The 230,686-nt window shown below is 45.0% G+C and carries 231 protein-coding genes, 12 tRNA genes, 1 pseudogene and 1 riboswitch (1 of these 245 cut by a window edge); of the genes and pseudogenes, 114 read left to right on the top strand and 130 right to left on the bottom strand.

The window, feature by feature from the left end:
* The first annotated feature begins 30 nt into the window (after positions 1-30).
* Entirely contained in the window at positions 31-819 is a 789-nt protein-coding gene (locus ICN29_RS00585; RefSeq protein WP_216131840.1) for a lysophospholipid acyltransferase family protein, read from the top strand.
* Between the two features lie 66 nt (positions 820-885).
* A complete protein-coding gene (ppk2, locus tag ICN29_RS00590) occupies positions 886-1,791 on the top strand; it encodes a polyphosphate kinase 2 (protein ID WP_216128710.1) in 906 nt (301 codons plus the stop codon).
* Here the strand turns inward: ppk2 and ICN29_RS00595 are convergent.
* Both ICN29_RS00595 and ICN29_RS00600 read right to left on the bottom strand, forming a co-directional pair.
* Positions 1,788-3,872, bottom strand: coding sequence for a TonB-dependent receptor (locus ICN29_RS00595; protein WP_216128712.1), 2,085 nt, complete (start codon positions 3,870-3,872; stop codon positions 1,788-1,790). The two genes, ppk2 and ICN29_RS00595, sit on opposite strands and share 4 nt — an antisense overlap.
* 57 nt (positions 3,873-3,929) lie before the next feature.
* Entirely contained in the window at positions 3,930-4,298 is a 369-nt protein-coding gene (locus ICN29_RS00600; RefSeq protein WP_216128715.1) for a hypothetical protein, read from the bottom strand.
* 60 nt (positions 4,299-4,358) lie between these two features.
* Here ICN29_RS00600 and ICN29_RS00605 point away from each other — a divergent pair.
* The 8 genes from ICN29_RS00605 (at position 4,359) to ICN29_RS00640 (ending at position 8,918) form a co-directional block, all read left to right on the top strand.
* Positions 4,359-4,435 (top strand) — tRNA-Pro (locus ICN29_RS00605).
* 36 nt (positions 4,436-4,471) lie between these two features.
* Positions 4,472-4,548 (top strand) — tRNA-Arg (locus ICN29_RS00610).
* A gap of 250 nt (positions 4,549-4,798) precedes the next feature.
* On the top strand, positions 4,799-5,536 hold the full coding sequence (locus ICN29_RS00615) for a carbonic anhydrase (RefSeq protein WP_215290211.1): 738 nt from the start codon (positions 4,799-4,801) through the stop codon (positions 5,534-5,536).
* Between the two features lie 523 nt (positions 5,537-6,059).
* Positions 6,060-6,269: a hypothetical protein gene (locus ICN29_RS00620; RefSeq protein ID WP_216128717.1), complete on the top strand. Its 210-nt coding sequence runs from the start codon at positions 6,060-6,062 to the stop codon at positions 6,267-6,269.
* 34 nt (positions 6,270-6,303) lie between these two features.
* Complete coding sequence (locus ICN29_RS00625; RefSeq protein WP_216128719.1) at positions 6,304-6,540, top strand: CDGSH iron-sulfur domain-containing protein; 237 nt, start codon at positions 6,304-6,306, stop codon at positions 6,538-6,540.
* Between the two features lie 180 nt (positions 6,541-6,720).
* On the top strand, positions 6,721-7,503 hold the full coding sequence (locus tag ICN29_RS00630; RefSeq protein ID WP_255538006.1) for a glutathione S-transferase family protein: 783 nt from the start codon (positions 6,721-6,723) through the stop codon (positions 7,501-7,503).
* A gap of 60 nt (positions 7,504-7,563) precedes the next feature.
* Positions 7,564-7,746, top strand: coding sequence for a hypothetical protein (locus ICN29_RS00635; RefSeq protein WP_216128723.1), 183 nt, complete (start codon positions 7,564-7,566; stop codon positions 7,744-7,746).
* A gap of 296 nt (positions 7,747-8,042) precedes the next feature.
* Positions 8,043-8,918: a hypothetical protein gene (locus tag ICN29_RS00640; RefSeq protein ID WP_216128725.1), complete on the top strand. Its 876-nt coding sequence runs from the start codon at positions 8,043-8,045 to the stop codon at positions 8,916-8,918.
* Between the two features lie 84 nt (positions 8,919-9,002).
* Here the strand turns inward: ICN29_RS00640 and ICN29_RS00645 are convergent, their stop codons facing one another.
* Positions 9,003-10,334, bottom strand: a complete 1,332-nt coding sequence (locus tag ICN29_RS00645) for a hypothetical protein (protein WP_216128727.1) — start codon at positions 10,332-10,334, stop codon at positions 9,003-9,005.
* An 83-nt stretch (positions 10,335-10,417) separates the two neighbouring features.
* Between ICN29_RS00645 and ICN29_RS00650 the strand changes: the two genes are divergently transcribed.
* The 6 genes from ICN29_RS00650 to ICN29_RS00675 all read left to right on the top strand — a co-directional run bounded on the left by ICN29_RS00650 (position 10,418) and on the right by ICN29_RS00675 (position 17,353).
* Positions 10,418-10,846: a hypothetical protein gene (locus tag ICN29_RS00650; RefSeq protein WP_216128729.1), complete on the top strand. Its 429-nt coding sequence runs from the start codon at positions 10,418-10,420 to the stop codon at positions 10,844-10,846.
* Positions 10,847-10,873: 27 nt separating this feature from the next.
* Positions 10,874-11,374 (top strand): hypothetical protein, encoded by a 501-nt coding sequence (locus ICN29_RS00655; protein WP_216128731.1) that lies wholly within the window; start codon positions 10,874-10,876, stop codon positions 11,372-11,374.
* A 104-nt stretch (positions 11,375-11,478) separates the two neighbouring features.
* Positions 11,479-12,570: an acyltransferase family protein gene (locus ICN29_RS00660; protein ID WP_216128733.1), complete on the top strand. Its 1,092-nt coding sequence runs from the start codon at positions 11,479-11,481 to the stop codon at positions 12,568-12,570.
* A gap of 441 nt (positions 12,571-13,011) precedes the next feature.
* A complete protein-coding gene (locus ICN29_RS00665) occupies positions 13,012-13,722 on the top strand; it encodes a hypothetical protein (RefSeq protein ID WP_216128735.1) in 711 nt (236 codons plus the stop codon).
* Positions 13,723-14,304: 582 nt separating this feature from the next.
* Positions 14,305-15,446, top strand: a protein-coding gene (locus tag ICN29_RS00670) for an IS3 family transposase (RefSeq protein ID WP_216128737.1) whose coding sequence is annotated in 2 segments (ribosomal slippage) — positions 14,305-14,572 and positions 14,572-15,446 — 1,143 coding nt in all. Because the reading frame shifts where the segments join, the coding sequence is not laid out codon by codon here.
* Positions 15,447-15,892: 446 nt separating this feature from the next.
* Positions 15,893-17,353, top strand: coding sequence for a cyclic nucleotide-binding domain-containing protein (locus tag ICN29_RS00675; protein ID WP_216128739.1), 1,461 nt, complete (start codon positions 15,893-15,895; stop codon positions 17,351-17,353).
* A gap of 15 nt (positions 17,354-17,368) precedes the next feature.
* Here ICN29_RS00675 and ICN29_RS00680 read toward each other — a convergent pair whose 3' ends face one another.
* The gene (locus ICN29_RS00680) at positions 17,369-18,622 is read right to left on the bottom strand and encodes a cyclic nucleotide-gated ion channel (protein ID WP_216128741.1); all 1,254 of its coding nucleotides are present in this window, start codon (positions 18,620-18,622) and stop codon (positions 17,369-17,371) included.
* A gap of 263 nt (positions 18,623-18,885) precedes the next feature.
* Here ICN29_RS00680 and ICN29_RS00685 point away from each other — a divergent pair, with 263 nt between their 5' ends.
* The 8 genes from ICN29_RS00685 to ICN29_RS00720 all read left to right on the top strand — a co-directional run bounded on the left by ICN29_RS00685 (position 18,886) and on the right by ICN29_RS00720 (position 26,649).
* Positions 18,886-19,761 carry a hypothetical protein gene (locus ICN29_RS00685; protein WP_216128743.1) on the top strand — a complete coding sequence of 292 codons (876 nt, stop codon included), beginning with the start codon at positions 18,886-18,888 and terminating at the stop codon, positions 19,759-19,761.
* Positions 19,762-19,912: 151 nt separating this feature from the next.
* The gene (locus tag ICN29_RS00690) at positions 19,913-20,758 is read left to right on the top strand and encodes a TauD/TfdA dioxygenase family protein (RefSeq protein WP_216128745.1); all 846 of its coding nucleotides are present in this window, start codon (positions 19,913-19,915) and stop codon (positions 20,756-20,758) included.
* Positions 20,758-21,480 carry an SDR family oxidoreductase gene (locus ICN29_RS00695; RefSeq protein ID WP_216128747.1) on the top strand — a complete coding sequence of 241 codons (723 nt, stop codon included), beginning with the start codon at positions 20,758-20,760 and terminating at the stop codon, positions 21,478-21,480. Before ICN29_RS00690 ends, ICN29_RS00695 begins: the two co-directional genes overlap by 1 nt.
* Before the next feature lie 18 nt (positions 21,481-21,498).
* Entirely contained in the window at positions 21,499-22,485 is a 987-nt protein-coding gene (locus ICN29_RS00700; protein ID WP_216128749.1) for a Bug family tripartite tricarboxylate transporter substrate binding protein, read from the top strand.
* Positions 22,486-22,495: 10 nt separating this feature from the next.
* Positions 22,496-23,257 (top strand): SDR family oxidoreductase, encoded by a 762-nt coding sequence (locus tag ICN29_RS00705; protein WP_216128751.1) that lies wholly within the window; start codon positions 22,496-22,498, stop codon positions 23,255-23,257.
* A 202-nt stretch (positions 23,258-23,459) separates the two neighbouring features.
* The gene (locus ICN29_RS00710; RefSeq protein WP_216128753.1) at positions 23,460-24,161 is read left to right on the top strand and encodes a haloacid dehalogenase type II; all 702 of its coding nucleotides are present in this window, start codon (positions 23,460-23,462) and stop codon (positions 24,159-24,161) included.
* 270 nt (positions 24,162-24,431) lie between these two features.
* Positions 24,432-25,736: an aspartate aminotransferase family protein gene (locus ICN29_RS00715; RefSeq protein WP_216128755.1), complete on the top strand. Its 1,305-nt coding sequence runs from the start codon at positions 24,432-24,434 to the stop codon at positions 25,734-25,736.
* A 25-nt stretch (positions 25,737-25,761) separates the two neighbouring features.
* Positions 25,762-26,649 carry an amino acid ABC transporter substrate-binding protein gene (locus tag ICN29_RS00720; RefSeq protein ID WP_216128757.1) on the top strand — a complete coding sequence of 296 codons (888 nt, stop codon included), beginning with the start codon at positions 25,762-25,764 and terminating at the stop codon, positions 26,647-26,649.
* A gap of 134 nt (positions 26,650-26,783) precedes the next feature.
* Here ICN29_RS00720 and ICN29_RS00725 read toward each other — a convergent pair whose 3' ends face one another.
* Positions 26,784-27,776 carry a hypothetical protein gene (locus ICN29_RS00725; RefSeq protein ID WP_216128759.1) on the bottom strand — a complete coding sequence of 331 codons (993 nt, stop codon included), beginning with the start codon at positions 27,774-27,776 and terminating at the stop codon, positions 26,784-26,786.
* A 308-nt stretch (positions 27,777-28,084) separates the two neighbouring features.
* On the opposite strand from ICN29_RS00725, the gene ICN29_RS00730 reads away from it, so the two are divergent.
* From ICN29_RS00730 to ICN29_RS00770, 9 genes are all read left to right on the top strand, one after another.
* Entirely contained in the window at positions 28,085-28,381 is a 297-nt protein-coding gene (locus ICN29_RS00730) for a hypothetical protein (RefSeq protein ID WP_216128761.1), read from the top strand.
* A 114-nt stretch (positions 28,382-28,495) separates the two neighbouring features.
* Entirely contained in the window at positions 28,496-29,005 is a 510-nt protein-coding gene (locus ICN29_RS00735; protein WP_216128763.1) for a hypothetical protein, read from the top strand.
* A complete protein-coding gene (locus tag ICN29_RS00740; RefSeq protein WP_216128765.1) occupies positions 29,005-29,232 on the top strand; it encodes a DUF2798 domain-containing protein in 228 nt (75 codons plus the stop codon). The genes ICN29_RS00735 and ICN29_RS00740 overlap by 1 nt, the downstream gene beginning before the upstream one ends.
* A gap of 8 nt (positions 29,233-29,240) precedes the next feature.
* Positions 29,241-30,299, top strand: a complete 1,059-nt coding sequence (locus tag ICN29_RS00745; protein WP_216128766.1) for a hypothetical protein — start codon at positions 29,241-29,243, stop codon at positions 30,297-30,299.
* A gap of 150 nt (positions 30,300-30,449) precedes the next feature.
* Positions 30,450-31,874 carry an amidase gene (locus ICN29_RS00750; protein WP_216128768.1) on the top strand — a complete coding sequence of 475 codons (1,425 nt, stop codon included), beginning with the start codon at positions 30,450-30,452 and terminating at the stop codon, positions 31,872-31,874.
* A 58-nt stretch (positions 31,875-31,932) separates the two neighbouring features.
* Complete coding sequence (locus ICN29_RS00755; RefSeq protein WP_216128771.1) at positions 31,933-32,901, top strand: Bug family tripartite tricarboxylate transporter substrate binding protein; 969 nt, start codon at positions 31,933-31,935, stop codon at positions 32,899-32,901.
* A 23-nt stretch (positions 32,902-32,924) separates the two neighbouring features.
* A complete protein-coding gene (locus ICN29_RS00760; RefSeq protein WP_216128773.1) occupies positions 32,925-33,656 on the top strand; it encodes an SDR family NAD(P)-dependent oxidoreductase in 732 nt (243 codons plus the stop codon).
* A 24-nt stretch (positions 33,657-33,680) separates the two neighbouring features.
* The gene (locus tag ICN29_RS00765; RefSeq protein WP_216128775.1) at positions 33,681-34,775 is read left to right on the top strand and encodes an NHL repeat-containing protein; all 1,095 of its coding nucleotides are present in this window, start codon (positions 33,681-33,683) and stop codon (positions 34,773-34,775) included.
* 20 nt (positions 34,776-34,795) lie between these two features.
* Positions 34,796-36,133, top strand: a complete 1,338-nt coding sequence (locus tag ICN29_RS00770; RefSeq protein WP_216128777.1) for an NAD(P)/FAD-dependent oxidoreductase — start codon at positions 34,796-34,798, stop codon at positions 36,131-36,133.
* A 6-nt stretch (positions 36,134-36,139) separates the two neighbouring features.
* On the opposite strand, the gene ICN29_RS00775 is transcribed toward ICN29_RS00770, so the two are convergent.
* Entirely contained in the window at positions 36,140-37,009 is an 870-nt protein-coding gene (locus tag ICN29_RS00775) for a fumarylacetoacetate hydrolase family protein (protein ID WP_216128779.1), read from the bottom strand.
* A 142-nt stretch (positions 37,010-37,151) separates the two neighbouring features.
* On the opposite strand from ICN29_RS00775, the gene ICN29_RS00780 reads away from it, so the two are divergent.
* The gene (locus tag ICN29_RS00780) at positions 37,152-38,810 is read left to right on the top strand and encodes a thiamine pyrophosphate-binding protein (protein WP_216128781.1); all 1,659 of its coding nucleotides are present in this window, start codon (positions 37,152-37,154) and stop codon (positions 38,808-38,810) included.
* Between the two features lie 21 nt (positions 38,811-38,831).
* On the opposite strand, the gene ICN29_RS00785 is transcribed toward ICN29_RS00780, so the two are convergent.
* Positions 38,832-39,869: a Bug family tripartite tricarboxylate transporter substrate binding protein gene (locus ICN29_RS00785; protein WP_255538007.1), complete on the bottom strand. Its 1,038-nt coding sequence runs from the start codon at positions 39,867-39,869 to the stop codon at positions 38,832-38,834.
* Between the two features lie 225 nt (positions 39,870-40,094).
* Between ICN29_RS00785 and ICN29_RS00790 the strand changes: the two genes are divergently transcribed.
* Positions 40,095-42,083, top strand: coding sequence for a glycosyltransferase (locus ICN29_RS00790; protein WP_216131846.1), 1,989 nt, complete (start codon positions 40,095-40,097; stop codon positions 42,081-42,083).
* Positions 42,084-42,209: 126 nt separating this feature from the next.
* Here ICN29_RS00790 and ICN29_RS00795 read toward each other — a convergent pair.
* Positions 42,210-42,284, bottom strand: a tRNA-Asn gene (locus ICN29_RS00795).
* Positions 42,285-42,305: 21 nt separating this feature from the next.
* On the opposite strand from ICN29_RS00795, the gene thiD reads away from it, so the two are divergent.
* Positions 42,306-43,190, top strand: a complete 885-nt coding sequence (gene thiD, locus ICN29_RS00800) for a bifunctional hydroxymethylpyrimidine kinase/phosphomethylpyrimidine kinase (RefSeq protein WP_216128784.1) — start codon at positions 42,306-42,308, stop codon at positions 43,188-43,190.
* Positions 43,191-43,222: 32 nt separating this feature from the next.
* On the opposite strand, the gene thiE is transcribed toward thiD, so the two are convergent.
* The 10 genes from thiE to ICN29_RS00850 all read right to left on the bottom strand — a co-directional run bounded on the left by thiE (position 43,223) and on the right by ICN29_RS00850 (position 52,264).
* The gene (thiE, locus tag ICN29_RS00805) at positions 43,223-44,146 is read right to left on the bottom strand and encodes a thiamine phosphate synthase (RefSeq protein WP_216128786.1); all 924 of its coding nucleotides are present in this window, start codon (positions 44,144-44,146) and stop codon (positions 43,223-43,225) included.
* Complete coding sequence (locus ICN29_RS00810) at positions 44,146-44,964, bottom strand: thiazole synthase (protein WP_216128788.1); 819 nt, start codon at positions 44,962-44,964, stop codon at positions 44,146-44,148. The genes thiE and ICN29_RS00810 overlap by 1 nt, the downstream gene beginning before the upstream one ends.
* 6 nt (positions 44,965-44,970) lie before the next feature.
* Positions 44,971-45,168, bottom strand: a complete 198-nt coding sequence (gene thiS, locus ICN29_RS00815; protein WP_216128790.1) for a sulfur carrier protein ThiS — start codon at positions 45,166-45,168, stop codon at positions 44,971-44,973.
* A complete protein-coding gene (locus ICN29_RS00820) occupies positions 45,159-46,307 on the bottom strand; it encodes an FAD-dependent oxidoreductase (RefSeq protein ID WP_216128791.1) in 1,149 nt (382 codons plus the stop codon). Before ICN29_RS00820 ends, thiS begins: the two co-directional genes overlap by 10 nt.
* Positions 46,308-46,324: 17 nt before the next feature.
* Complete coding sequence (thiC, locus tag ICN29_RS00825; RefSeq protein ID WP_216131849.1) at positions 46,325-48,232, bottom strand: phosphomethylpyrimidine synthase ThiC; 1,908 nt, start codon at positions 48,230-48,232, stop codon at positions 46,325-46,327.
* Positions 48,233-48,302: 70 nt separating this feature from the next.
* A riboswitch (TPP riboswitch) is annotated at positions 48,303-48,407 on the bottom strand.
* 74 nt (positions 48,408-48,481) lie between these two features.
* Positions 48,482-49,315 (bottom strand): NUDIX hydrolase, encoded by an 834-nt coding sequence (locus ICN29_RS00830; RefSeq protein WP_216128793.1) that lies wholly within the window; start codon positions 49,313-49,315, stop codon positions 48,482-48,484.
* A 235-nt stretch (positions 49,316-49,550) separates the two neighbouring features.
* Positions 49,551-49,625, bottom strand: a tRNA-Arg gene (locus ICN29_RS00835).
* Between the two features lie 51 nt (positions 49,626-49,676).
* Positions 49,677-49,817: a hypothetical protein gene (locus tag ICN29_RS00840; RefSeq protein WP_216128795.1), complete on the bottom strand. Its 141-nt coding sequence runs from the start codon at positions 49,815-49,817 to the stop codon at positions 49,677-49,679.
* On the bottom strand, positions 49,814-51,040 hold the full coding sequence (locus ICN29_RS00845; protein WP_216128797.1) for an MFS transporter: 1,227 nt from the start codon (positions 51,038-51,040) through the stop codon (positions 49,814-49,816). Before ICN29_RS00845 ends, ICN29_RS00840 begins: the two co-directional genes overlap by 4 nt.
* Before the next feature lie 3 nt (positions 51,041-51,043).
* The gene (locus ICN29_RS00850) at positions 51,044-52,264 is read right to left on the bottom strand and encodes a CaiB/BaiF CoA transferase family protein (protein WP_216128799.1); all 1,221 of its coding nucleotides are present in this window, start codon (positions 52,262-52,264) and stop codon (positions 51,044-51,046) included.
* A 79-nt stretch (positions 52,265-52,343) separates the two neighbouring features.
* Between ICN29_RS00850 and ICN29_RS00855 the strand changes: the two genes are divergently transcribed.
* Together ICN29_RS00855 and parC are read left to right on the top strand one after the other, a co-directional pair.
* Positions 52,344-54,332 carry a DNA topoisomerase IV subunit B gene (locus tag ICN29_RS00855; protein WP_216128801.1) on the top strand — a complete coding sequence of 663 codons (1,989 nt, stop codon included), beginning with the start codon at positions 52,344-52,346 and terminating at the stop codon, positions 54,330-54,332.
* Positions 54,333-54,496: 164 nt separating this feature from the next.
* Positions 54,497-56,791: a DNA topoisomerase IV subunit A gene (parC, locus tag ICN29_RS00860; protein WP_216131851.1), complete on the top strand. Its 2,295-nt coding sequence runs from the start codon at positions 54,497-54,499 to the stop codon at positions 56,789-56,791.
* Here the strand turns inward: parC and ICN29_RS00865 are convergent.
* Complete coding sequence (locus tag ICN29_RS00865) at positions 56,788-57,747, bottom strand: XdhC family protein (RefSeq protein WP_216128803.1); 960 nt, start codon at positions 57,745-57,747, stop codon at positions 56,788-56,790. The genes parC and ICN29_RS00865 overlap by 4 nt on opposite strands.
* 55 nt (positions 57,748-57,802) lie before the next feature.
* On the opposite strand from ICN29_RS00865, the gene ICN29_RS00870 reads away from it, so the two are divergent.
* Positions 57,803-58,453, top strand: a complete 651-nt coding sequence (locus ICN29_RS00870; protein ID WP_216128805.1) for a nucleotidyltransferase family protein — start codon at positions 57,803-57,805, stop codon at positions 58,451-58,453.
* On the opposite strand, the gene ICN29_RS00875 is transcribed toward ICN29_RS00870, so the two are convergent.
* From ICN29_RS00875 to ICN29_RS00885, 3 genes are read right to left on the bottom strand one after another with little or no spacing between them, the layout of a single operon-like run.
* On the bottom strand, positions 58,450-58,908 hold the full coding sequence (locus ICN29_RS00875; RefSeq protein WP_216128807.1) for a RidA family protein: 459 nt from the start codon (positions 58,906-58,908) through the stop codon (positions 58,450-58,452). The genes ICN29_RS00870 and ICN29_RS00875 overlap by 4 nt on opposite strands.
* 47 nt (positions 58,909-58,955) lie before the next feature.
* Complete coding sequence (locus ICN29_RS00880) at positions 58,956-60,131, bottom strand: vWA domain-containing protein (RefSeq protein WP_216128809.1); 1,176 nt, start codon at positions 60,129-60,131, stop codon at positions 58,956-58,958.
* A 16-nt stretch (positions 60,132-60,147) separates the two neighbouring features.
* Complete coding sequence (locus ICN29_RS00885) at positions 60,148-61,017, bottom strand: AAA family ATPase (RefSeq protein WP_216128811.1); 870 nt, start codon at positions 61,015-61,017, stop codon at positions 60,148-60,150.
* Positions 61,018-61,195: 178 nt separating this feature from the next.
* Between ICN29_RS00885 and ICN29_RS00890 the strand changes: the two genes are divergently transcribed.
* On the top strand, positions 61,196-61,561 hold the full coding sequence (locus ICN29_RS00890) for a c-type cytochrome (RefSeq protein WP_216128813.1): 366 nt from the start codon (positions 61,196-61,198) through the stop codon (positions 61,559-61,561).
* Positions 61,562-61,574: 13 nt separating this feature from the next.
* On the top strand, positions 61,575-61,928 hold the full coding sequence (locus ICN29_RS00895; protein WP_216128816.1) for a c-type cytochrome: 354 nt from the start codon (positions 61,575-61,577) through the stop codon (positions 61,926-61,928).
* 72 nt (positions 61,929-62,000) lie between these two features.
* Here the strand turns inward: ICN29_RS00895 and ICN29_RS00900 are convergent, their stop codons facing one another.
* Complete coding sequence (locus ICN29_RS00900) at positions 62,001-62,639, bottom strand: GntR family transcriptional regulator (RefSeq protein ID WP_216128817.1); 639 nt, start codon at positions 62,637-62,639, stop codon at positions 62,001-62,003.
* Between the two features lie 94 nt (positions 62,640-62,733).
* Between ICN29_RS00900 and scpA the strand changes: the two genes are divergently transcribed.
* From scpA to ICN29_RS00940, 8 genes are read left to right on the top strand one after another with little or no spacing between them, the layout of a single operon-like run.
* On the top strand, positions 62,734-64,920 hold the full coding sequence (gene scpA, locus ICN29_RS00905) for a methylmalonyl-CoA mutase (protein ID WP_369411613.1): 2,187 nt from the start codon (positions 62,734-62,736) through the stop codon (positions 64,918-64,920).
* A gap of 15 nt (positions 64,921-64,935) precedes the next feature.
* Entirely contained in the window at positions 64,936-65,961 is a 1,026-nt protein-coding gene (meaB, locus tag ICN29_RS00910) for a methylmalonyl Co-A mutase-associated GTPase MeaB (RefSeq protein WP_216128819.1), read from the top strand.
* 10 nt (positions 65,962-65,971) lie between these two features.
* Positions 65,972-67,504: an acyl-CoA carboxylase subunit beta gene (locus ICN29_RS00915; protein ID WP_216128821.1), complete on the top strand. Its 1,533-nt coding sequence runs from the start codon at positions 65,972-65,974 to the stop codon at positions 67,502-67,504.
* A 27-nt stretch (positions 67,505-67,531) separates the two neighbouring features.
* Complete coding sequence (accC, locus tag ICN29_RS00920) at positions 67,532-69,556, top strand: acetyl-CoA carboxylase biotin carboxylase subunit (RefSeq protein WP_216131857.1); 2,025 nt, start codon at positions 67,532-67,534, stop codon at positions 69,554-69,556.
* 9 nt (positions 69,557-69,565) lie between these two features.
* Positions 69,566-70,033: a VOC family protein gene (locus ICN29_RS00925; RefSeq protein ID WP_216128823.1), complete on the top strand. Its 468-nt coding sequence runs from the start codon at positions 69,566-69,568 to the stop codon at positions 70,031-70,033.
* A gap of 34 nt (positions 70,034-70,067) precedes the next feature.
* The gene (gene tsaB / locus ICN29_RS00930) at positions 70,068-70,790 is read left to right on the top strand and encodes a tRNA (adenosine(37)-N6)-threonylcarbamoyltransferase complex dimerization subunit type 1 TsaB (RefSeq protein ID WP_216861460.1); all 723 of its coding nucleotides are present in this window, start codon (positions 70,068-70,070) and stop codon (positions 70,788-70,790) included.
* Entirely contained in the window at positions 70,790-71,305 is a 516-nt protein-coding gene (gene rimI, locus ICN29_RS00935) for a ribosomal protein S18-alanine N-acetyltransferase (RefSeq protein ID WP_216128825.1), read from the top strand. Before tsaB ends, rimI begins: the two co-directional genes overlap by 1 nt.
* Positions 71,302-71,814, top strand: a complete 513-nt coding sequence (locus ICN29_RS00940) for a uracil-DNA glycosylase family protein (protein ID WP_216128827.1) — start codon at positions 71,302-71,304, stop codon at positions 71,812-71,814. The genes rimI and ICN29_RS00940 overlap by 4 nt, the downstream gene beginning before the upstream one ends.
* 11 nt (positions 71,815-71,825) lie before the next feature.
* Here the strand turns inward: ICN29_RS00940 and lplT are convergent, their stop codons facing one another.
* A complete protein-coding gene (gene lplT / locus ICN29_RS00945) occupies positions 71,826-73,148 on the bottom strand; it encodes a lysophospholipid transporter LplT (RefSeq protein WP_216128829.1) in 1,323 nt (440 codons plus the stop codon).
* Positions 73,149-73,198: 50 nt separating this feature from the next.
* Here lplT and alr point away from each other — a divergent pair, with 50 nt between their 5' ends.
* Positions 73,199-74,314, top strand: a complete 1,116-nt coding sequence (alr, locus tag ICN29_RS00950; RefSeq protein WP_216861461.1) for an alanine racemase — start codon at positions 73,199-73,201, stop codon at positions 74,312-74,314.
* Positions 74,315-74,335: 21 nt separating this feature from the next.
* On the opposite strand, the gene ICN29_RS00955 is transcribed toward alr, so the two are convergent.
* Complete coding sequence (locus ICN29_RS00955) at positions 74,336-75,235, bottom strand: outer membrane protein assembly factor BamD (protein ID WP_216128831.1); 900 nt, start codon at positions 75,233-75,235, stop codon at positions 74,336-74,338.
* Between the two features lie 20 nt (positions 75,236-75,255).
* Here ICN29_RS00955 and ICN29_RS00960 point away from each other — a divergent pair, with 20 nt between their 5' ends.
* The 7 genes from ICN29_RS00960 (at position 75,256) to ICN29_RS00990 (ending at position 82,870) form a co-directional block, all read left to right on the top strand.
* Positions 75,256-76,296 carry an RluA family pseudouridine synthase gene (locus ICN29_RS00960; protein WP_369411614.1) on the top strand — a complete coding sequence of 347 codons (1,041 nt, stop codon included), beginning with the start codon at positions 75,256-75,258 and terminating at the stop codon, positions 76,294-76,296.
* Positions 76,293-77,054, top strand: a complete 762-nt coding sequence (gene pgeF / locus ICN29_RS00965) for a peptidoglycan editing factor PgeF (RefSeq protein WP_216128833.1) — start codon at positions 76,293-76,295, stop codon at positions 77,052-77,054. Before ICN29_RS00960 ends, pgeF begins: the two co-directional genes overlap by 4 nt.
* A gap of 110 nt (positions 77,055-77,164) precedes the next feature.
* Positions 77,165-78,787 carry a class I poly(R)-hydroxyalkanoic acid synthase gene (phaC, locus tag ICN29_RS00970; RefSeq protein ID WP_216128835.1) on the top strand — a complete coding sequence of 541 codons (1,623 nt, stop codon included), beginning with the start codon at positions 77,165-77,167 and terminating at the stop codon, positions 78,785-78,787.
* 48 nt (positions 78,788-78,835) lie between these two features.
* On the top strand, positions 78,836-79,576 hold the full coding sequence (locus tag ICN29_RS00975) for a 3-ketoacyl-ACP reductase (RefSeq protein ID WP_216128836.1): 741 nt from the start codon (positions 78,836-78,838) through the stop codon (positions 79,574-79,576).
* A gap of 118 nt (positions 79,577-79,694) precedes the next feature.
* Positions 79,695-80,255, top strand: a complete 561-nt coding sequence (gene phaR / locus ICN29_RS00980) for a polyhydroxyalkanoate synthesis repressor PhaR (protein ID WP_216128838.1) — start codon at positions 79,695-79,697, stop codon at positions 80,253-80,255.
* 2 nt (positions 80,256-80,257) lie between these two features.
* Entirely contained in the window at positions 80,258-81,616 is a 1,359-nt protein-coding gene (gene rimO / locus ICN29_RS00985) for a 30S ribosomal protein S12 methylthiotransferase RimO (RefSeq protein ID WP_216128840.1), read from the top strand.
* A 69-nt stretch (positions 81,617-81,685) separates the two neighbouring features.
* A complete protein-coding gene (locus ICN29_RS00990) occupies positions 81,686-82,870 on the top strand; it encodes an acetyl-CoA C-acyltransferase family protein (RefSeq protein WP_216128843.1) in 1,185 nt (394 codons plus the stop codon).
* Positions 82,871-82,878: 8 nt separating this feature from the next.
* Here the strand turns inward: ICN29_RS00990 and serB are convergent, their stop codons facing one another.
* Both serB and mfd read right to left on the bottom strand, forming a co-directional pair.
* Positions 82,879-83,766 (bottom strand): phosphoserine phosphatase SerB, encoded by an 888-nt coding sequence (gene serB / locus ICN29_RS00995; protein ID WP_216128845.1) that lies wholly within the window; start codon positions 83,764-83,766, stop codon positions 82,879-82,881.
* 24 nt (positions 83,767-83,790) lie between these two features.
* Complete coding sequence (gene mfd, locus ICN29_RS01000) at positions 83,791-87,333, bottom strand: transcription-repair coupling factor (RefSeq protein ID WP_216128847.1); 3,543 nt, start codon at positions 87,331-87,333, stop codon at positions 83,791-83,793.
* Between the two features lie 23 nt (positions 87,334-87,356).
* On the opposite strand from mfd, the gene ispD reads away from it, so the two are divergent.
* The 9 genes from ispD to ICN29_RS01045 all read left to right on the top strand — a co-directional run bounded on the left by ispD (position 87,357) and on the right by ICN29_RS01045 (position 96,587).
* On the top strand, positions 87,357-88,106 hold the full coding sequence (ispD, locus tag ICN29_RS01005) for a 2-C-methyl-D-erythritol 4-phosphate cytidylyltransferase (RefSeq protein ID WP_216128849.1): 750 nt from the start codon (positions 87,357-87,359) through the stop codon (positions 88,104-88,106).
* A gap of 13 nt (positions 88,107-88,119) precedes the next feature.
* Entirely contained in the window at positions 88,120-88,623 is a 504-nt protein-coding gene (ispF, locus tag ICN29_RS01010) for a 2-C-methyl-D-erythritol 2,4-cyclodiphosphate synthase (protein ID WP_216128851.1), read from the top strand.
* A 79-nt stretch (positions 88,624-88,702) separates the two neighbouring features.
* Positions 88,703-88,789: transfer RNA gene (locus ICN29_RS01015), tRNA-Leu, on the top strand.
* 54 nt (positions 88,790-88,843) lie between these two features.
* Positions 88,844-90,181 (top strand): trigger factor, encoded by a 1,338-nt coding sequence (tig, locus tag ICN29_RS01020; protein ID WP_216128854.1) that lies wholly within the window; start codon positions 88,844-88,846, stop codon positions 90,179-90,181.
* Between the two features lie 42 nt (positions 90,182-90,223).
* The gene (clpP, locus tag ICN29_RS01025) at positions 90,224-90,853 is read left to right on the top strand and encodes an ATP-dependent Clp endopeptidase proteolytic subunit ClpP (RefSeq protein ID WP_216128856.1); all 630 of its coding nucleotides are present in this window, start codon (positions 90,224-90,226) and stop codon (positions 90,851-90,853) included.
* A gap of 18 nt (positions 90,854-90,871) precedes the next feature.
* The gene (clpX, locus tag ICN29_RS01030) at positions 90,872-92,230 is read left to right on the top strand and encodes an ATP-dependent Clp protease ATP-binding subunit ClpX (protein ID WP_216128857.1); all 1,359 of its coding nucleotides are present in this window, start codon (positions 90,872-90,874) and stop codon (positions 92,228-92,230) included.
* 178 nt (positions 92,231-92,408) lie between these two features.
* On the top strand, positions 92,409-94,841 hold the full coding sequence (gene lon / locus ICN29_RS01035) for an endopeptidase La (protein ID WP_216128859.1): 2,433 nt from the start codon (positions 92,409-92,411) through the stop codon (positions 94,839-94,841).
* A 105-nt stretch (positions 94,842-94,946) separates the two neighbouring features.
* A tRNA-Val gene (locus tag ICN29_RS01040) sits at positions 94,947-95,022 on the top strand.
* 101 nt (positions 95,023-95,123) lie between these two features.
* On the top strand, positions 95,124-96,587 hold the full coding sequence (locus ICN29_RS01045) for a peptidylprolyl isomerase (protein WP_216128861.1): 1,464 nt from the start codon (positions 95,124-95,126) through the stop codon (positions 96,585-96,587).
* 1 nt (position 96,588) lies between these two features.
* Here the strand turns inward: ICN29_RS01045 and ICN29_RS01050 are convergent, their stop codons facing one another.
* Positions 96,589-97,251 (bottom strand): arylesterase, encoded by a 663-nt coding sequence (locus tag ICN29_RS01050; RefSeq protein ID WP_216128863.1) that lies wholly within the window; start codon positions 97,249-97,251, stop codon positions 96,589-96,591.
* Between the two features lie 50 nt (positions 97,252-97,301).
* On the opposite strand from ICN29_RS01050, the gene ICN29_RS01055 reads away from it, so the two are divergent.
* From ICN29_RS01055 to ICN29_RS01065, 3 genes are read left to right on the top strand one after another with little or no spacing between them, the layout of a single operon-like run.
* Positions 97,302-97,976 (top strand): ABC transporter ATP-binding protein, encoded by a 675-nt coding sequence (locus ICN29_RS01055; RefSeq protein WP_216128866.1) that lies wholly within the window; start codon positions 97,302-97,304, stop codon positions 97,974-97,976.
* A 21-nt stretch (positions 97,977-97,997) separates the two neighbouring features.
* Positions 97,998-101,999 carry a phosphoribosylformylglycinamidine synthase gene (purL, locus tag ICN29_RS01060; protein ID WP_216128868.1) on the top strand — a complete coding sequence of 1,334 codons (4,002 nt, stop codon included), beginning with the start codon at positions 97,998-98,000 and terminating at the stop codon, positions 101,997-101,999.
* A 20-nt stretch (positions 102,000-102,019) separates the two neighbouring features.
* On the top strand, positions 102,020-102,781 hold the full coding sequence (locus ICN29_RS01065; RefSeq protein ID WP_255538008.1) for a spermine/spermidine synthase domain-containing protein: 762 nt from the start codon (positions 102,020-102,022) through the stop codon (positions 102,779-102,781).
* Positions 102,782-102,862: 81 nt separating this feature from the next.
* Here ICN29_RS01065 and ICN29_RS01070 read toward each other — a convergent pair whose 3' ends face one another.
* From ICN29_RS01070 to ICN29_RS01080, 3 genes are all read right to left on the bottom strand, one after another.
* Positions 102,863-105,448, bottom strand: a complete 2,586-nt coding sequence (locus tag ICN29_RS01070; RefSeq protein ID WP_216128870.1) for a bifunctional aconitate hydratase 2/2-methylisocitrate dehydratase — start codon at positions 105,446-105,448, stop codon at positions 102,863-102,865.
* Between the two features lie 177 nt (positions 105,449-105,625).
* Entirely contained in the window at positions 105,626-105,814 is a 189-nt protein-coding gene (locus tag ICN29_RS01075; protein ID WP_216128872.1) for a superinfection immunity protein, read from the bottom strand.
* 5 nt (positions 105,815-105,819) lie between these two features.
* Positions 105,820-106,269 carry a DUF2147 domain-containing protein gene (locus ICN29_RS01080; RefSeq protein WP_216128874.1) on the bottom strand — a complete coding sequence of 150 codons (450 nt, stop codon included), beginning with the start codon at positions 106,267-106,269 and terminating at the stop codon, positions 105,820-105,822.
* Between the two features lie 85 nt (positions 106,270-106,354).
* Here ICN29_RS01080 and pyrG point away from each other — a divergent pair, with 85 nt between their 5' ends.
* Genes pyrG through ftsB form a run of 4 tightly spaced genes read left to right on the top strand, consistent with a single transcriptional unit; the run spans position 106,355 to position 110,580 of the window.
* Entirely contained in the window at positions 106,355-108,016 is a 1,662-nt protein-coding gene (pyrG, locus tag ICN29_RS01085) for a CTP synthase (RefSeq protein ID WP_216128877.1), read from the top strand.
* A gap of 9 nt (positions 108,017-108,025) precedes the next feature.
* A complete protein-coding gene (kdsA, locus tag ICN29_RS01090) occupies positions 108,026-108,889 on the top strand; it encodes a 3-deoxy-8-phosphooctulonate synthase (protein ID WP_216128879.1) in 864 nt (287 codons plus the stop codon).
* Positions 108,890-108,942: 53 nt separating this feature from the next.
* Positions 108,943-110,229: a phosphopyruvate hydratase gene (gene eno / locus ICN29_RS01095; protein WP_216128881.1), complete on the top strand. Its 1,287-nt coding sequence runs from the start codon at positions 108,943-108,945 to the stop codon at positions 110,227-110,229.
* Positions 110,230-110,250: 21 nt separating this feature from the next.
* Positions 110,251-110,580, top strand: a complete 330-nt coding sequence (ftsB, locus tag ICN29_RS01100) for a cell division protein FtsB (RefSeq protein ID WP_216128884.1) — start codon at positions 110,251-110,253, stop codon at positions 110,578-110,580.
* Positions 110,581-110,583: 3 nt separating this feature from the next.
* Here ftsB and hslO read toward each other — a convergent pair whose 3' ends face one another.
* Positions 110,584-111,549 (bottom strand): Hsp33 family molecular chaperone HslO, encoded by a 966-nt coding sequence (hslO, locus tag ICN29_RS01105; protein WP_216128886.1) that lies wholly within the window; start codon positions 111,547-111,549, stop codon positions 110,584-110,586.
* Between the two features lie 64 nt (positions 111,550-111,613).
* Between hslO and gltX the strand changes: the two genes are divergently transcribed.
* The 5 genes from gltX (at position 111,614) to ICN29_RS01130 (ending at position 114,561) form a co-directional block, all read left to right on the top strand.
* The gene (gltX, locus tag ICN29_RS01110; protein ID WP_216128888.1) at positions 111,614-113,011 is read left to right on the top strand and encodes a glutamate--tRNA ligase; all 1,398 of its coding nucleotides are present in this window, start codon (positions 111,614-111,616) and stop codon (positions 113,009-113,011) included.
* A gap of 78 nt (positions 113,012-113,089) precedes the next feature.
* A tRNA-Ala gene (locus ICN29_RS01115) sits at positions 113,090-113,165 on the top strand.
* A gap of 35 nt (positions 113,166-113,200) precedes the next feature.
* A tRNA-Glu gene (locus tag ICN29_RS01120) sits at positions 113,201-113,276 on the top strand.
* Between the two features lie 51 nt (positions 113,277-113,327).
* Positions 113,328-113,404, top strand: a tRNA-Asp gene (locus ICN29_RS01125).
* Between the two features lie 398 nt (positions 113,405-113,802).
* Complete coding sequence (locus ICN29_RS01130; RefSeq protein WP_216128889.1) at positions 113,803-114,561, top strand: glycosyltransferase; 759 nt, start codon at positions 113,803-113,805, stop codon at positions 114,559-114,561.
* Here ICN29_RS01130 and ICN29_RS10765 read toward each other — a convergent pair.
* Together ICN29_RS10765 and ICN29_RS01140 are read right to left on the bottom strand one after the other, a co-directional pair.
* Positions 114,529-114,801 carry a helix-turn-helix domain-containing protein gene (locus tag ICN29_RS10765; RefSeq protein ID WP_216128891.1) on the bottom strand — a complete coding sequence of 91 codons (273 nt, stop codon included), beginning with the start codon at positions 114,799-114,801 and terminating at the stop codon, positions 114,529-114,531. The two genes, ICN29_RS01130 and ICN29_RS10765, sit on opposite strands and share 33 nt — an antisense overlap.
* Positions 114,802-115,034: 233 nt before the next feature.
* The gene (locus ICN29_RS01140; RefSeq protein WP_216128893.1) at positions 115,035-115,886 is read right to left on the bottom strand and encodes an alpha/beta hydrolase; all 852 of its coding nucleotides are present in this window, start codon (positions 115,884-115,886) and stop codon (positions 115,035-115,037) included.
* Between the two features lie 57 nt (positions 115,887-115,943).
* Here ICN29_RS01140 and ICN29_RS01145 point away from each other — a divergent pair, with 57 nt between their 5' ends.
* Positions 115,944-116,411, top strand: coding sequence for a DUF4118 domain-containing protein (locus tag ICN29_RS01145; RefSeq protein ID WP_216128895.1), 468 nt, complete (start codon positions 115,944-115,946; stop codon positions 116,409-116,411).
* A 9-nt stretch (positions 116,412-116,420) separates the two neighbouring features.
* Here ICN29_RS01145 and ICN29_RS01150 read toward each other — a convergent pair whose 3' ends face one another.
* The gene (locus ICN29_RS01150; protein WP_216128897.1) at positions 116,421-117,137 is read right to left on the bottom strand and encodes a M48 family metallopeptidase; all 717 of its coding nucleotides are present in this window, start codon (positions 117,135-117,137) and stop codon (positions 116,421-116,423) included.
* 127 nt (positions 117,138-117,264) lie between these two features.
* Positions 117,265-117,882, bottom strand: coding sequence for a hypothetical protein (locus tag ICN29_RS01155; protein WP_216128899.1), 618 nt, complete (start codon positions 117,880-117,882; stop codon positions 117,265-117,267).
* Between the two features lie 151 nt (positions 117,883-118,033).
* Between ICN29_RS01155 and hyi the strand changes: the two genes are divergently transcribed.
* The 5 genes from hyi (at position 118,034) to ICN29_RS01180 (ending at position 122,001) form a co-directional block, all read left to right on the top strand.
* Positions 118,034-118,813: a hydroxypyruvate isomerase gene (gene hyi, locus ICN29_RS01160; RefSeq protein WP_216128901.1), complete on the top strand. Its 780-nt coding sequence runs from the start codon at positions 118,034-118,036 to the stop codon at positions 118,811-118,813.
* 32 nt (positions 118,814-118,845) lie between these two features.
* Positions 118,846-119,745, top strand: a complete 900-nt coding sequence (glxR, locus tag ICN29_RS01165) for a 2-hydroxy-3-oxopropionate reductase (RefSeq protein ID WP_216128904.1) — start codon at positions 118,846-118,848, stop codon at positions 119,743-119,745.
* Positions 119,746-119,754: 9 nt separating this feature from the next.
* The gene (locus tag ICN29_RS01170) at positions 119,755-120,342 is read left to right on the top strand and encodes a YqiA/YcfP family alpha/beta fold hydrolase (protein ID WP_216128906.1); all 588 of its coding nucleotides are present in this window, start codon (positions 119,755-119,757) and stop codon (positions 120,340-120,342) included.
* 79 nt (positions 120,343-120,421) lie between these two features.
* Complete coding sequence (locus tag ICN29_RS01175; RefSeq protein ID WP_216128909.1) at positions 120,422-120,991, top strand: HNH endonuclease; 570 nt, start codon at positions 120,422-120,424, stop codon at positions 120,989-120,991.
* Between the two features lie 44 nt (positions 120,992-121,035).
* Positions 121,036-122,001: a DUF3108 domain-containing protein gene (locus tag ICN29_RS01180; protein WP_216128911.1), complete on the top strand. Its 966-nt coding sequence runs from the start codon at positions 121,036-121,038 to the stop codon at positions 121,999-122,001.
* Here ICN29_RS01180 and ICN29_RS01185 read toward each other — a convergent pair.
* The 6 genes from ICN29_RS01185 to mltG all read right to left on the bottom strand — a co-directional run bounded on the left by ICN29_RS01185 (position 121,998) and on the right by mltG (position 126,984).
* A complete protein-coding gene (locus ICN29_RS01185) occupies positions 121,998-122,531 on the bottom strand; it encodes an ion channel (RefSeq protein ID WP_216128913.1) in 534 nt (177 codons plus the stop codon). The genes ICN29_RS01180 and ICN29_RS01185 overlap by 4 nt on opposite strands.
* Positions 122,532-122,597: 66 nt before the next feature.
* Positions 122,598-123,299, bottom strand: a complete 702-nt coding sequence (locus tag ICN29_RS01190) for an ankyrin repeat domain-containing protein (protein ID WP_216128915.1) — start codon at positions 123,297-123,299, stop codon at positions 122,598-122,600.
* The gene (locus ICN29_RS01195) at positions 123,296-124,087 is read right to left on the bottom strand and encodes a TatD family hydrolase (protein ID WP_216128916.1); all 792 of its coding nucleotides are present in this window, start codon (positions 124,085-124,087) and stop codon (positions 123,296-123,298) included. Before ICN29_RS01195 ends, ICN29_RS01190 begins: the two co-directional genes overlap by 4 nt.
* A 31-nt stretch (positions 124,088-124,118) precedes the next feature.
* Positions 124,119-125,261 (bottom strand): DNA polymerase III delta subunit-related protein, encoded by a 1,143-nt coding sequence (locus ICN29_RS01200; protein ID WP_255538009.1) that lies wholly within the window; start codon positions 125,259-125,261, stop codon positions 124,119-124,121.
* Positions 125,262-125,900 carry a dTMP kinase gene (gene tmk / locus ICN29_RS01205; protein ID WP_255538010.1) on the bottom strand — a complete coding sequence of 213 codons (639 nt, stop codon included), beginning with the start codon at positions 125,898-125,900 and terminating at the stop codon, positions 125,262-125,264.
* A gap of 16 nt (positions 125,901-125,916) precedes the next feature.
* Complete coding sequence (mltG, locus tag ICN29_RS01210; protein WP_216128918.1) at positions 125,917-126,984, bottom strand: endolytic transglycosylase MltG; 1,068 nt, start codon at positions 126,982-126,984, stop codon at positions 125,917-125,919.
* 20 nt (positions 126,985-127,004) lie between these two features.
* Between mltG and ygfZ the strand changes: the two genes are divergently transcribed.
* Both ygfZ and ICN29_RS01220 read left to right on the top strand, forming a co-directional pair.
* Complete coding sequence (gene ygfZ / locus ICN29_RS01215) at positions 127,005-127,982, top strand: CAF17-like 4Fe-4S cluster assembly/insertion protein YgfZ (RefSeq protein ID WP_216128921.1); 978 nt, start codon at positions 127,005-127,007, stop codon at positions 127,980-127,982.
* 14 nt (positions 127,983-127,996) lie between these two features.
* Positions 127,997-128,854 carry an NRDE family protein gene (locus ICN29_RS01220; protein ID WP_216128923.1) on the top strand — a complete coding sequence of 286 codons (858 nt, stop codon included), beginning with the start codon at positions 127,997-127,999 and terminating at the stop codon, positions 128,852-128,854.
* A gap of 3 nt (positions 128,855-128,857) precedes the next feature.
* Here the strand turns inward: ICN29_RS01220 and ICN29_RS01225 are convergent, their stop codons facing one another.
* Positions 128,858-129,349 (bottom strand): PaaI family thioesterase, encoded by a 492-nt coding sequence (locus tag ICN29_RS01225; RefSeq protein ID WP_216128925.1) that lies wholly within the window; start codon positions 129,347-129,349, stop codon positions 128,858-128,860.
* Positions 129,350-129,405: 56 nt separating this feature from the next.
* Between ICN29_RS01225 and ICN29_RS01230 the strand changes: the two genes are divergently transcribed.
* The 5 genes from ICN29_RS01230 (at position 129,406) to ICN29_RS01250 (ending at position 133,050) form a co-directional block, all read left to right on the top strand.
* Positions 129,406-130,872 (top strand): protein adenylyltransferase SelO, encoded by a 1,467-nt coding sequence (locus tag ICN29_RS01230; protein WP_216128927.1) that lies wholly within the window; start codon positions 129,406-129,408, stop codon positions 130,870-130,872.
* A 34-nt stretch (positions 130,873-130,906) separates the two neighbouring features.
* Entirely contained in the window at positions 130,907-131,317 is a 411-nt protein-coding gene (gene msrB, locus ICN29_RS01235; protein WP_216128929.1) for a peptide-methionine (R)-S-oxide reductase MsrB, read from the top strand.
* Positions 131,318-131,356: 39 nt separating this feature from the next.
* Positions 131,357-131,905, top strand: a complete 549-nt coding sequence (locus ICN29_RS01240; RefSeq protein WP_216128931.1) for a septation protein A — start codon at positions 131,357-131,359, stop codon at positions 131,903-131,905.
* A complete protein-coding gene (locus ICN29_RS01245) occupies positions 131,902-132,186 on the top strand; it encodes a BolA family protein (protein WP_216128933.1) in 285 nt (94 codons plus the stop codon). The genes ICN29_RS01240 and ICN29_RS01245 overlap by 4 nt, the downstream gene beginning before the upstream one ends.
* A 72-nt stretch (positions 132,187-132,258) precedes the next feature.
* Positions 132,259-133,050 carry a peptidylprolyl isomerase gene (locus ICN29_RS01250; protein ID WP_216128935.1) on the top strand — a complete coding sequence of 264 codons (792 nt, stop codon included), beginning with the start codon at positions 132,259-132,261 and terminating at the stop codon, positions 133,048-133,050.
* A 13-nt stretch (positions 133,051-133,063) separates the two neighbouring features.
* On the opposite strand, the gene ICN29_RS01255 is transcribed toward ICN29_RS01250, so the two are convergent.
* The 4 genes from ICN29_RS01255 to ICN29_RS01270 form a co-directional block, all read right to left on the bottom strand.
* Complete coding sequence (locus ICN29_RS01255) at positions 133,064-134,221, bottom strand: MFS transporter (RefSeq protein ID WP_216128937.1); 1,158 nt, start codon at positions 134,219-134,221, stop codon at positions 133,064-133,066.
* A gap of 13 nt (positions 134,222-134,234) precedes the next feature.
* Complete coding sequence (gene aroC / locus ICN29_RS01260) at positions 134,235-135,350, bottom strand: chorismate synthase (protein WP_216128939.1); 1,116 nt, start codon at positions 135,348-135,350, stop codon at positions 134,235-134,237.
* Positions 135,351-135,403: 53 nt separating this feature from the next.
* Entirely contained in the window at positions 135,404-135,859 is a 456-nt protein-coding gene (locus ICN29_RS01265; RefSeq protein ID WP_216128941.1) for a CBS domain-containing protein, read from the bottom strand.
* An 87-nt stretch (positions 135,860-135,946) separates the two neighbouring features.
* Positions 135,947-136,795, bottom strand: coding sequence for a YihY family inner membrane protein (locus tag ICN29_RS01270; protein ID WP_216128944.1), 849 nt, complete (start codon positions 136,793-136,795; stop codon positions 135,947-135,949).
* Between the two features lie 19 nt (positions 136,796-136,814).
* On the opposite strand from ICN29_RS01270, the gene wrbA reads away from it, so the two are divergent.
* The 4 genes from wrbA (at position 136,815) to ICN29_RS01290 (ending at position 139,523) form a co-directional block, all read left to right on the top strand.
* Positions 136,815-137,420, top strand: a complete 606-nt coding sequence (gene wrbA, locus ICN29_RS01275) for an NAD(P)H:quinone oxidoreductase (protein ID WP_216128946.1) — start codon at positions 136,815-136,817, stop codon at positions 137,418-137,420.
* Positions 137,421-137,425: 5 nt separating this feature from the next.
* A complete protein-coding gene (locus tag ICN29_RS01280; protein ID WP_216128948.1) occupies positions 137,426-137,815 on the top strand; it encodes a DUF2069 domain-containing protein in 390 nt (129 codons plus the stop codon).
* Positions 137,815-139,233, top strand: a complete 1,419-nt coding sequence (locus tag ICN29_RS01285; RefSeq protein ID WP_216128950.1) for an FAD-binding oxidoreductase — start codon at positions 137,815-137,817, stop codon at positions 139,231-139,233. Before ICN29_RS01280 ends, ICN29_RS01285 begins: the two co-directional genes overlap by 1 nt.
* Before the next feature lie 104 nt (positions 139,234-139,337).
* Positions 139,338-139,523, top strand: a complete 186-nt coding sequence (locus ICN29_RS01290; RefSeq protein ID WP_216128952.1) for a hypothetical protein — start codon at positions 139,338-139,340, stop codon at positions 139,521-139,523.
* 70 nt (positions 139,524-139,593) lie between these two features.
* On the opposite strand, the gene ICN29_RS01295 is transcribed toward ICN29_RS01290, so the two are convergent.
* The 8 genes from ICN29_RS01295 to ICN29_RS01330 all read right to left on the bottom strand — a co-directional run bounded on the left by ICN29_RS01295 (position 139,594) and on the right by ICN29_RS01330 (position 144,732).
* Complete coding sequence (locus ICN29_RS01295) at positions 139,594-140,088, bottom strand: sulfurtransferase (protein ID WP_216128954.1); 495 nt, start codon at positions 140,086-140,088, stop codon at positions 139,594-139,596.
* Between the two features lie 99 nt (positions 140,089-140,187).
* The gene (locus ICN29_RS01300) at positions 140,188-140,595 is read right to left on the bottom strand and encodes a rhodanese-like domain-containing protein (RefSeq protein ID WP_216128956.1); all 408 of its coding nucleotides are present in this window, start codon (positions 140,593-140,595) and stop codon (positions 140,188-140,190) included.
* Between the two features lie 11 nt (positions 140,596-140,606).
* Positions 140,607-141,506, bottom strand: coding sequence for an alpha/beta fold hydrolase (locus tag ICN29_RS01305; RefSeq protein WP_216128958.1), 900 nt, complete (start codon positions 141,504-141,506; stop codon positions 140,607-140,609).
* Between the two features lie 56 nt (positions 141,507-141,562).
* On the bottom strand, positions 141,563-141,823 hold the full coding sequence (locus ICN29_RS01310; RefSeq protein ID WP_216128960.1) for an EF-hand domain-containing protein: 261 nt from the start codon (positions 141,821-141,823) through the stop codon (positions 141,563-141,565).
* A gap of 9 nt (positions 141,824-141,832) precedes the next feature.
* Positions 141,833-142,516, bottom strand: a complete 684-nt coding sequence (locus ICN29_RS01315) for a DUF3313 domain-containing protein (RefSeq protein WP_216128962.1) — start codon at positions 142,514-142,516, stop codon at positions 141,833-141,835.
* A 72-nt stretch (positions 142,517-142,588) separates the two neighbouring features.
* Positions 142,589-142,960, bottom strand: a complete 372-nt coding sequence (locus ICN29_RS01320; protein WP_216128964.1) for a hypothetical protein — start codon at positions 142,958-142,960, stop codon at positions 142,589-142,591.
* A gap of 194 nt (positions 142,961-143,154) precedes the next feature.
* Entirely contained in the window at positions 143,155-143,400 is a 246-nt protein-coding gene (locus tag ICN29_RS01325; RefSeq protein WP_216128966.1) for a penta-EF hand family protein, read from the bottom strand.
* A 288-nt stretch (positions 143,401-143,688) separates the two neighbouring features.
* A complete protein-coding gene (locus tag ICN29_RS01330; RefSeq protein WP_216128968.1) occupies positions 143,689-144,732 on the bottom strand; it encodes an alpha/beta hydrolase in 1,044 nt (347 codons plus the stop codon).
* Positions 144,733-144,872: 140 nt separating this feature from the next.
* On the opposite strand from ICN29_RS01330, the gene trhP reads away from it, so the two are divergent.
* The 4 genes from trhP to ICN29_RS01350 all read left to right on the top strand — a co-directional run bounded on the left by trhP (position 144,873) and on the right by ICN29_RS01350 (position 149,452).
* On the top strand, positions 144,873-146,192 hold the full coding sequence (gene trhP, locus ICN29_RS01335) for a prephenate-dependent tRNA uridine(34) hydroxylase TrhP (RefSeq protein ID WP_216128970.1): 1,320 nt from the start codon (positions 144,873-144,875) through the stop codon (positions 146,190-146,192).
* Between the two features lie 3 nt (positions 146,193-146,195).
* Entirely contained in the window at positions 146,196-146,735 is a 540-nt protein-coding gene (locus ICN29_RS01340) for a hypothetical protein (RefSeq protein WP_216128972.1), read from the top strand.
* A complete protein-coding gene (locus ICN29_RS01345; RefSeq protein ID WP_216128975.1) occupies positions 146,707-147,633 on the top strand; it encodes a transporter in 927 nt (308 codons plus the stop codon). Before ICN29_RS01340 ends, ICN29_RS01345 begins: the two co-directional genes overlap by 29 nt.
* A 73-nt stretch (positions 147,634-147,706) precedes the next feature.
* Entirely contained in the window at positions 147,707-149,452 is a 1,746-nt protein-coding gene (locus tag ICN29_RS01350) for an IlvD/Edd family dehydratase (RefSeq protein WP_216128977.1), read from the top strand.
* Positions 149,453-149,466: 14 nt separating this feature from the next.
* On the opposite strand, the gene ICN29_RS01355 is transcribed toward ICN29_RS01350, so the two are convergent.
* The 13 genes from ICN29_RS01355 to cysS all read right to left on the bottom strand — a co-directional run bounded on the left by ICN29_RS01355 (position 149,467) and on the right by cysS (position 159,904).
* Positions 149,467-151,143 carry an AMP-binding protein gene (locus ICN29_RS01355; protein WP_216128979.1) on the bottom strand — a complete coding sequence of 559 codons (1,677 nt, stop codon included), beginning with the start codon at positions 151,141-151,143 and terminating at the stop codon, positions 149,467-149,469.
* A gap of 25 nt (positions 151,144-151,168) precedes the next feature.
* On the bottom strand, positions 151,169-151,450 hold the full coding sequence (locus tag ICN29_RS01360; protein ID WP_216128981.1) for a YqjK family protein: 282 nt from the start codon (positions 151,448-151,450) through the stop codon (positions 151,169-151,171).
* Positions 151,447-151,815 (bottom strand): phage holin family protein, encoded by a 369-nt coding sequence (locus ICN29_RS01365; RefSeq protein WP_216128983.1) that lies wholly within the window; start codon positions 151,813-151,815, stop codon positions 151,447-151,449. The genes ICN29_RS01360 and ICN29_RS01365 overlap by 4 nt, the downstream gene beginning before the upstream one ends.
* A 6-nt stretch (positions 151,816-151,821) precedes the next feature.
* Positions 151,822-152,157 carry an ElaB/YgaM/YqjD family protein gene (locus ICN29_RS01370; RefSeq protein ID WP_216128985.1) on the bottom strand — a complete coding sequence of 112 codons (336 nt, stop codon included), beginning with the start codon at positions 152,155-152,157 and terminating at the stop codon, positions 151,822-151,824.
* A 32-nt stretch (positions 152,158-152,189) separates the two neighbouring features.
* A complete protein-coding gene (locus tag ICN29_RS01375; protein WP_255538011.1) occupies positions 152,190-152,606 on the bottom strand; it encodes a Smr/MutS family protein in 417 nt (138 codons plus the stop codon).
* Between the two features lie 72 nt (positions 152,607-152,678).
* On the bottom strand, positions 152,679-152,978 hold the full coding sequence (locus tag ICN29_RS01380; protein ID WP_216128988.1) for a VWA domain-containing protein: 300 nt from the start codon (positions 152,976-152,978) through the stop codon (positions 152,679-152,681).
* A 350-nt stretch (positions 152,979-153,328) separates the two neighbouring features.
* Complete coding sequence (locus tag ICN29_RS01385) at positions 153,329-153,904, bottom strand: phasin family protein (RefSeq protein WP_216128989.1); 576 nt, start codon at positions 153,902-153,904, stop codon at positions 153,329-153,331.
* Positions 153,905-154,081: 177 nt separating this feature from the next.
* A tRNA-Ser gene (locus tag ICN29_RS01390) sits at positions 154,082-154,176 on the bottom strand.
* A gap of 91 nt (positions 154,177-154,267) precedes the next feature.
* Positions 154,268-155,518, bottom strand: coding sequence for an aspartate kinase (locus tag ICN29_RS01395; protein ID WP_216128990.1), 1,251 nt, complete (start codon positions 155,516-155,518; stop codon positions 154,268-154,270).
* A gap of 60 nt (positions 155,519-155,578) precedes the next feature.
* A complete protein-coding gene (gene tilS, locus ICN29_RS01400; RefSeq protein ID WP_216128992.1) occupies positions 155,579-156,883 on the bottom strand; it encodes a tRNA lysidine(34) synthetase TilS in 1,305 nt (434 codons plus the stop codon).
* Complete coding sequence (locus ICN29_RS01405; protein WP_216128994.1) at positions 156,849-157,820, bottom strand: acetyl-CoA carboxylase carboxyltransferase subunit alpha; 972 nt, start codon at positions 157,818-157,820, stop codon at positions 156,849-156,851. Before ICN29_RS01405 ends, tilS begins: the two co-directional genes overlap by 35 nt.
* 9 nt (positions 157,821-157,829) lie before the next feature.
* Positions 157,830-158,501, bottom strand: coding sequence for a DNA-3-methyladenine glycosylase family protein (locus tag ICN29_RS01410; protein WP_216128996.1), 672 nt, complete (start codon positions 158,499-158,501; stop codon positions 157,830-157,832).
* On the bottom strand, positions 158,486-159,904 hold the full coding sequence (gene cysS, locus ICN29_RS01415) for a cysteine--tRNA ligase (protein WP_216128998.1): 1,419 nt from the start codon (positions 159,902-159,904) through the stop codon (positions 158,486-158,488). Before cysS ends, ICN29_RS01410 begins: the two co-directional genes overlap by 16 nt.
* A gap of 87 nt (positions 159,905-159,991) precedes the next feature.
* Between cysS and ICN29_RS01420 the strand changes: the two genes are divergently transcribed.
* The 3 genes from ICN29_RS01420 to ICN29_RS01430 are packed head-to-tail and all read left to right on the top strand — an operon-like array spanning position 159,992 to position 162,086.
* Positions 159,992-160,798: a tetratricopeptide repeat protein gene (locus ICN29_RS01420; RefSeq protein WP_216129000.1), complete on the top strand. Its 807-nt coding sequence runs from the start codon at positions 159,992-159,994 to the stop codon at positions 160,796-160,798.
* Positions 160,798-161,301 carry a peptidylprolyl isomerase gene (locus ICN29_RS01425; protein ID WP_216129003.1) on the top strand — a complete coding sequence of 168 codons (504 nt, stop codon included), beginning with the start codon at positions 160,798-160,800 and terminating at the stop codon, positions 161,299-161,301. Before ICN29_RS01420 ends, ICN29_RS01425 begins: the two co-directional genes overlap by 1 nt.
* The gene (locus tag ICN29_RS01430) at positions 161,298-162,086 is read left to right on the top strand and encodes a UDP-2,3-diacylglucosamine diphosphatase (protein ID WP_216129005.1); all 789 of its coding nucleotides are present in this window, start codon (positions 161,298-161,300) and stop codon (positions 162,084-162,086) included. Before ICN29_RS01425 ends, ICN29_RS01430 begins: the two co-directional genes overlap by 4 nt.
* Before the next feature lie 21 nt (positions 162,087-162,107).
* On the opposite strand, the gene ICN29_RS01435 is transcribed toward ICN29_RS01430, so the two are convergent.
* Positions 162,108-162,896, bottom strand: a complete 789-nt coding sequence (locus ICN29_RS01435) for an inositol monophosphatase family protein (protein ID WP_216129007.1) — start codon at positions 162,894-162,896, stop codon at positions 162,108-162,110.
* 129 nt (positions 162,897-163,025) lie between these two features.
* Here ICN29_RS01435 and ICN29_RS01440 point away from each other — a divergent pair, with 129 nt between their 5' ends.
* Both ICN29_RS01440 and cysE read left to right on the top strand, forming a co-directional pair.
* Complete coding sequence (locus ICN29_RS01440) at positions 163,026-163,778, top strand: RNA methyltransferase (protein ID WP_216129009.1); 753 nt, start codon at positions 163,026-163,028, stop codon at positions 163,776-163,778.
* 23 nt (positions 163,779-163,801) lie between these two features.
* Positions 163,802-164,560: a serine O-acetyltransferase gene (cysE, locus tag ICN29_RS01445; protein ID WP_216129011.1), complete on the top strand. Its 759-nt coding sequence runs from the start codon at positions 163,802-163,804 to the stop codon at positions 164,558-164,560.
* A 19-nt stretch (positions 164,561-164,579) separates the two neighbouring features.
* Here cysE and ICN29_RS01450 read toward each other — a convergent pair whose 3' ends face one another.
* Positions 164,580-165,188, bottom strand: a complete 609-nt coding sequence (locus ICN29_RS01450; protein ID WP_216129013.1) for an FKBP-type peptidyl-prolyl cis-trans isomerase — start codon at positions 165,186-165,188, stop codon at positions 164,580-164,582.
* Positions 165,189-165,349: 161 nt separating this feature from the next.
* Here ICN29_RS01450 and ICN29_RS01455 point away from each other — a divergent pair, with 161 nt between their 5' ends.
* Both ICN29_RS01455 and ICN29_RS01460 read left to right on the top strand, forming a co-directional pair.
* Complete coding sequence (locus tag ICN29_RS01455) at positions 165,350-166,474, top strand: cupin domain-containing protein (protein WP_255538013.1); 1,125 nt, start codon at positions 165,350-165,352, stop codon at positions 166,472-166,474.
* A 109-nt stretch (positions 166,475-166,583) separates the two neighbouring features.
* Positions 166,584-166,763, top strand: coding sequence for a hypothetical protein (locus ICN29_RS01460; protein ID WP_216129017.1), 180 nt, complete (start codon positions 166,584-166,586; stop codon positions 166,761-166,763).
* A gap of 58 nt (positions 166,764-166,821) precedes the next feature.
* Here ICN29_RS01460 and bamC read toward each other — a convergent pair whose 3' ends face one another.
* Genes bamC through ICN29_RS01505 form a run of 9 tightly spaced genes read right to left on the bottom strand, consistent with a single transcriptional unit; the run spans position 166,822 to position 178,237 of the window.
* A complete protein-coding gene (gene bamC, locus ICN29_RS01465; RefSeq protein WP_255538014.1) occupies positions 166,822-167,961 on the bottom strand; it encodes an NlpB/DapX family lipoprotein in 1,140 nt (379 codons plus the stop codon).
* 8 nt (positions 167,962-167,969) lie between these two features.
* Positions 167,970-168,893, bottom strand: coding sequence for a 4-hydroxy-tetrahydrodipicolinate synthase (gene dapA, locus ICN29_RS01470; protein ID WP_216129021.1), 924 nt, complete (start codon positions 168,891-168,893; stop codon positions 167,970-167,972).
* Between the two features lie 25 nt (positions 168,894-168,918).
* Positions 168,919-169,530 (bottom strand): class I SAM-dependent methyltransferase, encoded by a 612-nt coding sequence (locus ICN29_RS01475; RefSeq protein ID WP_369411615.1) that lies wholly within the window; start codon positions 169,528-169,530, stop codon positions 168,919-168,921.
* Positions 169,493-170,695 carry a tryptophan--tRNA ligase gene (locus ICN29_RS01480; protein ID WP_216129026.1) on the bottom strand — a complete coding sequence of 401 codons (1,203 nt, stop codon included), beginning with the start codon at positions 170,693-170,695 and terminating at the stop codon, positions 169,493-169,495. Before ICN29_RS01480 ends, ICN29_RS01475 begins: the two co-directional genes overlap by 38 nt.
* A gap of 29 nt (positions 170,696-170,724) precedes the next feature.
* A complete protein-coding gene (locus ICN29_RS01485; protein WP_216129028.1) occupies positions 170,725-171,576 on the bottom strand; it encodes a 3',5'-nucleoside bisphosphate phosphatase in 852 nt (283 codons plus the stop codon).
* Between the two features lie 9 nt (positions 171,577-171,585).
* Positions 171,586-172,689, bottom strand: coding sequence for a cell division protein ZapE (zapE, locus tag ICN29_RS01490; RefSeq protein ID WP_216129030.1), 1,104 nt, complete (start codon positions 172,687-172,689; stop codon positions 171,586-171,588).
* Entirely contained in the window at positions 172,690-174,126 is a 1,437-nt protein-coding gene (gene lpdA / locus ICN29_RS01495; RefSeq protein WP_216129032.1) for a dihydrolipoyl dehydrogenase, read from the bottom strand. It abuts the gene before it with no gap.
* A 12-nt stretch (positions 174,127-174,138) separates the two neighbouring features.
* Positions 174,139-175,341: a 2-oxoglutarate dehydrogenase complex dihydrolipoyllysine-residue succinyltransferase gene (gene odhB / locus ICN29_RS01500; RefSeq protein WP_216129034.1), complete on the bottom strand. Its 1,203-nt coding sequence runs from the start codon at positions 175,339-175,341 to the stop codon at positions 174,139-174,141.
* 40 nt (positions 175,342-175,381) lie between these two features.
* Entirely contained in the window at positions 175,382-178,237 is a 2,856-nt protein-coding gene (locus ICN29_RS01505; protein ID WP_216129037.1) for a 2-oxoglutarate dehydrogenase E1 component, read from the bottom strand.
* Between the two features lie 298 nt (positions 178,238-178,535).
* Here ICN29_RS01505 and ICN29_RS01510 point away from each other — a divergent pair, with 298 nt between their 5' ends.
* Positions 178,536-179,234 (top strand): helix-turn-helix domain-containing protein, encoded by a 699-nt coding sequence (locus ICN29_RS01510; RefSeq protein WP_216129039.1) that lies wholly within the window; start codon positions 178,536-178,538, stop codon positions 179,232-179,234.
* Between the two features lie 50 nt (positions 179,235-179,284).
* On the opposite strand, the gene ICN29_RS01515 is transcribed toward ICN29_RS01510, so the two are convergent.
* From ICN29_RS01515 to ICN29_RS01590, 16 genes and pseudogenes are all read right to left on the bottom strand, one after another.
* Positions 179,285-179,569, bottom strand: a complete 285-nt coding sequence (locus tag ICN29_RS01515) for an H-NS histone family protein (protein ID WP_216129041.1) — start codon at positions 179,567-179,569, stop codon at positions 179,285-179,287.
* 206 nt (positions 179,570-179,775) lie between these two features.
* Positions 179,776-180,195 (bottom strand): PaaI family thioesterase, encoded by a 420-nt coding sequence (locus ICN29_RS01520; RefSeq protein WP_255538015.1) that lies wholly within the window; start codon positions 180,193-180,195, stop codon positions 179,776-179,778.
* 30 nt (positions 180,196-180,225) lie between these two features.
* Positions 180,226-180,302 (bottom strand) — tRNA-Pro (locus tag ICN29_RS01525).
* Positions 180,303-180,376: 74 nt separating this feature from the next.
* Positions 180,377-180,676, bottom strand: a pseudogene (locus tag ICN29_RS01530) (MerR family transcriptional regulator); the annotation flags it as partial.
* A complete protein-coding gene (locus tag ICN29_RS01535) occupies positions 180,654-180,977 on the bottom strand; it encodes an integration host factor subunit alpha (protein WP_216129048.1) in 324 nt (107 codons plus the stop codon). The pseudogene ICN29_RS01530 and the gene ICN29_RS01535, both read right to left, overlap by 23 nt.
* A 44-nt stretch (positions 180,978-181,021) precedes the next feature.
* Entirely contained in the window at positions 181,022-183,478 is a 2,457-nt protein-coding gene (gene pheT, locus ICN29_RS01540; protein WP_216129050.1) for a phenylalanine--tRNA ligase subunit beta, read from the bottom strand.
* 18 nt (positions 183,479-183,496) lie between these two features.
* Positions 183,497-184,543 carry a phenylalanine--tRNA ligase subunit alpha gene (gene pheS / locus ICN29_RS01545; RefSeq protein ID WP_216129052.1) on the bottom strand — a complete coding sequence of 349 codons (1,047 nt, stop codon included), beginning with the start codon at positions 184,541-184,543 and terminating at the stop codon, positions 183,497-183,499.
* Positions 184,544-184,568: 25 nt separating this feature from the next.
* Positions 184,569-184,934 carry a 50S ribosomal protein L20 gene (gene rplT, locus ICN29_RS01550; RefSeq protein ID WP_216129054.1) on the bottom strand — a complete coding sequence of 122 codons (366 nt, stop codon included), beginning with the start codon at positions 184,932-184,934 and terminating at the stop codon, positions 184,569-184,571.
* Positions 184,935-184,959: 25 nt separating this feature from the next.
* Entirely contained in the window at positions 184,960-185,157 is a 198-nt protein-coding gene (rpmI, locus tag ICN29_RS01555) for a 50S ribosomal protein L35 (RefSeq protein WP_216129056.1), read from the bottom strand.
* Between the two features lie 140 nt (positions 185,158-185,297).
* On the bottom strand, positions 185,298-185,831 hold the full coding sequence (gene infC / locus ICN29_RS01560; protein ID WP_439651266.1) for a translation initiation factor IF-3: 534 nt from the start codon (positions 185,829-185,831) through the stop codon (positions 185,298-185,300).
* 33 nt (positions 185,832-185,864) lie between these two features.
* Positions 185,865-187,787, bottom strand: coding sequence for a threonine--tRNA ligase (thrS, locus tag ICN29_RS01565; protein ID WP_216131878.1), 1,923 nt, complete (start codon positions 187,785-187,787; stop codon positions 185,865-185,867).
* Between the two features lie 111 nt (positions 187,788-187,898).
* Positions 187,899-187,975: transfer RNA gene (locus tag ICN29_RS01570), tRNA-Val, on the bottom strand.
* Between the two features lie 18 nt (positions 187,976-187,993).
* Positions 187,994-189,982 (bottom strand): RelA/SpoT family protein, encoded by a 1,989-nt coding sequence (locus tag ICN29_RS01575; protein WP_216129058.1) that lies wholly within the window; start codon positions 189,980-189,982, stop codon positions 187,994-187,996.
* Positions 189,983-189,995: 13 nt separating this feature from the next.
* Entirely contained in the window at positions 189,996-191,819 is a 1,824-nt protein-coding gene (locus ICN29_RS10770) for an alpha/beta fold hydrolase (protein ID WP_216129060.1), read from the bottom strand.
* Positions 191,820-191,899: 80 nt separating this feature from the next.
* Positions 191,900-192,550, bottom strand: coding sequence for a CoA transferase subunit B (locus ICN29_RS01585; RefSeq protein ID WP_216129062.1), 651 nt, complete (start codon positions 192,548-192,550; stop codon positions 191,900-191,902).
* Positions 192,551-192,590: 40 nt separating this feature from the next.
* Positions 192,591-193,292, bottom strand: coding sequence for a CoA transferase subunit A (locus tag ICN29_RS01590; protein WP_216129064.1), 702 nt, complete (start codon positions 193,290-193,292; stop codon positions 192,591-192,593).
* A gap of 170 nt (positions 193,293-193,462) precedes the next feature.
* Between ICN29_RS01590 and ICN29_RS01595 the strand changes: the two genes are divergently transcribed.
* From ICN29_RS01595 to ICN29_RS01610, 4 genes are read left to right on the top strand one after another with little or no spacing between them, the layout of a single operon-like run.
* Entirely contained in the window at positions 193,463-195,133 is a 1,671-nt protein-coding gene (locus ICN29_RS01595; RefSeq protein ID WP_216129066.1) for an electron transfer flavoprotein-ubiquinone oxidoreductase, read from the top strand.
* Between the two features lie 2 nt (positions 195,134-195,135).
* Positions 195,136-195,522 carry a lactoylglutathione lyase gene (gloA, locus tag ICN29_RS01600; RefSeq protein ID WP_216129068.1) on the top strand — a complete coding sequence of 129 codons (387 nt, stop codon included), beginning with the start codon at positions 195,136-195,138 and terminating at the stop codon, positions 195,520-195,522.
* Positions 195,522-196,697 carry a GNAT family N-acetyltransferase gene (locus ICN29_RS01605; protein ID WP_216129069.1) on the top strand — a complete coding sequence of 392 codons (1,176 nt, stop codon included), beginning with the start codon at positions 195,522-195,524 and terminating at the stop codon, positions 196,695-196,697. The genes gloA and ICN29_RS01605 overlap by 1 nt, the downstream gene beginning before the upstream one ends.
* Positions 196,694-196,957, top strand: coding sequence for a DUF1289 domain-containing protein (locus ICN29_RS01610; protein WP_216129071.1), 264 nt, complete (start codon positions 196,694-196,696; stop codon positions 196,955-196,957). The genes ICN29_RS01605 and ICN29_RS01610 overlap by 4 nt, the downstream gene beginning before the upstream one ends.
* A gap of 13 nt (positions 196,958-196,970) precedes the next feature.
* On the opposite strand, the gene ICN29_RS01615 is transcribed toward ICN29_RS01610, so the two are convergent.
* Both ICN29_RS01615 and ICN29_RS01620 read right to left on the bottom strand, forming a co-directional pair.
* On the bottom strand, positions 196,971-198,578 hold the full coding sequence (locus ICN29_RS01615; protein ID WP_216129073.1) for an ABC-F family ATPase: 1,608 nt from the start codon (positions 198,576-198,578) through the stop codon (positions 196,971-196,973).
* Positions 198,579-198,676: 98 nt separating this feature from the next.
* Entirely contained in the window at positions 198,677-199,387 is a 711-nt protein-coding gene (locus tag ICN29_RS01620) for a queuosine precursor transporter (RefSeq protein WP_216129075.1), read from the bottom strand.
* A gap of 91 nt (positions 199,388-199,478) precedes the next feature.
* Here ICN29_RS01620 and ICN29_RS01625 point away from each other — a divergent pair, with 91 nt between their 5' ends.
* The gene (locus tag ICN29_RS01625) at positions 199,479-200,657 is read left to right on the top strand and encodes an acyl-CoA dehydrogenase (protein WP_216129077.1); all 1,179 of its coding nucleotides are present in this window, start codon (positions 199,479-199,481) and stop codon (positions 200,655-200,657) included.
* Here the strand turns inward: ICN29_RS01625 and mnmH are convergent.
* The 16 genes from mnmH to ICN29_RS01705 all read right to left on the bottom strand — a co-directional run bounded on the left by mnmH (position 200,654) and on the right by ICN29_RS01705 (position 213,079).
* Complete coding sequence (gene mnmH, locus ICN29_RS01630; protein WP_216129079.1) at positions 200,654-201,724, bottom strand: tRNA 2-selenouridine(34) synthase MnmH; 1,071 nt, start codon at positions 201,722-201,724, stop codon at positions 200,654-200,656. The two genes, ICN29_RS01625 and mnmH, sit on opposite strands and share 4 nt — an antisense overlap.
* Before the next feature lie 31 nt (positions 201,725-201,755).
* Positions 201,756-202,100, bottom strand: coding sequence for a protein tyrosine phosphatase family protein (locus ICN29_RS01635; RefSeq protein ID WP_216129081.1), 345 nt, complete (start codon positions 202,098-202,100; stop codon positions 201,756-201,758).
* 55 nt (positions 202,101-202,155) lie between these two features.
* A complete protein-coding gene (locus tag ICN29_RS01640) occupies positions 202,156-202,599 on the bottom strand; it encodes a YeeE/YedE family protein (RefSeq protein ID WP_216129083.1) in 444 nt (147 codons plus the stop codon).
* Between the two features lies 1 nt (position 202,600).
* On the bottom strand, positions 202,601-203,038 hold the full coding sequence (locus ICN29_RS01645; RefSeq protein ID WP_216129085.1) for a YeeE/YedE family protein: 438 nt from the start codon (positions 203,036-203,038) through the stop codon (positions 202,601-202,603).
* 24 nt (positions 203,039-203,062) lie between these two features.
* A complete protein-coding gene (locus ICN29_RS01650) occupies positions 203,063-204,184 on the bottom strand; it encodes a YeeE/YedE family protein (protein WP_216129087.1) in 1,122 nt (373 codons plus the stop codon).
* 21 nt (positions 204,185-204,205) lie between these two features.
* On the bottom strand, positions 204,206-204,523 hold the full coding sequence (locus ICN29_RS01655; RefSeq protein WP_255538017.1) for a c-type cytochrome: 318 nt from the start codon (positions 204,521-204,523) through the stop codon (positions 204,206-204,208).
* Positions 204,524-204,581: 58 nt separating this feature from the next.
* Positions 204,582-205,529 (bottom strand): MBL fold metallo-hydrolase, encoded by a 948-nt coding sequence (locus ICN29_RS01660; protein ID WP_216129089.1) that lies wholly within the window; start codon positions 205,527-205,529, stop codon positions 204,582-204,584.
* 26 nt (positions 205,530-205,555) lie between these two features.
* Complete coding sequence (locus tag ICN29_RS01665; protein ID WP_216129091.1) at positions 205,556-205,993, bottom strand: DsrE family protein; 438 nt, start codon at positions 205,991-205,993, stop codon at positions 205,556-205,558.
* 23 nt (positions 205,994-206,016) lie between these two features.
* Positions 206,017-207,747 (bottom strand): thiosulfohydrolase SoxB, encoded by a 1,731-nt coding sequence (soxB, locus tag ICN29_RS01670; RefSeq protein WP_216129093.1) that lies wholly within the window; start codon positions 207,745-207,747, stop codon positions 206,017-206,019.
* A gap of 68 nt (positions 207,748-207,815) precedes the next feature.
* The gene (soxX, locus tag ICN29_RS01675) at positions 207,816-208,454 is read right to left on the bottom strand and encodes a sulfur oxidation c-type cytochrome SoxX (protein ID WP_216129095.1); all 639 of its coding nucleotides are present in this window, start codon (positions 208,452-208,454) and stop codon (positions 207,816-207,818) included.
* 19 nt (positions 208,455-208,473) lie between these two features.
* Entirely contained in the window at positions 208,474-209,289 is an 816-nt protein-coding gene (soxA, locus tag ICN29_RS01680; RefSeq protein ID WP_216129097.1) for a sulfur oxidation c-type cytochrome SoxA, read from the bottom strand.
* A gap of 44 nt (positions 209,290-209,333) precedes the next feature.
* Positions 209,334-209,642 carry a thiosulfate oxidation carrier complex protein SoxZ gene (soxZ, locus tag ICN29_RS01685; RefSeq protein WP_087909856.1) on the bottom strand — a complete coding sequence of 103 codons (309 nt, stop codon included), beginning with the start codon at positions 209,640-209,642 and terminating at the stop codon, positions 209,334-209,336.
* A gap of 56 nt (positions 209,643-209,698) precedes the next feature.
* Positions 209,699-210,151, bottom strand: a complete 453-nt coding sequence (soxY, locus tag ICN29_RS01690; RefSeq protein WP_216129099.1) for a thiosulfate oxidation carrier protein SoxY — start codon at positions 210,149-210,151, stop codon at positions 209,699-209,701.
* Between the two features lie 81 nt (positions 210,152-210,232).
* On the bottom strand, positions 210,233-211,327 hold the full coding sequence (locus ICN29_RS01695) for a c-type cytochrome (RefSeq protein WP_216129101.1): 1,095 nt from the start codon (positions 211,325-211,327) through the stop codon (positions 210,233-210,235).
* Positions 211,311-212,711, bottom strand: a complete 1,401-nt coding sequence (gene soxC, locus ICN29_RS01700; protein ID WP_216129103.1) for a sulfite dehydrogenase — start codon at positions 212,709-212,711, stop codon at positions 211,311-211,313. The genes ICN29_RS01695 and soxC overlap by 17 nt, the downstream gene beginning before the upstream one ends.
* Positions 212,712-212,743: 32 nt before the next feature.
* Positions 212,744-213,079, bottom strand: coding sequence for an ArsR/SmtB family transcription factor (locus ICN29_RS01705; protein WP_216129105.1), 336 nt, complete (start codon positions 213,077-213,079; stop codon positions 212,744-212,746).
* A gap of 112 nt (positions 213,080-213,191) precedes the next feature.
* Here ICN29_RS01705 and modB point away from each other — a divergent pair, with 112 nt between their 5' ends.
* Positions 213,192-213,839: a molybdate ABC transporter permease subunit gene (gene modB, locus ICN29_RS01710; RefSeq protein ID WP_369411616.1), complete on the top strand. Its 648-nt coding sequence runs from the start codon at positions 213,192-213,194 to the stop codon at positions 213,837-213,839.
* Positions 213,839-214,945, top strand: a complete 1,107-nt coding sequence (locus tag ICN29_RS01715) for an ABC transporter ATP-binding protein (protein WP_216129110.1) — start codon at positions 213,839-213,841, stop codon at positions 214,943-214,945. Before modB ends, ICN29_RS01715 begins: the two co-directional genes overlap by 1 nt.
* Here the strand turns inward: ICN29_RS01715 and ICN29_RS01720 are convergent.
* The 17 genes from ICN29_RS01720 to leuD form a co-directional block, all read right to left on the bottom strand.
* Positions 214,935-215,603 (bottom strand): class I SAM-dependent methyltransferase, encoded by a 669-nt coding sequence (locus ICN29_RS01720; protein ID WP_369411617.1) that lies wholly within the window; start codon positions 215,601-215,603, stop codon positions 214,935-214,937. The genes ICN29_RS01715 and ICN29_RS01720 overlap by 11 nt on opposite strands.
* A complete protein-coding gene (locus tag ICN29_RS01725; RefSeq protein ID WP_216129112.1) occupies positions 215,575-216,783 on the bottom strand; it encodes an O-succinylhomoserine sulfhydrylase in 1,209 nt (402 codons plus the stop codon). Before ICN29_RS01725 ends, ICN29_RS01720 begins: the two co-directional genes overlap by 29 nt.
* A gap of 60 nt (positions 216,784-216,843) precedes the next feature.
* On the bottom strand, positions 216,844-218,382 hold the full coding sequence (gene purF, locus ICN29_RS01730) for an amidophosphoribosyltransferase (RefSeq protein WP_216129114.1): 1,539 nt from the start codon (positions 218,380-218,382) through the stop codon (positions 216,844-216,846).
* Positions 218,383-218,386: 4 nt separating this feature from the next.
* Positions 218,387-218,953: a CvpA family protein gene (locus tag ICN29_RS01735; protein ID WP_216129116.1), complete on the bottom strand. Its 567-nt coding sequence runs from the start codon at positions 218,951-218,953 to the stop codon at positions 218,387-218,389.
* Positions 218,953-219,720 (bottom strand): SPOR domain-containing protein, encoded by a 768-nt coding sequence (locus ICN29_RS01740; RefSeq protein WP_216129118.1) that lies wholly within the window; start codon positions 219,718-219,720, stop codon positions 218,953-218,955. The genes ICN29_RS01735 and ICN29_RS01740 overlap by 1 nt, the downstream gene beginning before the upstream one ends.
* A gap of 3 nt (positions 219,721-219,723) precedes the next feature.
* On the bottom strand, positions 219,724-221,049 hold the full coding sequence (folC, locus tag ICN29_RS01745; protein WP_216129120.1) for a bifunctional tetrahydrofolate synthase/dihydrofolate synthase: 1,326 nt from the start codon (positions 221,047-221,049) through the stop codon (positions 219,724-219,726).
* 4 nt (positions 221,050-221,053) lie between these two features.
* Entirely contained in the window at positions 221,054-221,941 is an 888-nt protein-coding gene (gene accD / locus ICN29_RS01750) for an acetyl-CoA carboxylase, carboxyltransferase subunit beta (RefSeq protein WP_216129122.1), read from the bottom strand.
* A 3-nt stretch (positions 221,942-221,944) separates the two neighbouring features.
* Entirely contained in the window at positions 221,945-222,742 is a 798-nt protein-coding gene (gene trpA / locus ICN29_RS01755) for a tryptophan synthase subunit alpha (RefSeq protein ID WP_216129124.1), read from the bottom strand.
* A gap of 9 nt (positions 222,743-222,751) precedes the next feature.
* Positions 222,752-223,945, bottom strand: a complete 1,194-nt coding sequence (gene trpB / locus ICN29_RS01760; RefSeq protein WP_216129126.1) for a tryptophan synthase subunit beta — start codon at positions 223,943-223,945, stop codon at positions 222,752-222,754.
* A 30-nt stretch (positions 223,946-223,975) separates the two neighbouring features.
* On the bottom strand, positions 223,976-224,653 hold the full coding sequence (locus tag ICN29_RS01765) for a phosphoribosylanthranilate isomerase (RefSeq protein ID WP_216129128.1): 678 nt from the start codon (positions 224,651-224,653) through the stop codon (positions 223,976-223,978).
* 33 nt (positions 224,654-224,686) lie between these two features.
* Entirely contained in the window at positions 224,687-225,613 is a 927-nt protein-coding gene (locus ICN29_RS01770; RefSeq protein WP_216129130.1) for a M23 family metallopeptidase, read from the bottom strand.
* Between the two features lie 9 nt (positions 225,614-225,622).
* Entirely contained in the window at positions 225,623-226,060 is a 438-nt protein-coding gene (locus ICN29_RS01775; protein WP_216129132.1) for a bactofilin family protein, read from the bottom strand.
* Between the two features lie 106 nt (positions 226,061-226,166).
* Positions 226,167-226,982, bottom strand: a complete 816-nt coding sequence (gene truA / locus ICN29_RS01780) for a tRNA pseudouridine(38-40) synthase TruA (protein ID WP_216129135.1) — start codon at positions 226,980-226,982, stop codon at positions 226,167-226,169.
* A gap of 18 nt (positions 226,983-227,000) precedes the next feature.
* Positions 227,001-228,347 carry a FimV/HubP family polar landmark protein gene (locus tag ICN29_RS01785; protein WP_216129137.1) on the bottom strand — a complete coding sequence of 449 codons (1,347 nt, stop codon included), beginning with the start codon at positions 228,345-228,347 and terminating at the stop codon, positions 227,001-227,003.
* Entirely contained in the window at positions 228,347-229,504 is a 1,158-nt protein-coding gene (gene asd, locus ICN29_RS01790; protein WP_216129139.1) for an aspartate-semialdehyde dehydrogenase, read from the bottom strand. The genes ICN29_RS01785 and asd overlap by 1 nt, the downstream gene beginning before the upstream one ends.
* Positions 229,505-229,536: 32 nt before the next feature.
* A complete protein-coding gene (gene leuB / locus ICN29_RS01795; protein ID WP_216129141.1) occupies positions 229,537-230,607 on the bottom strand; it encodes a 3-isopropylmalate dehydrogenase in 1,071 nt (356 codons plus the stop codon).
* Between the two features lie 21 nt (positions 230,608-230,628).
* Positions 230,629-230,686 carry the 3' portion of a 3-isopropylmalate dehydratase small subunit gene (leuD, locus tag ICN29_RS01800; RefSeq protein WP_216129143.1) on the bottom strand. 590 nt of this gene lie beyond the right edge of the window, so 58 of the gene's 648 nt are visible here — the last part of the coding sequence; the start codon falls outside the window, past its right edge — the gene reads right to left on this strand; its stop codon occupies positions 230,629-230,631.

Below are 230,686 nucleotides of genomic sequence, written 5' to 3' on the forward strand. Positions count from 1 at the left end.
GCTTTAGCATATCCCATGACAATAGCAATTATGACCTCTACAAAACCATCCGTGGCCAGCAATACCCCATTTCTTATTTATATCGCACTTTGGTCTCTAGTCTGGCTGCATGTATTTAGAGGTGTTGTCACTTTACTTTTGCTATTTCCTTTTCTAAACATAAACTCAAAAAATCATCATATTCAGAGATGGTCAAAGCGACTGTTAAAGATTTTTGGGGTTAAGTTACTTGTTAACGACGCCAACTTATTGCCACCATCGTCCTATTTGCTAGCCGCAAATCATGTGTCTTGGTTGGATATTCATGCTATCAATGCGTTTAAGCCTGCTCGATTCGTAGCTAAGTCTGAAGTAGCCAGCTGGCCAATCTTTGGGTGGATGGCAAAGCAACTAGGCACTGTATTCATTAAAAGAGAGAGCTCAAGGCATGCTAAGCAGGTAGTTGAGGGCATGGCAAAAATACTCAAAACACAACCAGTTTGTATTTTTCCTGAAGGCACTTCTACCATTGGCAAAAGCGTACAGTCTTTTAAGCCTAATTTATTTGAGGCCGCAGCCATCTCAGAAGTCCCGGTGTGTGCTTTGGCGCTAGCCTATTTTGATCAAAATACAGGACAACATTCTGAGGTGCCAGCCTTTATCGGGGATATGGGTTTGATCGAGTCTATGGCCAACATATTAAAAAACCGTAGGCTTAGAGTGGAATTAACCATTTTTGCGCCTACTAATGCTGGCCCCGATCAACCCATTGATCGAAAAGAACTTGCTGCTCATAGCCAGGAGCAAATTGCCCAATACCTTACAAAACACTGCAATTAGACAGAATGTAATAAATATGTCATATATATACTCTAAAACTGTAAATGTAAAAATGGTATAGAGCAAATGACATCAAAGCATAAAGAGATGGCCGAGTGGTACAGACGTGCTCAAGAAGAAATTCTCGATAGCATGGATGAAGAGCTCGAGATGGAGCTAGATGATGATCGCCTTACTCCAGATGGTGAAGAGGGCTCTTCGATACCACGTAATGTCTACTTTAAAGAATTATTCAGATTGCAGGGTGAGCTTGTAAAGCTACAAGACTGGGTTGTCGCTAACAAAGTTAAAGTTGCCGTTCTGTTTGAAGGTCGAGATTCAGCAGGTAAAGGCGGCGCCATTAAGCGCATTGCCCAACGGTTAAATCCGCGAGTATGTAAAGTGGTTGCTTTGCCTGCACCGAATGAGCGCGAAAGAACACAATGGTACTTTCAGCGCTATATCTCACAGCTTCCCGCTGGCGGTGAAATCGCTTTATTTGACCGTAGCTGGTACAACCGTGCTGGAGTTGAAAAGGTCATGGGATTTTGTACTAAAAAAGAATATGAAGAGTTTCTCAGAACGGTTCCAGACTTAGAGCGCATGATGATCAATTCTGGAATCATTTTAATTAAGTATTGGTTCTCGATTTCAGATGATGAGCAGTACAACCGCTTCATGATGCGCATTCACGACCCTTTAAAGCAGTGGAAGCTCAGTCCCATGGATTTAGAAGCTCGTCGTCTTTGGGAGGCGTATACCAAAGCCAAAGAGACTATGCTAGACCGTACCCATATTCCAGAGGCGCCTTGGTGGGTTGTGGCAGCAAATGATAAGAAAAAAGCTCGCCTCAATTGCATTAGTCACTTGTTGACCCAAATTCCTTATAAAGAAATAGATCATCCGGTTATCAAACTACCTGCAAGGGTACATAACCCAGATTATTTGCGTGGCCCTGTACCGCCAGAGATGTACGTACCAGACCTGTACTAAAACGCCGCTCTAATACCCACCATCAAACTTCTGCCAGGCTGTGGCGCATACAGTCTGACTGCCATAGGGGTAGTTGCATACCGAATTTCCTCGTTTAAGAGGTTCTTCAATACCAGATAGCCCGTCCAATTCACTTTACCAATGCGCTCTGTATAAGACAGATTGGCGTTGACTAAGTTGTAACTCGGTGTTGGCCCGATCTCCCAATTTGCTAATCTATTTTGTTGATAGCTATAAATATAAGTAGCACTGGTTAACCAACCATTGCGTTGATAGGCTAATTCAGTGCCAAGCCGTGGCGCGGGTTGGAGTGGTAAATTACCGCCGGCATTAAAGCTGCCTTGGGATATATCACCAAAGATACGGCCACCAATACCCGTTTCATTCCAGTTATAAGTCAACTCACCTTCAGCACCTCGAATACTGGCGTTAGCTTGTGAGGACTGAACTACAGAGAAATTGGAGTTCGCTTGGCTATAGGCGCCAGTGTAAAAGCCATAGATGTAGTTGTTAAATTGATTGCGATACACGCTAGCTTTACTCTTAACTAATCCTAAAGTCTTCTGAAAGCTCAGCTCCACGTTATGGGAAGTCTCCGTTCCTAGATTGGAGTTACCCACATCAAATGTCGCTGTTGCATCATGCGGGCCATAGGAATAAAGTTCTTGTGCCGAAGGCGCTCTTTGAGAAACTGTATACGCCAAACCTAGACCATAACCTCTTACAAGATCTAATAGACCGCCTGCTGAATACGACATTAAGTTAAATTGGCGATTTTGAACGGTAGGTGGGCTATAGGAAGTGGGAACAAATTGCTCGCTACTCGCGCTGGGAAACTGTGTTCCAGAATTCGGATTCTGACTCACATAGTTATAGCGCGCACCCAAACTGGATTTCAGGGGACCGTAGCGACCCTCCTCAATTAAGAAGAGGGCAGTCGAATTCGATTTCGTTTGAGGCACGATGGCATAACTATTGCTCGTGAGATCAATTGCATTCAGAGTGGTGCCCGTCACTTGGGCACCAATAATGCCTTTAGATCCTAAGAGTGCTTTATGAGCCAACTCTATACGCGCTTCAGTAGCGGTGTTATTCCACTGGGTAGAGGCAACCCCATTATTAGAAAACTCCGTGTGCTGGTAATTGCTATTAGCAGCACTAATTTTTACTGATGAGAAACCATCAAAGGGATCGTTCACGACATGCGCTAAGTCATAACGATTCTGTGATTGTTGAATATAGCCACCCTCGCTTGTTGGAATGCCGTAGTTATGATTCATGCGCTCCATAGAGATACCGGTATAGCCATCAGTACGCAGGTAGCTAGCACCTAAACCCAAACTGTTTTGATTGCTGTAAGAAAAGGGGAGTTTGCCGCTATAGGGTACGTTTACAGGATTGCCTGGGTTAATAGCCCAATTGGCATTAGGCCCACCTTGCTCAGCAAAACCGGGAATGCGATAGTTATTTGAATTGCTAATCGCTGAGTCAAAGTGCAAAGCTAAAGGGCCTGCAGGTGCATCTAATTCCACATTGGCAGTCTTACCTTGATTGACAGTCTCATAGCTCGTATTCAGAGCACCGGAGACAGCATCCGGCATGGATGTCACGATCCGATCATTGACCACGTTGACTAGGCCACCGCTAGAGCCAGAACCATAGAGCAGGGCGGCCGCACCACGCAATATCTCAATTTGATGCGCATTTTGTAGTGGGTTGGCAACCGCATGATCCGGAGAAATGCTCGATACATCACCTACCGATAAACCATTTTGCAAAATCTGCACCCGTGCACCATCAAGACCGCGTATGACAGGACGAGAAGACCCAGAACCATACCCAGTAGCAGAGACGCCTAATTCATTGGCAAGAGTTGCACCCAGCGTACCAGAGAGTTTGTTCTGCAACTCATCACCAGAGAGCACCTTAGTGGGCGACAATATTCCAGCATCGGTTTCACGCACTCCACTCACATTGAGTGCAGGCAAAGACTCAGCAGAAGTTTGTGACCAGGCATGACCAGTCACAAAAGCAAACACTAAAAATAAAGAGAAAGAAAAAAGGTAAAGCCGAAAATTCATATTTCATCCAAATACGCCAAATGGCGAACAAACAAAAGAGCGCTAGGCGCAACAGTTTTAAAGGATGAAAGTAGGCGGAGCGCGGGACTGGTATGAGGCAGAAGCAGATTCAATCAGAACCAGTTCAGCCGAAGAAATAGGAGTAGAAAAATAAACGGGAACATGAACAATTGCAGAATCACCAACCGGAACAAAGCCAGCTAATGTCAGTGCATCATATAAATGGCAAGTATCAGAACTATGGGTAATGCCAGTACCAGAATCAGCGGCAGAACATTGATCAATACTCTGACTAGATAGGCCAGCATGAGAAATGCCATGAGCAAAGCCAACCCAGTGGGTTCCTAAAAGGCAAACAAGGAGCAAGGCTACTGAAAAAGCAGCCAATAAGCGCTTGGAATATTTGCTAGGAAAATAGGCAACCATGCCCCGAATCTTACAGGATTTGCCCAGAATAGCCCTCTCAGTGTAGAATATGGGTTCCGTCGGAGTGTAGCGCAGCCTGGTAGCGCACCTGCTTTGGGAGCAGGGGGTCCAAGGTTCGAATCCTTGTACTCCGACCACTTTCCCTGATTGTTCTAGTTAGACCCAGCATATAACTGCCCATAGCTCAGCTGGATAGAGCAACGCCCTTCTAAGGCGTAGGTCGCACGTTCGAATCGTGCTGGGCAGGCCAAAGGCCTAAAACCACCTTCGGGTGGTTTTTTATTTGGGCTTGGCAGGGTTGGGCGCCATTAGAGCCGGATACCCCCATCATGAAGCGTCCTTTAAAAGGAGATATCTACAGGCTAATTAAAGATGAATTGGTGATACCTGGACCCAATGTAATACCTAAAACTTATAAAAGTGATAAAGTTTTTGGTAATCATTTTGTCAAATAAGACTAGATGGGAGTAGATAACCAATCAAAATTCTTAGGAGTCAAAATGAAAAAAGTATTAGTTGCAGTTTGTTTGACTGCATTTGCTGGTTTTAGTTATGCAGATAGCGCAGTTAAATGGGGATACGATGGCAATATCGGCCCTGCTAACTGGGGTGACTTGAGCAAGGACTTTGCAACCTGTAAAACAGGCCAAGTGCAAGCGCCTATCGATATTCAAACGAAGCAAGCCTCTAAAAATAATTCCCCAATTAAAACAAATTACAAGGCATCAGCTGGCGAAATTTTAAATAATGGCCATACGATTCAAGTTAATCTAGCTGATGGCGGTTCTGCAAACTTAGGCGGTGCTGACTATAAGATTTTGCAATTTCATATGCACACTCCAGCAGAGGAAAAGATTGATGGCAAAAGCTTTCCATTTAATGCTCACCTAGTGCACCAGAGTGCAGATGGTAAGTTAGCTGTAATTGGCGTTCTCTTTAATGAAGGCAAAGAAAATGTAGCCCTCAAAGAGGTATTTGCCAATATGCCAACTGCCGAGGGCAAGACACCCTTGAAGACCCCATTTAATACCGGCACTATGTTGCCAAGCTCTTTAGCTTATTACAACTATGCAGGATCACTGACAACCCCGGGATGTGGTGAAGGCGTGCAGTTCTATATTCTAAAAACTCCTGTTGAGCTCTCTAGCGCACAGCTGTCGGCATTCAAAAAGATTTTCCCAATGAATGCCCGCCCAGTAATGCCGCTAAATGGCCGCAAGATTACAGAAGGTAGTTAAGTTAGGGTTAAGCATCCTAGGCCCTAGTCTATTTCGCCTCAGGTAACGAGAAATACCAAAACCACCTTCGGGTGGTTTTTCTTTGGGAGTCTGCTTTGGGTCGTAAGCCGCCACCCAACCGTCATTTAAAAGGACGCTCAAAAATGTCGGTTTACCCGACAAATTCCATATCCGATTATTCAACCGCCTATAGATACCAACTGAGATCCATTACATTCCACCTGACGCCATGGTTCTCGGTGCTGATGCCACACCAAAAGCCAACACCTCGATGCCATTGTTTTTAGTGTTGTTCTAGCTCATTTTTTCAGCTTCTAAGGCGTAGGTCGCACGTTCGAATCGTGCTGGGCAGGCCAAAGGCCCGACTGGCCGATCGGATTTAGTCAAAAATCTCTTTTTATAGCGGTCCGTTGACCCGATATTGACCAATTTATAACAAAATCCTACAACCTTGAATTTTTTACTTTTCTAAGGCTCATAAAGGGATTAATCTAAAACCATCATTAAACCTGCAGAGGTTGTTATGAGTGGAAAACATGCAATTTATGTAGTTGTGAAATCCAAAGACGGGCAGATTGAGAGCAAAGATCATGGCCTGCTGAATTTAATTAATCGCCATCACTGCGATACAACATTGGCTGAATTTCATAAAGACTGGAATGCTTATTGCCTTCATCATTTTGGTTATATATTAGAGATCGTTGATGTAGGTTACCAGTGGTCATACGAGTAAGCGCATCTATCAATAAATTGCATAGGGAGCTAGCATGGAGATAAAGACAGCTAAAAATACACCTTATCCAGTAGAGGTAGTCAAAGGCCAGACCTACTATTGGTGCAGTTGTGGCTTAAGTAATAACCAACCCTTTTGCGATGGGTCACATCAGAGAACAGATTTAGTCCCCGAGGAATTTGTTGCATCAGAGAGCAAAACAGTTTATTTCTGTGGCTGCAAACAATCGGCTAATGGGCCGTTATGCGATGGAACTCATAAAAGCCTATGAAAGAAAGCTAGTGTGCGTTCGAATCGTGCTGGGCAGACCAAGCACCCAACTGGCCCTTGAGATAATATTAAAACCACCTCCGGGTAGTTTTAATTTGGTCATTAATCATTATTAGAGTAAGGTGAGTTCTGATTGAAGCAATCTAATTTTTAATAACCACTCCTTAAAGTGAGTAAATTAATGATCCTTTATAGTGCCCCTCCATCTTATTATTCAATGATTGGTCGTTTGGCGTTAAATGCAGCGCAGATATCATTTGAAAATCATCATATGGATATTCATGTACGTAAGGAGCAACTTGCCCCTTGGTATATTGCGCTTAACCCCCACATGACTGTACCTACTTTAGTGGATGACAAAACGATCTTGATTGATAGTCAAGATATCTTGCGCTTAGCAGCAACCCAAGCGGGCAATCAATGGCTTGATATTGATCTCAATCTAAGCCCTCAAATTGAGGCAGTAGTGAAAGCACACTATGCAATCCCGATTGAACGCTTGACCTTTTGTAAGGCAATGCTTCATTTACCAATCTTGAAGTTTATTTTTCCACGCGCATTGGGCGGCATCATTAAGGGTCTTCAGGCTCAACTTGCAACAGCAAAAGATCCTGCTGCAGTCCAAGCAAAGATTACTTTGAACCAATCGCGGATTGCTTACTTTACTCAAGGCGCTAGCTTAAAGGAGAAGATGACATTAGAGCGTAATCGAGTGAGCGCCTATTTAGATCAATTACCAACTCTAGGCAATTTCTTATTTGGCGATAAACCTAGCTCGGCTGATATTGTTACGGCTGTTTTATTTGGACGCCTTAAAATGATTGGTGAGTATGCCTTGGTTACCAATCATGCTCGAGGACTTGTTTTAGACCAGTGGTTTAGCCGCATGCAACAACAGACCGCTTTTCAAAAATCTGACATCTGGCTGCGCTTTCAATGGTGGCGCATTTTGCTTAGAGGGTAAAAGATGGTGTTTGTCGGTTTACCCGACAAATTTGACAGCTGACCATCCGATCACCTGTGAATGCCTGTCAATATCCACGGCATTCCACCCGACACCACGATTCTCAGTGCCTACTGGACACCAAAAGCCAACACCTTAAAGTCATTGTCTAAGCTATTGTTTAGCCTGATTTTTAAAGCTTCTAAGGCCCAGGTCGCACGTTCGAATCGTGCTGGGCAGGCCAAAGGCCTGACTGGCCGATGAGATGACATCAAAAACCCCAATTCTATAGTGTTCAGTTGACCAAATATTGACCATCTTATGCGGCGCCCAGGTAGGGCGTAGGTTGATCTTGGAAGAATGCTTGCGGCCAATAACGGTCTATCGTGCAGCGAATTAAAAATCTTTGTATCCATGGTTCGATTCCATCCCGAACCATTAAGAAACACGAAAATCACCTTCGGGTGGTTTTTTCACGTTAGATTTTCTATTATTCAGTATTGAGTTTTTATAAATACAATAGTATCTTAGCAATATTTTTTGCACAAAATTGCAATCGTATGACTTTTAAACAATCCCAATTTATCAAGTCCTTGATCCAATGTATTGGCTTAACAAGCCTTATTTTGATGACGTTCATTTACCAGCAAGCGCATGCTGACACCAGTCAACAAAGCAACCAGAATATTGCATACGATTTGAATAATCCGTTGTCTGATTTAGGTTTTACTGAGATTCAATGGAATCATAATAGTGGGCTCGGGCAAACATCAAACCAAACGGGCTCAAGTCAGAGCATGCTGATTGCCCCCAAACTTAAATTTGATGTTTCTGAGGATTGGAAAACTATTAGCCGCGTTTATATTAATGCCTCCAAACTGCAGAATGTAAATGGCGTTAATAATGCTGGCATTGGCCCTACACAAATCGAAACGATTTTTACTCCAAAATCAAATTCCCAAACGCTGATGGGTGTTGGCCCTTATGTACAAATTCCTGGCGGACAAAGCGGGGAGTTCGGAAGCGCCCAATACGGTGGCGGAATACGAGCTGTACTTGTGTCGCAGCCCAAACCCTGGACTTTTGGCTTATTTGCTTTTCAATCGTGGAGTTTGGGAGGACCCAAGGGGGCAGGAACTGCAGCCAGCCCTAACACTGGGACGACCAACTCCATCTCTGTTTGGCCAACCATTGCTTACGTTACCCCAAACGCCTACATTTTGTTTTTAGATAGCGAATCAACCTACAATTATGATGCCCGAAGAGGGTATAGCCCCATTAATGCTGCTGTGGGAAAAGTAACGCAATTTGGTACTACGACAGTTAATTTTATTCTTGGTATTAGATACAACGTTGGCGGATACCCTTCTACCCTCCAATATCCAGGTACTCCTCAAGGCTGGGGTCCTAGAGCGCAACTGATCTTCACTATGTAAACTGAAGCGTAGGTCGCACGTTCGAATCGTGCTGGGCAGGCCAAAGGCCCGACTGGCCGATGAGATTTCTAAAGAATCTTTTTATTACTTGATCAACACAGCTGGTGAACTTGGAATACTGCCAGGTGACTTAGCCAATGCTTGAAATTGCGACAAGATGTTAATCACTAGAGTGGAGTAACCATTATTTTCCCTAGGGATTGAGTAAGTGTTGTCGTCTAGGGCATCCATGGTTGAAAAGGTCTTACCATTTTTATTGCGATTAACTACAAATAAAGCGTAGCGGTTACTCTCATTCGTCTTCTTCGCTATCGTATCCTCAGTAGGGAGTAACGTAACTAAATACGGTGGATTTGCTAGTTGAGCATCAGTCACTTGACCTAAAAAATCATAAATATTCTTAACGGAGCGAAAGGCAAATGTAGTTTGAGGTTCTTTTGCAGGATTAGGGTTGGAATTTGCTAAGGGCTGACACAATAAATCGCTGCCGTAGTTTTTGATAACATCATTTCTAAATTGGTTTTGTTTGATACATAATTTAAATTCAGGCGCTGACTTGATAATTTGATAGGTCGCTACCTGTGAGTTATTTGATGGTTTATTAGCAGGTATTAGTTTCATACCATGCCCGGCCAAAAGATTGACATAGCCAGCGCCATAATTTTTCTCTAATTGAGCTACTGTCATCGGCTGACCTTCGTAGGTTTCATTAAGTATTGATTGGACGTTGAGGCCGTAGCTTAATAATTGGTACATTACTTTTTGGAACTCAGGATATTCAGCTCGCAATGGATTATTAAAAAACTTTTTTTCTTGTCCGTCTGGATAGGAGACAGCGATTTCATCTACCACCATACTAAAAATAACTTCTCTTGGAATATGGTTATGTAAAAAGTATTTGGCAGCATCTAGCTGAATAGGCGTTAAAAATGGCTTCCAAAACGAGGAGTTATCCAAGGAGGATTGACTAAAGTTAAAAGAGTTTCCTACTTGCATACTTAATGAAGGAGTTACTAAACCTAAGGCTCCGCTTAAGGGCGATGCCACAAAAGGTCCGGTATTGCCAAAGGTAGCTAACGCTCCGGGGATTGTCACAATACTTCCAGTTCCCGTGATATTGGGCATATCCAAAAAGCTTAAAGGATGATCTAAGGACGCCCGAATGATATTCGTAAAAATCAAGTCAATTTGATACTGCTCTAAAACATTGGCATATTTTTTGGACATTGCCGAAAAATCTGGTGTAATTGGGGTGGTGCAGCCCGATAACAAGATGGCTGCCAAAACGCCAATTTTGAGCAGTTTTTTTGGATTTTTGAGAAAAATGGACATAGATAGGTAACTGAGCAGAAATATATATTCGAAGTATATTAGCAACATTGTTTTTGTGCTCTGCCAGTAGTTAGCATCAAACACTAGGCGCTTATTTGGTGCATTTTCTTTTGAGCTATATTGAAATATTACATATTATTTACTCAGCATATTTTTAAGATGCAGTTATGAAAAAAGTACTAATTCTTGCAGCATTATTATTCCCAACATTTGCTATGGCAACCTCAGATGCTGCACTCTTGTTGATTGCCAACGATGGAGCGGCAGACAAAAAGATATTAGTTGAAGATGCTGCCAAATCAAAAGTATCACCCACCCAAGGTGCCCCAGTATTCGCTGCGCCTACTATTCCTGGGGCTAAATCTTTAAGCCCCGAAAAATCGGTTGCAAAAAAAGAGGTTGAGGTCGCAAAGAAAGAAGTGGGAGCTGCAACTGCTCAAGGAAAGCCTTCAGTAGCGGTCCCGTTTGGACAACGTTATATTCCTGAGGCTGCAGAACAAAAATCTCAGGCTGTCAAAACAGATGCCCAAACAGTAAAACCGAAAGTAAACGGAAATCCACTTGATAGTGAAAGTAAGGCTGTAAAAAAGCCATAATCAATCAATTCAATTAAAGGAGCAGTTATGAAAAAAGTGCTAATTCTTGCAGCATTGTTGTTACCTTCATTCGCCATGGCCTCAGCTGGCGCGGTTTTTAAGTTAGTCGCAAATGACGGTAAACCAGCAGAGTGGCAGAATGTAGATAGCACTCCTGGCGCCCCAACTTTTGCAGCGCCCGTTGTTCCTAATACTCCTATAGCACAAAAAGAGGCTGAAGTAGCTAAGAAAGAGCTTGGTAATGTAACTCCTAAATCAGTTGCCAAAAAAGAAGCTCAAGTAGCAGCTTCCCAGTCGGGCTTGGATACTAAGGCAAAAGAGACAAAAGCAAAGGCGAAGGTCAACAAAGTGCTCGTAGAGGATGGTTCAGCAGTACTGCGCTATTCAACTAGTGGACAAACCAGCAGTAAAGAAACAACAGCAGTAGTTGATGCAGCAACAGCACGTTCAGACCACCTTTCAAAAGAGAAAGCCACAAGACAGACGACTGCTTCAGAAGCAAAAACAAGTCTTGAAGGAAAAAAATAAAGACTTAGGGCGCTGCCATTAATATTAATTAATAGGATTGTTTAGCCGAACAGTTGTGTTTTTCGAGCAAGGCATGCCCTTTAAGGTAGATAGGATCTATTGCTGTGGACTTATCTAGAAGCCTTATTAATTTGCCATCATCCGAACGGCTTAATTTCTTAGATGGCATTAGGGGCTTAGCTGCTCTCATGGTTTTGCTAGAGCATGTAGTCAAAGACTTTTTAGCTTCTGTTCAGCCAATTCAATATAACTCACAATTCTTATCTTTTATTACAGATGGCCACTTTGCGGTGGCTATTTTCTTTGTTTTGTCAGGCTATGTGCTGACTGTTAGTCAAACAAACCGCCCGCAAAGTCTAGTAACCTTATGTATAGGCCGTTACTGTCGACTAGCCATTCCTATCCTGATTACTAGCGCAATAACTTATATCTTTATGATCGCTGGCTTATTTTTTATTGCTGGGAATACTTACCAATTTACTCCAACCATTCTTGGCTTTTTAAAGTTCTCATCAGTGGATGTTTTTGTGAATTACGATATTGAAAAATCCTACAGTCCAGCCTTATGGACCATGTCAGCGGAACTATTTGGCTCTTATTTACTCTATCTCTATATTCGATTTATAGCTAGATTTGAGCGCTATCAGCTGATATTAGCCTTAGCAATATCCATAGGCCTATTAATTTTTCAACCCTTTATTGCATGCTTCTTTATGGGCTATCTCATTATGCAATTAAATACGCGATATTTAGTTAAGGATGCTAAATGGACGGCAGTCATCTGTATCGCAGCGTTTGTATCTGTAGTCGTAATTGTGAGCTTGAGCCCATCTTTGGAAAACTGGCAGAGATCATTATTGGCATTTGTAATAGTTATTGCCATCAGTTATGCAACTATATTAAGGAAGGTTTTTTCTAATGCTCTTTTACTCTTTATTGGTAAAATTTCATTCACCTTATATTTGATCCAATTTACTGTTATTTGCACTTTATCGGCATATCTTGCTACTCAATTTAGAGATCATGATTACGTCAATGTATTCTCGGCCAATCTTAATTTAGTCATTACTGTCGCTCTATGTATTGCAGTTGCTTATGTATTAAATCCAATTGATACCTACAGCATCTTAATTACTAAGAAGATCAGGTCAATAAATTTCAGAAAACTGCGCAGTAATGATCCATCGCATCACTGAGGTCATGTTGTGTCGGTTTACCCGACAAAATTGACATCTGACCATCCGACCGCCTGTGAATGCCATTCAAGATCCACGGCATTCCACCCAACACCACGATTCTCGGTGCCTACTGAACACCAAAAGCCAACACCTTAAAACCATTGTTTAACCTATTGTTTTAGCTCATTTTTAAAGCTTCTAAGGCGTAGGTCGCACGTTCGAATCGTGCTGGGCAGGCCAAAACCCTGACTGGCCCTTGAGGTGACATCAAAAAATCAAATTTTATAGTGCTCAGTTGACCCGAGCCTGACCAAGCTTGCGAATCAAATGGAGCGCCTGGCAGGGCGTAGGTTGGTCTTGTAAGGCTCTCATATTTTTGGGGTAAATACTTATTACAAAATAATTATTCAAAGAGGAAAGTAGAGCATCTTACTTTTAACTAATTAAAGGGTTTAAAAAATGAGTAAAAAGATTTTTTTATTAGTAATCGCATTGTCAGGTATTAATTCTGCATATGCGGGTGGGGCAAATGCTGAAAATTATTTTGATGGCCCTTATGTGCAAGTGGAGGCGGGTTTTGGTTCATTAACAAATAAAACATCGATAAGTCCCCAAGCTGTCCCCCTTACTGTTTCTACAAGTTTTGGTGCAACGAATCCGCAGGTCGCTCTTACTGCCGGTTATTCACGTGAAATTGTTGACTTCGTAGGCACTGATTACGATATCAATTTAGCTGCTAACGTTTCTTATAATTTTACAAATGGCAATAGCGGTAATCAAACCTATACCATAGCCGGTCAAAATTTAGGTTTCAATACAACTACAAAAAATATTCTGATGTTTTCAGTGGAGCCAGGCTACTACTTGTCTCATGACGCTCTTATTTATGCTAAATTTGGTTATGCACAAGGTCAGACCAATTATCAAAATACCATCACTAATGTAAATGTAAATTTAGGTACACAATCTGGCCCTCTATTTGGATTTGGATTTAAGCATGGGTTTAATGAGGTGAACCCAAACGTATATTGGGGTATTGAGGTCTATCAAGTGAATTTTGCAGCTAAAACTGCTAGCTATAGCAGCCCACTTTTAGGTGGGACTTCGGTCAACATTACAAGTCAGCCGACTATGCTCTTTGGTAAAATACATCTCGGGTATATTTTTTAATAAGTTTCCGAGGAGTATCGGCGATTTAGATATCAATTGGAAATCCAAAGTAAAAAGTATCCAAGGTTAGCTTTCTCATTAGTGATCTGCCTGGATAGATATCTTTTCATTCCAAATTTGTCGATTAACCCGAAAAATTAGATTTCTGACCATTCAACCGCCTGCCAATAACATCTAAGATCCATCGAATCCCACTCAGCGCCACTGATCTCGGTGCCTATGCCACATCAAAAGCCAACACCTTAAAAGCATTGTTTATGTTGTTGTTTTAGCTCATTTTTAAAGCTTCTAAGGCGTAGGTCGCACGTTCGAATCGTGCTGGGCAGGCCAAAAAATTCTCTACCCCCATCGTTTTAAATCAAAGAATTAACTATGTTACTGTTACTGCATGCTTAGCAATCTTAAAAATACCTTCAGTAGTGATTTATGCGAATCTATTCTGGAGGCCATACTTTTGCAGGGCTACGATTCTATTCTTATTACCGATGCATCAAATAATCCCAAAATTGAACTGACCTGATTTTTAGTACCACCCCAAAAGAGAGGATTTTTGATAATCTTCACCTTAAAGGAGTGCTAAATATGGCAAAAGGTCAGCGTCTTAAACCCGAGCAAATCGTCACCTTATTGCGTCAAATCGATGTCCTGACAACGAACGGCAAAACCCTAGCCCAGGCCTGTAAAGAAGTGGGCACGGTTGAGCAAAGCTACTATCGTTGGCGCAAGATCTATGGTGGTATGAAGGTCGATCAAGCTCGTAAGTACAAAGATCTGGAACTGGAAAATACCCGGCTTAAGAAGCTCGTAGCGGACTTATCACTACGAGAGGTGATGCTCAAGGAAGTCATTAAGGGAAACTTCTAAGCCCTACTAGGCGTAAAAATGCAGCGCAGCTGCTCATGGACCAGCATTCTATCTCTGAGCGGACTGCCTGCAGTTTAGTGGGGCTATCCAGAGCAGCGTATCGCTATATGCCATTGCCTAGAGATGACGAAGAGCCCCTTAGAGCCGAAGTCATCCGCATGGCTAGCACCTATGGCCGTTACGGTTATCGATTGATTGCCAGCATGATGCGTAACGCTGGTTGGGGACAAGCGACTACTGCAAGGGTTGCTCGCATCTGGCGGCAAGAAGGCCTAAAGATCCCACAAAAGCAAGCTCCTAGAGGTAGACTCTGGTTTAACGATGGCAGCTGTATGAGGTTGCGAGCTAATCATACCAATCATGTGTGGAGTTATGACTTTGTCTTTATTAGAGATGCCTATGGGGGCAAGATCCGCATGCTCACGATGATTGATGAATATACCCGAAAGTGCCTAACGATCCACTGCGCTAGAAGGATTGGATCAATCCAAGTGATTGAACAACTGGCGAACGCCATGATTGAAAATGGTATCCCAGAGTACATCCGTAGTGATAATGGCCCAGAATTTATTGCCAAAGACCTACGCAGCTGGTTATCTGGTATTGGAGTGAAAACCGCTTACATCACCCCCGGTAGTCCTTGGGAGAATGGCTTTTGTGAAAGCTTTAATGGCACCTTTAGAGATAACCTTTTGGATGGGGAGATCTTCTACAGCTTGAGGGAAGCTAAGGTAGTCGTGGGTGAATGGGTCAAGCACTATAACCATGAAAGACCCCATAGCGCATTGGATTACAGACCACCAGCACCCCAGGCACAAGTACCCAGAATCATCCAGAATCAACCTATGATGCTGCAATGATTTACTATGGAAAAACTCTCTTTGGTAGTGGACCTAAATTGACAGCAGTTCACTTAGCGGGAGTGCTAGATGGCCTTCCAAATCATGATATTGAATTATTGAGAATCATGCGTTCAGTAGCCCAAAACAAATAAAATCGAGGCTGCCTTCATCACAGGTAGCCAATAATACCTTAGGGTGGTTTTTTATTAAGCCCAGTAAAAGTTGCACTCTATTTAGAAGAGACAAACATACCTTACGAAATTATGTGACCGATACCCGTAAGGGCAACAACATAAACCCATTGTTTAATTTGTTATTCGAGTTCATTTTTCAAACTTTTAAGGCGTAGGTCGCACACTCAAATCGTGCTTAGCTGGCATGATTTAACCCTTTCGGGCTGGATTTTCTAATTAGTATGATAATGTTCTGTTCATTCTATTAGCTCACTATTCCATTATCACCATATGGCTCTAAGTCACGAAAAAGTTTTTGCATTACCTAAATGGGCATTGATTCTCTTAATCGTGCTGAACATTGCCGTTGCTAGCTACGCCTACACATTAGGAAATATTTTTGCGTTTGTTGAGGCTGATTTATCGGATGGCCTCTTCTCAGAGATTGACATCATTGCCATCTTACAGATTGTGCTTATAGCAGTAACTGCTGATACTGCTTTTAGGCGCACAATTATTAATCTGAATCGGATTAATCCCGAAAAAAGAATTCCTGCAATTATTGTTACAGCTGGCTCTTTGATTATTTTGTCTTTAATCGGCTTAGCTGGTTTTATTCTTCTCTACGATCATAATCTTACGGGATTGGTAGCGGCTTCTGGTGGTTTGGGTTTGGGTTTGGGTTATGTGTTTAGAGACCGAATTGCAGACATTGTTGCAAGCGTTTCTTTACAGACTGATGGCTTAGCTGCCCTAGGTGATTACATCGTCATTTTTGAAGGTGACGAAAGAATTCCAGAAACCTATGAAGTGATTCAAATGGAGCATCGTTTGATTACCCTTCAGGGAACTACATATGGATTGATTAAGAAGTTTTATAACAATAAATTTCTTGAACTAGATTACATCAACGTTACGAAGCAGGCTCCCAATCGGGGATTTCGGCGTCATCTCACTATTTCACTAGGTTCTCACTGCGATAGCGAGAAGGTAACTGAGATTCTGAATTTGGCAATGGAGTGTGTGATATCTAAAAATAAGTTTTTTCGTAACTGGTATCTCTGTGGAGCTTCTGAGTTAAAAGGGGGTCATGTTGAATATATGGTCCGTTACGAGTGCGATCCGGATCTAGATTTTCCTAAGGACCTCACTAATCGTCTAGTGCTAAATACCATCATGCTTTTCTTAAAGGCAGGTGCAATTGATTTTACTGATACGCCTAGTGAAGCAGGTGCCCAGCTTGACCTGAAAAATCGTTTAACGGCCTTCGCATCGCTTGGGTTCTTGATGGTTTTAAATGACGAAGACTTAACGTATCTTGCTCAGCATGCCCATTTTGTGCGCACCTCAGTTGGTGAGCAGTTGATTACTAATGGACAAGAGGCTTACAGCATGTATTTGCTTCTAGAGGGACGTTTAGAAGTGAAGGTTCCCAATGCTGAAGGTAAATCTATTGCCGTCGCATCGATCTGGCCTGGGGATATTGTTGGTGAGATGTCTTTATTAACTGGCGCGCCTCGTTCTGCCGATGTGTTTTCAGCTACTTCAGCACTGATGATCAAAATTGAAAAAGATGATATTTCTCCTGTCCTAGAGCGTCGCCCTCAATTAATTCAGAATATCTCTGACGTCTTAGCGCAACGTGCAGCCCATAATGAACGCGTGAAAAGTGGTGCAGACCAAGATAAAAACTCATCTGAAAACAGTAAGAATATTGCCAAGAAGATCTTGAAATTCTTTTTCAATAAGTAGTTAACAATTTAGCAATTAAGTTTTGCGTGACAAGTTAATGGATTCAATTTTGCTCTTTAAAGAAGCGTGATCGTTGGCTAGGCGATGAAAGTCGTGTATATCTAAAGCCATTAAACGCGTGGCACTAATCGTTTTGACTGAAGCGTTACGTTTGCGATTCTCTAATAATCCAGCCTCACCAAATACATCTCCTTTTCTCAAGATAATGGGCGAGGGCGGTCTAGGATAAATTTGCACTTCAACCGCACCATCGGCAATAAAATAAATCGCATTAGGTGATGAATTTTTCTTAAAAACAATGGTGTTTTTTGGCAGAACGATTGATCTTAAGTGACGCGTAATATCAGCTATACAACTGCTATCGAGGTCATGGAATAATTCCAAATTGGAGATAATTTCCCAATTATAAATTTGTTCGCGATATCTTAATTCTTCAGCAAATCCACTGGCCAAAATACCTGCAGGGATTGCCAACATAGCAATGCCACCTAACATGGCTACTCCGCCTAATATTCGCCCGATTGAGGTTACGGGGATGATGTCACCATAGCCAGTCGTAGTCATGGTGACGATACCCCACCATAAAGCTGTAGGAATATTTTTGAAAGCTTCGGGTTGCGCATTACGTTCTGCCAAATACAGAGCAGTAGACAAAATAACGACTAATAATCCTAGACAGAGTAATGAGGCAGTCAGGATTTGCCGCTCTTTTTTCACTACGGCGCCAACAATTTCAATTCCAGGGATATAGCGACTTAATTTAAATAAACCCAAAACAACTACATAATTTGGCCAGGAATTGGGGTCCACGCTGGTGATGTTGTAAAGAATGCTGAGGATGACCAAAAGATCAATAATCCCCAGGAGTGAGATTACATAATGGAAGCGATAGTGGTGATCAGTTTCATGCTCTCTGACATCGTCACTTTCTTCTGCTAAGTCACTGCAACTTTCTGGAGCAGACCAAAGTCGTCCAAGGTATTCAATAGTAAAAATGGATAACAATATGATGAGGAGAATTTTTTCAAGGCTAGGAATACCGGTTAATTCCCAAAGTTGACTTTCTAAAATTCGAACGATGGCCATTGAGAGAATGGCCACAGTAAGGATGCGCGCAATTAATTTACTGAGCTTTCCGTATTGGTTGGCAATCCGTACAGCAAAACTATAGTTACTGTCGTACGCCGGTAGGGTGTTATTGAGGGCGTAATAGGTAATCTGACGCGGAGTAAGTCGGATTGGCGGGGGTTGGCTAATAGAGATGTTCATAAGCTTGTATCGATCAATCGAATCATTTTAGCGATAAATCCATGAGATTAAGCTAAAAAATCCGGTTTTATTGCAGTGCATCGACCTAACTTGCTTACCTGAGGAAGTGCGCCTTGTTATATCCCAAGACCTATGTAGAATAGGCCTAACATCTCTCCGAGCTGACTTAGCCTCCCGTTAAGACTACCGCCCCAGATTTCGAACATAGTCGAATCAGGGGGTCTAGATGAAATCTATAGAAATTAGCAAAACTCCAGCTTGCTGTGACAGCTAGATTCTGTGGCGTTGTTCTTGCTTATTTTTTAGTAGTTTTTTTTGTAACCATGCCACTTTCAGCATGGAGCGAAGAGCAAAGCAATGCAGAAGCAAGCAATCAAAGTGCGGCAAATATTGCGTATGAGCTAACTAATCCATTATCTAATTTGCAATTGATTGATGTGCAGTGGAATCATAATGGTGGGTTGGGAACCAATCAAGCTGGGACAAATCAAACCTTACAAATTGCCCCAAAAATTAAAGTGGATGTTTCTGAGAATTGGAAAACTCTGACTCGCGTTTATTTCAATTCATCTAGGCTTCAAAATGTTAATGGTTTAAATAGCTCAGGTCTGGGTCCTACACAGATTGAGACCATATTTACACCAAAATCCGATCAGCAAACAATATATGGACTAGGCCCTTACTTTCAGATTCCTGGAGGGCAAAGTGGAGACTTTGGAAGTGCTCAATGGGGCGGTGGATTACGCGCAGTATTCATAACAATGCCTAAGCCTTGGACGATTGGTGTCTTCATTCATCAATCTTGGAATATGGGCGGCTCTGCAGGAGCAGGCACTCTTCAAAGTCCAGGCACCGGAACAACGAATACCTTTTCTGCTTGGCCTACTATTGCTTACACTACTTCTGGTGCATGGATTTATACATTAGATAGTGAGTCAACCTATAACTACGATGCCCGTAGAACCTATAACCCGGTTAATGCCACCATTGGTAAAGTAGTCCTCATTGATAATTCACCAGTGGACTTTACACTCGGACTTCGTTACAACGTCAGCGGTTATACGACAACATTACAGTATCCTGGCACACCTCGGGGTTGGGGTACGAGGGCTCAAATTACGTTTCTCATGGGGCATTAAGTTTATAGTCCTGCTAGTTGAGCCAAAGGCTCAACTAAAGGCTTGCAACTATTTAGATTATTCATAAGGGTTTACCCCTTTTGTAGAATATTTAGTGTGCTGTATAAATTAAAATCAACTGAATATAACTAAAAAAGTATTGGAGTCAGATGTGAGTTCGTCAACTATAGAGGTGAGGCCATTAACAGGCGCACTTGGTGCTGAACTTTTAGGCCCGGATTTGGCAAAAGACCTTTCTCCAGAATTGATCCAGGAAATCCGTAATAACCTTCTTCAATACGGAGTTATCTTTTTTCGTGATCAAGATTTAACCCCAGAACAGCACTTAAATTTCTCTAAAATGTTTGGGCCTTTAGTCATTAATCCTGTCTACGGAAGTGTGGATGGGTATCCTGAAATCATGCCTGTAATTAAGGATGTAAAGGATACTTACAATATTGGCGATACATGGCATAGTGATATGACTTACATGCCTGAACCCCCCTTAGGCTCTATTTTGTATGCGAAAGAGGTTCCAAAGGTTGGTGGAGATACTCTTTGGACCAATATGCAGATGGCCTATGAATTTCTTCCGGAGCCACTAAAAAATTCCTTAAATGGTTTAAATGCCATCCATTCAGATGCCTTTTTGACCGCGCGCACTGAAGAGCGGAATGCTGGGCGGTCCACGAAGTTAGTGGTGGATCCTAATCGTCCAGAACTTCGTGCTCTGCATCCAGTAGTTAGGACTCATGATGAGACTGGAAAAAAAGCTTTATATGTGAACTATCCATTCACTTATTCTTTCGAGGGAATGAGTAGGGAAGAAAGTCTTCCATTGCTTAATCAGTTATATGCCCACTCATCTAAACCTGAATTTTCTTGTAGATTTAGATGGCAAAAAGGCTCAATTGCTTTTTGGGATAATCGCTGCACCATGCATTATGCGTGCAATGATTATCAGGGCCATAGACGTGTCATGAATCGAATCACGATTGCTGGTCCAAAGCCTCAATAATGGAACAAAGTACATATGCCTTGGTTACAGGGGCAAGCAAAGGAATTGGTAGGGCAATTTCTGATTTACTGATTGAAGAAGGACAATCAGTAATAGGGATCGCTCGCAATCCAGATCCTACCTTCAAGGGAAAATTATTTTTAGCGGATCTTTCGGATGCCGCCTCTAGAAAGCAATTATTCAAAGAGATTGCTACATCCTTTCCGATTGATCGATTAGTCAATAACATTGGGTTCAATCAACTCCAGGGATTATCTGAGATTACTGCCCAAAATTACCAAAAGATCATTGATCTAAATTTAACCCTGGCTCTGGAGTTGACCCAGGCAGTGTTGCCCTCCATGCTGGCTTTGGGTGAAGGCAGAATAGTTAATATCGCTAGTAGATCAATGCTTGGTAGAAAAAATAGTAGTGTTTATGCTGCTGCTAAAGCAGGCCTAGTGGGCTTCACAAAATCTTGGGCGCTTGAGCTCGCTCCCTCATCCATCACCGTCAATTGCGTTGCTCCAGGGCCGATTGCTACAGAGATGTTTGATCGAAATAATCCAACGGGGTCTCCTGGAAGAAAGTCAATGATGGATTCTATTCCTATGAATCGCCTCGGAGATCCACGCGAGGTAGCTGCTGCAGTCTCTTACTTTCTATCAAAGGGTGCATCATTTACAACCGGTCAAACGATTTTTGTTTGTGGTGGCGCTAGTATTTCCCAGCAACATTTTTAAAAAGGAGCTGAGGGTTTTATGAGAGTGAATAAGAATAACTTTTTCAGTATTGTTATTGGATTAATGGCAGTGTTATTTTGTAGCGCGGCCATTTCCCAGGTGAACTATCCTGTTCGTCCAATTAAGCTAATTGTTGGTTATGCGCCTGGCGGTACAACGGATATTATTGCCAGAATATTCGCTGAGCGATTTACAGTCTCAATGGGTCAACCTGTTTATGTTGAAAATATCCCAGGTGCTGGAGGCAATCTTGGTGCTGCAGCTGTGGCAAGAGCAGCCCCAGATGGGTACACACTTCAATTGGGAACGATGGGTAATATGACCATTAATCCATCGGTATATAAAAATATGCCGATAGATACCCTCAAGGCATTTCAGCCTATCTCCAATATTGCTACCGTTCCAAATATTGTCGTGGTCAATCCAAGCGTTCCCGTCAAAAATATTAAAGAATTTGTTGATTGGGCAAAGGCTAGGCCAGGTCAAGTCTTTTTTGCCTCATCAGGAAATGGTAATGCTCCTCACATGACCGGAGAATTATTTAACCTAGCTGCAGGTTTAGAAATGATTCATGTGCCATATAAGGGTAGTGGCCCAGCTTTGGTTGATTTAATGGCGGGCCAAGGTGTACAAGTGATGTTTGACAATATACCTTCAGCAATCAATTTTGTTAGAGGCGGCAAATTAAAGGCGCTGGCTGTAACTGGCGCCAATCGAGTTGCAACTGAACCCAATCTACCAACTATTAAGGAATCAGGCTATCCTGATTTTGTTGTTGAAACTTGGTTTGGATTATTTGCCCCTGCCGGAACCCCTAGGCCGATTGTTGATAAATTAAATGCTGAAATTTTGGCAGCATTAAAGAGTCCTGATATACAGAATCGACTCAAAGATTTAGGAACTCAGCCATCCTGGACAAGCCCAGAGGATTACCAGAAGCTACTTGAATCTGACTATAAGAAATGGGCAGATGTGGCCAAAAAAGCCAAGATTGAAGCGCAATAGGAAAGTGACGATGCCAATTCAAGGAAATAAATTGGCTTTAGTAACTGGCGCAGCCCAGGGTATTGGATTCAGCATTAGCGTACGCTTGTTAGATATTGGCTACTCAGTCGCTATGCTTGATATCAATCCTGCTGTAGTTGAATCCGCGAAACTGTTGGCAAGTAAAAATGCCGACGTAAAAGGTTATGTATTAGATCTTAGTAATCTAAATTCAATCCGCTCTTTGGAAGCTCTGATGGGAGAGTCATTTAAGAACTTAAGCGTTCTTGTAAATAATGCAGGAATATCTCCCAAGCATCAGGGAAAGAAAAGGCAATTTATTGATATTCCTTTGGATGAATGGCAGCGTGTGATTGATATAAATTTGACTGCGAATTTCTTAATTACCCAAATTTGTCTTGTTCCCATGATGAGTCATCAGCATGGAAGAGTGATTAATATCACTAGTCAGGCAGCTAGAACACGCACGCCAATACCAGGGGCGCATTATGCAGCTTCAAAGGCTGGAATAGCGGGCTATACAAGAATATTGGCTGGTGAGGTTGCTCAATGTGGAATTACAGTTAATTGCATAGCTCCTGGCCGTATTAAGTCCAAAATGACAGAAGAAGTGGGGGGTTCTGTTAATACAGAATTGGCCAAGAGCATTCCTATGGGTAGACTTGGAAAGCCTCAAGATGTGGCAGCCGTCGTTGAGTTCTTAGTTTCAGATAATGCCTCCTATTTAACTGGCGTGACTATAGATGTCAATGGTGGAAACTTCATGCCATAAGGAGCGTAGATTACAAAGTCTATAAAACATGGCTATGGACTAAAGGAGGGTGTGAGTACCCATTATTTTGGGGCATTTGCGCATTAATGGTGGCCCTCAATATATGAACCTGACAATACTGATTTAGCCAGTTCAATAGCTTAGATACATCAAATATCGTTTGTAACGACATTAGTATGCAATATAAAAAGTTGGAGTTAGCATGTATAAATTAATAGCCTTTGATGCCTATGGCACATTGTTTGATGTGTATTCCATGGGGCAATTGGCGCAAGAGCTGTTTCCTAGTCATGGCCAAGCAATGACTTTAATGTGGCGTGATCGCCAAATTGAATATACCCGCTTGGTAACAATGAGTGATCCCAGTCCCAATGGAAGTAAACACTATCTACCATTTTGGGAGTTAACCATTCGCTCATTGCGTTATGTTTGTAAGCGGATGGAATTAGATCTCACCCCAGAATATGAGAGGCGACTAATGGATCAGTATGCCAAGCTCACTGGTTTTGAAGACAGTACAACAGTAGTCAAAACCCTTAAAGAAAAAGGTTTCTTTACCGCTATTTTATCTAACGGCAGCAGAGAGATGCTTGCTACTGTAGTAGAAAGCAATGGCTTAAAGCCTTATCTCGATAAAGTCGTGACGGTTGAAGATGTTCGCCTATTTAAAACTGCACCTCAAGCTTATGAGCTTTTGCTAAAAGCATTTCCTGTCAAGAAAGAAGAAATTCTGTTTGTATCTAGTAATGCTTGGGATGCTCTGGCAGCTAAGTGGTATGGATTTGATGTTTTTTGGGTCAATCGCCTTGGCCATCCATTTGAGGAGATTGGTGAAAAGCCTGACTATGAAGGTAATTCACTAAGCAAAGTTTTGGAAGTTGTCTCTACAGCTTCTAAGGCCTAGCCCATATATTGAAAGCGCGCTGGGCAGGCCTAATGTCCTCAATATCCAGTTTTACGCCTCTCTTTTCAGCCAGGACCACCAATAAATATAAAACCACCTTCGAGTAGTTTTAATTTGTCATTTAAACCGACAAACAAGCAAAATTGAGCCTTATATTGCATTGCGTTAAAGTTGGTGTTCAAGCTTTGGTATATATTGAAAGGTATGTAGAGCTTCTCAATAGTCCTTTATAACAAAGCTCAATCACGGCTAAAGAACATAGGAAAAAGAATGAATAATGCATTACACGCCTCAGCAAAAAAATACATGCTGAGATACGGCGGGGATGTATTCCCAAATCTTTTTAAAAGCGCCAAAGGCACTATCGTCATTGATGATACTGGTCGTGAAATATTGGATTTCACCTCTGGACAAATGTGCGCCACCATTGGCCATAATCATCCTGCAATAGTCAATGCGGTGAACGAGGCTGGAAAAAAAGCATTTCACATGTTTAGTGGGATGATTCCTGAGGATGTCGCTAGACTGGCAGAAAAAGTGGCTACCGAATGGATGCCTCCTTCGCTTAGCAAGTCAATCTTTATCAATACCGGATCTGAAAGTAATGAAGTCGCTTTGCGTATTGCAAAAATGTATACGGGTGGCTATGAGGTGCTGGCGGTAGGGGGGTCTTGGCATGGTGTCACTGGCACTGCAAGCTCAGTTTCATTTGCTAGCGACCGCAAAGGCTATGGGGTCCCGCCTCCTGGCGTTTTCATCTTGCCAGAGCCCAATATGTACCGACCCTATATTCCAGAGCTTCCACCAGAAGAGTCAGCTCTAAGGAGCTTGGAAATTGGATTAAAGATGTTCGATATGGCTTCAACTGGAAGAGGGGCAGCTATTATTGTGGAGCCAGTGATCAGCGCTGGAGGTGTCTTAATACCACCAAAAAGCTATATGCAAGCGCTTCGAAAGGCAGCCGATGACCGCGGTATGTTATTAATCTTTGATGAAGCTCAAACAGCATTCGGGCGGATTGGTAAAAAAACAGGTTCAGAGTTATTTGGAATTATCCCCGACATCATGACCCTATCTAAAACAATGGGCGGTGGATTGCCATTGGCCGCAGTAGTGACAACTCCTGAGATTGAAGAGGATATCCACCAAAAAGGCTTTTCTTTTTATACCAGCCATGTATCAGATCCTTTGTTAGCAACGGTTGGGTTGGCAGTTTTGGATACCATCAAGAATGAGAAGCTCATTGAGAAGGCTAATGTCACTGGGGCTTACTTAAGAAAACAACTTCTTCAGTTGCAAGAAAAGTATGAGTGCATTGGTGAGGTTAGGGGTGAAGGACTGCTATTAGGGGTTGAACTGGTGCAGGATCGTCAATCAAGGTTAGCTCATCATCGATTAGGTGAGCTAACTACTAAAAAGTGCTTTGAGTTAGGTTTAAGCATGAATATTAGGAGACGTCCTGAGCGTGGATCAGTTTGGAGGATTGCTCCTCCATTAACCGTATCAAATCAAGAGATTGATCAGGCGATAACTATATTAGATAGGGCTTTGGATGAGAGTCTCAAAGCGCTTTAATAAACAAAAGAGAATAGGATAAAACATGAAAAAGCTTACTTCATTAGTTTTCATATCAGCATTTATTTCAATGACTGCTTATGCGCAGGTTTCTAACACAGATGCCAAAATTAAATCATCTAATGCAATTACAGTGGGAGTGAGAGAATCTTCTGCGCCTTTATCCTACGCCATTGGAAGTAGTGAGTATGCTGGCTATCACGTTGAACTATGTGCAAAAGTCTTAAAACGACTTTATCCAAATGTCAAAATAACATACATGACAGTAACCCCGCAAAATAGAATTCCTTTACTCCAAAATGGAACAATTGATATTGAATGTGGCTCAACAAGTAATACTGCTTCAAGAAAAGAACAAGTCGATTTCGCGGTGACGACCTATGTAACTGAAGCTCGGTATGCTGTAAAAAAATCTTCAGGCATTAATACAACTGATGATGTTATTAAGAAAAAAATTGTGACCACTGTTGGAACTACGCCAGTTCAACATTTACGAAAACTCGAGCAAGCAAAGGGCGTGAAGCTTGATGTAGTCTATGCTAAAGACCATTCAGAAGCATTCTTACTCGTTGAATCCGATCGAGCAGACGCATTTGCAATGGATGACAATATCCTTGCCGGAAATATTGCTGCTAGCAAGACTCCAAATGCATATAAGATTGTTGGAGACCCTCTAAGTGTCGAGGCAATTGGAATTATGCTGCGTAAGGATGACCCCATCTTTAAGGCTGGAGTAGATAGCCAGGTCAAGTCTATGATGAAATCGGGTGAACTTAAAACGCTTTATGAAAAGTGGTTTTTAGCTCCAATTCCACCCAAGAATTCTGTCATAGGGATCCCTATGGGTGCGACCTTAATTGAGCTTATCAAAAACCCAAGTGACGCTCCTGCTGAGGCCCTCGTAATTAAGTAATTTGGCTATTCAGCGTCTCATCAGGCAATAAAACCACCTTCGGGTGGTTTTTGCTTTTAGAATAATAACATTATGCATCGCAAGCCGACTGCAATTTGTCATGTGATAGAGCAACTCACATGTCAGTTAAACCGCTACATTTCTACTGGGGGTGTTGATGCTTGCTTAGATGGGATATTCCATCTTTTCCGCAGATCCTCTAGGGGCTCGTGAGCATAATCAAAATAGTTGATACCAAGAACTAAATCAATAGTGACCTCTTTGCCTCTTTGTAGAGCGATTGCAATGCGCTCGGGTCCATTTGCCACCTCCATGTCATAACCTAGGTGAGGCGCTCCGGCAACAATCGTTTTTAGTAAGCCGCCTTGGAAAATACTAAGCACTCCCAAGAAATTCATCACCGCACTTTCTGATTCTGTAGCCATAGTGCTAAAAGCAGCTACTTCTATCTCTCCGATGCCATCAGAATCATAATCCGCTAGAACATGAATCCAATCATGATGCGCTACCGCTTCATTAATGCCACCAATCACCCCGGGGAAAGTAAAGTTCCTCTGTTTGTAAAAATCCCAAAGACCTCTGCCTAAACTACCAGCAGGGTAATGCTGAAGATTTTCATAGCGCTTAGCTACCTCATCTGAGACTTCCACAGTCATCATGGTTGCGCTGAGACCATACTTTTCATCTAGATGAGCAAAGTCGGGCGAGGCGAGATCTTTGTCGTAAAAATAATTCGAGCGGTAGAAGTCTTGCTGGGCTCGAATAATAGATTTTTTAGAAAGGTCTCGAATCAATGCTAGGCCATTGTTTGCAATACCCAATTTTTGAGCCCATACATTAATGGCATCAGAAATTTCTGGTGAGATCGATGAGCATAACAATTCAGTTGCTAGCATTAAATCAAGCACTTCATTACGCTTTTGAGATTCTGGCATTACTAGAGTAAATTCCTCAATACTGATGGGCTCTAGTGTCCGGAAATCACAGTCATAGGACATGAGACTATGAAATACAGTCTTTAGGAATTGAGGCTGTATGTCATCGAACCAACCGTTTTGGCGACAGGTGCTAACAACAGCTTTTGCCATCACTGGCGCATCAGCAGGGATTGTGTGCTTAAAGAACATAATTTCTATTTAACTTTATTTGCTAAGTGAATGGGCTGTAATCAAATGATTAAGGCTATTTTAATTACGTCTGGCTCGGCTATTGCCCATCCATCAAGAATCATTTCACTAGTGACATGCCCTCAGTATTGCAATTCTATCCATTCTGATTAGGCTTATGTTGAATATAAGCAGACTGAATGGTCTGGTCTGGATAAAAAGGCAGTTAGAGTTTATCCAATAGACCTTCGAGTAGTCTTAGTTATCTACTAAGCTTACCCCTGGGCGCTTTAAATACGCCTTCAATTCATAACGAAAGAGAGTTCAAAATGGCTTATGGAATTATTCACTTTTATCCAAACGGAACTAAATCTCAATATGATGCCGAAATTGCAATAGTTCATCCGCATGGCGGAGCAGGCCTTCCAGTAGGTCAGCTATACCATGCGGCTGGACCTTCGCCTGGTGGCTGGTCAGTAGTTGCAATTCATGATTCGAAAGAAACTTGGCAGAAATTTTTAGATGGTGTTTTATTGCCCACAATCCAATCGCAAATTAAAGATGGATTTAAAACTGAACCCCAAGCAACCTATTTCGAGGTTGACCACTTACAAGAAAAGTCTTGAGACGAACTGAGTTACTTTAGATTGTTTACCTTCTTTTTAAAATATTTGACCTATCTGCGATTTATTGGCATTCTATTAAGAAAGAGGGTCAGATGAGATAAGGGCAGCAAATATATGAACAAAAGATTGATTTTTGTATTGCTAGGCTTTGGCTTCTCTCTCTCAGCATTTGCACAAAGTGCGCCCGCAACAGCCGTTGCCCGTGGAGAATACATTATTCGGATTACAGGCTGCAATGATTGTCATACCCCTGGCTATGCAGAAAAAGGCGGCAATATTCCAACTGCTCAATGGTTGACTGGAAATCCAGTTGGCTTTAAAGGTCCTTGGGGAGTTTCTTATCCCGTCAACTTACGTTTGTTGATGCAGAGCTTAACTGAAGACCAATGGGTAAATTTTTCAAAAAATTTACAGGCTAGGCCACCTATGCCTTGGTTTACGATGCAAATGATTTCTGACTCAGATTTACGTGCCACCTATCAATTTGTGAGTTTGTTAGGTCCCGCTGGCGTTCAATCACCTGCTTTTGTACCGCCTGGCGGTGAAATAAAAACCAAATATATCGATTTCGTACCAACCTCTGCCAAACACTGGAATGGCTTCTCTCATATCACGGCCAAGTAATGAAATTTCCAAAAAAATATTTCAACCTCATCTACTCATTGTTGATGTCGGTCATTATGGGCTTGATGATGGCTGCAGTTTTAACAGCCATTCTTACTGGTATCGGTGGTGATTTTGTGATGCGTTGGTTAAAGGCATTTATTCAGGTATGGCCTGTTGCCTTTCCGATCCTATTACTTTTGGCGCCCTTTGTTAAAAAATTAACTCCTGACTTAACTGAGCCTTAAATACTTTTATGAATATCATTCAAAACAACTTATCGAGCACCAAGACTCCTTTTCCTTTACCAAAGCCTATGGCCCAGGCGATTGGAGGTGGTCTTAAGGGTCTTGTGGATATTGATGGTGGACCCACGCTTGAGCAGACGCGCATATTAAATGCCCTAGCAACTCATATATTGGGCTTTGACATGAGCTCCATATCAAAGAGTGCAGCAATTGCTCCTGCGCAACTTGCGGGACTTCTCCCAGATCCAAAATATCAGCGCATATTTATGCAGATTGCGATTGTTTTAGATCTATGCCGTCACCCTAAAAATGAGAAGCAATTTCTTCGTGTAGAAGAGTATGCAGCAGCATTTAAATTTAATGGCGTTGAGCTCAAGATCTTAAGAGATTTTGCCCACTTGTCTGCAATTGATGCAACCGCGGATTTCATTCGTTTATATGGTTCATATACGCCAGAGCTCTCTGAGCATCATGGCAATCTACCACCAGTTGATCCTAAGGATCTTGACGATCAGTTTTTTGACCGTCTCGAGCAGTTGGCTCACATGCCCTATGGAAGCTTAGGTTGGGCATTTACTAATTTCTATGCCCGCAGTAAATTCGAGGTCCCAGGCCGGGATTCCCCAAATCCTAGCTACTATGTCAGTCATGATATGGGACATGTTATTTCAGGTTATGAAGCCACTGGGCCGGGGGAGGTTGCGCTTGGTGCTATTAAGCTTGCAATAGATGGTAGCGATGCTAACTGGATGGCCTCATTGGCTAATTTCTTGATTCATGAGGTTGGCTTATTTACCCACGGCACCGATGTTCAATTTATTCCTCATGGAGGGGATGGAGACCCGTATTACACAGCTGGCGTCAGAGGTACCGTGGATATGCCAGGAGCAGCGGATCTTTTTGCTGAAGCATTACAGCGTGGCGCAGCCTGTGGTGGTGACTTTACTAAATTAGATCATCTTGCTATCGCCCATATGCCCTTAATAGAGATTAGGCGAGAGTTAAAGATTCCTCCGCTGAGTAAATCGATGTATGACGATAAAGACCTCTGGCCAAGCTCTTACTAAGCGCTGTTTAGATAGCACTATTTAACCCCCTGCAAATACTATCACTAGTGGCTAATGGATATGTTGTGATGCATCAATTTGCTCTGAAAGCTGCAAAATTGAGTCGCCTATACTACGTCAACAACAATAAGAATTAAGGACTCATTTCAAATGCTGAATGATGATTTGTGTTTTGTATCCGCTACTGAGTTATCCAAACTCATTCGACTGAAGAAGATCTCTGCCCAGCAGACCATTCGCGCCCATTTAGATCAGATTGAGCGCCTCAATCCCACCTTAAATGCGATTGTTACCTTAACTGCTGAGTCTGCAATGGCGGAGGCTACTATTGCCGATCAAAAAATTGGAGCAAATGATTCCGTTGGCATCTTGCATGGATTACCAGTAGCCCATAAAGATTTATTTTTAACGCGCGGCGTAAGAACTACATTTGGTTCTCTTGCGTATAAAGATTTTGTGCCTGATGTGGATTCATTGCCAGTTGAGCGCTTGAAGAAAGCGGGAGCCATAAGTTTAGGTAAAACTAATACACCAGAGTTTGGTGCCGGTAGCCAAACATTTAATGCGGTCTTTGGCTCTACGCCTAATCCGTATGACTTGAGTAAGACCTGTGGCGGCTCTTCAGGCGGTGCTGCGGTAGCTTTAGCAAGCGGTATGGTTGCTCTGGCTGATGGTACGGATTTAGGCGGCTCGTTACGAAACCCAGCAAGCTTTTGTAATATTGTGGGTATTCGGCCGTCAGTTGGTAGAGTGCCATCATGGCCTGAATCATTGGGTTGGCAAACTATGAGTGTCTCAGGCCCCATGGCGCGCTCGGTACAAGATTTGGCTTTAGCCATGGCCGCAATGGCGGGGCCCGATGATCGCTCACCCATTTCTTTAGAGGCCCCTGGGGAGATCTTTCTCAATCCTTTAGCAAGATCTTTTAAAGGATGCAAGGTCGCTTTTAGTGCCAACTTAGGTGGCTTACCAGTTGAGCCAGAAGTAGCTAGAGTAGTGGAGTCTTCACGAGCAGTATTTCAGGATCTGGGCTGTGATGTAGTCAATGATGAGCCTGATATTGCGGAGGCGGGTGAAATTTTCATGCTCTGGCGCGCCTGGAGAACAGAACTTCGCATTACCCCCTTATTAAAAGAGCATCGAGAGCAGATTAAAGATACTGTGATCTGGAATGCTGAGCAGGGTTTGCCTATTACCGGCCCTCAATTAGCGCGAGCTGAGGCTAAACGAACTGAGCTCTACCACCGGATGCGAGAGTTTTTTAAGAAGTATGAATTTTTAGTCTTGCCTGTATCCCAAGTGGCGCCTTTTTCTATCGAAGAAGAGTATCCAGCGCATATTAACGGCGTCAAAATGGATACTTATATTGCTTGGCAAAAAACGTGCTATTTGATCAGCGCACTAGGAAACCCAGCAATTTCAGTGCCAGCAGGGTTTACGCAAAGCGGGCTACCGGTGGGCATACAGATTGTGGGGCGGCACCGCGATGACTTTGGTATTTTGCAACTGGCACACGCCTTTGAGCAAAAAACGCTGTTTTCCCAAAGGAAACCCCCTATATGCAAGCCTTCATAAGTCCATTCAAAATAAGCCCTAAATACATTAGTTTTCTATTCAATATAGGAGAGTGAACATGCGGAATATTTCACCATACTTTGCACTATTGTTTGGCTGTCTAGGCTTTTTTTCTAGCGTGGCAATTGCGGCACCTTATCCAGAGAGGCCTATTCGTTTAGTAGTGCCTTACCCCCCAGGTGGGACTACTGATGTCTTAGCCAGAATTGTTTCTCAAGGTTTAACCGAAAAATTAGGCGTTGCTGTCATCGTTGAAAATAAGCCGGGCGGGGGAAATAATATTGGTACTGAGTCTGTGATTAAATCAGCTCCCGATGGATATACCATGCTACTGACCAACCCAGCGAATGGCATTAACGCTACTCTCTATAAAAACTTACCATTTAACTTTATCAATGATATGGCTCCGGTAGCTGGCATTGTGCGCACACCTAATGTGATGGTGATTACTAATGGAATGCCAGTCAAAACTGTTGCTGAGTTTATTGAGTATTGCAAAACTAACCCATCTAAAGTGAATATGGCATCTTCGGGTAGCGGAACCTCAGTCCATTTATCGGGTGAGCTATTTAAATCGATGACGGGTTGCAAGATGACTCATATCCCTTATAAGGGCGCAGGCCCAGCCTTAAATGATCTCATTGGTGGACAAGTGCAAGTCATTTTTGATAATTTGCCCTCCTCAGCCGGATTTATTAAAGACGGAAGAATTCGGGCGCTGGGAGTGACATCAGTTGCGATTGAACCTTCATTACCTAATGTACCAACGATTGCAGAGACGGTGCCTGGTTATGAGGCGACTGCTTGGTTTGGTCTTGCGATGCCCAAAGGGACTCCACGCGAGGCAATCGATAAGGTCAATGCTGCGATGAATCAATTATTAGCAGATCCAAAAATGTTAAAGCGTTTAGCAGATTTGGGTGGCGTACCCATTCCGGGAACGCCAGAAGATTTTGGAAGAACGATAGTCAATGAAACTCAGAAATGGGAAAAAGTGGTGAAGGCTTCTGGCGCTACAGTAGATTAAATGCAATGATAGAAGGCTAACTGATGGATAAGCAAAAGAATGTATTGATTACTGGTGCTAGTCGTGGAATCGGTAGGGCCATCGCTACACGATTAACTCACGATGGTTATCGAGTAATTAATTTGGATAAGTTAGCCCCGCCGAGCTTGTTAAAAGACGAAGAATTTCATCAAATTGACATCACTCACAGTGATGTACTGAAAGCCCTACTTCAGGAGATCACTGCTCGCACCAAAGTGCTCAGATTAGTAAACAATGCCGGCATTATTAAGCCAGGCGCTCTTGAGGATGTGAGCGTAGAGGATTTTGATGCGGTTTATGCCTTAAATTTAAAGGCGCCTATGGTTCTTACTCAACAATTGGTTCCACAGATGCGAGAAGCAAACTTTGGACGGATAGTGAATATTGCAAGTCGTGCAGCACTAGGCAAAGAAGAGCGTACCGCCTATGCCGCTATGAAAGCAGGCTTGCAAGGGATGACCAGAACCTGGGCTTTGGAGCTGGCCCAATTTGGTATTACTGTTAATGCCATTGGACCTGGGCCGATTGCAACAGAATTGTTTACTTCAGGCAATCCACCAAATGCTCCGAAAACAATCAAAATTATTGAAAATGTTCCGGTAAAGAGAATGGGTCAGCCAGAGGATATTGCACACACAGCTGCCTATTTATTAGATGATCGTTCCAGCTTTACCACTGGTCAAACACTTTTCGTTTGTGGTGGTATCACTGTGGGATTAAGTAATGCAAGTTAATGCATCTCAGAAGAGGAATTCAAAGTGAAGTTATTGATATTTATATGTTCTTTGTTAGTGGCTATCTCACAAAGCTATGCAGCTGATACTCGGATTGAGGGGATACCTGGAGGACAAAAATTTGAGGCCAATCCATTCTGGTTAAAACCTTTACCTAATCAATGGATTATTGGTCAGGTAGCAGGTATTGCCATCGATAAAAACGATCATCTGTGGATTGTTCATCGCCCGAATTCACTAGCGCCTGATGAGCTTGGGCTGGCCAATAAGAATGCGAAGTGCTGTATTGCCGCACCACCAGTGATTGAGTTTGATAAAAACGGTAAGGTTCTGCAAGCGTGGGGTGGTCCAGGCCAGGGTTATGACTGGTTTGAAAATGAACATGGCATCTATATTGCTCCTAATGGCGATGTCTGGCTTGCTGGCAACGGCAAATCTGACCGTCAAATATTGAAATTTACCAAAGAGGGTAAGTTCTTATTGCAAATTGGCAGCCCTGGCCTTGAGCAAAACTCAAACGATACAAAAAATTTAGGACGTCCAGCACACATGGATTCAGATGCTGCGGCAAATGAAATATTTGTTGCGGATGGATATCAAAATCGAAGAGTAGTTGTGTTTGACTCGAATACTGGTGCATATAAAAGGCACTGGGGCGCCTATGGCGGCAAGCCAGCGGATGGTATCTTTGAGCGTTTTAATACTAAGCTAGAACAATTTGGCAATCCAGTGCACTGCGCTCGCTTACTCAAGAATGGTCAATTGGCGGTATGTGACCGCGCTCAAAATCGTTTACAGATCTTTACCAAAGACGGTAGGTTTGTAAGGCAGCTCGAGATTGATACAGACACTAGAGATAATAAAACAGGCTGGGGCTCGGTTTACGATGTTGTAGAAGATGGCAAAAGTCATTACTTTTATGTTGCTGATGGCAGCAATAATGAAATTAAGATCGTAGATCAGAAAACCGGACAGACGCTTGGAACAATCGGACGATCTGGCCGTAATGCTGGTGATTTTCATGTTCTGCACAATATTGCGATTGATAGCCAGGGAAATTTGTATACCTCTGAAGTTGATAATGCTAAGCGTGTACAGAAGTTTGACCGAAAGAAATAGTCTGATATGAAGGTGTATGGATGAGTAAGGTTCATAAGGTAGTCATAGTAGGGGGCGGTGCAGGGGGTTTAGAGCTTGCTACAAAGCTAGGGAATCGCTACGGCAACGCAAAGTCCGGCTCTCAAAAAATCAGCATTACCTTGGTGGATAAAAATCGTACTCATATTTGGAAGCCTAAGCTCCACGAAGTTGCTGCAGGCATTATGGATCTTGCTGACCAAGAGTTAGATTACATCGCCCAAGCCCATTGGCATCATTTTTTATTTCGGATTGGCGAGTTAATTGATATCAATCGCGAGAAAAAAGAAATTCGGATTAGTCCATTTTTGGATGACTCAGGTGAAATGGTGACGCCTGAACGATTGATTCCTTACGATACCTTGATCATTGCGATTGGTAGCTTAACCAATGACTTTGGGACTCCCGGAGTAGCAAAGTATGCACAGCGTTTAGAGTCACTGGCTGATGCCAAGCGCTTTCATTTGCGTATGATTAATGCTTGCCTGCGAGCCCAATCACAGCTTGCTCCTTTGGCGCTCAATCAACTGAAGGTGGCTATTATTGGCGCTGGTGCAACGGGTGTTGAGCTGGCTGCAGAATTGCATCGCACAACCCGTCAGGTTATCTCGTATGGCATGGATCGCGTTGATCCGGATAAAGATATGAAGGTGATCCTGATTGAGGCTGCGCCACGGATATTGCCAGCGCTTCCCGAAAGGGTCTCTGCAGCAGCGCAAACACTCCTCGTTGATCTTGGCGTTGAAGTGATTACTAATGCAAAAGTAGAAGAAGTTTTCACAGATAAGCTGCGCCTCTCGGATGGAGTAGAGATTCCTGCTGAATTAATTGTTTGGGCTGCCGGTGTTAAGGCCCCTGATTTTTTACATGAAATTGGTGGTCTAGAGAGCAACCGAGCAAATCAATTGGTGGTGTTGCCAACACTACAAACCACGCGCGACCCTCATATCTTTGCGATGGGCGATTGCGCTGCCTGTCCTTGGCCTGAGGCTAGCAATGGGAAGGGCGGCATTGTTCCGCCACGCGCTCAAGCAGCGCATCAACAAGCCTCTCATTTGTATTCTCAAATAGAAAATATTGTTCATGGCAAACCCTTGAAAGCTTATCGGTATCGCGATTTCGGCTCGCTCGTTTCGCTGGGCAAATTTAGCAGCGTTGGCAGCATGATGGGTGGATTGATTGGCGGCAGCCTCATGATCGATGGCTTTTTTGCGAAGATCATGTATCTGAGTCTTTATAAATTACATCAACTGGCCTTGCACGGCTGGATCAAAGTGATACTCGATACGATCAGTCGTTTAATTCATCGCAGAACCGATTCGATTGTAAAACTGCACTAAGGCTGCCTACTCGTCCTTGATGGTGTTTCGTAATACTCCAATGGATTCGATTTCAATTTCGCAAATATCCCCCGGCTTCATGAAAACAGGGGGTGTTCTGGCGTAACCCACACCAGCTGGAGTCCCGGTAATCACAACATCACCTGGCTCCAAAGTCATGCATTCAGAGATCAGCACAATAGTTTCTGCAACGCCCCACAAGAAATCCTTGGTGTTGGCGTTTTGCATTACTTGACCATTTAAGCGGGATTGAATATTTAAACCATCACATCCAGGTGGAAGCTCATCTGGTGTTACCAGCCAGGGGCCAAATGCACCGGTTTGATCAAAGTTTTTACCAATCGTCCACTGAGTCGTTTTGCGTTGGTAATCACGAATACTACCGTCATTAAAGATGCTGTATCCCGCCACACAATCCAAGGCATTTTCTAAGGTGAGGTGCCGCGCTTTTTTGCCAATAATAAAAGCAAGCTCTGCCTCGTAATCTAACTTGTCTGAAACTTGAGGTCGCATAATCGGGCTTAAATGTGCCGTCATTGAGCTAGGACCGCGCATAAAAAAACTGGGATACTCAGGTCGTGCATTACCGCCTTCTTTGGCATGGTCAGCATAGTTCAGGCCCATACAGACAATTTTTCCAGGCTTTTCAATAGGGACCTTGAAGCTAATCTCATTAAGCTTGCCAGTAATTGCTTTGGAGTTTGCAATGGCAGCGCCTACGCGATCCAAATTGACTTGGGATTGAATGATTTCTTGAATGCTATTGGGTATCAGTGAGTCTGTGGCGCATACATCAATAAAGGTATCTTGGTCGCCTTTGGAGAGCGCTCCCACGCCCTCATATCCATTTGGACCCTTAAAGCCAAATAACCTCATCTTAGTGCCTCCATTTACGTTGAACTATAGTCAGTTCTCGCAGTATAGGTCAGCCTGATTCAACCAAGCCCATACCAAAGTGTGATAACTTTCTATTAGACACAGATGAATACCACTTCCTACATGAAAGCATAAAAATAGCATGGCGACACCAAGCAAGATGATTAATGGTGGTCAAATACTCGCAAATGCCTTGGTAAGGCAAGGGGTAGACATTGCCTTTGGAGTTCCTGGTGAAAGCTTCTTGCCTCTATTAAACGGTCTGGTAGATCACCCCCGCTTTCGGTTTATTACTTGTCGTCAAGAGGGTGGCGCCGCCTATATGGCTGAGGCCTATGCCAAATTGACAGGTCAAGCAGGAGTGTTAATGGTGACGCGCGGTCCTGGTGCCTCAAATGCCATGATTGGCATGCACACAGCCTATCAAGATGCGACCCCAATGGTTTTACTGGTTGGCCAGGTTGGTACAGATATGGTTGAGCGTGAGGCGTTTCAAGAAATTGACTATCGCCGCATGTATTCAGAATGTGCGAAATGGGTTGGCAGCATTGATCGCGTTGATCGTATTGATGAATTTGTTTCTCATGCATTTCATATTGCTCAAGCTGGACGTAAAGGCCCAGTTGTGCTTGCTTTGCCTGAAGATGTCTTGTATATGGCTGGTCAAGAAAATCCAGCTAAGCCAGCACATATCGTTCAGCCAGGTTTAGATGGTAAGCAGTTTGACCTTGCAATGAAGGCATTCACATCCGCTCAGAAGCCGATGATTGTTGCGGGCGGCGGTAATTGGAATAGCAGTGCCTGTGATGATTTACGCAACTGGGCCAATCAAGAGGGTGTGCCGGTAGCCACGAGCTTTAGGTCTCAGGATCTGATAGATAACTTAGATCCTGCATTTGCAGGTGATTTAGGTATAGGCGCCAATCCATCCTTAGTAAAGCGTGTTACAGAGGCAGATGTTCTATTGGTTATTGGTGAGCGATTGAGCGAGATGACTACTGCTGGTTACACCTTATTCTCCATTCCTCAAACTCAAAATACCTTAATCCATGTCCTTTCTGGCTCAGAAGATTTGGGTCGCGTTTACCGCCCAGACTTTGCTATCAATTGCAGCCCTGAAAATTTCTGTGCCGCTTTAAAGAATAGCAAGATGGGTGATCAATATGATCGCGCAGCAATCACAGTAGCGCACGCTGAGTATTTAGCGTTCGCTAGCCCAGTGACCGCGCCTGGTGATTTGCAATTAGCGCAGATCATGAGTTCATTGCCAAGCTCAATCCCGCGTGATGCCATTGTGACTAATGGGGCTGGTAACTTTGCTACTTGGGTACATCGCTTTTATCCTTATGGGCCCCACAAAACCCAATTGGCTCCTGCAAATGGCTCCATGGGCTATGGTTTACCTGCAGCCATTGCTGCCAAGATCGCAAGCCCTGAAAAAGTCGTGATTGCAGTCTGTGGCGACGGTGATTTCATGATGAACTGCCAAGAGTTAGCAACGGCAGCCCGTTACGATGCCTTCCCAATTGTTTTGGTGGTCAATAACAATATGCTGGGAACCATTCGGATGCATCAGGAAAGGGAGTTTAAGTCGCGCGTGATGGCGACCGGCCTAACTAATCCAGATTTTGTGAAGTTTGCTGATAGCTTTGGGATGCCTGGATTTAGAGTCACTAAGACCGAAGAGTTTGCAGCCGTATTTGCAAAAGCACTTGCTAGCAAAAAGGGCGCATTAATTGAATTGGTCTTAGATCAAGAAGTCATTTCCCCCAGTAAGTTACTTTCTCAACTGGGGAAGTAAAAAGAATCCAGAATAAAAAGATTAATCTACTTTTGCCCCAGACTCTTTCACAACTCTAGTCCACTTGGCGATCTCATGTTTAATGAAGGCGCTAAATTGTGCAGGCGTATTGCCAACTGGTTGGGCGCCCATTGCTAAATACTTTTCTTTCACTGATGGGCTATTAACAGCCGCCATTATTGCAGCACTGTCTTTACTCAAAATATCTGCAGGCATATTGGCGGGCCCAACCGCCCCAAACCAAGAAGTTACCTCATAGCCCGGTAAATTTGCTGCTTCAGCAACGGTTGGTAAATCCGGCAAGGCAGCAGAGCGCTTAGAACTAGTCACTGCCAATGCTTTTAAGCGGCCCGCCCGAATAAAGCTAATCGAAGACGGCAGATTATCAAACATGATGTCGACATTGCCTGCCATGAGGTCGATTACTGCTGGTGGACTTCCTTTGTAGGGTAGGTGAACCATATAAGTTTTAGTCATCGATTTAAAGAGTTCTCCAGCCATATGGATCGATGTGCCATTGCCGCTGGAGGCCATATTAACCTTGCCAGGATTTGCTCTGGCATAAGCAATCAAATCATTGACAGTATTGATGTTGTTCTTAGCGGCAAACTCCGGATTTAAAACCAAGACATTCGGCAACTCCGCAACCAGAGAGATCGGTGTGAAATCTTTAATAGGGTCAAATGGTAACTTTCCGCCGCCTTGAGTGTAAAGAGGAAGATTGATGCCATGGGTACCTACAGAAGCCATCAGCCAGGTGTAGCCATCAGGCGGCGCTTTAGCAACGATTTCTGCGGCAATATTGCCACCTGCGCCTGCTTTATTATCGATAAGGACATTCCACTTGGCAGTATTCAAGAGTTCATTTTGAAGTGGCCTAGCAATATTATCGGTTGAGCCGCCAGCAGGAAAAGGAATGACAAATCGTATGGGCTTGTTTGGATAATCTGATTGGGCTAAGCTTGGCTGAGCACTAGCAGCAAATAGGGTTACAAGAACTACAAAGAGCTCAATTGCTCTGCCAATCATATTAAAGGGGCCGCTTTGAATCATTGCCATCTCCTATTTATTTGAACCATTCTGAGGATGATTTTAATAGTCCAATTTAAGCACAATCGGCTAATTGCTTGGGTGGCTTTAGTGGGGTAAAGAGGCCTAAAAATCAAAAAAAGCCTAAATTACTCTAGGCTCTTCATAAATTTAGCTCCTGAACTGGTCTCGAATCAGGGGCTGGAGATAAACTATGGTGATGCTTATTAATCCTTCCAAGCCTTAAAAATAGCCATGCCAAAAACATCAACTCAAATGGATCATCAATTCGATAGTCTATTGGACAGCAAAGGCTATGAAAAATTTTCCAAACTGTACAAATCCTTTTCAACAAGCTTCATTAAAAATATCCTAGCATCTGTTGATTTTTATGTTGATCTTAGTCCCAAGGAAGGCTTTTACATACTACTAGCGAGATTTTTTTATCCGGATTTAAAAGTTTTAGCAAATGAGCCTAATGCCTCTGATGCGCAGTCGCTATCTAAGAATGTTGCAAATTTAGGCTTAGAAAATATTTCGATCCAATTACAGCGTAACGAATTAGAAGAGACGATAGTTGATTTATTGAGTGATTATTCTAGTCGTCAATCAGCTCTGATTAGGGTGATGATTACAGGCAATGAGTTTGAGGATATAGGCTGGATATCTGAATTTAGCGAAAAATTTGAAAAAGTAAAATTGATTATTGAGCTTGATCCAAAGCTAATTGATTCCAAATTAGTTAATCTTCAAAGGCCATTGGAAGAAATTGTAAAGATGGGTTATGAAATATGGGCCCTAGATGACCAATCTAATCAGTTTTTTCGAATAAGCTCCCAAAATGCAATTAAATCTATTCCGCCATTAAATTCGTATATTTTCTATGGCGTCAAAAAGTCTCAAGCATTAAGTATGTGTTTTTTTTCACATAGTCCTTTACTTGGGGGCTCTGAAAAAATGATGTTTGAATTAGTGAATGCCCTAGTCAAAGATTTTGGTGTTGTTTGCACTGCCGTTTTACCCCGTGTAGGCCCTCAGTCTGAGGCCCTCGCAAAAATAGGAGTCGCAACCCTTTTTGCCTTTCCCTCTATTTCTGCTTATGGCTGGTGGTGTGATGATGCAAATACTGTTAGATCGAAAGAAGCTCAGCAGTTTCAGGTTTTTGATTGTGCGATGGCTGTTGAGATGAATGTGCTGGAAAACCTTCGTAAATTGGACCCTGATGTCATCTGGACGCAGAGCATGGTCATGCCTTGGGGCGCAAAAGTAGCTGAGAATTTAAATAAGCCTCATATTTGGTATGTCACAGAATTTGGGGAGCTGGACTTTGGGTTTAAGTTTTTTAGTCCTTTCGTGGACGTCATTGAGGAAATTCAAGGTACATCCAATCATGTATATACCTGTAGCCAAGTCTTAAGGCAAACGCTTTTCCCGGCTGCAGAAAAGGAAAAAGTGAGTGTTTTATATACCTGCATTCCGCCGCCCTCCGTTAATGCATTAGCAAGTACTGAGCAGTATTTTCAAAAAAAAGATTCGGTCAAGATCGGGATGTTTAGTCAAATTCGTACAACCAAAGGCCAGGAAGATGCTGTATTAGCGGTTTCTGAGTGTGTAAAAAATGGCTTGAATGTAGAGCTTTTAATTGTAGGAGAAGCTCCAGATCCAACATATCTGACTTATTTAATTTCTTTGGCTGAAGATCTAGGCGTTAAAGATCATATTATTTTTACTGGATATTCAAAGAATCCATTTGATTTAATGGCCCTTTGCGACATTGTTGTAATGGCATCTCGCCTAGAAGCATTTGGTCGTGTTGGGGTTGAGGCGATGCTTCTAAATAAACCGGTTGTTTTTGCTAATACTGGGGGAATTTCGGAATATCAATTAGACGGTCAAACAGGCTTTTCCTATCCACCAGGAGATTCGCTTGCTTTAGCAGGACAATTAAAGCTTCTTATTAATGACCCTGCTTTGCGAAATAAAATGGGTATTGCTGGAAAATTGCATGCATCAAATCTTTTTAGCAAGAAAAACTTTTCAGAACGTGTTTACTTTGACGCTAAAGAAATTGCAAATGAAGGACGGGGTGATTGTAAGAACCCTACAATCATTGAGACCCTAATTCAAGGGGCTGTTGAGAGTCTAAATAGCCAGAAAAAACATCAGAAGTTTGTAGGTAGAAATGAAGTTTGCCCCTGCAATAGCGGTAAGAAATATAAATACTGCTGTGGGATTATTAGCTAATGATTATTGGGATCAACCCAGCTAAATTTGCTTACTTTTTGATTCCCTAGCCTATTTCTGGCTTATCCAGATAACCTGAAAGCAAAAGCCCTGCAGAGAATTAACTCAGCAGGGCTAGGTATTATTTGGCTCCCCGACGTGGGATCGAACCACGGACCAACAGATTAACAGTCTGCTGCTCTACCGCTGAGCTATCGGGGAATAAGCCGATATTATAGCAAGATGCGTTCATTACTACCCACATCCGTACAGATCCCCAGAGTACTGACTATCGCCGGTTCAGACAGCAGTGGCGGAGCAGGGGTTCAGGCTGACCTCAAGGTGATCACTTCGCTTGGGGGCTATGGCATGTCAGTAATCACCGCCATCACCGCTCAAAATACGCTAGGAGTAACGCGTATTCAGGATATCGATCTTGATGTGATTGAAGCTCAGATTGATGCTGTTGTCTTGGATATCGGGGTAGATATTGTCAAGATTGGAATGCTGGCTAGCCCACAAATTGTACAAACCGTAGCCAAAGCATTGCGTCGTCATGGCGTGCAACGCATTGTGCTTGATCCTGTCCTACGGGCAACCTCAGGTGCAAGTTTAGGTGGCGATGACACGGCACAAGCCATGATTACCGAATTATTTCCGATGGCAACATTGATTACTCCCAATATGGAAGAAGCATCATTGCTACTGGGGCACGATATTACAGGACCAGATGATTTCAAAATGGCTGCTCAAGAATTACTCGAGATGGGCTCTCAGGCTGTATTGATTAAAGGCGGCCATCTAGATGCCACTCATACGCAGATTACGGATTTTTTGATGTGGACAACATTAGAAGATAACTTAGAAGTCACCCAGGCGAAAGAATTCAAACACTATCGCGTAAATACACTCAACACCCATGGCACAGGCTGCTCTTTAGCCTCTGCCATTGCCACCTATTTAGCCGATGGTCATGATTTGAGTCATGCAGTAGCAAAAGCGATTGCTTATGTAGAAGCGGGCTTAGAGGCGGGGCGCTTCTTAAGTATTGGTGAAGGCCCAGGCCCTTTGTGGCATATGCATGATTTCTATCCAACTGCTTTACTAGATGAAAAAAGTAAGTATTAATAAGCGCTAAAAGCTTTTTAGCTGCTTGCTCACTATTGCATCAACTCTTGTAAGTGCTTCACGGCAGCCTTAGGATCTTTAGCGTGCGTGATTGCTCGAACCACTCCAACTGAACCAACACCGCTCCTGGAAACCGCACGGATACTGTCTTGATCGATGCCGCCAATCGCCACTAATGGATAGTGACTCATCAGTTTGGCGTATTGATAGAGGCGACCTAAGCCTTGCGGCGCAGTAGGCATCTTTTTTAAATTGGTTGGAAAGACAGCCCCCATTGCGATATAGCTAGGACAAAAACGATCCGCGTAAGCTAACTCCGCATAACCATGCGTACTCAAACCTAAGCGCAGACCTGCCACTCGAATTTTATCTAAGTCGGCAGTAACCATATCTTCTTGACCAAGGTGAACGCCATAGGCGCCTTCATCAATCGCTTGCTCCCAATAATCATTAACAAACAGCAATGTCTGACTATCTTTGGCGGCCTTCACGGATTCTTTAATTTGTTTTCTGATTTTGTATTTATCTTCAGATTTAAAACGCAACTGGACAGTGGGAAGCTGCGCATCGACCATCCGCTTTACCCAATCTGCATCTGGCATGACACCATATAAACCTAAACGCGTAGGACATTCAGGAAAAGCATTGGGATTCATATTGCGAGTCCAGGGAAGCAAATCAAAGTGCTCTGGTCTATTAGGCCACTTCAAAGCATTAAAGCCGCCATCGCCTTGTGCCATGCGGGACCAAGCCTTCCCTAATACTTTGGCATCGGTCTCAATAAAGCCCATATTGATAGCCGCAAGAGCGCCAGCAAGCTCGTAATGATCGACAGCAGATTCATTATCAATTCTGGGTGGTGGTTTGCTGACGGTATATTGCGGAATCGGTAGACACAGATCATCGCTGCCATGCACTGCCAGAATTTGATCAGCAAGGTCTCGAATTAAACTCATTAACTCTGATGCCAAAAAGGAGTACCCACCAATGGTGTACTCGCCTGAGCAGATTCTTGGGGTTTCATTGCACCAGATAAATAGGCGGCACGACCCGCATCAACTGCCATGGCGAATGCCTTCGCCATCACCACAGGATCTTCTGCAAGCGCAACGGCGGTATTCAATAACACACCATCAAAACCCCATTCCATGACAGTGCAGGCGTGAGATGGTAGGCCTAGGCCAGCATCCACTAAGAGGGGAACTTTTAAGCGGTCACGCAGTAGTTGCATAGCATAGGGATTTAGAGGGCCCTTGCCTGTGCCAATAGGCGCAGCCCAAGGCATGACTGCTTGGCAACCAACATCGACTAAGCGTTGGCACAAAATTAAGTCCTCAGTGCAATACGGCAGAACCTTAAAGCCGTCTTTAATTAAAGTCTGTGCTGTTTCAACGAGGCGCAAAGTATCTGGTTGCAAAGTGTAATCATCGCCAATCAATTCGAGCTTAATCCAGTCGGTCTCAAAAACCTCACGCGCCATTTGCGCAGTCGTGATGACTTCTTGTGGACTATGACAGCCAGCAGTATTTGGTAGCACTGGTACAGCCATCTTTTTTAAGAGATCCCAAAAGCCACTATGTGCTTCGGCAGTAGACGTTCCTTGGCGGCGCAAGCTCACCGTAATCATTGCCGGATTGGAGGCTTGCACTGCGTTCTCCAGCACTTGTGGGGAGGGATAACGCGACGTTCCTAATAGCAAACGGCTAGCAAAGCTCTCACCGTAAAGAACTAGGGCATCAGCGCTATTGAGATTATTGGGTAAGGGGGCTGTCATCTTCTTCTAACCGCCGGTCACCGGAGCGATGACTTCTACTTGATCATTCTCATTGAGCAGAAATTCATCATGCTGGGTTTTCGGTACAAAGCTCAAATTAACCGCTACAGCATAGGGCGGTCTTGCATCAATTAAAGAAAGTACATCTGAGATCATGCTTTGCCTAGGCAACTCATACTCGACTTGATTCACAATTACGCGCATAAGCTAGCCTCTTGATTGTTAGCTTCTTTGCTAATGTTCAGACCCAATTCCAAAGCCGTATTGCTATCACCAGAAGCGAGAAATTCCAAGGCGCAATCCAGTACCGCTGGAGCAATCATGAAGCCATGGCGATACAAGCCATTGATCATCATCAGATCAGAAAGCCCTTTATCTTTACGTGTTTTGATTTCTGGAAGATTGTTTTTTAGAGTTGGGCGACATTGGGTTGCCATTTCTAAAATGCGGGCCTCAGCAAATCCACTATGCACGGTATATACAGCGCTGAGTAATTCCATAGCCGAGCGCACGCTCATTTCAGATAAGTCATCTGATTCAATTTCGGTTGCGCCCACTACATAGATGTCATTTTCCTTAGGCGCGATATAGATTGGGTAGCGCGGATGTATTAAGCGAGTTGGGTGCTTGAGCTTCACTTCAGGGGCATATAAGCGCACAACTTCACCACGTACACCGCGCAAAGTATTGCTCTCTTGAGAATCCCAAGCATCCTTGGCGCCTGTGCCGCGGCAGTCAATCACAGCCTGATAAGCATTATCTTTACGGACATCTTCCGGGTGGACTTCGGCATTCCAATGGCAATGAACCTTCAGAGCATCTAACTCCACTAGCAGGGCATCTAATAATTGCCGATTGTCGAGCTGTCCCTCATTGGGCAAAAACAATCCTTGGGTAAAGCGCTCAGCAAGGCCTGGCTCTAAATCACGAACTGCCTCAGCATGTAACTTCTGTGGCAATTGCAGCAACGCATTGTTACGGCAGTTACGCTCTAAGTGGGCAGTAAAACGCTGCGCATCGCTAGCATCTTGCCGATGCCACACAATCAACGTCCCATCTTGTTGAAAAAATACGGGCGCAGATAATTCACTGATGAGCTCTTTCCACCGTGCCAGACTATGAATGCCCATTCGCACAACTGAATCTTCTGTGATGACAGACTCAGCGAGTGGTGCCAGCATCGCTGCTGCAATTCGCGCAGCAGAACCTTTCCCATCGGAATTGCCTTTATCAAATAGATCTACTTGCGTACCTCGCCGCGCAAGCGCTACCGCCAGCAGACGGCCCATCAGGCCGCCACCGACGATCGCGTACTTGCTATGCGAGAAGGAAGTGCTATTCATAGTAAAGGTGGAATGGTTTATTGATAAATCTCGCTGCCACGCTTACGAAACTCTGCTGACATTTCTTCCATCCCTTTTTCTGGATTGGTCGATGCTTCCGCAGTAATCGGAATGACTTTGCTTACCTTAGGATTGCCATCGGCATCCAGTGTTGCTGCATAGTCACGGACTTCTTGTGTGATCTTCATCGAGCAGAACTTTGGACCACACATAGAACAGAAGTGCGCAATCTTGGCGCCTTCAGCAGGCAAGGTAGCGTCGTGATATTCACGAGCACGCTCAGGATCCAAACCGAGATTGAATTGATCTTCCCAGCGGAACTCAAAACGGGCCTTAGATAGGGCGTTATCCCGAACTTGGGCACCTGGTAAGCCTTTAGCTAAGTCAGCGCCATGGGCAGCAATCTTGTAGGTAATGATGCCCTCGCGCACGTCTTCCTTATCAGGTAGACCTAAATGCTCTTTTGGGGTGACGTAGCAGAGCATGGCAGTGCCATACCAGCCGATTTGTGCTGCACCAATGCCACTGGTGATGTGATCGTATCCAGGAGCAATATCCGTGATCAATGGTCCTAGGGTATAGAAGGGTGCTTCCAAGCAATGCTTCAATTCCTCAGTCATATTCTCTTCAATACGCTGCATTGGAACGTGACCAGGGCCTTCAATCATGACCTGTACATCATGCTTCCAAGCTTTAGCAGTTAACTCGCCTAAGGTATGTAGTTCACCAAACTGGGCAGCATCATTGGAGTCTGCGATACAACCTGGACGTAAGCCATCGCCTAAGCTAAATGAAACGTCATAGGCTTTCATGATCTCGCAGATTTCATCAAACCGGGTGTACAGGAAGTTTTCTTTGTGGTGAGCCAAGCACCACTTGGCCATGATGGAGCCACCACGAGACACAATGCCAGTAATGCGATCAGCAGTTAAAGGAACATAGCGCAGCAATACACCAGCATGGATGGTGAAGTAATCCACACCTTGTTCTGCTTGCTCCACTAGGGTATCGCGGAACATTTCCCAGGTAAGATCTTCGGCAACACCACCGGTTTTATCAAGGGCTTGGTAAATCGGAACTGTACCAATCGGTACTGGAGAGTTACGAATAATCCATTCACGGGTTTCATGAATATGTTTACCAGTAGAAAGATCCATGATGGTATCTGCACCCCAACGAATTGACCACACCATCTTTTCAACTTCTTCATTAATGGAAGAGGTCACAGCAGAGTTACCGAGGTTACCGTTTATCTTCACACGGAAGTTACGACCAATAATCATTGGCTCTAATTCAGGATGATTAATGTTTGCAGGAATAATTGCGCGGCCAGCGGCAACTTCAGAGCGCACAAATTCGCCGGTAACGATATCGGGCAGGTTTGCTCCATAAGACTTACCAGGGTGCTGCTTTAGGAGTTGCTTATAGGCAGGGTCTTTGCGCAGTTGCTCTAAGCCCATTGATTCACGCAGGGCAATGTATTCCATCTCTGGAGTGATAATTCCTTGGCGGGCGTAATACATTTGGCTGACATTGCTACCGGCCTTGGCAACCCGTGGTGCGCTGATGTGTGAAAAGCGTAAGTTCTGAGTGGCTTCATCCTGAGAGCGCGCAACCCCATATTCAGAACTGGGACCTGCCAATTGAATCGTATCATTGCGCTCAGCAATCCAAGCATCACGCAATCTTGGTAAACCTTTTTCTAGATTTATCACAATCTCAGGATCGCTATAAGGACCTGAGGTGTCATATACCGGGACTGGTGGATTCGGAATCATTTCCTCACCAACCTGTGTTGCTAGTTGCTCGATCATACGGATCGGCGCCTTAACGTCAGGACGTGAACCTTGTAGATAGGTTTTCGTTGATGCTGGGTAGGCGAACTTCTGACCAAAGTCGCGCTCTAAGCTCTTTAAGCTTGGAATTTCATGTTTGGTTTTTTGCTTATTTGTACTCACGTCCATCTCCTCACTGTTGTAGATGGACGAAACCGGGTGTCGGTCTGATGTAACTTCCCACGCCAGCATTACCTGGATCGGGTTCTAGGGTTTTTCTCAGCGCCTCTAACGAACTGTCTAGAGGGCACCCCTGTTTCATCCTTAGCAATGATTTAACCACGAAATGGAGTTTGGGTTCATGACCCCAATCAAGACCCCCTTAAGGGCCTAAAAAACCTATTTATTGCGGCGCAGAATGTAGTCTGCTGTAACAAATGCGGCATCGCTCGTAAATTCGTCTGCCAAGATACGGGCAGCGGCTTCTGCCAAGGAAATCTCAATAAAACCGCTGACTTCACCGTCATGATTGGTAGGAACAAAGTTATCAGGTAGCTCTAAATCATAAATATAGAGTTGCTCATCATGAAAGCCGCGTCCAGGAATGGGGCGGCGCATATGGATACGGCCAACAGGCTCAACTTCATCGGCAATTTGTGGCGGCACTCCCGCCTCTTCCCAAAGTTCGCGTTTCGCACAAACCCAAGGGGTCTCATCAGCAGAAATACCACCAGCTGCCAGATTGTCTAGCTTACCTGGATCAGTGGACTTTGTTTCACTACGTCTACCCAACCAAAGCAAACCAGATTTGGTATAGCCATTAATGTGGGTTGCCATACTCCGAAATCCAAAGGTCCGAAACGCGGCACGCTCTAAGCGGAAGTACTGGTGGCCGTTTTGATCAAGCCAAGCAAAATCTTCATTACGCCAACCAGGAACATAACCACCTGCACGCATTTTGTCTGCCAGTTGTGAAAGGCTAGCCGACAACTCTTTGGGGCGGGCAAATTGAATCGCTAAGCAATCATTCCTAATAGAGACCAATGGAATAGATTCTTGTTTAAGAGAGTCTTGCAGGTAGGGGATGAATTCTGGATTTAAGTGCCCAATGACTTGTTCACCTTCTAGGCCTCTAAAAAGATAAATTGGCATAAAGTCAACCGGAGCAGACCGTGCCGTATTTTGAAGCATTTCTTCTAAGGCAGCGAGCGCGCTGGTTGATAGGCTAGTCATAGTTTGAAGTTTAAGGGAACTTGCCATTTTTGGGGTTTTTGGACGATCCGGCAGTGATTCTTAACATAAAACTTCCCAGAACAGGCGAACATATTTTCATATGTAAATGCAACAATACACCCAGTAGTATCTGCCAATAATTTAAGCAAGTCAGATCACTCTATACAAATCTATGACTTAGGAAAACTTTTGCTGATTTATCCACATTGCCTGTGGATAAGTTTTGATTATTTAGTGGTCCCGCCGACAGGAATCGAACCTGTATCCCACGCTTAGGAGGCATGTGCACTATCCATTGTGCTACGGCGAGTTTGAATCCAATATCAATCTGTGTTATGGAAAGTACTCAGTTTAAAACCCATCACCAGCCACACAAAGCCCAAACTTGAGTAGTAATAGCAACCATCATGTCAGGCGCAAAGTAGGCAGAAAAAATGAGCAGTAAGACGAAAAGGGTGAAACTATAAAACACCCATTGCCATAAAGAAAGTTTGTTGCTCATGCGTTGACTGTTCTACTGATTGCACGCTCTTTAACTGGTAGATTTACTAGGAAGGCAAAGACACCCAGTGCAATAGCAATTTCCCATACGATTAAATAAGAGCCAGTACGATCAAATAAGTACCCACCCAAGAATGCGCCACCGAAGCTACCCAGTTGATGAGAAAAGAATACTAGACCGGAGAGCATGCTGAGGTATTTGACCCCAAAGATCTGCGCAACGATCGCATTTGTCAGTGGCACGGTAGATAGCCATAAGAGACCCATAATCGCGGCGAAGATGTAAGTAGTAGTTGGGCTTAAGGGTAGGAGCAAGAAACCAATAATCGCGACAGATCGTGTCAAGTAAATACCAGAGAGTAAGTAGCGCTTCGGAAAGCGTTGACCCAAGATGCCAGCACCGAATGTACCAAATACATTGAATAAACCAATCAGGGCTAAAGCAGTTGTAGCTACTGCAGGAGATGCAACCGATGGATAGGTTGAAGAGAGATCTTTTAGATACGGTGCAAGATGCACTGCAATAAAGACTACTTGGAAGCCGCAGACAAAATAGCCCAGAGTAAGCAAACGAAAACTAGGATTGCTCATGGCTTCTTTTAAGGCCTGCTTAATCGTTTGATCGCCCAGATTATTGTTCTGAACAAAATTTTTCTCCCGCAACATATAGGCAGTTGGAATCATGAGACTGGCCATCAGCGCTAGCAATAAGAGCGCGTCTTGAGCGCCAAAGGCACTTAACAAACCTTGCTCAGCAGGAATCATGAGGAACTGACCAAAGGATCCTGCAGCTGCAGCAATACCCATTGCCCAAACCCGTTTGTCCGCTGGAACATTTCGACCTAAGATTCCATAGACCACGCTATAGGTAGTTGCCGTTTGCGCTAGACCAATCAGTAAGCCACCGGCAATTGTGAAATTAAGGATATCGGTAGAAACTGCCATCCCAGCCAAACCTAAGGCATACAGAAGGCCGCCGGCCACCATGATCTTAAATGCCCCATAACGATCGGCCAGAGCGCCTGTAATCGGCTGGAACACGCCCCAAGTGAGATTCTGCAGGGCAATGGTTAAGGCAAAGGTTTCGCGACCCCACTCATTGGCAGAAGTGATGGGAAGGTTAAATAAGCCAAAGCCATGACGAATACCCATGGACATAGTGACCATGAAGCCGCCAAAAATGAGGACTTGTTTCATAGTCAAAGATGGTTTGATAGCGATCATGGCTTAAATGATTCCTTTTTCGCGCAACTCATGGATCGCCTGGTCGTTCAGCTTGAGGCGGTCATGCAAGATTTCTTCGGTATGTTGGCCAAGTGTTGGTGGCGCCATCCGAACTTCAGTAGGCGTTTTAGAAAGCTTCATTGGGCTAGCAACCAATTTCATATTGCCAACAGTAGGATGCGGCACATTCAATAGAACATTTCTAGCAATAACCTGTTCGTTCTCAAAAACTTCTTTCAGATTATTAATCGGACCACAAGGAACCTTTGCTTTTTCTAATAAGGCAATCCATTCACCCTTCGGTTTCTTACGTGTCATTTGTTCTAGCAGTGGAACTAATTGCTTACGATGTTGAACGCGTAATGGATTGCTTAAATAGAGTGGGTTATCAGCCAAGTGCGCTTCTCCACCGACGGTGACAAAGTGTCTGAACTGACCATCATTACCAGCCGCGACAATCATCCAGCCGTCAGAAGTGGGAAAAGTTTGATAAGGAACAATAATCTGGGAGGCATTGCCCCAGCGCTTAGGAACTTCACCAGAAGTGAGATAGGCACTCGACATGTTGGCCATCACGGCAATCTGCGTATCAAGCAAGGACATATCAATATATTGACCTTCACCGGTGCGATCACGATGAATGATGGCTGCCAGAATTGCAGAAGAGGCATACATGCCTGTAAAAATATCGGCAATCGCAACCCCAGATTTTTGAGGGCTGGCACCTTCAAAATCTTCAGCTTCACCGGTCACACTCATAAAGCCACCCATGCCTTGAATGATGAAATCGTAACCAGGGCGTTGTGCATAAGGACCAGTTTGACCAAAGCCAGTAACGGAGCAATACACTAAATCGGGCTTCGCCTTTTTGAGGCTTTCATAATCAAGACCATATTTAGCTAGATCACCCACCTTGTAGTTTTCAATCACCACATCTGACTCTGTTGCAAGCTTGCGAATGATCTCCTGACCCTCAGGCTTAGCAATATCGATGGTGATGGAGCGTTTATTGCGGTTGATGCAAATGAAGTAGGCAGACTCTTCAGTTTCTTTGCCATTGGCATCTTTGGCAAAAGGAGGGCCCCAATGGCGGGTATCATCACCTGCGCCTGGCCGTTCGACTTTAATGACGTCGGCACCGAGATCTGCCAGATTTTGGGCACACCAAGGGCCAGCCAGAACCCGACTAAGGTCTAAAACACGAATATGACTTAAGGCTCCCATGCCCTGATTTTGGCATGGATGGCAGGGGAATTCTTGAAAAGTTCCGCTTTGAGCTCAGACATGACTACAATTTGCGCGCATGGCTACCCGTAAAACATCCGAATACAGCGAATCGTCGATTCAGGTCCTAAAGGGGCTAGAACCCGTCCGCCAGCGCCCGGGGATGTACACCCGAACTGACAATCCCTTGCATGTGATTCAAGAGGTCTTAGATAACGCCTCGGACGAAGCATTAGGCGGCTTTGGCAAGCACATTATTGTGACCATGCATACCGATGGCAGTGTGAGCGTGGAAGATGACGGTCGAGGAATTCCAGTGGGAATGCACCCAACTGAAAAACTACCTGTAGTCGAAATCGTATTTACCCAGTTGCATGCTGGCGGTAAATTTGAAAAAGGGTCTGGAGGTGCTTATGCATTCTCGGGAGGCTTGCATGGTGTTGGAGTTTCTGTCACCAACGCACTTTCCAAAAGATTAGAAGTAACGGTATGGCGTGATGGTCAGATTTCTACTTTGACCTTTGCAGACGGCAGAGTCATCGAGAAGCTCAAAACAAAGCCATCATCTAAGCAAGATAAATCACATGGCACGCGTGTTCGTGCTTGGCCTGACGGTAAGTATTTTGATAGCTCAACCATTCCGATGGCTGACTTGATTCGCCTGTTACGCTCTAAGGCAGTGCTCTTGCCTGGCGTGAAAGTGACCCTCATTCAAGAAAAATCGGGCGACAGCCAAACTTGGCAATATGCACAAGGCTTACGCGGCTACTTAAATGAAGCGATTGCCCAAGCTGGGCATGGCCCAGAAGTGATTCCACCATTTGAAGCAGAGCAATACGCTACTGGTACGGGTGAAGATGATTCTTTTGCTGAAGGCGAGGGTGCTGCCTGGGTTGTGAGCTGGACTGAAGATGGCCCGCCTGTGCGTGAGAGCTATGTGAACCTGATTCCAACACCTGCTGGTGGCACGCACGAGAGCGGTTTGCGTGAAGGCCTTTTCAACGCCGTCAAAGGCTTCATTGAAATGCATGCCTTGCAACCCAAAGGTGTCAAGCTCATGCCCGAGGACGTATTTGCACGCGCTTCTTTTATTTTATCTGCCAAAGTATTGGATCCACAATTTCAAGGTCAAATTAAAGAGCGCTTAAATTCTCGTGATGCAGTCAGATTAGTATCAGGCTATGCAAAGTCTGCATTAGAACTTTGGCTCAACCAGCACGTCGATTACGGTCGCAAACTGGCTGATTTGGTGATTAAGCAAGCTCAAGCAAGAACTAGGGCCGGTCAAAAGGTTGAGAAGAAAAAATCTTCTGGTGTTGCTGTACTACCCGGAAAACTCACTGACTGCGAGAGTCAAGACATCTCCATGAATGAAATCTTTCTAGTTGAGGGTGATTCAGCAGGTGGCTCAGCAAAAATGGGGCGCAATAAAGAATATCAAGCCATCCTGCCTCTGCGCGGCAAGGTTCTCAATACTTGGGAAGCAGAGCGAGATCGTTTATTTGCGAATAATGAAGTCCACGATATTGCGGTAGCCATTGGGGTAGATCCGCATGGCCTGAATGACGAACCTGATTTATCCAACTTACGTTACGGTAAGGTTTGCATTTTGTCTGATGCGGACGTTGATGGAGCGCATATTCAGGTACTCCTGTTAACCCTGTTCTACAAGCATTTCCCGAAGCTGATTGATTTGGGGCATGTGTATATTTCTAGACCACCGCTCTTTAGGGTTGATGCTCCGGCGCGCGGTAAAAAACCGGCACAAAAAATTTATGCGCTCGATGCCAGTGAACTACAAGCGATTGAAGATAAATTACGTAAAGATGGTGTTAAAGAATCTGCTTGGCAAATCTCGCGCTTTAAAGGCTTAGGAGAGATGAGTGCGGAGCAATTATGGGATACCACTCTCAACCCAGATACACGACGCTTATTGCCAGTGACCTTAGGCTCTTGGACCGAAGATGAAACCTTTAAAACCATGGATATGTTGATGGGTAAGTCCGAATCTGGTGCAAGACGTGATTGGTTAGAAGAGCGCGGCAATGAAGTCGAGGCAGATATCTAATGGCAACGAAAAAAACTCCAGGCAAAAAACTGGCTGCACAACAAGCCGATTTATTTGCTGATCCAATTGAGGTTGAAGAGGCTCCTAAAGCGAAGGTAACTCAAAAAATCGCTATAGGGTCAAAGGGGCCAAGGGGTCCGAATGATCCACATGATCCAAAGACCATGGATCTGAATGAAGACAATAAGGACAGTTTGACCTTAGCAGTGTATGCAGAGCGCGCTTATCTTGATTACGCGATTAGCGTAGTTAAAGGTCGTGCTTTACCTGAAGTATCAGATGGTCAGAAGCCAGTTCAACGCCGCATTCTTTTCTCCATGAGTGAGATGGGTCTGCGTGCTGATGCTAAGCCAGTAAAGAGCGCCCGGGTTGTGGGTGATGTGCTTGGTAAGTTCCACCCCCATGGCGATCAATCTGCTTACGACGCTTTAGTCCGCTTGGCACAAAGCTTCTCATTGCGTTACCCCTTGATTGATGGTCAAGGTAACTTTGGTTCTCGCGATGGTGATGGTGCTGCTGCCATGCGTTACACCGAAGCGCGTTTAACCAAGATTGCCGGTTTGTTATTAAGTGAAATTGACGAAGGCACCGTTGATTTCGCAGCTAACTATGACGGCTCATTTCAGGAACCTAAGTTATTGCCAGCACGTCTACCATTTGTTCTTTTAAATGGGGCATCTGGTATTGCTGTTGGTATGGCAACGGAGATTCCCTCCCATAATCTGCGTGAAGTTGCTAGCGCCGCCATTGCTTTGATGAAGTCTCCCAAGCTATCAACTGCTGATTTATTGGGAATCATGCCTGGCCCTGATTACCCAGGCGGCGGTCAAATCATTTCCTCTACTGCGGAGATTGCCCAAATTTATGAAACCGGCCGAGGCAGCATTAAGGTGCGAGCGCGCTGGTCTGTTGAAGAATTAGCTCGTGGTCAATGGCAAATTGTCGTCAATGAATTGCCCCCAGCAACTTCTTCTCAGCGCGTCTTGCAAGAGATTGACGAAATCACCAATCCAAAAGTGAGAGTGGGTAAAAAGACGCTCACTCCTGAGCAAAATAATCTGAAGTCCACCATTCTGAATGTATTAGATGGTGTCCGCGATGAATCTAGTAAAGATGCCGCAGTGCGTTTGGTGTTTGAGCCTAAGAGCAAAAATATCGATGTAAATGAGTTTGCCAACCTTTTATTAGCGCACACTTCACTCGAATCGAATGCGCCAATGAACTTGGTGATGATTGGGAATGACGGACGTCCACGCCAAAAGGGTCTTAAAGAGATTCTGACCGAATGGGTTGAGTTTAGGGTTGCTACCGTAACCCGCCGCACACAATACCGCTTAGGCAAAGTCAAAGATCGGATGCATATATTGGAAGGACGATTAACCGTTCTTCTCAATATTGATAAGGTCATTAAGATTATTCGCAATAGCGATGAGCCTAAGGCCGACCTGATCAAAGAGTTCAAATTATCTGATCGTCAAGCTGAAGATATTTTAGATATTCGTTTGCGCCAGTTGGCACGTCTTGAGGGCATTAAGATTGAACAGGAGCTTAAAGAGCTCAAAGCTGAGCGAGATGATTTAGACGGTTTGTTACAAAGCGATACAGTACTGCGTAAGCGCATCATCAAGGAAATTGAATCTGACTTGAAAGATTTTGGTGATGATCGTCGTACCTTAATCCAAGAAGATAAACGTGCTATTGCGGAGACTAAGGTCATTGATGAACCAGTGACGGTGATTGTTTCTCAAAAAGGTTGGGTGCGCGTTCGTCAAGGACATGAACATGATCCTACCCAATTTAGCTTCAAAGCAGGCGATGCTATGTATGACACCTTCGAGGTTCGTACGGTTGATGTAATGCAAGGCTTTGGCAGTGATGGCAGAGTCTACACAGTACCCATCAGTGAATTACCGGGGGCACGCGGTGATGGTTCGCCATTAACCAGCTTTGTGAACTTGGCCCCTGGCTCACAAATGGTCGCGTATTACGCTGGCCAGCCAGATGATTTAGTTCTACTTTCCACTAAAGCCGGTTATGGCTTCCTAGCAAATGTAGCGGACATGAGTACACGCAACAAAGCAGGTAAATCGTTTGTCAGCATTGATGCCAAAGTCATTGGTGATGCACCCTTAGGTGCGGTCAAAGTTCATGCGGGCATGAAACAAGTGGCCTGCTTGTCACAAGCTTCTAAATTACTGGTATTCCCATTAGGCGATCTGAAGCGCTTGCCAACCGGAGGCAGAGGCGTGATCTTGATGGGCTTAGACGATAAAGAATTCTTAGCGTCAGCAATTGCTGTTGGTCCAGATGGCGCATCTTATTCTGGCGCTGGTCGTGCTGGTAAGCCAACAGAGCTCAATCTGGATGCGAAGACGCTCAAATCATTTGCTGGTAATCGTGCACGCAAAGGTCACTTTGTTGAGCCACGCTTGAAAGACGGCAAGCTTAAAGCAAACTAGTTCTTCTTTGGAATGCTGATGCCGTATTTCACAGCAATGACCTCCGCCAGAATCGATACTGCGATCTCTGGTGGGGTTAGCGCTCCGATATACATGCCTACTGGGCCATGAAGTCGATCAACTTGCTCTTGATTGAGATCGAACTCTAAGAGGCGCTCTTTACGTTTTTGAGTATTCTTTCTGCTGCCTAATGCGCCCACATAAAAAGCGGGGGACTTTAAAGCCTCCATCAGCGCCATATCATCTAACTTAGGATCATGAGTTAGCGCTACAACGGCAGTGTGTTGGTCTACACCAATTTCAAGTAAGACATCATCTGGCATGCCTTTGATGAAGATCAAATCCTCACGATTTAAGCCTTCTGTATATTCTTCACGCGGATCAATCACAATCACTTCAAAGTCCGATGCAAGCGCAAAGTCTGCTGTGTACAGGGATAGTTGACCAGCGCCAATGATGACCATCCGCCAACGGGGGCCGTAAGTAGTTTGCATTTCTTGCTCATTGCATATAAATTGGTCTTGGCGAGATCCAGCGCTTAAGGTGGATTGCCCTGAACTTAAATTCACAGTACGCCGAGTAATTTGATGGGAAGCAATTTGCGCAAGTAACTTCTCTAGCACTGCCAGCTCAGGCTTTGGCTCAACCAACAGCCTTAAGGTACCACCGCATGGCAGTCCAAAACGAGCTGCTTCTTGCTGGCTGACACCATAAACCACCATTTCAGGGGTAGCTCTAGTCAGAATTTCTGTCTGTACGCGGCGTATTAAGTCGTCTTCAACGCAACCACCAGAAACAGAACCAGCTACTTGACCATCATCCCGAATAGCAAGCCAAGAGCCAATGGGCCGAGGGGAAGACCCCCAAGTTTGCACAACCGTAGCTATAGCCACGGAGTGGCCGGCTTTAAGCCAACTGACGGCAGAGCGAAGGACGCTTAAATCGGTGCTATTCATGCTGTGATTGATCTTTATTGTTTATTTTTCTAGATTCCTATTTATTATCACTCTAATGACATCTTTAGGTAAGCAATCAGGCTCCTCCAATCTTCGCTTAGCAGTTCTTTTGCTGGCTGCGGGCGAGGGCAGTCGTTTGGGATCAACGCCCAAAGCCTTATTGCATAAGGATGGTCAAAGCTTATTAAGCCATTTCAGCCATTCGATTAAAGCATTTTCACCAATCGAATTCTTGGTGGTCACTGGTTTTTATGCTGATGTGATCGAGTCTGAGTTGGCCAAGCTCAAAGCAGATCTCGACTTGCCAATTGAATATATTCGCAATCCACAGCCAGAGCTAGGGCAAGCATCTTCAGTCCGTTTGGGCCTTGAGGCCTTAAAGAGTGCTTACGATGTTTTGTTGATTGCTTTGTGTGATCAACCTCTAGTGGGCTCTATCGAAATTAATGTATTGCTGCAACAATTTAAGCAGCGTGATCAGCAAAAAGAGGTTTTATTACCAATGGTGGGAAAGCAACGGGGCAACCCAGTCGTATTTTCAGCTAAGGTCATCGCTGATATTTTGGCAATCCCTCAAATGGTCTGTAGACCCTTTATGGATCAACATCCAGAGCTAGTGCAGATTTTTGCTACCGATGATCAAGCTTATATCGCTGATGTTGACACAGAGTCTGAGCTCTCTCAATTTGGCTTAAAACGCTTTTAAATCTCGGCAATTAATTCAATTTCAACGCAAGCACCCAGAGGAATCTGCGCTACACCGAATGCACTCCGTGCATGCTTACCAGCATCACCAAATACCTCAACTAGTAATTCTGAGCAGCCATTGATCACTAAATGTTGATCGGTATATTGATCGGTAGAGTTAACCAAGCCCATCACTTTGACAATGCGCTTGACTTTATCTAGTGAGCCTACATGATTTTGTAATGTGGCTATGAGATCAATGCCAATAGCTCTTGCAGCAGCTTTTCCGGTCTCGGTATCCATGCCTTGACCAAGCTTGCCTGCCCAAGGTTTACCGTCTCTCCTAGCAATATGGCCAGAGAGAAAAACCATATTGCCAGCGCTTGCAGCCATCACATAAGCAGCAGCTGGCGGACCAGGTGGTGGTAAATCGATACCCAAGGCTTTAAGGCGAGCGCTAATATTTGTGTTCATGGTATGTGTCTGTAATGAAGTAAATGAATTTTGTTGGTTAAACAATCTTACTTGGAAAGTTGACGCATCGCACTTTCTAGACCATTCATCGTTACCGGATACATATGATCCTTTAGTAAGTCTCTCATGATGTCAATCGATTGACGATATTGCCAGACAGATTCAGGCTCAGGATTGAGCCAGGCGAAATGGGGAAAATGGTCCAAGAGGCGATTGATCCAAACGGCACCAGCTTCTTTATTGTTGTACTCAACCGAGCCGTTAGGACTATAGATTTCATAAGGGGACATAGTGGCATCACCAACAAAAATGAGCTTATAGTCAGGCCCATATTTATTAATGATGTCTTGAGTTGGGGTAACTTGATCTCGTCTACGCCGATTACTTTGCCAGAGATATTCATAAACACAATTATGAAAATAGTAGTGCTCTAAATGCTTAAATTCTGCTTTAGCTGCGGAAAATAATTCACCAATACGCAGAATGTGGTCGTCCATAGAGCCGCCAACATCCATTAAGAGCAATACTTTGACATTGTTGTGACGCTCAGGTCGCATTTGAATATCCAACATTCCTGCATTAGCCGCTGTAAAGTGAATGGTTTTATCTAAATCTAACTCTAGGTTCGATCCTTCGCGAGCAAAGCGGCGTAAGCGGCGTAATGCCACCTTGATATTGCGAGTGCCTAATGCCAAATCGCTGTCGTAGTCTTTGAACTCTCGTGCTTCCCAGACTTTGATAGCGGTGCGATTCCCGGCGCTTTCACCACCAATGCGAATACCTTCGGGGTGGTAGCCGCTATGCCCAAAGGGCGAAGATCCGCCAGCACCAACCCACTTCTTGCCGCCACCATGCCACTCCTTCTGCTCCTTTAAAAGTTCCTCAAGGCGTTTTTTTAAGGCCTCAGGACCCCCTAATTTTTGGAGAGCTGCTTTCTCTTCATCGGTGAGTACGCGTTGTAATTTCTGCTCCAGCCAATCTAGTGGAATATCGGGTGACATCGCAATGATTTGCTCCACCCCTGAAAAATAAGAGCCAAAGACCTGATCAAAGCGATCAAAGTGCTGCTCATCTTTCACTAAGGTCATTCTGGAAAGTTGATAGAACTCATTGATAGAAGGGTTGATAACGCCAGTTTTTAGCGCTTCCAAAAGAGTTAAAAATTCTCTTACTGAAACTGGCACTTTAGCTTCTTTCAGTTGCAAGAAGAATTGAATCAACATATTGATGCTTTATTGTTTAGCGATGATTGCGATTCATCATCACCAGGCGCTCAAAAAGATGAACGTCTTGTTCATTTTTCAGTAATGCGCCATGCAGAGGGGGTACTACTATTTTTTCATCTTGGCTATAAAGTGCTTCTGGAGAAATATCTTCGGCTAGTAAGAGCTTGAGCCAATCGATTAACTCAGAGGTAGACGGCTTTTTCTTCAGGCCAGGCAGAGAGCGTATTTGATAAAAGGACTTCAGAGCTGCATCCAAAAGATCCTGTTTGATCTTGGGGTGGTGCACATCCACAATCCGCTGCATCGTATCGGTGTCAGGGAAGGCGATATAGTGAAAAAAGCAGCGGCGCAAAAATGCATCTGGAAGTTCTTTTTCATTATTGGATGTGATGATTACCAAAGGCCTGTGTTTAGCTTTAATGAGTTCGCGTGTTTCATAGACATAAAATTCCATCCGATCGATTTCACGCAATAAATCATTGGGGAACTCAATATCAGCCTTATCAATTTCATCAATGAGAAGGACGGTAGGTTCATCCGCTTCAAAGGCTTGCCATAAGACACCTTTAATAATGTAGTTACGTATGTCGTTGACTTTCTCATCGCCCAATTGAGAATCGCGCAGGCGACTTACGGCGTCATATTCATATAAGCCTTGTTGGGCTTTGGTAGTGGATTTGATATGCCACTGCAAGAGAGGCATATTGAGTGCTGCGGCAACTTCTTCTGCAAGCATTGTTTTTCCTGTACCAGGTTCGCCTTTAATTAAAAGCGGGCGCTGCAATGACATTGCAGCATTTACAGCCAATTTCAGATCGTCAGAAGCAACATAGCAAGCGCTTCCGTCAAAGCGGTTTTTGGATTGGTTGCCGGATTTGCTCATCTTGGTTACCCGAAAATTTCTTAGTTAATTAGGCTTTCTAGTATAGGTAAAGGGCGCATATCTTTCAGCATTTCTCACCATTTTGAGCGCTCAAATGCCTAAAAAATGCTTAAAAGGGGTGTCTGTCCGCTATAATTCTGCAGGTTGATTTAAATCCAGCTGATGAATACTGATTCCTATGAAAAAAATAACAATTCTTCCTCAATTCCTACTTGCTGCTGGTTTAGCACTCGCTGGTTTCGCTGTCCAAGCCGATGAAGTAAAGGGAAGCGCTGCAGCTGCAAATGCCAAGGTATGGCTTTGTGTTGGTTGCCACTCTATTCCTGATTACCGTTCCGACTATCCCTTGGTTTATAAAGTCCCAATGTTAGGCGGCCAGAATGCAGCCTACATTGCGAGTGCATTAGCTGCCTATAAGAAAGGCGAGAGAAAGCACCCATCAATGCGCGCTATTGCTGGCAGCCTTTCTGATCAAGACATGGCCGACCTTGGCGAATACTATGCTGCGCAAACAGCCAGCTCACCTAACAACCCATTGAAGTAATAGAGGCGTGTTTATGAAATTTGCACTAATTACCGCAGTTTTGCTTTCTAGTATTGGCCTGGTGAATGTCGCTAATGCTGCTAATGCAGATAAAGGCAAGGCACTTGTAGAGAAGGCTAATTGCGCTTCCTGCCATGGCGCCGGGCTCAATGCTCCAATCTTGCCGGTTTATCCAAAACTTGCAGGCCAATATGCTGACTATCTGTATTACGCATTAAAAGCCTACAAAGTAGGCGGTAGCAACCCGCAATATGGTCGCAATAACGCCATCATGGGGTCACAAGTACAAGCATTCTCGGATGCAGATATGCAGGACATTGCTGCTTACCTGGCTTCCTTACCTGGAAACTTTGTCATTAAGAAATAATCCTGGCATTATTAGGTAAAGCAATGGCTTAGAATAATCTTCTAAGCCATTGTTATTTATAAGTATTTAATACTATCTGATAGCTTCTAAGCTGCGTGTAAAGTGCTTGTGCATTGCTGCCTCAGCTGCTACTTCATCCCGCTTTAGGAGTGCCCGAAGAATCTCACGGTGCTCAAGAAGGGAGCTTTGTAGTCTGCCTGTACTCATTAAAGAGTCTTTACGGTGTAATTTGAGCACTTTCCTTAAATCAGTAATAACGCCATTCATCCAACGGTTACCGGCAATTTCTTGAATCAGCTCATGAAACTTACTGTTTATTTCAAAGAATTGTTCGATATTTCGGTCGGCAGCCGCAGTTTCTAGTCGATGGTGGAGGTGATCTAAGAGATTGAGCTGCTCTTCGGTCGCTTTAGTAGCCGACTCCCTGGCTGCTTTGCTTTCAAGCAGCGATAACACCGTATAAATTTGCTCTAAATCAGCACGATTGACCTCTGTAACATAGGCCCCTCGACGCATCTTCATCGTCACAAGACCCTCTGAGGCCAGTGCCTTAATGGCTTCACGCATTGGCGTTCTGCTGATACCAAACTGAGCTGCTAGAGATTGCTCATCTAACCAGCTTCCAGGAGCCAATTGTTTGCCAAATATCTGCTCCCGCAGCCTATCAGCTACATCCTCATATAGTGGCCTATTGTTCAATTTTGTATTCATAATTATGTATACATGATAACTGGACAAATGACAAATAGTCAAGCAGAATTAGAGATATTGGATGCAATGCAGCAAAAATGACTAGGAGTGCTTTGTGAGTTCAGAAAAGAAACGACCATCAGCGAGTTTATGGCCTGAGGTTCCAGAATCCAATTTGGATGCTTGGAATAAGTCTGCGCAGAAATCAGCGCCAAATGGCAATCCCGATAAGCTGGGCTGGAATACTCCGGATGGTATTCACATTAAGGCGCTTTATACGGCTGCAGATATACGAGACTTAAATTACACGAATACCTTGCCAGGATTCGAGCCCTATATACGCGGTCCTCAAGCAACCATGTATTCAGTTCGTCCTTGGACGCTGCGTCAATACGCTGGTTTTTCAACTGCGCAAGAATCCAATGCGTTTTATCGCAAAGCATTAGACGCTGGTGGTCAAGGCGTCTCTGTTGCATTTGACTTAGCTACGCACCGTGGTTATGACTCAGACCATCCTCGTGTTACGGGTGACGTTGGCAAAGCGGGCGTTGCAATTGATTCTGTAGAAGATATGAAGATCTTGTTTGATGGTATTCCATTGGACAAAGTTTCTGTTTCGATGACCATGAATGGCGCTGTGTTGCCAGTGCTAGCAGGCTATATCGTTGCTGGCGAAGAGCAAGGCGTGAAGCAAGAGCAGTTATCTGGAACGATTCAGAACGACATTCTGAAAGAGTTCATGGTGCGCAATACTTATATCTACCCGCCAGAACCTTCGATGCGCATTATTGGCGACATCATTGAATACACTGCCAAGCACATGCCTAAATTTAACTCGATTTCGATTTCGGGTTATCACATGCAAGAAGCTGGTGCCAATCAAGTTTTAGAACTTGCTTTTACGTTGGCCGATGGCAAGGAGTATGTCAAAACAGCGCTGGCCAAAGGATTGGATATTGATGGCTTTGCAGGTCGTTTGTCATTCTTTTTCGCGATTGGTATGAACTTCTACTTAGAGGTCGCCAAATTACGTGCTGCAAGATTATTGTGGTGGCGCATCATGAAGTCTTTTGAGCCAAAGAATCCAAAGTCTTTGATGCTACGGACCCATTGCCAAACATCAGGCTGGTCCTTAACCGAGCAAGATCCCTACAACAATGTCGTGAGAACGACAGTTGAAGCAATGGCGGCTGTGTTTGGTGGGACTCAATCCTTGCATACCAACTCATTTGATGAGGCGATTGCATTGCCATCGGAATTTTCAAGCCGCATTGCCCGAAATACCCAGTTAATTCTTCAGGAAGAAACGCATATTACTAGCGTGATTGATCCTTGGGCTGGTTCTTACATGATGGAGAGCCTCACGCAAGAGATGGCAGATAAGGCTTGGGAAATTATTCAAGAAGTTGATGCCATGGGTGGCATGACTAAGGCGGTTGAAAGTGGTTGGGCTAAATTGAAGATTGAGGCTTCTGCTGCTGAGAAACAAGCCAAGATTGACTCTGGCACTGATGTCATTGTCGGTGTCAATAAATACAAACTCGATAAAGAGGATCTCGTTGATGTCTTAATGATTGATAACGATCGCGTTCGTGAAGGTCAAGTTGCGCTCTTAAAAGAAATCAGAGCAAAGCGTGATAGCAAAAAAGTAGAAGCTGCATTAGAGGTATTAACAAAAGCCGCGCATGACAATACAGGGAACTTATTGGAACTGGCTATCAATGCCATTCGTTTACGTGCAACTGTTGGTGAAGTGTCTGACGCATTGGAGAAAATTTACGGGCGCCATCGCGCCGATACTCAAAAGGTGACCGGAGTGTATGCAGCTGCCTATGACTCAGCCGAGGGCTGGGAAAAACTTAAAGTAGAAATCGCCGACTTTGCGAAAGATTTTGGTCGTCGCCCGCGTGTGATGATCGCCAAGCTAGGTCAAGACGGACATGATCGTGGCGCCAAGGTAGTTGCAACTGCCTATGCAGACTTGGGTTTTGACGTCGATATTGGTCCTTTGTTCCAAACCCCTGAAGAGTGCGCGCGCCAAGCGATTGAGAACGATGTCCATGCCTTAGGTGTCTCTACCTTAGCAGCAGGTCATAAGACACTCGTCCCAGCCATCATTGCGGAGCTCAAAAAACAAGGCTCTGATGACATCATCGTCTTTGTGGGTGGTGTGATTCCAAGACAAGACTACGAGTTTCTGTACGAAGCAGGTGTCAAAGGCATTTATGGCCCAGGCACTCCCATCCCGGCTTCGGCCAAGGATGTACTTGAACAAATTCGTAAATCAGTCAAACCTGCCTAACTCGGATCCCATTGCATGCTTGAAGCCGCTGATCAGATCTTAGTGAGTGACCTCACTAGCGCACCCTCGCTTAAACAGCGACGTGCTTTAGCAAAGATCATTACCTTGCTTGAATCTACTCGCCTAGATCACCGCAAGCGTGCGGATGAAGTGCTTAATACGCTCTTACCAAAGTCTGGTAATTCATTTCGTTTAGGCATCTCAGGAGTTCCAGGTGTTGGTAAGTCGACGCTCATTGAAGTCCTTGGTCTGTACCTGATTGAAAAAGGTCATCGGGTTGCTGTGATGGCGATTGATCCATCTTCCAGTTTGTCTGGTGGATCCATTCTGGGGGATAAAACTCGCATGGAGCGTCTCTCAGTGTTAGAGGATGCTTTTATTAGGCCTAGCCCATCCTCTGGAACGCTCGGTGGTGTCGCAGAGAAAACCCGTGAAGCCATGCTAGTTGCAGAGGCGGCAGGTTTTGATGTCATCATTGTTGAGACAGTTGGTGTTGGCCAAAGCGAAATTGCGGTTGCTGGCATGACGGATATGTTTTTGTTAATGCAGTTGCCCAATGCTGGAGATGATCTACAGGCTATCAAAAAGGGGGTGATGGAAATTGCCGATCTGATCGCCATCAACAAAGTCGATATTGATCCAGATGCAGCAATGCGTGCCCAACTGTTCATTACAAGTTCTTTGCGCTTGCTCGGCTTTCAGGGAAATCCAGATCATGCTTCGCACGATCAAGAGTTTTGGCATCCCACAGTAATGACCTTAAGCGCACTTGAAGGTAGAGGTGTGCCAGCGCTCTGGGACAAAGTCACCCATTTTGAAAAGCTGCAAAGAGCCAATGGCAAATTTGAGAGCCGCCGGAAGCAACAAGCAGGCGCATGGATGTGGGATCGCATTGATACAGGCCTAAAGACTGCTTTTCAGAACAATGCAGCAGTTCAAGAGCTCTTACCAATCTTAATTGCAGAGGTAAACCAAGGAACTATGGCAGCTTCAGTGGCGGCAAGACGCTTACTAGAGTCCATGGGGCATGAATTTTTCTAAGGAGCAGGAAATGAAGGAAATCATTCAACAGCTGGAAGCCAAGCGCGAGCTAGCCCGATTAGGTGGTGGGCAAAAGCGTATTGCCGCTCAGCATGCGAAGGGCAAGCTTACTGCCCGTGAGCGCATTGAACTCCTGCTCGACGCTGGAACCTTCGAAGAGTGGGACATGTTTGTTGAGCACCGTTGCCATGATTTTGGAATGGCAGATCAAACGGTTCCAGGTGATGGTGTGGTCACTGGTTACGGCATGATTAATGGTCGCCTCGTGTTTGTTTTTTCACAAGATTTCACTGTGTTAGGCGGCTCTTTGTCGGAAGCCCATGCTGAAAAGATTTGCAAGATCATGGATCAGGCTCTGAAGGTAGGTGCGCCTGTGATTGGCTTAAATGACTCTGGTGGCGCGCGCATTCAAGAGGGTGTGGCTTCTTTAGGTGGTTATGCCGAGATTTTTCAACGTAACGTGACCGCTTCGGGGGTGATTCCGCAGATCTCCTTAATCATGGGGCCTTGTGCAGGTGGAGCTGTGTATTCGCCAGCGCTAACCGATTTCATCTTCATGGTTAAAGACAGTTCTTATATGTTTGTCACCGGTCCAGAAGTGGTAAAGACGGTGACGCATGAGGATGTCACCTCAGAAGAGTTGGGTGGTGCAGTCACGCACTCAACCGTTTCTGGTGTTTGTGATTTGGCATTCGATAATGATGTTGACGCAATCATGATGCTGCGCCGTTTCTTTAACTATCTCCCACTCTCGAATCGAGAAAAGCCACCACTCATTAAAGGTGCTAATCGAACTGAAGAGCCTGATTTTTCATTAGATACATTAGTTCCATCCAATCCCAATCAACCTTATGACATGAAAGAGTTGATTGGCAAGATCGCAGATGATGGAGAATTCTTTGAGCTACAGCCTGACTATGCCAAAAACATTGTGATTGGCTTTGCGCGCATGGAAGGTCGCTCTATCGGCATTGTTGCCAATCAGCCTTTGGTATTGGCTGGTTGCTTAGATATCAAGGCCTCCATTAAGGCAGCGCGTTTTGTCCGTTTCTGTGATGCTTTTAATATCCCGGTGGTTACTTTGGTAGATGTTCCAGGCTTTATGCCAGGTACTGCCCAAGAGTACGGCGGCATCATTAAACATGGCGCCAAATTACTGTATGCCTACGCAGATTGCACCGTGCCTAAAGTGACGCTGATTACCCGCAAGGCCTATGGCGGTGCCTATGATGTGATGGCATCCAAGCATTTGCGCGGTGACGTGAACTTTGCTTGGCCATCTGCAGAAATTGCTGTGATGGGCCCTAAAGGTGCCGTAGAAATTATTTTCCGTGAAGAAAAATCGGATCCAGAGAAAATTACAGCCCGTGAAGCTGAATACAAGGCTAAGTTTGCAAACCCATTTGTGGCAGGACGTCGTGGCTATATTGATGATGTGATTCTGCCGCATGAAACACGCAAGCGTATCGCTCGCTCCTTGGCTATGTTGAAAGATAAAGACTTGAAGAATCCTGCGCGTAAACACGGCAATATTCCCCTGTAAAGGCGCTGACAAATCATGACTACGAAAATGTTTAAGAAAATATTAATTGCTAACCGGGGTGAGATTGCATGCCGTGTAATGAGCACTGCCAAGAAAATAGGCATTAAGACGGTTGCCGTTTACTCAGAAGCCGACAAGGAAGCGCGCCATGTGCAGTTAGCGGATGAGGCCGTTTGCATTGGACCTGCGCCTTCACGAGAATCTTATCTTGTGATCGATCGGATCATTCAAGCTTGCAAAGATACTGGTGCGCAAGCAGTGCATCCAGGCTATGGATTTTTATCTGAGAATGAAGAGTTCGCTAGGCGTTGTGAAGAAGAGGGCATTGTCTTTATTGGACCCAAATACCAATCCATTGCTGCTATGGGCGACAAAATTGCCTCTAAGAAACTAGCAATAGAGGCTAAGGTCAATACAATCCCTGGTCACAATGAGGCGATTGCTACTACTGATGAAGCAGTCAAGATTGCGCAAGGTATTGGCTACCCAGTCATGATTAAAGCATCAGCTGGCGGTGGCGGTAAAGGCCTACGTGTTGCATGTAATAACAAAGAGGCTGCCGAAGGCTTTGCTGCTTGTAAGACTGAAGCGATGAATAGCTTTGGTGATGATCGTATCTTCATTGAGAAATTTGTTGAAGGTCCGCGCCATATTGAAATTCAAGTCTTAGGTGATTCACATGGCAACGTGGTGTATTTGAATGAGCGTGATTGTTCAATTCAGCGCAGACATCAGAAGGTGATTGAAGAGGCGCCATCACCATTCATTGACCCCGCAACCCGCAAAGCCATGGGTAAGCAAGCAGTTGCTTTGGCTAAAGCGGTGAATTACCAATCTGCGGGTACTGTGGAATTCGTAGTTGGTAAAGATAAGTCTTTTTACTTTCTTGAGATGAACACGCGCTTGCAGGTTGAGCATCCAGTCACAGAAGCGATTACTGGCCTTGATCTAGTTGAGCAAATGATTCGGGTTGCTGCTGGAGAAAAGCTTGCCTTTAAACAAGAAGATGTGAAATCGGATGGCTGGTCCATGGAGTGTCGCATTAATGCAGATGATCCCTTCCGAAATTTTTTGCCTTCTACCGGTCGATTAGTGAAGTACCGTCCACCAGAGTCTATAAACGGTGTGCGTGTCGATACTGGCGTATACGAGGGTGGCGAGATTCCAATGTATTACGACTCCATGATTGCAAAGTTGATTGTTCACGGCAAGGATCGTACAGAAGCAATTGAGAAAATGCGCGCGGCTCTGAATGACTTTGTTATTCGCGGTATTCATTCCAATATTCCTTTCCAGGCAGCCTTATTACAGCATCCCCGGTTCGTTAGCGGGGATTTCACAACCGGTTTTATTGCACAAGAGTATCCAGAGGGCTTTAAAAAAGATTCCGTACAGCCAGATGATCCGAAGCGCTTAGCAGCGCTAGCTGCATTTATGCGCTATCGCTATCTAGAGCACATCAAAATGATTGATGGTCAGTTAGCTGGCCATGAAATGATCATTGCGAAGAAGTTTGTAGTAGTCACTGGTAAAAAATCAGGATCTATGAATGATCCTATTGAAGTGCCTGTTCGGGTTGAATTAAAGGATGGTGTTTATTCTGTTTATATCGATGAAGCTGATGGTATTAGTCGCTATGACATTGTGAGTAATTGGCGTCCGGGACAAATTTGTCTTCATGCCACCATTAATGGCACGCAGAAAGTGACCGCACAAGTTGAGCGCCGCGGCGTGCGACACCTGCTTGCTCTTGATGGCACTCACTTTGAATGTATGGTTCTTAGCCCCTTAGGCGCTGAACTGCAGCGCCGTATGCCAGTGAAGCTTCCCCCCGATACATCCAAGTTGGTCATGTCACCGATGCCTGGATTATTGACGAAAGTGGCTGTTAAGGCTGGCGAGAATGTAACTGCTGGTCAGAAACTGGCATCCATTGAAGCCATGAAAATGGAAAATACGATTTCTGCAATACAAGATGGTGTGGTGTCAGAGATTTGCGCTAAAGAGGGTGATAGCTTAGCAGTTGATCAGCTCATCATGCGCTTTGAATAAGGAGGGGTGATGTCAGCTAAGCCATTTAAAATTTTAGGTATTCAGCAAATTGCTATTGGTGGTGAAAGCAAAGATCGCCTGAAGAAGTTATGGGTTGATATGCTGGGCTTTGAATACAAGAGCACTTTTGTATCTGAACGCGAAAATGTAGATGAAGATATTTGCGCGATCGGCAAAGGGACGAACGCTATTGAGGTGGATCTGATGCAGCCCTTGGATATTGAAAAGAAGCCAGCAGTCCATCAAACCCCTTTAAATCACATCGGTTTATGGGTAGACGACCTGCCAAAGGCAGTTGAGTGGTTATCTACAAATGGCCTGCGTTTTGCTCCTGGTGGAATACGTAAAGGGGCGGCTGGATTTGACATTACTTTTGTACATCCCAAAGGCAATGATGAGTTCCCTATTGGTGGAGAAGGCGTCTTAATTGAGCTTGTACAAGCTCCTCCTGAAGTCATTGCAGAATTGGGTTCATAATTTAGGTTTTCAATATAAATAAAAAGAGTTCACATTGACGCGCATATTAGCCATCGACACCTCAACAGCTTGGTGTTCGGTGGCTTTATCTTTAGGTGATCAAGCACCAATCCTCCGACATGAGTTGGTATCGGCTGGCGCTAGCCAATTGCTTTTACCTTGGGTAGAGACCCTTTTAGAAGAAGCAAATATCAAGTTAAACGAACTTGATGCGATTGCTATTGGCATTGGTCCGGGCGCATTTACTGGCGTTAGACTGGGTGTAGCGGCAGTACAAGGTTTAGCGATTTCTTGTGACCTACCCATCTTGCCAGTTGCTAGTCTCGACGCCGTTGCAGCGCAATTGATTAAAACAACTCATTTCAAAAATGCCAAGCCGAGTCATTTTGTGATTGCGATCGATGCGCGTATGGATGAAATTTACTGGGCTAAGTATGAGGCTCCAGGACAGAATCAAGAGCTGGCAAAGCGCATTGGCAATATTCATTTATCAAAACCAGAAGAATTAGAGCTCACAGATAATCAATTTCTGGCAGGGAGCGCTCTAGTAGTCTATGGCGATCGATTATTTACCAACACAATACTTCCATCTGCAGCGCTTGATGCGCAAATCCATTTGACCGCCTTAGGTGTCTTAGATTGCGCTGTGCAAAGGCTCAAAGAAGGTAGACAAATCCATGTCCGCGAGCTTGAGCCACTTTACGTGCGTGACAAGGTAGCGCTGACCACGCAAGAGCGTCTTGAGGCCTTGAAGTAATGTCTGAAAGCATTGCTGAACTCTCTTTTCTGCCGATGCAAGCTGCAGATTTAGATGCTGTTTTAGAAATAGAAGCGGTATCGCATTTACACCCTTGGAGCAAAGGAAACTTTTCAGATTCTTTGGCGGCAGGGCACTGGGCATACTGCATTCGCCCACAAGTGGATCAAGCGATCAAAGGCTCTTATTTAGATCCTGCTGTCTTATGGGCCTATTGCATTCTCTTTCCTGCTGTTGATGAATTGCATTTACTCAATCTCACGGTATCGCCAAAGTTGCGTAAGCTAGGCTTGGCCTCCAGAATGATGACTGCGATCGAAGGCGTTGCTGTCCAGCAAAATATGCCTAGAATTATTCTAGAAGTCAGACCGTCGAATATTGCTGCAGTCACTTTGTACCAAAAGCTTGGATATGAGCAAATTGGCATACGCAAAAACTACTACCCAGCTGATCCCCAATTAGGAACTAGGGAAGATGCGCTAGTGATGGCTAAATCGATTAAGCTAGGGGCATGAGTAATACACATTCTGCTTTCTTAAAAGAAATGGGCATCACCGAGTGGTCCACCAGGGATGGTGTGCAGGCACCGCATTCTGCCCAAACCGTTATAGAGGCCCCACCAGCTGTTGAAAAAATATCTCAGGGGCATTGGTGGTTCTTTGGATCTCCGCCACAAGGCAATACCCAGATTCTTTTTCAGGGCCTGATTCGATCACTAGGTTTGGGCCCACAAGAGTGGTCTTGGAAAAATGCTGGTGATGATTTAAATCAGTTGCATGTTCCAGAGGATGGTTTGCCAGTTGTGGCACTTGCCTTTGGCGGCTCTATTGCTCAAAAAATTACTGGTGAGAAGGATTCATTACCGCAATTACGTGAAACTATTCTGGCCTTAAATAATGGCTCTGATGAAGAAATTCCGGTGATTGCTTCATTTGATTTGGCTCAGTTACTTACTAAGCCAAAGGATAAGGCCTTACTTTGGCAGGATCTGTTGTTAGCAAAGTCAGTGCTACAAAATATCTGATCTGCCGCTAATCAGTGCTGCTTATGCTCACCGATCAGGTGCATAGAGTCATATTCAGCCTGGTTCCGAGCATGACGCTTAATCACAAGCCACATGATGCAGCTGACGGTTAAGCCAAAACCAATGATGACATAAGGTACTGATACATCAAACCAGATCAGTAGGGAATAGATTGCCAGCATCATTAAAACTGAAATATTTTCATTAAAGTTTTGAACTGCAATAGAGTGACCAGCAGACATCAGAACGTGACCACGGTGCTGTAGTAAGGCATTCATCGGCACGACAAAATAACCTGCAAGCCAACCCACAACAATGAGTAAGAAATAGGCAGGCAATAAATTCAGACTGACTTCCATCTTGCCTATGGTCATGATAGTTATGTCTGGCAGCATATTGGAGTTGTAGACGGCCATGACACATACCACCAGGCCCATGGCGATGCCATAAGGAAGTACATTGAGTGAGTTGCGGAGTGGCACACGTGAAGCAGCCCAAATGGCCCCACCAGCCACGCCGACGGCTGATATAGCTTGCAAAATTGCGCCTTGGGATAAATTCATATGCAAAGAAACTTGGGCCCACTTAATCACGATAAATTGCAAAGTAGCGCCAGCACCCCAAAATAAAGTAGTCACTGCCAATGAGATTTGTCCTAAGCGGTCGTTCCATAGGGTCTTAAAGCAAACAGAAAAGTCTTTGATCAGTTCGATAGGGTTTGCTTTTTGGGAAACATAGCGGGCCCCAGTATCTGGAATCTTTAGATTGATCATCGCGGCCACGATATAAATCATCATAATGACGAGGATGGCAGATTCTGCGGGAGTATCAATACCTGTATCTACACTTGGCATATCAAATGCCAAAAGACTTCCAGATACTGTATTGCTAATCAGGACACCACCTAATACAGTACCCAAAATGATTGAGCCCACGGTAAGGCCTTCAATCCAGCCATTGGCAGCTACCAGTTTTTCTGGGGGGAGTAATTCAGTCAAAATGCCATATTTGGCTGGAGAGTAAGCGGCAGCCCCAAGGCCCACAATGGCATAGGATAGCAATGGGTGACTACCAAATAGCATCACTACACAACCTACAAACTTGATCGTATTGGTGATAAACATGACATTTCCCTTGGGGCGGGAGTCCGCAAAGGCGCCAACAAAGGCTGCTAGCAGCACATAGGACAATACGAAGAACAATTTGAGTAAAGGGGTCATCCAGGCGGGAGCGTGTAGCTGGGCCAGGAGAGCAATTGCTGCAATCAGCAAAGCGTTATCGGCAAGCGACGAAAAAAATTGCGCCGCCATAATGGTGTAAAAACTACGGTTCATTCGTACAATCTAGTCATTGAAGCAATTAAAACACGAAAGGAGGGGTGAATATGGGCGCTGCAGCTAATGGCATGATAAATAGGCCAATTTTGGCATCTATTCACACTGATGCCTTTCGACATAATTTAAACAGAGTTCGAGAGCTCGCGCCAGAATCGAAAATTTGGTCTGTTGTGAAGTCTAGAGCTTATGGTCATACTTTTGAGGCGGCGTTAAAAGGTTTAGCTTCTACAGATGGTTTTGCGCTACTAAATATACAAAATGCACTGCGCTTGAGAGAGGAAGGTTGGCAAGGTCGAATCCTACTTTTGGAAGGGTTATTTCATGAAAATGAATTGTCTCTAGCCGCAGAATTGTCTTGTGATTTGGTTGTCCATTGCGAGGCTCAGGTAGATTGGCATGAAAAATACAAAGCCCATAAGCCGTTTAATATTTTTCTAAAAATGAATTCTGGCATGAATCGCTTAGGTTTTAAACCTGAGGCCTATAGAACTGCATTCCATCGTCTACATGCTGCCGGAAACAAAATGCATCACATGACGCATTTTGCAAACGCGGATCAAGTAGATCGTCTGCCAACAGTAGGTAGTCAAATAGAATTATTTAATGACACGATTGAGGGTTTAGATGCTCCAACATCCTTAGGTAATTCTGCAGCGATTTTGTGGCATCGCAATGCCCTTGGCGATTGGGTAAGACCTGGGATCATGCTTTATGGAGCATCGCCCACAGGACTATATGCAGATATTAAGAACGCACATTTAAAAGCGGTTATGCAACTGAAAAGTGAAATCATTGATATACAGCTATTAGAAAAAGGTGATCGCGTTGGCTATGGTGGACGTTTTGAAGCGCCTGAAAAAATGAGAGTTGGTGTTGTGGCTTGTGGTTATGCCGATGGATATCCACGCCATGCAAGAGATGGCACACCAGTTTGGGTGAGTGATGGTAGTAACGATGGCGGCACAATTTGCCCAATTGTTGGCCGCGTATCGATGGACATGTTAAGTATTGATCTGCGCAATGTACCCCATGCAAAAATTGGTAGCGCCGTCGAGCTTTGGGGTGACAGAGTGCCTGTGGACGATGTTGCGAAAATGAGTGACACCATAGGCTACGAACTACTTTGTGCTGTAGCTCCGCGGGTGCCTGTTGTAATTAAATAATCACGTAAGTCACATTCGAGTCTAAAGGGATTGTTGTTTAATCCAGAACTGCCACCACCTGCGTTCTTTTTTAACGCGTTGCCCAGTCTCGAGCATTGGGCTATCCGGAAAATTGAGCTTAAAAACGCGAGCAGTGTCGTTACTCAGTTCAACCATTCCTAGCTTCTGATAGGACTTATAGAGGAGATAGAGCGCTTCTTCTACGGCAGGAGCGCGGTCATAGTCTCGAATTACGAGCTGCGCACGATTAGCTGACGCTAGGTAAGCGCCACGCTGATAATAAAAACGGGCCACGATCACATCTGCTTCAGCTAAGGAATTGACGATATAGCGCATTCGATCCAGGGCATCAGGAGCGTATTTGCTATCCGGAAAGCGCTCAGCAACGACTTTAAAAGATTCAAAAGCATCTTGAGCTGCTTTTGGATCGCGTTCACTTAAATCTTGACCAGTAAATTTACCAAGCCAGCCTAAGTCATCATTAAAGGTGATAAGGCCTTTTAGGTAATAACCGTAATCTAAATTAGCACTGCCTTGGTGGAGTTTAATAAAGCGATCGATGGCGACTAGCGCCTGAACCTGCTCATTTCCCTTCCAGTAGCAGTAAGCAGAATTAATTTGTGCTTGCTGTGAATACGGTCCAAATGGAAAGCGTGCCTCGAGTTTTTCAAAGTATTTGCCGCACTTAACAAAGTCACCGCTATTTAACTTGTCCGTTGCCTCAGAATACAGTTTCGCTTCTGACCAAATATCGGTATCGTCTTTTTGACCTTCGCTACCCGCGCAAGCGCTCAACAATAACGCTGCTACCAACATGACCAAAACTGAGCTTATTGGGTTGATATTTAAAAAAGTAGACTTTTTTTGTGGGGCAGAGTTCCCAGTAAGCCTTAAACTGGCGTCTGATATTGCGTCGGACATTACTAAAAGGCTCTTTAAGCGTGGCATTGCCGCAAACTCCTGATTCGAATCCTCTTGATTATATCGATGAAGAGGATTTCATCTCCCTAGATATTCCTTTAGAGATGGCTGGGGAGAGGCTCGACAAGGTATTGGCGGGGTCTTTGCCGGATTATTCTCGCAATCGGCTCAAGGCCTGGGTTGAGGCCGGGGCTGTCATGGTTGATGGAAAAGTCACCAAAGCCCGCTATTTATTACGTGGCGGCGAGAGTATTAAGGTTTTTCCACAAGAAATGCCCGAGCAATTTGCCTTTAGTCCTGAGGATATTCCTTTGGATATTGTTTATGAAGACCAATCTCTGATTGTGATCAATAAGCAGCCTGGGCTGGTGGTTCATCCAGCGGCCGGAAATTGGTCGGGTACCTTGCTAAATGGACTCTTATTTCGTTATCCCGAACTAAAGTCCTTACCTAGAGCAGGGATTGTTCATCGTCTAGACAAAGACACATCTGGATTAATGGTAGTTGCACGGACTGCTCAAGCTCAAACTGCTTTAGTAAGACAGCTCCAAGAGCGAACCGTTGGCCGTCGATATTTAGCTTGGGTCTGGGGCGATACACCAAGTCAAGGCAAAGTTCTAGCTTCTGTTGGCAGGGATCAGCGTGACCGACTTCGAATGGCAACTGGTAATGCACAAGGAAAGCCGGCGGCAACTTTATTTCGTCGCCTTGCAAAAGGTAGCTTTAGCGAATCTCCTCTTGCGTTACTCGAGTGCCGTCTCGAGACTGGGCGCACACACCAAATCCGTGTCCACCTCGAATCTCTTGGCTTCCCCCTGTTAGGAGATCCTGTTTATCGTAAAAAAACTCCGGGGGCAGCGAAGTCTCTGCCATTTGAACGTCAAGCTTTGCATGCCTATGCCTTAAGTCTGCAACACCCGCTATCCCAAGAATGGATCACCTGGTTTCGCTTACCACCCAGTGATTTAATGGAGTTATTGCCGCTAGTAGGCATGAGCGAAGCAGCCTTGCCAAAAGAAGAAGCTTTGCTGGCATCAATCAAGAATGATCATCAGTCATGATTACCATTAAACCTACTTGGGCTGCTCCAGCAAATGTTTACACGCTGGTAACAACCAGGCAGGGTGGCATTAGCAGCACACCTTATGACAGTCTGAATTTGGGAGACCACGTTGGAGATCAGCCATCCAGGGTAATAGCCAATCGACAAATTGTCAGAAAGCAGCTGCCAGCAGAGCCAATATGGCTAAGGCAAACTCACAGTATTGAAGTGAGCACACCACACAGCCGCTCCCATAACTCTAGCAATCCTGTTGAGGCTGATGCTGCAGTGACTAATATTCCAGATGAAGTCTTAGTAGTCATGAGCGCAGACTGTCTGCCAGTATTATTTTCTAACGCTGATGGCACAGTGATTGGAGCCGCCCATGCCGGGTGGCGAGGTTTATGTGACGGCATCCTTGAAAACACGGTAAGCGAAATACTCAAGCTTGCTCATCAATCTAGCGCCAATGATTTGATTGCCTGGATGGGGCCGGCTATTGGCCCAGAATCTTATGAGGTTGGCGAAGATGTAGTGGGGCGTTTTCAGGAACGGGGGCTGCATGACATGCAAAAATGCTTTTTACCGATTACCGATAAGCCTGGAAAGTATTTAGCCAATATCTATCAGTTAGCGCGAGATCGACTGAAAAAAGTCGGCGTGAATACCATCTTTGGTGGCGATCTTTGCACCGTTCTGGACGATAAGAGATTTTTCTCTTATCGGCGTGATGGGATAACTGGACGCTTTGCCTCATTGATCTGGATTTCCCAATAAGCGAGTTTAGTGCGGGTAAACACTAGACTAGCCCTACGGCTAGGGTTATTGCGTATAACTTTATAAGCTTTATAGATCGAAAATACTCCTAATTAATTGAAGAGACTACTATGTTTGCAGGCATGAATCCGAGTGCAACGCCATCTTTGGCACCACACCATATGGCAATGATTCCACCAGAGCGTTTGGCGGAAATCCAAAAAGAATACTTCGCAGAGTTAGCCCATATTGCGACCAATCCCGAAGCGATTGAAGTAAAAGATCGTCGCTTTGCTGGTAAGGCTTGGCATTCCTCATGGAGCAAGGTGATTGCTGCGACTTATCTTCTCAATGCAAAACATTTGATGTCATTAGCTAAAGCAGTGGATGCAGATGAAAAGACGAAGCAGAAAATTCTGTTCACGACTGAGCAAATGATTGATGCGCTCTCGCCATCCAATTTTATCGCGACTAACCCAGAAGTTCTAGAAAATATTATTAGTACACAAGGGCAATCGATTCAAAAAGGAATTGCAAATCTGCTTGGCGACATGAAGAAGGGTAAAGTTTCACAGACGGATGAGAGTGCTTTTGAAGTTGGTAAAAATATTGCTACTACAGAAGGTCACGTGGTATTTCGCAATGAACTATTTGAATTGGTTCAATACACGCCACTGACAGAAACAGTCTTTGAGCGTCCTTATCTAATGGTGCCCCCTTGCATCAATAAGTATTACATTTTGGATTTGCAGCCCAATAACTCCGTGGTTCGTCATATGGTTTCCCAGGGGCATACCGTGTTCTTGGTCTCTTGGAAAAACCCAGATAACTCCATGGCCGAAGTAAGCTGGGATGACTATGTTGGCAAGGGCGTGATTAAAGCCATTGAGGTTGTTAAAGAGATTAGTAATAACAAGCAAATTAATGTGCTGGGTTTCTGTGTTGGCGGGACCTTAACAACTTCAGCCCTAGCAGTTCTTGCTGCTCGTAATGAACATCCAGCAGCCAGCTTAACCTTATTCACTACTTTATTAGACTTCACGAACACCGGTATTTTGGACGTCTTCATCGATGAAGGCATGGTTGAGATGCGGGAGAAAACAATTGGTAGTAAAGCCGGCAAGTACGGCATGATGTCTGGTTTAGATCTGGGCAATACTTTTTCCTTCTTGCGCCCCAATGATTTAGTGTGGAACTATGTAGTTGAAAACTATCTCAAAGGCAATTCTCCACCGCCATTTGATTTGTTGTATTGGAATGGCGATTCAACCAATTTGCCAGGCAATATGTATTGCTGGTACTTGCGCCATACCTACTTGCAGAACGACTTAGTAAAACCTGGCAAACTCAGCATTTGTGGCGAGAAGATTGATCTAGGTAAGATTAAGTGCCCTGCATACATATACGCATCTCAAGAAGACCATATTGTTCCCTGGCAGTCGGCTTATGAGTCCACGCATCTTCTCAAGGGTAAAAATCGTTTTGTGCTTGGCGCCTCTGGACATATTGCAGGCGTGATTAATCCGCCGGCGAAGAACAAACGCTATTACTTTGAAAATAACAAGATTGCAGAAACAGCAGATAAATGGCTTGAAGATGCAAAACAAATTACCGGTAGCTGGTGGCCTAACTATACGAAGTGGCTCGAACAATTTGGTGGCGAGCAAAAACCTGCAAGTACTACATTTGGTAATGCGAAGTACAAAAAAATGGAAGCTGCGCCTGGGGTGTATGTCAAAGAAAAGGCAGCTTAAGCAATTTAAGACCGCAACAATTAACGAAGTTATTTAAAGGGGAATGTAATGTCTCAAAAAGTCGCATATGTTACTGGTGGTATGGGGGGCATTGGTACCGCTATCTGCCAACGTTTAGCAAAAGATGGATTTAAAGTGATTGCTGGTTGTGGCCCGAATTCACCGCGTAAAGACCGCTGGATTGGAGAGCAAAAAGTTTTGGGCTATGACTTTATCGCTTCCGAGGGCAATGTATCCGATTGGGATAGTACGGTTGCTGCATTCGAGAAAGTGAAAGCTGAAGTAGGTCGTGTTGATGTACTAGTTAATAATGCGGGCATTACGCGTGATAGCGTTTTCCGCAAAATGACACCGGATGCGTGGAAAGCTGTTATTGATACGAACCTCAATTCATTATTTAACGTGACGAAGCAGGTTATCGAAGGCATGGTTGAAAATAACTGGGGCCGCGTCATTAATATTTCTTCTGTGAACGGTCAAAAAGGTCAGTTTGGTCAGGCGAACTATTCCACTGCTAAAGCGGGCTTGCATGGCTTCACCATGGCTTTAGCGCAAGAAGTAGCTACCAAAGGCGTTACTGTGAATACAGTTTCTCCTGGTTATATTGGTACTGATATGGTCAAAGCCATCCGTGAGGATGTGCTGGAGAAGATCGTTGCTGGTATTCCAGTGAAGCGTTTAGGCACCCCTGATGAGATTGCTTCCATTTGCTGTTGGATTGCTTCTGAGGATGGTGGCTATGCAACTGGAGCTGACTTCTCATTAAATGGTGGTATTCATACAGGTTAATACTGCACTGCAGCATTTATCATGCAATGACTAGAACGCAACTAGGCTGATTTACCTTTACTTCAAACTAGAGATAAACTAAGCTGATGTTGCGTTGCAGTATTCAGTAAGGAAAAAAATGGTTACCCGTACAAAGCGAGCTGGTGAAGACCGACTCATTAAGAAGTATCCCAATCGTCGTCTTTACGATACTCAAACTAGCTCCTATGTCACTTTGTCTGACATTAAAGGTTTAGTAATGGCAAATGAGGTTTTTAAAGTCATCGATGCCAAGACGGATGAGGATCTCACTCGCAATATTTTGCTGCAAATTATTCTTGAAGAAGAAGCTGGTGGTGCTCCAGTATTTTCTTCACAAATGCTTTCGCAAATCATTCGCTTCTACGGCAACTCCATGCAAGGCTTAATGGGTAATTATCTAGAAAAGACCATGCAGTCTTTTGTAGATATCCATAATAAATTAGGCGATCAGACAAAAGGTCTAGGAGCAGGCAGCACACCCGAAGCTTGGTCACAAATGATGAATCTTCAAAATCCCCTGATGCAAGGTTTGATGGGTAATTACATGGAGCAGAGCAAAGATTTGTTCGTAAAAATGCAAGAGCAATTGCAGGGCTCGCAAAATCTTTTTGGTAATTTTCCATTTACTCAACAGCCCACCAAATCTGAAAAAGAATAGTTGTGGCTGGAAAAATCGGTTTTGTATCCTTAGGCTGTCCTAAGGCTCTCGTTGACTCTGAACTGATCCTGACGCAGCTCAGCGCTGAAGGATATGAGACTTCTAAAGATTACTCTGGCGCAGATCTAGTCGTTGTTAATACCTGTGGCTTTATCGATTCAGCAGTTGAGGAAAGTCTTTCAGCTATTGGAGAGGCCCTTGCCGCAAACGGTAAAGTGATCGTGACTGGCTGCCTAGGAGCTAAAAAGAATGCCGATGGGAGCGATCTCATTCAAAGCATTCATCCCAAAGTCCTAGCAGTTACAGGCCCTCACGCCACTGCTGAGGTGATGCAGGCAATTCATCTACACCTACCAAAGCCACATGATCCATTCACAGACTTAGTTCCACCAATCGGAATTAAGCTGACACCAAAGCACTATGCTTATTTAAAAATATCTGAAGGCTGCAACCATCGTTGTACTTTCTGCATCATCCCCAGTCTTCGTGGTGATTTGGTATCCAGGCCCATCGGCGAAGTATTGATAGAAGCCAAACGCTTATTTGAGTCAGGTGTTAAAGAGTTACTAGTGGTCTCCCAAGATACGAGTGCATATGGCGTTGATATTCAATACCGTACTGGCTTTTGGGATGGTAAACCCGTGAAGACCCGCATGTTTGATTTGGTGAACGCATTAAATCAAATAGCGCGTGAGCATCAAGCCTGGGTGAGACTGCATTATGTTTATCCCTATCCGCACGTAGATGATGTCTTGCCTTTGATGGCAGAGTTTGCAGAGCATGGATATGGGGTGCTACCTTATTTAGATATTCCATTGCAGCATGCCCATCCCGATGTTCTTAAAAGAATGAAACGTCCTGCTAGCGGGGAGAAGAATTTAGAGCGCATCTTAGCTTGGCGTGCTGCTTGTCCTGGGCTAGTGATTCGCAGTACTTTTATTGCAGGCTTTCCTGGAGAGACAGAAGCAGAATTCGATTACTTGCTCAATTTCTTAGACGAAGCCCAAATTGATCGCGCTGGTTGCTTTGCCTATTCTCCTGTAGAAGGTGCCACTGCAAATCAATTGGAAAGCCCGGTCCCCGATGCCATTCGTGAAGACCGTCGCGCACGTTTTATGGCAAAAGCAGAAGACATTTCGATTAAGCGTCTTGAGAAAAAAATAGGCAAAAGAGTGCAAGTCTTAATTGATCGGGTCGACGAATCGGGTGGAATTGGTAGAACTATTGGTGACGCCCCAGAAATTGATGGCTTGGTGAGGGTTTTGCCACCCGGCAAGCCTTCAAAACGCTATCGCACAGGGGAAATCATTCGTGCTACGGTTATTAGCTCCCAAGGGCATGACCTAATAGCCGAAACTTGAAGAATGTATTAAAAATAAGGGTTGTATTATTAATTAAGCCTATTTTTGGGCTCAGCTAAGGGGGTTTTTATGAGTCGTGATGTCGTTGTCTTAAGTGCAGTTCGTTCCGCCATTGGCACCTTTAATGGCTCTCTTAGTAGCTTTGAGCCTTCTGAGCTCGGTGGCATTGTGATGAAAGAGGCAGTTGCTCGCTCAGGCGTTGATCCCGCCTTAATTAATTATGTAACCGTTGGTAATACGATTCCAACGGATAGCCGTTACGCTTATGTTGCTCGTGTAGCTTCTATTCAGGCTGGCCTGCCTATGGAATCTGTAGCAATGGCTTTAAACCGTCTATGCAGTTCTGGTTTACAAGCAATTGTGACAACTGCACAGCAAATTATGTTGGGTGACTGCGATTACGGTGTTGGTGGTGGCGTTGAAGTCATGTCACGCGGTATGTACGGTTCACCAGCTATGCGCAGTGGCGCTCGGATGGGTGATAGCAAAATGCTTGACTTGATGGTTGCTGTATTGACTGACCCATTCGGCGTTGGCCACATGGGCGTTACTGCTGAGAACCTGGTTGAAAAATGGAAGCTGACTCGTGAAGAGCAAGATGCTCTCGCTGTGGAGTCTCATCGTCGCGCTGCTCATGCGATTAAAGAGGGTCGCTTCAAGTCACAGATCGTTCCCATCACAATTAAGTCCCGTAAGGGCGATATCGTGTTTGATACAGACGAACATTGCAAGCCAGAAACTACGATGGAAACTCTGGGCAAGATGAAGGCTGTGTTCAAAAAAGAAGGTGGATCTGTTACTGCTGGTAATGCCTCTGGCATTAATGATGGTGCAGCATTCTTTGTATTGGCTGATGCAGAAACAGCGAAGAAGGCTGGTCATAAACCGATCGCCCGTTTAGTGTCTTACGCAGTAGCTGGTGTGCCTAACCACATCATGGGCGAAGGTCCCATCCCCGCAACCAAGCTTGCTCTGGAGCGTGCTGGTCTGAAGTTGGATCAAATCGATGTGATTGAATCCAATGAAGCCTTTGCTGCGCAAGCTTTAGCAGTGACTAAAGGTTTGGGCTTAGATCCAGCTAAAACCAACGTAAACGGTGGCGCAATTGCTTTAGGTCACCCCATTGGTTGCTCTGGTGCTGCTATTGCCACTAAGGCTATCCATGAGTTGCACCGCGTTCAGGGTAAATATGCTTTGGTAACCATGTGTATTGGTGGTGGCCAAGGTATTGCGACCATTTTCGAGCGTATGTAATTGTCGTATTAAGTAATTAGTAGTAAGGCAGCATCCAAGCCGACTCGGTCGAAAGCCGCGTCGGCTTTTTCTTTGACGATGGGTTTTGCTTTATAGGCAATGCTGATGCCAGAGCCATTCATCATCATCAGATCGTTAGCACCATCTCCAATGGTGATTGCATTTGCTTTGGTGCAACCTAATGAACGGCAAGCTTCATCCAGATAGGCTGCTTTAGCAATGCCATCCACAATCTGTCCAAGTACCTTACCTGTCAACTTGCCGTCACTGATTTCAAGCGTATTTGCCTGAGCCTGCTTAAAGCCTAATTGCTGGCGAAGTTTTTCCGTGAAGAAGGTAAAGCCACCAGAAACTAAGAGCGTGTAAAGCCCGCGCTCATTGGCGCTGGCTAATAGCTCTGTTGCTCCAAGATTGGGTTGCAAGCGCTCACGATAGACGGCTTCAAGCGCATCTGCTGAAACACCCTCAAGCAAAGCAACACGACGTCTTAGGCTCTCTTGAAAGTCTTTGATCTCGCCACGCATGGTTGCTTCAGTAATTTGAGCAACAGCAGCTTTCTTGCCGGTGAAATCCGCTATCTCATCAATACATTCAATATTGATTAAGGTCGAGTCCATGTCCATCGCTAGCACTTTGATATCAGCAGGATTAAGGTCGCCATTTAAAAAACAGAGATCGCTATTCAATCCTGCTGCAATAGAGCGCAGACTTTCTCTTTGGGAGATGTCTAACTGATGACTAGATTCCCAGCGTTCAGAATAGTAAGCGCCATTCGATATTTGTCCGCCAACTGTGTGAAGCACTAATCCAAATTTGAGCGCACAGTCTTTGAGCTCAAAGACGAGCTTTTCTGAAATGGGCTCTCTAGATAGGGCGACGAGGTTTAGCTTGGGCATAGCATTAATCATAATAGGGAACGATTAATTGGCTTTTGCAGTGCTGAGCACGGCTGATTCGTTCAAGCGCCTTAATATTTGCCTAATGGCGTCCAAACGCTGCTCTAGCTTCTCAAATTCCCGATCCTTCTGGGGGAGCACTTTGAGCTTATCTTGCCCGTTAAGCTGGATATGTTTTGAGCTCTGAATCAATTGAATAATTTTTAATGGGTCAATGGGCGGATTAGGGATAAATTGAATTTGAATCGATGCTGGTGTTGCGTCAATTTTCTTAATACCAAACCCTGTCATTTCTAAGCGCAGGCGATGGGTTTCGTAGAAGGACTTCGCTTGATCCGGAAGGTCGCCAAAACGGTCTACCAATTCTTCACGCAGACCCATCAACTCTGAAAAATCATTGGTGCCAGCAAAGCGTTTATATAAGGAGAGGCGCTCATGGACATCAGGGCAGTAATCAGATGGAAGAAGGGCAGGAACACCCAGATTGACATCGGTAGTTGCTTGAAGTGGGGAGAGTAAATCGGGTTCTTTGCCACTGCGCAAAGCCTTCACAGCTCTATTGAGCATTTCTGTATAGAGCTGAAAACCAATTTCATGGATCTCGCCAGACTGCTTATCACCCAAGACTTCACCAGCGCCCCGAATCTCTAAGTCATGCATTGCCAGGTAGAACCCGGACCCTAGCTCTTCCATAGCCTGAATGGCATTGAGGCGTAATTGTGCCTGTTTGCTTAATGCCTCCGGATCAGGAACCATCAAGTAAGCATAGGCTTGGTGGTGTGAGCGACCAACACGACCGCGGAGTTGATGCAACTGCGCTAAGCCAAATTTATCAGCACGATGCATGATGATGGTATTCGCTGTCGGTACGTCAATACCTGTTTCAATAATCGTAGTACACAATAGAATATTGGTTCGCTGTGTGACGAATTCACGCATCACGGACTCCAGTTCGCGCTCATGCATTTGACCGTGGGCCACGCTAATACTTGCCTCTGGAATCAATTCTTGCAATGCATGCTTCCGATTCTGAATGGTTTCCACTTCATTGTGCAAGAAGTAGACCTGGCCGCCACGTTTAATTTCTCGAAGAACAGCCTCACGAATCACGCCATCTCCTTCACGGCGTACAAAGGTTTTGATGGCAAGGCGCTTTTGAGGAGCGGTAGCAATGATAGAGAACTCGCGTAAGCCTTCCATTGCCATCCCTAACGTTCTTGGGATTGGAGTAGCCGTCAAAGTCAGGATATCGACTTCAGCACGCAGGGCTTTAAGAGCATCTTTTTGGCGGACACCAAAGCGGTGTTCCTCATCCACAATCACTAAGCCAAGGTTAGCAAACTGTGTCTCTTTGGAAAGTAATTTATGAGTGCCAATAATGATGTCAGCCTCACCCTTGGCAATGGCCTCTAAAGCGGTATTAATTTCTTTAGTGGTTTTAAAGCGTGAGAGTTCAACAATGCGCACAGGCCAATCTGCAAAGCGATCTTTCCAAGTGGCAACGTGTTGTTCAGCTAACAAGGTAGTAGGCGCCAGAATAGCCACCTGCTTACCGCCCATGACAGCAACAAAACTCGCCCGCAGCGCAACCTCTGTTTTACCAAAGCCAACATCACCACAAACCAGGCGATCCATTGGTGTGCCGCTCGTCATATCACCAATGACTGCAGCAATCGCATTGGCCTGATCGGGAGTCTCCTCAAAACCAAAGCTTTCTGAAAAAGCTGCGTAGTCATGAGCAGAAAATTCAAAGGCATGGCCTTTGCGAATCGCTCTTGCAGCATATAGCCCAAGTAATTCAGCAGCGGTATCGCGAATTTGCTGAGCTGCTTTCCGTTTCGCCTTATCCCACTGACCAGAGCCGAGTTGATGCAGGGGTGCAGAGTCCGGATCAGAGCCAGCATAGCGAGTGACCATTTGTAATTGCTGAACTGGCACATACAAAGTGGCTTCACCTGCATATTGCAGATGTAAAAATTCTTCGAAAATAGGTGTTTCCTTTGGAGGCGCTATATTCAGAAGGACTAAGCCTTGATAACGACCAATGCCATGCTCAGCATGCACCACGGGATCACCAATCTTGAGCTCTGAGAGATCCTTAAAGAGCATGTCCGGATCTGCACTCTCTGACTCTTTCCCTTTGCGTCGCTGTCTTGCCGTCGAGGTAAATAATTCAGCCTCAGTTACGATGATGAGGTTTTGAGCTGGCCAGGAGAAGCCATTAAAGAGTGGTGCGGTGGTTAGTCCAAAGTGAGAATCACTTTTAATAAAGTCAGCAAGGGTTTCAAAGCTTTCGGGCTTCAGTTGGTAGAGTGGCTTGCCGTCTTGCCCCGCAACCGAATTACTTTCTTCAAATAATTGTCGAATTGACTCCTTACGCCCAGCACTATCGCTACAAATTAGAATGCGTACTTTTTCGCTGGCAACTAATCTACGTAAGCCGCTTACTGGATCAGTGTCTTTGCGATGCACAGCAATATCTGGTACCTGGAGAAATTGAGCAGTTTCAGAACTCTCCTTTTCTAAAACTAAACGGGCATGTGGTTTTGCAAAGGAGAAAAATTCATCCACATCAAGGAATAGTTCTTTTGGCGGAAGAATGGGGCGATCAAGATCATGTTTGAGAAATTCATAGCGTGGAAGGGTATCTTTCCAAAACCCCCGTATAGCATCTTCAATATCACCAGTGCTGAGGATCCAAACTGGATCGCCTGATCTAGGGAAGTAATCAAATACGCTAGATTGCTCAGCAAAGAACATTGGCAGATAAGACTCTATGCCTGCGCTAGGGATGCCCAGGTTGGCATCTTTATAAATGGAGCAACGGCTAGGGTCACCCTCAAACACCTCGCGCCAACGGCCTCTAAAGGCGGTGCGCGCCTCATCATTGAATGGGAATTCATGACCTGGGAGTAGGCGAACTTCTTTAACGGGATAAAGACTTCTTTGCGTATCAGGATCAAAGGAGCGGATTTGCTCAATTTCGTCACCAAATAAATCCAAGCGATAAGGCAGGCTAGATCCCATCGGAAATAAATCAATGAGGCCACCACGAATACTGTATTCACCAGGTCGCATGACTGCGCTTACCGGATCGTAACCTGCTTGTTGAAGTTGCAACTTGAGTGCCGCTTCATTGAGCTTGTCACCTTGCCTAAAGAAAAAAGTGTGCCCGGATAAGAATTCAGGCGGGCCTAATCTTTGCAGAGCTGTAGTAACTGGCACCAAAACAATATCGCAGCTGCCATTGAGTAATTCGTAAAGGGTAGCTAAACGTTCAGATACTAAGTCTTGGTGTGGTGAAAAATGGTCATATGGAAGAATTTCCCAATCCGGTAGAAGGCGGGTTTTTAGCTGTGGTGCAAAAGCAGGAATTTCTTCCAAAAGTCTCTGGGCTTCTTGTGCTTGGGCACAAAATATCACCATGACTGAGAAATCCTTACGGTAGCGCAGGGCAGTCTGCGCTATCAGGGCTGCATCAGCCGAGCCCACTAGTCCTGAAAAGGTAAAGCGCTGCCCAGCCCGCGGAGCGGGTATGGGGGGTACTAGATTTAATGCATCAGACATCTTAGCTCATTATAGAATCAGGCATGAGCTCAGGAAATCAATCCCTTAAGAAATGCCATGCTCTCCTGCCAACAGCGGGCGCTGGGTCTCGCTTGGGCGGCCATTTGCCCAAACAATTTCAAGAATTAGCTGGCAGACCGATGCTTTCTTTTGCTATCGAAGCCTTTATGCAATCTCCGCTGATTGAATCCATTTGGATTGGCGTTTCGCCAGGATTTATTGATCAGCCTATCCTGACAAGTCTTGCCAAGGGAAATAAACCCATTCATTTCTTGCCTACTGGCGGTCCTACACGCCAAGAAACTGTCCGCAATACTTTGGCAGCACAACTTCAGGCTGGAATATCGCCTGATGATTGGATCTTGGTACACGATGCAGCAAGACCTGGTATCACGCCTGCGCTGATTGAAAAATTAATTACCTCCGTACAAGATTCCGATTCTGGTGGCTTACTCGCTATTCCTTTAGCCGATACTTTGAAGCAGGCTAATTTTGATTCGGTAATTGCTGGCAATATACCGCTTGTAGAAAAAACAATTCCGCGTGAGCGTTTGTGGCAGGCCCAAACACCCCAAATGTTCTGCCTTCAGAAACTCCATAGCGCTTTAGAAGATGCGATTCGCTTAGAGGCTGATGTGACCGATGAGGCTAGTGCGATGGAATTAATGGGTATGAAACCACTATTGATTGAAGGCGCAGCCCGAAACTTCAAAGTAACCCATCCTGCTGATTGGGATTTGATGCAATTACTGTTGAATTTAGATACTAAATAAGTAAAGAAGACATATGACACAAAGTAATGTTCATGTTCCGCAATTTCGTATTGGCCAAGGCTACGACATCCATGCCTTAGTGGCTGATCGCAAACTAATTCTTGGTGGTGTGCACGTTCCCTATGAAAAGGGTTTACTAGGCCATTCTGATGCGGATGCGTTACTGCATGCACTCACTGATGCCTTGCTAGGCGCTGCTGGATTAAACGATATTGGGCAGTTATTTCCGGATACCGATCCTCAATTCAAAGACATGGATAGCCGAATCTTGTTACGGGCAGCCCTGCAAAAGGTTCAGGCGGCTGGCTTTCAAATCGGCAATGTGGATGCCACCATTATTTGTCAAAAGCCAAAATTAGCGGAATTTTTGCCTGAAATGGTCAGAAACATCGCTGCTGACCTCTTGGTCAACCCCAGCCACGTAAACCTGAAGGCTAAGACGAATGAATCTTTGGGCCACCTTGGACGGGGTGAGGGCGTTGCGGTACACGCCGTAGCATTGCTCTACAAGGCCTAAAGATCCTCTAACACCCCAAGCATTGTAGAATTACGGTCTTTAGAGTGAAGTTTAAGCTTGGCAGTGTTTGCGGATATTCGCGAGGATGGCGAAATTGGTAGACGCACCAGGTTTAGGTCCTGACGCCAGAAATGGTGTGGGGGTTCGAGTCCCCCTCCTCGCACCACAAGTGCTACTTGGCTTGGACTTCACATATCCTGATTTCAACGAAGAGACGAGAATGGCTGTGCAGATAGAAAATTTAGGTTCGTTAGACCGCAAAATGACTTTGGAATTCGCTCGTACCGATTTGGTAAAAGCGCGTGATGCCCGTTTGGCACAAGTTGCTAAGACCATGAAAGTGGCTGGCTTTCGTCCAGGCAAAGTACCAAAGAATATGGTGGAGAAGCAGTACGGCATGCAAGTAGATTTCGAACTTCAATTCGATAAAGCCTCTGAGCTGTTCTACGAGCAAAGTAAAAAAGAAGGTATCGCATTAGCTGGCCAACCACGTCTTGAACCAAAGAGTGAGTTAGATGCCGACAAGATTGTCTTTGATGCATTCTTCGAGGTATTGCCAGAAGTGAAGATTGGTGACTTTTCGAAAGCAGAAGTGACTAAGTACTCGACGGATATTAGCGATGCTGAAATTGATCGCGCAATCGCCGTACTACTTAAGCAGCAAGCCCATTACCACCCGCGTGGCGAAGCTGGCGCCCATGGCGATGGCGGTTCCAATACGGCAGCCCAAAACGGCGACCAAGTTGTCATCGACTTCATTGGCAAGATCGATGGTATTGAGTTCGCTGGTGGCAAGGCTGAGAACTTTGAGTACGTTTTAGGTGAAGGTCGGATGTTGCCCGAATTTGAAGCTGCCACTTTAGGTCTCAAAGCCGGTGAAAGCAAATCATTTCCACTGAGCTTTCCGGCCGACTACCATGGTAAAGACGTTGCTGGTAAGACAGCTGAATTTACTATTACCGTTAAATCGGTGAGCTGGGCGCATATGCCGGTGGTTGATGATGCATTTGCATTATCAATGGGTGTTGCAGAAGGCGGCGTTGAAAAAATGCGTGCCGAAGTGAAAGTGAATTTAGATCGCGAAGTGAAGCGCCGTATTACTTCTTTGCTAAAAAATGAGGTGATGGAGAAGCTCAATACTTTGTGCGAGCTTGAGGTACCTAAATCTTTAGTATCTTCTGAGCAAGAGCGTTTGGCTGAAAGCGCACGCCAAGATTTAATTCAGCGTGGCATACCTAACGCCAAAGATGCTCCAATTCCTGCAGAGCTGTTTGCTGAACAAGCCCTTAAGCGTGTTCGCCTTGGTCTCATTCTGAGTGAGTTGGTCAAAAAAGAAGGCTTAGCTGTTACTGCTGACCAAATCAAGGCTGAAATTGATGAGCAAGCTGCTACTTACGAAGATCCAAAAGAAGTAGTTCGTTGGTTCTATAGCAATCCAAGCCGCTTGAAAGATATTGAGAACTTGGTGCTTGAAGACAATGTGATCAAACATTTCACATCACTTGCCAAAGTAAGCGATAAAGCGATAAGCTTTGAAGAGCTGAGCAAGCTAAACTAAGTCTAAGCTGCTATCAATCTATTTAAAAGAGGACTTTCATAAATGAACCAAAACCCGTTTCAGTCTGAAAACTTAGAGCCTAAAGGCCTAGGCTTGGTTCCAATGGTGATTGAAACCTCTGGACGAGGTGAGCGTGCTTACGATATTTATTCCCGCTTATTAAGAGAGCGTGTAGTGTTCTTGGTTGGTGAAGTAAACGATCAAACCGCTAATTTGGTGATTGCGCAGTTGTTATTTCTTGAGAGCGAAAACCCAGACAAAGAGATCTCTCTCTATATCAATTCACCTGGCGGATCTGTATCTGCAGGTCTTGCTATTTATGACACCATGCAATTCATCAAACCACATGTGAGTACGCTGTGTATGGGTATGGCTGCAAGCATGGGAGCATTCTTGTTATGCGCTGGTGAAAAAGGGAAGCGTTACGCATTGCCCAATTCTCGCGTCATGATTCATCAGCCATTGGGTGGAGCTCGTGGCCAGGCATCTGATATTGAGATTCAAGCTCGTGAAATTTTGTACCTACGTGAACGTTTGAATCAGATCTTGGCTGATCGTACTGGCCAATCCATTGAGACTATTGCTAAAGATACTGACCGCGACAACTTTATGTCAGCAGAGCAGGCTCGTGACTATGGCTTGATCGATAAGGTTATCGAGAAGCGTCCTTAATCATTATTTGAGCCTATTTTGAGCGATACAACTACCAACCCATCAGATAAAGTTTTGTATTGCTCCTTTTGCGGCAAGAGCCAGCATGAGGTTAAGAAGCTCATTGCTGGACCATCGGTATTTATTTGCGACGAGTGTATTGACCTTTGCACTGACATTATTCAAGAAGAAATTGCCAAGCTTCCTAAGGAAGAGGGCGTAGATTCTTTACCAACACCACATCAGATTAGAGAGAACCTCGATCAATACGTCATTGGACAGGGCCATGCCAAGAAGACCTTGGCAGTGGCTGTCTATAACCATTACAAGCGTTTGAAATATTTACCGAAGCCAAAAAAAGAGAAGCTTGATAAAGATGGCAAGCCGGTTGAAGCCGTTGATAAAAAGGAAGCTAAATTACCCGCTAAGGCAATGGTTGATGGTGTTGAATTAGCGAAGAGCAATATTTTGCTGATCGGACCTACTGGCTCCGGTAAGACGCTCTTAGCGCAAACATTAGCACGCATGCTCGATGTGCCATTTGTGATGGCTGATGCAACTACTTTGACTGAAGCGGGCTATGTTGGTGAAGACGTTGAAAATATCATTCAAAAACTATTGCAAGCTTGCGACTACAACGTAGAAAAAGCACAGCGCGGTATTGTTTATATTGATGAGATCGATAAGATTTCACGCAAGTCTGATAATCCTTCGATTACTCGAGACGTTTCAGGCGAAGGCGTGCAGCAGGCTTTATTGAAGTTGGTTGAAGGCACTATGGCTTCTGTGCCACCACAGGGTGGTCGTAAACACCCTAACCAAGATTTCTTGCAAGTGGATACAACCAATATTTTGTTTATTTGTGGCGGCGCTTTCGATGGTCTTGAAAAAGTCATTCAACAACGTACGGCCAAAACTGGTATCGGGTTTAATGCATCAGTACCCGGAAAAGATGATCGAGGCATAAGCGATCTCTTGATTGAAGTGGAGCCTGAAGATTTAATTAAGTTTGGCTTAATTCCTGAATTGATTGGTCGCCTGCCAGTCGTAGCAACTTTAGTACAACTCGATGAAGAGGCTTTAATCCAGATCCTCACCGAACCTAAAAATGCTCTAGTAAAGCAATATCAAGCCTTGCTGACGATGGAAGGCGCTGAGTTGGAAGTGCGCCATGCTGCATTAGCAGCTATTGCGAAGAAGGCAATTGCCCGTAAGACTGGTGCTCGTGGTCTGCGATCCATTCTTGAGGGGTCGCTAATGGATGTCATGTATGACTTGCCATCTCTTCAGAATGTTCAAAAGGTCGTTATTGATGACACTAGCATTGCTGAGGGTGGTAAGCCCTTGTTAGTCTACAAACAAGATCCTGAAAAGGCAGATTTAAGCAAAAAAGCTTAATTTCTCAGGGTTTTCGCTATTTTTTGGGCTTTTTTGCCCATTTTTTGCACTTTCCCCCCTTGTTTTTTCAAAAGAGCGGCCCATATAGGTAGTATGCTACTCATGAATAAAGTCTCTATTTAGTGGTTTAGCACTTCTAGAGACTTTTGAGGATTGATTACTTTGGAGGATTTGCCCTATGCCTGGCCACTTATTACTACCCTCTGAACCGATACAACTACCTTTACTCCCGCTGCGGGATGTAGTTGTCTTCCCTCATATGGTGATCCCTTTGTTTGTGGGTCGCCCTAAATCGATTAAGGCCCTAGAAGCCGCGATGGAAACCGGTAAAAATGTTCTTTTGGTAGCCCAAAAAACTGCCGCCAAAGATGAGCCGATTATTGAAGATTTGTATGAGGTTGGCTGCATTGCCAATATCTTGCAAATGCTCAAACTCCCTGACGGCACCGTTAAGGTATTAGTTGAAGGTGTACAACGCGCAGAAGTTAGTCAAATTGAAGACAGCATGGGTTACTTCAATTGCGAAGCCACTCCAACTGAGATTGATGCAATTGATGCTCATGAAACTGAAGCGCTGCGCCGTGCCATCATGGCCCAGTTTGATCAATATGTAAAACTGAATAAGAAAGTTCCTCAAGAGATTCTGTCTTCTCTCGGTGGCATCGATGACCCAAGCCGCCTGGCCGATACGATCTGCGCTCATTTGCCAGTCAAGCTTGAGCAAAAGCAGCGCCTCCTTGAGATGACTGATGTAGTCCAGCGTTTAGAGAGTCTGTTAGCTGATCTCGAAAGTGAGATTGATATTTTGCAAGTAGAGAAACGCATTCGTGGACGCGTTAAACGTCAAATGGAAAAAAGTCAACGCGAGTACTACCTCAACGAACAAGTTAAAGCGATTCAAAAAGAATTGGGTGAGGGTGAAGAGGGTGCTGATCTTGAGGAGCTCGAGAAGCGCATCAAGGCTGCTCGTATGCCTAAAGAGGCTTTGAAAAAAGCTGAATCTGAGCTGAAAAAATTAAAGTTAATGTCACCGATGTCTGCTGAAGCTACAGTAATTCGAAACTATATTGATACATTGGTAAATCTTCCTTGGAAGAAAAAAACCAAGATCAATAATGATCTGACCAATGCTGAAAAGGTATTGGATGAAGATCATTATGGTTTGGATAAAGTCAAAGAACGTATCTTGGAGTATCTCGCAGTTCAGCAGCGTGTTGACCGCGTTAAGGCGCCGATTCTTTGTCTAGTCGGCCCTCCAGGAGTAGGTAAGACTTCATTAGGACAATCCATTGCACGTGCCACCAATCGGAAGTTTGTGCGGATGGCCTTAGGCGGCGTGCGTGATGAATCTGAGATTCGTGGTCATCGCCGTACTTATATTGGCTCAATGCCAGGCAAGATTTTGTCTAGCCTTACCAAGGTTGGCGTACGCAATCCTTTATTCCTCTTGGATGAAGTAGATAAGATGGGTATGGATTTCCGGGGTGATCCTGCCAGTGCCTTGTTAGAGGTATTAGATCCGGAGCAAAACCACACCTTCCAAGATCACTACGTTGAAGTTGACTTTGATCTTTCAGACGTGATGTTTGTTGCCACATCTAATTCTTTAAATATTCCTGGACCACTTTTAGATCGCCTTGAGATTATTCGCTTGGCGGGCTATACAGAGGATGAAAAAACCAGTATTGCAGTCAATTACCTCATACCAAAACAAATCAAGAACAATGGTTTAAAAAAGGATGAGCTCAAGATTGAAGAAAGCGCCGTTCGTAGCATCATTCGTTACTACACCCGTGAAGCAGGCGTTCGTTCATTAGAAAGAGAACTTAGTAAGATCTGCCGTAAGGTAGTGAAGCTCTTGCTCTTGAAGAAAGAGGCTGCTCCGATAGTAGTTAATGCCGATAATCTTGAGAAATTCTTATCTGTTCGGATGTATGACTTTGGGTTGGCTGCTAAAGAAAATCAAATTGGCCAAGTGACTGGTTTAGCTTGGACAGAGGTTGGTGGCGATCTTCTAACCATTGAAGCGGCAGTGATGCCAGGCAAAGGTGTTATTACTCGTACAGGCTCTATTGGTGATGTGATGAAAGAGTCGGTTGAAGCTGCTCGTACCGTGGTGCGTTCTAGATCAAAACGTCTTGGCATTACTGATGAGGCGTTTGAGAAGAAGGATATTCATATTCACTTCCCAGATGGCGCAACTCCAAAAGATGGTCCTTCTGCTGGTATTGCCATTACGACTGCTTTGGTTTCTGTTTTCACAGGTATTCCAATTCGCTCAGATGTTGCAATGACTGGTGAGATCACTTTACGCGGTGAGGTACTGCCCATTGGCGGATTGAAAGAGAAGCTCTTGGCAGCCCATCGTGGCGGCATCAAGTTGGCATTAATACCAGAAGAGAACGTCAAGGACTTAATTGATATTCCCGATAACGTGAAGAATGCAATTGAAATTATTCCTGTGCGTTGGATTGATAAGGTATTAGAGCTTGCATTAGAGCGTATGCCAGAAGCATTGCCAGACCCAACCCCCGAAGAGCTTGCTAAAAAAGCATCGGAAGCTAGCAAAGCCAACGAGAAAGTATCTTCAGGAGAGGTTCTCAAGCACTGAACATAGCCAGGTTTTCCGTCTTTTCCACCGCTTTATTTAAGGGTTGAATTGACGGGAAACGCGTGTTTTTGGGTACTTAGGTTACAATTTCACCTGTAATGTTTGGGGCGCTTAGCTCAGTTGGTAGAGCGTCTGCCTTACACGCAGAATGTCGGCGGTTCGAGCCCGTCAGCGCCCACCAAATGTTTACTCCTTCTTAGCCTGTTTCAAGGCGTTCAAGCTCCTAGATCCTATCGCCTAGTACACTCCCATAGTTGATATTTATTACTAGCGAACTTATTCATGTTTGATACCGTCCGTAAACACCAAAAGCTTATGCAGCTCGTATTGATGCTGTTTATTGTTCCGTCGTTTGCCTTTTTTGGAATTTCTAGTTATTCGAGCTTCATGGATAAAGAAACCGACTTGGTGAAAATTAATGGTAAACCCATTACTGCGCAGGAAGTTGACAATGCAGCCAAGCGTCAAGCCGAACGTGTTGGTGGTAATCCACAGATTGCACAAAGCCTTCAATTTAGACAGGCGATTTTGAATGAGTTGCTACAACAACGCATTCTTGGTTTTGCTGTTAACGATTTACGTCTACAAGTTTCAGAACAAGCGTTGATTAAAAATCTGCAGGGAATTCCTCAAATCCGTGCGCTATATCGCCAAGATGGCACTTTTGATAATGAGCGCTTCAAGCAATTGTTAGCGAACAATGGATTGACTATTGAGCAGTTCGATGCGAGTCAGGCATTTGATCTCAAAATAGGTCAGTTAGTGAATTCTGTTGCTCGTACTGAATTATCTAGCCCAAAACTTTCAGAGATTATTTCTACGCTCTATGAGACAGAGCGTCAGGTACAGGCTTTGCCATTTGAGGCTAAAAGTTTCTTATCTAAGGTAAATCCAACACCCGAAGAACTACAAGCTTTTTATCAGGCCAATGCCAAACTTTTCGAAAGTCCAGAGTTTGTTGACGTTGAGTACATTGTTCTTAAGGCTGAGCCTAAAGAGGATGCAAAAGTCTTTAGCGAAAAGGCTGACCAATTTGCCAATATGACTTATGACCAGTCCGACAGCTTGAAACCCGCTGCTGATAAGTTAAAGCTGAGTATTCAGAGTCAAAAGGGCGTAACACGTTCAGGTCCAAGTGGTGTATCAAGAGACCACCCTCTAGCTAACCCAAAGATAATCCAATCTCTCTTTGGTGATGAGGCCGTGAAAAATAAACGTAATATTGAGGCAGTACAAATCTCACCCGGAGTATTTGTATCGGCAAGAGTAGTGATTTTTCATCCCGCTCAGACATTACCGTTTGTAGATGTTGCTGCTGAAGTGAAGCGTCAAGTAAGCCAACGTGCTGCAGAAAAGTTAGCTATAGCGGCTGCAGCTGAGCGCTATACAGAACTTCAAAAAGATCCAAAGAGCGCTTCTGGTTTCGGTAGTGCAGTTTGGGTTTCTCGCAATAAGCCAGCAAATCTTATTGGCAAGGCCTTGGATGATGTGATGTCAGTGAGCCAGGAAAAATTACCTGCTTATGTGCAAGTTGATAATCCAGGTGTTGGTACTACCTTGTATCGAGTGGATCAGGTTCGTCAACCTACTGGTGTAGATGCAAAAGTACACAAAGCCCAGTCTGTGCAGATACAAGCGCTAGCAGCTCAAGCCGAGTTTGCAGGCTTTATGGCGTATTGGCGAGATAGTGCCAAGGTCAAGACTATTAATTCATTAAAACCACCCTCAACAGGTGCTGGTAGCTAATCTATTTGTTACTGTTGAGAAGTGATTGATATGGGGCCATAGCGCCCCATACGTTTTTGTAAAGAATGATTTGGGCCTTTTCATTGGGATGGATATTATCCGACTGAAATAGACTTGGATTGCTTGCTACTCCTGCCATAAAAAACGGTACTAACTCAATTTGCTCCTGGGTTGCCAATTTCAGATAAAGATCTTTAAACTTCTTTGTATAGTCTTGACCGTAATTGGGCGGAATTTGCATGCCAAATAGCAAAACTTTAGCGCCTGATTTTTTGCTCAGCTGAATCATCTGGCTTAAATTCTTTTCAGTCTCATCAATAGACAGGCCTCTCAAGGCGTCATTCGCTCCCAGTTCGAGCATCACAATACCAGGCTTCTTTTGCGCCAGTAGGGCGGTAAATCGTGTGAGTCCGCCAGCGCTAGTTTCTCCGCTGATGCTAGCGTTGAAAACCGTCCATTGACTACCTTGTTTTTGTAGTTGCCCTTCAAGTAGCTTGGCCCAACCAGAACCTCTTGAGATGCCGTATTCAGCCGAGAGGCTGTCGCCCATTACTAAAATAGTCGAATTTGAGCTGGCTGATGTGACAAAAGAAATTAACAGGCAAAATAAGCCTATTGCAATTGCTTTTTTTGTTACAAAGGTCGACAGATTATTTTGATTCATTTATTCCACTACTTTAAGGCTATGAACCCTTTGTACCGGTTTTTTTCATTATGAGCGCCGCAGAAACAGTCCTTAGTGCAAATCATCTAGGTAAGTCCGTTCTTTCGAGTGATGGTGTTCTGACTATTTTGCACGACATTTGCTTTGAGTTGAAACCTGGTGAAAGTGTAGCGATCACCGGTAGCTCTGGCTCAGGTAAAAGTACTTTGCTAGGGCTCTTGGCTGGTTTAGATCTACCAAGCGAGGGTAGCATCACTCTCATGGGGCAGGACCTTACCGCCCTTGATGAGGATGGGAGGGCAAAACTTCGAGGGTTGCAGGTTGGCTTTGTATTCCAGTCTTTCCAATTACTCCCCCATCTCACTGCATTAGAAAATGTCATGCTTCCAGCAGAGTTGGCTGGTATTGGTAATGCCAAGGAAGAGGCTATGTCTTGGCTAGAGCGGGTTGGTCTTAGTGAGCGCTTTGACCATTTTCCTAAGACCCTTTCAGGAGGAGAGCAGCAGCGCGTAGCTTTGGCTCGCGCCTTCATTACTAAACCAGCTATCCTCTTTGCTGATGAGCCTACCGGGAGCCTAGATGAAGCAAGCGGTAATCGGGTAATAGAGCTTCTTTTTGAGCTGAATCAGGCCAATCATTCCACCCTTGTACTGGTCACCCATGATCCAGCCTTGGCCGGTCGGTGCCAGCGCCAATTACACCTCCAGGGCGGACGCTTACTGTAGGCAAAACCTTATAATCTAGGGATGTCTTTTTTCCATTTTTTACCTGGCGCGAACGCGCTTTCATCATTCCGCCAACAGCGTCTTTTAGCCTCCTTAGCAGCCCAAGGTATCGAGCTAAATTCGATGGAGGCGCAATATCTTCACTTCATTTGGTCTGAAAAAGCATTAAGCCCTCAAGATCAGGAAGTGCTTGCTAGTCTGTTAACTTACGGTCAACCGTTTACTGGCACTAATTCTAAACAGGGCGCTGTAGTCATTCCCCGCCTGGGAACAGTTTCTCCATGGGCTAGCAAAGCAACTGATATTGCTCGGCAATGTGGATTGAATGTATTGCGTATTGAACGTGGTGCACGGTTCTCGTGGAAAGCCAAAAAAACATTAAGCGCAGCACAGGAAAAAATTGTGTTGGCTGCAGTTCATGATCGTATGACAGAAGCCATCATTCAATCGGCGGATGAGGCTAATGCCCTGTATCAAACCCTCGAAGATCGTCCTTTAAGTCGGATTGTAGTGTTAGAGCAAGGTAGGGCGGCGCTAGACAAGGCCAATCAAGAGCTCGGTTTAGCCCTTTCTGATGATGAAGTTGATTATTTAACAGAAAATTTCATACGGCTAAAGCGTAACCCAAGCGATGTAGAGCTCATTATGTTTGCGCAAGCCAATAGTGAGCATTGCCGCCATAAGATTTTTAATTCAAGCTGGACAATTGATGGCGATGATCAAGAGCGTTCATTGTTTGCCATGATTCGCAATACCCATCAACTGCACCCAGAAGGAACCATTGTTGCGTATTCTGATAATTCCGCTGTGATGGTCGGTTGTGAATCAGAGACCTGGGTTCCGCAGGGTGATGATCACCGTTATGAAAAAGATACCCGTTTAGTGCATACCTTAATGAAGGTAGAAACTCATAACCACCCCACTGCAATTGCACCATTTCCAGGAGCCTCTACTGGTGCTGGAGGCGAGCTTCGTGATGAAGGTGCTACTGGGGTTGGTGGCCGTCCTAAGGCAGGCTTAACTGGCTTCTCGGTCTCTAATTTGAACATCCCTGGAACAGACCTTCCTTGGGAAAATGAAAAGTATGGCAAACCTGAGCGCATAGCAACACCATTGCAGATCATGATTGATGGACCATTAGGCGGCGCCGCCTTTAATAATGAATTTGGCCGTCCGATTTTGGGTGGCTACTTCCGCGTATTTGAACAAACCCTTGAGGGCACACGTCGGGGTTATCACAAGCCCATCATGATCGCTGGCGGTATCGGTAGCATTGATTCCATTCATACTGCGAAGAAAGCAATTCAGGCAGGGCATTTATTAGTTCAACTTGGTGGTCCTGGTATGCGGATTGGCATGGGTGGCGCTACCGGTAGTTCAGTTGCTACCGGAACCAATACTGCAGATTTAGATTTTGACTCTGTACAACGCGGCAATCCAGAAATGGAGCGTCGTGCACAAGAGGTTATTAATGCCTGTCGTGCTATGGGGCAAAAAAATCCAATCGTTTCGATTCATGACGTTGGTGCCGGCGGCTTATCCAATGCCTTCCCTGAGTTAGCTGATGGTGCAGGCTTGGGTGCAAAATTTAAATTACGCAGCGTGCCTCTTGAAGAGAGCGGCATGAGCCCTGCGGAGATCTGGTGCAACGAGTCTCAAGAACGCTATGTCTTGGCGATTGAAGCAAAAGATTTAGCGCTTTTTAAATCCCTTTGTGAGCGTGAGCGTTGCCCATTCGCTGTAGTCGGCGAGGCCACAACAGAGCGCCAATTACAGCTGAGCGATTCTAAACAGAGTTTAGGTGCTGATGCAGCCATGCCAATTGATATGCCAATGGAAGTCCTGCTTGGTAAACCTCCACGCATGCATCGTGATGTTCAACGGGTAGCTCAGCAATTTAACGAACTGAATGTCACTGATGCTGATCTTGCTCAGTCAATTGCTTGGGTGCTACAACAACCCACCGTTGCTAGCAAATCATTCTTGATAACCATTGGCGACAGAACGGTCGGCGGCTTAAATGCCCGCGATCAATTTGTTGGTCCATGGCAAGTGCCGGTAGCGGATTGTGCTGTCACCTTAATGGATTACAAAGGCTATCGCGGTGAAGTCATGAGCATGGGGGAAAGAACTCCCTTAGCAGTGATTGATGCTCCCGCAGCAGCTCGGATGGCTGTTGGCGAGGCCATTACCAATCTACTAGCTGCCGATATTCATCATTTAGGAGATGTTAAGTTATCTGCAAACTGGATGGCTGCCTGCGGCTCTCCAGGTGAGGATGCCAAACTTTATGAATCTGTTAAGGCAGTTGGCATGGAATTGTGTCCTGCTTTAGAAATTTCAATACCCGTTGGTAAAGATTCTTTATCGATGGCAACAGCCTGGCAAGATGCAGGGCAAGATAAAAAAGTTGTGGCGCCTGTTTCCTTAATTATTTCAGCATTTGCATCTGTGCAAGATGTCCGTAAAACTCTGACTCCGCAGTTAAAGCTTAAAGAGCACGATGGAGTAGTGTTAGACACTGAGTTAATTCTGATTGATCTTGGTCGTGGCAAAAACCGTATGGCTGGCAGTATTCTGGCCCAAGTCTTGAATCAATCCGGAAAGATTGCACCAAATCTAGATCACCCGGAAGATCTGAAAAATTTAGCTGCAGCCATCATTGAGCTTCGTAAAGAAAACAAGCTCTTGGCTTATCACGATCGCTCTGATGGTGGATTATTGGCTTGTATTGCTGAAATGGCATTTTCATCTCATTGCGGTGTCTCCATCAATGTTGACATGATTGCAGTCGACGCTAGCCAAGAGCCGGACTATGGTGATGCAAAGAACTGGGCGGAGCAGGTTTCTGGTCGCCGTCATGAGCAAACCATGCGCGCATTATTTAGTGAAGAGCTTGGCGCAGTTATTCAGGTGCGTAAAGCAGATCGAGATGCAGTCTTTGCAGTACTTCGTAAGCTTAATCTAAGCGCATTCAGTCACGTCATTGGCAAACCCAATACCAATGGACGTATTGAGATCTGGCGTGATGCTAAAAACATCTTCGCAGAGCCACGTGAAACTCTACAAAAGATGTGGACTAATACCAGCTATCAAATAGCGCGCTTACGTGATAACCCAGCTTGCGCTGATAGTGAATTTGCTCTCTTAGATAAATTGTCTGATACAGGCATGTCCCCAAAGCTGACTTTTGATGTTGCAGAAGATATTGCTGCTCCCTTTATTCAGAAGAATATACGTCCTAAAGTGGCAATTCTGCGCGAGCAAGGCGTTAACTCCCATGTAGAAATGGCCTATGCCGTTAACTGGGCTGGCTTTGATAGCTATGACGTCCATATGTCCGATCTTTTAAGCGGCAGGGCAAAGCTTGATGACTTTAGGGGCTTGATCGCTTGCGGTGGTTTTAGTTATGGTGACGTACTTGGTGCTGGCGAAGGTTGGGCAAAAACCATCCTCTTTAATCAACAACTCCGAGATCAGTTCTCAACATTCTTTAATCGACAAGATAGTTTCGCTTTAGGTGTATGCAATGGTTGCCAGATGATGAGCAATCTATCTGGAATTATTCCTGGTGCACAGGCTTGGCCGAAATTTACGCGTAATCAATCAGAACAATACGAAGCCCGTTTAGTGATGGCGGAAGTACTTGCTTCACCTTCGATCTTTACGCAAGGTATGGAGGGTAGTCAATTACCAATCGCCATAGCGCATGGTGAGGGTTTTGCTAATTTCAGCCAGCAGGGCAATCTGGATCAATTACAACAGCAAGGTTTGATGACATTACGTTTTGTTGATCATGAGGGTAAGGCAACTGAAACCTACCCAATGAACCCTAACGGCTCCCCGGGCGGATTAACTGGTGTAACCACGCCTGATGGCCGCTTTACGGTCATGATGCCGCACCCAGAGCGAGTATTTCGTGCTGTGCAGATGAGCTGGTGCCCGCCTGAGTGGTTGAATACTCCTGATGGTGCGAGCCCCTGGTTACGCTTATTCCGTAACGCGCGTCGTTGGGCTCAGTAGTTAGTGCACTCCAAGCAGCTATGTTGATGGAACCAGTCACCTTCTCCGAGAGCGGAGGAATACGTTATCTTCATTTTGGCACTGAGTTAATTCAAGGGGCGATGCGTATACGAGACCCTAATGAAATTTATCTTGAGTACAACCAGCAAATGATGGCCTGGCTATTATTTTTAGAAACCAAACCTGGCATGCGGGCATCTCAATTGGGGCTTGGAACTGGGGCCTTAACAAAATTTACCCACCTCCATTGCCCAGCCGTGAAATCAACCGTAGTAGAACTAAACCCTGCCGTGATTGTGTCGGCAAGAACTATGTTTGCAATGCCAGATGATGATCGTAGGCTAGAAACACTTCAGACAGATGCTAAGAAATTTGTGAAGAGCCCTCAATACAAAAACACCTTTGATGCAGTCCAAGTTGATTTGTATGATGCGATTTGTGATGGCCCATCAGCAAGTTCTTTGGAGTTCTATAAGGGCTGCTACAACATCCTCAAAGAACCCGGTGTTTTGACGGTGAATCTATTTTCACGCCATAAGAGTTTTAAGATCAACCTCAAAAATATCTGCGAAGCGTTTGATAATCGCGTACTGTTATTTCCAGAGTCCCATGATTGCAATGTAGTGGCCATTGCCTTTAAAGGCCCAAAGCTAGAGGCAGAGTGGAGGGATGTTTCAGCTCGCGCAAAACTGATTAAAGAGAGAACAGATCTACCAACTAATAAATGGGTATCTGGCATTAGTCGTGAAAATGCTCGGCAGGAATTAAAGTTGTCCATATAAGAAAATTGGACGAGAAAAAAGGCGATCAATTGATCGCCTTTTCTTATTCCACACATCTAAAAATATGCCGAAACCTTCTCTTTAGATCGTTACAGTATCAGCAACATCACTAAATGACTTGATCTTGTCAAAGTTCATATAACGATAGACTTCAGCAGATTTAGCATTGAGTGACTCTACTTGCTCGAGATACTCTTTGGGAGTCGGCAGGCGACCCAAGAGGGCAGCTACGGAGGCTAGCTCTGCAGAAGCCAAATACACTCGGGTATCAATACCTAAACGGTTTGGAAAATTCCGGGTGGATGTCGATACCGCTGTAGAGCCCTTACGCATCTGCGCTTGGTTACCCATACACAGTGAACATCCTGGCGTTTCCATGCGGGCACCTGTGCGACCCAAAATGCCGTAGTAACCCTCTTCAGTGAGAACCATTTGATCCATCTTGGTTGGAGGCGCAATCCATAAGCGCGTAGGAATATCAGTCTTACCCTCTAATACCTTACCAGCAGCACGGAAGTGGCCAATATTAGTCATGCATGAGCCGATAAAGACTTCGTCAATCTTCTCGCCAGCAACTTCAGAGAGGAATTTCACATCATCTGGATCGTTAGGGCAGGCCAAGATAGGCTCTTTGATTTCGTTCATATCGATTTCAATGATTTCTGCGTAGTCGGCATTGGCATCCGCTTTTAGTAACTCCGGCTTAGCGATCCAAGCCTCCATCGCTTTGATTCGGCGACCTAAAGTACGCTTGTCTTCGTAACCGTTAGCAATCATCCATTTCATCAAAGTGATATTGGACTGCATGTACTCAATGATAGGTTCTTTGTTCAATTGAACGGCGCAACCACCAGCAGAGCGTTCCGCGGAAGCATCAGACAATTCAAATGCTTGCTCAACTTTGAGGTCTGGCAAGCCTTCAATTTCTAAAATACGGCCAGAGAAAATATTTTTCTTTCCTTGCTTGGCAACCGTCAACAAACCTTTTTTGATGGCATACAAAGGTATGGCATTAACTAAGTCACGTAATGTAATGCCTGGCTGCATCTTGCCTTTGAAGCGAATCAATACAGATTCAGGCATATCTAAAGGCATCACGCCAGTAGCTGCAGCGAAAGCAACTAAACCAGAGCCAGCAGGGAATGAAATACCAATTGGGAAGCGGGTATGGCTATCGCCACCGGTACCGCAGGTATCAGGTAATAACAACCGATTTAACCAACTGTGAATCACGCCATCACCAGGACGTAATGCAACACCACCACGATTGGTCATAAATGCCGGCAACTCATGGTGAGTGCGTATATCAACTGGTTTTGGATATGCCGAGGTATGGCAGAAGGATTGCATGACCAAGTCAGTAGAGAACCCTAAGCAAGCTAAATCTTTTAATTCATCACGAGTCATCGGACCGGTGGTATCTTGCGACCCAACGGTAGTCATATGTGGCTCACAGTAGGTGCCAGGACGAACGCCTTGACCCTCTGGTAAGCCACAGGCGCGACCAACCATCTTCTGCGCCAAGCTAAAACCTTTCTTGTTATCAGGAGGACTTACTGGCACACGGAATTCAGTAGAGGCCGGTAAACCAAGAGCTGCACGCGCTTTAGCAGTTAGGCCACGACCCACGATCAATGGGATACGACCGCCAGCACGCACTTCATCAAAAATCACGGGGGACTTCAGAGAGAAAGTAGTAATTTCTTTACCATCTTTCAGAGCCTTGCCTTCATATGGGCGTAATTCAATCACATCACCCATATTCATTTGATTGACATCGAGCTCAATTGGCAATGCACCAGCATCTTCCATCGTATTAAAGAAGATTGGTGCGATCTTGCTGCCTAAGCAAACACCGCCGAAGCGTTTATTTGGAACAAAGGGAATGTCTTTACCAGTCCACCACAGCACCGAATTCGTTGCTGACTTACGTGAAGAACCAGTACCAACAACGTCCCCCACATAAGCGATTTGATTGCCTTTTTTCTGCAGCTCTGCAATTTGCTTCATCGGACCGCGAACACCGGTCTCATCAGGCTCAATTCCAGTGCGTGGATTTTTTAACATCACAGTTGCATGCAAGGGAATGTCTGGACGACTCCATGCATCCGGTGCTGGAGATAAGTCATCGGTATTCGTTTCACCAGTCACTTTAAACACTGTGAGTTTCAGACTTTCAGGTACAGCAGGGCGGCTAGTAAACCATTCAGCATCGGCCCAACTCTGCATTACAGACTTGGCATTAGCATTACCTTTTTCAGCCAGTTCTTGAACATCATGAAAGTAGTCAAACATCAATAACGTTTTCTTAAGGGCGCTAGCAGCAGCTGCCCCACACTCGGCATCAGCCAGGAGCTCAACTAAAGGCTTGATGTTGTAACCACCAAGCATCGTGCCTAATAGTTCAGTCGCTTTTACACGAGAAATCAAAGGTGATTTTTCTGTACCCTTTGCAATAGCGTCTAAAAATTCTGCCTTTACTTTTGCCGCCTCATCAACGCCAGCAGGTACACGATTTGTAATGAGCTCTACAAGTTCAGCCTCTTTGCCGGCTGGTGGATTTTTTAACAATTTGACCAGCTCAGCAGTCTGATCCTTGGTTAAAGGGAGGGCTGGTATACCAAGAGCTGCACGTTCAGCAGCAATGGTGTTATAGGCTTCTAACATGGTGTTTCCTATGAGGTAAATGTGTTCTATAGAAAGGCTAATTGGGAATTCTCTCCCGAATCACTTCATTATAGTTGCTTATTTAAGTCTTATATAAGAGTTTAAAACCCTTAAATATTGCGTTTATTGGGTGAAATTCTGTTCAATAGGGGGGTTATCAGTCAACTTTCACCAAAATTAGATGATTTGCTCATCCTTTAATGCCCAAACGAGTGCAACTACCCATCCAATCAGGGACCAACCCAAAAAGAGGTTCAGTGCAAAAATGGCCCCGCTATTAGCCCTTTTTCGATTAAACGCAATTGCAAAGGGTAGGAAGTAAAAGAGGGACAGAATCGTAATTAAAATGGCAAAAAGAAGTCGCATGAGGTCTATCTCTCCCTAGTCCAAGTTTGTGTTCTACCTAGCAATGGAATGCCTATATAGGCTCGTAAATCGAGCTTATTACCTTGATCCGTCAGGTAGATTGAGGCCCGATAAATTTCACCATCATCAGGATCCAATATTTTGCCGCCAGAGTAAGTCTCAGAAGTCTTTCTCAATCCGGTCAGGATTTCCATACCAACAACAGGCTTTCCTTTACGGGCATCAGTGCATTTTTCACATGTTGGAAGGGCGCTAGGATCCAATAATTTAGTCACCACACCTGAAAAAAGGCCATTTTTCTCCGAAATGAGAACGATAGCAGCCGGCTGATTCATCTCATCATCAAATGTCTTCCAAGATCCTGTAATAGCGTCATTAGTCTGAGATTTGAGATTGCCAGCCCCAAAGAGCAGGACGATCGCTAAAAATAAGTGGTTCAGAAGTGTATTTTTCATGAATTTAGGCCATATTACCCCTTTTGGATTTCTGTAATTCCCAGTCTCTGTCGTTATAATTACTTTTTCCAACAGAGCTTAAGCGATGACCAAATACGTTTTTGTCACTGGTGGTGTAGTTTCTTCCTTAGGGAAAGGAATTGCAGCTGCCTCGCTTGCCGCGATTCTTGAATCCCGCGGCCTGAAAGTCACCCTCCTAAAATTAGATCCTTACATCAACGTTGACCCGGGCACCATGAGCCCACTTCAGCATGGTGAAGTTTTCGTGACTGAGGATGGTGCTGAAACAGATTTAGATTTAGGTCACTATGAGCGCTTCGTATCAGCGAAGATGCGTAAGAGTAATAATTTCACCACTGGCCAGATTTATGAATCAGTCATTAGCAAAGAACGTCGTGGTGAATACTTAGGTAAGACTGTGCAAGTGATTCCCCATATTACCAATGAAATTCAAGCATTTGTAGAGCGTGGTGCGCAAGCTAGCCATGATGGTAAGGCGGATATCGCTATTTGTGAGATTGGCGGCACTGTTGGTGACATTGAATCGCTGCCTTTTCTAGAGGCCGCAAGACAGATGAGTCTGCGCCTTCCATTGCACAGCTGCGCCTTTGTCCACCTGACTCTAGTACCTTATATTCATAGCGCTGGCGAGCTGAAGACTAAGCCAACCCAACACTCTGTTCAGAAGTTGCGTGAGATCGGGATTATGCCGACGGTATTGCTATGCCGTGCCGATCGTCCTATTCCAGAAGATGAGCGCGCTAAGATTTCTCTCTTTTCCAATGTGCGTGAAGAGGCGGTCATTTCTGTTTGGGATGTTGATACGATTTACAAGATTCCAGAAATGCTCCATGCACAAGGAATGGATGATTTGATTTGCCGCGAATTAGAAATCAACGCTAAGCCAGCTGATCTTTCTGTCTGGGCTAACTTGGTTTATGAGATGGCCAATCCACAACATGAGGTCACTATTGGCATGGTTGGCAAATACGTTGAGCTAACCGAATCCTATAAATCTTTGATTGAAGCCTTACGCCATGCTGGTATTCATGCGCATACCAAAGTAAATATTAATTACATCGATTCAGAAGTCATTGAAAAAGATGGAATTGATTGCTTGAAAAAATTAGACGCTATCTTAGTTCCCGGCGGGTTTGGTAAGCGCGGCACTGAAGGTAAGATTGCCGCCATTCGTTATGCCCGCGAAAACAATATTCCCTACCTAGGAATTTGCCTAGGGATGCAATTAGCAGTGATTGAATTTGCGCGCCATGTCGCCAATATCGCAAATGCCAACAGTACTGAATTTGATCCGCAAGCTGAAAATCCAGTAGTTGCTTTAATTACAGAATGGATGGATAGAGAAGGGCGCGTGGAGAAGCGAAGTAATGATTCTGATCTCGGTGGCACCATGCGTTTAGGATCACAACGTTGCCCAGTCAAAGCTGGAACTTTAGCGCACCGTATTTATGGCGCAGAGGTGAATGAGCGCCATCGTCATCGTTATGAAGTGAATAATATTTACGTTCCAAAGCTCGAGAAATCTGGTTTGATTATTTCTGCCAGAACGCCAAATGAATCTTTGCCTGAGATGATGGAATTACCGGAGTCAATGCACCCATGGTTTTTTGGGGTGCAGTTCCATCCAGAGTTCACCTCTACACCTCGAGATGGCCATCCTTTGTTCTCAGCATTTATTGGCGCAGCGCTCATCCAGCAAAACGTAGCGTTAAAGCAAGTTGCTTAAGAGGAACTTATGAGCTCATTTCAACTATGTGGTTTTAATGTTGGCCTAGACCAGCGTTTCTTCTTAATCGCTGGTACATGTGTCATTGAATCTGAGCAATCAGCTATTGATGTTGCTGGCCAATTAAAAGAAATTACGAGTAACTTAAAGATCCCATTTATCTACAAATCTTCATTTGATAAAGCGAATCGCTCTTCTGGAAATTCATTCCGTGGCTTGGGAATGGAGAAGGGTCTAGAGATATTGGCTAAAGTTAAAAAACAAGTCGGCGTCCCAATTTTGACTGATGCCCATGATATTAGTGAGATCGAGGCAGTATCTGAGGTAGTTGATGTAATTCAAACCCCCGCTTTTTTATGCAGACAAACCGATTTCATTAGAGCTTGCGCTCAAAGTGGTAAGCCAGTTAATTTCAAGAAAGGCCAGTTCCTTTCGCCTCATGAAATGCTCAATGTGATTGAGAAGGCCAGGGCGGCTGCTAAAGAAGTGAATCTTCCTGATCAATTTATGGTTTGTGAGCGCGGCGCTTCATTTGGTTATAACAACCTGGTTTCTGATATGCGAAGCCTAGCGATCTTGCGCGAAGCAAATGCACCCGTTGTTTTTGATGCGACCCATTCGGTGCAATTGCCTGGTGGACAAGGTACAGCTAGCGGTGGTCAGAGGGAATTTATACCTGTATTGGCTCGCGCGGCAGTTGCCGTTGGTATCAGCGGCCTGTTCATGGAAACACATCCAGATCCATCCAAAGCTTTATCTGATGGACCTAATGCAGTGCCCTTGCAGCGGATGAAAGAGTTATTGGAATCACTGCTTGCGATTGATACAGTAGTGAAAACTAGAGGTCCATTTTTAGAAAGTAGCTTTAAATAAATTTACAGAAAATTTATTAAGCCCCATTTCGTATTGTTTTAAGGAGAAGGTGCATGAGCGCCATTGTTGACATCATCGGTAGAGAAATTTTAGATTCACGTGGTAACCCAACGGTAGAATGCGATGTATTGCTCGAATCCGGTGTCATGGGGCGAGCAGCAGTACCTTCTGGCGCTTCTACAGGTTCACGTGAAGCGATTGAGCTACGTGATGGCGATAAGGCTCGCTATTTAGGTAAGGGCGTTCTCAATGCCGTGCAAAACATTAATGTTGAAATTGCAGAAACTATTCTTGGTTTGGATGCTACTGAGCAGGCTTTTTTAGATCGCACCCTAATCGATTTGGATGGTACGCACAACAAGGCTCGCTTAGGTGCTAATGCAACCTTGGCTGTTTCGATGGCTGTTGCCAGAGCGGCTGCTGAAGAAGCAGGCTTACCTTTGTATCGTTATTTTGGTGGTTCAGGCGGTATGCAATTACCTGTACCCATGATGAATATCGTGAATGGTGGCGCACATGCCAATAACAGCCTAGATATCCAAGAGTTTATGGTGATGCCTGTGGGCGCTGAAAATTTCCGCGATGCCTTGCGTTGTGGCGCTGAGATCTTCCATGAACTGAAAAAAATCCTTGGTGCTCAGGGCATGCCTACTACAGTTGGTGACGAAGGTGGCTTCGCACCAAACTTTAAGAGTAATCAAGAGTGCTTGCAAACCATCATGAAAGCAATTGAGGGTGCTGGTTACCAAGCTGGTGAAGATGTGTTGTTGGCTCTAGACTGCGCCGCGAGCGAGTTCTACAAAGATGGCAAATACCATCTTTCAGGCGAAGGTTTGCAACTGACCTCTAGTGAGTTCTCAGACTACCTAGGAAATTTAGCCGATCAATTCCCAATCGTATCGATTGAGGATGGTATGCACGAGAGTGATTGGGATGGTTGGGCTGATATTACCCAGAAACTGGGTAAAAAGATTCAATTGGTTGGCGATGATTTATTCGTAACTAATACTCGCATTCTCAAGGAAGGGATCGAGAAGGGGGTTGCTAACTCTATCTTGATCAAGATTAATCAGATTGGCACCTTGACAGAAACTTTTGCAGCAATCGAGATGGCAAAGCGTGCTAACTACACTGCGGTGATCTCTCATCGCTCTGGCGAAACTGAAGACAGCACTATTGCCGATATTGCTGTGGGCACGAATGCTGGCCAGATTAAGACAGGTTCTTTATCGCGCTCTGATCGGATTGCTAAATACAACCAGTTATTACGCATTGAAGAAGATTTAGGCGATGTTGCGACTTATCCAGGAAAATCCGTTTTCTACAACTTGAAGCGTTAAAACTCAAACGATCTATTTGTTATGCGGATAGTCATCTACTCTATGCTGTTATTGCTCATAGCAATTCAATACCCACTTTGGCTGGGAAAGGGTGGATGGCTTAAGGTTTATGAAATGGAAAAACAAGTAGAACTGCAAGAGGCTAAAAATAGTCTTTTGGCTCTTCGTAATGCCAAGCTAGCTGGCGATGTGAAAGATTTAAAAGATGGTACGCGTGCGATTGAGGAGCGCGCCAGGGCCGAACATGGCTTAGTCAAAGAAGGTGAGTTTTTTGTGCAGATCTTGCCTATTGATAAGGCCGCCGCAGCTCCTGCAGATGATGGCATCAAATCAACTACCACTAAGCAATAAAGTCTAGTGGCCGCTAGATGGTGGTCTTGTAGCGTCACTGAGTAAATCTGTCTTAAAGACTTGTAAACAGTCTACAGCATCAAACCGATAAGGCTTGGCACAAAACTCGCAGACAGTCTCGACTGCACCTTGTTCAGCCAGTATTCCCTGAACCTCTTCTTCGCCAAGCATACGCAATACATCTGCAACTTTATTGCGCGAGCAGCGACAAGAAAAACGGATCTGGCGTGGCGAAAAGCTGCGCACCCCATTCTCTGTAGACTCTTCTAGAAATAATCGCCTCAAAATGGTTTCAGGAGCAAGAGTGAGAAGCTCTTCATTAGTGATGGTTTCACCTAAGGTCTGGATGCGAATCCATCCTTCAGCTGCATTTTGCGAATCAAGGTGCACATGACCGCCTGAGTCAGGCATGCGTTGCAATAAGAGGCCGCCGATATGAGTATCGTTTGAGGCTAACCAGATTCGAGTCTCTAATTGCTCCGACTTTTGCATATAAAGGCCAATAGCTTCAGCAGCGCTAGATACTGGTTTGATAACACCGCCATGCTGCTCCTGGAGCGCAACAATCCCTTGATAGGGTGGCTGACCTGGCTCACGATCTGATGGGTCTAGTGTGATGACGAGCCTGCCAGAGTTACCTGCATCTAATAATTCACCGAGGCTAGCATGAGGCGCAATTTCTGATGGATCTACAGAGAGCTTAACAGTAGCTCTCATAGATAAATCAGACTTACATTCAACTACTAGAAGCTGGATTGGGCCTTTGCTTTGAGCCTGAATAATCAAGGTGCCATCAAACTTTAGGCTGGCGCTTAAAAGCGTGGCTGCACCCACAAAATCTCCTAGGATACGGCGGACTGCAGGTGGATCGTCACGGCGTTCTAAAACCGCCTGCCAAGCAGTACTAATGGAAACGATTTCCCCGCGAACAGGGGCTCCATCACAGACAAATACCAGTAATTCATTCATAGGGCAAAGTATCCACGTTTTTGAATTTTGCCGTCAATTAGTCTGACCTGAGATAATACAAATTATGCATATTCGTACACGTTTCGCCCCAAGTCCCACGGGCTTCATTCATTTAGGTAATCTCCGCAGTGCTCTCTATCCATGGGCCTTTGCACGCCATAATCATGGCGACTTCATCCTGCGGATTGAAGATACTGATCTTGAGCGCTCTACCCAAGAAGCAGTGGATGTGATCATTGAAGGCATGGCTTGGTTAGGACTTGATTTGGATGAAGGTCCAATCTACCAAATGCAGCGCATTGATCGCTATCGTGAAGTAGTCAAGAAAATGGTCGATGCTGGGCTTGCATACCCTTGCTATATGAGCGAAGAAGAATTGAATAAGCTTCGTGATCAGCAAATGGCCAATAAAGAAAAGCCGCGTTATAACGGCTTGTGGAGACCTGAACCAGGCAAAACATTGCCAGCAGTTCCGGCAGGTATTGAGCCAGTGATTCGCTTTAAAAACCCCATTGGTGGATCTGTGATTTGGGAAGACGCTGTTAAAGGGAAGATTCAGATTAGTAACGATGAGCTTGATGATCTTGTGATTGCTCGCCCAGACGGCACACCAACCTATAACTTTTGCGTTGTAGTAGATGACATGGATATGAATATCACCCATGTCATTCGGGGCGATGATCATGTCAATAACACTCCTCGTCAAATTAATATCATGCAGGCATTAGGTGGTAATCCGCCTATCTATGCGCATCTACCTACGGTCCTTAATGACTCTGGCGAGAAGATGAGTAAGCGTAATGGCGCTATGAGCGTGCGTGATTATCAGAAAGCAGGCTACCTTCCTGAAGCGATCTTGAACTACTTAGCTCGCTTAGGGTGGTCGCATGGCGATGCTGAAGTATTTACAAAAGAGCAGTTTGTAGACTGGTTTGATTTAGAAAGCCTAGGTCGCTCACCAGCCCAACATAATCCAGAAAAGTTGCTTTGGTTAAATCATCAATACATTCAGAATACAGCTCCAGCGAAATTAGCGGAGATGACCAAACCCTTTGCCCATGAACTTGGCATTGATACAGAGAATGGCCCAGACTTTGCTCAAGTGGTAGGTCTATTAAAAGATCGAGCCAATACTTTGATTGAGATTGCGGAAGGAGCAAAGCTATTTTATTTACCAGCACCAGATCACAAGATAGAGCAGATAGCAGAAAATATCCCAACCTCTATTGTTCCCGTATTAAAAGATTTGATTGAGACACTTAGGAATTCAGATTCAACAAAAGAAGCTTACGCTGCGGCTTTCAAACAAGTCTTAGCAAAACATCAACTTAAAATGCCTGCGCTAGCGATGCCTGTTCGTTATGCATTATTTGCTACAACTCAGACCCCGGCGATCGATTCTGTGCTGGTGGTATTGGGCCGGGATGAGGTACTGAAAAGGCTCTCCAAGGTAGTCCAGTAGGCAATTTGCGCACATGCACAAAAATAGGCTAAAATCTTGGATTGTTTTGAGTGTTTTGCAGGTTTATTGTGGGATTTCGGGGGTATAGCTCAGCTGGGAGAGCGCTTGCATGGCATGCAAGAGGTCAGCGGTTCGATCCCGCTTATCTCCACCAAACATTCAAGATTGCAACAAATAGAAGTAGTCCAGGTCCCCATCGTCTAGAGGCCTAGGACATCACCCTTTCACGGTGAGTACGGGGGTTCGAATCCCCCTGGGGACGCCAGATATTCTGGTGGCAGTAAAATGTAGTGTGATGTTTTTCTCGATGTATTTTGGAGCGGTAGTTCAGTTGGTTAGAATATCGGCCTGTCACGCCGAGGGTCGCGGGTTCGAGTCCCGTCCGTTCCGCCAAATGTTTCTTTAGAATCAATTACTTACAGCATTATATTGATTTTAAATTTATCAAAACACCTCAACCTGGAATACAGTTTGAGGTGTTTTTCTTTATATTCATCAAGTTACAATTTTCGGTTCGAGTCCCCATTGCTACGTCGATCTCAATAAAATATCTTGAATCAAAGGATTAAAAATCCTTTTGCCAATGGCTCAATAGTAACGTGCTACTAAGAAAAACTAAAACTACCTTCGGATAGTTTTATGATGACTAAAGAGTGCTTACCGCCTCTGGCTAGTGTAAAGAATGCAATTGATAAGTTAGAGCAACTGGGCTCCTTAAAGCAACAGGAATTAATTACTCGGGATAAGTAAAATGCCAAATAAACAGAAATATTAAAGAGTCTGTGATTTGGATGAATATGATTGGTATAAAAATGAAAATTGCTGTAATTACACCTTACTACCAAGAATCTATAGAAGTTCTGCGCCAGTGTCATCAAAGCGTGCTAACTCAAAATATTGCTGCTGATCATTTTTTTGTGGCAGATGGATTTCCTAATGAAGAGTTGATGAAGTGGAATATTAAACATATTTCTTTGCCTCAAGCACATGCAGATAGTGGAAATACCCCAAGAGGAATAGGTAGCATACTTGCCGATATTGAGGGGTATGATTTTATTTCCTATCTTGATGCAGATAATTGGTTTCATCCAAATCATCTCTCATCTTTGCTAAATTTATACGAAGAAACAAAAGCAGATATTTGCACCTCAATTAGAACTATTCATACTAATGATGGATTTGAACTTTCAGTTGAAGAGTCTGCTGAGATACAATTGGATCATGTCGATACAAGCTGCTATTTGTTACATCGAAATGCTTTTGATGCCTTAGATATTTGGTTAAAAATGCCAAAAATCTTATCCCCTGTATGCGATAGGATTTTCTTGGCTGGGCTATTACACAAGAAGTATAAAATTATCTCCACAAGGCAAAAAACAGTTGCTTTCCGCTCACAATATAAGGCGCATTACCTAGCTGCCAATATAGAAGCGCCTCCAGGTTCAAAAGAAAATGTAGGGCAAGTCCCGCATGAGTGGTTGCTAACTACTACCGGGATGAACGAAGCCGTGGCGAGATTAGGATTTAATCCTCTTTACCCAAATAGCTAAATAGTGTAATTTGGCACTAATTGTCGGACTTAATATCTTTCGCCTTGCCTCAATATAATTAGCTAAATCCTCGGTTGCTACATAAACCTTTGTGCCGTCGCGCCATGATTTAAAACCGAGCTTTCCTTGGCAGCGGCGATGCATAAAAGTTTGATAAGGAATCCTTAAAAACTCACATACCTCGGGTACGGTCATCAGAAGACCGTACTTATCAATGAGATATTTATGCGTGAACGCCATAGCAGTCCGTACTATGCTCTAGTTAATGAAAAAAGAGTTGAAAAGAATGGAATTACAACTTTTAACTTTAGAAGTTTCCTTTGGAAAGAAAGCACCCCAATAGCACCCCAAGATAAGTACCCACAACCCTGAAACCCAATGAATACAGGGGTTAAATATGAGTTCGAGTCCCGTCCGTTCCGCCAAGATAATTAAAAGCCCCCTGAATAAGGGGGCTTTTTTATTTTTATCTACTAAAGCGCTCTGGTGCGGAGTGCTTTTGGATTCATCTCTGAGAAATAATTATCTGCACCACGCCTATCACCATCTGCTCGGGCTAAGAAACGCAATACTTCATTTAGCACGATCTCTCGCTCATTATCAATAGTGATGATGTGATAGCTATTGCCTAACCAAATTGTTCTGCGAAGATCTGACTTCACATTAGCTAATATCTTTTCTGCTGACCATATAGAGCAGGTATCATCCTCAACCGACTGAATCAATAATAGTCTAGAGGTAATCGTATCCAGATTTTTGGTGGTGTACGACATGAGCCCCTTGGCTTCATATAAATGCCGTGCAGTGATTAGTGGAGCGCCTACTTCAGACAATTCATGAGACTTAAATTTATCTCGAACGCGACGTCGTAAATCAGAATTTTTAATTCCAAATGGCTCTCGCTCAGAGTATTCCCAATTACGAATGCCAAGGTTATAGGCAATATCTAATAGAAAGCGATACCAGGGTACCGACCAACCGTCATAGCGCAATACCGGTGAAAGTAGGGATATCGAAGAAATATCCACTCTCTGTGTTGCAACTGCAAGGGCTAGAGTAGAGCCCATACTAATACCTACCAGATTGACAGTTTTGTACTGATTTTTGAGCTCGTCTATGCAGTTATGAATTTGGCTAATCCAAGTTTCATAGCCATCTACAGGGCTTCCATACAGGTAGCCCTTAATTTCAGGCAAGACAGTATTAAAACCATTGGAATTCAAGAAGCTGGCAAGCTGCCCCAATTCAAGGCCGCCGCCGTTTAGACCCGGAATTAGAATGGTAATACTGTCTTTTGGGGTGCCTATTTCTTTTCTAGATAGCATGTCTTACACTGTCTCAAATATCGGTATGCTGCAAAGCATACACCGTCCAAGGAAACCATGAAACATAATCTTAATTCTTATCGGTGGTGCCATAACAAGGCGCAAGGATACCTAAATGCCTGTGTAGGTGTGTTTTTTGCTTTTTGTGTTCGTTTTAGCCTTCAACCGCAAGTCGAGGCAGCGCTTCCCCTATTTTTCTTTCAAATTAATACAATTGTGATTGCCTTCTTTTTTGGGACTGGCCCAGCCATATTAACGGTCGCTCTAAGCGTCCCATTGATGTCATATTTCTTTATGGCACCTTTTGGAGAATTTACTGTCTTTGATACAAGAGATGTAACGATATTATTTGTTTATGCTACCTATACTTTGCTTGTTTGTTTTTTGGTGGAGTGGTTGCGTCGCGAGCAATACAGAGCAAAGATGGCGATTTTAGTGAGCGAATCTCGTTTTAAGCTCATGGTTGAAGGGGATAACAAAATACGAGAGCTCTTGAAAAATTTACCCCCCCACAAACCTGAATAACTAAAATTTTTAAGGTTTGGCTTTCGGTTTTTCTGCGCTTAGGTAAAGCGGCTCAACAGCCGACATCAGAGCCGAAAGTTGTTCTATCCTGGTTTCGCCAGAAGGGTGAGTAGATAAAAATTCAGGCGAAGTTTTTCCACTAGTTGCTTTCATCATTTTTTTCCAGACGCTGATGGCAGCCTGAGGGTTGTAACCGGCTCTAGCGGCTAGCTCTAAACCAATTGCATCGGCCTCGGATTCATTCTGTCTTGAGTTAGGCAGAACCAATACATATTGTGCCGCCTGGTTAGCCACACTGATTGCAGATCCATAGCTACCAGCCGCTGCCATGGCGATATTGGTCACAGCGCTTTGAGCCATTGCCTGAGAAAGTCTTTCCCTGCCATGTTCGCGTAAAGCATGCGCGATCTCATGACCCATGATTGCCGCGATTTCATCATCTGTTAAATTGAGTTGTTCAACCAATCCAGTATAGAAAGTGATTTTTCCACCTGGAGCGCAAGTAGCATTGAGTGTTGAGGCATTAATCAGGGTGAGTTGCCAATTCCATTGGCGCGTATCGTCTCTAAAAATAGAGGTTTGCTGAATCAAGCGATTCGAGATGGTCTTGAGACGGTCGTAAGTTGGGCCAGAGCCAACTAAAATATTCTTTTCTTTTGCTTTCTGATTCTGCTCGTTATAACTAATGGCAGAGACTCGATCCACCTCAGCAGAAGAGACCATCATCAATTGTGATCTATTGATACCCACTGCACCTGATCTTGTGGTGTTAGCACAAGCCAGAAGGAGAGAGCTTAAAGCAAGAGCTGCAACAGTTCGAAGACTAAACAGCTTGTATACCATTCACCACGGATTATTTCTTCGGAGTTGTCGGAGTAGTTATAGAGGCTGCCATTGCATCGTAGTAAATCACTTTGACCTGTTCGCCAACATTCACATCTGCTAAGAGAGCTGGGTTTTTAACGGTAACTGTCGTAATCTTGCCGCTAGGTCCTTTTACAGATACTAGCTTCTTACCGCGATCTACCGCAACGATATCTGCAATGATAGTGGTCTTGTTGGCAATGACTTCGGCTGGCTTTTCATTGATCTTTGAATCAGTAACAGTATTGGTTTCTACTTTGCTACGGATACCATCGCTCTTAGTTTTAATTAACTCGATTGCAACGGCCAACTCATAAGTGACATTCACTTGGTCGCCTTTTTTGATCTGATCAAAATTCTTGATCTCAGGACCGGCTACGAACTTAGATTCACCCTCTTTATTCTTGAAGGTAATCGTGCGGGTCTTTTTATCAATATTGACTACGCTACCTTCATATAATTGGTAGCGGTTATCCACTACAGCGGCATCAATTACCATTGGCTTACTAGCTCCAGTATCGGCCGGCTTCGTTTGGGCCACCGCCAAAGAGGAGGAGGCCAATAAGGCGGCGATCGCTAGTGAAATGGATGTGAATTTGATATTCATTATTTTCCTTGTAAATAAGTGCTGCCTATCAAGATATTAGCTCACTTTTAGTATTTATAAGCCTTCCAGGGGGCTAATTGCCGGTTGGGACTAGAGCCTCCATCTTTGATAAGATCGTTGTTTCATTCTGAAACCCCAAGGAGGGTATGAAATGCCTCAATTTGCTGCAAATTTAACAATGCTTTTTACAGAGGCGCCATTTTTGGATCGCTTTGAGAAAGCTCACAATTCTGGATTTAAGGCGGTTGAGTTTCTCTTTCCTTATCCATTTCCAGCTACTGAAATTCAAAAAAAGCTAGGCCAGTATGGTTTAAAGCTAGTTCTTCATAATTTACCAGCTGGAGATTGGGATGCAGGAGAGCGTGGAATTGCTTGTCACCCAGATCGAGTTGAGGAATTTCGCATGGGCGTTGCTAAAGCAATTGAATATGCCAAGGCTCTAGGCGTTCCACAACTGAATTGTCTGGCAGGTAAAGCGCCAGCTGGAGTAGAGAAAAAGTTATTGCACGATACCTTTATATCGAACCTAAAATATGCAGCAGCTGAATTAAAAAAAGTGAACTTAAAACTATTGATCGAGCCAATCAATACTTTTGATATTCCTGGATTCTTTTTAAGTACAACCCAGCAGGCACTGGACATCATTCAAGAAGTTGCTGCGGATAATCTCTTTGTGCAATACGACATCTACCATGCCCAGCGCATGGAAGGTGAACTTTGTAACACGATGGAAAAGAATCTTAGCAAGATTGGACATATTCAATTGGCTGATAATCCTGGTCGCAATGAACCGGGTACAGGCGAAATCAACTATGCACATCTTTTTAAATTTTTAGATCGGATCGGCTATTCTGGCTGGATTGGTTGCGAATATAAACCCGCAACCACTACAGAAGCCGGCCTGGGGTGGATAAAGAAGTTAACTTCATAAAATAAATCAAAGCAAATACAAAAGGAAATGAAATGAGTGAGAAATTAAAATTGGGTTTTGTTGGTCTTGGAATTATGGGTGCCCCCATGGCAGGCCAGTTAGTAAAAGCAGGTCACGAAGTATTTATTACGACCAGAAGCAAGATACCCCAAGAGCTAGCTTCATCATCGGCCATTCAATGCGCAAGTCCAACTGAAGTAGCCCAAAAGGCAGACATCATTTTCACGATGGTTCCAGATACACCTGATGTTGAAAAAGTATTATTTGGCGATAAAGGCGTAGCAGCTGGTTTATCTAAAGGCAAAGTAGTTGTTGATATGAGTTCTATTTCTCCCATCGAAACCAAAGAATATGCCAAGAAAATAAATGCCTTAGGTTGTGACTACCTTGATGCACCAGTTTCTGGTGGAGAAGTTGGGGCTAAAAATGCAACCCTCTCGATCATGGTTGGCGGCGATGAGGGTGTATTCAACAAAATAAAACCTGTGCTCAATCTGATGGGTAAGAACATCAACTTGGTTGGCGGTAATGGTGATGGTCAAACTGCTAAAGTGGCAAACCAGATTATTGTGGCTTTGAATATTGAAGCTGTAGCAGAGGCTCTTCTATTTGCATCTAAAGCGGGCGCTGATCCTGCTAAGGTTCGTCTAGCCTTGATGGGTGGTTTTGCAAGTTCTAAGATTCTTGAAGTGCATGGCGAACGTATGGTTAAACGTACATTTGATCCAGGCTTTAGGATTGAGTTACATCAAAAGGATTTAAACCTAGCATTGAACAGTGCGCGTGCTTTAGGCGTTTCTCTTCCCAACACAGCCACAGCTCAAGAATTATTTAATTCTTGCTCTGCACATGGTGGTAAAGCTTGGGATCATTCAGCAATGGTGAAGGCTTTAGAAAAGCTGGCCAACTTTGAGATTGGTCAAAAAGCCTAAGATCAGCATATGTCATCAACCTTATTGGTGTATTTGCATGGTTTTCGATCTTCCCCAAGATCTAGCAAGGCAGTGATGACAGGTGAGGCAGTCAAGGCCTTAGCTTCTGCGGAAAATACCATCGATTGGTATTGTCCGCAGTTGTTAGCTTCACCGAAACAAAGCATGGCTATGGTGACGAAATATATCGACCAATCCAAGGCTGATCGTATTGTTGTGATTGGGTCATCCCTTGGTGGTTTTTATGCAAACTATCTAGCAGAAAAATATGGCTGTAAGGCGGTTGCATTAAATCCAGCAGTGCGAGCTGCAAGAGAACTTGCACCCCATGTAGGCATGATGACATCCTATGACAGTAATGAGCCCTTTGATTTGCGGCCTGAATATATCGATGAACTAAAGACCTTACAGGTCGAGGGAATTTCCAGGCCCAATCGCTACTTCTTGATTGCTGCAAAAGGTGATGAATTGCTTGATTGGAGGGAAATGAGTGATTTCTATAAGGGCGCCAAGCAGCTCATCCTGGAGGGTAGCGACCACGGAATTGCTGACTATGCAGATCACCTCCCCAGAGTCTTGGAGTTTATATCCCCTTAGATGATTGATTGGCGCAAATTTCTTCTGTAAGATAAGTCAAACGATCGATGGCTTTGCCTAGATTGAGAAAGGAGAGTTTGTGCTGAGCATCTTGAAACTAGACGCTGGTGGAATTCCCCAGGGCTGGGTTAACGCAGAAGAAGCAACCAAGCATTACGCTGATAATAGTGTTTTATGGACGCTAGGTGACCCCATTATGAAAATGCGTGGCGGCATTTCTAGGGCTAGTGGCTTGCAATCTGTTATCGAACTTCATTCGATCATTGCCATTAAGGGTAGCGCCAAGATTAATTTATTTGACGTTGTTCCCGTCATCACAAAACATAAACTTTTTAAGCGTGATCGTGGTCTTTGCGCTTATTGTGGCGATGTTATTCATGAAAGTCATGCTGAAGCCGAGCACATCATTCCAAATAGTCGTGGTGGAAAATATTCCTGGATGAATTTGGTCATTTCTTGCAGGCCTTGCAATCAACGCAAGGGTAATCGCACTCCTGAGCAGGCTGGCATGGGTTTGTTGTATACCCCTTATCTGCCAAGCTTGTATGAAGACATGATCCTCAAAGGAAGAAATATTCTTGTCGACCAGATGGATTTCTTAGCCGCCAATCTGCCTAAGAATAGTCGTTTACTCGAGGGCGCTCTCTGAGTTTGGGGCTAGGGCAATTTAAGTGTTCTGAAAGTAGTCATCTGATGCGCGCAAAATCTTTGCGGATCATTTTCATTGCATTGGCCTTATCTTTGCTTGGCCATCTTATTTTATTTTTTGGCATTCCTTTTTTATCTTTCGGTCCGGCGCCAGAGATTTCTGATGAGCTCATTATTAGGACTGAATTAAAAGTTGATCCGCCTAAGAAAATTCAGATGGCGAAGGCTCCTAGAAAGAAAGTGAATAAGGAGGCCTCGAGTAATCAAGTTGAGGATTCTAAAAGTCTGACAACAGGAGAGCAGGGCGGTACTAATAATCAACCAGGGGTTGCCTTCAAACTCCCTGAATCGGGAGTCATCTATTACGACTCTTACGTAGACGGCCAAAAGTATCAGACAGGAGAAATTGATTGGATTGTTGATGGCAGTAGCTATCGGCTCTATATCAACATTCCCTATGCTTTTGTTGGCCCTTTTGTTTTTGAGTCGAGAGGAACGGTAGATGCCTACGGTATAGCCCCATCCATTTATTGGGCCCAACGAGGTACTAAAGCACCCCGTTATTCTCGCTTTGATAGAAACGCCAATGGAGGAGGGCAGATGTTCTTTTCTGAAAAGCCAGAGTTCACCCCAGATATCCAGCCCGGAACCCAGGATCGATTTAGCTTGATGTTTCAGTTTGCCTCTTTGCTAAATGGCGACAGCAAGATCGATGAGGCCGGTAGTATTCGATCTTTGCCGGTGGTGGATTACAACACCCTAGAAATGTGGCATTTCAAGAGCTACGGTGAGAAAGTCTCCGAAGATATTCCCAGCTTAGGAAAATCAATCAACCGGCATTACGCGCTCATGCAGCGTGAAAATGACCCATATAAACGCCAAGTGGATATTTGGCTAGCCAAAGACCTTGAGTGGCTTCCAGGAAGAATACGCTCTCAGGAGGCTAATGGCAGGGTTCTAGAGCTGGTATTTAAGCAAAAGAGTCCTATACCAGTAGTTGCCACGCCTTAAACGCTAGATCCTGAGCGTGATGGGGAATTTTGCTTGGAATGGCCCAATAACGCGACCATCATTGAATACAAGGCGGCTCCAGACATCGATACAGCAAAGATACCTGTAAAGGAGATGATGATGGGCAGGACTCTCCAATGTTCAGTTAACTTGTAGTCGCCATACCCAACGGTTGTGTACATTTCACCAGCAAAGTAGAAAGTTTGTGGATTTGTAGGGAATACCTTCAAGGCTACACAGATGTATGCCCAAGCGATGATTTCAGCAAAATGGACCGCGATAATGAGCAAAATTGCGATGAAATAGGATACAAAATTTGCTCCATAAATTCGCCTGTCTTCTAACTTCTGATCGAGCCAATGAAACGTACCCGCAATCGATAAAACCATCATGCCGTGTACCGTCAACATAAAGCAAGTCAATAGCAGAACAAACCAGATCTGACCATTGCCCATATCTGTATTAATTTCACCAAAGAGTGTGGCAAAGCTAGGGAGGTCTGCATTGCGGATAAGGTCAATTAGGTACATAGGGCTCTAGGGGAAGGATTACAGAAATATCTTATTTGACATAATAATGATTATACGCATGTAGTCTTATGAGGCTTTAGCTTTAGCAGGACCAATATAAGGCTTTTTGTATAACTTTAACCAACGAGATCTTAAGCCCTCACTGATTGAAGGTTTGTCGTATATATCAGCAATATCAATAGCTGTAAGACCATTTGAATTACGTATCTGTAAGTCAGCACCTTTATCTAGAAGTAGCTTTACCAGTTGCTCATTGCCAGATTGAACTGCCATCATGAGCGGTGTTGTATTGCCAAGGCTCAGTGAGTCGACAGTGGCCCCATTGGCAATTAAGAATTGAGCAACATCAAGATGGCCTCTGGCACAGGCGTAATGCAAAGGTGTCCAGCTAATATGGTCAAGCAAAGCCTTATGCTTGAGTACTAGAGTTTTAACCAGCGGTAAATTACCCTCTATGGAGGCGATCATTAAGGGTGTTTCGCCGCTTTTATTGGACAAATCCACGTCAATTTTTGGGTTTTGTAGGAGCAAATCGATGACCTGATTAGACTTGTCCTTGATAGCCAAAATGAGCATTGGGTTGCCATAGGGATCTACAGCATTCGGATTTACGCCCTTACTCAGCAAAGATTTAACCTCGGAGACATTATCAAACTTAGCTGCTTTAGCAAAATCAGTGATCTGGTCGGCAGTTTGTGCGTAGGAAAGCTGATTTACTAGGCAAGCAACTGCCAATAAAACTCCGTATGAATTAAACTTTAATCTCATAAATAACTTCTATCTATATGAAAACATTGGTAAAAATTATTTGAGGTTTGCTCAGCAAGTTCTTCGATAGCAACGCCTTTGAGGTTAGCAATGAATTCGCCAACTTTAGCCACCCATGCGGGCTCATTGATCTTGCCACGATATGGGATGGGCGCTAAATAAGGGGAATCTGTCTCGATTAGCATCCTATCTAGCGGAACCTCCTTACAGGTTGCCTGCAAGTCTTTTGCGCTTTTAAAGGTCACAATCCCAGAAAAGGAGATATAAAAGCCCATTTCCATGGCTGCTTTAGCCATTTCTAAGCTCTCAGTAAAGCAATGCATGACTCCGCCAATCCGATCGGCGCCCTCTTCCTTCAGGATCTTGATCGTATCCTCTGATGCCGAACGCGTATGGATGATCAGAGGCTTTTTACAGGTTATTGAAGCTCTAATGTGGGTTCTGAAGCGTTCACGTTGCCATTCCATGGAATCATAGGAGCGATCGCCCATGCGGTAGTAATCGAGTCCGGTTTCACCAATTGCAATGATTTTGGGATGCTTTAAGGCGGTTTCTACTAGGAAGTCATAACTAGGCTCTGGAGTGTCCTCATAATCTGGATGAACCCCAACAGAGGCGTATAGATGAGAATGATCCTGCGCAAGCTTTAAAACATTGGGAAAGTCTGGTAAGTCCACTGATACGCACAAAGCATTGCTAACCTTGGCAGTTTGCATATTCGCAAGCACTTCTGGCAAGCGAGATTGAAATTCTGGGAAATCGAGATGGCAATGGGAGTCTATAAACATGACAGGCTATTTTAGACTGCCTGAGTCTGAATTAAGACTCAAAGACTTGTTGGTATTGAGATAGCAAAGCTTCTAACTGCACACGGCTAGCCAAGGGGTGATTCTCATGACGCCGAGCCTGGACCAAGGACCTCCAAAAATGATGAAGTTTGGAAATCTTAGCAGTTTGAGATAAAGCTTTCAGTGTTGAAAGGTGCTTGGGGTAATAACGCGGGCCGCCGCCCTGCGCAACTGCTTGTAGATCGGAAGTCCAACGTTGCATTGCGCCTAACAAATAGCTGTATTGCGCCTTGTGTGTCTTTTCAGCAGAATCTAACCAATTAATACGCACTCCTTGTGACATGGATTGAAGTAAATAGCGGGAGGCTTGTATGGCAATAGTGAGTTCGTCTTTTTCATCCTTGCTATTTCTTGCAATCAAGGAATCTAAAACGGAGTATGGTGCCCCACCCTGCTCATCGTAAATTGATGCAATATCAGCATCACTCACTTTAAGTCCATCCATCTTGAGTAATTGTGCGCGCAACCATGACAAACCCTGCTCTCGATCTGGGCGTGGCGCAGTGAGCAAGCGACACCGAGAGCGAATCGTTGGCAGAACACGATCAAGCCGATCAGCTAATAGAATGAAGATCGTATTTGGTGGGGGCTCTTCCAAGGACTTCAGTAGGGTATTGGCGGAGTCAGAACGCAGCATCTCTAGTGGATAAATTAAGATCACACGATTGCCGCCTCGATGCGAGCCAATAGAGAGGCTCTCTATGGCGTTACGAGTCTCTTCAATAGAGATGTTTTTCTTTTCTTTTTTTTCGCTAGCCTCACCATCCGAATCATCCCGCGCTGTTTTACCTTTTTTTGGCGACTCATCACTCTCATAGTCGGCATGCGGCAATAGCCGGCGATGTGTCTCTGGAACCAGAGCGATAAAGTCAGGATGATTTCCGGTGCTGAACCAATGGCAGGCTTCACATTGATTGCAAGGGCGTGAAGCTACATGAGTACTCTCACATAAGAGCGATTTTGTGAGTTCAAGTGCAAATGCAAACTTACCAATACCAGATTGGCCATGCAATAGGATTGCATTAGGGAAGTTAGCAAAATCCATGCTATCCCAGAGCGCTTGCATCCATGGCGCAACAGACTTTTCTTGTTCGGCAAACATGAGATCACTCATCTAGATATTCAATTCCAGATTTTTCAAGCCATTCCAAATCAGATCTGGCGTTAAAGTGGCATCTACTAAGTGAAAACGTTTTGGATCCTCTTTGGCGCGACGCAGATACTCTTGGCGAACCTTTTCAAAGAAATCTAAATCCATTTTTTCAAACTTATCTGGTGCCCGTGCTTTAGAACGACGCGCCTCTGCAACCTCACCTGGCAAATCAAATAGGATTGTGAGATTAGGCTGGAGTAATGCCCCGTTAGCACGGCCCTGCACCCAGCGTTCAAGTTCATTTAATTTATTAAGGTTTAAGCCCCGCCCTCCTCCTTGATAAGCAAAGCTGGCATCTGTAAAGCGATCTGAAATGACTATTTTTCCGGCCTGCAAGGCGGGCTCGATGACTTGAGCGATATGTTCCCGACGAGCGGCAAACATTAATAAAGCTTCGGTCTCAAGATTCATTGGGGCATCTAATAGAAGCGCTCGCAGTTGCTCGCCTAAGGGTGTGCCGCCAGGCTCACGGGTCATTATTACTTGGCGGTCAGGGTAACGTGCTTGCATCAACTTTTGAAACGACTCAATATGAGTGCTCTTGCCTGCACCATCGATGCCTTCGAAGCTAATGAAATATCCTGGGTACATTGATGTCATAAGAAATTAAATCGAATTAATGGGATGCCTGGCTAGGCTTGCGTTGATATTGATTGACTGCCGCTTCATGCTCGCTGAGGCCTTCAGAAAAGTGGCTAGTTCCATCACCTTTAGCAACAAAAAATAAGGCATTGCTCTTGGCTGGATTTACAGATGCTTGGATTGATTCTATGCTCGGCATGGCGATGGGGGTTGGTGGTAATCCTTTACGCATATAGGTATTGTAGGCACTGTCTTTGCGAAGGTCTGCTTTACGTAAATTACCGTCAAATTTAGGGCCAATGCCATAGATTACCGTAGGATCCGTTTGTAGCAGCATCCCCTTATTCAAACGATTAGTGAAGACGGCTGCAACTAAACCTCTATCACTTGAGCGCCCAGTTTCCTTCTCCACTATAGAGGCTAATATGAGAAGTTCATAAGGTGTTTTCAAGGGAGAGTTTGCCTCTGTTCGCGACCATGCTTGAGAGAGTTTTTTTTGCATGGCTTGTGAAGCCCTGCGATAAAGTTCAATATCTGACTCTTCTGGATCAAATATATAGGTGTCTGGCAGAAAAATACCTTCAAGTCCTGGGTAAGTCAGATTGAGCTTTTGCAGGATTTCTTTAGGGCTCATGCCTTTGGTCTGATGAAGTAAGGATGGGTGAGAATCAACTAATTGTCTTACTTGCCATACTGTCATGCCGGGGACAATGGCAATACTCTCCTTCACCCTATCGCCCCGCGCAATTTGGAGGAGGATTCTGCCTAAGCTTGCTCTCGTTGGTAAAAGATAAGTTCCTGGCTTTAATTTAGATCCAAGCAACAAAGCTCTTGCACTCACCTGAAATACTATTAAAGATGTAGAAATGCCTTGTGCCTGTAGTTGCCCAGAGATACTGGCAAGACCTGACTGAGGTTGAATTTTGACTCTATACGTAGATGAATCTGCAACATTCGGAGTGGATGGGACCACCGGCCATAAAAAGATACCGCCGTAGAGGATGGCAATCATCGCAGTTAGCCCATATAGCCAAGCTCTTAAACTTTGACCACGTCGTTTGTTTTTAAAAAAACGGCTGCTTCCCTGAATTTTTCTGCTCATCAGGCTATGATAAAAGGGTCATGATAAATAAGCCCCAAAACACACCAAATCAAGCCACTTTGTCCCAATGGGGCTTAATCTTTGTGGAAGGTGAGGATGCCGCTAGTTTTTTACAAAATCAGCTGAGTAATTCTGTTTTGGGCTTAAGTCGCACCTTTGCCCCGCAAGTTGCCCAAACATACGACTCTGTCAGATTGGTCGGCTATTGCAGTCCAAAAGGCAGATTGCTAGCCAGCGCTTGGCTTGGGCTATTTCCTAGCGATGCTAATGCAACTGATCGTTTTGCATTGTTCATCTCTAAAGATATTGCAGCATCTACAGCTAAGCGTTTAGCAATGTTTGTTCTGCGCTCTAAAGTAAAAGTGATCGATGCTTCATCTGAATGGAATGTGTCTGGGTATTGTTGTGATGATGGAGACATTGGAGAGCTCAAAATAGAAGCTGGTCAAATTGGCTTACGCCTACCCGATGTCTTGGCAAACAATCAAACTTACTCGCGCGCATTAATTGCTGGGAAAAATGACAAGCCAGAGAAGCGCTTGAGCGATGATGCTATGCAATGGAACCATCTTGAAGTGATGAGTGCAATTCCGAGGATTGTTCTAGCAACGCAAGAGCAATTTGTACCGCAAATGATTAATTTTGAATCCGTGGCGGGGGTGGACTTCAAAAAAGGGTGTTATCCAGGGCAGGAGATCGTTGCTCGCAGCCAATATCGTGGCGCTATCAAGAGACGACTGCAATTAGCTCATACCAACCAGGATTCCTTAGGCGGCATCTTAACCACCCCAAGCCTTGAGATTTTTCATGCTAATGACCCATCCCAACCAGCTGGCATGGTAGTTCTATCATCCCCATCCCCCGCAGACCCCAATAGAATCGATCTTCAGGTTGAATGCAAACTGGAGGCGCTCGAAAGTGGGGAAATCCACCTAGGAAGCGCACAAGGACCTGTGTTAAAAATAGATTCATTGCCTTACCCATTAATTGAAATTTAGGACTTTTTGCTGATATGTGCCTGATCCTCTTCGCCTGGAAATCACACCCTGACTACCCTTTGGTGGTTGCAGCTAATCGCGATGAGTTTTATGAACGCGATACTAAAGGTATCTCTTGGTGGGATGAGCACCCACATGTTTTAGCTGGCAGAGATCGCGCTGATGTTTTAGGAAGTCCAGGAACATGGCTAGGCTTTACTAAGACCGGTAAATTTGCCGCCCTCACGAATGTCAGAGCGCCCAGCGAAAAAAATCCTGACTCAAGAACACGCGGCGAACTCTCCTTAATGTATCTTTCTAGCAACGAGCGTCCTGCTAACTTCATTCAGGAGAATGTGAAGCGCTTTCAAAATTACAATGGCTTTAATCTTTTGATGGCTGATCTGAGCAATCCTGAGAATGCAGAGATGCATTGGGTGAGTAATCGCATGATGATGGGCCAAAACATTCGCCCCCGCAAAGTCTTTCCTCATCAACCCTTGGATGCTGGTGTTTATGGGCTTTCCAACGCGATGTTAGATACGCCATGGCCAAAGGTAAACCACCGCGTAGCCGCCTTTGCACAAACACTTGCCATGGATAGTGGCCAACTGAAGAATGCAGATCACTATTTAAAACTGTTAGCTGATACACATCACGCGAGTGACCATGAGCTACCGAATACAGGCGTTAGTCGAGAATGGGAAAAAGCATTGTCCCCCGCATTCATTAAAACGGATACCTATGGCACGCGCTCAAGTACTGTGCTCAGGGTACGCAAAGATGGTCAATTTGAGATGGTAGAACGCCGTTTTGATGCCACTGGTACGGTTGGCCATGATGTGATTACCGGTGCACTGAGTGCTGCGCCCGGCTCTAATCTTTCGGTTTAATGCTTAATCGTTTGTCTCGCCACGCAGGTCATCGTTAACTACACGATTGCCATCGGCATTGCGAGTTGCTAAGCGCTTTAGGTATTGAAATGTTCCTGTCGCCATACAGCAGACTTCACCCTGATCGTTATAAAGCTTAGCTTCACAGAAGGCCATGGTGGCCGTAGTACGCACGGTATCGGCTTTGACACGTAAAACCCCATTTGCAGCTTGCATAAAGTTGTTTTTTAATTCTATTGTGACAACACTTCGATCACCAGGATCAGCAGATCTAGCTGCCACAGCCATCGCCACATCCATTAATGTTAGAAGTACACCGCCATGGGCAACTGCCCAGGTATTAGTGTGCTCAGGCTTTAGAGCTAGCAAGATCTCCCCTTTACCCATTTCTGCGCTCAAGAAGCGGACACCGAGCAATTTCAAAAACGGGACATTGAGTTCTTCACCCAAATTGGCAAGCTGAGTTTGTGGATTTATCTGGACTTGTTTATTCATAGCCTAATTTTAGTGGCTCAAACGCTATTTGGGAAATCCCCCTAGAATAGTTCTTTATGGCCTTTACTTTAAGCGGCGACGACGCCATCCAAGAACTACAACCAAGCCCTATTCCAGAGCCTTACTGGGTAGCTTTTTCATCAGCGGCAGCAACATTGCTCAACATACCGTTAAAGAGTGATGGGTATCCGCAAGATGACGCTTGGCTGAATGTTTTGGCTGGAAATAGCTTAGAGACCCAATCCCAGAAATTTTCCAATCCAATCGCTACCGTTTACAGCGGTCATCAATTTGGAGTGTGGGCTGGACAACTAGGCGATGGCAGAGCAATTCTCTTAGGCGATATCGCTGGCCAAGAATTACAACTAAAGGGAGCCGGTAAAACACGCTACTCCCGTATGGGTGATGGTAGAGCTGTTCTACGCTCCTCTATCCGTGAATTTTTATGCAGTGAAGCCATGTACGCCTTAGGCATACCCACCAGCAGAGCTTTATCCGTTGTCGGCTCTCACTTGCCAGTTCTACGAGAGTCCCTGGAAACCGCTGCAGTATGCTCCCGTTTAGCACCAAGTTTTATACGTGTTGGTCACTTTGAACATTTTGCTTCAACCCAAAATATCGTTCGACTAAAAGAACTTGCTGATTTATTAATCGACCATCACTATCCAGAATGTCGCAACAATAAAAATCCGTATTTAGATCTGTTTCATAAAATATCTGAACGTAATGCAAAGCTTGTTGCCCAGTGGCAAGCCGTCGGCTTTTGTCATGGGGTTCTCAATAGCGATAACATCAGCGTATTAGGCCTGACAATTGACTATGGCCCCTTTGGCTTTCTGGATCAATTTCAAGTCGACCATATTTGCAATCATAGTGATCACGGTGGGCGCTATGCCTATCAACGCCAACCCCAAATCATGCATTGGAATATGGCCTGCTTAGCAAGCGCTTTTATTCCTTTGCTGGAATTAGATCATTCTGAAGTAGAAGCCCAAACGCTGCTGACTAGCGCTCTCAGTGAATTTCCAACCATCTATGGAGAAACTTGGTTAACTCTATTTAGGCAAAAGCTGGGTCTTAGTGCCGAACATGATGACGATATGGATTTGATTGAACGACTGCTCCAAGTAATGCATGACTCGAAGATCGATTTTACGTCGCTCTTTCGGGGTCTAGCAGACATCAATACGAATGCTTCTGTCAGCAAAATTACATTGCGCAATGACTTCATTGATCGGGATGCCATTGATCAATGGCTTGGCGATTACATTACTCGTTTAAAGACAGAGTCTAGCGTTGATGCTGATCGAAAAGTTGCTATGAATGCGGTTAACCCTAAATATATATTACGCAATCATCTAGCCCAAGCCGCTATTGAGAAGGCGCAGAGGAAAGACTTTTCTGAAGTGGCTAAACTCTTAAGTATTTTAGAAAGGCCTTTTGATGAACAAGATCAATATCAAGAGTATGCAGCTCCCCCTCCTCCAGATTTAGAATCCATCGAAGTTAGCTGCTCTTCTTAGCGCCTCATTACGTATTTAATTCCAGGGAGTTATCGTGAAAAAAACAAATCCAGAATACAAAAAAATGCTCAGTGATATCGAGTATCGCGTTACTAGAGAAGCTGCGACTGAAAGACCCTTTACTGGAAAGTATTGGGATCATTGGGACAAGGGCAGATATACCTGTGTTTGCTGCAATACCCCCCTCTTTCTCTCGGAGACGAAATTTGATGCTGGCTGTGGATGGCCTAGCTATAACAAGCCAGAAGAAGAATCGGCTATTAAGGAAATTAAAGATGTCAGCCACGGTATGGTTCGGACTGAAGTACGTTGCGCCAACTGCGATGCCCATTTAGGCCATGTCTTTGATGACGGCCCAAACCCCACTGGTTTACGCTATTGCATCAATTCTGCATCTTTGAGTTTTGAGCCTAGCTCCAATGCAAAGCCTAGCAACGAGTCTTAAAAATAGGGCTTAGATATTAAATAGCTGATAATCCCTCTTATGAAATTTTTATTCGATCTATTCCCTATCATTCTGTTTTTTATCGCCTTCAAATTTGGCGATATCTATACCGCAACGATTGTTGCCATGGTTGCAACCATTGGACAAATTCTGTGGGTTTACTATCGCCACCGCAAGATCGATGCCATGCAGTGGATTAGCTTGGTAATGATTCTGGTATTTGGCAGCTTGACCATTTTTTTGCATGACAAGACCTTTATTCAGCTAAAACCCACAGCGCTTTACTGGCTATTTTCAGGGGCTTTATTTATTAGCGCCCAATTTTTTAGCAAAAATTGGATACAAGTCCTCATGGGCAAGCAGGTGAGCCTCAAGGCAGAAAACTCACATTCTGTTTGGCATCGCCTGAATATGGCTTGGGCTGCCTTCTTCTTTTTAATGGGTGTACTTAATCTCTATATCGCTTTTGAATACTCAGAAGAAACTTGGGTTAATTTCAAACTCTTTGGCAGTACAGGCTTACTAGTAGCCTTTGTGATTATTCAAGGTGTTTGGTTGTCACGTCATATGGAGCATCCTACTGAATGAGTATTAACCAAGCCCGCATTGCACTATTTGAGCAAGATCTACATAAAGCATTTGTAATTGATCATCTTCAGATTGAAGATGAAAGTCATCTGCATGCTGGCCATGCTGGCGCAGCTAGTGGCGGCGGTCACTTTAAGCTAACTATTGTTGCCCCAGAATTTAAAGGCTTAAGCTTAGTAGCAAGACATCGTGCGATCTATGCTGCCCTATATCGGCATATCCCAAAAGAGATTCACGCCCTAACCATTAATGCCATAGCGCCTGGAGAAGCTGGTTCTTAAGGCTGCTTTACACTAGCGGCTAGCCCCTAATTCCCCATCATTTTGACCCTTTATTCTATTAATCCACCCACTATGTTGAAACTACAAGCATTACTTACTAGCAGTCTGTTTGCTATCCTCTTATCAGCCAATGCAGTTGCCCAGAACGCCGTGATCGTGAATGGAAAAGCGATCCCCAAGTCTCAATTAGATAAGTTGGTGGAAAAAACTGGCAAGTCAGACAACCTTCAAGTACGCGATCAAGCCCGCGAGATGTTGATAACACGAGAATTGGTTTTGCAAGAAGCTGATAAACGTGGAGTCATTCAAAAAGAATCAGTACGCGAGCAATTAGAGCAATCTCGTGTGGGAGTTTTAGTGGCGGCCGTCTTTGAGGACTATGTAGAGCGTGAAGGCGTCTCTGATGCAGAACTGAAAGCTGCCTATGAAAACGTGAAAGATGAATACTCCGGTAAGGAATACCACGTTGAGCATATTTTGGTGGATAAAGAAGCAGATGCAAAAGCAATCATTGCTCAGCTTAAAGCTGGCGCTAATTTTGAAGATATAGCCAAAGCTAAATCTAAAGATCCTGGCTCAGCTAAGAACGGCGGAGACCTAGGATGGGTTTCTGATAAATCCCTGGTTCCTGAGTTTTCAAAAGCAATGGTGCAGTTAAAGACTGGGCAAATTACCGATAAGCCCGTTAAATCTCAATTCGGATATCACATTATTAAAGTGGTAGATTCTCGTGAGGCTAAGGCCCCAAGCTTGGATGAGATGAAAGATCAGTTAAAGCAAATGATCATGGCTGATCAAAATTGGCAAAAAGCAAAGTTTTCAGAAATGATGCAAAAACTTCGTGCTAAGGCAAAGATTCAGTAGGCAATATTTTGCTTTATTGATTAGGGTAGCGGCGTGGTCTCAGTTTTTGAATTGCCATACCAGCTAAGCCGCAGGCAAATGCAGACATCACAAATACATCACGTGGTTGGGATAACTCCCAAATCCAGCCGGCACACAATCCGCCTAATGTACCTCCTAGGCCATAAGATACGGTAGCCATCAGGGCCTGCCCTCTAGCTTGTAAGGGGCCTGTAAACCAGCGCTGTAGCAATTTGGTTGCCGCACTATGATGGGCTGCAAATGTACCGGCATGCAGCACTTGTGCAAAGATGAGAACAGATGTGATTGGCAGAAATGCAATCAGAATAAAGCGCACTACCCCAACTCCAAAAGCTGCTTGAAGCACAACCTCGGCATCTAGGCGACTAAGCACTTTACTTTGGAAGTAAAAGAAAATTACTTCAGCAAATACACCTAAGGCCCAGAAGAGTCCGATCTGAAGCTTATCGTAACCAAGATTGGCAAGATATAGAGAATAAAAAACATATAAGGCTGCGTGCGCAAACACCATAAAGAAACCAGAGATTAAAAACCAGCGAACATCGGGGTTCAATAGCACAACCAATAATTCACCTTTCACCATTTTTCGACGCTCCATCCTAGGCTCATGCAGCAGGAACGTGACCAAGGCTAATGCCATTAAAACAATTGCGCCTACAGCAGGATAAAGCTCTATCGATTTACGTTGAAAGAGCTCCCCAGCAGTAAGCACCATAAAAATAAAGCCCAGAGAGCCCCAAAGACGAAGGCGCCCATAGCGTTTATCAAACGAGTTGTCTTTAAATAAAGCATGAACGGTTGCAGATTCTCCAAGAGGCATAAGGCTGCTGAGGATGGTATGGAGCACAAACATCCAAATAAAAAAGCTCAGATAGCTTTGCAAAAAGTAAATGGATAAAAAAACGAGTGCGGCAAGGCAAGCACAAAAGCGAATAATCCCAACGCGATTAGATAAAAAGTCGGAGAGCCAGCCCCAAGAGAATGGTCCGATAATGCGGGTAATCTGCAACATGGACATCAAGATTGCAATCTCAATAACGCTAAAGCCACGATCTAAAAAGAAAAGGCTAGCGTATGGTGAGACTAGACCAACGTAAGCAAAATATAAAAAGAAAAAGGACCCGAAGGCCCAGCGCAGAGAAGGCGTCATCTAATCACATTCATCAATCTGCTTCTGACCCCGGGCGAGACGCAGGAATAGGTTTAACAGTCACCTTGACATCTGCACATTGAGCGCGATGACGCAATGCATGATCCATCACTACCAAGGCTAACATCGCCTCAGCAATTGGTGTGGCACGAATCCCAACACAAGGATCATGACGACCTTTAGTTTGTACAGTAATTGATTTCCCATCTAAGTCGATGGATTGCTTTGGACTCAAGATGCTAGAAGTGGGTTTAATAGCAATCGAAACACGTAAATCTTGACCACTACTAATGCCGCCCAAGGTACCGCCAGCATGATTACTAGCAAATCCATCAGGATGCATTTCATCGCCATGCTCGCTACCACGCTGAGCAACTGATTTAAAGCCAGCGCCAATCTCAACGCCTTTAACAGCATTGATGCCCATCATCGCATGCGCAATATCTGCATCCAATTTATCAAAGAGAGGTTCGCCTAAGCCAATAGGAACATGACGTGCACGTACCTCAATGCGAGCACCGCAAGAGTCCCCTGCTTTACGCAGCTCGTCCATATAGGACTCAAGCTGAGGAATGATGTCAGCGTTGGCAGCAAAAAATGGATTCTTCTCAACTTGAGAAAGATCCTTAAATGGGATTTCTATTGTGCCCAGTTGGCTCATGTAGCCATAAAACTGCGTGCCATATTGCTCATGCAGCCATTTTTTTGCAATCGCTGCTGCAGCAACTACGGGCGCAGTTAGGCGCGCAGACGATCGACCACCGCCACGGGGATCGCGAAAACCATACTTATGGTGATAAGCATAATCAGCATGGCCTGGACGAAATGTTTGCAAGATATCGCTGTAGTCTTTGCTACGTTGATCAGTATTGCGTATGAGCAGGCCTATTGGCGCTCCTGTCGTCTTGCCCTCGAAGACACCAGACAGAATCTCAACACGATCTTCTTCTTTGCGTTGGGTAACGTGGCGGGATGTACCTGGCTTACGGCGATCTAGGTCTAGTTGCAGATCCGCCTCAGATAACAACATACCTGGCGGGCAGCCATCTACTACCGCCCCGATAGCGGGACCGTGAGATTCACCAAAAGTGGTGACAGTAAAGAGGAGGCCTAAAGTATTTCCTGACATAACTACATTATGTCATTTGTCAGGAATATCGGGTTAAAACAAGCAGTTAGAGGCTAGTTGCTAGCTTTTTCGGTGTCTTCTGGCCAATCACGAATATAGGCCTTGAGCATCGTATTTTCGAAGTCTTGTGCTTCAACTACAGATTTGGCAACATCATAAAAAGAGATTACGCCCATGAGCATTTTTTGATCCACCACAGGCAGGTAGCGTGCATGATCAACCAGCATCATGCGACGAACTTCATTAATCTCAGTTTCCATATTGCAAGTTAATGGCTTTTGATTCATGACGGCGCTTACTGGCAGACCATCTAACTTACCTTGGTGTGTTGCTAAAGCAGTAATCACTTCACGGAAAGTCAAAATACCGACTAGCTTGTCATACTGCATAACAACCAAGGAGCCTATGTCATGTTCACTCATCACCAATACTGCAGTTTGCAGCGCAGTCTCAGGGGCAACAGTAAATAAGGTGCCACCCTTTACACGCAATATGTCACGAACTTTCATCTAATCTCCAGAAGCAATACAAACAGAGTATTGATGGTTTCAATATATTCCCAAGAACCTATTCAATCAAGGGCGTAAGAGCCTCTTTTAGTAACGAATAACCCTAATGACCCCGCTACGGATATTGGGTAGATTGGCAACTAAGACTGCTCCAGCAAGGGTTATCCACCAGGTCATGTAAATCCAGAGCAGCCCCAAAGGGAAGATGGCAAAGGCGCCATAGACAGTTTTATAAAAAGCGGTGTTACTGAGAAAAATAGCGTAGCCAAACTTCATCAGCTCAAAACTGATAGCCGCAAATAAGGCCCCTGAGAAGGCGTCTGACCAAAGAATCTTGGAGTACGGTAGAACCTTATAAACGACGGTATAAACGGCGATTGCTAGAAAAATAGGCGCAACCGCTGCCATGATTCGAAAACCAAAAGAGATTGCTTTAATCCAACCCTCTGAAGCACTAAATAAAACGCCGCTCAAGTAAATGCCGATACCCAAAAGCACTGGACCTAAAAAAGTTGCCGCGCTATAAATAATTACCTTTTTAAATAGAGGGCGTCGTTCTTGCGCTTTAAATATTTGATTAAATGCTGCCTCGATCACTGCCAATGTCATGATGGTGGTAATGACTAAACCAATTAAGCCAAGGAAAGTTAAGCCTCGTGCTTTAGATGAAAACTGATCTAGGTAGGTATAGACCTGCTGATTTAAGCCGCCAGGCATAGAGGTATCTAGCAACCAAGTTCTGAAGGCATTTTTTACCTGGATGACGCTGGGTAGATAGCCAATTAAAATACTAGCAATGGTGAGCATTGGCACCAAAGATAAAGTAGTCGTAAATGCTAGACTAGCGGCAATCTGATTGAGATTGAGGCCGCGATTTTGCTCCCAGAGCTTTTTGCCCAGAGCAAGCCATAATTGGGGATTACGAATAAGGCGCATCGCCGTATCATAAGAGAATATGAGCCAACCCGAAATTTTAGTTTTGTACTACTCCTCTGCTGGTGCAACCAAGAATCTTGCACGCCTAATAGCTGAGGGCATAGAAAGCGTTCCCGGGGTGAGCGCGCGTCTCAGGACCGTACCTGAAGTCTCTGCAGTATGTGAGGCTACAGCAGCCGCAGTACCCAATGACGGCGCTCCCTATGCTGAATACTCGGACCTACAGGAATGTATTGGTTTGGCGCTAGGCTCCCCTACCCGCTTTGGCAATATGGCCGCCCCCATGAAATATTTTTGGGATGGCAGCTCATCCGAATGGCTCAACGGCGCATTAATTGGTAAACCAGCTTGCGTATTTACCAGCACTGGCAGCAATCATGGTGGACAAGAAAGCACACTACTGACCATGATGGTGCCTCTCTTGCATCACGGTATGTTGATTATGGGTATTCCATATAGCGAACCCGATTTAATGTCTACAAAAACGGGTGGTAGTCCCTATGGCGCGACTCACTCGGCACTCGGAGATATTCGAGCACCTATTAGCCCAGAAGAGCAACGTCTAGCAAAAGCTCAGGGTAAGCGCTTGGCAGAAACTGCACTCAAGCTTTTGCAGAAAAAATAATTGAGATGCTAAAAAAACTGCTTGAAAAGAATTCGTACCAACTACTGGCAACAGCAGCCTTTGTTGATTTATTTATTCTCTGTGTATGTTGGGAATGGTTTATTTCCCCGCTGCGCCCTGGTGGTTCATGGCTCATACTGAAAGGAATTCCTTTACTCTTTGCTATTCCAGGTTTATGGAAAGGCAAGGTCTACACGATGCAATGGGCTTCAATGTTAATTCTCCTGTATATCACCGAAGGTTTAGTGCGCATTCTGGAAACTGGTAGCAATTTTTGGATGGCTTTATTAGAGACCATCATTGCTACTATCGGCTTTGTTTGTTTACTTTGCTATTTAAAGCCAATCAAACAAGAAGCAAAAATCTTGGCCAAACAAAAAGCTCAGGCTAAATAATGATGACAGGCTTGATCGAACAATTGAGTGCGGCACTAGGTAAACAATACGTTCTTACTGAGGATCCGGATAAAGCCCCTTACCTCACTGATTGGCGCAAACGTTTCACTGGTAAAGCCTTAGCAGTCCTGCTACCTAAAACGACTGAAGAAGTCTCCACTATTGTGAAGCTTTGCGCTACTCATCATGTCGCAATCGTTCCGCAAGGTGGTCATACTGGTTTTTGTGGGGGCGCTACACCTGACAATACCGGTAAGCAAATCATTCTGAATCTCAAGCGCATGAATCAAATCCGTGAGATTGATACCGCCAACCAAACCATGACACTTGAAGCGGGATGTATATTGCAGGCCGCTCAAGAAAAAGCAGCGGCACAAGATTTTTTGTTTCCACTCAGTCTGGGTGCAGAAGGTAGCTGCATGATTGGTGGTAACTTAGCTACTAATGCCGGCGGCACAAATGTGCTGCGCTATGGCAATACCCGAGATCTTTGTTTAGGGCTTGAGGTCGTTACTGCTGGGGGCGAAATCTGGAATGGCATGAAGGGTTTGCGTAAAGACAATACTGGTTATGATTTGCGTGACCTTTTCATTGGCTCAGAAGGAACCCTAGGAATCATCACTGCAGCAGTTATGAAACTGTATCCATTGCCGATCTCTCAATGGACGACGCTGGTTGCCGCTGATAATATTGCATCAACTATTGCTCTGCTGACTTTATTTCAGAGACGCGCAACATCATTACTCACAGGCTTTGAAATGATGACGCAAGAATCATTAACCCTAAATGAAAAGCACTTTCCACAGATGGCTAATCCATTGAAAGGAAATCCACCCTTCACAGTGTTGATTGAGCTCTCCGATCATGAGAGTGAAGACCACGTTCGACAACTTCTAGAAACTATATTGGAGGAGGCTTTCACTGCGAATCTCATTAGCGACGCAGTAATCGCGAGTAACCTGAGTCAGGCAAATACGTTTTGGCATATGCGTGAGCACATTACCCTGGCACAAGCCCAAGAAGGCGCTAATCTGAAGCATGACATTACGATTCCCCTTTCCTCCTTAGATAGCTTTATTCTGGAAACTGACGCCCTCATAAGGAAAAACTACCCTGGGGTACGGATCATTAATTTTGGCCATTTGGGTGATGGCAATCTGCATTACAACATCGCCCCACCCCCAGGAGTTGACCACAAGATATTCAATCTAAAGCATGAAAAACCGATTCAGGAGCTCGTTTATGCCCAAGTTGAGCGTTGCCAAGGCTCGATATCTGCGGAGCATGGCGTTGGTCAGCTCAAAATAGGTGATTTAAGAGCCCATAAGGGTGAGGTAGCCCATGACCTGATGAAGAGCATAAAAATGGCCCTAGACCCCCAAAATATCCTCAATCCGCATAAAGTAGTCTCAATTTAAGGGCCTAAAACCCTTAATGCCCTTAAGATATTTGTTAAATATTTAGTAATTCTTGTCATCTCCACCCATTTCTGGTGCGTTGTATGCACATGGAGGTGACATATATGTCAACAAGACTCAAACGTTGGGCTCGTGCAATTCAACAAATCGACTTGTCCAAAAGGACGCCTGAGGTGGCTATTGGCTACTTGGACGATAAATATCGCGATATCGCTTGGCGTTACATTCGCATTCTAGGCTTTGAACGCACCATCAGCTTCATGGCTAGTAGCAACTTTCACCCAGAGTAAGTGTGAAGAAAAAACCCTAAATATCTGAATTATTTAGGGTTTTTTGTTTTAAAGCGGTTAGATTCAGAATTCAATTGCTTTTGGCCTTCAGCGCCTCTTCTAGCTGATTGATCTTATTTTGCATCGCACTTAACTTGGCATTTAGCGCCCCTACATTGAGGAAGGTCTCATCAGCAACCGGTGCTTTCAAGTTATTTCCCCATCCGAGCCAAGCTGAGTCATAAACCTTTACCTTTTTAAATCCCAGGTTTTTCAAGACAACTGCTGTTTCGGCAGCACGAACACCGCTTTGGCAATACACGACTGTTTCCTTATCTGGATCTAAGTTGGCATAGAGTTTTTTGAGGTCTGCCTCATTTTTGAGAGCCATGCCAGAATTGTCTGCAACCTGTTTCTTACCAAGCTTGATCGCCGTAGCAGGATCCTGCCAGTTATCTTCAAAGGGAATATTGATTGAGTTAGGAATATGACCCCCCCGAATAGCGCGGACGTCCTTGCCAGAATATTCATCAGGCGTCCTCACATCTAAAATCTGCACAGATTTAGATTGGGCAAGTTTAAGCATTTCTTCATTCGATACCACTAACTGAGTTTGAGGCACCAAGGTTACCGAGACAGGGGCAGAAGTTTGACGCTCCTTCTGAATGGGCAGCCCAGCAGATTTCTAACCGTCAAAGCCATCGTGATAAATCTGAGCCTGCTTGCCACCAAAATATTGAACGGTATACAGCCCAAAGTAGGCATAGGGATTGCCACGGGCGCCATAGACAACAATGTCTCGATTAACGCTCAAGCCAGCATCATTAAAGATCTTTTGGATCTTTTCAGTGGCTATGTAATCTTCTTTATTGGGGTCTCTGAGAACACTCCCCGCCTCACCAATATTGATTGCCCCTGGTATATGCCCTTCTAAAAAACTTTTTTCATCGCGCACATCCCAAACAATGGCTCCTCGAGCAATCGCTTGTCGAACTTGCTCCGTATTGAGAATGGCATCATTTTTCTGGGCATAGGCAGAGACAGAAATAAGTGCAGCGCCGATTAGGAATAGTTTTTTGATGGCTAGATTCATGAGAGATACTTTCAACTAGAAATAAAGAAGGCTCGAGCTTGCGCAATGAGTTCCGCTGGAAGCTCTTCTGGGATGTAGTGTCCACAAGGGACTGTCTGCCCAGACACCTCTTGGGCTACTGCTTGCCAGTCCTCTATAGGACGAAAACATTTATTGACTAAGCCATGCTCGCCCCATAGCACCCTTAATGGCATTGTGAGCTTCTTACCTAAAGCCCTATCAGCTCGATCATGTTCTAAATCAATGCTCGCAGCTGCACGGTAGTCTTCGCACATGGCATGCATACTCTGCGGATTACTTGCTCCTGCAAGATATTCAGCCCAGCGCTCAGGGGAAAATATGTCTGTGCCACCATGACGCCCCATATGCTTACTAAGCCAAAACTCAGGATTAGCACCAATTAAAGTTTCTGGAATAGGCTCTGGCTGAATCAAGAAGAACCAATGCCAATAACCTTTAGCAAACTCCATTGTGGTGTTGTCATACATTGTTAAGGTTGGGGAAATATCTAAGACCATCACACGTAAAACACTGTCTGGAAAATCCATTGCAAGGCGGTGAGAGACTCTGCCACCGCGATCATGCCCTAGTAAGAAAAATTGCTGATGACCCAATGCTCTCATGAGGGCATGTTGATCAGCTGCCATAGACTTCTTGGAGTAAGTTGAATGATCTTTTTTACCGTGGGGTTTGGATGACTCACCATAGCCGCGCAGGTCAGAAGCAATAGCAGTAAAGTTCTTGGCTAATTCAGAAGCAACATTTTCCCAAATGGCTTTAGTTTGCGGGAAACCATGGAGCAATAAAATGGGTGGGCCATTACCGCCGACTTGATAAGCAATCTCTATTGGGCCATCTTCAGATGAAACAGTAATGCTTTTAAGCTCAAAACCTTTAAATGCTACAGACATACAATATCCAATGTAAAAGAGCCTCCTAAGAGACTCTGTATTGAAATGAACCGAAATTAATTATCAGCAACCGCTTGAATCTCAGCAACCGTTAAATAACCCTTCTTAGAGGAATCGATATAGTCAAAATGGCTGAAGATACGAGGCATGCAACCCTTAGCCTCATCCCGAGTCAGTTTGCCGTCCTGATTAGTGTCGCATTTTGCAAAGCGTTCAGCAATTTCCTGATTACGAGATGCATTATTTGCAGATGCACTCATTGGCAAAGCAGACAATACGCAAGCAGCCAATATCAGAAGATTTTTAACAAAATGCATGAAGATCGCTTATTTACCAGTTGGACTTGGGTTTGCAGAAGTTTCCATTGAAGCCTTAACTGCTTTTTTTGTCATTGCTATAAATGAATCAACAGAGCCACTAGCAGTTCTAAATGATTCACCTTGAACAATCACTAAACCCTCACCCAAGAGCTTATTACTTTGGCTATCAGTAATCTTGCTTTCAATCACGAGGGCGGGAGTTTTTGAGTTCACACCCCCTGCAAAAGCCGCTGCATTGGCAGCTAATCCAATAGGTGTGAAGTTCCACGGCTTTAAATAATCATTTGAACTTTCAGCGCCGGTAATACCCACAGATATTCGAACAACACCTGGTCCTGGCTTAGTGACGATCTGCATACTGCCACGGGCATTCACTGTTTCCAACATAGAATCCTGCAAAGCTGATTTTGCTTTGGTAATAGATTCAGCACTGACATCTTTTGTGGCGTTTTGGTGTAGATAGATAGGCTCTAAAATCACTGCGGTGTAAGTGCCTGGGCTAACTCCGGAGATTCTGTACCTCCAAATGCGAGCATCAGGAACGCTGGTAGCCATTGGAACCAAGATTGAGTAGTCTGGCAAGAAACCAGACCTAGGCATGTTATCGGTTGTCAGTTTGGGAGCATTACTGCATGCAGCAAGCAACATAACTGCAATGATCGATGCAGTTACAAGATTCTTTTTCTTCATTTTTCTTCCCATATGGGTACTGCCTACATGCATTAAAGATTAATGGCACTAAACCATCATAACCAATAATGCTTAATCTAGGGGTGGGCAAGGCAGAATGCCACCGGTCTTCTGATGAATCGAAGGTTTGCAGTTAACTTGAACTGGCAATGATGGATTGGGCTGGGTTAATTGGGGTGTTGGGGTTTGTGCTGCAACAGGACTCGCTGCAGCTGTATTTGGAACCACTACTGCCTTGGCTTGGCTTGGCGCATCTAGCCCTGCTGCAAGATAAAAAGATTTATCACTGCCAGGGCATGGCATCAATGCTCCAGTTTTAGCGTTATAGACATCCTTGCATTGTGGGTTGGCTTCAAGTCGCGCCTCTAGTTTTGCTGTAGTACAGGATGATAGCGTGGTCAGTAAAAATACTAAAAAACTGGAAGTTTGGATTAATTTATTCATGCACTGATTCTATGGCAACTACGTAACTGAAGAATCAATTCGCAAATGATTTGTTGAGACTATCTGCACCAATATAGTACCCGCAGGGATCATTGGGAGCCCACCTTGCGTAGCATAAGCCCAGAAAGCACAATACCCGCCGAAGCGGGTATTGTGTAAATTCTATTCCCCTTATTTTTTATAGGGGGTAAGACTTAACCTGCGTTTGCAATCTCAATAGCTTCGATCTGACCGCTTTGGTCTTTGTCGAACATCTTCCATTGCGCATCAGTCATGCCGCATTTTTTTGCTTCATCTTTGGTGATAATTTTATCGCCGTTGATATCGCAAACAGCTAACTCTTTTGAGGAAATCTTACCGTCATTATTCGAGTCAAGCCCAGCTGCAACAGCGCCGAAAGACAAGAAAGATAGGGTAACTGCTGTAGCTAATAATTTCATATTTACTCCGTGTGTTATTGATCAATTTAAACAGAACTACGAAAAAAATTATATAACCTCTTTTTTTTATAGTAAACAAGCAAATATAGTAATAACCCTAGTTTTGGGGAAAAATATAGGCTAGATTGTCATAAGGACGTCAAAAACACCCTTTAGGAAGCGAATTTCGGCCTGTCCAGCACAATTTCAGGGTTTGGATAAGACCGCTGAAATAGCTGCCATTTAAGCCGCCATTACCTTAGTTTTAGAGTCTATCTGATAGACCCAGCGCTTGATTATTGGCAGATTTTATTTCTCTGGCTTGAAATTGCTATCTAAGAACTCTTGCACTCCCGCAAACATCAACATACGGTTCTTCTCCATGATGATGCTGTGTGTGCCTTCGCTGATTTGCAACATTATTTTGTATGGTGCATTTTCTAGCTTAGTGAAATATTCATACAACATGTAGCTAGGAAGGTCTGCATCCCACTCTGCATGAACGAGCATCACTGGAACACGGATATTTTTAGGTTCGTATAGCGGAATTCCGGCTGTCCAAAACTCACGTGCATCTTGAACCGTGCCGTTGGGGGCTCGAAGTTTTTTAGGTGTTTGAGACCTTCCCCATGGATCTGTATCAAAGGTTGCTTCTGCCCACTTCTCAAACCATCCTGGCGGAATTAACGTGGCTTTTGCACTTTCTGGAACACCAGTTAGCCAGCGATTTTTAGCATCAGCAATAGAGGCAACTCGATAGGCACCTAACTGACCACCTTTATCTGTTAGAGGAGCTCCGCCTTGACGAAGCCATTGTGGTGCATAGAGAATGAGTTTATTCACCTTCTCATTATTCTCAGTGGTGTACTTACCCATAATGGTCGTACCCCAAGACCAACCAAGTAGATTGATCTTATTCAGGTTGCGCTTTTTGAGGATGTAATCCACCGCGCTTGAAACATCCTTTACCGCTGTATCTGTTCTGACAATTGGAGGATTCTGATCAGCGGGCTGATCCATCTCGGGTGGGCGCGTAGATTTACCGTAGCCTCTTAAATCTACTAACCAGACGTCGTAACCTCTCGCTGCCATGTGTTCCATCCAAGAGGTCCCATTTAGGGATAAATCAAAAGCAGTTTCTGCAGGATAGGTAGAACCATGAACATAGAGCAAGGTTTTTTCAGCTGTGAATTTCTTCATACCAGCTAGGTGCTTATTACGAACATAGAGGTAAATGCCTGGGGTATCGCTTTGCACCATGAACTCGTTCATTTCAATCTTGCCTGCGGCAAACGCTTGGCCAAGGAATAAACAAGCAATGAGTACCACTAGTGAGCGTGCTATCAGTTTCACTTCGTCTCCTTATGGGCTAATGCCCTTATCTACATACTGTTTGGTCAATATAGCATTCGCCAGGATCTCCTGAGAGGGGAAATCCTGTTTTTTAGGTGTTTTTACTACTCATAGGCGCTAAGCGCTTTAAAATAAACCCTATGAACAAGATCCCAGAACTACTAGCCCCTGCCGGCAGCCTTTCCATGTTGCGCACTGCTTTCGAATTCGGAGCAGATGCCATTTATGCTGGTCAGCCTCGCTATTCCTTACGTGTTCGTAATAATGACTTCGGCAAAATTGAAGTACTCAAAGAAGGCATTGATGCTGCGCATGAGCTAGGCAAAAAGTTTTACTTGGTGTCTAACTTATTGCCGCATGGCGGAAAGACTCGCACCTATATTAAAGATATGTCGCCAGTAGTCAATTTAAAACCTGATGCGATCATCATGTCTGACCCTGGTCTGATCATGATGGCTAGAGAAGCTTGGCCAGATATGCCGATTCATTTATCTGTTCAAGCGAATACGGTCAATGGCGCTTCTGCTAAATTCTGGCGCTCTGTTGGTATTAGCCGAGTGATTTTGTCCCGTGAGCTCTCTTTTGATGAGATTGAAGAGGTTCGTCAAGATTGTCCTGAGATGGAGCTTGAGGTATTCGTTCATGGTGCTTTATGCATAGCGTATTCAGGGCGTTGCTTACTCTCAGGCTATATGTCTCATCGTGACTCTAACCAAGGCGCCTGCACCAATGCCTGTCGTTGGGATTACAAGGTCAAGCCTGGCCAACAAACTTCTAGTGGCGATGTCGTTCTCCTGCAAGAAGCTAAAAGGCCTGGTGAATTAATGCCGATGGAAGAAGATGAGCATGGCACCTACATCATGAATTCTAAAGATTTACGTGCTGTTGAACATATTGAAAGACTTACGAAGATGGGTGTCGACTCATTCAAGATCGAAGGTCGCACGAAGTCACCCTATTATGTTTCGCGAACCTGCCAAGCCTATCGCTCAGCTATTAATGATGCCGTTGCAGGAAAACCTTTTAATACAACCTTACTTGGCAATCTAGAAGGTCTTGCCAATCGCGGCTATACCGATGGTTTTTATGAGCGCCACCACGATAAGGATTACCAACTGTATATGAGGGGCTACTCCCTTTCAGGTAGAAGTTTGTACGTTGGCGAAACCCTCGATATTGATTCTGCTTCTGGTCGGGTCAAAGTAGATGTTAAAAACCGCTTTTCAGTTGGTGACAGGCTTGAAATAATCGAACCAGAAGGGAATCAAGACATTGTCTTAGATGCTATGTGGAATATGGGTGGTGAGCCCATTGATGTTGCTCCTGGTTCTGGTCACTTTGTATGGATCAAGCTACCACTCCACAGTAAACATGCATTTATTGCACGCTACACCAATGAACCAGCTCCTATAGAAACTACCTCCGCATGCTCTAGCGGTGAATCTTGCTGTAACGCTTAAATAATGAATGCTCCCGCAGGCAGCGAAAATCATTTGCCAGGAATTAAAAAGAAAATAAAGTCAGAGGCTGAGCAGGCATTAATTCTTACCGTTTATTTTGCTAGCTGGTTCTGCGCTCTTACGCTTTTAGCTGCCACGACTTTAGATAAACACCCTATTCCCTTATCTATGTTTGGGATTGCCATCATTAAGGCAGGTTTATGCGCTAAATTTATGTTGATAGCGCAAGCTATTTTTCCAATTAATGTCCAAAAATCCAATGGCATTATTAAATCTTTATTTCTGGAATCGATCTTGTACCTCTTGGTTGTTCTGGGTTTGAACTATATCGAAGCTGGAATCGAAGGCCTCATGCATGGAAAGAACTTTCTAGACTCCATGACTAGCTTTGGCCAAAAAAATCCTCTGCATATTTTGGCAATGTCTCTAGTTTATTGGTTGATAGTCTGGCCATACTTAGTATTAATTGGCATGAAATTGGCCTTAGGGACAAATGTAATTACAACTATTCTCTTTGGCAAAAAAAATTCTGTTGGCCAATAGCTTTTCTTGCTGGCGCTCTCTGCCTTCATTTTTCATAAAACTATTTTTGTTTTGCGCTCTTGGCTTTATCACTTGTCAGGTTCATGCTCAAGAAATTGAAGCCCGCGCTTATTCAAATGCACCGATTGATAGTAACTTTATTACAGGCGGTATTGCACAAGCCAAAAGTAGCACCTACACACTCACTACCGAAGTCATTAACTTAACTCATGTTTTAGATGTTGCAGGTCAATCTGGAAGACTCTCTCTAACACTTCCTTATGCGCAATTATCTGGCACAGGTAGTGTAAATGGCCAAGTGATCAATGCATCTGCTGAAGGTCTTTCAGATCCAATGATTAAAGCCTCAGTCAATTTATATGGTGCTCCCGCCCTCACGGAAAGTCAGTTCAAAAATTATCAACAAGATCTCATCATTGGCGCAAGCTTAGCCGCAACAATTCCTTGGGGTAAGTACAACAACGATCAAATGGTGAATATTGGTGGAAATCGCACAGTAATCCAACCCGGTATTGGCGCTTCACAAGCAGTTGGTCCATGGCGCTTAGAACTGGCTGGTATGGCATCGATCTATACCAGTAACGCTAGCTACATGGGCAATAACACCCTATCCCAAAACCCAGTGTATTCAACCGAAACGCATGTGATCTATTATTTCCCGAATACCGCCTGGATATCAGCTGATGCTACCTACTTCTTTGGTGGGCAAACCTATATCAATGGATCTACTATTAATGGCTCACAAGAAAGCTGGCGTTTTGGCAGCACGCTCTCGTATCCGATCGATAAGTACAACGCGATTCGATTGACTGGCAGTACCGGTGTCTACTCTAATACCAATACAAGCTATGACATGCTGGGGATATCTTGGCAATACCGCTGGGGCGGCGGCTTGTAAGCGGTTTAGTGCTTGCATGGCTACAATTAACCTTAAATAGCATTTATACAAATTATTCCTTACTAAGACCAATATGAGCACCAAGCCAACAGATCCTAAAACAGCACCTGAGACAGGTTTACGTAAGGGCTTAACAAGCTACGGCGATAAGGGCTTCTCATTATTTTTACGTAAAGCATTTATTAAGGGAGCTGGCTATACCAATAGCGCCTTAGATCGCCCTGTGATTGGAATTATTAATACCGGTAGCGCATACAACCCATGTCACGGAAATATGCCGCAGCTGCTTGAAGCAGTGAAGCGCGGCGTTATGCTTGCTGGTGGTTTGCCAATGGAATTTCCAACGATCTCGATTCATGAGAGCTTTGCTGCACCAACGAGTATGTATTTACGTAACCTCATGTCGATGGATACCGAAGAGATGTTGCGCGCACAACCGATGGATGCAGTGGTCATGATTGGTGGCTGTGACAAAACGGTTCCCGCGCAAATGATGGGCGCTGCTTCTGCAGGTTTGCCTGCTATCCAACTGATCACCGGCTCAATGCTCACTGGCTCACATCGGAGTGAGCGCGTTGGCGCCTGCACAGACTGTCGTCGTTACTGGGGTAAGTTTCGCGCGGGCGAGATTGATGAGCTTGAAAAAGATGAAGTCAATGATCAGCTAGTTGCAAGCGTAGGTACCTGCTCAGTCATGGGTACCGCAAGTACCATGGCCTGCATCTCTGAAGCCTTGGGGATGACTGTTCCTGGGGGCGCCACCCCACCAGCTGTGACTGCAGATCGCATTCGGGTTGCGGAAGAAACTGGTACATGTGCAGTGCAAATGGCTAAAGATGGCTTGAGCATTGACAAGATTTTGACGGCGGATGCCTTTGAAAATGCTATCCGAGTATTGTTAGCGATTGGCGGCTCTACTAATGGCATTGTCCACTTGACCGCAATTGCTGGTCGCATGGGTCTGGAGATTGATTTAGAGGCCTTAGACAAAATGGGCAATGAAACACCAGTACTCGTAGATCTCAAGCCCTCTGGCGATCATTACATGGAAAATTTCCATGATGCTGGTGGTATGACTACACTGCTTCGTGAGCTCAAGCCACTGCTAAAGCTGAATGCCATGACTGTTAGTGGCAGAACTCTCGGCGAAGAAATCGATGCAGCACCGCCAAGCTTTAAACAAGATGTAGTTCGCAAAATTGACAATCCAATTTACCCCCGCGGCAGTATTGCTGTTCTGCATGGCAATCTTGCTCCTGGCGGCGCAATCATTAAGCAATCAGCTGCCAACGAGAAGCTCATGGAGCATGAAGGTCGTGCGGTGGTATTTGAGAATGCCGAAGATCTTGCCAGTCGGATTGACAGCCCTGATTTAGATGTCACAGCGGATGATATTTTGGTACTCAAGAATATTGGACCTAAAGGTGCGCCAGGCATGCCTGAAGCAGGCTACATTCCTATTCCCATGAAATTAGCGCGCGCAGGTGTAAAAGACATTGTGCGTATCTCTGATGGGCGCATGAGTGGCACAGCATTTGGCACGATTGTGCTACACGTTACCCCTGAATCCGCTATTGGCGGGCCATTGGCTCAGGTTCGTAATGGTGATCGCATTCGCCTGAGTGTCAAAAATCGCGAGATTAGTCTACTGATTTCTGCTGAAGAGTTAGCCAAGCGCACTAAAGAAAATCCGATTACATCACCCACTGCTGAACGTGGCTATAAGAAACTATTCTTAGATACAGTGACACAGGCTGATCAAGGCGTTGACTTTGACTTCTTAAGGGCAGCCAAGATGGTTGGTAAAACTCCTCGCTAAGCTTTTTTGAAGGCTTATAAGTTTCTAAGCTCGCGACGTAAAATCTTACCGACATTTGATTTTGGGAGCTCATCGATAAAGACGACTTTCCGAGGACGTTTATAGCTGGTCATATGATCTTTGCAATATTGCAAGATATTTGCTTCAGTTAAATGATGGTTATCTCTCACTACGTAAGCTTTTACGATTTCTCCTAGCTTGCGGTGTGGCACCCCAATCACAGCACATTCTCTAATACCATCCATTTGCACTAAGTGATCTTCTACATCATTTGGAAACACTTTAAATCCTGCTACTACGATCATATCTTTCTTACGATCAACAATCTCTACGTAACCTTGATCAGTGATGAAGCCAATATCTCCTGACTTAAAGAAGCCGTCAGCTGTCATGCAATGGTTCGTTTCTTCCGGTTTATTCCAATAGCCCGCCATGACTTGTGGTCCTTGAATACAAATCTCTCCAGGGGTGCCATATGGCAGCTCTACCCCATCATCATCCAGAATGACAACATTGGTGCCGGGAATTGGCATGCCAATATGCCCTGTGAAATGCTTCTCTAATGGCGTATTTACACAGACAACTGGAGATGTCTCTGATAAACCATATCCCTGCGCAATAGGAACGCCTGTGAGTGCCTGCCAATGATCTGCTGTCTTCTTATGTACCGCCATGCCGCCGCCAATCGTGACTAATAAATTGGGTAGCTTTACCTTCTTAAACTCCGGTCGATGAATCAGCGCATGAAAGAGTGTGTTCACACCAGGAAATATGTTGATATTGGGATGCTTCATGAGCATTTTGATAAAACCAGTGATGTCACGTGGATTGGGGACAAGAACCAAGAGACTACCCTTAGCAATACCCAGCAAAGCACAAGCTGTCAAAGCAAAAATATGGGTCATTGGCAGTGCACACAAAAATACCAATTGCTGTTCTGATTTTTGCTTGAGGCCGGGATTTAACCAGCTCTCTATTTGCATCACATTTGCAAGAATATTGCGGTGTAGTAGTACTGCTCCCTTTGAAGTTCCAGTAGTGCCGCCGGTATATTGCAAAAAAGCAATATCCTCTAAACCAATCTTTGGTTTCTGAAAATGGTGCTCACTACCTTTCTGAAGTGCATCTTTGAAGCTAATGTGCGCAAACTCCCAGGCCGGGATTAGTTTTTTAATCTTTCTTGCTACCCAATTGATTAAATATCCTTTAAGGCCCATTAACTCACCCGGACTACTCACAATTACTTGGTGAATACCTGTTTGGGAGCTCACTACTTGATAGGTATGGGCAAAGTTCTCCATCACTACCAGCACAGCTGCTCCACTATCTGCTAGCTGGGCCTCAAGCTCACGCGCGGTGTAGAGCGGATTGATATTCACGACCACATAACCTGCACGCAGGGTGCCAATCATGGCTACAACATACTCGATCACATTGGGATACATCAACGCAACCCGTGCACCCTGCTCTAGATTAAGGGTTTGTAGATAAGAAGCAAAGTCTTTAGAAAATCTATCGACTTCCTTGTATGAGAAAAACTTTCCCATCGCCTCGACAGCTTTACGCTTTCCAAAGCGACTAAAGCACTCATCGAGAAATTCAGTTAAGGATGAATGACTCAGAGGCCCGATGTCATGGGGAACCCCTGCTGGGTAATTTTTTAGCCAAGGCTTGGAAGTATCTGGGGCCATATTTCTATCTAGCTCAACACTCGCCTTAAATCAGCTTCTTAGCGCTCTTTAAGAGTTTCATAGCGCCCCAACCTACGGCGAGTACCTTACTCGCTAATTTAGGCTTGTAATGAACTAGCGCTGCGAACGCACTGGTCCAGAGAATCGGATTGTTTTTTAAGAAATGAAAGGTATCAATACCTTTGTCTGCCCAAGAGAGCGGCTTTTCCCAGGCTTCAAAGTGTTCACTAAATGCCTGGCGCTCACGATTCGCCTGGGCTTTGAGCTCATGCTGGCGAAGCTCCAGGTCCTTTAATGCGCTGCTCATTTTGAGAGCGCCTCTCGATCTTTAGCAAGCTCAGCAATTGAAGCCTCAAATAATTTGGGCATGGTGCGCAATGATTGCATGATTAATAAGGCCAAAATTAGGCCAATAGCTAAGAAGGTGCCAGTCAGCAAACCAAGCGCCATCATCCGGTCAGACTCCCAGCTATAAATCACAATGAATAATGCCAACATCACCAGGCCAAAGAATAAGAAAAATAAGGCGCTGACAATCATTACCAGCAAACTAATTAATTTACTTCGAGCAATTTGCACATCAACTGAAATTAACTCTAGGCGCGTTTGTGCAATCGATGTACCAGTAGAGACAAGATTCTTAATGGAGGATAGTAAATTTTCTTGGGACATATAATCTTAGCGACGGCGAATCAATAAGCCGATTAATAATCCAAGTCCTGCAGCAACCCCTACCGCCTCCCAAGGACTACGATGGACAAAATCATCTGCACCTTGTGCAACCACTTTAGCTTTGTCTGTAATAACCCCTTCAAAACCAGAGATACTTTCTTTTGCACCCGCAATAGTTTCTAAAGCCTTGGATCGAATCGATCCAATAGCACCATCAGCATGGCCTTCAGTCGCCTGAATCAATGCCTCAGCATCAGCCATCAGCGCTTTGAATTCGCCAATGAGCTGGTCGGCTCCTGCTGTAGCTGCTTCTGAAGAAAATTCGGATTTCTTTGCTGTCATCGGAATGCTTTCCTGATTAAGATAGCCCTATTCTAAGCATTTCTATAGTGGGAGCCCAGTAATAACACTGTCATCCCAGCATTGCCTTCTTTGAAGCGCTTTAAATATCTTTTGAGGCCTGGACGGCGTTTTAGCAATGCCTGGTAAGGCTCGCTACCGTAAGCTACATTCTCGCCATAAAAGTATTCATCTACGCGGTCTGAATAACGGTTGTTATCCAGCGCATCATGAATCGCCCACTTGATGCGGCCACCCTCCCCACTGGATCCATAACCATGAATCAGGATGATGGCTTTAACTCCTAAGTCTAAGCATTTACGCAACTGCTCTGTTAACAACTCCAAAGCCTCCTCAACATGGGGGCTTCCTTGTTTTATATTGATCTCAATCGTGTCGGCGCTCAAGGTTGGTAACTGCTCAGAACCACAATGTGGACAGTGATTGAACAAGGCCCGTCCATTCCCACAATCAGGACACAGTGCAATAAAAGACACCCTTAAGACTCTAGAAGAACGCAGGGATTAAGAGCAATACTTACCCTCTAAGGTGGCGACATCTGTTGATTTGTCATCAATCATCAGGATTAAAGCTTTCTGCACTATCTCACGATTCTCAGGTGTCTTTAAGTGATTATTAATAAGACTAGAGACATCCTTTTTAATTGAGGTATTCCCGTAACGCAAGGCTTTTAAAGCTGAAACTGCCTGCGCAGAAATTTGGCATTGCTGATTTACTAACGCAGAAGAATCTGAAGGCATGGTATTAGCGTACGCAAATGCAGCAACAGAAATTGATACGACGGCTAGTAGACTCTTTTTCATCTTAGTTCCTTATTTTGTGACCACAGGTTGGGCAACAGCCCGAATCTTTTGCTTTCGATTTTCTGAGAGCGGCATACACACTGGATTCTGAAATCTCCATCTTCCTCGCTGCTTGCGCAGCACTTAAGCCCTTCCTTACCCACTCCAAGGCTTGATGTGTTTTTGGTACCTGTCTTTTCATTTCTTCTCCCAGTAAAGCTACTATACTACAGAAGTTGTGAAGTTGTGAGCTTTATTTATATAGGAAAACCCTAAGTAAGGGTTAAATAAAGGGACTTATAGAACTCGAAGGAAAGTAGGAAAGAAAAAAGCCGCCCGAAGGCGGCTTTGGAAATACTGGTGAAACTAAATTAAGCAGCTAATTTAGTAGCAGATTTCTTTGTTGATTTAGGTGCGTACTGACCTTGAATGTTTGCCAATGCAGCATCAACACTTTTCTCAAAGTTTGCGAAAGCATCAGTAGCTGAAGCGCGAACTTGGTCAAACTGTTGGAGTGAAGCATCAAATGCAGTGTGGAATGCTGATACAAAAGCCTCAGATCCAGCAGGTGCAGTCTTAGTAGACTCTTTAACAAACTTCACTAAATCATCACGTGCATCATCAATAGAAGCATCAATTACTTGAGCAACTTCTTTATTGCCATTGCGAACTACTTTGTTCACTTTAGCTTGATAAGCAGCAGCATATTTAGCGGCTTCTTGAGCAGCTTCTGGAGTAGCCAACTTAGTAAACTGTTGTGCATCTTTGATTGCTAACAACTGTGTGCTGGCATCTTGTGCAGCAGCCATTGCATCTTTAGCAGCAGCTTGGTTGATTTCTGCCAATTCTTGAGCACTTTCAACAGCTACTTGAGCCAAATGTTTTGCCTTCTCTACAGCTTTAGCTTGAGATTGAGCGATTTGATCGTTTAATTGAGTTTGGAACATGATTTATCCTTAATAAGTTAATTGGTTAAAATTTGTTGCGATGCATCATTCTAAACACAAATATGCTGTGGTGCAACATTTAGTTGTAAAAATACCAACAATTATTATTATTAAGGGGATTTAGGGCAACAAAAAACCCAGCAACTCATTGAATTTACTGGGTTTATTGAATATTACTGGCGGAGACGAGAGGATTCGAACCTCCGATCAGAGTTTTAGCCCCGATGCTCCCTTAGCAGGGGAGTGCCTTCGACCAGCTCGGCCACGTCTCCGTATTTCTAAGTCTTTACAACGACCCACAGTTTAACGGATTACTGTCTTACTGTGGTTTTAAAGGGGGTTTTACCGCCCTTTTACTAATGCTTACTTCTGGTCGAGCTCAAATGCCTTATGAAGTGCCCGTACTGCTAGCTCCATATATTTCTCATCAATCACAACTGAAATCTTGATTTCACTAGTCGAGATCATGAGGATATTGATGCCCTCCTCAGATAATGTGCGGAACATTTTGCTAGCAACACCAACATGCGAACGCATACCTACACCAACCACTGAAACTTTAGAAACCTTAGGGTCGCCAGAGATTTCTTTCGCTCCGATGTGGGCTTGCACTGTGTTCTTGAGTAGGTCTAATGCTTTTTGATACTCAGCGCGAGGTACCGTAAAAGTAAAGTCAGTCTTTCCATCAACGGATTGATTCTGAATAATCATATCGACATCGACATTAGCGTCAGCGATAGGCCCCAGAATTTGGTATGCAATACCTGGGCGGTCAGGAACCCCCAAGACGGTAATCTTCGCTTCATCACGCGCAAAGGCGATGCCGGAAATAACTGCGGCTTCCATAGTGCTGTCCTCTTCAAATGTAATCAAGGTACCCGACTTCATCTCGATGTCTAAGGGCATCAACGGGTCTGTCAGGGAAGACAGAACTCGGGTTTTAACTTTGTACTTACCAGCAAACTCCACTGAACGAATCTGCAATACCTTCGAACCTAAGCTAGCCATTTCTAGCATCTCTTCAAAGGTAATCTTATCTAAGCGACGTGCATCTTCACAAACACGGGGGTCGGTGGTGTAAACACCGTCAACATCAGTGTAGATCAAGCACTCGTCTGCTTTCAGTGCAGCAGCCATCGCTACTGCAGAAGTATCTGAGCCACCGCGACCCAAGGTCGTAATGTTGCCTTCTGGATCAACACCCTGAAAACCAGTAACTACTACAACTTTTCCGGCATTTAAATCATTCAGAATTTTTTTGTCATCAATACTTTTAATGCGCGCTTTAGTAAAAGAAGAGTCGGTATGAACGGTTACCTGCCAGCCAGCGTAACTGACTGCATCAACACCTTCGCGCATCAATGCTAAGGCTAAAAGACCCGAGCTGACTTGTTCGCCAGTAGAGGCAATCTGATCTAACTCACGGGGGTTCGCATCTGCATTAATTTCTTTTGCCAAACTCAGCAAGCGGTTGGTTTCACCTGACATGGCCGAGGGTACTACGACCACTTGATGGCCAGCACGCATCCATTTGGCAACGCGTTTAGCGACATTACCAATGCGCTCTGTAGAGCCCATTGAGGTGCCGCCATACTTATGAACGATAAGAGCCATAAAAACCGTCTAGTTAACTATCTATAACAGGAAATGAATTTCCTGAGGATCAAAAGAGCCTTATTTTACAGGGTTTTGAACCCACTCGGGCCGCACCCTGGGTCCTGAATGAACCAGATGGGGATGACTTAACCCGACTCCCGCGACTGCAATCAACTCACCATTGATATACAAGAGAGGTGCATTTCTCTGCCACGGAGGAATGTCACCCTCTTGAAAGAGATTTTTCAGGGTCTTACGCGGTGTATTGGCTTTGATTTGAATTTTTTCTGAACCAGACCTGTCTTTTTGAGTAATCAGTCCTTTTTTCTGGGCCTCTTTGAACCATTGACTCGGAAGTCCCGGGGTTTTACTGGCGCTCGGAATTGTTTTAAAAATCCACTCGCCCAGCTTTAACTCTTCAATCTGCAAGATGCCGCGCCAAAGCCGAATACTCTTTTCATCATGAGCCCATTCCAACTGAGCGCCTGCTTTGACTGTATTAAGGTCACGCCACCAGGCGGCAAGACGCTCTTGTGATGGCATCGTCAACTCGCTCATCTTTAACCAATATCTCAGAACATTATTGGCAGCAGGTAAATCTTTTTTTGCGAGCTCAAGTAATTGCTTCAATTGAATACCATCTTTAATGAAAATGGTTTTTGCATCCTGCATGGCCAATCGGTCAAGCAAGGTTTGCGCCTCACCCAGCAATCCTGCGCTGCGAGCAAGATTAGCAATGGTCTCAGGTTGAAGCTTTTCTAAGGCTGGAATAATTGTTTTGCGAATGGCATTGCGACGATACTTAGAATCTTGATTACTGGGGTCCTCAATCCACTTCAGCTTGTGCCCTTTAGCGTAAGCCTCGAGTTCTTTTTTGCTTTGGTTCAATAAAGGGCGCCAAAGTGTAATCTTGCCATCTTTGATTTTGAGCTCACGGCTACTAGGCATACCAGCCGTCCCTGCCACACCAGCACCCCGCAGAAGTTGCAAGAGCACCGTCTCCGCTTGATCATTTTGGTGGTGTGCCAGGAGCAAGTCATCGATACCATATTCAGTACAGAGATCAGTGAGCGCCTCGTAACGTCCTGCTCTTGCTCTTGCCTCAAGATTACCCTGCTCTTGATTGCCAGTTAAATGCAGTAGCCTGAAATCAAAATGAATTTTGTGTTTTTTGGCAAGCTTCTCACAGAAGATAAGCCAATCATCAGCCTGTTTTTGTAAGCCATGATGAATATGAAAAGCATAAATTTGACTTTGCTGATTTTTTGCCTGCGCTTTGCAAACAGTATCGAGCAGCACAACCGAATCGAGGCCACCACTTAAGGCAACCGCAATTCGCTTTCCTGAATTAGGACTTGGCTGTGATTTCCTTGAACTTGCCATAACTCATTAAACGTTCATGACGACGTTCAAGAAGTGCGTCTACCTTCATGCCATCAAAAGTCTTGATTGATTCACTCAAAGCCTTACGCATATTGGCCATCATAGTGTCGTAGTCGCGATGGGCGCCACCCACTGGTTCAGCCACAATCTTATCGATCAAGCCCAGTGCTTTTAGTCTTTGGGCAGTCAAGCCCAGCTGCTCTGCAGCCTCAGGGGCCTTATCAGCGGTCTTCCATAGAATAGAAGCACATCCCTCTGGAGAAATAACGGAATATGTGGAGTTTTGCAACATCAGCACTACATCACCCATCGCAATTGCTAAAGCTCCACCTGAGCCACCTTCACCAATAATCGTTGCGATGATTGGCACTTCTAATTCAGCCTGAACATAAAGATTGCGTCCAATCGCCTCGGATTGATTGCGCTCTTCTGCATCAATACCAGGGAATGCTCCTGGGGTGTCTACAAAGGTAAAAACCGGAATTCCAAACTTTTCAGCTAGGCGCATGAGGCGCATTGCTTTGCGATAACCTTCAGGACGACTCATACCGAAATTGCGCAGAGCACGCTCTTTGGTGTCGCGGCCTTTTTGATGGCCAATGATTATGCAGGGTTGATTATCAAAGCGCGCTAGACCTCCAATGATGGATTGATCATCAGCAAATGTGCGATCGCCATGCAGCTCATGAAAATCAGTAAATAATGAACTGACATAATCCAAAGTGTATGGACGCTGTGGATGACGCGCTACTTGCGAGACCTGCCAAGGTGTGAGGTTAGCGTAGACATCTTTCGTGAGTTGCTGACTTTTTTCAGCAAGCGTTTTGATCTCATCCGAAATATCTACCGATGACTCATCTTGTACAAAACGCAGCTCTTCGATCTTTGTTTCTAATTCGGCGATTTGCTGCTCAAAATCTAGGAAAGTCGTTTTCATAGTCTGATTTTAATATTCAACTGGAATGGGGTCGATACTTCTCCACATATACCAGGTAGCAACCGTGCGCCAGGGGGCCCAATTAGCAGCCACCTCACGGGCTTCATGGCGGCTTACTGGCTCTCCACTGAAGTAATTCAGGGAAATAGCCTTAATGAGCCCAATATCGTCTAGTGGCAGGATATTAGGGCGAACCATATTGAAAATTAGGAACATTTCAGCTGTCCAGCGGCCAATTCCCCGAATTGCGCTTAATTCCTTAATGACGCTCTCATCGTCCATGTCTTTCCATTGATTGGCATGTAATCGTCCAGCATCAAAATGATCAGCCAAGTCTTGGATGTATTCCACTTTGCGCCCGGATAAGCCAGCAGCTCTCAGCTCTTCAACCGATAGCGCCAGGATGTTCTTAGGATTGATTTTTTTCTTGCTAGCAATCACCACTCTATCCCAAACTGCTTGTGCTGCAGCTACCGAAATTTGCTGCCCTACGATTGCTCTAGCCAAGGTTGTGAAAGGGTCACCGCGAGTGACCAAAAAACCAGTTCCATATTTAGGAATCAATTTTTTGAGAATACGATCCTGCTTCATGAGTTCGCGACAAGCTTGCTCCCAATACTCTGGAGCAACTTCTTGCAAAATGGCTTTATCCTTTACCGCAGCCACTAATCTCTTCGCCATTCTGTTAGGCCACCCGGCTTGTCTTCTAAGACTACGCCTTGGTCTAAAAGTACCTTACGGATCAAATCTGCCTTAGCAAAATCTTTTGCTTGCTTAGCTGCCACACGCTCAGCAATTTTTTCTTCAATATGAGCCGCGCTTAAGCCGACTTCTTGCTTTGAGCCTGCCTGTAGAAATGCTGTTGGATCGCGCTGTAAGAAATTGAGCTTTGCTCCTAAGGACTTTAGAGTACTAGCGAGTATTTGTTTTTCAGTACCTTGGGCACGATTTACTTCGCTTGCCAAATCAAAGAGCACGGCAATTGCCTCGGGAGTATTAAAGTCATCATTCATGGCAGCGGCAAAACGCTTGGCCCATGGGTTATGTGGATCCAGAGCATTGGATTGAAGTTCTACTTGAGCTAAGGCTTTATAAAGCCTTAACAATCCAGCGCGGGCTTCTTCAAGCTGAATATCACTGTAATTGACTGGGCTACGGTAATGGGCTTTAAGCATGAAGAAGCGCACCACCTCAGGATCAAAGCTTTTAAGAACATCTCGAATCAAAAAGAAATTGCCTAAAGACTTAGACATCTTTTCTTCATTTACCCGAATATGGCCATTGTGCATCCAATAATTGACAAAGGGGGCATCGTTGTCTTTGCGACCCTGACCATATAAAGCACCCTCACTTTGTGCAATCTCATTTTCATGATGCGGGAATTGCAAGTCAGCACCACCACCATGAATATCAAAATGCTCGCCCAGTAAATCACAAGCCATAGCAGAGCACTCGATATGCCAACCTGGGCGTCCTTCTCCCCATGGGGAGGCCCAGCGTGTATCTGCTGGCTCTTCAGACTTGGCAGTTTTCCAGAGAACAAAATCTAAGGGGTCGCGTTTACCGCCAACAATCGCAACACGCTCACCCGCATTGAGCTCATCTAATGACTTGCCAGAAAGTTGACCATACCGCGGGAGTAAGCGTACTGCAAAATTAACATCCCCATCGTCTGCCTGGTATGCCAATTGATTGTCAATGAGCTTACCAATCATGCCTTGCATTTGTTTGATGTAATCCGTAGCGCGCGGCTCTTGATCGGGATGCATTAAACCTAACTCATCAGAGTCGGCATGCATAGCATCAATAAAGCGATTGGTCAGCGCAGAAATAGGTTCGCCATTTTCAATAGCGCGATTAATAATCTTGTCATCGATATCAGTGATGTTGCGGACATAAACAACCTCATAAGCACTGGCACGTAGCCAGCGAACCACCATGTCAAAAACAATCATGACCCTAGCGTGGCCAATGTGGCAGAAATCATAAACCGTCATACCGCAGACATACATCTTCACCTTACCCGGTACGATGGGCTTAAATACCTCTTTTGAGCGGCTAAGGGTGTTATAGATTTGCAGCATATGGCTATAAAGGTGGGGCAAGTAGCGCCAATTTGTTAGACTGAGCGCTGAGTATATCGAATGAGCCAGTTTTATACCCCTTCCCCTATGCCTTCAACCATCCCAGCACCACGCCCCGCCCTTTTAAATATCCTTGCCGCAATATTGGCTGCCACATTGATTGCGGGCTGTAGTACTCCTGCCCAACAGCGTGCAGACGTAGAAATGCAGGTGGCAAACGCACAAGAATTGAAATGCGGACCAAATACCCCTTATTTAGGCGGCTATAGCCCTAACGATCCCCCAAGGATCTCACCCGACACACCGTATGACGCACTTAATCCAGTGCTTTCTGAGACCGTAGCATTGCCATTCTTATCTTTTCTGATTATTGAGCCAGATCCTGTAACCAAAAATGCGGTGCCCTCTGATATTGAAAAATTAGTCAAAGCACGTCAGTTCCCAGAGGCCATCACACTGATTGATGCCCGTTTAAAAAAATCTCCCAAAAATGTGCAATTGCGTTTTTTAAAAGCCCGTCTTCAAATTGAAATGCGCGAACTTGAGCAAGCCAAGAAAACCTTAATCCAAATTACCCAACAATTCCCAGAATTGCCTGAGCCCTATAACAATCTTGCGGCAATTGCGGCCAGCCAGGAAAAATGGATTGAAGCAAGAGATTATTTGGAGCTCGCTCTAAAACTGCGCCCAAGCTATGCCATTGCTTCTGCCAATTTAGGCGAGCTCTATGTGCGTCTTGGAGCCAAAGCCTATGAAGACGCTGCCTTATCGGCCCAATTAAATCAACGTCAATACTCAAACCGAGCTAAAGCGTTAATGAATCTCATTAAACAACCCAATAAAGCACCAACAACTATTCCAACCACTAACCCTCCAGAAAGCAAATCCAAATAATGGCTAAAGTACTGTTAAAAACGAATCAGGGTGATATCACCCTCAGCCTTGATTCCGCCAAGGCGCCTAAGACTGTTGCCAATTTTTTGCAATACGTTAAGAGTGGCCACTATGATGGCACTATCTTTCATCGCGTGATTGATAACTTCATGATTCAAGGTGGCGGCATGGCTCCTGGCATGAAAGAGAAGTCTGCTGGTAAACAAATTGAAAATGAAGCTAACAATGGTCTCAAGAATGATCTTGGCACCGTTGCAATGGCTCGCACTAGCGACCCCCATTCAGCAACAGCGCAATTTTTCATCAACGTCAATGACAATGATTTCTTAAATCACACTGCGCCCAATGCGCAAGGTTGGGGTTATGCTGTATTCGGCAAAGTTACCGACGGCATGGATGTGGTGAACGCCATTCGCAAAGTCAAAACTGCTAGCTCAGGCTTTCATCAAGATGTGCCTTCAGTAGATGTTGTCATTGAGAAAGCGACCGTACTCGAGGAATGATTCTGCAATACGCGAGCGCGCTGCTCATCTCAGATATTCACCTAACGCCGTCAATGCCTTTGACGGCGCAATATTTTTTTGACTTCTGCGAAAAAGAAGGTCCTAAGGCAGAGGCTGTATTTATTCTGGGAGACTTGTTTGAGTATTGGGTTGGTGATGACACATCCACGAACTCCCCATTTCAACAAGAAGTCATACGCGCACTCGCTAAGCTATCGGCAAAAACGAAGACCTATTACGTTCATGGCAACCGTGATTTCCTGATTGGCTCTGGCTTTTTGAAAAAGACAGGTATGACTTTCTTGCCTGATCCCTCGTTGATTGAAATCGCGACTGAAAAATATGTGGTTTGTCATGGCGACTCTTTATGCACAGCCGATGTGGGGTATCAAGTATTTCGCAGCCTCGTTAGAAAGCCTTGGATTCAAAAATTATTTTTAAGTATGCCGCTTAGCTGGCGCCGATCTATCGCTAACGGCCTTCGCAGTAATAGCCACACCCAATATCAACGCAGTGCGAGTAAATCATCTACGCAAAATAATATGAGGACCAATGTGACTCTACAGGCTTGCGCTTCGGTACTTAAAAGCCAATCTGTCGATAAACTCATCCACGGTCATACCCACTTACCCGCTCATCATCACGAGCAATTGCATGAGCAAACCTGGCAACGCTGGGTACTATCAGACTGGGATCTAGATCATCCTGAAAGTACTGCCCCAAGAGCGAGCGCACTATCAATCAATAGTCAGGGTGTGCGTTATATTGATCTGAGTAAATCTTAAGTAGATCTACTGACTCAGCTCTTAGGTGTTGGAGTATTTAGATAAACACTGCACCATCTGTGCAAAGATTCTGGGATTTGCCGCGATCACTTCACCGTTCTTGAGAAAACCTTCTTCGCCACGGTAATTGCCAACCAAGCCACCAGACTCGGTGATCAATAAGGCGCCTGCCGCCATATCCCAAGGCTTGAGATCGCTCTCAAAGAAGCCGTCATAACGACCGGCAGCGACATAAGCTAAATCTAAAGATGCGGCACCAGGGCGGCGTAAGCCAGCGCACTGACGTGTCATCTCTGCAAATATTTTTAAATACTTTTCTAGATCTTGATCTTCGCGATACGGAAACCCGGTGCCAATCAAGCAACTTACTAAACGATCTTGAGAAGCCACTCGCAAGCGACGGCGATCTAAATAAGCGCCCGCACCACGGGTAGCAGTAAACAACTCATCGCGAGTTGGGTCATAGACTACTGCTTGCTGGGTTACGCCATTCACTGCCAACGCAATGGATACCGCATATTGCGGAAAGCCGTGAATGAAATTGGTTGTGCCATCTAATGGATCGATGATCCAGATGTTTTCTGCATCAATATTGTATTCGCCCGTTTCTTCAGCCAAAAACCCATGGGTTGGATAAGCCTCACTGAGCGTTTCAATGATTGCCGACTCTGCGGCTTTGTCCACCTCGGTTACGAAATCATTGTGCTGTTTACGATCAACCTGCAGGCGCTCTAAATTGAGAGAGGCTCGATTAATCACAGTTCCAGCACGACGGGCAGCCTTTACGGCCACATTTAACATGGGATGCATAAGTATTGATGGGCAAATTAAATAAGAACGAGCCTGTAATATTGCCTAAACTGCATGACAATATGAAGCTAATACACTGATTCTAAACGATGAGCGCTTTGAGCCTCCATAGACCCCTATAAGCAGCCCATGAATACCGAGAAATCCTCACTACTACGCTGGGTTCTGGTTGAAACCAGCCACCCCAGAAATGTAGGTTCAGCAGCGCGAGCACTGAAAACGATGGGCTTTGCCGATCTACGTCTCATCAAGCCCAAAATCAAGGATGTTGCCAAAGAATCTGAGGCGATTGCCTTAGCAAGCGGCGCTGTTGATGTTCTTGAATCCTCACAGGAGTCAGAATCCTTGTCCTTGGCGGTTGAAGGTTGCTCACTAGTACTTGGCCTTACAAGTCGGGATCGAGAATTTGGTCCTCCAGTCCTAGATTGGGAATCAGCCCGTACTCTCATTAAGGAAACAGTCGCCAATCAGGGGCAAGTTGCCATCGTCTTCGGGCCGGAGAGAACGGGTCTGGATAATGAACACTTGGCCTTGTGCACCCATAGGGTTTGGTTAGAGGCTAACCCAGTCTATCCCTCTCTCAATCTAGCCCAAGCCCTCATGATCTGCGCCTATACGCTGCGACAGACACTCAAGCAAGCCTCAGATGAGCCAGAATGGATGATTAATCGGGAAGAAATCGCCCAATTAGCTGATCCAGCAGCAATTGCAGCGATGCTTGATCATTGGCGCGACGGCCTACAGGCTATTGGCTACCTAGACCCCAAGAATCCAAAAAAGCTGATGCCTCGCTTACAGGCCCTATTTGCACGCAGTCGGCTACATAAAGAAGAAATTGATCTCTTGCGTGGCATAGCAAAACAGATGCTCCTGAGAAAATAAGCACATCCCGTTAAAATCAAAGCATGTTTAGCTCACTATTCGACCAAGTCGACTCCATTATTGCCAGAGACCCAGCAGCAAGAAACCGTCTTGAGGTCATTACTTGCTATCCAGGTTTGCATGCAGTTTGGCTCCATCGTATCTCTCACTTTTTATGGAATCTAGGTCTCAAATGGATTGCGCGTGTGCTTTCTATGTTCGCTCGTTTTTTTACCGGAATTGAAATTCATCCGGGCGCAAAGATCGGTCGTCGAGTATTTTTAGATCACGGTCTTGGCATTGTCATTGGCGAGACTACTGAAATCGGTGACGATTGCACGATCTATCAGGGCGTGACCTTAGGCGGTACTTCACTTTACAAAGGCGTTAAACGTCATCCTACTCTTGGTAAAGGTGTGGTTATCAGTGCCGGTGCAAAAGTGCTTGGTGGCTTTACTGTTGGTGACGGTGCACGCGTTGGATCAAACGCAGTAGTCTTAAAAGAAATCCCAGCAGGCGCTACTGCTGTTGGAATACCTGCTCGCGTCTTACATCCAGATCTACCGCAAAGTGCCGATAGCAAAACAAAAGAATATTTCTCTGCTTATGGCGTAACGCCAAATGTCGATGATCCTGTATCGATGGCGCTCAAGGGCTTAATTGATGCGACGATTGAACAAGAAGCAAAGATTGCTATGCTAGAAAAGGCATTGGCTAAGTTGAGTAACACGCCTACTGATACCGTAGGTAGCAGTGATACCAAGCGGGACCTGGATGCCATTAAAGAATGGCTTAAAGAGTAAATTCAGGAATAAGTACTATCTAATGCAGTGTACGTGGATTGGTACTGCTTGAACCTAAAGCAGTGCTCGGAAACTCTTCCCCATCGTCATCTTCCCCATCATCATTAGGCATTCCAAAAGTAAAACTCTCACCGCCTTCGGGATGACGATTTTGAATCTCTTCTTCACTAGCAGCACGAACATCTTCAACTTGAACCCAAAAACGTAAGGCCATACCTGCTAATGGATGATTGCCATCAAGCACCACTTGACTATCTGCAACATCAGTGACGGTATAGATGAGCGGCTCATCATCAGAATCTGGCTCTTGCGCAGAAGCTGATTCTTCATCAGCGTCCGGTATACCTTCAAACTGCATGCCCACTTCAAGCGGCTCTGGAAAACGCGTGCGTGGTTCAATCTTGAGAAGCTCTGGGTCATACTCACCGAAAGCCTCGCCTGGCTCAAGCTGAATACTGGCTTCATAGCCAATGTCTTGGCCATCCAAAAGGGTTTCTATTTTTGGGAAAGTGCCCTCATAGCCACCGTGCAGGTATACCATCGGAGAATCTGGTTCTTCAATGACATTATTTTGCGCATCAGTTAACTTATAACGAAGGGATACGATGGTATTTTTTTCAATCTTCATGCGAAATCTGTCGAACATTCGTTTTTAATGAGTTTTTATTAAGCTTTTACTTTATGACTCCATTTTACTTGAGCAAACCCTACGAGCCTCCCCAGGCTCCTCAAAATCTACCTTTAAATGAGCCCTGGGCATTATTTGGGGGCATTAGCCCGGATAGCTTCATGAAGCAGTATTGGCATAAAAAACCCTTATTAATCCGTGGGGCCATTCCCGCATTTGCCCTCGCCACCCAAAATGGTGAATGTCTAGACAGCCCCATTTCTGCAGATGAACTGGTCAAACTGGCCAGCAAAGATAACATTGAATCACGACTAATCAAAGCAAAGCCATGGAGCTTTGATGCTGGACCGTTTTCAAAAAAAGCGATCCCATCATTGGGCAAGTCCAATTGGACATTACTACTTCAAGGAATGGAAGCCCACCACCAGGCCGCTGCAAAAATTCTGTCCTGGTTTCGCTTTATCCCAGATGCACGTCTTGATGATTTAATGATTAGCCTTGCCGGAATTGGGGGTGGCGTTGGGCCTCACTTTGATTCTTATGATGTCTTTTTAATTCAGATGTCTGGTAGAAGGCAGTGGCAAATATCTAAGCAAAAGGATTTAAGCCTCAGCCCTAATTTGCCCCTCAAAATTTTGCAGCGCTTTAAAGCTGAGCATGAGTGGGTCTTAGAGCCAGGCGATATGCTGTACTTGCCGCCTCATATTGCCCATTATGGCATTGCCCTAGATCCTGGTTGTCAAACGTGGTCAGTTGGATTTCGGTCTCCCAGTTTTAAAGAACTACTTCAAGAGGGCTTGTGGCGCTTAGCGGAATCGCTAGAAGAGATTCCGGAACTTGAGCGTAAATTTTCTGATCCATTGCAAAAAGCAACTGCGAATGCAGAGCAACTGCCAGAGGAGCTGGTTAAACAACTCACGCTCAAGCTGCATGAGCTGAAATTGAATCAGATAGATCGTTTTTTACCTGGGATCACTGCATACCTATCCGAACCCAAACAACAGGCCTTGTTCGATGGCCCAATCAAGCCCTTAAACCCTAGCCGTTTTAACAAACAGCTTGGCTCAAAGAAGCTTCTTCCTAGCCCCCAAACGCGCATTCTTAGTCTTGGCAATGAGGTCTTTTGCAATGGCGAAAATATGAGCAAAGACCAGGCAAAGGATATTACGCAAGCCTGGCGAACCCTCTCAAGCCAGAAAGGGCTTTTAAGCCAAAAAATTCAGGCTACCGCCCAGAGCAGTCTTTATGTGGCCTACCTGGCTGGCTGGCTGGTTTTTGAGACTTAAAAGCAAGGATGGCTATAATAAATTCTGGAAATCACCTAAGGGCAATCCCTAGGAATTTTCAACACAATTACCGGTAATTGTTGTTAAATTTTTTTTGAGGAAATTACAAATGAAGAAGTCACTCGTATTCGTTGCAATGTTAGCTATCGCTTTGGCCGCTTGCGGTAAAAAAGAAGAAGCAAAACCTGCTGAAGCTCCTGCTGCTGCTCCAGCTGCTCCTGCTGCTGACGCTGCTGCTCCAGCCGCTCCTGCTGCTCCTGCCGCTCCTGCTGCTGACGCTAAGAAGTAATCTTCTTCTTGAAGAAAAAAAGCCGCTTAATAGCGGCTTTTTTATTGCTTGGATTTATTTATTTGGCCAACTGATCCGTTAGTAAAGTTAACAATTGAATACCAGCCGGAGTATTTTCTGGCTTTCCATCAGCATCCTGTACATAGACATTCGCTGAATTTTCACCAGTACTCTTAACGATCACCTGATATTTCTTAGCTTGTAACTTGGAATCGTCTTTGCTACTAAAGAGGTTTGAGAAGAAACCTTTTTTATCATCGACATCCTTAGCATTGATATAACGCACATAGTAAACACCGTTGGAACGGTTGCGATCTTCAACAGTAAAGTTAGAGCGATCCAAGGCCAAACCTACATCGCGCCATGCACGATCAAAGCTAGAATTCAACTCGATATAACCTTGGTTGTTAGCTCCTTGTACAAATTTTGCTTTTGCAGTTTTGGCTACTAAAGGCACTGCCACCATTGCTTTGGCTTGCTCTTGAGTCATGCCAAGACGCTCCATCAAGCGCGCCAAAAATACAGCCTCCAAATTAGGGTCATTAGGGCGGCTAGTCCAAATGGTATAGAGACATTGATCGCCAGCTGTATCTGTGACGCACTTTTCTAGCGTACCTTTTTGCGTGATGTAAATTTCAGTTTCATCAGACTTAGGCGCTTCTAAACGGGTTTTATATTTATCACGCTCCCCGGTGTCATAAACTGAACCAAGAACACTGCCGAGCGCTGAGCGGATAAAGTCCTGTGGCAGCTTAGCGCGGTTTTCTGCCCAATCGGTTTCCATAATGCCGGTAGATGGCGAATCGACAATTAACAAGAAACCATTTTCCTGCCAAAAATCTTTTACCTGCGGGTATAGCTCGGTAGCAGGTTTTTCAACTACCAGCCAACGACGCTCGCCATCTCGTTCAATCCGCATGCCCGGGATTCCAGTCATGACGTTATTACGCATCTGCACTGATTTTTTCATTGCAGCGTTGTATTCAGACATGGTTGCAGTACCGTCTTGAACGATGTAACGACGATCAGCCTGAGCAGTAATCAAATCCGGCGGATAAGACAAATTAGGGCCGCGCACTGCTCCAGTAGATTTGTAATCTACCGTATCGTTACTAGTAACCGATTTGCATGCCGTCAAGATAATCGCGGCAGTGATCGTAAGGCCAAGTATCGCTATATATCGGCTAAGTATTCGCATCAAATTCATCATATCAAGTCAGCCTGTTTTAATGCTGCCTTCAAGGGTTCACGTAAAGACGCGCTTAAAGGCGTTAGTGGCAAGCGGATGCCAGCGGTGATCTTACCCATTTCATGAAGGGCCCATTTGACAGGGATTGGATTTGCTTCCGTAAACATCGCCTTATGAACTGCTAGTAATTTGTATTGAATCTCGCGGGTTTTTTTCACATCATCGGACATCGCAGCAACACACAATTCATGCATCAAGCGAGGCGCAACGTTGGCTGTTACTGAAATATTGCCCTTGCCACCCATGAGCATCAACATTGCAGCAGTTAAATCATCACCAGAAAATACTGAAAAATTGCTATGCCCAGCCCGCTTGAGGTCAGCAATCAATAAAGTTCCGCGCTCTAAGTTTCCGGTTGCATCCTTAATCGCAATGATCCCAGGAACTCCTGCTAAACGCACGACCGTATCGCCAGCTAAATCCGCTACTGTGCGGCCAGGAACGTTATACAAAATGGCTGGCAGGTCAACAGACTCTGCAATTTTTTTGAAGTGGGCATACATACCCTCTTGCGTTGGCTTGTTGTAATAAGGAACTACCTGCAAGCTAGCATCAGCGCCCACTTTTTTAGCAAACTGGGTTAATTCAATCGCTTCGGTCGTAGAATTTCCGCCTGTTCCTGCAACCACAGGAATGCGCCCAGCGATCTGCTCTACCGTAACGCGAATGAGTTCACAGTGTTCTTCTACAGAGACCGTTGGCGATTCACCGCTAGTACCAACAATGACGATGCCATCAGAACCTTCAGCTACATGCCAATCTAACAATGCTCGCAGGCCGGCGTAATCCAAACTACCATCCTCATACATCGGCGTAACAATGGCTGGTATGCTGCCAGAAATGGGCTTTTTGCTGCCTTTAGATTGAACTGTATTTGTCACCGAATATGCACCGATATGGACTGTCTTAACCTTGAAATTGTAACGGAATGCGGTCTTTTAGCCCGCCTTTTACAGCGCAAAGGGCTTGAACCATGGCTGGTTTGGGCTCATCCACATAAATATCCTGATATGCCATGACTTTGAGGCTATGGCGGGCAGCAAAAGCCAATAATTCACCTGGATTTAAGAGGAAATTCGGGTTAGAAGGCTTACCGAATTCCCCATTACCCTGAGCAAAGGTTTCATAGATCAAAATTCCGCCTTCCTCTAACATTTCAGGCAAACGATCAAGATGAGGTCGATATAGGTAATTCGTCACCACAATACCCCCAAACCTTAACTCAGCCAGCGGCCAAGTATCTTGCTCAAGATTTAGGCATTTTGGAATAATTGAAGAAGACTTTAAAGCCTCGATTGCAGCTATATCTTGATCTACAGCCAAAACTGAATAACCCAGATCAGCTAATAATTGAGAATGGCGCCCTGAACCGCAAGCAAGATCGAGAACCACGCCATCCTTAGGAATGAGTGGTGCAAACCGCGCTACCCAAGAGGATGGCCTCACAATCACATCGTGCAGATTAGGCAAGCCAAGAACCTTAATCGTAATCAAGGCCCATTGCTTCGCGGACCTCACGCATCGTTTCTTGAGCAACTTTGCGCGCTTTATCGCCGCCATCAGCAATGATCGAACGTAAAAGACTCGGATCATCCAAATACTTTTGAGCACGCTCAAACATGGGTTGTTGTTCAGCAAGAATGGCATCAATTACTGGCTGCTTACACTCAAGACAACCAATACCTGCTGACTTACAACCCTTTTCAACCCACTGCTTGGTTGCTTCATTGGAGTAGACAGTATGTAGTTGCCATACTGGGCAACGCGCGGGGTCCCCGGCATCTGTTCTACGAACACGAGCTGGGTCAGTTGGCATGGTACGGATTTTTTTAATGACCTCTTCAGGCTCTTCGCGAATGCTAATCGTGTTGCCATATGACTTGGACATCTTTTGGCCATCAATGCCTGGCATGCGTGATGCCGAAGTTAATAACGCCTGTGGCTCAGGGAGAATAATTTTGCGCGAGCCTTCTAAGAAACCAAACAATCTCTCACGATCAGCCATGGATAAACTTTGCGCTTCATGCAGCAATGCTTTAGCTTGCTCCAAAGCCTCATCATCACCACGCTCCTGAAACGCTACACGTAACTCTGTATACATCTTGGCGCGTTTACTACCCAGTTTTTTTACAGCCTCTAAGGCTTTTTCCTCAAAGCCTGGTTCACGACCATACAAATAGTTAAAGCGGCGCGCCACTTCACGTGTCATTTCTACGTGAGGCACTTGATCTTCACCTACTGGTACATGTTGAGCACGGTAAATCAGAATATCGGCAGCTTGTAGCAATGGATAACCTAAAAAGCCATAAGTTTGCAGATCTTTTTCTTTTAACTTTTCAATCTGGTCTTTATAGGTCGGAACCCGCTCAAGCCAGCCCAATGGGGTTCCCATAGATAGCAGCAAAAAGAGTTCTGCGTGCTCTGGTACCTTGCTCTGAATAAATAAAGTGGCTTGGTTTGGATCCACGCCCGCTGCCAACCAATCAATCACCATATCCCAAACGGATTGCTCAATCACATCCGGAGTTTCATAGTGCGTAGTTAGCGCATGCCAATCTGCAACGAAGAAAAAGCAGGGATACTCAGATTGCAAGCGTACCCAATTCTTGAGCACGCCATGATAGTGGCCAAGATGCAAATTACCCGTAGGTCGCATACCAGAGAGAACACGTTCAGCAAACATCTTTATTCTTTATCTTTATCGTTAATGAATCAATGAAATGCAGACCATACTGGTGTAAGGTGGTCTGGCAAATGCGGCAAATTTCCTAAATCGATATGGCTTTCATTCGGATCATGAAAATCAGATCCTCGAGAAGCCAAGAAACCGTATTGCTGAGCAATCTTCCCAAAGGTTTGATACTGGTCTGGACTATGACTTCCAGTGATGACCTCAATCGCCAAGCCGCCGATGTCTTTAAAGTGCTTATAGAGCTCATCCATCTGCATCGCATTCAGTCTGCTATAGCGTCCCGGATGGGCAATGACTGCGACCCCGCCAGCGGCCTTAATCCAGGCAACTGCATCATCTAATGTTGCCCACATATGCGGAACAAAGCCGGGCTTATCTTCCACTAGATAATTTTTGAATACGTGTTCAGTATCACGGCAAATACCCTGCTCTACTAAGAAGCGCGCAAAGTGTGTTCTTGAAATCAGCTGATCATTACCTGCGTAATGCAATGCACCTTCATACGCACCAGGAATCCCTACTTTTGCTAATTGGTCAGCCATCAGTTGAGCGCGATCTCCGCGACCCTCGCGCGTGCGACGTAGACCTTCTAGAATGCCAACATGCTTAGCATCAATACCAAGTCCAACAATGTGGATGGTGACCCCCATCCAGGTCACTGAAATTTCTACGCCAGCTAGGTAGTCCATGTTCAAAGCGCTGGCTGCATCTCTTGCGCGTTGTTGACCACCCAACTCATCATGATCCGTTAATGCCCATAAATGAACACCGTTTGCCTTAGCGCGCTCTGCAAGCTGTTCAGGCGTCAAAGTGCCATCAGAAACTACTGAGTGGCAATGCAAATCGGCGTTAATGGGAGAAAAGCTGCTCATAACCCTATTTTAGGTCAAGCTGGTGTCAATGACCCGCCGAGGTGCATCTAGGTAGTCGCGGGACTGCATCTCAATGAGGCGCGACACTGTTCTGGAGAATTCAGAGGTAATTTGGCCCTCGGTATACAGATCTGTGGCCGGAACCTCAGCAGAGATGATTAATTTGATCTTATGGTCATATAAGACGTCAATCAGCCAGATAAAGCGACGTGCTTCATTAGTCATCCTAGGAGGCATGTAGGGCACCCCCGAGAGAATCACGGTATGAAATTGCTTAGCAATCTCAAGGTAGTCGTTTTGGGAGCGCGGGCCACAGCACAAAGTTTGAAAATCAAACCAAACAACTCCATTAGCCAAATGTAAGGGCCTAAGCTCACGAGACTCAATATTTAAGACAGGCATCGCAACCTCTTTGCGATTACCAATTAATGTTTGAAACATCTGGCCTAACTTGACCTGTGTTTCTGCGCTGGCTGGAGTTAAATACGCTTGTACTTGTGCCATCTGCACACGACGATAGTCATTGCCTGCATCCAGATTTAAGACATCGAGCTTTTCTTCCAGCAATTGAATCGCTGGAATCAATCGATCACGATGCAAGCCATTGGGGTATAGCTGATCTGGACGATAGTTTGACGTCATCACAAATTGCACACGGTCCTCAAATAGCGCGCTCAAGAGACGATATAAAATCATCGCGTCAGCAATGTCGTTGATATGGAACTCATCAAAGCAGATTAAGCGAAAGCGCTGAGATATTCTTTTGGCAAGCTCATCCAGAGGGTCGGCCATGCCGGATAACTCATGTAATTCGCGGTGAACTTCCCGCATGAACTCATGAAAATGAATACGAATCTTTTTTTCTACTGGGGAGGCTGCATAAAAGCAGTCCATCACAAAGGACTTTCCACGCCCTACTCCACCCCATATATACAAGCCCTGAGGGAGGGCCGGCTTGAAGAGCGCCTTCTTAAGATTGTTACTGCGAATCTCTTTATACGCAATCCATTCATCTTCGCACTGCTGTAAACGCTCTACAGCACGAAGCTGCGCGGAATCGGTATGATACCCGCGCGTTTTTAACTCTTGTTGGTAGTACTCAATTGTTTTCAATTACATATTTAATGCGCGTTGATCAGTTGCCAACGCTGCTTCGCGCATGACTTCTGACAGACTTGGATGCGGATGACAGATACGGGCAATATCCTCAGCCGCTGCTTTAAATTCCATTGCCACAGCAGCTTCCGCAATTAAATCAGAAGCATTTGGTCCAATGATGTGAACGCCGAGGATTTCATCAGTCTTAGCATCAGCCAAGATTTTGACAAAACCATCAGTGCGACCCATGCCCAATGCACGGCCATTAGCCCCAAATGGGAATTGACCAGCCTTATAAGCAATGCCAGCCTCTTTCAAGGCTTGCTCAGTCTTACCAACCCAAGCAATTTCAGGATCGGTGTATATCACCCAAGGAATGCAGTTGTAATCGATATGCGGCTTTTGGCCAGCAATCACTTCTGCTACCAAGACACCCTCATCTTCCGCTTTATGTGCCAACATCGGGCCGCGCACTACATCACCTACAGCGTATACGCCAGGTGCGGCAGTGGCACAAGTGTGATCATCGATTGGAATAAAACCACGCTCATCCACTTTCAGGCCAATCTTGTCTAAACCCAATTTATCGGTATTTGGTACACGACCAACTGAAACGATCAAGCGATCACACTCTAACTTAGCAGCCTTACCAGCACTATCAGTGTAGTTAACAACAATACCCTTCTTATCAGCCTTCACATCACCAATTTTCACACCCATATTGATGTTCAAGCCCTGCTTCAGAAAAAGTTTTTGTGCTTCTTTAGCAATACCCGTATCGCATGCCGCCAAAAAAGAAGGCAATGCTTCGAGCACAGTCACCTCAGAGCCTAAACGACGCCATACAGAACCAAGCTCTAGGCCAATTACACCTGCACCAATGACGCCAAGCTTCTTAGGAACTGAATCAAATTTCAGTGCGCCTTCGTTATCGCAGATCAAGATGTTATCGACTGGCAAACCAGGCAAGTGGCGCGCTTTAGAGCCAGTTGCAATGATGACATTCTTCGCAGTAACAGTCTCTTTATCTTTGCCATCAATCTTAATTTGATAACCATCAGCACCTTTAGCTTCGAAAGAAGCATGGCCTTTTAATAAGGTCACTTTGTTTTTGCGAAAGAGGTACTGAATGCCACCAGTCATCTTCGTAACGATATCGTCTTTACGAGCAACCATCTTTTTAGAATCAATGCTGACAGATCCAACCTTGATCCCATGATCAGCAGCCTGATGACCAATCTTCTCGAACTCCTCGGAAGAGGCTAACAAAGCCTTTGAAGGTATACAACCCACGTTTAAGCAAGTGCCTCCTAAGCGAGGCTCACCCTTAGGATCGTCATAAGAGCTGGATTCTGCGCAGGCAACCTTAAAACCGAGTTGCGCTGCACGAATTGCGGCAATGTAGCCGCCAGGACCACCACCAATTACAACTACATCAAAAGCTTGGCTCATGATCTTCCCTTTTTATAAATCAAGAAGAAGACGTGCTGGATCTTCTAAGGCATCCTTCATGGCAACCAAACCAAGTACAGCCTCACGGCCATCAATGATGCGATGATCATATGACAAAGCAAGGTAGTTAATTGGACGAACTACTACTTGGCCGTTTTCAACAACAGCGCGGTCCTTAGTAGCGTGGATACCCAAAATAGCAGATTGTGGTGGGTTGATGATCGGCGTAGAAAGCATAGAGCCAAACACACCACCATTAGAGATGGAGAATGTACCGCCAGTCAACTCTTCAATTGATAACTTGCCTTCGCGTGCTTTAACGCCAAACTCAGCAATCTTCTTCTCAATATCAGCCAAATTCATTTGATCCACATCACGCAGAATCGGAACTACCAAGCCACGTGGTGAGCTTACAGCGATACCGATATCAAAGTAACCGTGGTAGACGATGTCATTGCCATCTACAGAAGCATTGAGTAATGGGAATTTCTTCAAAGCATGGGTTGCCGCTTTGACAAAGAAAGACATAAAGCCCAACTTCACACCATGAGTTTTCTCAAACTGATCTTTGTATTTATTACGAAGCGCAATCACTGGACCCATATTGACTTCATTAAATGTAGTCAAAATTGCGTTGTTTGCTTGTGACTCTAGCAAACGTTCGGCAATCCGAGCGCGCAAGCGGCTCATGGGAACACGTTCCTCTGGACGATCACCCATTGGAATGGATGCACTTGGAATAGCAGCAGATTTTGCACCGCCAGCAGCGGCATTTAAGGCATCACCCTTAGTAATGCGCCCATCACGACCGGAGCCAGTAACTTGACCAGCGCTCAGATTATTTTCTGCCAGAATTTTTGCCGCAGAGGGAGCTGCAGCTACAGTTGAAGCTTTAGCTGCTGGAGCAGTTTTTGCTGGAGCTGCGGCTGGAGCTGCGGCTGGCGCTGCTACAGGAGCAGACTTAATAGCAACTGCAGTGCTATCAATCTTAGCAATCAATTGCTCAGCAACGACGGTACCGCCATCGGCAACTACGATTTCAGTAAGCACACCAGCAGAAGGTGACGGCACTTCGAGAACCACTTTGTCAGTTTCAATTTCAATCAAGATTTCATCTTGACCAATAGCATCGCCGACCTTCTTTTTCCATTGCAACAAAGTTGCTTCAGCAACAGATTCAGAGAGTTGTGGAACTTTAACTTCAAAAATAGCCATGATTAATCCTAGTTATATGTATGTAGAGTTATGACGACGATTATTTCGTAATCACGTAACCTTTTAGATTGGCAAATGCCGTATTCAATAAAGACTTCTGCTGTTCTTGATGGAGATGAGCATATCCACAGGCGGGTGAAGCAGATGCAGGACGTCCTGCATATGCCAACTTCATGCCATCAGACATGTTTTCCAAAATATTATGTTGTACGAAGAACCAAGCACCTTGATTCTGTGGCTCATCCTGACACCACACAACCTCTTGAACTTTTGGATACTTCTTCAACTCGACAGCAAGTGCTTTATGCGGGAATGGATATAGCTGCTCCAAGCGAATGATGGCAACGTCAGTAATCTTCTTCTCTGTGCGCTGTTTCACAAGATCGTAATAAACCTTACCTGAACACATCACCAAACGAGTGACTTGCTTAGCATCGATAGTCTCATCACGCTCAGGCAATATTGTGTGGAATTTGCCTTTGGTAAATTCTGATAAAGGCGACGCTGCCTCTTTATTGCGAAGTAATGATTTGGGAGTGAGCAAGATGAGTGGCTTGCGGAACTGACGAATCATTTGACGCCGTAATACGTGGAAGATCTGCGATGCAGTAGTTGGCTGAATCACTTGCATATTGGTATCAGCACATAACTGCATGAAGCGCTCAAGACGGGCCGATGAATGTTCTGGGCCTTGACCCTCATATCCATGCGGCAACATCATGACTAAGCCATTGACACGGCCCCACTTCACCTCACCCGAGGCGATAAATTGGTCAATAACCACTTGGGCACCATTGGCAAAGTCACCAAATTGCGCTTCCCAGATTGTTAGAGTATTGGGTTCAGCTGAAGCGTAGCCATACTCAAACCCAAGCACAGCCTCTTCAGACAAAATAGAGTCGATCACTAAAAATGGTGCTTGATCTTTGGCAATATGACGCAAAGGAATATAAACGCCGGTATCCCATTTCTCGCGATTTTGATTGTGCAAAACTGCATGACGATGCGTAAAGGTTCCGCGACCGCTGTCTTCACCTGATAAGCGAACTGGATAACCACTCGCCACCAAGGATGCGAATGCCATATGTTCACCCATACCCCAGTCAATATTGGTTTCACCACGCCCCATTGCTGCGCGATCATTTAATACCTTTTCAACTAAGGGATGAACTTTAAAGCCTTCGCGTGCAGTAGAAACGCGTTCAGCCAAACGCTTCCATTCTGTCAAAGGAATAGCTGTATCGGCTTCATCGGTCCATTTCTTATTTAAAAACGGCGCCCAATCAACTGCAAACTTACCCTTGTAATTACTGAGAACCGGATCAGAGGTCTGAATACCGGCATCCATCGCAGCTCGGAAGTCCTTGACCATCTGGTCTCCCGTACCGACAGGCAATGTGCCCTCTGCCTCTAGCTTATCTGCATAAAGCTTACGTGTGCCAGGATGCTCAGCAATAATTTTATACATCAAGGGCTGGGTCATCGAGGGTGTATCTTGCTCGTTATGGCCTAGTTTTCTAAAGCAAACAATGTCGATTGCCACATCTTTATGAAACTGTGTACGAAACTCTATGGCTAGTTGAGTTGCCAATACCACTGCTTCAGGATCATCGCCGTTCACATGCAATACTGGCGCATCAATAATCTTCATGATGTCTGTGCAGTACAAGCTAGAACGCAAGTCTCGCGGGTCTGAAGTAGTGAAGCCAATTTGGTTATTGATCACAATGTGAACTGTGCCGCCGGTGGAATAGCCACGCACCTCTGCCAAAGACAAAGTCTCTTGCATCACACCTTGGCCAGCAATTGCAGCATCACCATGCACTAGCACCGGCAATACCTGTTCTCCCAAAACATCCCCTCGACGATCCATACGGGCTCGGGCTGAACCTTCTACTACTGGATTAACGATCTCTAGATGAGAAGGATTGAATGCCAAAGAAACGTGAACGGGTCCCGTTGGCGTAGAAATATCGCTAGAAAATCCTTGATGATATTTCACATCGCCAGCAGGTAAAGTCTCAGGGCCTTTGTGCTCAAACTCTGCAAACAAATCTTTCGGCATTTTGCCTAAAGTGTTTACTAAGACATTGAGACGACCGCGGTGCGCCATGCCAATGACGATCTCTTGCACCCCTTTGGCACCTGCTTGATGAATTAATTCATCCATGCAAGCAATGAAACTATCGCCACCCTCGAGAGAGAAGCGTTTTTGACCAACATACTTGGCTTGCAGATAACGCTCTAAGCCCTCTGCCGCAGTAACGCGATCTAAAATTTGACGCTTTTTATCCACATCAAATGAAGGTCTTGAGCGGATGGATTCCAACTTCTCTTGCCACCACTTCTTAATCTTTTGGTCAGCAATGAACATATATTCAGCACCAATCGTGCCGCAGTATGTTTCACGCAATGCTTGCAGCAAGTCCCGCAAGCTCATTTCGTTTCTGCCGAAGAATGTATTACTAATATTGAAGACGATATCCATATCGCCATCAGTAAATCCGTAGAAGGCTGGGTCTAACTCAGGAATGTCCTGGCGCTCAGTGCGCTTCAAGGGGTCAATGTCTGCCCAGCGATTGCCAACGTTACGATACGCCGCTATCAACTGCTGCACTGCGACACGTTTACGTCCCATATCGGAGTTAGCTGAATCAGAAATCGTTCTGATGGGGCCTTGTTTAGCGCGCTCGGCAAAAGACGCAACAATGGGTCCGTGAGCAATGTCAGTGCGAGATGAACCGTCGACAGCTGGGACTTGCTTCACGTTATCAAAATAAGCTCGCCAATGATCAGCTACAGAAGCTGGATCGTGCAAGTAGGATTCGTAGAGATCCTCTACATAGGGTGCGTTACCGCCAAAGAGATAAGAGTTATCTCTTGATTCCTGCATCATGATGCTCACCTTTCATCGGGTTTCCCGACTAAAACTGTGGTTATAACCATTCGTTACGCGGCTTCACCGTTTCACGAATTGATCTGTGCAAAAACTGCTGCTACGTATCTAATTTAACACGATTGACCATTTTCTACAAAAGGACTTTCCCTATCTGTTGCGATTTAGGGGCATTTATCTAGCGAGATGAAATTAATAAGAACTTTCCTACCTGGCTTTAAAGATCTCCTGACAGATTCCCTTAGCTTTGATTTTTATTCTCTAAATCTTCAAATGAATTAATGAAATTAAGGGAAATATGAAAACCATCACCCCAGATATGGAGTATCTCAGCACTAGACAAAGTGCCAAGATTTTGCAGGTATCACTTGGAACGGTCCAAAAAATGGTGGAATTAGGCGAATTAATCGCCTGGAAGACTCGTGGTGGGCATAGGCGCATATTGGCAAGCTCTCTAGAGCAACAGCTCCAGCGTCGCAAAAGAGCCATGCGGCAAAAAACCAGCCAAAACTGTATTGCCATCGGCATCTTCCGCAGGGCTGAAAATAGCCAAGATCTCCTAGAATCGATCCAAGATTGGCAGCTCAAAGTGGAAATGGAGGTTGCTATTGATAGCCTAGAGGGCTTAATGAAGGCGGTATCAATAGCGCCTGATTTGATCTTTTTAGATGCCTTAATACCTCCAGTGGAACAGGTTCATTTAATCCATTATTTGAGTAAAAACAAGGATACACAGAGGATTCCTATCCTAGTAGATGAAGGTTTTATCAAGCTCCACCCTGGTGTAGTTGCTCTAGCGGATGAAAATCATGGTCATAAGCCACCGTTCACAGAAAATATCAAAGCAGAGCTAGAAAATGGCCTGATTGAGCATAACCCCCTCATTATTGGATATCCTGCCACCAATATCGAAGCAGATCAATCATGGCCTCAAGGAAGCCGCCATGAACTATTAGAGTCTATCTTTATAGAAGCTCTAGGAAAGAAGTGCATGTAAGTGATAAAAAAGGCCGCAATTACGGCCTTTTTTAATGTATAAAATGGTTTTTAGATTAAGTAGCTGCTGCGATCTTTGCCATCAATCCACTTTGGAGCCTTACCACGGCCTGTCCAGGTGTCACCTGTAGATGGATTACGGTATTTAGGGGCTACCTTGCCTCCACTGCTTTTGACGCCTGCTTTGCGACTAAACAAGTCTGAAGCACTTAAGCCATATTGCTCAATAATCACTTTAGCCTTAGCAATACCATCAGCCTTTTCACGGGCAACTGCCTCTTTAATCTGTTTATCTAATTGCTCGCGCTGAGCTAATAGGTCTTTATAAGAAGACATGGATATTTTTCTCCGAATAATGGGTTATTTAAAGTAGCTCAATTAACGCAATTAAACTATTTAAGGAATCATTATATATAAATAAAATTAGACAGCAATTTATATTATTAACCTTTTATTAAAAGGCTTATCTGACTTAATATTTACAATAATCAATATAATCGTTATAAATATTATGATCGATTATGGTGAATTTATAGCAATTACTATTTTCTCAGAGTAAAGGTGCCGCTGGCTTTGGCAGTGACTTCACCAACATCATTTAATACAACCGCTTCACAGTAATGAATCGTATTACCGCCCTTGAGAATGCTGCCCTCAACTATGAGCTTGCCGATACTGGGACGCAAGAAGCTTGTAGTCATATCAATCGTAATAACCCCCAAAGGGTGCTGAGCAGCGCTGCGAGCTGCTGCGGCCATCGCAAAATCGAGCAAAGTCATAATCAAACCCCCATGGGCGACATGAAAGCTATTGGTAAATTCGGGCTTTAAATCAAGACTGATGCGTGACTTACCGTCGCGAGCATATTCCGGAACAACGCCGAGGTGATCTAGAAAAGGAATATCTAAACCAAAGAAACTGGTTCTTTCTTGATCATTGGGCTTGAGATTCGTTGTGCTCATATTGTGATTCATTAAAACCCTAAAGATGGATGGTCGGGGCGAGAGGATTTGAACCTCCGACCACATGCACCCCATGCATGTACGCTACCAGGCTGCGCTACGCCCCGACGAGACAAAATTGTATCAGTAACTATTTAGACAGAATTTGCAGAACAGCTTGCAATTCATCGCGTAGGCGCAGTTCGCCACGCACTTCATCAAGACGATTTCTAGCGCCACTGATGGTAAAGCCCTCCTCATAGAGAAGTGCTCTAATTTTACGAATTAACACTACCTCATGATGCTGATAGTAACGACGATTGCCACGGCGTTTCTGAGGACTCAGCTGCGAAAATTCCTGCTCCCAATAACGCAAAACGTGTGAACGCACACCGCATAGTTCTGCTACTTCGCCAATAGTGAAATAGCGTTTAGATGGTATCGGGGGAAGTTGAGAGCTCGGCAGTGCCAAGCTTGCATCAAACTCGGATTTCTCGAGCATGTGACTCCACTACATCTTTAAGCTTTTGACTTGCATGAAATGTCACTACACGTCTTGCTGCTATCGGAATCATTTGACCTGTTTTTGGATTTCGGCCAGGACGAGCCGATTTATTACGCAACTGGAAATTACCAAAGCCAGAGATCTTCACTTCAACACCAGACTCAAGTGAATGGCCAATGCGATCAAAAAAAGCATCGATCATATCTTTTGCTTCGCGCTTGTTTAAACCAACTTGATCAAAAAGTGCTTCTGATAGCTCATTTTTTGTCACGGTGTCGTTGATATTGAATTCGCTCATTGCCAGTCTCTTCTATAGCTTTTTGATATTTATGTAATATTAAACTAGCGCAGACGGGCTGCGCATTTTTTTTCTACGGCTATCAATAAAGCAGCCATAACCGCATCAATTTGGGGGTCTTGCAATGTTTCATTAGGGTTTAACAGGATCACACGGAAAGCCAAGCTCTTTTCATCGTCAGCCATGCTGCTTGATCCTGCCTTTGGTTTGAACTCATCAAAGAGCTCAATGGTTCGAACAAAATTCTGCTTGCTAGCCATCATTGCATCTAACAAAGATTGCGCAGAAACGGCTTGTTTAACTACTAAGGCTAAATCACGTTGAACTGCCTGAAACTTACTTAACTCTTCGGGCTGAGGTAGACCGAGCTTTCTAATTGGATCTAAATCGAATTCAAACAAAACGGGGGCTTGTGGCAGCTCATAGGCTTGTTGCAAACTTGGGTGTAATTCACCTATCCAACCAACTGCAGTTTTTCCTGCGTTTGTTTTTAAGAAGATCTGTGCAGAGCGACCTGGATGCAAAGCGAGATGCTGAGCGGCTTCTGTAATGAAATGCAAAGGATCTAAAACTCTCTCGATGTCGCCCTTTACATCAAAGAAATCAACCGCACGATTAGCGCTTGCCCATTGTTCTGGAACGAAAGAGCCGTAAGCTAAGCCCCCAAGCTTTTGCGCTTGAGTAAAGCCAGTAACCATACCGGGCCCTTCTTGAATACTGGAATCACGCTTAAATACGCGACCTGCCTCAAAAAGACGTACACGTCCTGCACCACGATTCAAATTGGCTTTGAGATTATTGAGTAAGCCACCCCATAGAGTGCTGCGCATGACACCGTATTGACTAGCAATCGGATTCAAAACGGCAATTACCTCTTTCTCAGTAGCACCAGCCAGACGCTGTTCGCTTTCAAGATCAGTAAAGCCAAAATTAATAGCCTCTTGATAGCCTTGCAATGCTAAACGCTGGCGTAATACATGAATGCCCCGCTTAGCTTCAGCCTTTGCACTCATTTTTAATAAAGCAACGGGTGGCTGATCAGGAATGTTTTCAAAGCCGTACATGCGTGCAACTTCTTCAATCAAATCTTCTTCAATTTCAATATCAAAGCGATAGCTTGGAGGGCTTACAACAAATACATCACCCTCTTGCTTAAATTCAAAGCCAAGACGCTGAAAGACATCAGTAACAATGTCATTAGTCAACGGAATACCAATGACCTGCATTGCACGCGCCAGGCGCATACGTACGGGTTTGAGTACTGGTACATTGAGAACCTGGTCATCTACTGGACCTGCTTGACCACCACAGACCTCTAGAATTAAGGCTGAGAGATACTCAAGGCAATTGACGGTATTTTGTGGATCTACACCACGCTCAAAACGGTGTGCAGCATCGGTACTGAAATTAAAACGGCGGGCACGTCCCTGAATCGCGGATGGCAACCAATAAGCAGCCTCTACGTAGATATTTTTAGTGTCATCGCTAACAGCGCAGTGATTACCGCCCATGATCCCTGCAAGCGCTACTGGACCTTTTTGATCTGCAACGACACCAGCTTCTTGCGTCTTGCCAGCAGAATCTGGGCCTTGCAAAGTGACTGTCTGGCCATTCAATAACTCAAGCGTTTCACCAGATTTCGCCCAGCGAACGGTAATATCGCCCTCTAACTTATCAATATCAAATACATGGGTGGGCTGACCCATTTCTAACATGACGTAGTTAGAAAGATCGACTAATGCAGAAATACTTCTTTGCCCAGCGCGAGCTAAACGTTGAACGATCCAATCAGGTGTCTTTGCCTTGGGATTAACGCCACGAATAACGCGACCCGCAAAGCGACCACAAAGCTCTTTGTTCTCAATTAAGACTTTACGCTTGTCTTGTATTGATGTTTGTGGTGGATTCCATTGAGGAGCACATAGTGCAGCGCCGGTGATCGCCGAAACTTCTCGGGCTATGCCCATGAGGGAGAGACAATCTGCTTTATTTGGCGTTAACTTAATAACAAAGATTTGATCATCTAAATTGAGGTACTCACGGATATCTTTTCCAAGGGGTGCATCTGCCGGTAACTCTAGAATACCTTCATGATCATCACCTAAACCGAGTTCACGACCAGAGCACAACATGCCCTGGCTTTCAACGCCGCGTAGCTTGCCTACCTTAATCATGAAAGGCTTGCCACCCACTTCTGCTGGAGGTAATTCTGCACCTACTAAGGCGCAGGGAATCTTGATGCCGACACGTGCATTAGGCGCACCGCAAACAATTTGTAACTCTTGACCCGTCCCGGCATCAACTTTGCATACCCGTAAACGATCGGCATCAGGATGTTGCTCAGCAGATAGAATCTGTGCAATCACAATCTTCGTAAATGCTGGAGCTACTAAATGCCGGTCTTCCACTTCTAAACCAGCCATTGTCATTGCATGTGCCAATGCATCGCTATCCTGCGATGGATTTACATACTGACGCAGCCAAGATTCAGAAAATTGCATAGCGCTCTATATTCTTTCTTAAGCAGGGAACTGCGCTAAGAAACGTAAATCATTCTCAAAGAAGAGGCGTAAATCATCTATGCCATAACGCAACATCGATAAACGCTCTAGACCAGAACCAAAAGCAAACCCGGTATAACGCTCCGGATCAATACCCATATTGCGCAGAACATTTGGATGAACCTGCCCTGCTCCGGAAATCTCTAACCAACGGCCAGCCAGTTTGCCGCTACCAAAGGCCATATCGATTTCTGCAGAAGGCTCTGTAAATGGGAAATAAGATGGACGAAAACGAACTTGTAACTCATTCGTTTCAAAGAAAGTTCTCAAGAAATCGGTATACACGCCCTTCAGATCAGCAAAGGAAACTTTTTCTGCGATCCACAAACCTTCAACCTGATGAAACATTGGCGAATGCGTTGCATCGCTATCTACACGATAGGTTCTACCGGGTGCAATCACTTTAATTGGAGGCATGACGTCTGCCTTGGCATATTTCTTAACATGCTCACTTGCATAACGGACCTGAATTGGGCTGGTATGGGTACGCAATAAGAGAGGTTTACCTTGAGAATCTTTGCCGTCAATATAAAAAGTGTCCTGCATAGAGCGGGCAGGATGATTCTCAGGGCTATTTAAGGCTGTGAAATTAAACCAGTCAGTTTCAATTTCAGGACCATCTGCAACATCAAAACCGATGGAGCTAAAGATCTCTTCTACACGCTCCCAAGTGCGCATTACCGGATGCAAACTACCTACTGCTTGGCCACGACCAGGCATAGAGACATCGATTGACTCAGCTGCCAAACGTTGCATCATTACGGCATCAGACAAAGCCTGACGACGCTCTTGTAATGCATCTTCTACTTGGGTTTTGATTTGATTAATTTGGGCGCCAGCACTCTTGCGCTCCTCAGGCGACATTCCACCAAGCGCTTTTAAACGCTCAGTGAGAACACCTGATTTACCGAGATACTTGGCTTTCGCGTCCTCAAGAGCTGCCCCATCAGCAGCTCCGAGGAAATCACGTTTAGCATCCTCGACAATTTGGTCGAGAGAAACCATTGCAGCTTAGTTTTTTAGAAAAAAATTAAGCTGCAGCGCTTACTACGGATTTAATCCGAGTAACCAAAGCGGCAAAAGCCGGCTTGTCAGCAATGGCCATATCAGAAAGTACTTTACGATCGAGATCGATTGAAGCCTTCTTCATACCATTCATGAATACGCTATAGGTCATATCATGCTCACGCACTGCCGCATTGATACGAGCAATCCACAAAGCGCGGAATACACGTTTCTTATTGCGACGGTCACGATAGGCGTATTGACCAGCACGCATAACCGCTTGCTTAGCAATACGGAATACGTTTTTACGACGACCGCGGTAACCTGTTGCGGCATCAGTGATTTTCTTATGACGGGCTCTTGCTGTAACCCCACGTTTGACTCTTGGCATTTGATTCTCCTAATCTAGTCTGAGGTTAAGCGTAAGGAAGCATGGAGCGAATTGACTTAACGTCAGCTTTCGCAACTTCTGTGGTACCACGCAAGTGACGCTTATTCTTGGTAGTCTTCTTGGTAAGGATATGGCGTTTAAAAGCCTGGCCTCGTTTAATCGTTCCGCCTGCGCGAACCGTAAAGCGCTTTTTAGCGCTACTCTTGGTCTTCATCTTGGGCATAAAGCACCCCTTCATTTACTTGTGCAACATAGGTGGCAACCGACGGTTACTCTTCCTGTACCCAGAAGCACTTCTAACTACCAGCACCCTCAGTGATTCACTTCGAGTGCCTCCCTACATAAGAACCAGGTAGAACCTAGTTACTTAGCCTTGCGAATGGGGGCCAATACCATCACCATCTGGCGGCCTTCCATTTTTGGAAACTGTTCGACTTGGCCATGCTCAACAAGGTCCAACTTCAAACGCTCCAACATTCTTGCCCCGATTTCTTGGTGGGCCATTTCACGACCCCGAAACCGTAACGTAATCTTTGTCTTATCGCCATCTTCCAAAAAGCGGATTAAATTGCGTAGCTTTACACCGTAGTCACCATCATCTGTGCCGGGACGGAATTTGACTTCCTTCACCTGAATCACTTTTTGCTTCAGCTTTGCTTCATGCATCCGCTTGGCTTCTTGGTACTTGAATTTGCCGAAGTCCATAATTCGGACAACAGGTGGTTCAGCTGTCGGAGCAATTTCAACCAGATCGGTCTCTTTCTCTTCTGCTGCAGCCAAGGCTTCACTCAACTTAACTACACCGATGGGCTCTCCATCAATTCCAATCAAACGCACTTCAGGAGCAGTAATTTCCCGGTTAATGCGCTGCAATTTTTCAGTAGCGATCTTCTTAATTCCTTTAAAAAAACAATAAAAACCGCTCTACCCCTAGCTAGGCTCGGGTCCGACTTTCTGGGATATATCCTGCTGGAGTCGGGCAACGAAGGCATCAAGAGGCATTACACCTAAATCCACTCCGCCACGGGCACGAACGGCCACCGTATTACTTTCAGATTCTTTATCCCCAACAACTAACAAAAATGGGATCTTCTGTAATGCGTGCTCGCGTATTTTATACGTTATTTTCTCATTCCGCAAATCGGATTCCACTCTAAACCCTTGTTTTTTCAGCGATTGCTGGACTTGTTGTGCATATGCAGCAGAATTTCCGGAGATATTGAGAACCACAGCCTGGGTTGGGGCAAGCCAAACTGGCATATTTCCAGCGTGGTTTTCGATCAAAATACCGATAAAACGCTCTAAAGAGCCCACAATTGCTCTATGAAGCATGACTGGGGTCTTGCGGCTATTGTCTTCAGCCACATATTCAGCGCCTAAACGCTCTGGCATCGAGAAATCCACCTGAATCGTGCCGCACTGCCAAGTACGCCCAATCGAGTCTTTTAGGTGATATTCGATCTTAGGACCATAAAAAGCGCCCTCGCCTGGCAATTCTTCCCACTCTTGGCCTGAAGCCTTAAGGGCTCCGCGAAGGGCTGCTTCCGCCTTATCCCAAATTGCATCATCGCCAACCCGCTTGGCAGGACGTAAGGCCAACTTCACAGCCACTTCAGTAAAACCAAAATCTTGATAGACATCGCGGACCGCTTTATCAAAGCTGGCTACTTCGGATTGAATTTGATCTTCAGTACAAAAAATATGGCCATCGTCTTGCGTAAAACCACGTACGCGCATCAAACCATGCAATGCACCAGATGGTTCATTGCGGTGGCATTGACCAAACTCACCAAAGCGCAACGGCAACTCGCGATAGCTATGGAGTCCAGAGTTATAAATTTGTACATGACCAGGGCAGTTCATCGGCTTTAATGCATAAGCACGATTCTCCGACTCGGTCGTGAACATATTTTCTTTATAGTTTTCCCAGTGGCCCGATTTTTCCCAAAGACCACGATCCAAAATTTGCGGGGCCTTTACTTCTTGGTAGCCTTCTTGCTGATACACGCGTCGCATGTACTGCTCAACTTCTTGCCAGATCGACCAACCTTTGGGATGCCAGAAAACTAGACCAGGAGCCTCAGATTGAAAATGAAAGAGGTCCAGTAATTTTCCAAGACGTCGGTGATCACGTTTTTCTGCCTCTTCAAGCATATGCAAATAGGCATCTTGATCTTCTTTGCGTAACCAGGCTGTGCCATAGATACGCTGCAACATCTCATTCTTACTATCGCCACGCCAATAAGCGCCAGCAACACTTTGCAACTTAAATACTTTTAACTTACCAGTGGAAGGTACATGAGGGCCGCGACATAAATCAGTGAACTTACCTTCTGCATAAAGGGAAACATCTTCGCCCTGCGGGATGCTGGCAATGAGTTCTGCTTTGTAGTTTTCTCCCTGATCTTTGAAAAACTTCACCGCTTGATCACGTGGCATAACAGTGCGCACCACTGGCTCATCTTTTTTAGCAAGCTCAGCCATTTTGTTTTCAATCGCCACCAAATCATCTGGTGTAAATGGACGGTGATAAGAGAAGTCGTAATAAAAACCGTTCTCTACCACTGGACCAATCGTCACCTGCGCTTCAGGGAATAATTCTTTTACAGCATAGGCCAATAAATGGGCTGTTGAGTGGCGCACTATCTCAAGTGCTTCAGGACTCTTGTCGGTAATGATCGCGAGCTGACTGTCTTTGTCGATCAGAAAACTCGTATCAACCATCTTGCCATCAACGATGCCGCCTAAGGCTGCTTTTGCAAGACCACTACCGATGCTTTGAGCGACATCCGCTACGCGAACGGGGGCCTCAAACTCACGTTTTGATCCATCGGGCAGAGTAACTACAAGCATCATGACTCCATCTTAATTACTGAACTTCTGTTTTACTACTACGACCTAAAAATAAAGCGCGGCAGCTTATGGGCATCCGCGCCTTGGGTTTCCCCATCGGGTCTTATTCGTTGGTAGGCTCGATTGGACTCGAACCAACGACCCCCACCATGTCAAGGTGGTGCTCTAACCAGCTGAGCTACGAGCCTATACAGCCATAGAGTTTATCACCGGCGACGCACTTGGGTGACCCCTTTAACTTCCTCTAGGCTATTTTGAACAAGGCGCAATACTTCAGAATCCTTGACCTCAACTGTTAAAAGGATCTGGGCTAGGCCTTTTTTGGCAGATTTACGTAAATCAATGACATGTACACCTTGCCGAGTCAGAATTTCAAAGAGCTCACGCATCAGGTCTTGACGATCTAAGCCAGTCACCACCAAATCCGCTGGGAACACCCGCTTTGGGTCTTTATCTGCAGTTGAATTGGCTGTAGCAGTCCAAGCGGTTTGGATAACGCGTTCAGGAGCTCTTTCTAAAAGTCCTCTAAAGGTCCTACATGTTCGCCGATGAATTGAAACGCCTCTACCCTGAGTCACAAATCCTGCAATCGTGTCTGGCGGAACTGGCCGGCAGCAACGTGCCAATTGCGTGAGCAAAGAATCTACGCCAACTACCAAGACATCGCCGCTCTGACCGGCCTTTCTTGTACTGTTGCGAAGAATAATTTCTGGCGTGGCTACTTTTGCTTCAGAACCTGCTTCGACTTTAGGCTCTACAGGCTTTGCTGTAAGGCCAGTCTCTTCGTCATCGAGCGCATTAAACCAAGCGCGCACTCTCGAGCGCGCTCTTTGCGAGCGTAAATAATTTTTATCGGGACTAATCCAATCGCGCGAAGGACCGCCATGCTTGACTGTAACAATCTCAATGGTCTGACCATTTTGTAATGCAGATTCTAGGGGAACCATTGCGCCATCAACACGGGCACCTCTGCAACGATGGCCTAAGTTAGTGTGAACCGCATAGGCAAAATCAACTGGGGTAGAACCTTTTTCTAGTGAAATCACTTTACCTAATGGTGTGAGCACGTAGATGTGATCATCGATCTCATGATGTTTGAGTTGCTCCCAAGCGTCTTCCTTCCAGGAAATCAACTGTCTTGCCCAAGCAATCTGTCTTTCATAGGCTACTTCTGCACTATCGGTTCCAGCTTGATGGGAAGAATTAGGCGGTTTAGACATGCCACTATAGGCACCCTCTTTATAACGCCAGTGAGCCGCCAAACCGTACTCTGCTTGTTGATGCATGTCTTGAGTGCGGACCTGGATCTCGAAGGCCGTGCCATTCTCATTCATCACCACTGTATGGAGTGATTGATAGCCGTTTGGTTTAGGGCGTGCAATGTAATCGTCAAACTCACGCGGTACTGGTTGCCAGACGTTATGTACGATACCTAAGACTGCGTAGCAAGATCTCACATCCGCAAGCAAGACACGAAATGCTCTCACATCATAAAGATCGGCAAAGTCGAGTGACTTGCCTTGCATCTTCTTCCAAATGCTATAGATATGTTTCGGTCGACCATGCACCTCGCCTTCAATCTGCGCTAGCTTCAATTCTTCTTGGAGTTGCAAAACAATTCGATCAATGAATGATTGGCGTTCTATTCTTTTGGCATCTAGCATATTGGCAATATCGCGGTAGGTATCTGGCGACATTGCTCTAAATGCCAAGTCCTCCATCTCCCACTTCATTTGCCAGATACCCAGACGATTGGCCAATGAGGCATCGATATTGAGAATCTCATGCGCCCAAGGGGCGGGCATAGATATATTCTCTTGAGTGATCCAACGCAGTGTTTGTAGACGAGAGGCTAAATAGATGAGCACAACACGCAGGTCATCTCCAAAGGCCAAGAGCATCTTACGCAACATCTCTTCTTGGCCTGCCACACTTAAGCCACCATCATCACGTACCAATTTCGCTTGTGCCTGGCGTAAGCCTCGGTAGCCAATTAATAACTTTGCAGACTCTTCACCAATCAGCTTGATGAGCGCTTCTTTGCCATGCGTTCGGGCAATATTGCTAGCAGCAGTTAATGTAGCCTCATCTAAACCGAGGGATTGCAGAATTTGCAAAGCGCCAGCGGCGTGCGCTTCTGCTGGCTCGCCATACCAAGCATCAATGAAGATTGGTTTGCTGGAAACATTTGCCATTGACAGCTAAGCCTTAGCTGAAGAATTCTTTTGCTAGGGCAATTTGTTCTTGTTTCACAAATGCGGGGGCATGACCCACATTTGGAATCTCAATGCTGCGAGCATGCGGATTTACTTTGCACATCTGGGCAACCGTAGCTGCAGAGAGTAAATCAGATTGAGCGCCACGCACGATCAAGATCGGAATATGAATTTGCTTAAAAGCATGCCACATCGCCATCTCACCCGCCTTAGCCATGATGGGATTGACAGAGGCAAACGGCACAGCAATATCGGGGTCGTAATGCATGATCCATAAACCATTGCGTTCAATCAACATCGGGCCGTTATAGGTTTCCCACTCATCTGGTGTGTGCTCACCAAAAGTAGCGCAAAGTGCGTTGAGTCGACTTAAGGCATCAGCACGGCTCGCAAATGAAAAAGGTTGGCCTACGTAAGAGCCTAGACGCTGAATGGCTTCAGCCTCAATTTTTGGTCCCACATCATTAATCAACATTCTGCGTATAGGAGAGTTTGGCATCGCTGCATAAACCATCCCAATCAGACCACCCATTGAAGTTCCAAGCCAATCAACTTGGGATACACCCAGGTGTTTTACCAGTTGGGCAATGTCAGCTACATACTGAGGGACGGCATACTGCATTGGATTGCTTAAGCGATCAGAGTCTCCCCTGCCAACAACATCTGGGCAAACTACGTAATATTCCTGACACATGGCTTCAGCCAAAGTCTTAAAGTCACTGCCGCGCCTTGTTAGGCCATGAACACATAGCAATACTTTTGGATTTCTGGGGTTGCCCCAAGCGTGATAGGCCATGCGATGAGTAATATCACCATCGGCACACTGAACATAAAAAGTATCACCCTGGTGATTAACTGGTGTTGAGCTGACCTCATCTTGCAGGTCCTCATCATGGGTATGTTCATCCATACTCCCAAATACCTCAGGCTGCAAAGTCACATGGTCAATACCATGTTGATCTAAAAGCATAGTATTGATACGAGACATGATTTGTGGCCACTCTTGCATTTCCGCAATTTCAATATGGCCAATCAGTGCTGGAAAGCTGGGGGTCATCTCCCAAACGTGGAGATCGTGCACCGCCAATACGCCAGGAACTCCTCTCAGATCTTTTCCCACCTGCAAATAATCAATATGAAGTGGCACTCCCTCCATGAGGAAGTGATAAGACTCATGGAGAATGGAAACTGTTGATTTAAGAATCAAAAGAGATACAAGAATAGAAAGAATTGCATCAATTGGCATCCATCCAGTCAACTGAATAACAACACCAGCAATCAAAGCAGCGATTGATCCGAGCAAGTCACCCATCACATGTACAAGGGCAGCGCGGGTGTTCACACTTTTCTTGTCACGTGAAAGAACCCAGGCAACTACGATATTCATGAGAAGGCCGATACTAGCCACGACAGTGACTGTGAATCCATCGACTTTATGTGGGTCATAAAAACGACTAATCGCCTCAAACACAATCCATACGACTAAAGCTAACATCGCAATGCTATTCACAAAAGCAGCTAGGGCTTCTGCTCTACCAAAACCAAAAGAATGTTTTGGTGAAGGCGGACGACGAGAAATAATTTGCGCTAGGAGTGCCAAGCCCAAGGCAGCAGCATCAGTCACCATGTGACCGGCATCGGAGATCAATGCTAATGAATTGGCAAAATAAGCGGCGGCGCCCTCAACCCCTGCAAAACCAAGAGTAAGTATCAGAGCAATCAAAAGTAAGTTTTGGTTTGAGACTTGCTTGCTATGAGTATGCTGAGCATCACCCTTTTTATGAGCGTGCAGCGAAGGATCAAGCTCAGAACTCATCTGAGCTCTGGGTTTTGTTGAAGGTGAAGAATGGGATCCCGACATGGTGATCCCATTATTTCATTAAATAATGACTACGGTTAGAAACCCGCTGTATCAACAGGGGCACCTGTTTTAGCGATCACCTCTTCTTTGGTGACACCAGGGGCTAATTCAGTCAATTTCAGACCTTTGGGAGTGATATCGAGCACGCACAGGTCGGTGATGATTTGACTAATGACACCCACGCCGGTTAATGGCAAGTTGCATTTGGGCAGAATCTTGAGCTCTTCTGTGCCATCTTTCTTTTTAGCAACATGTTCCATTAAGACAACTACGTGCTTTACGCCTGCAACTAAATCCATTGCGCCGCCCATACCTTTAACCATCTTGCCAGGAATCATCCAATTGGCAATATCACCGTGCTCACTCACTTGCATCGCACCTAAAAATGCAATGTTAATTTTCCCGCCGCGAATCATGCCAAAGGCATCGGCTGATGAAAAAATGGAGGAGCCAGGCAGCGTCGTAATTGTTTGTTTTCCGGCATTGATCAAATCAGCATCGATCTGATCTTCCGTTGGAAATGGTCCGATACCCAGTAAACCATTTTCAGATTGCAACCATACTTCTATGCCTGCAGGTACATGATTGGCTACTAAGGTAGGAATACCGATTCCCAGGTTTACGTAATAACCATCTTTTAATTCTTTGGCAGCACGTGCCGCCATCTCATCTCTAGTCCAAGGCATTTTGATCTTCCTAAATTCTTTTCAGTGTTCTTTGGGGTAATTAGCGTGCAGCCGAGATAGTGCGTTGTTCAATGCGCTTCTCAGGACTACTATTAATCACAAGGCGATGCACATAGATACTTGGAGTATGAATCTCAGCAGGATCTAAAGCGCCGTTCTCAACAATCTCTTCCACTTCAGCAATAGTAATCTTTCCTGCCATTGCCACTACTGGGTTGAAGTTACGAGCAGTATGTCGATAAATCAAATTACCTGATCGGTCCGCCTTCCAAGCTTTTACTAGAGAAATATCAGTGACAATCGAGCGCTCCATGATGTATTTTTCGCCATCAAATTCTTTGACCTCTTTACCCTCAGCTACCAAAGTGCCAACACCCGTTTTTGTGTAGAAGGCAGGAATACCGCAACCACCAGCGCGTAATTTTTCTGCCAGCGTGCCTTGTGGGGTGAACTCTAACTCCAGCTCGCCTGCAAGGTATTGACGTTCAAACTCTTTGTTCTCGCCTACATAAGATGCAACCATTTTCTTTACTTGACGAGAATTGAGCAAAATACCTAAGCCGAAACCATCCACGCCAGCATTATTAGATACAGCGGTCAAGTTTTGCGCGCCAAGTTCTTTCACTGCCTCAATTAAGGCCTCAGGAATGCCGCATAGACCAAAACCACCAACACCGAGTTTTTGTCCGTCTTTTAAGATATCCCTCAAGGCATCTGCTGCCGATGGGTAGGTTTTATTCATAACATTTGTCCTAATATTGCCAAAATGGGTAAAAACGCAATCATAACGCTTTAGGCTCCCAAGCCTAGCTTGCTCAGGCACGACTTAGGTACTACTGAGGCGCTAAATTGGTTTTTGGCTATTCGCACTAAACTAAAGGGGGCTAATAAGCCTATTTTTGAGGATTAGGAATGAACGCTGCAGAACTAGTAGAGCAATTTGGGCCTAGAGAGTCGATGGACTATGACTTAGTCATCGTTGGCGGCGGCCCCGCTGGTCTATCAGCAGCCATTAAGGCCAAACAATTAGCCCAGTCCTCTGGCAAAGATATCAGCGTCTGCGTTTTGGAAAAAGGCTCTGAGATTGGCGCGCACATTCTGTCTGGCGCCGTCATGGATCCAAAGGCCCTCACTGAGCTCTTTCCTAATTGGAAGGAAATGGGCGCCCCACTTGAAACCGAAGTAACTCAAGATCAATTTCTATTCTTAACATCTAATCATTCTTATCAAGTCCCTAATTGGATGTTGCCTCACTGCTTTAAAAATGAAGGCAACTACATTGTTAGCTTGGCTAACGTCACTCGCTGGTTGGGTCAGCAAGCAGAAAGCCTTGGCGTAGAAATTTTTCCTGGCTTTCCTGCAGCAGAAATTTTGTACAACGAGCAAGGCGCAGTGAGTGGCGTCATTACAGGCTCAATGGGTCTCGATAAAGAAGGTAAGCCAACTGATCAGTTCCAGCTAGGTATGGAACTACGCGCTAAATACACACTCTTTGCTGAAGGATCTCGTGGGCATCTTGGTAAGCAACTCATTTCTAAATTTGCCTTAGATAAAGATGCTGACCCACAAAGCTATGGCATTGGGATTAAAGAGCTCTGGGAAGTTGAACCCTCTAAAAGCAAACCTGGTCTAGTGGTTCACACTGCTGGTTGGCCTTTGGAGAGTGATACCTATGGCGGCTCCTTTCTGTATCACTTGGGAGATAACAAGGTTGCCGTTGGCTTGGTAGTCGGGCTGTCCTATAAGAATCCTTACCTATCACCTTTTGAAGAATTCCAACGCTATAAATTACACCCGAAGATTCGTGGAACATTTGAAGGCGGAAAACGAATTGCTTACGGCGCACGTGCGCTGACTGCTGGTGGATTAAATAGCTTACCTAAGACAGTCTTTCCGGGCGGCGCACTCATTGGTTGTGATGCAGGCTTTCTTAATGCTTCGCGCATTAAAGGCAGTCATGCCGCTATTAAGACTGGCATGCTCGCTGCCCAAGCTGCCGTTGCTGCCATTCATGAAAATCGCTCTGCTGATGTTCTCTCCGCATACCCAGCAGCCTTCCAAAATAGCTGGCTACATGCTGAACTAAATCAAGCGCGTAATTTCAAACCTTGGATGTCCAAAGGGCTCTACCTTGGTACGCTGATGGTTGGCTTAGAACAGAAGCTCTTGGGCGGCAATCCACCATGGACAGTTCATATCAAACATGCAGATCATGAATGCCTAGAACCTGCAGCACAACATCAGCCGATCAACTATCCCAAGCCAGATGGCAAGATTAGCTTTGATCGTCTCTCATCGGTATTTATCTCCAATACAAATCATGCTGAGAATCAACCGATTCATTTAACTCTGAAGAATGATTCTGTGCCCGTAGATATCAATCTCAAAACGTATGCAGGTCCAGAGCAACGCTATTGCCCCGCAGGCGTTTATGAATATGTAGAAACCGACGGCAAACCCCGTTTACAGATTAATGCGCAGAACTGCGTGCATTGCAAAACCTGTGACATTAAAGACCCTGGCCAAAATATCATCTGGATCACACCAGAAGGTGGTGGTGGCCCTAACTACGCAGGAATGTAATCATGATGATGCTTCACACTATGCTGCGCGTCGGCGATTTGAATCGCTCGATTGATTTTTACACCAAAGTTCTGGGGATGAATTTACTTCGTACTACCGAACGCCCTGATCAGAAATACTCCCTAGCCTTTGTTGCCTTTGGTAAAGGCAATGCAGATGGCCAATCTGAAATTGAGCTCACCTATAACCATGGTGTTTCTTCATATGACTTAGGCACGGCTTATGGGCATATTGCAATTGGCGTGCCAGATGCTTATGCTGCTTGCGAGAAGATTAAAGCAGCCGGTGGCAATGTCACTCGCCAGGCTGGTCCTGTAGCTGGTGGTGACACCATCATTGCCTTTGTAACCGATCCAGATGGTTACAAGATAGAACTTATTCAGCGTTAATGGCAAAAAGCGCTGAGCAATATCAGCTAGAAATTATTGACAGCCTTGCTGAAATACCCGCATCCGAGTGGAATACACTTTTACCGGAAGATGCGGGGCCTTTTCTAAATCATGCATTCTTATCTGCACTTGAAGAAACTGGATGTGTGGGGGGTAATACTGGCTGGCAGGTTGCCCATCTTGCTTTAAAAGACCAAGACACATTAGTCGGGGCCCTACCCCTCTATTTGAAACAACATTCTTATGGTGAATTTGTCTTTGATTGGTCATGGGCACAAGCTTATGAACAACAGGGCATGAACTACTACCCAAAAGCACTTTGCGCCATCCCCTTTACACCCGTTCAAGGCGCTCGCATCTTATGCGCTCCCGGTAAAAATATAAAAGATATTCATACTAGCTTAATTACAGGACTCAAATCCTTATTAGCAGCTAATGAGCTCTCTTCTGCGCATATCCTTTTTCCATTAGCCTCTGAGGTGCAGGCATTTAAGGATCAAGGATTTATGCTGCGTGACTCTGTGCAGTTTCACTGGCACAACCAAGCCTTCCAAAGTTTTCAGCATTTTTTATCTGCCCTCACCATGAAGCGGCGCAAGAATATTCGGCGTGAACGAGAACAGGTATCTAGAGAGCAGATTACTTTTAGGCATGTTCCTGGGAAATTATCTACTGACCAAGACTGGGAATTCTTTTACCGCTGCTATCAAAATACGTATGCTGAACATCTGTCTAGCCCCTACTTAAATGAAGCGTTTTTTAAGTTATGGGCGCAGCGCATGCCAGACAATTTGCACCTCATCATTGCCCAGCGCGATCAAGCACCCATTGCCGCTTCACTCCTAGTGGTTGATAAAGACTCCTCCAAAGCCTATGGGAGATACTGGGGTGCGATAGAGCATGTGCCTTGCCTACACTTTGAAACAGCGTATTACCAAGCGATTGAATACTGTATTGAGCAAGGTATTCAAACTTTTGAGGGTGGCGCCCAAGGTGAGCACAAAATGGCACGGGGGTTTTTGCCAACGACGATTCAATCAGCCCATTACATCGTAGACCCACAGTTTGCGAAGGCTGTTAAACACTTTTTGGAACGTGAGCATGCAGGAATTGGCGCTTACGTAGATGAGCTTGGCGAGCATAGCCCACTGAAATCGACTAAAGTACAGCCATGAATTCCGAAAGCAATAAACCCCCTACTCAAGACGGCTCATATTCACTCTCTACGGGAGATGATGAATCTGACTCTCCTTGCATAGGGGTCTGCACCACTCTTTACGATGAGATTTGCCAAGGCTGTGGCCGCACATTGAGCGAGGTCAGTAATTGGGTATTTCTTTCTGATGAAGAGAAGGCCTCGGTCTGGAAGCGTGTTCGTGAAGACGGCACTGCGATGCGCTTTCAGAGACAGCTAAAAGAAAATAAGTCTGCGTAGTTAGTCTGCGTCGTTATCCAGCTAGTGCTTGGCTTCGTAAATACTCTTCGTAAGTACCAGAGTAATCAACAACCGTACCATCCATCTTCACTTCTAAGATGCGATTGGCTAGCGCAGATACAAATTCACGGTCATGAGATACAAATAACAGGGTGCCATCGAATTTCTCTAAGGCAATCTGTAAACTTTCAATGGACTCCATGTCCATGTGATTGGTAGGCTCGTCCATTGCCAGAACATTGTATTTTTGGAGCATGAGTTTGCCCCAAATCATTCTGCCCTTTTCGCCGCCAGATAGAACTTTGACAGATTTTCCAATGTCATCACCAGAAAACAATAAGCGTCCCAAGGTACCGCGAATGGATTGATCGTCATCACCAGTATTGCGCCACCAATTCATCCAATCCATGAGCAATTCATCTTTAGCGAACATCTCAGTGTTGTCTTGAGGCATGACACCAACCTTCGCATTCTCAGCCCACTTCACATCACCGCTATCAACAGCAATACCGTCAAAACGTTTACTCAGAATAGAATTTAGTAGCGTTGTTTTACCAGCGCCATTCTGACCAATGATGGCAATTTTTTCACCAGCACGAACACCAAGCTTAAAGTTTTTAAAGATGGTGCGATCAAATGTTTTAGTCAGGCCATTGCACTCTACTGCCATGTTGTGTAGTTTTTTCTCAGTCTCAAAACGAATGAATGGGTTTTGACGTGAAGAAGGCTTTACTTCAACAATCTCAATTTTTTCCAACTGACGCTGGCGTGAAGTTGCTTGGCGTGCTTTAGAGGCATTGGCAGAGAATCGAGCCACGAAAGCCTGTAATTCCGCAATTTTTTCTTTGGCTTTAACGTTAGAACTCAGTTGCTGTGTGCGTGCCTGCACAGAAGCAAGCATGTAGGAATCATAATTTCCTGGATAAACCTTGAGAGTACCAAAGTCCATATCAGCCATGTGCGTACAGACTTCATTCAGAAAGTGGCGATCATGTGAAATGATGACGATGGTGCTCTTAATATCATTGAGAATATCTTCAAGCCAATGAATCGAGTGAATATCTAAGTTATTGGTTGGCTCATCAAGAAGCAGTACGTCTGGATCAGAGAACAATGCTTGCGCAAGTAATACGCGCAATTTCCAACCGGGTGCTACGTTACTCATCGGACCATTGTGTTGCTCAATTGGAATGCCGATACCTAATAACAGCTCACCTGCTTTTGCTTCAGCGGTATAGCCACCGTACTCGGCATACTTACCTTCAAGTTCAGCTGCCTTCATGTAATCTTCATCGGTCGCATCTGGATTTTCGTAAATAGCATCGCGCTCAGCGGCTGCCTTCCACATTTCTTCGTGGCCCATCATCACCACATCGAGCACGCGCACATCTTCATAAGCGAACTGGTCTTGGCGCAATTTACCCAAGCGAACACCAGGATCTAAGCTAACGTTGCCGCTAGTAGGCTCCAGTTCTCCGCCAAGAATCTTCATGAAGGTAGATTTACCGCAACCGTTTGCACCGATCAGGCCATAACGATTGCCTCCGCCAAACTTCACGGAAATGTTTTCAAACAGGGGTTTTGCCCCAAACTGCATAGTGATATTAGATGCGGACAACACGGATGGTTTCTAGCTTTCTGAAATTCAATTCAACAGATACCCTCAGATTTCGGGGCAAAGACCGTTATTTTAACGGGTTCAGGATGCAAAAGTCTAATTTAGACTTTGACCTTAAATGGGGTGAAATTCGTATGGGTGTCGTAATAGTCCTCATTTTCTTTACGCTTTAGAAAATTCACGACAAAATAGGTCAAGGGTGTGGCTAGGGCCTCCCAAGAAGTTTTCAGGACATATTGGGCTAGCGCCACTTGCAAGATCTCATGGGTGGGCCAGATGCCATAGAAGGCGAGCATATAGAACAAAGAGGAGTCCACCAGCTCCCCTGCCGCTGTAGAGCCAATGGTGCGCATCCAGAGATAACGCCCTTTAGTCCAGATTTTCATCTTAGCTAGCGCATAGCTGTTGGTAAAACTACCGCACCAAAAAGAAAACATAGAAGCTAAGGCAATACGCCAGGAGTTTCCAAACACCGTTTCTAGGCCCTGTTGATAGTTCGCCATGTAAGCCCCAGGAGCAACAGGAAGCGCAATCACAATCTGAGCCATCACCGCCGCAAATGCTAAGGCAGCAAAGCCAGCCCAAACTGCGCGGCGATCATAGGCATAGCCATATACCTCAGTAAAGATATCCCCAAAGAAATAGGCAATGGGGAAAAACAGAATTCCTGCACCAAAGGTCACTTCACCAAAGTGAGGAAGATCAATCACGGCCGCTTTCCCTGCCCCAATAAAGTTCGAGCAGAGCAAGACCACCACAAAGGCCGCTAAAAGCAGGTCGTAATAGCGATGATGTCGTCTAGGTGAGTCCATAAGCCTGGAAAAATGGATAATAGAAACAAGAATATCCGCATTCCTGAAAATTCGCAGGAAGCTGTGACATTAACAATAGGATGATTAAGTAATGAGTAAAGCTAGCTTTAATTGGATAGACCCCCTCCTTCTCGACACACAATTGACTGAAGAGGAGCGCATGATCCGCGATGCCGCGGCTGAATATGCTCAAGGCCGCCTTATGCCCCGCATTCATGATGCCTTTCGCAACGAAACAAGTGATCCGGCAATCTTTCGCGAAATGGGAGAGCTTGGTCTGCTAGGCATCACCATTCCAGAACAATATGGTGGCGCTAATTTAAATTATGTCTCTTATGGCTTAATTGCTCGAGAAATCGAGCGTGTAGATTCTGGTTACCGCTCGATGATGAGCGTGCAGTCATCCCTAGTGATGGTTCCAATTTATGAATTTGGTAGCGAAGCCCAAAAACAAAAATACCTTCCTAAATTAGCTACGGGCGAATGGATTGGTTGCTTTGGCTTAACTGAACCCAACTACGGTTCTGATGCTGGTGGCATGATTACCCGTGCCAAGAAAGTACCTGGAGGATTTTCGTTAACCGGTTCCAAGATGTGGATCTCGAACTCCCCTATTGCTGATGTATTCGTAGTATGGGCAAAAAACGATGAAGGCCTGATTCGTGGCTATATTTTGGAAAAGGGTATGAAGGGCTTAAGCGCCCCTAAGATTAGCGGCAAGATGGGTTTACGTGCCTCCATCACTGGTGAGATCGTGATGGATGAAGTCTTTGTTCCTACTGAAAATGAATTTCCAGAAGTCACCGGACTAAAGGGTCCGTTTACCTGCTTGAACTCTGCACGCTATGGCATCTCCTGGGGCGCTCTTGGCGCTGCTGAATGGTGTTGGCATGCAGCCCGTCAATACACCATGGATCGCAAACAGTTTGATAAGCCTTTGGCTGCCAATCAGTTAATTCAGAAAAAATTAGCGGATATGCAAACTGAGATCACACTCGCTCTGCAAGGATGCTTACGCTTAGGTCGAATGAAGGATGAAGGCATTGCTGCTCCAGAAATTACTTCGATCATGAAACGGAACTCCTGCGGTAAGTCTCTAGATATTGCCCGCATGGCGCGCGATATGCATGGTGGTAACGGTATCTCTGATGAATACGGCGTTATACGTCACATGCTTAATCTTGAGGTTGTCAATACCTATGAAGGCACTCACGATATCCATGCCCTGATTTTGGGTCGTGCACAGACGGGTATTCAGGCTTTTAGCTAAGCGAGCTTTGCCGCGATGGCCTTTGCAGCTTTTGCGAAGGCCTCATCGCTATCATTTTCGAGCGGCACAAAATTCTCAATCTGGTATTGGGGAAAATTCCTGACGATTGATGATTGGTAGGACGGGTCATAGTGTTTCACTAATAGCTCTTCAACCAACTCCGGAAAGTTGCCAGCATCAATCGCCTCATTCCATTTAGCTATCTGAACTTTGCCATAGTGAGCAGTAAGCAAGGCTAACTTGTCTTTGAAGTTATCTGTTCCCGTGAGAAAGTGATGGTATTCACGAATCAACCAAGATACCCGTGTTTGCGTGCTTGATCTCAATTCGACACAAGCCCCATTCCGAATCTGTTCCATCAATGCATCCGGTATATGTAGCCCCCCAACCTTCTTGCTTTCCGACTCCACAAAGACAGGCTTTGACGGATCTAATTTACGCAGTGCGTTCCAGAGCGCAGTTTCAAAACCTTTTTGGGATGGTTGATCAATATTGGGCTCGTTTCCTAAAACGGAGCCTCGATGAACCGCTAAGCCCTCTAAATCTAAAATCTGCACGCCTAGTGAGCCAATCTCTTGCAGCACTCTAGTCTTACCGCTGCCGGTCATGCCGCAGATTACCTGGAATGTGAACGCTTTTGCATCTGCCTCAAGACCATCAATTACCGTCCGTCTGAAGCCTTGATAACCACCCTCTAGTTGCATGGCTTTCCAACCTATGCGATTGAGAACATGAGTAAAGGCGCCACTGCGCTCGCCACCACGCCAGCAATAAATCAGTGGACGCCATTCACGCGGCAATTCCAACAGATGATTTTCAATATGCTCTGCGATATTTTTCGATACCAAAGCAGCGCCTAATTTCTTGGCGGCAAATGGAGAAACCTGCTTATAGAGAGTGCCAATTTGGGCGCGCTCATCATTATTAAGAACCGGAAAATTAACAGCTCCAGGAATATGATCCAAAGCAAATTCTGCTGGCGATCTCACATCAATCAAAAGGTCAAAGCTGTCCAACTCAGAAAGAAATTGATCTAACTTTAAGATGTGCGGGTTACTTGGTTGCATACCTTGTGTTAGTTAAGCTAACTGGTAACAGTTAACTGACTTGCAAGGCAAGATGGTACAAGTTTGTAGAGCGAGCACCAGAGCGGCAAAATGCCAAGATAGGGCCGGGCATCGTTTTTAGAAGACGGGCCATTTCTTGAACTTCCGCTGGCGTAAATGCACCTGGAATCACTGGTAGATAAGCGTAATTGAGGCCAAGCTTTTCAGCTTCTGCCGCAATAGATGCATTACTTGGCTGATCAGGGCCCTCTTCACCATCAGGACGATTATTAATCACGCTTTTATAGCCCTGCTTAGCAATTTCAGCTAAGTGACTTGGGTCAATTTGACCAAGCGTACCAAATTGAGTGTTATGGCAAGTAATAGGAAGACTCATGAAACCCTCTACATTCAATAAATATGTAATAGGGTCAATTCTAAATCAGGCTTGCTCAGAGGCTAGGTTTGCCTCTATAGCCAGCAAAGAAACGCTCGCAGATCTCCATACCGGCGAGCATGGCAGCCACAAAAACAAAGGCCTTGAGATGGCCTGCCCCAAGAGCAACTAAGGCTGGGCCAGGACAAAAACCGGCAATCCCCCAGCCAGCCCCAAAGATCAGACTACCGATCAGTAAGGGCTTAGTAATGTCGCGCCTAGTCGGAATATGGAGAGCTCCACCAAAAAAGGTCTTACTTCTCTTGCTGACAACATAAAAACCAGCAAGGCCAACCAGTACTGCTCCTAACATGACAAATATCAAAGATGGGTCCCAATTCCCAGATAGATCTAAGAATCCCAAAATCTTTTGCGGATTACTCATACCGGAAATGATTAAGCCCCATCCAAACAATACGCCAATTGCATACTGACTAAAAAGGCCAAAATGTTTTTTCATCTTAGCCTGCAATCAAGTGACGGATCATGAAGGCCATGACAAAACCAGCACTCATGAAAGCGAGTGTGGCTACCAATGAGCGCGGTGATAAACGAGACAAGCCACAAATACCATGGCCACTAGTGCAGCCTGAACCATATTGAGCACCAAAGCCAACCAAAAGACCAGCAATCACAATGGCGAGCCAACTAGAGTCAATCTCAACGATTGGAATCATACCGAAAAATAATGCCGCTAAAAATGGGGCTGAGATTAAACCCAGAACTAAACTCAGGCGCCAAGCCGACTCGGTCATCTTGGGATGTAATAACCCAGCAACAATTCCACTGATGCCCAAAATTCTGCCGTGCAAGAAAACATAGAGGGCTGCGGCTAGGCCGAGAATCATTCCACCGAGCAAGGATGGAATCGGTGTGAAGGAAAGCCAGTCAATTTGCATTAATGCAATCCAATTGATTGATGATTAATTACAAGGGTTTGGGGCAAGACGGAATTGCAAGTACCTCATCCCTAAATAAGCTCCAAAAATAAATCCCGGCAAGGCCAGCAATGATCCAAGAGCTAGTGTGGAGATACCGCTTAAACCTTGCCCTACTGTACAGCCTAGTGCAGTCACACCACCAAAACCCATCAAAGCTGCACCAAACAGATGATTTACAGTGTCTTCTGTATTGCGGAAAGATTCCCAGCGGAATGTTTTGGTGAATAAGGCAACTACAGCGGAACCCAGGATCATTCCGATTACTGCAACAATACCTACAGTTAATACTTTAGAGGTATCGCTGTACATCATGAGCCAATCTAAGGAGTAAGCGTAGGGAGCTACAAAAGAAAGACCTTCCATTCGACCAGAGTTAGTCACTAAGAATACTTCTTCCAAGGTATTAGGGTCCTCTGCCACATAACCCAGATTACCTGATACCCACCATACAGCACAAATTGCTAAGCCAACCCCAATACCTGCGATGAGGTTCTCGGCAGTCCAAAACGCTTTACTAACTAAGGCGTAAGTAATAAATGCAAAACCAATGATCAGACCTAAAGCAAGATGCAGATTAGCGCGAGCCATGCCCAGAGGGCCGCTAAGAAGGCTGGGTAAGTCTTGCGGGGTACTAAATGCAATAAAGAAGGTATCGAGTGTATTGATACGGATCACACCTAGAAAGCCACGCATTGTCATATACGCAGTTAAACCTAAAACCATGAAAACAATAATCGACTTTAAGTTACCGCCCCCAATACGTACCAAAGTTTTGCTGCCACATCCTGAAGCCAAGACCATACCAAAACCAAATAACACACTCCCGACAATACTCGAGAGCCATAGAAATTTATTGCCGGTGTAAAAGCTTTTCAGTGGATCTATCAGGCCAAAATAAGACATTAAAGTAAAGCCCATAATGGCGATGCCAATCGCTAGGAACCACTGCTTTAAACGACCCCAGCTAGACATGATGAATACATCGGAAACTGCACCCATAGTACAAAAGCCCGTTTTTTGCATGACGGCGCCAAGTACAAAAGTAATAGCAAGCGTAGCCCAGAGAACTGACCTACTTAAAGAATTAATATCAACAACATCCATAGCGGCTATATTTTTAAAAAATTAAGGTTTGAATTTATAAAACTGCTGATTCAGATAAGCAACTACATCTGCTTCATCCTCAGGAAATAGGTCCAAGCGAAGTTCGGTATTGCACATGCCAACCGTCTTCTTTAAATTGGCTACAGATTTCACTTTGCTATCGCTGCGCGTATAGATCATGTCGCCATTGCCAAAGCCAGACTTCTTTGCATGGCAGGCGTAACATTTCTGCTGATCGATAGCCTTACCATTTGCTAGATCAGGAGCAGCCATCACTGGCGCAGCAATCAGCACACTTATGGCAATTACAGAAATCAATCGGAGAAAAATCATTTTCATTACAAATCAAGGATTTAGCATTAATCCATCATTTTAAGGCCCAATGCCTAAAATTGCCCTATTCGGCCTGAATTGACAGATAGACGTTGTAAGCATTCATACGGTTGGCCGCCTTAAATAAAGGCATTCCCTCGTATTCAGACCAGTCTGCCTGCTTGTAAGCCTCATCAAAAGGGTCAAGGTTAATAGCCGCTTTAGACATCGATTCCCGCAGATATTTGAGGTAATTTCTGGTGAAAGCAATGTCTTCTACAGGCTTAACGGAATAATTACCGTGACCAGGAATCACAATATTGGGATTGAGTTTTTCAATCTCATCTAATCCAATGAGCCAGCCTTTGCTATCTGCATTACCAACAAAAGGAATACGCCCCCGAAATACCAGATCTCCAGCAAAAAGAACTTTTTTGGATGGCACATAAACCATTAAATCCTCCGGAGCATGTGCAGGACCCACTCTGCTAATCAAGAAATCCACCCCGCCAATAGAAAGCTTCAATTTTTGATCAATCCAAACATCTGCTGAAATAAGCCTAGTATTGGCGTTCACCCAAGGCGCGAAATCCATTTGTGAGGTGGTCAAGCGCTGCTTGGCGGTTTCTGAAGAAAGATAGTTTCTGCCTTCGCCTTGAGCATAAATCTTAGCGCCAATCTTTTGAAATTCTTGTAAACCATAAATGTGATCAGCATGATAGTGACTGATAATTACAGCGACGACTTTTTGATTGGTGACCTTTTTAATTTCAGCTAGCAACTTTTGCGCAAGAATGGGTGAGCCCAATGCATCTATAACAACTACACCCCCTGGAGTCACTACAAAGCCTGAATTTGAAATAAAGTTTTGATTGGTACTACTCCCCATTTCTGCAAAACCTTGCACGAAATAAGTATGGGGGGCAACCTGAACGGGCTTTAATTGAATGGTATCGACAGCTTTAGCGCTCTGCCCACAGGCGCTCCCAAAAAAGATAAAGGATCCTATCAGGATCCCTATCAAATTCTTCATAAAACAAGTTTTCATTAGCCCACTAATTATGGTTTGATGTACGCAAAGCCGTCTTTATATTGCAGGTCAGCTACACGCACTACGCCAGATGGTGTGAAATCTGCATCCAAGATGAATTGATCTTTCTTGAGATTGCGATTTTTTAACGTAATCTCACAAACCTCAAACTTCACGCCGCGCGACTTGAGGGCGCCTACTAATGGGGCGTACTCCACATTATTCTTTTTATCCTTCGCACCCTCCATGAGCATGTCTACTCCATTGGCATGGGTTACAACAATGATAGTGGTCTGAGGTGATACATCTAAGTGATTGCGAATATTGCGTAAGCCCTTTAAGCCTTGGGTTTCAGCATCATCAATGTGATAAACCACTTTTGTCGGTCCTGACGATTGGGCGCTGGCAACCGATCCAAAGCCAATGGCAAGAATTGCTGCAAAAATAAGCTGAATTGGTTTTTTCATTGTTAGAGTCTTCATGAATTCAATTAAATTGGGGCCATGCCGGGATTATTGGCGACGCCCTTAATGATTGGCTCATTAAGCTTAACGGCTTTGACAACCTTAACATCCCTTAAATGCCTCTCCATGACATCCCAAATCGCTTCACCGCCGGCATTCTTCGCCTCTTCGCTCACTGGCGCCCACCCTGCTACCTTATAGGTTTTACTTGCATCGATCGCCTTACCATTTAAGCGCATATCGGTAATCCGTTTGCCAGCAGTCTGCACTGGATCAATCGTATATTGCATACCACCTACACGCACCATGTCGCCGCCCTGCTGGTAATACGGGTCAGGATTAAATAAATTATCTGCAACGTCTTCCAGAATGGTTTTAATCGTCTCGCCAGTCATGTTCGTGACGGTGGTGTATGGATACGTAATCGCTGTCTGATCTAAGAGATTTTCACGGGTGATCGCTTGTCCTGGCAGAAGACTCGTACCCCAGCGGAAGCCTGGTGAAAAAGCAATCTCAGCATTCTTCTGTGACATCAGGCCATCAAGGATGAGTTGATCAAAGCTACCATTGAAATTACCACGGCGATACAGAAGGCCTTCAGTAGTGGCCAATTTTTCATTGAGCTTGGCTTCATAAGGAGCCCTGATTTTTGTAATCAATTTGCTCATCGATGGATCAGCAGGAATCATATTTGAGAAGATTGGGAAAAGCTTGTAGCGGAAATCAACCGGCTTGCCACCCTTCACATCAAAATCTAATACACCCAAGAACTTGCTATTGGACCCTGCATTAGTAACCAGCGTTATCCCACCAGCATTTTTCACCTTCACCGGAATCGGTACGCCATCGTGTGTATGACCACCCAAGATTGCATCTAAGCCTCTTACTCGTGATGCCATCTTCAAATCCACATCCATGCCATTGTGAGAGAGGAGAACAACTACCTTAGCCCCTTTTGCTCTCACCTCATCAATGGTCTTTTGCATATTCTCTTCCTGAATACCAAAGGTCCAGTCGGGAGTGAAGTAACGAGGGTTTGCTATCGGCGTATAGGGGAAGGCTTGGCCAATGATGGCTACCTGAATGCCATTTTGAACTTTCATGACATAAGGATTAAATACCGTGTCACCAAAGTCTGCTGTCTTAATATTTTGCGCAATGAAAGAGACCTTACCCTTGAAATCGCCATTCACAATTTCCATGACGCGCTTCTCGCCTAGAGTCATCTCCCAGTGAGCAGTCATCACATCAACACCGAGAGCAAGAGCAGCATCAACCATATCTTGGCCATTAGTCCATAGTGCTGTTGCAGAGCCTTGCCAAGTATCACCACCGTCAAGTAAGAGCGCTCCTGGGCGATTGGTCTTCATCTGTTTAATCAGGGTGGCCATGTGAGCGAAGCCACCCATCTTGCCGTAGTTCTGCGCCGCTGCAACATAGTCTAAGTAGGTAAATGCATGCGCATCACGAGTCCCGGCAGCAATGCCATTGGCTTTTAAAAAGTATTGGCCGACTAAGTGCGGAGTTTTTCCCTCTTGCGTACCAATTCCAAGATTAACATTTGGCTCGCGAAAGTAAATTGGCAATAACTGAGCATGACAGTCTGTGTAATGCAAGAAATGCACATTACCAAACTTTGGCAAATCATAGAATTTTTGTGCAGTAGATTGAGCACTCGCAAAGTTGGACTGCAAACTCATTCCACCTGCCGATGCAATAGCTAAGGCTTGCAGAAAATCACGGCGACTTAAAGACATATCTACCCTTTTATGAAAACAGGCCTCTCGGCCTGTTCTTTATCTTTTATTCTATTTTGCTACTTTACTTACTGATTCACCGGAGAGGCAGGATCAAGCAATAAAGCCATCACATCCTGAATCTGCTGTTCATTTAAGAGTTTGAAGTGGGCGAAACGCGGCATATTGCTGCAAGCGTTATAAGCCTTGGAGTTATTAATGCGATTCCAAGTATAAGTAACTACTTCATGTGAATTACCACGCATTTTTCCGTAACCAGTCAATGATGGCCCAATATTTCCATAGGAAATTTCCTTAGGGTCAATTTGGTGACAGTTATAGCAACCGCCGCCAACAACAGTGTCAGCCTTATCGGTCCAAGTGGCACCACGACCACTTTGGGCAACTGCCTCACCCTTCTTCCAGTCGCCTATATATTTACCATCAGATGGTTGCTTAATGCTATCCATGTTAATTTTTTGGATCCTCGCGCGCATCTTTTCACCCTGCTTGCTGGTAGAAAAGATAGGATCAGAGCAAAATTTTTGAGTTGCGTCCTGATCAATGCGGTCTAGTCCTGCAATACCGTCAGCTTTAAAACCATCTTTGATCATCTTGTTGAACTTAGGGTCATTTGCTTGTTGAGCAATTGCAGATCCCTGCATTGCAATTGCTACCAAAGCAAAGCTACCAATCGCTAAGAGGGATTTAATGTTCTTCATATTCATATTCTCTGTCTCTTATCCGTTAACGCTTCAAACCAGGGGTTTCAACAGTGCCGCCATTGGCATTCTTTGCCATATACATAGATAAGGCCAAAGTGAGATCAGAGCCATATATTGGGAATGGGAAGCGTTGCTGACGAAAGCAATCATTCAAACGCTGCTGCATTGTCCAAAACTGTCCACTAGAGACGCGATATGCTGGCCAATATCCCCAAGCTAGAGCTGCGCCTTTTTGGGTGGTGATATTCGGTAGATCTTGCAAACGAATCCGCTTGCCATCTTCAGCGTGGCAAGAAGCACATGAGAAATCCATCGGTCCGCCCTGGAAAAAGAATGCCCGCTTACCAAGCTCATACATTTCTTTTTCTTTAGGATGATTCGTGCTCACCTTGATCTTGTCACCCTTAGATAGCGTGACTACGTAAGCAACAATAGCTTCCATATCCTTCTTGGGCCCCTTTTGAAAAGGCGCGTCAATCATTTCCTGAGGATCGCGACCCTGCAACACTTGCATGCAAGTCATCAAACGAGATTCTAGGTCTTGAACTTTATTGGTATCTTTAAAGTAGCGTGGTAATTGTGCCGCTGCACCTTTGACGACTCCAGGCCCCAAACCTAAATCACACTTTTCAAGCGTAGCGCTCTTAGGACCAGCGGGTTTTTTCCACAGCTCTTCACCTGCAGCCTCATATAGCTCGGAAGGGTTGCCATCTGCAATCATCTCGCGATACTTCGCAATCTCGTCTGTTGCACTATTTTGTGCCAATACAGATGATGACACCGTTAATAAAGCAGCCAATACACCAAAGGCTAGTCCTAAAGTCAATTTACGCTGCATTTGTAACCCTTTCAAAACCATCGAGGCGGTGAAAATTACTGATCTTATGAAGCGGTTGCTTCATCGGTACGCTTATCACCCTTGCTATCTACCCAACTCACAACAATCTTATCGCCTTTAGCGCCTTTGTATTTGAAGTTCAAGAATGGGTCCTTAGAAACTGCTGGGCCAAACTGACCGTTCAATACATCTTTACCATTTGCTTTGACATTAATTGTGCTGATGAACCATGCAGGAATGGTTTTACCGGCAGCATCTTTACGCTGACCAGATTCCATATCGTGCTTCATCAAAATTTTTACATCCACAATTCCACCGTTCTCAGCAGCTCTTACGCGCATTGGATCAGCCATGTTTTCCTCTTGTAATCTAGTTATTCGTTAATAGTATTCATTTGGGCCTGGGGTAATTAACCACCACAACCACCTAAAGTCACTTTGATTTCTTTCACTGCCATGCTCCATTTGCCATCAGCTTTTACTAGGCCATATACATTAGAGGTTTGACCCATCTTGATACGGGTAGTCACAAATGGCTCTGTGCCAGCAGGGATAAAGAATTGCGCGGCTAAAGTACTTGGGTTTTTCTCAACCAAGATAGCCATCTGTTCGGCTTTAAGGCTAGTTGTAATTCCCACTGGAACTACTGCGCCATTTTCTGCAATATCAGGGGCATTCAAAGTAACGGCGGCTGATTTTTCTGGGCTACCTGAACCCAAGAGCTTAAATACATCATCAAGACTCTTACCTTCAAAAGCGGCTTTATTCCACTCTTGCGCTTGGGCTACGCTAATAAGACCCGCAGAAGCCATCAAACCAAAAACGGCTGAATATTTCAATAAACTGCGTCGCTGCTGATTCATAAAAACTCCTTTAATAATCTCTTACTGTGAATATATTATCTACTTTCCCATAAGGCATGCTGGTAATTACTGTGGTGGCCATTATTTGCCACCTGAAAGCACCCAAGCCACTAAAGTCTTACGATCTTCGTCCGATAACTGAGACTGTGGTGGCATCGGAATCGCACCCCACACCCCTGAACCGCCATTTTTGACCTTAGCCATGAGCTTATCTTGCGCCCCGCTTTGGCCTTGATATTTCGCTGCAATAGCTGCTATGGATGGGCCTACCAACTTCGCATTAGGCGCATGACAAGCAGAGCAGTTCTCGTTCTTAAATAGCGCTGCGGGACCTTTTGTATTAGCAGCATGAGTCTCAGAAGCATGTGCTAAGCCTTCCCCAGTAGATCCAGGAAGCTTAGCAATTGGGGGTTTAGTTGAGTCTGAGCCTCGGTATGGGCCATATAAGCGATTTTGCTCTGCAATATTCCCATGGGCATCTCTAGCAAAGTCAGGCAAGGTAGAGCCGATTTGCACAAACTTGACGCAATTAGTCATGCAGGCCTGTGAGTTCACATCAGGTTTGCCGTTCACACTCCAAAAGCCATGATTTCGAGTCATGCCGTTTCGGTTGGGCATTTTTTTCTGAACCTCTGCGATATTGGCATTACTCAAGACAAAGTCATCAGGAACGATTTCACCCAGACTCAAAATAAATGCAACTAGAGCATAGGTGTCATCTGGCGTTAATGATCTTGGAGCATTCCAAGGCATTGCACGATAGATGTAATCCCACAGAGTGGAAACTGTGGGGACTTTCATCAACGTTGTGCGTTGAGGTTGCTTGCGATCAGCCAATGAAGCAACTCTGCCAGTCTTAATATCATCGGCAGTCGTTCCGCCTGCGATTGGTGTAAAGATCTCGTTTGACTCACCAAATACACCATGACAACTAGCGCATTTCGATTCCCAGATGATTTGACCCTGGGCAACGGAACCGGATCCGCTTGGCAGACCTTTAAAATCTGGGCGCACATCAATATCCCACGCGATTACTTCAGTCGGTGTGGCATTGCGACCAATTCCAGGAAACTTAGGGCCTTGAGTACTTTGTGCGCTTTGCGCATAAGTAAGCTGAGCGGAAAATACTACTAGGCTTAAAAGTACTAGACGAGATAATTTATCCAACCTGAACATTGCTCACCTCGCCGTTTGAGTCAAGCTTCCAAGACTGAATTGCATTGTTGTGATAAATCGAGCGATTACCCCGAACATCTCGCAGCATCTTGATAGATGGTTGTACATATCCCGTGTCATCAATTGCTCTGGATTGCAAAATTGCAGGTGATCCATCCCAAACCCAATCAATATTGAATCGAGTGATGGATTTAGTCAGAATTGGCGTCTCTAAACGGGCGGTACGCCAGTTATTACCGCCATCAAATGAAACATCTACGCGTTTGATCTTGCCTCGCCCTGACCAAGCCATGCCGCTGACGTTATAGAAACCTTTATCTAGTAATTGCTGACCACCTGATGGCGTAGTAATAACGGATTTACATTCCTGAATGGATGCATATTGACGATGCATACCATCTGGCATCAACTCAATATAGTGAACTGCTTCATCTTTACTATTCCATGGCATGTCACCTACTTCAAGACGACGTAACCACTTGACCCAGCTTACACCCTGCACACCTGGTACTACCAGGCGTAATGGAAAGCCGTTTTCAGGACGCAGCATCTCGCCATTCATACTCCAGGCAACGATTGTGTCGTCTAAGCAGCTTTCTAGATTAATGGTGCGGGTCATGCCCGAGCCATCACCGCCCTCAGCAAGCAGGAACTTACCTTTTTTCAGATCAGCGCCGCATTCTTCAAGTAATACTTTGAGGGGTACGCCTGTAAATTCGCAGCAAGACAACATGCCATGGGTGTACTGCACTGTTGGCACAGCCACGTTGCCCCACTCTAGACCGGTATTAGCGCCGCACTCAATAAAGTGTGTGCGTGAGACTGAGGGTAATCTCATTAAGTCGTTCATCGTAAAGACACGGGCATTTTTTACTAAGCCATTCACCATCAAGCGATGGGTCTCTGGATTGAGGTTGTACCAACCCTGATGATGACGCTCGAAGTGCAAACCGTTTGGAGTAATCGTTCCAAATAAACCTTGTAAGGGTGTAAAGGCAACTGAAGATGCCGATACACGGGTTAAACCTGGTGATTCACGACGGATCAAATTGGCTTCATAAATCGAGGGGACGCCATATGGCATCGTGGCAACGTTCTTGCCCAAAGTAGTTTGCCATTCCTGTTTTTCCAAGATTGCTGGATCGCCTTCTCCTGCAGCAAATGCCGTTGGTGCTGCAAGGCCTGCAGTAACAGTACCCAGAGCTGAAAAGAATCCTTTGCGCAAAAAGCCACGCCGCGTTTCATCAAGTCCATTGGTATTGATGTCAGCAATCAATTCTTGAGATATGAAATGCTCTGGCGCTTTAACCAGGCGTGCTCTATTGATAGGTTTCTCAACTGCTGAGATATCCTGAGCACTTAATTCAATTTGCTTCTTAGTCATTTGACCTCTAATGAAAAATCATTACTACTTAATTAATGAACGCCTTCAGCAATCTTTGCACAAACAGATTGGCACATCTCTACCGTTGCGTTATCAGCAATTGAGTAATACACCGTAACGCCCTCTTTGCGCCTTAACAAAATTCCAATCTTATGCAATGCCAATAAATGTCTTGAGACATTAGCCTGACTTGTTCCGCACATCTCCATCACTTCCGATACCGATTTTTCTCCAGCACAGACGGCATACATGATTCGAAGACGAGTAGGCTCAGACAGCACACTAAAATAAGCTGCTACCTTAAGAAATACTTTCTCCATCTGCTTGGGAGATAAATTCTTGGTCGCTTTTTGAACCCTGGCTTTCATGAAGTCTCTTTATATGAATATATGCGTATATATGCATATTTAACGATATTCTTTCCTAAGCTCCTATAGAGAAATACCCTAAGACATCAGACGCTACAATCCATTGATGGATATGGATGCCATTCTTCTTTCTTTAAAGCTTGCCTTATGGACTCTCGTCCTCATTCTGCCTTTTGGCATCTGGGTTGCCCATAGGCTCCAAAAGGCAGGTAAAAGCAAGTCGTGGATTGAGGCAGGTTTAGCGTTGCCTCTTGTTCTGCCGCCCACGGTCTTGGGTTATTACCTTTTAGTAGGTCTCAGTGGCAAAAGCTTTTTGGGCATTCCACTGGTATTTTCTTTTACGGGCATTCTGATTGCCTCCCTGATCGTCAATTTGCCATTTGCTATCCAACCAATCCAGCGTGCTTTTGAGGCTATAAACCCAGAAATTATTGAGGCTGCCCAAGTCAGCGGGCTCTCTAATTGGCAGATCTTTCGCTTAATAGAATTGCCGCTGGCATGGCGTGGTATCACTAGCGCGGCAGTTCTCACCTTTGCCCACACTCTCGGAGAGTTCGGTGTGATCCTGATGGTCGGGGGCGCTATCCCTGGTGAAACTAAAACGGCATCCATTGCTATTTATGACAAGGTACAAAGTTTTGACACTGCTGGTGCTGGTGTCCTCTCGTTAATCTTATTAGGCACTTCACTGATAGCGATTGCCATTTCCTATGGCGTCTTTGGGCGGCAACCCTCACGGACTCAAGGGCGGGAAAGCTAATGCTCAAGATTAAGCTATCACAAGCAACTCCCAATCCATTGCAACTCAGTCTTGAGTGCACATCCGGGGAGCTTCACGCTTTGGTCGGCCCATCCGGTAGCGGCAAGACAACTGCATTGCGGACGATCGCTGGGCTAAATAATGCAACAACTGGAAGTATTGAATGCAATGGTGAACTTTGGTTTGAGGCCAATGAGATCAATGGCCTTACTACCTCACTTAGTCCTGCTGAGCGCTCTTGCGGATTTTTATTCCAACAATATGCACTCTTCCCACACTTGTCTGCACTGGAGAATGTGTGTATTCCGCTCTATAACTCAATAGTAGGACTTGCAGAACGTCAAGCACAGGCCGGGCAATGGCTTAATCGCATGGGTATCGGCGAACTAGCTCATCGCATGCCCCATCAACTATCAGGGGGTCAACAGCAACGCGTTGCACTCGCAAGAGCCTTGGCAAGATCGCCCAAAATCTTATTATTAGATGAGCCTTTTTCTGCAGTAGATGCTCCAACACGTCAAGGTCTGTATAAAACTTTAGCTGAGCTTCGCAAAGATTTAAATATTCCGATTCTCTTGGTTACTCATGATCTGCGCGAAGCAGATTTATTAGCAGATCGTATTACCGTCATTGATCGAGGGGTTGGCTTGCAAACCGCTCCACCTCAAGTGCTTTTCCAAAGACCCAGAAACTCTCGTGTTGCAGAGCTAGTAGGTATCAATAATAAGTTTAAAGGTGTGTTTACTGAGGGTAAGCTGACATGGGATGGCTGCAATCAAGTATTTGAAGTGATCGATAAGGGCAAGATCCCGCCAAATACTCCGGTTGCCTGGGTTATTCCGGCAGATGGCCTAAGCCTTTATAAGCAATCAAGTGCGACAACTATTGAGGCCCATGTAGAGCAGATCAGCACATTAGGACAAATCGCAGTCATTCAACTTCTACTAAACAATGCTAGCCATACGCTTACCTGGGAAGCTTCAGCGGCAGAAGTAATGCGCTTGGAATTAGAGGTGGGCAAAAATACTCATGTTCAAATTGATGGTGGCAAGATTCACATCATGCCGCTACGCCCCATCAATGATCCACGCCGCTTTACTTCCTAGCGACAAGACCCAATAAAGCAGAGATACCTGCATGTCTCGCACCTTCATTGAGCTCTTTTTCATAGCAGCGTAAATCTAGTATTTGAAATTCTTTTACATGATCTCGAATGATGTTCTCTGTATAGAGGTGATCTTTTAAAGATGGGCCGCCTGTTTTATATTCAAGCTGCTTTAGCGTATAGCCTTGCAATATCAAGATACCGCCAGGTTTTAGGGCTTTATGCGCTTGCTTGAAGATGCGAGCTCGCATTTGTGGTTCAGCAAACTGAATAAAAATCCCAATCACTGCATCATATGTATTTTCTTGCCAGTCAAAGCAATCAGTATCTGATAGTGAATAAGCGATCTCTACTTGATTATCTGTAGCAAACTGCTTTGCCTTTTGTAGGGCGATGTCAGAGACGTCAAAACCAACCACTTGCATGCCTTGCTTGGCTAGCCAAACACCATTTCGGCCTTCGCCATCAGCAATACAAAGAACTTTTTGGTTTGGCTTTAAATAAGTCTTAGCTTGCAGGACGAGATATTCATTTGGCTCTTTACCAAAGATAAATTCTTCTTTATCAAAGCGTTTGTTCCAAAACTCTTTAGCATCATCAAAGTTCAGGTACTCACTTTGATGAACTTGATTATTTTTTGAGTCCGCCAACGAGATCACTCTTTAAATCGTTAATGTTTTCAAGACCAACCGCAATTCGCACTAAGCCGTCAGTAATGCCGGCAGCTTTTCTTGCTTCAGGAGATACCCGGCAATGGGTAGTCGTCGCTGGATTGGTAATCGTTGTGCGTGTATCACCTAGGTTTGCAGTGATTGAGCAGAGCTTCGTTTGATTAATCAATTTAAAGGCTGCCTTCTTGCCACCCTTTAGGGTGAAAGACACAATTGCTCCCCCTGCTTTTTGCTGGCGTTTTGCTAAAGCGTGTTGAGGATGGGATAGGAGGCCAGGATGATATACGCGTTCAACACCAGGCTGCTTTTCTAGCCACTGAGCTAGGGCGAGCGCATTTTGACTCTGTTGCTTCATGCGAAGCTCTAAAGTCTCCAATCCCTTTAGGAATACCCAGGCATTAAATGCAGACAAGGTTGGTCCTGCTGTGCGCACGTAAGGGAATACTTTGCCCATGATGAAATCTTTGCTACCCACAATTGCACCGCCAACCATCCTGCCTTGGCCATCTAAATACTTGGTTGCTGAATGAATCACTACATCAGCACCAAGAGCCAATGGCTTTTGCAAAGCTGGTGTGCAAAAACAGTTATCCACCGCAAATAAGACCTTTGCTTTCTTAGCAATCTTGGAGATGGCTTTAATGTCCGCAATCTCAGTCAAAGGATTAGATGGTGTCTCTAAATAGAAGAGTTTGGTATTTGGCTGAACAGCAGATTGCCATGACTTGGTATCAGCCAAATCAACATAAGTTGTTGTAATCCCAAAGCGACCCAAAATATTGGTAAACAACTGAACTGTTGCACCAAACACTGAGCGGGAGCAAACTACATGGTCACCCGCTTGCAGATGCGCCATTGCCATTGTCAAAATAGCGGACATACCTGATGCAGTTGCAATACAAGCTTCACCACCTTCTAGAGCAGCCAAGCGATCCTGGAACATGCTGACAGTGGGATTGGTAAAGCGAGAATAAATAAAGCCTTGATCTGCATGGGCAAAACCATCAGCAGCTAATTCAGCACTATCAAAGCAAAAGCTTGAAGTCAGAAACATCGCCTCTGAATGTTCTTGATATTCAGCGGTACGACGAGTGCCAGCACGGACCGCTAAGGTCTCGAGTGCCAGCTTAGAAAAATCGGGGTTTTTACGTATGGTTTTGCTTTTCATACTGCTATTTTGACACCGAATTGCCCATTTGCCTCGTGTAAGGCAAATTCTTGTCGCTTTTTAGTCTTCGGTGGCCAAATGCAGATGAAGCTGGGAGGTAGCAAAGTCGCTTGAATCACGCTGACGATCCGCTTTAGCTGCAGAGGTATTTCTGGCGGCCTCTAGAGCATCAAGATAGGAATCCGTGATATCCCCAGTGATGTAATTGCCATCAAAGCAGGAGGCCTCAAAGTTCTTAATATTGGGATTAATATCGCGAACCGCCTGCTTCATATCTTCCACACTTTGATAAATCAATTGATCAGCACCAATCATCTTATTGATTTCTTCATCGGTACGACCGTAAGCAACTAGCTCGCTGCGGGTTGGCATATCAATACCGTACACGTTCGGGAAGCGCACAGGTGGTGCTGCTGATGCAAAGATGACTTTCTTGGCACCAGACTCACGCGCCATTTGCACGATCTCAAATGAAGTAGTACCACGCACAATCGAGTCATCCACAATCAACACTGTTTTATCTTTGAACTCGATACGCATGGCATTGAGCTTTTGACGTACTGACTTCTTCCGTACCTCTTGACCAGGCATGATGAAGGTACGACCAATATAGCGATTCTTAAAAAAGCCTTCACGGTAATCTACGCCTAAATTCTTGGCCACCTGCATTGCTGCTGGACGACTTGAATCTGGAATCGGCATCACCACATCGATCTCATCGACATTGGTTACTTTACGAATCTTCTCAGCCAGATAATCACCCATGCGCATCCGCACGTTATAGACAATCACGCCATCAATTGTGGAGTCTGGACGAGCCATATAAACGTATTCAAAAATACAAGGTGTCAGAACAGCGTTAGGCACACATTGACGTGAATAGAAATTGCCATCCAGGTCAATATAAATTGCCTCACCTGGGTTCACATCACGTACAAAGGTAAAACCTAAACCTTCAAGCGCTACTGACTCTGATGTGATCATCCACTCAGGACCTTGCGGTGTATCAATGCGACCAAGGCATAAAGGACGAATACCAAATGGATCGCGGAATGCTAATAAGCCATAACCAGCGATCATAGAAACTACGGCGTAAGAACCTTTGACGCGATTGGTAACCCCAGTAACTGCATTAAACATAGCACTCTCATCTAAAGCAGCACTATTAGTTTCTTTTTGAAGCTCATCAGCCAAGACATTTAATAAGACTTCTGTATCAGAGCTGGTATTAATATGACGACGATCACGGTAAGCCATCTCAACACGCAAGCTTGGTGCATTGGTAAGATTACCGTTGTGCGCCAAAACAATGCCGTATGGAGCGCTGACGTAAAAAGGCTGAGCCTCTTCTTCGCTGCTAGCTGAACCGGCTGTTGGGTAGCGGACTTGACCAATACCAGCATTACCTACCAAGCTGCGCATATTGCGCGTTCTAAATACGTCGCGCACGAGGCCGTTAGCCTTATGCATGGTGAACGAGTTACCGTTCATGGTTGCGATACCAGCTGCATCTTGCCCGCGATGTTGCAAGAGCAACAAAGCATCATAGAGAAGTTGATTTACTGGTGAGTGGGAAATAGCTCCGACGACGCCGCACATATCTCTAGCTTCCTATTGTTAATTTAGGATTAATGGTAGGTGTTACTTTGGGCATTGCATCACCCAATTGCTTAGCCCAGTCGGCTGGTAGCCAACCTTTAATTAAACCCGTTGCCATATCCATGGCCGGTCTTGTGATGGCATTTTTCCAGGCCACACTTTGCGGAATCGGTGTCAATGCGGCTAAGGTTGCCAAAATGACCACAATCAAGCCGCCACGTACTAGACCAAAAACCAATCCCAAGAATCGATCTGTCAGACTTAAACCTGCTGACAAGATCATTTTTTGTACTAGCCCGCCAAATAATCCACAAACAATCAAAGTCAATATAAATAGGATGAGGAAACTGACACCAAGATTAAGCAGCTCGTCTAGATGGAAGGCAGAAAGCCATTCAGTAGCAAGGTAATTTGTATAGTGATAAGCGACCCATGCAGCTGCAAACCAAGATGCTAGAGCGAGGACTTCTTTAAATAAGCCGCGAGAGATACCTACTAAGGCAGACACCAAGAGCACAACTAGGGTGAAATAATCCACCGGTGTTAATTTTAAGGTGGATAAGTATTCCATTACTGTTTACCAGTCTCGACGAGTCTTGGTGATAGACCCATCGCCTTAATTTTCTTTTCTGCCGCTTCTGCAGAATCTTTATCGGCATAGGGGCCGGCACGAAGAACATAGAGCTTAGTGCCATCGCTACCATTTTTATTCAACACGTAGTTTGGAATCTTTTGCTCTTTGAGTTTTGCAATCCAGCCATTAGCGCGCTCTTCTGAAGCAAATGCACCAATCTGAATGACATATTTTCCTGAGCCGCTAGCTGCAGTATTAGTGGCGCTGTTACTAGCTCCATTAGTGGGGGCAGCAACAATTTCTTCTCCAGCAGCTAAGCCCAATCCGGGAGCTTTGTTAGGAGGAGGTGTTGGCTTGGATTCAACTTTAGCCTCTACCTTTGGCTCTGGAGCAGGTACAACTTTAGGAGCTTCTTTTATAGGCTCCGCAACTACTTTAGGCTTATCTTCAGGCTTTGCATCAGTACCTGGAATGGGTAAGCTGGTCACGATATTGACAGCGATATCGTTGGGGGCTAATTTAGGACTGTTATCCAAAATACGCGGTAGACCAACTACGGCGATGAGGACTAATACAGCAGCACCAATCAGACGGTGGCGCGCTCTTTGTTGTTCTGGATCTTCTGTAAGGGCAATTTCTTCTGCTTCAGCATTTCGTTGAAAACTGCGTGGGGCTGCACGTTTAGCGGAGCGCCTTCCCACTGAACCTATATCAAGGTCATCAGCCTGTGTTTTTCGCTTAAAGAAGCTCGGTAAACGAATCATGGATCAATGGGCCTGGTTGTTTCGGTAAATCATTACGCCTGCAACGGTATAGAAGGATCCGAAGGTCACAATTCTATCACCCTCACCCGCTTTTGAGAGCGCTTTTTGATACGCTGCAGCAGGGTCTGGGAAGCATTCAATACCGCCATCAGCCCCTTTTTGAGGCTTGACACCCATAGCCTCAAGCCTGTCTGCCAGCGCCTGAGCAGTCGCAGCTCTAGGGGTTGGTAAATCAGTGCAAAACCAGAAATCCACGATATCTAAAAAGGGTTTTATCACCCCATCGATATCTTTATCTGCCATAGCCCCAAAAATAGCGTAGGTATAGGGGTGGTAGCCCATCTTGTCCAATCCTTGAGCCAAAGTAGCGGCGGCATGGGGATTATGGGCCACATCCAGAACTACAGTGGGTTGGCCAGGTAGCACCTGAAATCGCCCAGGCAACTCAACCATGGCAAAGCCATTGCGAATATCCTGCGCACTCACTGGCAAGCGTTGGTGTAAAGCCATCAAGGCCGCAATGACAGCAGAAGCGTTCAGAATCTGATTAGCGCCCCGCAAGGCTGGGTAGCCAAGGCCACTAAAGCGTTTCTGACGACCTGCCCAACCCCATTGCTGCTTATCGCCCTGGAAGTTGTAATCACGACCTTGTAACCAAAGATCACAATCGAGCTTTTCAGCATGATCGATCAAAGATTTCGGAGGAACTGGATCGCCACATACCGCAATTTGCCCTGGACGGAAAATGCCTGCTTTTTCAAAACCAATCGCTTCTCTGGTGCTTCCCAAGAAATCTGCGTGATCAATGTCAATGCTCGTCACAATGGCGCAATCCGTATCCACAATATTGACAGCATCTAAGCGACCGCCCATACCCACCTCTAATATCACTGCATCCAAATTGGATTGAGAAAAAAGATGCATGATGGCTAAAGTGGTGAATTCAAAATACGTTAAGGTTGGGGCATCAACTAAACTCACGCGCGCTTTTTCAACGGCAGCAAAATACTCCAACAAAAGGCTGTCATTGACATCCTGTCCATTAAGGCGAGCACGCTCATTAAATTTCAGTAAGTGTGGTGAGGTATGACAACCGACTCGATAGCCAGAAGCCAATAAAATACTTTCGAGATAGGCGCAAGTAGAGCCTTTGCCATTAGTACCAGCAACAGTAATCACTGGGCAATCAAAATAGAGATTTAAGGCTGCCTTCACCCGATTGATACGCTCAAGACCCATGTCAATGCCGACAGGATGAGCAGTTTCGAGGTGGCTTAGCCAAGCCTCTAGGCTAGAAAAAAGAACTGGGGTTTGGTGTGCTGTGCTCAAGCGCTTAAACGGCTGCGCTACCCGCAATCGCAGGCTCTGGAAGTTTTTGCAAGAGCGCTAATAGGCGTGCAATCTCACCGCGCATTTGGCGCCGATCAACAATCATGTCAATACCGCCCTTTTGCATCAAGAACTCAGAGCGCTGAAAACCTTCTGGTAATTTTTCACGAACAGTTTGCTCGATCACGCGAGGACCAGCAAAACCAATCAAGGCTTTTGGTTCAGCCATGACTACGTCACCCATAAAGGCGAAGCTTGCAGAAATACCGCCCATGGTTGGGTCAGTCAGAACACTGATATAGGGCAAACCTTTTTTAGACAGCAAAGTCAACATGGAATTGGTCTTAGCCATCTGAAATAATGACAGCAAGCTCTCCTGCATCCGTGCGCCACCAGTTGCAGTAATGCAAATGAAGGCACATTTTTTCGCAATGGCCTCTTGCGCACCGCGAGCAAAACGCTCACCCACTACAGAGCCCATCGAGCCGCCCATGTATTGAAATTCAAAACAGGCCGTAACCACTGGGATCGCTTCAATCTTGCCACCCATCACGATCAAAGCTTCGGTTTCGCCAGAGGCGTCATTGGCTTCTTTAATACGATCTGGATATTTTTTAGAATCTTTAAATTTCAGTGGATCGGTTGGGTAGATATCAGCACCGATTTCATAACGGCCTTTTGGATCAAGCAAGCTATCCAAACGTTGGCGCGCACCAATACGCATGTGATGGCTGCATTTTGGACAAACTGATAAATTGGCTTCAATGTCGGTGCTGTAGAGAACTGTTTCACAACTAGGGCACTTAACCCATAATCCTTCTGGTACTGATTTGCGATTCGCAGGATCAGTATGTTGAATTTGGGGTGGGAGTAATTTATCTATCCAGCTCATTAGTTAACTATCCAATGCATCACGAATCTCACGAATGAAGGTTTCGAGTGATTGTACTGCCTGCCCAGGGGGCGCATCCTCCAAAAGACGAATAATGCGGCTGCCAATGACCACTGCATCGGCGCTCTGAGATACTGCCTTGGCGCTAGCGGCATCGCTAATCCCAAAACCCACAGCAATGGGAATATCCGTCTCTTGACGAATTTTGGGGATGATAGTTGCCACATCTTGGGTATTGAGGTTTGCGCCTCCCGTAACCCCGCGCATGGAGACGTAATAGATATAGCCTGAAGCTATTTTGGCCGCCTCTTTAATCCGTTCGGGAGATGACGTTGGCGCTAATAAGAAAATTGGATCAATGCCTGCAACGCGCATACGCGCTGCAAAATCAACGCACTCTTCAGGCGGGTAATCTACGATCAGTACACCATCAACTCCAGCTGCTTTTGCTTCAGTTGCAAAACGTTCTGCCCCCATTTGCTCAACTGGATTTGCATACCCCATTAAGACCACTGGGGTGTTTGGATCTTGCTTCCGAAATTCCTTCACCATTTCCAAACAAACACGTAATGTAACGCCTTGAGTCAATGCACGCTCTGAAGATCTTTGGATCACTGGACCATCGGCCATTGGGTCAGAGAAAGGTACGCCTAACTCAATCAAACTGGAACCACCTCGCACCAATGCGTGCATCAACTCAACAGTGAACTTTGGATCTGGATCACCTGCAGTAATAAAAGGAATTAATCCTTTTTTACCGCTTGCTTTTAATTCTTTAAAGAGTGCTGTAATTTTGGACATAAACCTTACTTAACCTTCAGAGCCAGTTGCTTGAGCAACGGTATGCATGTCTTTATCACCACGACCAGAAAGATTAACCAAAATAGTTTTGTCTTGAGGCAAAGTCTTAGCGAGCTTACAAGCATAAGCAATCGCATGAGCCGACTCTAGCGCAGGAATGATGCCTTCAATTTGACAGCAATCATGGAAGGCTTTGAGTGCTTCTTCATCAGTAATGGCAACATAGTCAGCGCGACCAGAATCTTTTAACCAAGCATGCTCAGGGCCCACGCCGGGGTAATCCATGCCAGCAGATACCGAATGCGTTTCAGAAATCTGGCCATTCTCATCTTGCAACAAGTAAGTACGATTACCATGCAATACGCCAGGCTTACCAACGCATAGTGCTGCTGAGTGTAAGCCACTACCAAGTCCATGACCTGCAGCTTCCACACCAATCAATTTGACTTCTGGGAAATCAATATAAGGATAAAAAATGCCCATGGCATTTGAGCCACCGCCAACACAAGCTAATACGAAGTCAGGTTGACGACCAGTCATTTCTGGCATTTGTACTTTGCATTCTTCACCAATTACGCTCTGAAAATCTCTCACCATCATTGGATAAGGATGTGGCCCTGCAACAGTACCGATGATGTAGAAAGTATTTTCTACATTAGTAACCCAATCGCGCATGGCTTCATTGAGGGCATCTTTTAAGGTTTTGGTACCTGATTCCACGGGAACCACTTTGGCGCCAAGTAGTTTCATGCGGAAGACATTTTGCGCCTGACGGGCTACGTCAACAGAGCCTTGATAAACCGTGCAGTCTAGACCAAAGCGGGCACAGATGGTTGCTGTAGCAACTCCATGCTGCCCTGCGCCTGTCTCTGCAATGATGCGTGGCTTACCCATGCGCTTAGCCAGCATTGCTTGGCCAATCACATTATTAATCTTATGAGCACCCGTATGGTTTAAGTCTTCGCGTTTGAGATAGATCTGCGCTCCGCCGAGCATTTCACTCCAACGTTTAGCGTGATAAACCGGTGATGGTCTTCCCACGAAGTGTTTGAGCTCGTAATGAAACTCTTCAATAAATTCTGGGTCGAATTGATATTTAGCATAAGCTGCTTTGAGCTCATCTAATGCAAACATCAATGTCTCAGAAACAAACACACCGCCGTAAGGACCAAAGTGTCCTCGTGCATCTGGCTTGTCGTACATAGCTACCTCTTTTGATTTATCTACAGCAAATTATTGGGATGATGATTTCTCATCTGCTGCGCGCACTGCTTTTACAAATTCAGCCATGAGCGCAGGATCTTTAACACCCCTGCTGATTTCTACGCCACTAGAGACGTCAACCGCGCAAGGATGCAGACGAGCAATCGCCTCGCCCACGTTGTGCGTGTTCAATCCACCACTCAAAACGACCCGAGGCGCGTTTTCGCTTACCCATGTCTGTGGAATTCCTTGCCAATCAAAAGGAACGCCTCCGCCACCATAACCCTCGACGAGGGCATCCAGCAGAAAAGCGTTTGCTTGCCTATATTGTATGGAAAATTCGCTAAATGCGAAGCCTTGCCCTATACGGGCCGCTTTTATCCAAGGCTGGCCATCTGCAAGCTCGAAACAGCGCTCTGGGGTCTCGTCCCCATGAAACTGCCATAGGGTGATTGGGGCAGCAGCCCTGATTGCAGCAAATTGCTCGTTTGTAGGATTCACGACTAAACCAACCGCATCCACCCCCGCTGGGAGCCTCGAAATGAGTTGGGCAGCAACATTGGGGCTTACAGCACGCACGCTGGGGGGATAAAAGACAAAGCCGACTGCATCGACCCCAACAGCAACAGCCGCGTCAATATCGGCAGAAGTCTTCAAACCGCAGATTTTGACCCTGGTACGACTCGGAGAGTAAGTTAGTAAGCCCATAAAGCAATGATAAGGCAGGCTACCTGATTAAGGCTATTGCAGGCTTGATTTCCCTAACAACATACTCGAGGGGTCGATCAGCCTTCCTTCCCTCACAACCTCATAGTGAAGATGAGGTCCGGTAGCGCGTCCAGTAGCTCCAACTCTTGCAATAGCTTGGCCCCTTTGCACCCTCACACCTTCCGAGACTAGGAACTCGCTTGCATGAGCATAGCGAGATTGGAAGCGATCGCCATGATCAATCACCAATAGATTTCCATACACAGGGTCTCGCGCAGCTTTAGTAACCACTCCATCGCCAGCAGCAATAATGCTGGTTCCCGTTGGAGCCTGGAAGTCCACCCCTAGATGCTCGCTCCAAGAATTTTTAAAAGGGTCTAGACGTTTTCCAAAACCACTCGATATCGAAATATGTTCTTTGATTGGATACCCTGCAGGCATAGACTCAAGCCAAGCAATTTGATTCTTCCAGTATCCAGAAATCTTATCCAAATAAATATTGTTATGTTTCATATCCTGCAAGGAATCCTGAAGGGCATTCATTAAGCTAGGACTTTCCTTTGAGTGCGATGGGGTAATAAAGGGGCCACCAGAAGGTGCTGGTTTTAGCCTCTCTTTTTGCAATACCGGAGGAGTAGCTAAAGAAGAAAGTTTTTGATTACTTACCTCTAATTCATTAATCTTGGATTGATAGATAAAGATTTGCTTTTCAATATCAGTTAACTTTTGCCGATAAAAAGAGTTGAGATTCTCAAGCTCAACTGCAGTGTGTACATTACCAAGTTGCCTAGCGAGCTGTGGGTTGTATTCAATCGCCATCTGAAATCCCATGTATTGCAAAAACACACCGAGCAATACTAATGAAAAGGCGAAAGCAAAAACGCTAACCAATAAATGCTTTAGCGTGAGATTAATGCGACGTATTTTTCCAACTGGGCCTGATACCCAAAAAATTTGCATAGTGAGGCTCTAAGCAGCCGGACTCTTTTGCATAGCTTGTGCTATTAGAGCTTCTGCAGTATGCGTTGATGAGTCACTATCGGCTTGACGTAATTTCCCATCTATCCTTGCGCCTACTTGTGTGCCCAAGCTTCCATAGGTAATGTCTCCAGTGACAAACGCGGTCTCCAATAACTCTACTCGATCAGAGGAGAATATATTGCCACGTAAGATGCCGGATACGATGACATGCTTTGCCCTAATGTCGCCAGTAACAGTAGCACCCTTTGCAATTGCAACCGTAGCCTCATGCTCATCGTCTTGCAAAATATTGCCGTTGACAACGCCATCAATTCGCACGCTGTTACGTAACAATAAATTTCCATCAACCCTGAGGCTTGCGCCTATGATGGTCTCAAAACTTTCGACTGATTTACCGAGATTCTTGTTTGCTTTGGAATTGAACATGAGGTCACCTTTTTGCTTAGAAGCAGGATCATCTCAAAATTCTAGGGATATGCCAATTGCCCAAGAGCTAATCACTCAATCTAGGGGTTTTAGGCGCTGTTTTGACCTAAAACTGAGGGAGCCAGGAGTTGTCCAGCCAAGGTGCTGGAATAGCAAATTCTTCTGGATATGAAACTTTGACCAAATAGAGGCCATCAGCCATAAATGTGGGGGCCGCCATCTTTCTGTCTTTAGCGGCCAAGACCTCGGCCATCCATTTTGATTCTTGTCTGCCTTGGCCAATCTGCAAAAAACATCCCACTAAATTACGCACCATATGTTGTAAGAAAGCATTGCCCCGAATCCGAAAATACAACCATGGTCCATCAGAAATCATGTCTATGGCGTATATTGTTTTGACTGGTGTCTTGCTCTGACATTCAGAAGATCTGAATGAGCTGAAATCATGCTCGCCAATCAAACACTCAACTGAATTCTTCATGGCAGAAATATCAAGCTGCTGATTGGGTGGCAGCATTAAATAGCCTGCACGGGTATGAACCATTGGTGAGCGAGAAGGTCCCGCATGTAGAGCGTAGATATAGGTACGCTCAAATGCGGAGAATCGAGCGCTAAAAGTATCGGGAACAGGCTTAGCCCAATTAACCACAATCGATGGTGGCAAAAATGAATTCACCCCTCTAACCCATGAGAAATCTTCACGCTCTACATTGGTATCAAAGTGAATCACTTGTCCTAATGCATGAACACCAGCATCCGTCCTGCCTGCAGTAATCGTTTTAATCGGAAAGTCTTTAGAGGACTCGCCAACAAAGGCTGTAATTGCTTTCTCCAGCTCATCTTGAACTGAATTTTGATTGACTTGTGTTTGCCAGCCAGAGTATGGGCTGCCGTCATACTGAAGACCAAGGGCTATACGCATTGCAATACCCCCATGGACTTAGGCATTACGGTGCGAGAGCTCCGCCAGCAAGCCTTGAGCTTCGATCGTGATGGTGCGATCAACTGAATTACTGACCCGCAGTACTTCTTCTAAGGATTTCTTGGCGGCAGAAAAATCTTCGATTGTGATGTAAGCGCGTGCTAGATTCAATTTAACGCGTAGTGTCTCTGCCAAGGGATTAGAGGCAGCAGCCGTGGCAGCTGAGGCCGGCTTAGAAAGCTCTAAATCAATCCCAGAAAATAATGCTTTGGCACGCTCAGGCATTTCAAAATGAGTACTCGTGGGTTTATCTGGTGTCTTGAAGTGAGTCAGCTCAGAACGGCGAGCATTACGAGCAAAGCCCCATAGCAGTAAACCAGTTAATGCAATAAAAGCAATCCCCAGAACGGCTGGTCCAAATCCACCCAATCCAAAATTATTTTCAACTGCTTTTTTCTCCTTCGATTTATCCAGGAGGCGCTGAAGGTCAGCAACATTCTTTTCTAACTCAGCAACTCGCACCTTCGCTTGCTCTAGCTGCTTTTCTTGGGCAACAAGCTCTTCGGTATAGCGACGCTCTTGTTCATTCCCATCAGCACTAGAACCAATCTTGAGGCGATCTTTTGGAGCGGATTCATCAGTCTTTATATTGCCAGACTTCGATTGGCTTTGTGACCCGTTGCTACCCTGCTCTGCATGCCACTGTGCATTAGACTCAGCTACAAATTGGTTGGCTTCTGCCGGACTAATTGAGCGCAAAAGTGCTTGGCTGGGCTTATTAAGTTCAGCGCCTGCTGCTAAACGGTTAATGCTACCGCTGGCAAAGGCATCTGGATTGGCTTTATACAAAGCCATCATGGTTTGATCTAAAGTAGCACCGTCTAATTGCGGCGCCATCATGGCAGCAATTTCTGAGAGGGTTTGACCAGGCTTGACGAGCACCTTTTGCGCATCACCTAAAAGTAAAGTAAATGTTTTGGTAATGCTGCCACTAGACCAATTGAGATTGACTAATAGATCTACAAAAGGATCTTCAGTTGCTGGAATAGCATTGACCGTTTCTACCAAGACGACCAATTGCTCCTGAGAATTACGATAAATCGATAGCTGGGGATTGAGGTCCAAAATCTTCTGAGAGATCCCAAGGCGCTCATAGGAGGTCTTGGGTAAGGTACCTGCTTTTAAACTGGCTAAAGCAGCCTGCTCATCAGCCCCAAGCCGAATCGGAATCTCCACCCGCAAAGGCTCTCCAGATTTAGATAGCAATGCAGGTGAGCCTAAAGAAATTGCCCAAGCTGCACAAGACCAACTAAGCCAAACAAAACAAAGTGCTTTTAAAAAGCGAAGTTGATAACCTCGTGACATTATTTTTCGAGCAAGATTCTGAGCATACGGCGCAACGGTTCCGCAGCGCCCCATAACAGTTGATCGCCTACGGTAAATGCGCCGAGATACTCTGGGCCCATCGCTAATTTATGCAAGCGACCAATCGGTACAGTCATCGTGCCACTGACCGCCGCTGGTGATAATTCACGCTCAGTCATTTCGCGGTCATTCGGAACCACTTTGACCCACTGGTTACCGTTTGCCAAAATAGCTTCAATTTCCTTTAATGGAATATCTTTCTTCAACTTCACAGTTAAACCTTGTGAGTGGCAACGCATCGCACCAACACGCACGCAGATACCATCAATGGGAATACTGCCTGGAGTACGGAATGCAGGATGTCCAAGAATCTTATTGAACTCAGAACCGCCCTTCCACTCTTCTTTTGTTTGACCATGCTCAACAGGAACATCGATCCAAGGAATCACGCTACCAGCCAATGCGGTGTTACGGAAGTTTTGTTTCGGGAAATCAGCTGAGCGCAGTGTTTCAGTTACTTTGCGATCAATATCTAAAATCCAAGATGAAGGATCTGCTAATTCGGTAGCGACACTGTCATGCAAAGCCCCCATTTGCAGAAGTAATTCGCGCATATTCTGTGCCCCAGCGCCAGATGCTGCTTGGTAGGTCATCGCACTAATCCACTCAACCAAATCGGCCTTCACCAAACCACCCATCGCCATCATCATCAAGCTCACGGTGCAATTAGCGCCAATCCAATTCTTACCCCCAGCGGCCAATGCCTTATCAATCACAGACCGATTGATCGGATCTAAGACTAATACGGCATTATCTTTCATACGCAAAGCACTAGCAGCGTCAATCCAGTGGCCGTTCCAACCGGCTGCTCGCAGCTTTGGGAAAACCGCATTGGTGTAGTCGCCACCTTGGCAAGTGAGAATGATGTCGCAGCGTGACAAGGCCTTAATGTCATTCGCATCTTGCAAAGCGCTTTCGGTCTTGCTGACTTTTTTACCATTAATCAGCGGTACTTGGCCGCCTACTTGGCTGGTACTAAAAAATACTGGCTCGATTAAATCAAAATCTTTTTCGGCCAGCATTCTGTCCATGAGAACGCTACCGACCATACCGCGCCAGCCAACTAAACCTACCAATGGTGTTTTTGTGTTTGCCATGATGAACTATTTAATGAATTTTTAATTTCGATTTAAGAGAGTGCTGCTACAACAGCGTCACCCATTTGTACGGTAGAGACCTTTTGGGTACCTTCGGTATAAATATCAGCAGTACGTAAGCCTTGCGCTAATACTTTTTGCACAGCCTTTTCAATTCGATCTGCCTCAGCAGGCATCCCTAATGAATAGCGCAGCATCATTGCTGCGGACAAAATGGTCGCCAATGGATTAGCAATCCCTTTGCCGGCAATATCCGGTGCAGAACCATGGCTTGGCTCATACAAGCCTTTGTTGTTCTTATCTAAAGATGCTGAAGGCAACATACCAATCGAGCCGGTTAACATCGCAGCCTCATCCGACAAAATATCGCCGAATAAGTTACCAGTAACAACCACATCAAATGCCTTAGGGGCCTTGACTAGCTGCATTGCTGCGTTATCCACATACATATGGGATAACTCAACATCTGGATATTCTTTGGAGATCCGAATCATCACTTCGCGCCAAAGCTGTGATGTTTCTAAAACATTCGCCTTATCAACACTGCATACTTTTTTGCCACGTTTACGGGCTGCTTCAAAGGCAACTCGGCCAATACGTTCCACTTCAGGCTCGCTATAGTGCATGGTGTCAAAACCTTCACGGGCACCTTTAAATAATGGCAACTCTGAAGTACGAATGCCACGGGGTTGACCAAAATAAATGTCGCCGTTTAATTCACGGACGATCAAAATATCTAATCCGCCGATAATTTCTGGCTTGAGACTAGATGCAGCCGTAAGCTCTGGGTAGCAAATCGCCGGCCTGAAGTTGGCAAATAACTCTAAGTGTTTGCGCAAACCCAAAATAGCCTGCTCTGGACGTAGTTCGCGCGCAAGCGTGTCATATTTCCAATCACCCACAGCGCCAAATAAAATAGCATCTGCCTTTTTGGCTAACTCTAAAGTTGCTGGTGGCAAAGGGTGGCCTGCCACATCATAGGCAGCACCACCGACGGGAGCCTCTTCTAATTCAAACTTTGGGCCAAGTGCTTGCAGCACTCGAACGGCTTGAGCAACGATTTCCGGGCCGATACCATCGCCCGGTAGAACTGCAATTTTCATGAAAGGCCCTTAAATCTAAAATTACGGCAATTGTGTCGCAAGCCACGGCATTTTTAGAATGCGTTCAGCTTCATAAGCC

Origin of the sequence: Polynucleobacter nymphae, from assembly GCF_018882155.1 — a bacterium.
Taxonomy (GTDB): domain Bacteria; phylum Pseudomonadota; class Gammaproteobacteria; order Burkholderiales; family Burkholderiaceae; genus Polynucleobacter; species Polynucleobacter nymphae.

Excerpts from the sequence above, each read along its gene's own strand:
- ICN29_RS01765 (WP_216129128.1), bottom strand. The coding sequence starts at position 224,653 with ATGGGCTTACTAACTTACTCTCCGAGTCGTACCAGGGTCAAAATCTGC.
- ICN29_RS01225 (WP_216128925.1), bottom strand. The coding sequence starts at position 129,349 with ATGAATAAACAAGTCCAGATAAATCCACAAACTCAGCTTGCCAATTTG.
- ICN29_RS01665 (WP_216129091.1), bottom strand. The coding sequence starts at position 205,993 with ATGAAAAAACCAATTCAGCTTATTTTTGCAGCAATTCTTGCCATTGGC.
- truA (WP_216129135.1), bottom strand. The coding sequence starts at position 226,982 with ATGCGTATAGCCCTTGGTCTTCAGTATGACGGCAGCCCATACTCTGGC.
- ICN29_RS01485 (WP_216129028.1), bottom strand. The coding sequence starts at position 171,576 with ATGAGCAGCTTTTCTCCCATTAACGCCGATTTGCATTGCCACTCAGTA.
- ICN29_RS00850 (WP_216128799.1), bottom strand. The coding sequence starts at position 52,264 with ATGGGAGCCTTAAGTCATATTCGTGTTTTAGACCTTAGTCGGGTTCTG.
- ICN29_RS01055 (WP_216128866.1), top strand. The coding sequence starts at position 97,302 with ATGAGCGCCGCAGAAACAGTCCTTAGTGCAAATCATCTAGGTAAGTCC.
- ICN29_RS01605 (WP_216129069.1), top strand. The coding sequence starts at position 195,522 with ATGGCAAAAAGCGCTGAGCAATATCAGCTAGAAATTATTGACAGCCTT.
- ICN29_RS01180 (WP_216128911.1), top strand. The coding sequence starts at position 121,036 with ATGCGCGCAAAATCTTTGCGGATCATTTTCATTGCATTGGCCTTATCT.
- ICN29_RS00755 (WP_216128771.1), top strand. The coding sequence starts at position 31,933 with ATGCGGAATATTTCACCATACTTTGCACTATTGTTTGGCTGTCTAGGC.
- ICN29_RS00810 (WP_216128788.1), bottom strand. The coding sequence starts at position 44,964 with ATGACAGCCCCCTTACCCAATAATCTCAATAGCGCTGATGCCCTAGTT.
- gloA (WP_216129068.1), top strand. The coding sequence starts at position 195,136 with ATGATGATGCTTCACACTATGCTGCGCGTCGGCGATTTGAATCGCTCG.
- ICN29_RS00865 (WP_216128803.1), bottom strand. The coding sequence starts at position 57,747 with ATGAATAGCACCGATTTAAGCGTCCTTCGCTCTGCCGTCAGTTGGCTT.
- accC (WP_216131857.1), top strand. The coding sequence starts at position 67,532 with ATGTTTAAGAAAATATTAATTGCTAACCGGGGTGAGATTGCATGCCGT.
- odhB (WP_216129034.1), bottom strand. The coding sequence starts at position 175,341 with ATGGCTATTTTTGAAGTTAAAGTTCCACAACTCTCTGAATCTGTTGCT.
- ICN29_RS00990 (WP_216128843.1), top strand. The coding sequence starts at position 81,686 with ATGAGTCGTGATGTCGTTGTCTTAAGTGCAGTTCGTTCCGCCATTGGC.
- aroC (WP_216128939.1), bottom strand. The coding sequence starts at position 135,350 with ATGTCAGGAAATACTTTAGGCCTCCTCTTTACTGTCACCACTTTTGGT.
- trhP (WP_216128970.1), top strand. The coding sequence starts at position 144,873 with ATGAACAAGATCCCAGAACTACTAGCCCCTGCCGGCAGCCTTTCCATG.
- phaC (WP_216128835.1), top strand. The coding sequence starts at position 77,165 with ATGTTTGCAGGCATGAATCCGAGTGCAACGCCATCTTTGGCACCACAC.
- ICN29_RS10770 (WP_216129060.1), bottom strand. The coding sequence starts at position 191,819 with ATGAGTTCTGAGCTTGATCCTTCGCTGCACGCTCATAAAAAGGGTGAT.
- ICN29_RS01230 (WP_216128927.1), top strand. The coding sequence starts at position 129,406 with ATGGCCTTTACTTTAAGCGGCGACGACGCCATCCAAGAACTACAACCA.
- lplT (WP_216128829.1), bottom strand. The coding sequence starts at position 73,148 with ATGAACCGTAGTTTTTACACCATTATGGCGGCGCAATTTTTTTCGTCG.
- thiS (WP_216128790.1), bottom strand. The coding sequence starts at position 45,168 with ATGCGCGTAATTGTGAATCAAGTCGAGTATGAGTTGCCTAGGCAAAGC.
- ICN29_RS01640 (WP_216129083.1), bottom strand. The coding sequence starts at position 202,599 with ATGAAAAAACATTTTGGCCTTTTTAGTCAGTATGCAATTGGCGTATTG.
- cysE (WP_216129011.1), top strand. The coding sequence starts at position 163,802 with ATGTTTAGCTCACTATTCGACCAAGTCGACTCCATTATTGCCAGAGAC.
- pgeF (WP_216128833.1), top strand. The coding sequence starts at position 76,293 with ATGATTACCATTAAACCTACTTGGGCTGCTCCAGCAAATGTTTACACG.
- ICN29_RS00770 (WP_216128777.1), top strand. The coding sequence starts at position 34,796 with ATGAGTAAGGTTCATAAGGTAGTCATAGTAGGGGGCGGTGCAGGGGGT.
- ICN29_RS00870 (WP_216128805.1), top strand. The coding sequence starts at position 57,803 with ATGACATCTTTAGGTAAGCAATCAGGCTCCTCCAATCTTCGCTTAGCA.
- tmk (WP_255538010.1), bottom strand. The coding sequence starts at position 125,900 with ATGACATCAATGTACCCAGGATATTTCATTAGCTTCGAAGGCATCGAT.
- ICN29_RS01080 (WP_216128874.1), bottom strand. The coding sequence starts at position 106,269 with ATGAAAAATACACTTCTGAACCACTTATTTTTAGCGATCGTCCTGCTC.
- ICN29_RS01250 (WP_216128935.1), top strand. The coding sequence starts at position 132,259 with ATGTTGAAACTACAAGCATTACTTACTAGCAGTCTGTTTGCTATCCTC.
- ICN29_RS00675 (WP_216128739.1), top strand. The coding sequence starts at position 15,893 with ATGGCTCTAAGTCACGAAAAAGTTTTTGCATTACCTAAATGGGCATTG.
- ICN29_RS01440 (WP_216129009.1), top strand. The coding sequence starts at position 163,026 with ATGAATACCGAGAAATCCTCACTACTACGCTGGGTTCTGGTTGAAACC.
- ICN29_RS00620 (WP_216128717.1), top strand. The coding sequence starts at position 6,060 with ATGAGTGGAAAACATGCAATTTATGTAGTTGTGAAATCCAAAGACGGG.
- ICN29_RS00790 (WP_216131846.1), top strand. The coding sequence starts at position 40,095 with ATGCCAAAAACATCAACTCAAATGGATCATCAATTCGATAGTCTATTG.
- ICN29_RS01280 (WP_216128948.1), top strand. The coding sequence starts at position 137,426 with ATGCTAAAAAAACTGCTTGAAAAGAATTCGTACCAACTACTGGCAACA.
- ICN29_RS01270 (WP_216128944.1), bottom strand. The coding sequence starts at position 136,795 with ATGCGCCTTATTCGTAATCCCCAATTATGGCTTGCTCTGGGCAAAAAG.
- ICN29_RS00735 (WP_216128763.1), top strand. The coding sequence starts at position 28,496 with ATGAACAAAAGATTGATTTTTGTATTGCTAGGCTTTGGCTTCTCTCTC.
- ICN29_RS01785 (WP_216129137.1), bottom strand. The coding sequence starts at position 228,347 with ATGTCACGAGGTTATCAACTTCGCTTTTTAAAAGCACTTTGTTTTGTT.
- ICN29_RS01185 (WP_216128913.1), bottom strand. The coding sequence starts at position 122,531 with ATGTACCTAATTGACCTTATCCGCAATGCAGACCTCCCTAGCTTTGCC.
- ygfZ (WP_216128921.1), top strand. The coding sequence starts at position 127,005 with ATGATAAATAAGCCCCAAAACACACCAAATCAAGCCACTTTGTCCCAA.
- ICN29_RS01370 (WP_216128985.1), bottom strand. The coding sequence starts at position 152,157 with ATGACAGCAAAGAAATCCGAATTTTCTTCAGAAGCAGCTACAGCAGGA.
- ICN29_RS01245 (WP_216128933.1), top strand. The coding sequence starts at position 131,902 with ATGAGTATTAACCAAGCCCGCATTGCACTATTTGAGCAAGATCTACAT.
- ICN29_RS01535 (WP_216129048.1), bottom strand. The coding sequence starts at position 180,977 with ATGAGCGAATTCAATATCAACGACACCGTGACAAAAAATGAGCTATCA.
- soxB (WP_216129093.1), bottom strand. The coding sequence starts at position 207,747 with ATGTCTTTAAGTCGCCGTGATTTTCTGCAAGCCTTAGCTATTGCATCG.
- ICN29_RS01515 (WP_216129041.1), bottom strand. The coding sequence starts at position 179,569 with ATGTCTTCTTATAAAGACCTATTAGCTCAGCGCGAGCAATTAGATAAA.
- ICN29_RS01355 (WP_216128979.1), bottom strand. The coding sequence starts at position 151,143 with ATGGCCCCAGATACTTCCAAGCCTTGGCTAAAAAATTACCCAGCAGGG.
- mltG (WP_216128918.1), bottom strand. The coding sequence starts at position 126,984 with ATGAGCAGAAAAATTCAGGGAAGCAGCCGTTTTTTTAAAAACAAACGA.
- ICN29_RS00635 (WP_216128723.1), top strand. The coding sequence starts at position 7,564 with ATGCCTGTCAATATCCACGGCATTCCACCCGACACCACGATTCTCAGT.
- ICN29_RS01450 (WP_216129013.1), bottom strand. The coding sequence starts at position 165,188 with ATGAAGATTGAAAAAAATACCATCGTATCCCTTCGTTATAAGTTAACT.
- hyi (WP_216128901.1), top strand. The coding sequence starts at position 118,034 with ATGCCTCAATTTGCTGCAAATTTAACAATGCTTTTTACAGAGGCGCCA.
- purL (WP_216128868.1), top strand. The coding sequence starts at position 97,998 with ATGTCTTTTTTCCATTTTTTACCTGGCGCGAACGCGCTTTCATCATTC.
- ftsB (WP_216128884.1), top strand. The coding sequence starts at position 110,251 with ATGCGGATAGTCATCTACTCTATGCTGTTATTGCTCATAGCAATTCAA.
- purF (WP_216129114.1), bottom strand. The coding sequence starts at position 218,382 with ATGTGCGGCGTCGTCGGAGCTATTTCCCACTCACCAGTAAATCAACTT.
- hslO (WP_216128886.1), bottom strand. The coding sequence starts at position 111,549 with ATGAATGAATTACTGGTATTTGTCTGTGATGGAGCCCCTGTTCGCGGG.
- ICN29_RS00880 (WP_216128809.1), bottom strand. The coding sequence starts at position 60,131 with ATGTTGATTCAATTCTTCTTGCAACTGAAAGAAGCTAAAGTGCCAGTT.
- ICN29_RS01645 (WP_216129085.1), bottom strand. The coding sequence starts at position 203,038 with ATGCAAATTGACTGGCTTTCCTTCACACCGATTCCATCCTTGCTCGGT.
- pyrG (WP_216128877.1), top strand. The coding sequence starts at position 106,355 with ATGACCAAATACGTTTTTGTCACTGGTGGTGTAGTTTCTTCCTTAGGG.
- ICN29_RS01130 (WP_216128889.1), top strand. The coding sequence starts at position 113,803 with ATGAATATGATTGGTATAAAAATGAAAATTGCTGTAATTACACCTTAC.
- ICN29_RS01300 (WP_216128956.1), bottom strand. The coding sequence starts at position 140,595 with ATGAATCTAGCCATCAAAAAACTATTCCTAATCGGCGCTGCACTTATT.
- ICN29_RS01425 (WP_216129003.1), top strand. The coding sequence starts at position 160,798 with ATGGCTAAAGTACTGTTAAAAACGAATCAGGGTGATATCACCCTCAGC.
- ICN29_RS01360 (WP_216128981.1), bottom strand. The coding sequence starts at position 151,450 with ATGAGCAGCGCATTAAAGGACCTGGAGCTTCGCCAGCATGAGCTCAAA.
- ICN29_RS00640 (WP_216128725.1), top strand. The coding sequence starts at position 8,043 with ATGACTTTTAAACAATCCCAATTTATCAAGTCCTTGATCCAATGTATT.
- ICN29_RS01520 (WP_255538015.1), bottom strand. The coding sequence starts at position 180,195 with ATGAGCACAACGAATCTCAAGCCCAATGATCAAGAAAGAACCAGTTTC.
- ICN29_RS01290 (WP_216128952.1), top strand. The coding sequence starts at position 139,338 with ATGTCAACAAGACTCAAACGTTGGGCTCGTGCAATTCAACAAATCGAC.
- tig (WP_216128854.1), top strand. The coding sequence starts at position 88,844 with ATGGCTGTGCAGATAGAAAATTTAGGTTCGTTAGACCGCAAAATGACT.
- soxA (WP_216129097.1), bottom strand. The coding sequence starts at position 209,289 with ATGCAGCGTAAATTGACTTTAGGACTAGCCTTTGGTGTATTGGCTGCT.
- ICN29_RS01320 (WP_216128964.1), bottom strand. The coding sequence starts at position 142,960 with ATGAATAAATTAATCCAAACTTCCAGTTTTTTAGTATTTTTACTGACC.
- ICN29_RS00900 (WP_216128817.1), bottom strand. The coding sequence starts at position 62,639 with ATGAATACAAAATTGAACAATAGGCCACTATATGAGGATGTAGCTGAT.
- ICN29_RS01385 (WP_216128989.1), bottom strand. The coding sequence starts at position 153,904 with ATGTTCCAAACTCAATTAAACGATCAAATCGCTCAATCTCAAGCTAAA.
- rpmI (WP_216129056.1), bottom strand. The coding sequence starts at position 185,157 with ATGCCCAAGATGAAGACCAAGAGTAGCGCTAAAAAGCGCTTTACGGTT.
- soxC (WP_216129103.1), bottom strand. The coding sequence starts at position 212,711 with ATGACTAAGAAGCAAATTGAATTAAGTGCTCAGGATATCTCAGCAGTT.
- ICN29_RS00665 (WP_216128735.1), top strand. The coding sequence starts at position 13,012 with ATGAGTAAAAAGATTTTTTTATTAGTAATCGCATTGTCAGGTATTAAT.
- ICN29_RS01155 (WP_216128899.1), bottom strand. The coding sequence starts at position 117,882 with ATGAATATCAAATTCACATCCATTTCACTAGCGATCGCCGCCTTATTG.
- ICN29_RS01295 (WP_216128954.1), bottom strand. The coding sequence starts at position 140,088 with ATGCTTAAACTTGCCCAATCTAAATCTGTGCAGATTTTAGATGTGAGG.
- serB (WP_216128845.1), bottom strand. The coding sequence starts at position 83,766 with ATGCCCAAGCTAAACCTCGTCGCCCTATCTAGAGAGCCCATTTCAGAA.
- thrS (WP_216131878.1), bottom strand. The coding sequence starts at position 187,787 with ATGCTTGTAGTTACTCTGCCCGATGGATCAAAACGTGAGTTTGAGGCC.
- ICN29_RS01625 (WP_216129077.1), top strand. The coding sequence starts at position 199,479 with ATGAGTAAAGCTAGCTTTAATTGGATAGACCCCCTCCTTCTCGACACA.
- ICN29_RS00730 (WP_216128761.1), top strand. The coding sequence starts at position 28,085 with ATGGCTTATGGAATTATTCACTTTTATCCAAACGGAACTAAATCTCAA.
- ICN29_RS01595 (WP_216129066.1), top strand. The coding sequence starts at position 193,463 with ATGAACGCTGCAGAACTAGTAGAGCAATTTGGGCCTAGAGAGTCGATG.
- ICN29_RS00615 (WP_215290211.1), top strand. The coding sequence starts at position 4,799 with ATGAAAAAAGTATTAGTTGCAGTTTGTTTGACTGCATTTGCTGGTTTT.
- ICN29_RS01325 (WP_216128966.1), bottom strand. The coding sequence starts at position 143,400 with ATGAAATTATTAGCTACAGCAGTTACCCTATCTTTCTTGTCTTTCGGC.
- ICN29_RS01140 (WP_216128893.1), bottom strand. The coding sequence starts at position 115,886 with ATGCTATCTAGAAAAGAAATAGGCACCCCAAAAGACAGTATTACCATT.
- ICN29_RS00845 (WP_216128797.1), bottom strand. The coding sequence starts at position 51,040 with ATGATCGCTATCAAACCATCTTTGACTATGAAACAAGTCCTCATTTTT.
- ICN29_RS00785 (WP_255538007.1), bottom strand. The coding sequence starts at position 39,869 with ATGGCAATGATTCAAAGCGGCCCCTTTAATATGATTGGCAGAGCAATT.
- ICN29_RS01350 (WP_216128977.1), top strand. The coding sequence starts at position 147,707 with ATGAGCACCAAGCCAACAGATCCTAAAACAGCACCTGAGACAGGTTTA.
- ICN29_RS00710 (WP_216128753.1), top strand. The coding sequence starts at position 23,460 with ATGTATAAATTAATAGCCTTTGATGCCTATGGCACATTGTTTGATGTG.
- ICN29_RS01660 (WP_216129089.1), bottom strand. The coding sequence starts at position 205,529 with ATGAAGAATTTGATAGGGATCCTGATAGGATCCTTTATCTTTTTTGGG.
- thiE (WP_216128786.1), bottom strand. The coding sequence starts at position 44,146 with ATGAGTTTAATTCGAGACCTTGCTGATCAAATTCTGGCAGTGCATGGC.
- ICN29_RS01735 (WP_216129116.1), bottom strand. The coding sequence starts at position 218,953 with ATGGAATACTTATCCACCTTAAAATTAACACCGGTGGATTATTTCACC.
- ICN29_RS01635 (WP_216129081.1), bottom strand. The coding sequence starts at position 202,100 with ATGAGTCTTCCTATTACTTGCCATAACACTCAATTTGGTACGCTTGGT.
- ICN29_RS00595 (WP_216128712.1), bottom strand. The coding sequence starts at position 3,872 with ATGAATTTTCGGCTTTACCTTTTTTCTTTCTCTTTATTTTTAGTGTTT.
- ICN29_RS01285 (WP_216128950.1), top strand. The coding sequence starts at position 137,815 with ATGATGACAGGCTTGATCGAACAATTGAGTGCGGCACTAGGTAAACAA.
- ICN29_RS01460 (WP_216129017.1), top strand. The coding sequence starts at position 166,584 with ATGAAGAAGTCACTCGTATTCGTTGCAATGTTAGCTATCGCTTTGGCC.
- ICN29_RS01610 (WP_216129071.1), top strand. The coding sequence starts at position 196,694 with ATGAATTCCGAAAGCAATAAACCCCCTACTCAAGACGGCTCATATTCA.
- ICN29_RS01150 (WP_216128897.1), bottom strand. The coding sequence starts at position 117,137 with ATGATGGTCTCTTCTGCTGAGGTGGATCGAGTCTCTGCCATTAGTTAT.
- ICN29_RS01775 (WP_216129132.1), bottom strand. The coding sequence starts at position 226,060 with ATGTTCAATTCCAAAGCAAACAAGAATCTCGGTAAATCAGTCGAAAGT.
- ICN29_RS01395 (WP_216128990.1), bottom strand. The coding sequence starts at position 155,518 with ATGGCTCTTATCGTTCATAAGTATGGCGGCACCTCAATGGGCTCTACA.
- ICN29_RS01340 (WP_216128972.1), top strand. The coding sequence starts at position 146,196 with ATGAATGCTCCCGCAGGCAGCGAAAATCATTTGCCAGGAATTAAAAAG.
- pheS (WP_216129052.1), bottom strand. The coding sequence starts at position 184,543 with ATGGTTTCTCTCGACCAAATTGTCGAGGATGCTAAACGTGATTTCCTC.
- ICN29_RS01725 (WP_216129112.1), bottom strand. The coding sequence starts at position 216,783 with ATGAAAAGCAAAACCATACGTAAAAACCCCGATTTTTCTAAGCTGGCA.
- ICN29_RS01305 (WP_216128958.1), bottom strand. The coding sequence starts at position 141,506 with ATGTCTGTAGCATTTAAAGGTTTTGAGCTTAAAAGCATTACTGTTTCA.
- ICN29_RS00775 (WP_216128779.1), bottom strand. The coding sequence starts at position 37,009 with ATGAGGTTATTTGGCTTTAAGGGTCCAAATGGATATGAGGGCGTGGGA.
- ICN29_RS00855 (WP_216128801.1), top strand. The coding sequence starts at position 52,344 with ATGGCTACCCGTAAAACATCCGAATACAGCGAATCGTCGATTCAGGTC.
- ICN29_RS01050 (WP_216128863.1), bottom strand. The coding sequence starts at position 97,251 with ATGAATCAAAATAATCTGTCGACCTTTGTAACAAAAAAAGCAATTGCA.
- ICN29_RS01410 (WP_216128996.1), bottom strand. The coding sequence starts at position 158,501 with ATGGCGAAGAGATTAGTGGCTGCGGTAAAGGATAAAGCCATTTTGCAA.
- ICN29_RS00700 (WP_216128749.1), top strand. The coding sequence starts at position 21,499 with ATGAGAGTGAATAAGAATAACTTTTTCAGTATTGTTATTGGATTAATG.
- lon (WP_216128859.1), top strand. The coding sequence starts at position 92,409 with ATGCCTGGCCACTTATTACTACCCTCTGAACCGATACAACTACCTTTA.
- ICN29_RS00625 (WP_216128719.1), top strand. The coding sequence starts at position 6,304 with ATGGAGATAAAGACAGCTAAAAATACACCTTATCCAGTAGAGGTAGTC.
- ICN29_RS01695 (WP_216129101.1), bottom strand. The coding sequence starts at position 211,327 with ATGTTCAGGTTGGATAAATTATCTCGTCTAGTACTTTTAAGCCTAGTA.
- clpP (WP_216128856.1), top strand. The coding sequence starts at position 90,224 with ATGAACCAAAACCCGTTTCAGTCTGAAAACTTAGAGCCTAAAGGCCTA.
- trpA (WP_216129124.1), bottom strand. The coding sequence starts at position 222,742 with ATGTCCAAAATTACAGCACTCTTTAAAGAATTAAAAGCAAGCGGTAAA.
- leuB (WP_216129141.1), bottom strand. The coding sequence starts at position 230,607 with ATGAAAATTGCAGTTCTACCGGGCGATGGTATCGGCCCGGAAATCGTT.
- ICN29_RS00820 (WP_216128791.1), bottom strand. The coding sequence starts at position 46,307 with ATGAATAGCACTTCCTTCTCGCATAGCAAGTACGCGATCGTCGGTGGC.
- ICN29_RS01045 (WP_216128861.1), top strand. The coding sequence starts at position 95,124 with ATGTTTGATACCGTCCGTAAACACCAAAAGCTTATGCAGCTCGTATTG.
- ICN29_RS00680 (WP_216128741.1), bottom strand. The coding sequence starts at position 18,622 with ATGAACATCTCTATTAGCCAACCCCCGCCAATCCGACTTACTCCGCGT.
- ICN29_RS00840 (WP_216128795.1), bottom strand. The coding sequence starts at position 49,817 with ATGAGCAACAAACTTTCTTTATGGCAATGGGTGTTTTATAGTTTCACC.
- ICN29_RS01655 (WP_255538017.1), bottom strand. The coding sequence starts at position 204,523 with ATGAAAATGATTTTTCTCCGATTGATTTCTGTAATTGCCATAAGTGTG.
- ICN29_RS00780 (WP_216128781.1), top strand. The coding sequence starts at position 37,152 with ATGGCGACACCAAGCAAGATGATTAATGGTGGTCAAATACTCGCAAAT.
- ICN29_RS00740 (WP_216128765.1), top strand. The coding sequence starts at position 29,005 with ATGAAATTTCCAAAAAAATATTTCAACCTCATCTACTCATTGTTGATG.
- ICN29_RS01705 (WP_216129105.1), bottom strand. The coding sequence starts at position 213,079 with ATGAAAGCCAGGGTTCAAAAAGCGACCAAGAATTTATCTCCCAAGCAG.
- wrbA (WP_216128946.1), top strand. The coding sequence starts at position 136,815 with ATGAGCCAACCCGAAATTTTAGTTTTGTACTACTCCTCTGCTGGTGCA.
- ICN29_RS01585 (WP_216129062.1), bottom strand. The coding sequence starts at position 192,550 with ATGCCTTGGACTAGAGATGAGATGGCGGCACGTGCTGCCAAAGAATTA.
- tilS (WP_216128992.1), bottom strand. The coding sequence starts at position 156,883 with ATGGCAAGTTCAAGGAAATCACAGCCAAGTCCTAATTCAGGAAAGCGA.
- ICN29_RS01405 (WP_216128994.1), bottom strand. The coding sequence starts at position 157,820 with ATGAAAACGACTTTCCTAGATTTTGAGCAGCAAATCGCCGAATTAGAA.
- ICN29_RS00940 (WP_216128827.1), top strand. The coding sequence starts at position 71,302 with ATGAGTAATACACATTCTGCTTTCTTAAAAGAAATGGGCATCACCGAG.
- ICN29_RS01200 (WP_255538009.1), bottom strand. The coding sequence starts at position 125,261 with ATGAGTGATCTCATGTTTGCCGAACAAGAAAAGTCTGTTGCGCCATGG.
- ICN29_RS01505 (WP_216129037.1), bottom strand. The coding sequence starts at position 178,237 with ATGATGCAGGAATCAAGAGATAACTCTTATCTCTTTGGCGGTAACGCA.
- ICN29_RS10765 (WP_216128891.1), bottom strand. The coding sequence starts at position 114,801 with ATGGCGTTCACGCATAAATATCTCATTGATAAGTACGGTCTTCTGATG.
- ICN29_RS01190 (WP_216128915.1), bottom strand. The coding sequence starts at position 123,299 with ATGAGATTAAAGTTTAATTCATACGGAGTTTTATTGGCAGTTGCTTGC.
- ICN29_RS00725 (WP_216128759.1), bottom strand. The coding sequence starts at position 27,776 with ATGTTCTTTAAGCACACAATCCCTGCTGATGCGCCAGTGATGGCAAAA.
- ICN29_RS00715 (WP_216128755.1), top strand. The coding sequence starts at position 24,432 with ATGAATAATGCATTACACGCCTCAGCAAAAAAATACATGCTGAGATAC.
- ICN29_RS00695 (WP_216128747.1), top strand. The coding sequence starts at position 20,758 with ATGGAACAAAGTACATATGCCTTGGTTACAGGGGCAAGCAAAGGAATT.
- ICN29_RS01510 (WP_216129039.1), top strand. The coding sequence starts at position 178,536 with ATGAAAACCATCACCCCAGATATGGAGTATCTCAGCACTAGACAAAGT.
- rimI (WP_216128825.1), top strand. The coding sequence starts at position 70,790 with ATGTCTGAAAGCATTGCTGAACTCTCTTTTCTGCCGATGCAAGCTGCA.
- cysS (WP_216128998.1), bottom strand. The coding sequence starts at position 159,904 with ATGCTGCAAATCTATAACACCCTTAGCCGCTCAAAAGAGGTATTTAAG.
- kdsA (WP_216128879.1), top strand. The coding sequence starts at position 108,026 with ATGAGCTCATTTCAACTATGTGGTTTTAATGTTGGCCTAGACCAGCGT.
- ICN29_RS00830 (WP_216128793.1), bottom strand. The coding sequence starts at position 49,315 with ATGACTAGCCTATCAACCAGCGCGCTCGCTGCCTTAGAAGAAATGCTT.
- ICN29_RS00745 (WP_216128766.1), top strand. The coding sequence starts at position 29,241 with ATGAATATCATTCAAAACAACTTATCGAGCACCAAGACTCCTTTTCCT.
- ICN29_RS00890 (WP_216128813.1), top strand. The coding sequence starts at position 61,196 with ATGAAAAAAATAACAATTCTTCCTCAATTCCTACTTGCTGCTGGTTTA.
- ppk2 (WP_216128710.1), top strand. The coding sequence starts at position 886 with ATGACATCAAAGCATAAAGAGATGGCCGAGTGGTACAGACGTGCTCAA.
- ICN29_RS01240 (WP_216128931.1), top strand. The coding sequence starts at position 131,357 with ATGAAATTTTTATTCGATCTATTCCCTATCATTCTGTTTTTTATCGCC.
- ICN29_RS00885 (WP_216128811.1), bottom strand. The coding sequence starts at position 61,017 with ATGAGCAAATCCGGCAACCAATCCAAAAACCGCTTTGACGGAAGCGCT.
- gltX (WP_216128888.1), top strand. The coding sequence starts at position 111,614 with ATGCATATTCGTACACGTTTCGCCCCAAGTCCCACGGGCTTCATTCAT.
- trpB (WP_216129126.1), bottom strand. The coding sequence starts at position 223,945 with ATGTACGACAAGCCAGATGCACGAGGACACTTTGGTCCTTACGGCGGT.
- ICN29_RS00955 (WP_216128831.1), bottom strand. The coding sequence starts at position 75,235 with ATGTCCGACGCAATATCAGACGCCAGTTTAAGGCTTACTGGGAACTCT.
- ICN29_RS00630 (WP_255538006.1), top strand. The coding sequence starts at position 6,721 with ATGATCCTTTATAGTGCCCCTCCATCTTATTATTCAATGATTGGTCGT.
- ICN29_RS01480 (WP_216129026.1), bottom strand. The coding sequence starts at position 170,695 with ATGTTTGCTGAACGTGTTCTCTCTGGTATGCGACCTACGGGTAATTTG.
- ICN29_RS00650 (WP_216128729.1), top strand. The coding sequence starts at position 10,418 with ATGAAAAAAGTACTAATTCTTGCAGCATTATTATTCCCAACATTTGCT.
- ICN29_RS01255 (WP_216128937.1), bottom strand. The coding sequence starts at position 134,221 with ATGACGCCTTCTCTGCGCTGGGCCTTCGGGTCCTTTTTCTTTTTATAT.
- ICN29_RS01740 (WP_216129118.1), bottom strand. The coding sequence starts at position 219,720 with ATGATTCGTTTACCGAGCTTCTTTAAGCGAAAAACACAGGCTGATGAC.
- glxR (WP_216128904.1), top strand. The coding sequence starts at position 118,846 with ATGAGTGAGAAATTAAAATTGGGTTTTGTTGGTCTTGGAATTATGGGT.
- ICN29_RS01435 (WP_216129007.1), bottom strand. The coding sequence starts at position 162,896 with ATGCATCCCATGTTAAATGTGGCCGTAAAGGCTGCCCGTCGTGCTGGA.
- ICN29_RS00915 (WP_216128821.1), top strand. The coding sequence starts at position 65,972 with ATGAAGGAAATCATTCAACAGCTGGAAGCCAAGCGCGAGCTAGCCCGA.
- rplT (WP_216129054.1), bottom strand. The coding sequence starts at position 184,934 with ATGCCAAGAGTCAAACGTGGGGTTACAGCAAGAGCCCGTCATAAGAAA.
- mfd (WP_216128847.1), bottom strand. The coding sequence starts at position 87,333 with ATGTCTGATGCATTAAATCTAGTACCCCCCATACCCGCTCCGCGGGCT.
- ICN29_RS01380 (WP_216128988.1), bottom strand. The coding sequence starts at position 152,978 with ATGAAAAAGAGTCTACTAGCCGTCGTATCAATTTCTGTTGCTGCATTT.
- ICN29_RS01365 (WP_216128983.1), bottom strand. The coding sequence starts at position 151,815 with ATGTCCCAAGAAAATTTACTATCCTCCATTAAGAATCTTGTCTCTACT.
- ICN29_RS00655 (WP_216128731.1), top strand. The coding sequence starts at position 10,874 with ATGAAAAAAGTGCTAATTCTTGCAGCATTGTTGTTACCTTCATTCGCC.
- accD (WP_216129122.1), bottom strand. The coding sequence starts at position 221,941 with ATGAGCTGGATAGATAAATTACTCCCACCCCAAATTCAACATACTGAT.
- ICN29_RS01715 (WP_216129110.1), top strand. The coding sequence starts at position 213,839 with ATGCTCAAGATTAAGCTATCACAAGCAACTCCCAATCCATTGCAACTC.
- ispD (WP_216128849.1), top strand. The coding sequence starts at position 87,357 with ATGAGCTCAGGAAATCAATCCCTTAAGAAATGCCATGCTCTCCTGCCA.
- ICN29_RS01220 (WP_216128923.1), top strand. The coding sequence starts at position 127,997 with ATGTGCCTGATCCTCTTCGCCTGGAAATCACACCCTGACTACCCTTTG.
- ispF (WP_216128851.1), top strand. The coding sequence starts at position 88,120 with ATGACACAAAGTAATGTTCATGTTCCGCAATTTCGTATTGGCCAAGGC.
- ICN29_RS00705 (WP_216128751.1), top strand. The coding sequence starts at position 22,496 with ATGCCAATTCAAGGAAATAAATTGGCTTTAGTAACTGGCGCAGCCCAG.
- ICN29_RS01070 (WP_216128870.1), bottom strand. The coding sequence starts at position 105,448 with ATGTTAGAAGCCTATAACACCATTGCTGCTGAACGTGCAGCTCTTGGT.
- ICN29_RS00600 (WP_216128715.1), bottom strand. The coding sequence starts at position 4,298 with ATGGTTGCCTATTTTCCTAGCAAATATTCCAAGCGCTTATTGGCTGCT.
- ICN29_RS01770 (WP_216129130.1), bottom strand. The coding sequence starts at position 225,613 with ATGCAAATTTTTTGGGTATCAGGCCCAGTTGGAAAAATACGTCGCATT.
- modB (WP_369411616.1), top strand. The coding sequence starts at position 213,192 with ATGGATGCCATTCTTCTTTCTTTAAAGCTTGCCTTATGGACTCTCGTC.
- phaR (WP_216128838.1), top strand. The coding sequence starts at position 79,695 with ATGGTTACCCGTACAAAGCGAGCTGGTGAAGACCGACTCATTAAGAAG.
- soxX (WP_216129095.1), bottom strand. The coding sequence starts at position 208,454 with ATGAATATGAAGAACATTAAATCCCTCTTAGCGATTGGTAGCTTTGCT.
- ICN29_RS01265 (WP_216128941.1), bottom strand. The coding sequence starts at position 135,859 with ATGAAAGTTCGTGACATATTGCGTGTAAAGGGTGGCACCTTATTTACT.
- ICN29_RS01075 (WP_216128872.1), bottom strand. The coding sequence starts at position 105,814 with ATGCGACTTCTTTTTGCCATTTTAATTACGATTCTGTCCCTCTTTTAC.
- ICN29_RS00760 (WP_216128773.1), top strand. The coding sequence starts at position 32,925 with ATGGATAAGCAAAAGAATGTATTGATTACTGGTGCTAGTCGTGGAATC.
- ICN29_RS00875 (WP_216128807.1), bottom strand. The coding sequence starts at position 58,908 with ATGAACACAAATATTAGCGCTCGCCTTAAAGCCTTGGGTATCGATTTA.
- asd (WP_216129139.1), bottom strand. The coding sequence starts at position 229,504 with ATGGCAAACACAAAAACACCATTGGTAGGTTTAGTTGGCTGGCGCGGT.
- ICN29_RS01590 (WP_216129064.1), bottom strand. The coding sequence starts at position 193,292 with ATGAATAAAACCTACCCATCGGCAGCAGATGCCTTGAGGGATATCTTA.
- ICN29_RS01455 (WP_255538013.1), top strand. The coding sequence starts at position 165,350 with ATGAAGCAGTATTGGCATAAAAAACCCTTATTAATCCGTGGGGCCATT.
- ICN29_RS00585 (WP_216131840.1), top strand. The coding sequence starts at position 31 with ATGACCTCTACAAAACCATCCGTGGCCAGCAATACCCCATTTCTTATT.
- thiD (WP_216128784.1), top strand. The coding sequence starts at position 42,306 with ATGCGTTCATTACTACCCACATCCGTACAGATCCCCAGAGTACTGACT.
- ICN29_RS01420 (WP_216129000.1), top strand. The coding sequence starts at position 159,992 with ATGCCTTCAACCATCCCAGCACCACGCCCCGCCCTTTTAAATATCCTT.
- ICN29_RS01430 (WP_216129005.1), top strand. The coding sequence starts at position 161,298 with ATGATTCTGCAATACGCGAGCGCGCTGCTCATCTCAGATATTCACCTA.
- soxY (WP_216129099.1), bottom strand. The coding sequence starts at position 210,151 with ATGAATCAGCAGCGACGCAGTTTATTGAAATATTCAGCCGTTTTTGGT.
- ICN29_RS01195 (WP_216128916.1), bottom strand. The coding sequence starts at position 124,087 with ATGTTTATAGACTCCCATTGCCATCTCGATTTCCCAGAATTTCAATCT.
- ICN29_RS00720 (WP_216128757.1), top strand. The coding sequence starts at position 25,762 with ATGAAAAAGCTTACTTCATTAGTTTTCATATCAGCATTTATTTCAATG.
- lpdA (WP_216129032.1), bottom strand. The coding sequence starts at position 174,126 with ATGAGCCAAGCTTTTGATGTAGTTGTAATTGGTGGTGGTCCTGGCGGC.
- parC (WP_216131851.1), top strand. The coding sequence starts at position 54,497 with ATGGATCTGAATGAAGACAATAAGGACAGTTTGACCTTAGCAGTGTAT.
- ICN29_RS01170 (WP_216128906.1), top strand. The coding sequence starts at position 119,755 with ATGTCATCAACCTTATTGGTGTATTTGCATGGTTTTCGATCTTCCCCA.
- ICN29_RS01575 (WP_216129058.1), bottom strand. The coding sequence starts at position 189,982 with ATGGCAAATGTTTCCAGCAAACCAATCTTCATTGATGCTTGGTATGGC.
- ICN29_RS00750 (WP_216128768.1), top strand. The coding sequence starts at position 30,450 with ATGCTGAATGATGATTTGTGTTTTGTATCCGCTACTGAGTTATCCAAA.
- ICN29_RS01310 (WP_216128960.1), bottom strand. The coding sequence starts at position 141,823 with ATGCATTTTGTTAAAAATCTTCTGATATTGGCTGCTTGCGTATTGTCT.
- ICN29_RS01620 (WP_216129075.1), bottom strand. The coding sequence starts at position 199,387 with ATGGACTCACCTAGACGACATCATCGCTATTACGACCTGCTTTTAGCG.
- ICN29_RS00895 (WP_216128816.1), top strand. The coding sequence starts at position 61,575 with ATGAAATTTGCACTAATTACCGCAGTTTTGCTTTCTAGTATTGGCCTG.
- alr (WP_216861461.1), top strand. The coding sequence starts at position 73,199 with ATGGGCGCTGCAGCTAATGGCATGATAAATAGGCCAATTTTGGCATCT.
- ICN29_RS01315 (WP_216128962.1), bottom strand. The coding sequence starts at position 142,516 with ATGAAGAAAAAGAATCTTGTAACTGCATCGATCATTGCAGTTATGTTG.
- meaB (WP_216128819.1), top strand. The coding sequence starts at position 64,936 with ATGCTTGAAGCCGCTGATCAGATCTTAGTGAGTGACCTCACTAGCGCA.
- pheT (WP_216129050.1), bottom strand. The coding sequence starts at position 183,478 with ATGCAATTTTCTGAATCTTGGCTGCGTCAGTATGTAAATCCATCGCAG.
- ICN29_RS01145 (WP_216128895.1), top strand. The coding sequence starts at position 115,944 with ATGAAACATAATCTTAATTCTTATCGGTGGTGCCATAACAAGGCGCAA.
- ICN29_RS01065 (WP_255538008.1), top strand. The coding sequence starts at position 102,020 with ATGTTGATGGAACCAGTCACCTTCTCCGAGAGCGGAGGAATACGTTAT.
- soxZ (WP_087909856.1), bottom strand. The coding sequence starts at position 209,642 with ATGGCTGATCCAATGCGCGTAAGAGCTGCTGAGAACGGTGGAATTGTG.
- eno (WP_216128881.1), top strand. The coding sequence starts at position 108,943 with ATGAGCGCCATTGTTGACATCATCGGTAGAGAAATTTTAGATTCACGT.
- mnmH (WP_216129079.1), bottom strand. The coding sequence starts at position 201,724 with ATGCAACCAAGTAACCCGCACATCTTAAAGTTAGATCAATTTCTTTCT.
- ICN29_RS01650 (WP_216129087.1), bottom strand. The coding sequence starts at position 204,184 with ATGGATGTTGTTGATATTAATTCTTTAAGTAGGTCAGTTCTCTGGGCT.
- ICN29_RS00925 (WP_216128823.1), top strand. The coding sequence starts at position 69,566 with ATGTCAGCTAAGCCATTTAAAATTTTAGGTATTCAGCAAATTGCTATT.
- bamC (WP_255538014.1), bottom strand. The coding sequence starts at position 167,961 with ATGCGAATACTTAGCCGATATATAGCGATACTTGGCCTTACGATCACT.
- ICN29_RS00975 (WP_216128836.1), top strand. The coding sequence starts at position 78,836 with ATGTCTCAAAAAGTCGCATATGTTACTGGTGGTATGGGGGGCATTGGT.